Here is a 226178-nt window from a genome sequence, read left to right as displayed (position 1 = left end):
GAGTTCCATGATCACCGCTCCTTTTTCGGGCATGCGTGGTCCCTGCCCGGCGAAGACTGCTTCGCAAGGGTCTGGTCGTGTCCGGACCGATGAGACGGTCAGGGTGTCTTGAGATCGCTGAAGATCGTCTGGGCCGACTGGCCGGCCGTCGTGCTCACGGACCCGTAGACCTGCACGGCGGCGGTCACCATGCTCTGGATTTCAGCCAGCAGCGGGACCGCCTCGGCTTCACCAACAGGACCCTGCGCGGCCTTCTTGATCGCAATGGCCTGGGCTGCGACCGCGATCTGCATGATGGCGTTCATGTAACTGGCTGCATCCTGCACCGCCTGCCCGGTGGTCTGACCCACCATGATTTCCGGCGGCGTTACGGCCATCTTCATGCCATAGGCAAGGTTCTCCGTATTGGAAAACTGGACGGCCTGAACCACCTGCTGGTTCAGTGCCGAGGTACTGCCACCCGATGGCGCGGGAGGGGCAGGAGGCGCGGGAGGCGCCGGAGGATCATCGCCCGTACCATCGCCGCCCCCGTCACCAAGACCATTGCCGCCGATACCGGCACCAAGCCCGCCCGTGCCCTTGCCACCACCGCCTGGTGCTGCCGCAAGGGCGATGGCCGGTTCAGCACTCCGGCTCGGGGCAGGACTGCGGCGCACCATGTCCTCGCCGGTCATCCTCTGCGGTCGCGCCGGCGCGTCGTTGTCTTCCGACAGGGCGGCGAATGCACCATGTGCAGCCGCTCCGTTCATCCTGCCTTCGGCGGCCAGGCTGCCTTGACCCTGAATGTCCATGTCAGACCTTCCCTGTTTGTCGCGGGTTTCCCGGTTGCTTGTGGTGGGCGCGTCGGTTTGCGGGCGCGGACGGCTGACGCTCGCCCCACGCGAGGCCCCTTCCATGACATGTGCCGTGGCGCGCGTTCCGTTCGGCGCTCCGGCAAGACCATCAGCAGTCAGGCGCCGCCGCGGCCGGTCGGGCACCCAATCGGCAGTCCAGCCATCGTTTCCGCCGTCGGCCCAATCCGCACCGTGCTCCGCACCAGCTGGAGCGGCTTGCGGCGGTCCGTCAAAGAATGACTTCAGACGCTGGAGTCCTGACGCCAGCCACATGATCCGTCTCCCGTGGAATCGATCCCGGCGACAGGTCCACTGACCGCCGGCGGGTTACCGCAACAGGACGAGGGGCGCTTCCGTCACGCCGGCCGGGAAATAGCTCCGGCCCGTGGCGCGCAGCCGCTACTCTCCGATGTCCATGATCAGCTGCACTGCTTTCGACACGACCGCCGTCATGATCTGGTTCATGGCCTGCTGGCTGTGCACGGCGTTCTGGATCGAAAGACCGGTCGCATGGCTGCTGACCTGATACAGACTGGCGATCGCCTGGGCCGGCGCCTCCGCCACAACCTTCACATTGGTCTGGGTGACTGCATCGGTGATTTGTGCGTTTACAAGATCGACCATGGTAGATTTTCCTGTTCAGCTCGCGATTGCCGTATCCCTCTGGACGTTTCACCCTTTCCGCCGTGACGGCGGCGGGATCAGCTTCGGCTCTTCCGCATGTTCGAGACCTGCTCGCAGCATCTGCCGCAGGTTCTGTACCCGCTTGCGCGCCAGGGCCTCCGAAATACCCAGGTCAGCAGCGATCTCGCGGTAGCCCAGCTCATCGCAGAAGCGCATCTCGAAGATCCTCTGGTGCTCCTCCGGCAACCGGTCGATCAGCCGCATCACCCTGGCGAGCGCTTCCTGCTGCCAGAGAAGATGTTCCTGGCTCGGGCGGCTGTCGGCCATGTCTGCCGTGCTGTCCTCGTAGATGTCGGCCGAGAAATCGCGGACTTGCCGCTCCGAATTCCGCCGCCGCAACCTCGAGATGTATTCGTTCTTCAGGGCGAACAGCAGAAATGCGCGCGGCTCACGAACCTGCGTGTCGGTCCGCTCCACGTGACTGATCGCCTTGATCAGCGTCGACGAGAGCAGGTCTTCCGCCTCTTCCCGATCGCCTCGGGTCAACCGCATTGCCCTGCGCCGCAGCACCGGGCCATCGTCAATCCAGCTCGACCAGAGGCCACCGGCAGGCATCGTTTCCAACATCGCGCGCTTCCTGATCTCGTCCACGGACTGTCTCCCTGCGCATTTGGCTCTTTTACGGCCTTGTGCTCTCAGAGACGCTGAAGATATTCCTTCGTGACATTAGATCCGAAGATTTTTTATTTAAATATGCGATACGTTAGGAATTTGTTAGGCATGTTTTTCTTTAGAATAACGCTGTGTTTGAATGGCCGGAAGCAGTCGTTCCTGTGGGTGACCTACATGCATCATCTGACTGGAAAGAACTGACAGACCGACGGCGGAAATCTACCCTTGATTGCGGAAATGCAACTCAAATACAACCAGCACGCCACACGCTCGACACAACCCAGAATAACAATCACCCCGCAAGGCAAACCTTGGCGCAGCTCAGGAAACCTGTCCTGACCGGATCAGATCTAGTTGTATGGAGGTTGCAGGAGCGACTTCTCAGACCGGGACCGCGAAAGAGCGGCGAGACAATGGCTCCGCAGGTGGGTGCCCCGATGCACAGATCAGCCGGTATCTGGCCGCTGCGCTTCACCTCGCCAAAACATCAAGCGAAAGCGAGAGCGCAGACAACAAAAAAGGCGGCTTTCGCCACCCTGCCCTAGCGCCAATCGGCGCTCTTCACATCTTTAGAAGGAGATGGTGGGTGCACAAGGATTCGAACCTTGGACCGTCTGATTAAGAGTCAGATGCTCTACCAACTGAGCTATACACCCATCTCGCCGCCGGATCGAACGTGCCGTCCGCGTCGGATGAGCGGCTTATACCCATGCCCCTTTCCTCTGGCAACCCCCTTCGATGAAGTTTTTGTGGTGAGCCGTCGAAGCTGTGGGAAACTTTTCAAGCCATTGAGGACGATGGGGAATGTTTGAGGTAGCAATGCGTCACGCAACATTCGGCAAGCAGATGCCGGATTTGCGAAACTTTCAGAATTTGATCTTGACCTCCGTCCGGGCCGCGACTAGTGTGCGGCGCAATCGCTTGTGTGGCTGTCTGGTTCAGGTGCCGCGGGCAAGAGAGAAACGATCTCGTCCTGATCGGCCCGATATGCGGGTCGGGGGATGGAGCTGGCAGCAGGTTGCTCGAGATGGCAAGTCTGATTCTGGTAGTAGGGACGCGCGCCGCCGGAACGGTTTGATCCGTTCGGAACGGGTTGGCGCGCAGACAGGGCTCCTTCGGAGCCCTTTTTCGTTCCAGCCCCCCGCAAATCCTCCAAGCCACGATCGCCAGCCCCATCCAGGGGCCAAACGCTAAGGAAATGATGCGATGACACGGGAGATGACCGGAGCCGAAATGGTGCTCCAGGCGCTGAAAGACCAGGGTGTTCAACATGTCTTCGGCTATCCCGGCGGCGCTGTGCTGCCGATCTATGACGAGATCATCCAGCAGGACGACATCCAGCACATTCTGGTCCGTCACGAGCAGGGCGCAGGCCATGCGGCCGAAGGCTATGCGCGCTCGACCGGCAAGCCGGGCGTTGTTCTCGTCACCTCCGGTCCTGGCGCGACCAACATGGTCACCGCGCTGACCGATGCGATGCTCGATTCCATTCCGCTCGTCTGCCTGACCGGCCAGGTTCCGACGCATCTGATCGGCACGGACGCCTTCCAGGAATGCGACACCGTCGGCATCACGCGCAACTGCACCAAGCACAACTGGCTGGTCCGCAACGTCAACGACCTGCCGCGCATCCTGCACGAAGCCTTCTATGTTGCGACCTCGGGCCGTCCGGGTCCGGTCGTCATCGACATCCCCAAGGATGTGCAGTTCGCCAAGGGCATTTACCAGGGCCCGACGGCGACCCCGGCTGCAGCGCACAAGAGCTACCGGCCGCAGGTCAAGGGTGACATCACCGCGATCCGTCATGCGATCGAACTGATGGCAAACGCCAAGAAGCCTGTGTTCTACACCGGCGGCGGCGTCATCAATTCCGGCCCGCAGGCCAGCATCCTGCTGCGCGAACTTGTCCAGCTCACCGGCTTCCCGATCACCTCGACCTTGATGGGCCTCGGCGCCTATCCGGCCTCGGGCGAGAACTGGCTCGGCATGCTTGGCATGCACGGCACCTACGAAGCCAACATGGCGATGCATGATTGCGACGTCATGATCTGCATCGGTGCACGCTTCGACGACCGCATCACCGGCCGCATCGATGCCTTTGCACCGAACGCCCGCAAGATCCACATCGACATCGACCCGTCGTCGATCAACAAGATCGTCAAGGTCGACGTGCCGATCATCGGCGACGTCGGTCATGTCCTGGAAGATCTCGTTCGCCTCTGGCGGACCTCCGGCAACAAGGCCGATCCTTCGGCCATGAAGGCCTGGTGGGGCCAGATCAACCTCTGGCGCGCGCGCAACTGCCTTGCCTACACGCCGAACAGCGACGTCATCATGCCGCAGTACGCCCTGCAGCGCCTCGCCGCGCTCACCAAGGGCCGCGACACCTATATCTCGACCGAAGTCGGCCAACATCAGATGTGGGCAGCCCAGTATCTCGGCTTTGAATCGCCGAACCACTGGCTCACCTCCGGCGGCCTTGGCACCATGGGCTACGGCCTGCCCGCCATTCTCGGCGCACAGGTCGCACATCCGGATGCGCTCTGCGTCTGCGTGGCTGGTGATGCTTCCGTCCTGATGAACATGCAGGAAATGTCGACGGCGGTGCAGTTCGGCCTGCCGATCAAGATCTTCATCCTGAACAACCAGTACATGGGCATGGTGCGTCAGTGGCAGCAGCTGTTGCATGGCAACCGCCTGTCGCACTCCTACATGGAAAGCCTGCCGGACTTCGTGAAGCTGGCTGAGGCCTATGGCGGCGTCGGCTTCCGCGTCGACAAGCCGGGCGAACTGGATGACGCCATCCTCGAGATGATCGCGGTCAACCGTCCGGTGCTGTTCGATTGCCGTGTGGCAAATCTTGCCAACTGCTTCCCGATGATTCCGTCGGGCAAGGCCCATAACGAAATGCTGCTTCCGGATGAGGCCAACGACGAAGCCGTCGCCAACGCCATTTCCGCCGAAGGCAAGGCGCTGGTCTGAGGAGCGAGACACATGAACGCACAGAACGTCAACGCGCCTTCGGCCTATTTCATGGCCGAAGTCAGCGACAAGACCGAGACCCATACCCTATCGCTGCTGGTTGATAACGAGCCTGGCGTGCTGGCCCGGGTCATCGGCCTTTTCTCAGGTCGCGGCTACAACATCGACAGCCTGACCGTCTCGGAAACCGAACACGAGGCGCACCTTTCGCGGATCACCATCGTCACGACCGGCACGCCGATGGTGATCGAGCAGATCCGCCACCAGCTTGACCGGCTGGTCCCGGTGCACCGCGTCACCGACCTGACGGTTCAGGCCCGCCTCAACAGCATCGACGCCCCGCTGGAGCGGGAGCTGGCGCTGGTGAAGGTCGCAGGCCATGGCGAAAAGCGTCTGGAGGCCCTGCGCCTTGCCGATGCGTTCCGCGCAACCGTGATCGATGCGACGACCGAGCATTTCGTCTTCGAAATCACGGGCCGCACCTCCAAGATCGAGCAGTTCATCCAGATCATGAAGCCGCTTGGCCTTGTAGAAGTCTCCCGCACCGGGGTGGCCGCCGTCCAGCGCGGACCGGAAAGCCTGTAAGAAAAGTCCGTCGGCTCAATGCCTTGACGCCTTTCAACGCCCGCCAGCGCAGTTGCCGCCGGCGGGCGTTTTCGTGTTCGGCCCATGGTTGTCCGCTGCCCGCAAGCCCGTTTCCGGCATCGCGCGTTGTAGATCCGAAGTCAGGTAGACGGATGGCGGCAGAGGCAATATAGGAAGCTCCGACTCCGGCCGGGCGCCCTCCCGCCCCCCGCCGCGCCACATCCGAACGCTGACCATGACGGTCCCACCAGGAAGGCAGATGCCCATGAGCAACGTTTTGTCCCGCCCGAAGAACCAGATCCGCTGGCTGCTGCTGGAAGGCATCGCCTCCACGGCCAAGGACGTTCTGGACGCCAGCGGCTACGAAAACGTCGAGATGCTGACCAAGGCTCTCGACAAGGATGCCCTGATCGAGGCGCTGAAGGGCGTGCATGTGGTGGGTATCCGCTCGCGCACCCAGCTGACGCGCGACGTGATCGAGGCGGCCGGCACGCTGGTTGCCATCGGCTGCTTCTCGGTCGGCACCAACCAGGTTGACCTGTCCGCTGCACGCGAGCGGGGTATCCCGGTGTTCAACGCCCCCTTCTCCAACACGCGATCCGTCGCAGAGCTGACGATTGCCGAAATCGTAATGCTGATGCGCGGCGTGTTCGAAAAGTCGACGGCTGCCCATGCCGGGCGCTGGATGAAGACGGCTGCCGGGTCCCGCGAAGTCCGTGGCAAGACCCTTGGCATCGTCGGCTATGGCAACATCGGCTCGCAGCTGGCGGTTCTGGCCGAAGCCGTTGGCATGACGGTCATCTACTACGACAAGACCGACAAGCTGCGACACGGCAACGCCATGCCGGTCGACACGCTGGACGAGTTGCTGAGCCGCTCGGATGTGGTCTCGCTGCATGTCCCCGACACTGCCGAGACGCGCAACATGATCCGCGCCGAGCAGCTGGCGAAAATGAAGCCCGGCAGCTTCCTGATCAACAACGCACGCGGCAAGGTGATCGACATCGACGCCCTGACGGCAGCGCTGACGTCAAAGCACATTGCCGGCGCTGCGATCGACGTGTTCCCGAGCGAGCCCAAGGGCAATTCGGACGAGTTCATCAGCCCGCTGCGCGGCCTGCCCAATGTCATCCTGACGCCGCATGTCGGCGGCTCCACCGAAGAGGCACAGGAGCGCATCGGCGAGGAAGTTTCCCGCCGTCTGGTCGAATACTCCGACGTCGGCTCGACACTCGGCGCGGTCAACTTCCCGCAGGTCCAGCTGCCGCGCGGCACCGATGCAACCCGCTTCATTCAGGTGCACCGCAATGTGCCAGGCGCCATGCGCGCCCTGAACGACCTGTTCGCGCGCCACAACCTCAACATCCACGCCCAGTACATGCAGACGGTTCAGGAAACCGGCTACGTGGTGCTCGATGTCGATGGCAAGGTGGAGAACAGCGTCGAGATCCTTGAGGAAATCCGCCAGCTCCCGGGAACCGTTCGCGCCCGCCTGCTCAACCGCGTGTGAAATTGCCTCATCGGCAAGCACAGGGAAGCGGTTGACAGCACCGGGAATTTCGTCACGCTAGGCAAAGGGGCAGTCTGTTGGCTGCCCCTTCCCGTCTTGTTTTTCGGAAATCCCGCCCATGATCGCCTCGCGCCTGTCCGTGAATGTGAATGCCATCGCCATGCTGCGCAATCGCCGGGACCTGCCCTGGCCGAGCGTCACCGGCCTTGCGGCCATCGCTCTGGAGGCTGGCGCAAAGGGCATTACCGTTCATCCGCGCCCCGACGAGCGCCATATCCGCAAGACAGACGTCTTCGAGCTTGCCGAACTGATCGAGGACCAGTTCCCGCACAAGGAACTGTGCCTGGAAGGCTACCCCTCGCCTGACTTCCTTGACCTCGTCGAGAAGGCGCGGCCAGACCAGGTGCTGTTCGTGCCGGATGCGGCGGACCAGCAGACCTCCGACCACGGCTGGCGCTTTGACCCGGCCAGCAAGGCGCTGCTGAAGGAAGCCATTACCGCTGCGCGCGACGCGGCCGTGACTGTCTCCCTGTTCCTGGATCCGGACCCGGCACTGGCTGCGGAAGCCGCTGCGATCGGCGCCGAGCGGATCGAGATCTACACCGGCCCCTATGGCGGCTGCTACGACAATGAGGCCGCTGCCCAGCGCGAACTGGACAAGATCGTCGCGACCGCGGAAGCCGCCCGTGCTGCCGGCCTTGGTGTCAACGCCGGTCATGACCTCACCGTCGAGAACATCCCCGCTCTGATCAAGCGTGCGCCCTTCATCCGCGAAATGTCGATCGGACACGGCTTTACCGCCGACGCCCTGATCCACGGCTTCGCCGAAAGCGTCCGCCGCTTCCGCAGGTCGATGGGCGAGATCTGACTGTTCAGGACTGCTTGAGGATGGGCCAACCGGTTTGCCGGTTGGCCTGATTTGCCCTAGCCTTTTGCTGTCGATTCCAGCGAGTGGGCAGAGGCTATGACGCATCCTTACACGCAGCTGCCCCCGTCCGGGTTCTGGAAGACCGGGCTGCACTGGCAGGACGGGAATGTGAGTTATCCGGACCTGTGGCGGCCCCGCTTTCCGATCTCGCCGCAGACCCGGATCCTGACAGCCGGATCCTGTTTCGCGCAGCACATCAGCCGCTGGCTGGTCGCCAATGGTTACACCTGGGTCGACACGGAGCCCGCCGGTGACGACCTCCCGCGGGAGGCGCGACAGGATGGGCAGTACGGCGTCTTCTCCTTCCGCACTGGCAACATCTATACGGCCGCGCTCCTGCGGCAATGGCTGGAACTGGCGCTGACGAGCCGCGCGCCAATTCTGGACGTTGCCGAGGAAGACGGGCGCTTCTTTGATCTGCTGCGGCCAATGCTTCCGGCGAACGGACTGGACAGTGTGCAGGCAGTCGCGGCCGCACAGACAGAAACGCTCACCGCCATCCGCGAGGGCCTTGGGCAAGCCGATCTTTTCATCTTCACGCTCGGCCTGACGGAATCCTGGCGGCATCGCGATGGTCACGTCTATCCGATGTGCCCAGGCACAGTTCGCGGCACATTCGATCCGGCAACCACCAGCTTCTGGAACCAGAGCTACCATGAGGTCCGGGAGGACATGGCGCAGGCCATTGCACTCGCCCGGTCCGCCAATCCGGATCTGAAAATCCTTCTGACCGTCTCGCCCGTGCCGCTGACCGCAACCGCAAGCGACGAACATGTGGTCAGTGCCACGACTTATTCGAAATCGGTGCTGCGCGCCGTCGCAGGCGATCTCGCCCACTCGATGGACGGGGTGGACTACTTCCCCTCCTACGAGCTCATTTCGGCCTTTCCCGGTCGCGGCCGCTTCTTTGACACCAACATGCGCACCGTCACCCCCGATGGGGTCGCCCATGTCATGGCGCAATTCAGCGCTGGGATCGGAGCGTCGAGCGCAGAGGAAGTGGCCAAACTCGAGCCGGCCAGAGCGGCATCCGGTGTAACCAGGACGGACGACCGGGAAGCGGACGAGATCCTCTGCGATGACGTGCGTCTGGAAAGCTGGGCACCGGACGCCTCCAACGCAGCGGGCGCTTCCGTCTGCCTGATCGGCGACAGCCACATGGGCCATCTTTCAACCGCCTTCCGGGCACTGGGCATCGCTCACGCCGGGGGCATGATCATGAACGGCAAGGCCTGGACATCCAACGAGCTGCATCTGGACGAGGAGGAACTCTGGGTGCCGCTGGAGAACGCCCTGGCGCGCAGCCGCTGGCGCGACACCCTGCCCTTCCTCGCATCGCCCCGCACGGACACAGGCGGCCAGAAGACGGTCCTCACAAACATCGGCCAGCAGACCCACAGAACAGTCGCCTTCCTGTCGACTTGGCTGCAGAAGGAACACAACAGCAAGCTGACGAATGACCTTTTCTTTCAGTATTTTCTGCAAGAAAATCGCGAAAAGATGGTTCTCATCAAGAAATTCGTCAATCTCGGATTTCGCACCATCGTCGTGACCGACCCACCAACCCAGCATCTGGCCGGCTATCAGGACACGAAACTCTGGGCTATCTATGAAAAGCTGTCCGAGAAAGTCTACCGGGAGCTCGGCTGCGACGTCTACAATGCGAGGGACCACATCACGATCATCGGCTTCCAGGACCGTTTCATCTCGGAAAAACTCAAGGCCGGCAACACGGACGACTGGCTTCACGGCAGCCCGGCCTATTACGAGGAAATCGCACGCCAGCTGGTCCGGCAGTTTGCCCTGACCTGACGGTGCCGCAGGACAGGGCAGCCGGTATTTCAGTCAATTCACTCGACGGGTGGCAGGGTCTTGTCCTTGGAGCATTGGGCCAGTTTGCCCTGCTTGAAGGAATAGACCGCCGTGATGTGCCTTTGGCCGCCCGACACCTCGGTTTCGACCTTCATGCAGCCGCAGGCGTAACCATAGTTGCCGTTGACGGCCTTGTAGTCCCCGGCGGAAATGTCGCCGATGTTTTCCATGCCCAGCGCTTCCCGGTCCGAGCCTTGGGTGGCCAGGATCCAGTCGCCGTCGCGGTCGGTCAGCCACCAGTTGCCCGGCGTCGGATTGACGACCCAACCGCAGCGGTTCTCCGGCGCGGCCTCGGCAGCGGTGAAGGCAAGGCAAAGCGGCAGGGCGGCAAGAAGCAGTCGGCGCATGTCAGCTCTCCGGTTTTCAGTTGTTCACGGACACCAGAGCCCAATGGCTCTTGCTGCAGGACTGGTTGTCACACACCGGCGCAATCCAGACCGCGCCATTGCCGATGGATACGCCGTCAGACGAGACGAACAGCTCCGTATAGTCGGCGGACGCGACCAGCTCCTTGGTCGCCTTGGTGATCAGCCGCGCATAGTTCTTCTCGAACTCCTTGGCCGATTTGACATCAAAGGATGTGCCGTTGTTGTTCACCGGCAGCGGGAAGGCGGTCAGCTTTGCGACGTCCTTGGCCGTTCCGGTCACCAGTGCCCGGCGCAGCTCGTTGAGGAACGGATCAAGCCCGGCCGCGTCGCCGAGAAGGTTCTCGACTTCGGCGTAGATCTCTTCCTCGCTCGCCGCCTGACTGGACAACGGCCAAAGGGCGCTGACGCATACTGCGAGCGCAAACACGATACGTTTCATCTACGTTCAACTCCGCGTCTGATGCGTGTCAGACCCTATCTGAACGTCGCGGGCTAATCTTGACAAAAACAGGGGCGACTTCGGATCGTCCCGGTCAGGAGATCGCGAGTTGCCAGGCTGTGCAGATCGCGATCATGACCATGACAATCCAGCCCGGGTGCCGCCCGCGCGTACCCCAGATCCAGTAAACCGAGGCCGCGATAAAAAGCAGGGTGATCAGCAACAGCAAGCGCGGATCAGGAACGTCGTCCCCCGCCAGTTGGAACAGCACCCCGGCAAATCCGAGACCCAGCAGGGACGTCAGATGCCAGGTGGTGCGGAGCGCCGCGTAGTGGCGGTCCGGCATACGGTCTGCGCTTCCTGGGGCCTGCCGCTGCGCAAGCCGGGCAAAGACAAGCCGTTCACCGAGAAGACTGTGTGCCGCCGCCAAAAGAACCGCAAGGCAAGCTGCGATGAGAAGAAGGGTATGCATAGGTCCGCGCTCCCGCCCAAGAAAGACACAGGACAGAACCGCAGATCCTAGTGTTCGCGCAATCCCCCTTTGTCGAGAGGAATACGCCCTCTTTCCGTTTTGAACACCGCTTCAGGTTCAATGCCTGAAATGGGAATGCGCCGATCAAGAGGCACGTGGCCGCTGAGCTGCAAGGCCAGATAGCGGCCACAGCATACACGCAGGAACGATGTGAAGTTGCCAAGGTCATGCCCGGCGTCGATCGATTCGTGATGCAGACGCGTGATCAGCTGAACCACGTTCATCCCGTCGCGTCCGGCAATTTCCTCAAGCACGGTCCAGAAGAACGTCTCCAGCCGGACGCTCGTGACCATGCCATCGATCCGCAGCGACCGCGTGGTGCTCTCCCAAAGCTGCGGGTCCGCGCTGATGAACAGCTTGCACATCGGTATCCTCCCCAGGATCAAAGCCGCCCCCTGTCCCTCATCAGGAACGAAAGCGGCCTCATTGTCGAGCCGAATGCCGCGCCAGGACGCCGGCTGGATCTGGCGGACGAGGCCGCAAGTCTCAGGTTCGTGTTCCGTGTCACCCCGGCCAAGCATCGCGAGAGCCGGGGTGACCCAGTCGCATAACCACCAGTTAGAGGCGCACCCAATGGCGCGCCCCTCGCTGGTTCTGCCGTCTCAGGCAGCCTGGCGGGCCGTGTCGGCGGCCGCCATGGCCGTCATGAACTGGGCGAGCCAGGCGGGATGGGCCGGCCAGGCCGGGGCGGTGACAAGATTTCCGTCCGTCACCGCGCCATCGATGGCGATATCGGCATAGGTGCCACCGGCCAGCTCCACCTCGGGCCGGCAGGCCGGATAGGCCGAAACCGTCCGCCCTTCGATGACACGCGCGGCCGACAGAAGCTGCGCTCCGTGGCAGATGGCCGCCACCGGCTTATCGGCCTCGAAGAAGTGCCGGACTGCCGCCAGCACCGCCGCATCGAGACGCAGGTATTCCGGGGCTCGGCCACCGGGGATCACCAGCGCGTCATAGTCTGCCGGATTGATGTCGGCGAAGGTCGCGTTGAGCGTGAAGTTGTGCCCGCGCTTTTCCGTGTAGGTCTGGTCGCCCTCGAAATCATGGATCGACGTGGCCACCGTCTGTCCAGCCTTCTTGCCCGGGCATACCGCATGCACCGTATGGCCAACGGCCATCAGGGCCTGGAACGGCACCATGGTTTCGTAATCTTCCGTGAAATCGCCGGTGATCATCAGGATCTTCTTGGCCGCCATGCTGTCCTCCCTGGGCTGAAAGCGGTAGGCGCAAACCCTAGCAAAACCGCGCGGCCCACGGGTATTATGGCACTACTACAGCGTCCTTTTTGATCGAACGGACAGCCGACAGACATTCCCCTCACCTGCGTCATCCCGGCCAAGCGCAGCGCCGAGCCGGGACCGGAGAGTCGAGGTACCGATGTGTCCATAAGCTAAAACCTGTGAGACCTTGGCTCTCCGGTCCCGGATCTCCGCTTCGCTACGTCCGGGAAGACAACTGAGGGTCTCTGAGCGGTCGGATCCGTCATTTCAATGCCCCAGCGTTTCGTTGCTTGCCCCCTTGACGAGCCGGTCCATCCTGCCCTAGAAGCATGAACCGTACGGTACGGTACACATTGAAGAGGAGTTCGCGGTGGCGCACACAGCCCTACACGACAGCTTGCCGGATGAGGCCGAGGCCTTCACCCCGCGCCAGCAGGCCGTGCTGGAATGCGCGCTGAAGCTGCTCGTTGAAGGCGGCGAAAAGGCACTGACCACGGCAGGTCTTGCCCGCAGCGCCAACTGCTCCAAGGAAAGCCTCTACAAGTGGTTCGGCGACCGCGACGGCCTGCTGGCTGCCGTTGTCTCCTACCAGGCCAGCAAGGTGCATTTTGCCTCCGAAGGCGCGGCGACCGACGCGGTCACGTTCCGCAGCCACCTGACCGCCTTCGTGCACGAGCTTCTGGGCGTTCTGACCGGCGAAACCTCGCTGGCGCTCAACCGGCTGGCGATTGGGCAATCCAACCGCGAGGATGCCCGCCTTGGCCGCCTGCTGCTGCTGCGTGGCAAGTACACGATTTCCACCCGCGCCCGTGCCCTGCTCGAGGCTGGCCGGTTCCGGGGTTTCCTGAAGTTTGAAGACGCGGAGGAGGCCTATCAGGTGCTCTATGGCCTGGCCGTCCGCGACCAGCATATCCGCCAGCTCCTCGGCGACAAGCCGCGCACGAAGGATCTGGATGTAGACCGTCAGGCAAGCCTGGCGGTGGACCGGTTCTACCGCCTGTTCGGCGCCGATGCGCCGCTCGCTGGCGGAGGAAAGTGAAAGACGGGGGCCATGCCGGTGCCACGGCATGACCTCTCGATCCGCAATAGGGAGAAAGGAAGACCCATGCGCGTTTATTACGATCGTGATGCTGATCTCAACCTGATCAAGTCCAAGAAAGTCGCCATCATCGGTTACGGCTCGCAGGGCCGCGCCCATGCGCTGAACCTGAAGGACAGCGGCTGCAAGGACATCGTCGTTGCCCTGCGCCCCGGCTCCACCACCGCCAAGAAGGTCGAAGCTGACGGCCTGAAGGTCATGAGCGTCGCCGACGCGGCCGCCTGGGCCGACCTGATGATGATGGCCACCCCGGACGAGCTGCAGGCCGATATCTACAAGGACCACATCGAAGCCAACATCCGCGACGGCGCCGCCATTGCCTTCGCCCATGGCCTCAACGTCCATTTCGGCCTGATCGAGCCGAAGTCCACCGTCGACGTGCTGATGGTCGCGCCGAAGGGCCCGGGCCACACCGTGCGCGGCGAATACGAGAAGGGCGGCGGCGTGCCGTGCCTCGTGGCCGTTCACCAGAACGCTTCGGGCAATGCCCTTGACCTCGGCCTGTCCTACGCCTGCGGCGTCGGCGGCGGCCGTTCGGGCATCATCGAGACCACCTTCAAGGAAGAGTGCGAAACCGACCTGTTCGGCGAGCAGGCCGTTCTGTGCGGCGGCCTCGTCGAGCTGATCCGCGCTGGCTTCGAGACCCTGGTTGAAGCCGGCTACGCGCCGGAAATGGCCTACTTCGAGTGCCTGCACGAAGTGAAGCTCATCGTCGACCTCATCTACGAGGGCGGCATTGCCAACATGAACTACTCGATCTCCAACACCGCCGAGTGGGGCGAGTATGTCACCGGCCCGCGCATCGTCACCTCCGAGACCAAGGAAGAGATGAAGCGCGTCCTCAAGGACATCCAGACCGGCAAGTTCACCTCCGACTGGATGCAGGAATACCGCGCTGGCGCCGCCAAGTTCAAGGCAACCCGCCGCCTGAACGACGCGCACCAGATCGAGGAAGTCGGCGCCAAGCTGCGCGGCATGATGCCGTGGATCAAGAAGGGCGCGCTGGTCGACAAGACCCGCAACTGATCCCGCAGTTCCCGTTTCGGGAAACGCACGAACGGCCCGCCCCACGGCGGGCCGTTTTTTTGATGACAGACCGCCACCTCACCGTCGTCATCCCGGCCAAGCGCAGCGCCGAGCCGGGACCGGAGAGTCCAGGCCTATATAATTCAATGAGTTAAGCCCGGAGAAACCTTGGCTCTCCGGTCCTGGATCTCCGCTTCGCTCTCGTCCGGGATGCCAACAGAGGGTTTGCCAGCAGTCTGACAGCCGCCCAGCGGCGGGCGGTTTTGTTTTCCAGCCTCCCGCTCACCCGGTCTGCCCCATCATCCGGCAAGCCCATGCGAGACAACGTTTCTTTCTTGCGCTCATGTCGCTTTTTCGGCAGCCAATGCCGCGTTCGTAGCCGCGCAGCTTTGCGAATATGTCGCAGTCGCGGCGTTTAACCTTGACGTTCCGCGCCGTAGCCAGTACCACCATCCGTGGGACACCCCTCCCCAACGAGGGGCACCTATCTGAGAGGGTAGCTACATGACTGCGACTGCAAAGCCGGCGCTCCGCCCGGCCAATCCCCATTTTTCGTCTGGTCCTTGCGCCAAGCGCCCCGGCTGGTCCGCCGCCGCGCTTGCCACGACGTCGCTTGGCCGCTCCCACCGCGCCAAGATCGGCAAGAGCCGGCTTGAACTCGCCATCACCATGACCCGCGACGTGCTGAAGGTTCCGGCGGACTACCGCATCGGGATCGTTCCGGCCTCGGACACCGGCGCGGTCGAGATGGCGCTGTGGTCGCTTCTCGGCGCCCGCGGCGTCGACATGCTCGCCTGGGAAAGCTTCGGTGCCACCTGGGTGACCGATGTGGTCAAGCAGCTGAAGCTCGACGCGCGCGTGCTTGATGCCCCTTACGGCGAGCTGCCGGACCTGTCGCAGGTCGATTTCAGTAGCGATGTCGTCTTCACCTGGAACGGCACCACCTCCGGCGTGCGCGTGCCGAACGCCGACTGGATCCCGGCCGACCGTGAAGGCCTCACCATCTGCGACGCCACCTCCTCGGCCTTTGCCCAGAACATGGATTTCTCCAAGCTCGATGTCGTCACCTTCTCCTGGCAGAAGGCACTCGGCGGCGAAGGCGCGCATGGCATGCTGATCCTCAGCCCGCGCGCCGTCGAACGGCTGGAGAGCTACACCCCGGCCTGGCCGATGCCGAAGATCTTCCGCCTCACCTCCAAGGGCAAGATCAACGAAGGCATCTTCAAGGGCGAGACGATCAACACCCCGTCGATGCTCTGCGTCGAGGACTATATCGACGCGCTGGAGTGGGCCTCGTCCATCGGCGGCCTCGAGGGTCTGATCGCCCGCGCCAACGAAAGCACGGCGCAGATCACTGGCTGGGTCGGTCGCACCTCCTGGGTCGACTTCCTGGCGGTCGATCCGGCAACCCGGTCCAACACCTCCGTCTGCCTCAAGATCGTCGATCCGGCTGTCACTGCGCTTGATGAAGCAGGACAGGCTGCCTTCGCCAAGGCGATGGTCGCGGCGCTGGAGGCCGAGGGCGTTGCCTATGACATCGGCTCCTACCGCGATGCGCCGACGGGTTTCCGCATCTGGTGCGGCGCCACGGTCGATCCGGCGAGCGTAGCAGCGCTGCTGCCCTGGCTCGACTGGGCCTTCGAGATCCAGAAGGCCAAGCTGCAGATCGCAGCCTGAGGCACTCGCCCGCCTTGTTTTCGCAACTCCGGCTGCCGGCCTACCCGGCAGCCTCTTGCAACCTCATCGCCGGTTGAGCCTGAACGCCAAGCCCTCATCGAGGCGCTGGCGTAGCTCCCGGTCGCAGGAGACAGAACCGTCATGGCTCCCAGAGTTCTCATTTCGGACCAATTGTCCGACGCTGCCATCCAGATCTTCAAGTCGCGCGGGGTCGAGGTCGACTTCCGCCCCGAACTCGGCAAGGACAAGGACGCGCTGCTCGCCGTGATCGGCCAGTATGACGGCCTTGCCATCCGCTCCGCCACCAAGGTGACCGAGAAGGTCATCGCGGCGGCCACCAACCTGAAGGTGATCGGCCGGGCCGGCATCGGCGTCGACAATGTCGACATTCCGGCGGCCACCGCCAAGGGCATCATCGTGATGAACACGCCCTTCGGCAACGCCATCACCACGGCGGAACATGCAATCGCGATGATGTTCTCCGTCGCCCGTCAGATCCCCGAAGCCAATGCCTCGACCCAGGCCGGCAAGTGGGAAAAGACCCGCTTCATGGGTGTCGAAATCACCGGCAAGGTGCTCGGCCTCATTGGCTGCGGCAACATTGGCTCGATTGTCGCCGAGCGCGCCATCGGCCTGAAGATGAAGGTGATCGCCTACGATCCGTTCCTGACGGGAGAGCGGGCCCTGGATCTCGGCGTCGAGAAGGTCGATCTGGACGCGCTGCTCGCCCGCGCCGACTTCATCTCGCTGCACACGCCGCTGACCGAGAAGACGCGCAGCATCATCTCTGCCGATGCCCTGCAGAAGACCAAGCGCGGGGTCTATCTGATCAACTGCGCCCGTGGCGGTCTCGTCGACGAGCACGCCCTGCGCGCGGCCCTCGACAGCGGCCATGTGGCCGGCGCGGCCTTCGACGTCTTCGTCGAGGAGCCGGCCAAGGAGAACGTGCTGTTCGGCGCGCCCAACATGGTCTGCACGCCGCATCTGGGCGCCTCGACCACGGAAGCCCAGGAGAATGTCGCGCTGCAGGTGGCCGAGCAGATCTCGGACTATCTTGTGGCCGGCGCCGTCACCAACGCCCTCAACATGCCCTCGATTACGGCCGAGGAAGCCCCGCGTCTGGTGCCATTCGTGCGTCTTGCCGAACAGCTTGGCTCCTTCGCCGGCCAGCTGACGGAGACCGGCATCAAGGCCGTGCGCCTCGAATATGCCGGTGCTGTGGCAGACATGAACACCCGTGCCCTCACAGCTGCCGCCCTGACCGGCGTGCTGACGCCGCTGCTGCAGACCGTCAACATGGTCTCGGCCCCCTCCATCGCCCGCGATCGCAACATCCAGGTTGAGGAAGTGCGCCGTGGCCAGACCGGGGCCTATGAAACCTACATCCGCCTCACCGTCGTCACCGACCGGCAGGAGCGGTCGGTCGCCGGCACCGTGTTCGGCGATGGCAAGCCGCGCATCATCCAGGTGAAGGGCATCAACATGGAAGCGGGCGTCGGTCCGCACATGGTCTACATCACCAATGAGGACAAGCCGGGCTTCATCGGCAAGTTTGGCAGCCTTCTAGGCGATGCCGGCATCAACATCGCCACATTCAACCTCGGCCGCACCGAGCCGGGCGGGGATGCGATTGCGCTGCTTGAGGTCGACGGCGAGGTGCCTGCAGCAACACTTGCCGCAATCTCTGCCCTGCCGATGGTCAAGCAGGTCAAGTCCCTGCGCTTCTGAGCTCTCCCAAGGCGTGATCGCTGACATGCCTGATCGGGCGGTGACCGGTTCTCCGGTTGCCGCCCGAATGCTGTCAACAGCCTGAAAATGGATCAGACGCCGCCGGCGTAATAGCGTTCGATCAGCTCGGTGACTTCCCGGTCGCGCGCCGCTTCCGACGCCCCGCCCAGCACCACCACCATGACACGCCGCCCGCCCCGCTCAGCCGTCGCTACAAGATTGTAGCCCGACATCGACAGATAGCCGGTCTTCAGCCCGTCAACCCCGTCAACACGGCCAATCAGCTTGTTGGTCGCCTCGAACACCCGCCCCTGATAGGTGAAGGATGTGCGGTTGAAATAATGCAGGTGCTGCGGGAACCGGCTGCGCAACGCGCTGGCAATCCGGGCAATGTCCCGCGCCGTGGTGACCTGCCGCGTGTCGCTGAGACCGGAGGCGTTGACATAACGGGTATGGCTCATGCCGAGATCCCGTGCCTTGGCATTCATTCGTGCTGCAAAGGCATCCTCAGATCCCGCAACGGCCTCCGCCACAGCCACGGCCATGTCATTGGCCGAGCGCACCGCCAGCGCCTGAACCGCATCCTCGACCTTGATCAACGATCCTGCCGGAACGCCGATGCGGGCCGGCGGGCGCGAGGCCGCCCGGGCGGAGACGGGGATCTCGCTCGCCATGGTTAGCTCGCCCCGGTCAATCGCCTCGAACAGGAGATAGAGCGTCATCATCTTGGTGAGCGACGCGGGATAGCGCGGAGCATCTGCGTTGTAGCTGTCAACTTCCCGTCCAGAACCATCGAGCACCAGCACCGACTTGGCGCGCTGCTCCGCGCTGGCAGGTGCCTGCGAAGCGGTGACACTGGCAACCGCGGGCGTTGCCACGGGCGCAACAGCCAGCGTCTGCGCCGCCGTCGAAAGGCCAGCGCTTGCCCCTGCCCGCTGCCCTGTGCCACTGCTCTGGCAGGCCGACAGCCCGAGAGCGAGCAGCAGCACAAGCAAGGGTCTGGCGAGCGTCTGGGCAGTCAGGACAGGCACGGGATGTCTCCGCAAATCGTCTGGAAATTCAGGACTTGAGGCGATATCCGGTCTTGAAGATCCAGGCAACCACCCCGAGGCAGGCGACGAAGAACACCAGCGTCATGGCGAGACTGAGACCAACGCTCACATCGGCCTGCCCGTAGAAGCTCCAGCGGAAGCCGGAGACGAGATAGACCACCGGATTGAACAGCGTCACCGTCTGCCAGAACTCCGGCAGCATCCGGATCGAATAGAACGAGCCGCCGAGGAAGGTCAGCGGCGTGACGATCAGCAGTGGCACGAACTGCAGCTGCTCGAAATTCTTCGCCCAGATGCCGATGATGAAACCGAGCATCGAGAACGTCACCGCCGTCAGCACGAAGAACAGCACCATCCAGGCCGGATGCTCGATGCGCATGTCCACAAACAGGTTCGCCGTCAGCAGGATGATGACACCCACCATCATCGCCTTGGTCGCTGCCGCCCCGACATAGCCGACGACGATCTCGACATAGGAGACAGGCGAGGACAGGACCTCAAAGATCGTCCCCGTGAAGCGCGGGAAGAAGATGCCGAACGAGGCGTTGGAGAGGCTCTGCGTCAGCAGCGACAGCATCGTCAGCCCGGGAACAATGAAAGCCCCGTAGCTGATGCCGTCGACTTCCGAGATGCGCGACCCGATGGCCGCGCCAAAGACAACGAAATACAGCGAGGTCGAGATGACAGGCGAGACGATGCTCTGGAACAGGGTCCGCCCGGTGCGGGCCATCTCGAACATGTAGATGGCGCGGATCGCATGGAGGTTCATTGGGACTGCCTCACCAGGTTGACGAAGATCTTTTCAAGCGAATCCTGCTTGGTCTGCAGATCGCGGAAATGCACGCCGGCCTCCCGCAGATCGCTCATGAGCGTGGTGATGCCGGTTCGCTCGCCCTGGCTGTCATAGGTGTAGGTCAGTTCATCCCCCGCCTCGGCCAGCGTCAGGTCATAGGCGGTAAGGCTTTCCGGCAGCCGGGCCAGCGGCTCGGCCAGCTGCAGCACCAGCTGCTTGCGACCGAGCTTGCGCATCAGGGCATTCTTTTCCTCGACGAGGATAATCTCGCCCTTGGTGATCACCCCCACGCGGTCAGCCATTTCCTCGGCTTCCTCGATATAGTGGGTGGTCAGGATGATGGTGACGCCCGAGGCCTTCAGCCGCCGCACCACATCCCACATGTCGCGCCGGAGTTCGACATCGACACCGGCTGTCGGCTCGTCGAGGAACAGCACCTTCGGCTCATGCGCCAGGGCCTTGGCAATCAGCACGCGCCGCTTCATGCCTCCGGACAGGGTCATGATGCGCGAGTTGCGCTTCTCCCACAGCGAAAGGTCCTTCAGGATCTGCTCGATGCGGGCCGGGTCCTTCGGCAGCCCGTAAAGACCCCGGCTGAAGTTGACCGTTGCCGACACCGTTTCAAACGACTCGGTGGTCAGTTCCTGCGGCACCAGGCCAATCAGGCGGCGCGCGGTGCGATACTCCTCGGTCCAGTGGTGACCATGCACCCGGACGGTGCCGGCACTGGCGCGCACCAGGCCGCAGATCACCGAGATCAGGGTCGTCTTGCCCGCCCCGTTGGGACCTAGCAGCGCGAACAGTTCGCCCCGCTCGATGGTGAGATTGACAGAATTGAGTGCTTTGAAGCCGCTCTCATAGGTTTTCGAAAGCTGCTCGATCTGAAGGGCTGGCGGCATGGGAACTCCCGTAGCGGGCCGGGAAAAGGAAAACGGAAACCGGGGCTGACACGACCTGAGCGTGCTGGCGGACAGCGCGGATCATAGAGGGATCTGCACGGCGAAACAGCCCCGGCAGACGAAAAAGGGCGAGAACAACGGCGGAAGTCTGTTTACCCAGAGTGAACACTGCGTCCGTGTCACCGCCGTTTGAGGACGGGCGAAACCGCACTACCTTCAAGGCAACACATGACCTGAAGGGAGACTTCCCATGTCCATCCGTCCCGTCCGCCAGATCAGCGGCACAACCCCGACGCTCGAAGGCGCCGGCGTCCGCCTCGACCGCGTCTTCGGCTTCAGTGATCCGGAACTGACCGATCCGTTCCTGATGATGGACGATTTCCGCAATGACAACCCGCGCGACTACGCCGCCGGCTTTCCCTGGCATCCGCACCGGGGCATCGAGACCATTACCTATGTCTTGGCTGGTACCGTCGACCACACCGACAGCCTCGGCAACAATGGCAGCCTCGGCGCGGGCGACGTGCAGTGGATGACCGCCGGGCGCGGCATCCTGCATCAGGAAATGCCGAAGGGCGATGCGCGCGGCCGCATGCATGGTTTCCAGCTCTGGGCCAACCTGCCCTCGCAGCTGAAGATGACCGCGCCGCGCTACCAGGACGTGACGTCAAAGGACATTCCCGTGATCCAGGATGACGACGGCACCATCGTGCGCGTCATCTGCGGCGAGTTCTGGGGCAAGCGCGGCCCGGTCGACGGCATCGCCGCCGAGCCGCAGTATCTCGACATCACCATTCCGCCCGGCCGCGCCAAGCGCCTGCCCGTCGACACGCGCCGCCAGGCCTTCGCCTATATCTTCGAGGGTGCCGGCAAGTTCGCCGACGCCTCCAAGCCCTTCGGCGTGCTGACGGAAAAGGAACTCGACAACGAGGAACTCTACATCCGCGACGAGACCGGCGACCGCACGCTGGTGATCTTCGGCGCGGGCGACGAGATCGTCGTGCAGGCCGGCGAGCAAGGCATGCGCTTCCTCCTCGTCTCCGGCGCCCCCATCCGCGAACCCATCGCCTGGCACGGCCCCATCGTCATGAACACCCGCGAGGAACTCATCCAGGCCGTCACCGAACTGCGCAACGGGACGTTTATCAAGGGGTGAGGGGCTTAGGCAAAAATCTGGTCATGACATCGTCAGGACGATGAGCTAGTCTAACAGGCTAGAATTATGCGCCCGCAAAGGTTTGGCTGATGTCATCGCCCGCAAGGACAGAGAAGCTGGAAATGCGCCTCTCGCCGGAAGCCAAGCGGCTTCTGCGGGAGGCCGCAGAACTGCGTCACAAGAGCATGTCGGAGTTCGTCCTCGACAGCGCCCTCGCCGAAGCGGAGGCGACACTGCTGGATCGCCGCATCATTCAGCTGAACGACGCAGACTGGACCGCCTTTCTCGCGGCCCTGGATGGCCCATCTCGGCGCGACGACCGGCTCGAACAGCTTCTGACGTCCCCAAGTGTCTTCGACTGAGGCATGACGAGCCCGAACAAGCCCATAATCGAGAAACTGACTGCCCTGCACGATCTTGGCAGCTTCGATTGCGGCTCGGCGGCGCTGAATAGCTTTCTCCAGAACCATGCCTTGGGCAATCAGTCTGCTGGCAGTGCCCAAACCTATCTCGCCCTGATGAACGGCAGTGTCGTGGGCTTCTACAGCCTTGCTGTCGGGCAGATCGAGACCGCAGCCGCGCCGGATCGCCTGCGTAAAGGGCTGCCACGGCATCCGGTCCCGATCATGTTGCTGGCGCGCCTCGCCGTCGACCGCCGCTGGCAAGGGCAGCGTCTCGGCTCCGGCCTGCTCAAGGATGCGCTTCTCAGGACGCTGCGCGCTGCCGACATCGCAGGCATTCGCGCTGTCGTGGTTCACGCCAAGGACGAACCCGCCCGCGCGTTCTACACCGCTTTCGGCTTCGTCCCGTTCGAAAGCGCGCCGTTTGTCCTCTACCGCCTCATCAAGGATATCCGGGCGTTGAGCGGCAGCGGCCACTGACGCCCTTGCTGACCCGGCCGTTCAAGGCTACTTCCTGTCTGCCTCCCGCCAGCCTGTCAGACTGGACCTTGCCGATATGCCTGCTGCTCCCCGCCTGCGCCCCGGGCGCATTTCTGATGCTGCTGCCCTGACGGATATCCTGCACCGGTCAAAGGGCTCCTGGGGGTATCCGGAGCCGGAGATGGCGGGGTTTCGTGCCAACAACCGGGTGACACCGGCGACGCTGACGTCGCAGACGGTGATCGTTGCCGAACTTGATGGAAAGCCGGTGGCCTTTGCCTCCGGCGACAAGCGGGCCGATCATTTCTATCTCGACTTCCTGTTTGTCGCCCCGGAAGCGCAGGGCATAGGGCTTGGCCGGCTGCTCATTGACGCCGTGGAAGACCACATGCGCCAAAGCGGCCACCGGCGCTTGATGCTGGAGAGCGATGCCAATGCTGTCGGCTTCTACAAGCGCCTCGGCTTTGCGGTGTTGACCGAGCGCGACAGCACGATGATCCCGGGCCTGCGCATCCCCTTGATGGAACGCGAGCTTGCGCCCAGCGTGCTGCCGTTGCAGCGCGTTGCCCTGCGCTTTGACCCTGCCGCCCGCTGGGCCTTCGAGACCGACAATGAGGCGGCCATCGCGGCCCATTGGGCAGAGGCGCTGGCGCGCAATCCGCACATGTGGAACGGGCGCATGCTGCAGACGACGGACATTGCCATCGATGCAGCGGGCACGCTGAGCGGCACCTGCGCCGAGATTGCCTTTGCCAGTTTCATCGCATGGCGCGACTGGGGTTGCCCGGACCGCCGCGGCGGCAATGTCTTCGGCTCCGCCGTCGTGCGCGCGGCCGGTGGTGAGCTGCTGTTCGGCGTCATGGGTCCGAAGACAGCCAACAACGGCCTGATCTATCCCCCCGGCGGCAGCCTGGATCTGGGGGACCTGACCGAGGCCGGCACCGTCGATCTGGAAGGTTCGATCGCGCGGGAGCTGATGGAGGAAACCGGGCTCAAGGTGGAGGATGCGGAAGCCGGCGCGTTGTTTGCCGTGCGCGACGGACCGCGCCTGTCGGTCGCCCGCGAGCTGCGGTTCAACCGCCCGGCCCGGCAATTGCGGGACGACATGCTGGCCCATTCCCGTGCGACAGAGGAGCAGGAACTGTCCGACATTCTTGTGCTCGAACGCCCCAGCGACTTGCCGTCTGCCAAGGTTCCGGCCTTTTCGCGGCTGATCGCCCGGCATCTTCTGGGCTGACAGGATCCCTTGTGGATCAACCCTTTGCTAACCACCTCGCAACAGGGCGGACTGGCAGCGCGGGCAAAACCATGCAAAAGTCCGGCCGGTCCCGCCTGATCGGGACACGCCTCTGACACGCATCCGGGAGAGACTGCCGATGGGACGCCGCTACGCCGTGCTCGACGTGTTCACCAACAAGGCCCTGGCGGGCAATCCCCTTGCCGTGGTCCAGGACGCAGAAGGGCTCGACACAGCGCAGATGCAGGCCATCGCGCGGGAGTTCAACCTGTCGGAGACCGTGTTCCTGCTGCCCCCGCGCGGCCCCGCCCATTCGGCGCAGGTGCGCATCTTCACGACAACCCGCGAGCTGCCTTTTGCCGGCCACCCGACCGTCGGCACGGCGATTTTCCTAGCCATGGAACGCTTCGGCGAGATCAAGGGCGAGCAGAATGCCGTTGTCGTGCTGGAGGAAGAGATCGGCACCGTGCGCTGCGGCGTGACGCTGAAGGAGAACGCCGCCGGCTTTGCCGAGTTCGACGTGCCCAAGCTGCCGCAGCCGGGCGTGCCTGCGCAGGACAAGGAGGCGATTGCCGCCGCCCTCGGGCTGATCCCCTCCGAGATCGGTTTTGAGAACCACAAGCCCTGCCTCTATGACGCTGGCGTGGCCTTCCTGTTCGTGCCGGTCGCCGACATGAGCGTCCTGTCCCGTGTCTCCCCGGTCGTGTCCCTGTGGTCCGAGGCCTTCGGTCCGGCCAAGACCCGCAGCGCCTATATCTACACACGCCAGACCCGGTCACACGACAGCGCCTTCCACGCCCGCATGTTCGCCCCCGACCTTGGCGTGCACGAGGACCCGGCGACTGGCTCGGCCGCCGCAGCCTTTGCCGGCGTGGTGCATCACTTCGACCGCCCGACCAATGGCACGCATTTCCTGCGCATCGAACAGGGCTTCGACATGGGCCGCCCGTCCCTGATCGACCTGGAAATCGATGTGGAAGCCGGCTCGCTGCACGCGGTGCGCATCGGCGGCCAGGCGACCCTGATCGCCCGCGGCGAGCTGTTCCTCTGATTGGCTGAGGCGCGCGCGGCCCAATTTGTCTTGCGCGCCCCTCCCCCATCCGCTACAGAATTTGCCTATCGACGCGCGCCGGCCCTCACGCCGGCATTCCAACGGTCAGCCAAGGGCTGATCCCAACAAAAGGCCGAAAGCCCGCATGATCGCCGTTCGCGACATGATCGAAGCTTCGAACACTGCGGCTCTCCGCGGTGGCCTTTCTGCGCGCGCCCTCCTGCTTGGCAAGCTGCTGCTGCTTAGATGCCCCTGAGCGTCGGCAGGCCCATGCGTGGGCGGGCACTCAGGGGAAAGCGAACTCACCCAAGGATTGAAGACCGCTCCCGCCTGCCGCCCTCCATGGCAATGATTGACCAGGGCCAGCGGGACTGAAGGGAAGGAAAACCACCGATGACCGCGAACAGCCCGGCAGACAAGGCCAGCTCCAAGGACAAGGTATTCATTTTCGACACCACCCTGCGCGACGGTGAACAGTCGCCCGGCGCCTCCATGACCCTGGAGGAAAAGCTGCAGGTGGCCGAACTCCTCGACGACATGGGCGTCGACATCGTCGAAGCCGGTTTCCCGATTGCCTCCAACGGCGACTTCGAGGCGGTGCGCGAGATTGCCAAGCGTTCGAAAAACTCGGTGATCGCCGGCCTCGCCCGTGCCATCCATGCCGACATCGACCGTTGCGGCGAAGCCGTCCGTCACGCTGGCAAGGGCCGCATCCACACCTTCGTCTCCACCTCGCCGATCCATCTGAAGTTCCAGATGAACAAGTCCGAGGACGAGGTTCTCGCCATCATCGCCGACACGGTCGCCCGCGCGCGCAACCTGATCGATGACGTCGAGTGGTCCGCCATGGATGCCACCCGCACGCCGATCGAGTATCTCTGCCGTACTGTCGAGGCCGCCATCAAGGCCGGCGCAACCACGATCAACCTGCCCGATACCGTCGGCTATGCAACGCCGGACGAGTACAAGTCGATGTTCATGGAGATCCGCAACCGGGTCCCGAATGCCGACAAGGCGATCTTCTCCGTGCACTGCCACGACGACCTCGGCCTTGCGGTCGCCAACTCGCTGGCCGGTGTGGCGGGCGGCGCGCGCCAGATCGAATGCACCATCAACGGTCTCGGCGAGCGCGCAGGCAATGCCGCGCTGGAAGAGATCGTGATGGCGATCCAGACCCGTGCCGACGTGCTGCCCTACACCTGTCAGGTCCAGCCGAAGTTCCTGACCCGTGCGTCCAAGCTCGTGTCGGCTGTTTCCGGCTTCCCGGTGCAGTACAACAAGGCCATCGTCGGCAAGAACGCCTTCGCGCATGAAAGCGGCATCCACCAGGATGGCATGCTCAAGAACGCCGAGACCTACGAGATCATGCGTCCGGAAGACGTCGGCGTGAAGGCCACCTCGCTGGTCATGGGCAAGCACTCCGGCCGCCATGCCTTCAAGGACAAGCTGAAGGACCTTGGCTACGAACTCGGCCAGAACGCGCTGGAAGACGCCTTCCGTCGCTTCAAGGACCTCGCTGACCGCAAGAAGAACGTCTACGACGAGGACATCGAAGCCCTGGTCGAGGACGAGATCGCAACCGCTGGCGAAGGCGCCAAGGTGATCGCGTTGACCGTCATCGCCGGCACGGGCGGCCCGCAGAAGGCCATCCTGACGATGGACATCAACGGCCGCCACGAGACCAAGGAAGCCACCGGCGACGGCCCGGTCGATGCGCTGTTCAAGGCCATCCGCGCCATCTGCCCGCACACCGCCACCCTGTCGCTCTACCAGGTCCATGCCGTGACCGAAGGCACCGATGCGCAGGCGGAAGTCTCCGTCCGCCTCGAAGCCAATGGCCGCATCGCCACCGGCAAGGGCGCCGACACGGACACGCTGGTCGCCTCTGCCCGCGCCTATGTCGCCGCCATGAACAAGCTCAACCTGCGCCAGCAGTCGACCAACCCGGGCGCGCTGATGGCCGGCTGAATCGGCACAGGCACGTCGAAACAATCAAGGGCCGGGGGCACATGCCCCCGGCCTTTTGTGTTCGCAGCCCGCGGTTTTCCGTTGCTCTTTGGTCCTGCTTGCGGATCGTATGGATGTCGACAGCCAGCAAGGAGCCAGCCGTGATTGCCGTGATCTTTGAAGTCGAGCCACACGCCGAGCATGTGGCGGCCTATTTCGACCTCGCCGGCGCGCTGAAGAGCGAACTCATCAAGATCGACGGCTTCATCTCAGTCGAGCGCTTCGAAAGCGTGACAACGCCGGGCAAGTTCGTCTCGCTGTCGTTCTGGCGCGATGAGTCGGCACTCGCTGAATGGCGCCGGCTGGCGCAGCACCGCTCGGCGCAAAAGGCTGGACGGGAGATGATGTTCGCAGGCTACCGGTTGCGCGTTGCCGCCGTGTTGCGGGACTACGGCCTCACCGACCGGGATCAGGCGCCAGACGACAGCCGCAGGCTCAATGGCTGACGCAGTCAGCCATTGGCAACCAGCCGGCACATGGCCGGGCTCAGCACCTGGTAGATATCCCGCGGCATGTCGCGGATGCGGCGGCGTTCGCGAAAGGTCATGCCGGCAAGTTCCAGCACCCGCCGCGCCCGCGTGTGGTCGCTGCGCGCGAAGCTGATCAGGTGGCTGTAGTAGGTGTTGTCGAAGAACCAGCGCACCAGCGAAGGTGCCAGCTCGCGCGCATAGCCCTTGCCCCAATGCTCCCGCGCGATGACGATTTCCATCTCGATTTCCGACGTTTCCTCAAACGGCTGGAACCCGGCACGGCCGACGAATTCACCCTCGCGGGACAGGATTTTCCACATCCCGAAGCCCTGCAGCGCATGGCCGGTGACATAATCGACCAATCGGCTGGCCAGTCGCGCAGGATCCCACGCGGAGGCATCCCCGTCGAGGAACCGGTTGACCTCGGGATCACCGTGCAGAGCCTGAAGCACGGGAAGATCGTCTTGTGAGAAGGCGATGGCCCGGAGCTGCCGGGACGCCAGAACAGTTTCCTGCATGCCCATACCCCTCGTTTGGACGCTCGCTTGATCGCTCAAACGGCAACCTGGAGATAGCTGGGGAATGTGCGTATACAAGGGCATGCGGAGGGCAAAAGGCGGAAAAGTTTGCGGCCTGACGCAGCGACAGTTTACGCTAGCAAGCACTATGCGTCTGAATAAAATTATCTTTTTCCTCAGGAACTGACGGATCGAGCCGCACCCAATCACCAAGCTGGCCCCGGAAAAACGTCTCCTGCCGTTTCGCGTACTGCCGCGTTGCCACCACCAGTTGCTGCCCCGCCTCCTCAAGTTCGAGATGCCCAGCGGCCCAGGCGCTGATCTCGCGAATGCCAATGGCCCTCATCGCTGGCAGCGTGTCCGGCAGATCCAGCGCCAGAAGCGAGCGCACTTCCTCCACGCCCTCTGGCAACAGCATCATCCGGGCGCGTTGCGCGATACGCGCGTGGAGCCAGGCTCGGGGCGGAGCCAGCACAACGGATGCAAACGTTCCAGGTTCCAGCACTGGCGCCCCGGTCTTGTCCGCCTGCCAGCTCGCCAGCGTCCGGCCGGACGACAGAACCACCTCAAGTGCCCGGGTCAGTCGCTGCAGATCAATCAGCCGGTTGGCCGCGTCAGAATCAAGCGGCAGAAGTGCAGCCTTGACCGCTTCGACGCCGCCCTCCTCCGCAAGCAGCCGGCACCGGGCGCGGACATCGGCGGCAACATCGGGCACCTCGGCAAATCCCAGGGTCAGCGCCCTGAAGTACAATCCGGTACCACCGACAACAATCGGGCGCAGTCCTGCTGCCTTCGCCTCGGCAAGGCATTGCGCCACACGCTTGAGCCAGGCTCCGGTGGAGAACGCCTCGGACGATGGCAGCACACCATAGAGCCAGTGCGGAACCCGAGCCTCATCGCCGGTATCGGGACGCGCCGTGACAAGCCGCAGTTCGCGATAGAGCTGCATGGAATCCGCGTTGATGACGACGCCATTCGTCCGTTCGGCCAGCTCAATCGCCAGGGCAGACTTGCCGCTGGCGGTCGGCCCGGCTATCAGGATCGCGCCAGTCGCATCCGCTTTGCTGCTTCCGCCGAAAGGTTTGTCCATGTCCCTGGTTGCCACGCTCGTTTCCAATCCGGCCAGGCCGGCACTTGATGATCAGGTCGTCGCCAGGGCCTCTGCCGCAGTTGGCGTAGTTGCGCCAGCCAAATGGCTCGCTCCGGGCATTGCTGTCGATCTTGATGTCGAAGCAACGCTGTCTGCAGCGGAGGCAGAGGCACGCCTGCGCGATCTTCTGGCTGATCTGGCGATTGATGTCCATGTGCAGCCGATTGAGGGCCGACGCAAGCGTCTGCTGATCGCCGATATGGATTCGACGATGATCGGCCAGGAATGTATCGACGAACTGGCAACTGAGGTCGGGCTGAAGGACCACGTTGCAGAGATCACCGAGCGCGCGATGCGCGGTGAACTGGAGTTCGAGCCAGCCCTGCGCGAGCGGGTGGCCCTCCTGAAAGACCTGCCGCTGGACGCAGTGACCCGGGTTCTCGACACCCGCATCACCCTGACGCCAGGGGCACGAGAACTGGTCCAGACCATGCGGGCGCATGGCGCCTACTGCGCTTTGGTTTCTGGCGGCTTCACGCTGTTCACCGGCCCTGTTGGCGCGCGGGTCGGCTTCAACGAGAACCGCGCCAATATTCTGGAAGTTGCCGATGGCAAGCTGGCTGGCCTGGTGCGGGAGCCGATCCTGGGCCGTGAAGCCAAGCGGGAACGACTGGAACAGCTCAGCGAAGAACTCGGCCTGCCGATGGGTGACACCTTGGCAGTCGGGGATGGGGCCAATGATCTTGCAATGATCGCCCGCGCCGGCCTTGGCGTTGCCTATCACGCCAAGCCAAAGGTTGCGGCAGAAGCGGACGCCCGTGTCGACCACGGCGATCTGACCGCCCTGCTCTATTTCCAGGGTTATTCTGCCTCAGACTTCGTGGTCTGAGGCCGGACCGCGCCCTGATCAGCTGCCTGCAACGACTGGCGCTTCGAAGCTCTGGAGGCTCATCCCCATGACTTCCTGCTGCATCAGGAGAGCTGTTGCCTGCGATGCCGGCATCGGACGACCGGTATAGTAGCCCTGCGCCTGCGTGCAGCCCTCGGCCTTCAAGGCCAGCAGTTGCTCTTCGCTTTCGACGCCTTCGGCCGTTGTCGCGATTCCGAGGCTCGTGCAAAGGCCCGTCACGGCCCGTACGACGGCCAACTTGTCCTGGCCCTTGTTGAGATCCTGGACGAAGGCACGGTCGATCTTGACCTTGTCGAAGCGGAACTTGCGCAGATAGCTGAGCGAGGAATAGCCCGTACCGAAGTCATCCATGGCGATGCGAACGCCAAGGCGCTGCAGTTCCGATAGGATCGACAGGGTCGCCTCGGTGTCCTGCAGCAGGACACCCTCGGTGATCTCGATTTCCAGCCTGTTGGCACTGAGGCCCGAGGCTCCAAGCGCAGCGATCACCTCCAGAACCAGTGTCCGGGTTCGGAACTGCACCGGCGAGACGTTGACGGCAACGCGGATATGCTTGGGCCATTTGGCCGCTTCCAGACAAGCCTGGCGCAGAACCCAGGATCCGATGCCGCTGATCAGGCCGGTTTCTTCCGCGATGGGAATGAACTCGGCCGGTGAAATGAAACCCTGACGCGGATGTGGCCAGCGCAGCAGCGCTTCAAAACCTTCGATCTGTCCACCCTGCAGATTGAACAGCGGCTGGTAGTGGACCTGGAACTCTTCATTGAGAAGCGCATGGCGCAGGTCGATTTCCAGTTCACGACGGGTCTGGATTTCCTTGTCCATTGCTGTCTCGAAGAAGCGATAGACGTTGCGTCCGTCCTGCTTGGCACGATAGAGCGCCATATCGGCGTGCTTCATCAGTAGATCCGCGTCATCTCCGTCAGCCGGAGCGACGGCGATGCCGATCGAAACGCCGATAAAAATGAACTGGCCAGCGATATCGAAAGGCTCGCCGATTGCCGCAATGATGCGGTCAGCCAGATCGGCCGCTTGCGCAGGCGTTGCGCGCCCCGTGAGCAGGATCGCAAATTCGTCCCCGCCCAGACGCGCGACATGATCCCCATCCGCGAGCTGGTTCCGCAGGCGATCAGCCACCGAGATCAGGAGCTTGTCGCCGATCGGATGGCCAAGCGTGTCATTGACGGACTTGAACTGATCCAGGTCGAGGTAGAGCAGCGCTGACGCGTTTCCGGTCGACTGGCTCATGCCCAGTGCCTCGACCAGCTGCTCGCGGAACAGGACGCGATTGGGCAATCCTGTCAGTGCATCGTGATGCGCCAGATAGGCGATCCGTTCTTCCTGCCGCCGCCGCTCGGTGACATCCTCATGCACCGCCACTGATCCGCCCTCTGGGGTGACAGCCGCAGTCACAACAATCGTCCGCTCACCTCGGAAGCTGACGATACGCTGATTGCCGAGGAAGAAACTTGCCGGCACTTCTGCCACACTTTCGTGTTCATCGATGAAAACGAGGGCGCCATTCTCGCGACATCTTGAAATGACGTGCTCCAGCGGTGTTCCTGGCAGGATATCGGTCTCGTCCAGGCTGAAAAGCGCACGGAAGTTGTCGTTGGCTAGAATGACCTTTTCATCCGGCCCAGTTAGCAAAATTCCCTGCGGGATGCTCTCGACTGCCGATTTCAGCCGGTCAAACTGCTGCTGCACCTCAACACGCGACGCGGCAAGGAGATCCACCCGGGCCTGCTCGAGTGTCTGCATCAGGTGATCGAAGGACGTCGCAAGCGATCCAATTTCATCTGGGCGATTGCGCAGGCGGTCGGGCAGATGGTGCTCGTAGCCCCCCTCATTGCGCAGCCGGCGCACGATCGCCGTCAACTGTTCAATGGGCCGTGTCACCAAGGCGCCGAAGGCAAGAACAGCGGCGATACAAGCCAGCACGGCAAACGCCGCAACCGCCAGGATGGTGACGAGACTGGAGTCGAGGCGTTGCGAGATCTGTTCAACTGAATCCTGATTTTCGAGTTTGGCCCAAATGACCAGCTTTTGCAGCATCTTCGACAGACGGTATTCACTCAATCGAAGGACGCGAGAGACAGCAAGTACCTGCTCGTCGATCTGAACCCTCTGGATCAGGACTTCGCGCAGGCCATCCATGCCGATCAGCTCATCCGACATACCGGACAGGATACCATCGAGATGCAAAACCCGGTCGTGCTGGCCCCGGCTCTGCAGCCACGGAGCGATCTTGTGCACCTGCCCGCGCAACGCGCTGAGCTCTTCGACCTGCCCCTGCAGCACGGGCGCGAGATGGTGATTGCTGACCGGATAGGCATCGCCCAGCAGGCTGTCGCGCAGCTTCTGGCCGTGCAGCCGCAGGTCATAGGAGCCACGGACGAGCGGCCAGTCTCCGACCAGAACGGTACCGAGCCGCATCAGCTCGTTGTCCATGCCCTGGGTCTTGCGGAACACACGTTCGGCATCCTCAAGGCTGCCTGAGATTGTCTCGTCGCTCTGCTCGAGAAGGCTGGAGACGCTCACGTCCAGACGTGTGAGGCTGAAGCGAACCGCATCTTCTGCCTCGCTCCGGCGTTCGCGATTGCGCAAGTACGCCTCGCAGACATCGATGATCTGTCGCTGTACGACGACCAATTCCTTCTGCGCATCGAGAAGGCTGCGACCAAGTTCGTCAAGCCGGACCGTCTGCGCATGCTGGCGAAAGGCGTCGATGTCGGAGTAGTCGGCATTTCGCAGGGCAAACATTGCACTCGATGGATCGGAATCCGGGCGATAGAAGCATTCATCCATCAAGTTGCGTGACAGAACGTTGATCTGCTGCAGGGCCGCAGACGCGCGCAGGGCATCCGTGTAGAGGGGCCCGGTTGTTTCGTTGATGAGGCGGATCCCGTTCGAAACTGCAAGGATCTGCTGCGTGCTGACAAAGCCAAGCGTCCCGATCAGCAGGATCAGCGTCGCCCCGATCCCGGTCATCACGACCCGAAGCTTTTTGGCCTTTGGCAAGGTCAGCTTTGGCACGGCAAATTTCATCGATCAGTCCCATCATGCCGCAGGCGCAGCCCGGTCCAAGACCAGCGCACCGCAACACCCCTACGCGATGGCTCCCACGTCGGAGCTGAAACGACATCGCAAGGCAAGACTACAGCGACTTGCTATAATTTCCGTAAAGGCGGATAGCGATTATTGACGATACACTTCATTAATCCTGATCAATCGCGCCAAGAATGAAACGAAAGACAAAAAGGGCGCAGCAAATGCCGCGCCCTTGTTCCTATCCTGCAATCATTCCGACGAAAGATGCTTACTTGTCTTCAATGCGAACCGGAACAAAACGAAGCTCTCCGGTCGGATTGGCAAGAAGAAGCAACGCAGACTTTCGGCCGTCCTTCTTCAGCTTCTCGATCTGGGCGAGCACATCCTGAGGGGTCTTCACCGCCTCCTGTGCAACTTCCTTGATCGTATCGCCGGCCTGAACGCGCTTTTCTTCAGCCGCACTTCCTGCCGCCACTTCGGTCACGACGACGCCCTCGACACCGGCATCGATCTGGAACTTCTGCCGCAGCTGATCGTCGGAGGTCGCAAGCTTCATGCCGAGCACTTCGCTGACGGCTTCCGGTTCCGGCTTGGCCGGCTTTTCGCCATCCGCGTCATCTGCCGCCTCAGCCTCTTCCAGGCGGCCGAGCGTGACCTTGAGGTTGACCTTCTCGCCCTTGCGCAGCACGACCACGTCAACAGCCTTGCCGATGTCCGTGTCAGCCACCATGCGCGGCAGGTCGCGCATGCTCGGCACTTCCTTGCCATCAAACTCGATGATCACGTCACCCGGCAGGATCTCGGCCTTGGCCGCCGGACCGTCATCCGACACGCCGGCAACGAGCGCACCGATCGCCTTGTCCATGCCGAGGCTTTCGGCGATCTCGTCAGTCACTTCCTGGATCCGCACACCCAGCCAGCCACGGCGGGTTTCGCCAAACTCGCGCAGCTGGGCAATGACGGAGGTCGCCGTCTTGGCCGGGATGGCAAAACCGATGCCGATCGAGCCGCCGGACGGCGAGATGATGGCCGTGTTGATGCCGATGACATTGCCGTTCATGTCGAACAGCGGACCACCGGAGTTACCCCGGTTGATCGAGGCGTCGGTCTGGATGAAGTTGTCATAGGGGCCGGAGTTGATGTCGCGATTGCGGGCCGACACGATACCTACGGTCACCGTACCGCCAAGGCCGAACGGGTTGCCGATCGCCATCACCCAGTCACCGACGCGGATCTTCTCGCTGTCACCGAAGGAGACGGAGGTCAGCTCCTTCTCAGGCTTCACCTTGAGCACAGCCAGATCAGTCTTCTCGTCCTGGCCGATCAGTTCCGCCTTCAGCTTGGTGCCATCATTGAAATTCGCGGTGATCTCATCCGCCCCTTCAATGACATGGTTGTTGGTGATGATGATGCCTTCCTTGCCGTCGATGACAAAGCCGGAGCCCAGCGACTGCACGCGGCGCGGCTGACCATCGCCCTCGCCTTCGCCCTGCTGCTGACGGTTGAAGAACTCCTCGAAAAACTCCTGGAACGGCGAGCCTTCCGGCACCTGCGGCAGCGGCACTGTCCGCTGCGCCTTCACCGTCTGCGAGGTCGAGATGTTGACCACCGCATCAGCGAGCTTTTCGGCGAGGTCCGCGACGGACGCCGGGCCCTGAGACTGGGCAAGCGCGGCGGGTGTTCCCACCAGCGACAAGGCAACGGCGGCGGCCAGAGCAGCCCCTGCGCCACGAGCAATCGTTTTGCGAGCGAACATGAGGGCCATCGGCCTTAGTCCTCCATCAATCAGCTTGAGGCGGCCCCAAGCCACCCGTCTCAGCCACATTTATACGACATCATGGCGGCAGTTCGACGTTGATCTTGCCGCACGAAAATTTCAGCCACGCACAATCCAGACCAGAAAAACGCCTGCGCCCGCCGCAACAAGTCCGGTCAGGCGCAGGGTCTGGTCAGGTGCGTCAAGCACCTTGCGCATCATCGCTTTCATCGTGTCCGGCGCCAGTGCGTAGAGGGCTCCCTCCAGCACCAGCGCCAGTCCGAGTGCGACCGCGAAGTCGGTCATTGCGCCGGGACGACCGGGACAGGCTGACCGGCGCCGGCCGGATTGTTGAAGAAGCGGAAGAAGCTGGAGTCGGGCGACAGCACGAGGCTGGTATCGCCGGACCGCAGACCCGCTTCATACGCCTGCATCGACCGATAGAAGCCGAAGAAGTCCGGATCGACGCCAAAGGCCTCGGCGAAGATGCGGTTGCGTTCAGCATCGCCGTCACCGCGGATGATTTCCGCGTCACGGCGCGCTTCTGCAACCAGAACAGTGGCATCACGTTCCGCACGCGAGCGGATACGGCGGCCCTGTTCTTCACCCTGCGCGCGGATTTCGGTTGCCTCACGCTGACGCTCGGTCTGCATGCGGTCGAAAACGGCCTGGCTGTTGGCTTCCGGCAGGTCTGCGCGGCGGATCTTCACGTCAACGACCTCGATGCCGAGTTCGGCGGCGCTGGTGCCCACATCCTTGCGGATGCTGCCCATGATGCCGTTACGGTCATCGCGCACGACTGCCGTAAAGGACGCCTTGCCCAGCTCCGAACGCAGCGAGGACTGCAGCAGCGTCGACAGACGCTGGTTGGCCGCATTGATGTTGTTGACGCGCTGGTAGAACAGCACCGGATCGGAGATGCGGTAGCGTGCGAAGGCATCGACGACCAGACGCTTCTTGTCTGCAGCAATGGCTTCCAGCGGCGGCATGTTGAGGTCAAGGATCCGCTTGTCGATGTAGATCACGTTCTGCACCAGCGGCAGCTTGAAATGCAGGCCGGACTGCTGGGTCGCGGAAATGACCTTACCGAACTGCAGGACGAGCGCCTGCTGGGTCGGGCTGACGATATAGATCGAGAGGTACAGGGCGGCGGCAGCCAGAGCCACGACAACGCCCACGAGGCCAAGAAGACCGTTTTTCATCACTGGGCTCCAACGGTGCTGCGGGCGGCCGGTGCAGTCGACTGCTGCGAAGGCGCACGGTTCAAGAGTTCATTGAGCGGCAGGAAAGGCACGACCCCTTCGCTGTTCTGCTTCTGGTCAATGATGATCTTGGGGTTGGATCCGAGCACGCGTTCCAGCGTTTCCAGGTAGAGACGCTCGCGCGTCACGTCCGGAGCCTTCTTGTACTCTTCGTAGATCTTGCTGAAGCGCTGTGCCTGACCGGTGGCTTCAGCAACCGTCTGGTCGCGATAGGCGGTCGCAGCTTCGATCACGCGTGCCGATTCACCACGGGCTTCCGGAACGATCCGGTTGGCGTAGGTCTGGGCTTCGTTCTGGATGCGCTCCTGGTCGGCACGCGCAGCCTGCACGTCGCGGAAGGCGTCGATGACCTGCTGCGGAGGATCAACCTTCTGCATCTGCACATTGATGATGTCGATACCGGCCCGGTAATCGTTCAAGGTCTTCTGCATCAGATCCTGAACCGCGATCTGGATCGGCGCACGGTTCTCGGTGAGGATCGCGTCAATATCCGATCCGCCGACCACTTCGCGCATGGCGCTTTCGGCAATCGCCTTCACCGTGCCTTCAGGGTTCTGGATGTTGAACAGGTAGTCCGACACGCCCTCGCGGGTATTGCGGATGCGCCACTGCACCTTGAAGTCGGCGTCGACGATGTTTTCGTCGCCCGTCAGCATCAGGCTTTCTTCCGGCACGTCGCGCGCGCGCACCGTTCCACCCGTGACATATTCTTCCATGCCCACGGTCATTTCGCGGACCTGCAGCACGCCCGGGGTTTCGACCTGGCCGATCGGATAGGGCCAGTTGTAGTTCAGGCCCGGCTGGGTCTGGTCGGTCACCTCGCCGAGCACAAGCTCGACACCAACCTGGTCGGGCGCCACGGAGTAAAGTCCGGTCGCCAGCCACACACCCACCAGCACCACGCCAACCAGCGCAACACCCTTGGCTCCAAGATTGCCACCGCCACCGGGCAGCACAGTCTTCATGCGGTCCTGGGTGCGCTTGAGCAGTTCTTCCAGATCGGGAGGCGTGTTGCCGCCCCCGCGGTTCGGGCCACCGCCCCAGGGGCCGCCGCCATTACCACCGCCGCCGCCCCAGGGACCGCCGGCATTGCCGCCGCCCTTCCAGCCGCCGCCCCCACCACTCTGGTTGCTCCAAGGCATCAGGTCTTCCTTCGTCGGGAAACCGGCCTTGCCGGCTTCCTGGTTGATCTAACGGTTTGTGACCCGTAAGGGGTTAGGGTGAGGTTACCACCATGAAGGATTGCAACCCCCGCTCCTCCCTGCCCCGGCTTACGGTTCACGTCAGGCGGGAATTGGGGCTTTCTTCCGCAGATTTCAAGCTTTTCGGCCACATTCTTCAAGCGGGCGAAGCGTCGCGGCGCATGTGCACATGCGGGATGCCATCCTCAAGGTAGGTCTCGCCGTAAGGACAGAACCCGTGCGACGCATAAAACCGCTCCAGATGGGCCTGGGCAGACAGGACGACATCCGCCTCCGGCGACATTTCCCCTGCGCGGGCAAGGCCCTCGCGGATCAGTCTGTCACCGAGGCGCAGCCCCCGAAACGCGGGAGCCACAACAATCCGCCCCAGCCGGACATCAGCTTCCCCAAGGGCTTGCGGGGCAAAGTAACGCAGGCACCCGGCAATCTGTCCGTCCGCCGTCTCGATCAGCAGATGTTCCGCTTTCGGATCGAGACCATCGATCTCCGCGAAGGCGCAAGCTTGTTCGACGACGAAGACCTCGACCCGCAGCTTCAGCAGGTCGTGAAGCCGAAAGACGCCAAGCTCTTCAAACCGGAACCAGCGCGACAGAAGAGTATCAGGCGTCACCTCACGCGTCATGACTGTTGTTCCTTGTCAGTCGGGATCCGCTCATACGTCAGATAGGTCACGTCTGCGGTATCCTGCTCCCCCCTCACCCCGGCGCGGGCCGCCACCTGTCGCCACTGGTCCGGTGAGATGTCCGGGAACCGGGCATCGCCTGCAGGCAAGGCATGGACGCGGGTAATCTCAAGCCGATCCGCATAAGGCATGGCTTCACTGTAGATCTGGCCACCGCCAATCACCATGACCGCTGACTTGCCCGACGTCGTTGCAGCCCGGTCAGCCAGTTCCAGCGCCTCCCCAAAGCTCGAGGCGACAACAACACCTGCGGGGACATCCGGTCTGGTGCGGCTGACGACGATGTTCAAGCGGCCCGGCAGCGGACGGCCAAGGCTTTCGAACGTCTTGCGGCCCATGACAACGGGATGTCCAAGGGTCAAGGCCTTGAAATGCTTGAGGTCAGACGGAATCCGCCAAGGCATCGCATTGTCGGCACCGATGATGCCATTCTCGGCGACAGCTGCAACGAGCACGATGGAGTTCTGCATCTGGACCCGGCTTTCCGTTAACGCGCCATCGCGGCGCGAGCCTTGTCCGGCTGATCGGTGAACACGCCATCAACGCCGGCCTTTTCAACGGCAAGTTTGATCAGCTCGTCAAAGCTGGCAGCAAACGGCGGAAGCCGGTCGGCACGGAACGTGTAAGGATGAACCTCAAGACCGGCCGCCTTGGCGTCGGCCACGAGCGACGTGATCTCGGCCACACCATCCTTGTTCTCGTCGGTCAGGACCTGCGTCAGCGAAGGACCGATCCCGTTGGCAACAGTGGCGATCTGCTTCAGTCCGTCAGGCTTGCGCAGCGCGTCATAGTCAGTGCCCGGCGCCATGTTCCAGGCGTTTTCGCCAATCAGCTGAACCAGCTTTCCCTTGTAGCCCAGTTCCGTCCGTACACGCTTGATTTCATTGAAGTCGAACGACTGCAGGAACACCGGATCCTCCGGGCCATATCCAGCCTCAGCCAGCGTCGCCAGCACGGCGGCAGCCAGATCCTTGCCCTCCGTGCGATGGAACGCCGGCGACTTGAGCTCCGGATAGATGCCGGCAACACGGCCCGTCGACGTGTTCATCCCCTTGATGAAGGCAAGCTCCTCGGCCAGCGTCGGGATGGTCAGGCCGGTTTTCTCGCGCGGGAACCGTCCCTTGAATGCAGCCTCACCCTTCTTGTTTCCGCGCTCCAGCAACTGCAGCTGCTTCAGTTCGGCAAGAGTAAAATCAATGGCATAGAACATCCCGTCGGCCCGCGCACGGCCTGGGAACACTTCTGCGGCATTGGTCGTCGCATCCAGCGTGATGTCATGCAGGACAACCGGCACCCCGTCCTTGGACAGGACGACGTCCTGTTCGATGTAGTCGGCCCCCATGGCATGGGCCATCGCCTTGGCCGGCAGCGAATGCTCGGGGACATAGCCGGATGCGCCACGGTGCGCAATCACAAGGGCTTTCCCAGGGTCGGAGAGCGCCGCATCAGGCAGTGCCAGAACAGGCGCAACCGCCGCAGCCGCGAGAACAAGGCACGAAATCCTGAAACGCAGAGACATGGATTATCCTTCAGTATCAGGTATTTAAGGGGTCAGACGGCGATTGGCGCCTTGATCGCGGGATGCGGATCATAGCCGACAAGCTCAAAATCCTCATAGCGGAACGCAAACAGATCGCGCACTGCCGGGTTGAGCTTCATCTGCGGCAAGGGTCTGGACTCGCGGCTGAGCTGCAGACGCGCCTGTTCGAAATGGTTGGCATAAAGATGTGCATCGCCAAGGCTATGCACGAAATCGCCCGGCTCAAGATCGCAAACCTGCGCCACCATCATCGTCAACAGTGCGTAGGAGGCGATGTTGAAGGGCACGCCGAGGAACACGTCGGCCGAGCGCTGATACAGCTGGCAGGACAGCTTGCCATCGGCGACATAGAACTGGAACAGGGCATGACATGGCGGCAGCGCCATGTTGTCGACCTCGGCCGGGTTCCAGGCGGAAACGATCAGCCGCCGCGAGTTGGGCGAGGTCTTTATCATCTTGAGAAGATTGGCGATCTGGTCGATCGAACCGCCATCCGGAGCCGGCCAGGACCGCCACTGGGCGCCATAGACCGGGCCGAGATCGCCGTTCTCATCGGCCCATTCGTCCCAGATGCTGACCCCGTTGGCCTTCAGATAGGCGATGTTGGTATCGCCGGCGAGAAACCACAGCAGCTCATGGATGATGGACTTGAGATGCAGCTTCTTGGTCGTCACCACCGGAAAGCCGTCGGCAAGGTTGAACCGCATCTGATGGCCAAAGACGGAACGTGTTCCCGTCCCGGTGCGGTCGCCCCGGTCCGTGCCTTCGTCAAGGATGCGGCGCATCAGGTCATGATATTGCTGCAAGGCTGGCCTCGTCTCTCAACGGGTGGCAGAAGCGCGGCTCCAGAGCGTGCCGGGCCGGATCGAAGCTCGTGGCATACAGGCGGAACAGCGCGGTTTCAATTCGCGGTCCCTCCCTTGGCCCGCCATTATCAAGGGTTCCGGCGAGTCGCTCCACAGTCGATTTCATGCCCCCCTTTCAATCGGGGCAACCAGCTTCTATATTGGCGGTGCCGGCTTGCCGGCTATGGCGATAAATTGTCAGTGGAATAAGCCTTTCGGACCCGGGGGCGGTACCCGGCGCCTCCACCCAAGCCCACCCTTTCGGGTGAGTTTCGGCGGGGGCGAAACAGGATCGACGAGGGTGTAAAGACTGTGCTTTCGCTCGGCATGGTACCACCGATATCGGACCAAATCTGTAGTTGCCAATGACAACTATGCTCAGGACGTCGCTCTCGCCGCGTAATGCGGTGCGGGTTGTCCACCTAAAGTCCTGACGGGTAGCACCGGCAGGCGGGGTCCGGAGGCACCTGGCAACAGAAGCCTCCACTTCCTTTTGCCCAGCTGCGCCGTGGCATTTTGCGTCGTACGGGCGGGAAGTTGGAATGAGAACCGGACGCATCGGGCTTCCCTTTTTGGGTCGCAGACGCCAAGGTGCGGCAAGATTTGGATACGATTCCGGCGGACGGCGACCATGGCAGAAGACCTGCTTCGTTATGACATTCTCGTGCAGGATGCCCTTCGCGGGGCGGTGAAGAAGATCCTGGCCGAAGTCGGTCGCACCGGTTTGCCGGGCGAGCATCATTTTTACATCGCCTTCGACACCAACGCTCCCGGCGTGCGCGTTTCTTCGCGTCTGAAGGAGCGGTATCCGAACGAGATGACCATCGTCCTGCAGCACCAGTTCTGGGACCTGGCCATTGGTGAACACGCCTTCGAGGTTGGCCTGTCGTTTGGCGGCATCCCTGAGAAGCTGTTGATTCCCTTCAGTGCAATCAAGGGCTTCTTCGATCCGTCGGTGCAGTTCGCGCTGGAATTCGAGCCGGGCAAGACGGCCGAGCCGCTGCCGGATGACCTCATGGAAGCCGTCGGCGAACTGGCCTCGATCGAGGCTGCCACGAAGCTTGAAACCAAGTCCGAAGACAAGCCGGCAAAGACAAAACGCGAGGCTGCGAGCAAGAGCCAGCCTGCGGACGAGGACAAGGGCGAACCTGACAAGCCGGGTGATGGCGGCGGGGCGGTCGTGTCGCTCGATGCGTTCCGCAAGAAGACCTGACGAGGCCTGCCATGGCCGGTGACATCATCAATCTCCGCCAGGCCCGCAAGCAGCGCGATCGCAAGCAGCGGGAGCTGGAATCGGCGGAAAACCGCCGGAAATTCGGTCGCACCAAAGCCGAAAAGGCACTCGACGAGACCACCGGCCAGAAGGCCGAACGGCACCTTGATGGGCACCGGATCGGGCGGGACGATGGGGATCGGGAGCCGTGAGTTTCGTCAAGCGGTCGGTCAGCCTGAAAGGGCATCGCACATCGATCGCGCTTGAGCCGGAATTCTGGCAAGTCCTTGATGCAATTGCACAATCAGAGCAGCGATCGCTGGCGGGACTGATCGAGCTGATCGACAGCACCCGCGAACCGGACCAGCCGTTGTCCTCGGCGGCCCGCGTGCATGCCTTGCGGCATGTTCTCAAAGCAAAATCAGAAGCTTGAAGCAAAAACGCCGCACCGGTCAGGCGAACCGACATCGGGCGACAAAACCGCGCCAATTTGCCCCCAAAAGCAGGCCGTGATGCGACACATCACGCCCTGAGGGACTTGTGTCAGTTGCGCGGTGCCGGATAGGTGATGACGAGGCCGTTGGGGTCGGTCACATACCGCGGCCCGCGCTGTACGGGAGCTGCCTGAGGCGCCGCCGTCTCCTGCCGTGCCCGCTGCGACGGCGCAGCCGCCACAGGAGCGGGTGCGGTCGCCGGGCGGGTGTTGAGCAGCGGATCACCGCTCTCCAGCACCTGTTGCGTCTGCAAACCTGCACCGACTTCCCGCGCCGGTTCGAGTGGCAGGAGGTTGGCCGGAGCATTGGCCGGCCGGCTTGCGTCCAGGGTCGAGCGGATCTTCGTTTCGAAGTTGAGCAGATCGCCAATGGCATCGCTCGCCTTCTCCGGCTTCGCCTCGGTCCGGGCCGGAGCTGCCGGAGCCGGGGTCGTGGCCGGGCTCTGACCCTGGGCCGGCGCTTCGGGCTGAGGTGCGACGACTGGAGCAAGGCTCGCTGCCCGTTCCTGCTGGCGGCGGAGGGTTTCCTCGCGGAAGTACTTGACCTCCCGCATCAGGCGATCGCGCTCGAGGATCTCGGCCTGCAGCCGTTCAACGCGCTGGACCTCCTGCTCGAAGGATCGCAGGGTCAGGAAGGCGGTGAAGGGAGCAACGTCAATGTCACGCTCCGGTGCGCTGAGTGGTCCGGTAAAGAGCAACGCGGCCTGCGGCTCGGCACCCGCCACCGCATCGCTGCCCGGATCGACCTTGAGTGTCAGGTCACTTTCCACGGTCCAGTCATTGAGATTGACCAGCGCCTGCCCGGTCAGGCCAGCGGCCTCGGCATCGACGGCGACATTGCGCAGGGCGATGCGCCCGCCGTTGAGCGCAAGACTGCCATCGAGGCGTTTCAGCGCCAGTGGTCCGGAATCGAGCTGGCTGGCGAAGACCTCCCGGATCTTGTCATCCTCCAGCGCCAGACCAGCGTCGGCTGCGCGGATGACCAGATCGAAGGCTGCCGGGTTCATGGATCGCAGTTCGGCGTCGGCAAGCTGCAGCGTACCGCCACCGGCAAGGCTGGCGACGAGCGCGGAAATCGACCTGCCAGACCCCTGGAATTCACCGGCCAGATCAAGGCTGCCTGTTGCGACGGCCCGGTCGGACTGGCGCCAGACCAGATCTTCGAGCCTTGCACCGCTGACCTGAACCGTTCCGCTGAGCGAGGCTTCCGGACCGCTTCGGGTGAGAGTGGCCTGACCGGAGACACGCCCCTCGGCGAGACTGGCCTCGACGGCCTCAAGACGCAGCAGATCCGGCTTGAGCCGCAGTTTGGAGGTGAACTTGCTGAAGGCCAGGTCATCCGAGACATAGGCCTCGCCCGCTCGCAGATCGAGGGCGAGGTCGAGCTGCGGGCAGCTGCAAGGGACCGAAGGGTGCCTTCGGCCAGATGCCGCCTTCCTCCGGCTGCAGCCACTGATCAGCGCCCAGAAGCAATTCAGAGACAGCCCTGAGGTCCAGTGCGGAGAAATCCAGTGCGCCAGTCATTCGGCGCAGGCCGGTAGTATCGCCCGGATGCAGGTCGCCTGCGAGCCGGCCGAGAACCTCGACCCCGGCGAACCGCCCCTTGATGTCACTGAGCGTAAGGCTTGTACCTTCGCCGACCAGGTCGAACGCGAAGTCGGCACCGATCTCGCCGGACAGGACCGGAAGCACCTTGCCCCACAACAGGGCGATCGGGGCAAGATCGTCCGCCTTGGCTTTCACCGCGGCAGTGTAGCGCGGTGCAGCCCCCTCGATAACCTGCAGCTCACCGGTAGCGTCGACACGGGCCGTCCCGGCCTTGGCCATGAGGCTCAAGGCCATACCCTCGGCCGGACGGCCATTCAGCCCGACATCAATGGCACCCGCGTCGAGGACACCGTCCGGATCGACGTCAAGGCCAAGCTGGCGTAACAGAACGGCTGCGTCAGGTCCCGCGAGTTCGAGGTTGGCGGCCACGTCGCCCGTCCGCCAGGCATCGGTCCGTCCCGCGAAGCGCGTGGTGAAATCAAGCTCCGCTCCAGCGGTCGTCCCCTTGATGCGCAGTTCGGTCTCGCTGCCATCTCCGGTACCGCGTGCCTCAAGCCGGGCTTCCACGAGCGCCGGAACAAGATGGTCGGCGGCACGTGACAGTTGCTGCGTGAGCGCAGCAGCTGGGGCAAAGTCCTCAGCAAGCGCGACAATCCCGGCCAACGACTTTGCGTCGACAGCCGCCGTGATCAGACCGGAGGGCGTGGAAGCAAGATTTTCGATGGATCCGCTTGCCTCGATCCGCGCCCCGGCGAAATCCGCCGCCGAGAGGCTCGTGATCGTCAGGTCGTCGCCTGAGAGTGACGCAGCGAGTGAGAGAGCCTTGCCCTCGATACCCCGGACCACCAGGTCCTTTGCCGACAGACGAAGCGAGATATCGGAGGAGACCAGCGCGGCAGACACTTCAGGCTGCTGGAGCAAGCCACTCAGTCCGGCCAGTTCATCAAAATCGAGGCGGCTCGCATCCAGCGTGGCGGCAAGCTTGCCACGGCTGGTCCTCGCGCCCTCAAATGAGATTGCACCTGTGGCCCTTGCACCGGCGAGATCCAGTGTCACACCGGTGAGAGACCAACCATCGGGAGCAATCGAGACGCGGCCGTCGATGCCGATGGATCCACCAGCTCCGGCCCCGCCGCCCGTCCGGTTGAGCCAACCCATCAGGGCCTGGGGCTGTTCCGAATTCAGCGACAAGGAACCTGAATAAGAGAGCTCGCGGCTGGTGGAGAACTCGCCCTGGGTCGCAAGATCGGTACGGCCCGGCAGGCGCGATGCCAGACGGGCAATCCGCCAGCCGCCCAAGGCTGTTTCAAGATCAAGCCGCGTCGACTGGATGATACCACCGCCGACGACAATGGCCGGGACATCAAGCCGGACCATGCCTGGCATGGGCGCAACCGGCAGCTGGGTGACGAAGGCCAGCATCTCGTCCCGGGCTGCCGACAGGGCGACAGGCTTTTGCGGGCCTTCGCCGAAGATGCGATCAAGGTCAACCTGCTTGGCACTGGCGGAAATTTCGAACCGGCGCGGCGCCGACAGCTCGACCCGCGCGTCGCCCTTGAGACTGACGGCTCGCTCCTCCGGTCCGATGCGCAAGTCAAATGCCGGAACCTGCAGGCCTCCGGCCGCAAAGAGCACCTGCCCCTCCGCCCGCCAGCTTCCCGCCTCTGCAGCGCCAACAGACGAAACGAGGAACTTGCCGTCGAAGCCCGGAACTCCGGCTTCCTGCTTGAGACTGCCATCGAGCGACAGCTGAACCGGCTGAAGGGCGGGCACGAGGTCTGCGCGCAGGCGCAGCAACCCGTCCGCCTGCCGCTCGCCCGTGTTCAGGCGCAGGGAGTACGGCGTTTCCGTCATGAATGAGGCTGCCGTCGACCTTGAATGGCCCTTTGAGCGAACGGGCACTGACGGCGACGTTGACGTTCTCGACCTTGTGGCTGGAACTGTCTCGCGCATCCAGCAACACGACAGAGCCGTTGTCGATCTCGATCTGGTCGAAGGCGATGTTCTTCGGATCAAGCCGGGAGATCCCGGACGAGCGCGTCTCGTCCGTCAGCCAGTCAAGCCGGCCGTATTCGTCCATCGCCAGGGTGAGTTGCGGCCGTTCCAGCCGCATGTCGAGAACCCGGATTTCGCCCTTCAACAGGGGCGGCAATTCCACCCGCATCTGGAAACGCGAGACGATCAGCAACGGATCTTCGGCCTCGCCGACGCGGACGTCGGTAAAGGTCAGGGTCGGGGCCGGCAGCAGGCTCATGTCCGCCTTGCCGAGCACGGTCACCTTGTGGCCCAGAGCCTCTTCGGCATAGGATTCGAAGGTGGAACGATAGGCTGTCCAGTCGACGAAGAACGGCCCGACCAGCGCCGTCAGCAGCGCCAGAATGATGACCACGCCTGCCGTGATATAGACCGAGTTCAGCTTCGTTCTCCAAGGGCTCTGCCAGGTCGGTGCCAGATGATCCGGACCGGACTGCGGGAAGGATTCGAGCCGATTGCGGCTCCAGTGCGGCAAGGGCGCAGCCAGCTGGCCCGCCCCTGCCGGTTAGACGATGATGATCAGACCGTGACGATCTTGCCCGGGTTCATGATGTTCTGCGGATCGAGCGCCATTTTCAGCGTGCGCATGACGTCCAGCGCCTCGCCATGTTCTTTCTTGAGGTATTTCATCTTGCCCTGACCGACGCCATGCTCGCCGGTGCAAGTCCCCTCCATGTCGATGGCGCGCCAGTTGAGACGCTCGACAAAGGCTTCGGCTGCGGCAATCTCCTTGGGCTCGTTGACATCAACCAGCACCATCACATGGAAGTTGCCGTCGCCCACGTGACCGACCAGCGGTGCCACGAGACCCGAAGCGGCAATGTCCTCCGCAGTTGCAGCGACGCATTCGGCAAGACGGGAAATGGGGACGCAGACATCCGTCGTCACGGCCTTGCTGCCGGGGCGAAGGCCGATACCGGCGAAATAGGCGTTGTGGCGGGCGGTCCAGAGCTTGGTCCGTTCCTCCGCCTGGGTCGACCATTTGAACGCGCCACCGCCACAATCGGCAGCAATGGCCTCGAACAGTTCGGCCTGTTCCTTCACCCCATTCTGGGTGCCGTGGAACTCAAGGAACAGGGTTGGTGTTTCCTCAAGGCCAAGGCCGGAATAGGCGTTGCAGGCCTTGACCTGCAGCGCATCGAGCAGCTCGATGCGGGCAACAGGAATGCCCGACTGGATGGTCATGATGACGGCGTTGCAGGCGCTTTCCACATCCGGGAACGGGCAGACGCCGCCGGAGATGGCTTCCGGCTGACCGAACAGGCGCAAGGTCAGCTCGGTGATGATGCCGAGCGTGCCCTCGGAACCGACGAACAGACGGGTGAGATCATAGCCAGCAGAGGACTTGCGGGCACGGCCACCGGTGTGGATGATCTTGCCCTCGGCAGTCACGACGGTGAGGCCAAGGACGACATCCTTCATCGTCCCGTAGCGCACCGCGTTGGTGCCAGAGGCGCGGGTGGACGCCATGCCGCCAAGGCTGGCATCGGCACCCGGATCAATGGGGAAGAACAGGCCGGTGTCGCGCAGATAGGCATTGAGCTGGGACCGGGTGACGCCGGGCTGCACCACGCAATCAAGATCCTCGGCGTGAACGGCCAGCACCTTGTTCATGCGCGAGACGTCCACCGACACGCCCCCGCCGGGGGCATTGACATGGCCTTCGAGCGACGAGCCTGTGCCAAAGGGAATGACGGGAACGCGGTGCTCGGCGCAGATGCGCACGATCTCGGCGACTTCCGCGGTGCTTTCGGCGAAGACAACGATGTCCGGCGCCTGATTCGGCAGCCAGGACGTGGTATGGCCATGCTGCTCGCGGATGGCGGAGGAACGGGCACAGCGGTCCTGAAACCGGGCGGAGAGTGCCGCACCGGCGGCCTCGATTCCGGCCTCGTTGCGACGGACAAGCACCTGCATGGCTGCCAGGGACATCGGATCCTCCTTCAGTCTTTTTGCCCCGTTTCCAGGGAACCGGGCGAACCCTAGCAAATCCCTCCGCAGCACCAAAGGCTTCATGTTGATCTGATGTGAAATGCTTGGTTCGGTTCGCGGTTTTCGAGGGAGGCTTTCATTGTACCGGCACTGCGGGATGCAGGAGAGCCTGGGGCAGACGTGAAGTGCGGCCATCGGGTGTTCACCGCGCTGTCCCAGCCGTGAGCCGGGATAGCGTGGAGGTGGAGGTCGTCATTCCGGACAAGGTGAGCGCAGCGAAACGCAGATCCGGAATCCAGCGAGCAAGCGCGAGCGCAAGCGAGCACGCAATCAACTCAACACCAAACTCTGACATCAGATCAGTGATGTCGCGCTTCGCGCGGCTGAAGTCTGGATCCCGGATCGGCGCTTCGCTAACGCTCAGCTGGTCCGGGATGACGCCCCGTCCGGCTCAAGGCCGGGACAGCGCGGAGGGAAGCACTCCGGACAAGGCGCGAGAGGCACCCGGGGGAGCCTCTCCTGCCCTAAGGTCAGACCGGCTTGGTCGCGGCCTCGAGCCAGATGCGGGTGCGGGCGTCGAGGTAGGGGCCGACCTCCTCGTTGACGCGGGCATGGTAGCGGTTGAGCCAGTCGCGCTCCTCGGCGGTCAGGAGCGCGGGCTCCACGAGGCGGCGGTCGATGGGGGCGAGGGTCAGCGTCTCGAAACCGAGCATCGGACGTTCGCCGTGGGCGATGTCGCGCGCCTCGGTGACAAGCTCGAGATTCTCGATGCGGATGCCGTACTCGCCAGCCGGGTAATAGCCCGGCTCGTTCGACAGGATCATGCCCGGGCGCAGTGGCTGGGTGCCGGTCTTGGCGATCCGCTGCGGCCCTTCATGCACGGACAGGAAGGAGCCGACGCCGTGGCCGGTGCCATGGTCATAGTCGAGACCGGCCTTCCACAGGGCGATGCGGGCGAGCGTATCGAGCTGCGCACCCGTCGTGCCAACGGGGAAGCGGGCCGTAGCGATGCCGATATGGCCCTTCAGCACCAGCGTGAAATGCCGCTTCATCTCCGCCGTCATCTCGCCCACCGCAATGGTGCGGGTGATGTCGGTGGTGCCATCCTCGTATTGGCCGCCGGAATCGATCAGGTACGGCCGGCCGACGGGGATCTTGATGTTGCTCTGCCGGTTGACCCGGTAATGGCAGATCGCGCCATTGGCACCGGCGCCGGAAATGCTGTCGAAGGAAATGTCCTTGAGCACGCCGGTGTCGACGCGGAAGCGTTCCAGGGCTTCGGCAGCGGAGATTTCATCGAGGGTACCGGACGGGGCGTGTTCATCCAGCCAGCACAGGAACCGGGCGAAGGCGGCAGCATCGCGCAGATGTGCAGCGCGGGCGCCAGAAATCTCGACCGGGTTCTTGATCGCCTTGGGCAGCAGGACCGGATCCGGCCCCTCGACCAGCTTGCCGCCGGCCGATGTGATGCAGGTGGCGATGGCCTCGCCAGCCAGATCCGGGTCGACCAGCACGCTCTGGCCGGCCGCACCCAGCGCCGTCAGGGCGGCCAGGAAGCCGGAGGGCTCGGCGATATCTGTCAGCGTGGCCAGCGTGTCGCGGACGGTGTTGGACAGCTTGCGCCCGTCGATGAAGAGCTGTGCCTCGCCCTTGGCCGACAGCACGGCGAAGGACAGCGGGATCGGCGTGTGCATGACATCAGAGCCGCGGATGTTGAACAGCCAGGCGATGGAATCAGGCTGGGTGATGACCACGGCGTCGGCGCCGGCCTTGGCAACCGCTGCGGCGATGCGGGTGATCTTGTCCCTCGCCTCCTCGCCGGCCTTGTCCATCGGCTGCAGGCTGACGGCACCGATCGGCGCGGCGGGACGATCGGCCCAGACCGCATCGACCGGGTTGTCCGAGACAGCCACCAGTTCGGCACCGGCAGCCGTGCAGACCTGGCGCAGGCGGCGGGTGCCGTTCAGCGTGTGCAGCATCGGATCAAAGCCAAGCTTCATGCCCGGCTTGAGGCGGGCGGCGAGCCAGTCGGCCGGCGGGGCCTCGATCAGGTGATGCGGCTCGAACAGGGCACAGTCGACCTCGTCGCGCACCTGCAGGGTGTAGCGGCCGTCGATGAAGATCGCGGCCGCATCGCCGAGCACGGCCGCGACACCGGCCGAGCCGGCAAAGCCGGTCAGCCATTGCAGGCGGCAGTCGCAGGGCGGGACGTACTCGCCCTGATGCGCATCGGCGCGGGGAATGAGGAAGCCATCCAGCCCGCGGCGGGCAAGTTCGGCCTTGAGTGCGGCAAGCCGTGGGCGGCCAACGCTCGGATCGGTGAGGGTGTCAAAGGTCTGGAACATGGCTGAAGACTAGCCAGAGGCGCCGCGCCGCGCAATCCAAATGCTCAGCAGCGCGACCGGGAAATGGTTAAGAATCAGTTCTCTGCTGCGTCGCAATACAATCAATTCGCACATGCGAAATCCGCAGGGCAGTCATGCGAAACCGTGCCTTTTCGTGCGGGGTGCCGAGGCGCATATTCGGATCAATAGCGACCGGATGCTCCGGTCTTTTCTGAAAGATGGAGTAACACCATGGCTCTTTCGACCGCCACCTCGACCGGCCTCATCGGTGAAGGCCGCCGCCCGGCCCGCAGCCTGTTCCGCCGCGCCTTCGATCACATGATCGCCGCCCGCCAGAAGCAGGCCATGCGTCACGTCAACAGCTACCTGCTGTCGCTCGACGATGCCACGCTGGCGCATTACGGCTATGACCGCGAAGAACTGAAGCGTCAGGGCGCAGCCAGCACGCTGATCTGAGGTTTACACCGACGACATCGGGCATGCCCGACAAAACAGGCGGCATGCGGTTTTTGAACCGCAGCCGCCTTTTTCTTTGCCCTGAGCCGGACGCGAACCCCGCGTCAGTCTGCGTGCACGCCGCCGCGCACCAGGGTCAGCGTGATCCAGCCATTCTTCTCCCAGCGCCGCGCCAGGCGGAAGCCTTGCGTGCTGTAGGCAAACAGGATGCGCGGGCCATCCTCGACGCGCAGGCCTGACAGGATCAGGGTCGCATCGGCAGTCATCCGTGCCGAGATCGACTTCGCCATCTGCATTAGCGGACGTGCGAGGATGTTGGCGATGACCAGATCAAACGGACCGAACCCGGCAAAGCGCTGGTCCTCGACACCCGCTGCCGTGAAGGTGCGGATCAGGTGGGGGACCTCGTTGAGGACCGCATTCTGCTGCGCCGTCCGGGTTGCAACCGGATCGATATCGGTGGCAACGACAACCTGACGGGCAAGCTTGGCGGCGGCAATCGCCAGCACGCCGGTGCCGGTGCCGAGGTCCAGGATCCGGTCGAAGCGCCAGCGGCCGAGCAGCCGGTCGATCTCGCGCAGGCAGCCTTCGGTGGTGCCGTGATGGCCGGTGCCAAAGGCAAGCGCCGCCTCGATCTCGATGCCGATCATGCCCGAACGCAGCTTGTCACGGTCATGCGACCCATGAATGAGGAAACGGCCAGCGGCGACGGGGGCGAGGCCCTCCAGGCTCTTCTCGACCCAGTTCAGATCTTCCAGCAGCTCGGCCTGCGGAACGGCATCAAACGCATCCGGACCAACGGTTGCCAGAAGCTCGGCAATCGCCTCGTCCGGCTCCATGCCGAACATCAGGATCTCGACCGCCCAGGTCTTGCCGTCCGGGGTGAACTCATAGACGGTGACCGGGTTCCCTTCATCCTCGAAGGCCTGCTCGATCACGCCATAGATGCGTTTGGCTTCCTGTTCGTCGGCGGCGATCCGCACCCTGACCGTCTGCATGTTGACCTCTGCCTGATCATGAGGAAAGCGCCGATATAGCCGCAGCCCCGGCAAACAGCCAGCCCAAAGCGCGGGCAGCACGCAGCAAGCGTCAGGCCCGCGGCAGACGCAGCCTGGCGGTGAGCCCGCCACCGGGCGTGTCGCGCAGTTCCAGCCGGCCACCATGGCCCTCGGCAATGGCGCGAGCGGTTGCAAGACCCAGTCCGAAGCCAGTCCCCTGCCCTTCGGACATGGACCGCGCCGCGTCACCGCGCTCGAAGGGCTCGATCAGACGGGTCTTCTCGGCTTCCGACAAACCGGGACCATGATCGCAGACCTCGATCTCGACATGGGTCTCGGTTCCCCGGGCATTCAACTCGAACTGACCAGCATGACGATGGGCGTTGTCGATCAGGTTGGAGACCGCGCGCACCAGTTCGCTTGCCCTTCCATTGACAACAAGGCCCGGAGAGCAGGTGAGGCCCATTGCGACGCCCATGTCCTCATACTGGTCCTGCACGGACAGCAGGAGGCTGGGCAGGTCAACCGGCGCGGTTCGCTCACCGGTACGGCCCTCGCGCAGGAACGTCAGGGCGCCGTTGATCTGTCCTTCCATCACGGCAAGATCCGACAGGTTGCGCGACTTCTGCTCGCCGTCCTCCATCAGATCCAGCCGCAGGCGCAAACGTGTCAGCGGTGTGCGCAGGTCGTGGCCAATGGCAGCCAGCATCCGGGTGCGACGATCGATCAGGTCACGGATGCGGACCTGCATGCGATTGAAGGCGGCAACCGCAGCCCGCACTTCCCGCGGCCCCTTTTCGGCCAGCGGCACCGGCTCGGCTGCGCCCTCGCCGAAAACCGAGACGGCCTGTTCCAGTTCGGACAGCGGGCGAACCAGCGTGCGCAGGGCCCAGATCATCAGCAGAGCGAGGCTGAGAGCCAGAAAGAAAACAACCAGCACATAGGCATTCTTGAAGAACAGCGGCTTGCCCCGCACGGCCAGATGCTCCGCCCGGACACGCGAGCCATCAGCCAGGGCGAATTCCGCGACCAGCTCCCGTTCCGCGCCGAACGGCTGCGCACCGAGCAAACGCATCCCGTTGCTCAGATCGGCCGTGTCGATGGGACGGCGCAAGCGGGCTTCCGGCACGCCGAGCAACGGTTCACCCGGAGCCACTAGAAAGACCTGAAAATGCGAATTTGCAGCGTTGAGCGCCTCGACACGCGCGGCACGGTCCGCGACCGGTGTCTCATTCAGCGTCTGCAGCGTCCCGCCCAGCATAACCATTTCTGACATGGCAGCGGCATGTGGCGGCGCGGGGCGCAGGAGGGAGAAAAAGATGAAAACGAAAGCCGTGATCAGGATCAGCGATGAGACCATCACCAGCATGACCTGTGCAGCAATTCGTTCGGGCCAGAAGTACCGGTACAAGGCCGTCACGCGACACTCACTTCGGCAATGAACTCATACCCGCCCGCGCGTACGGTGCGGATAAATTGGCCGCCCGTCGAAGACGGCTCCAGCTTTGAGCGCAGCCGGCTGACCAGGATGTCGATGTTGCGGCCCGTGGCACTGGTTCCGACGCCGGTGGTCAGGTCGACGAGTTGCTCGCGGCTGAGCACCCGTGCCGGCCTTTCGCAGAACACCTGCAGCAGCGCCAGTTCGGCGGGCGTCAGCGTGACGATGGCGCCGACCGGATTGTGCAGCGTGTGCGCAACACAGTCGAGCACCCAGCCATCGAACTTCAGCCGGCGGCCATGCAGGGACGGTGTCGCAGCCCCCAGTTCCATGCGGCGAAACAGTGCCCGGATGCGCGCGATCAATTCGCGCGGGTTGAAGGGCTTGGCAAGATAGTCATCTGCACCAACCTCAAGCCCGATAACCCGGTCGAAATCGTCGGACTTGGCAGAAACGATGATGATCGGGATGGCGCTGGACGCCCGGAGCCGGTGACAGATGCTGAGACCATCCTCGCCGGGCAGCATGAGATCCAGCACGATGAGGTCGACCCGGTTGGTCGCCATCTGCTGCTCCATCTCGGCACCACTGCGCGCAAGCGATACCCGCCAGCCGTGGCTGGTCAAGTGATGTTCCATCAGAGAACCGATTTCGGGGTCGTCCTCGACGATCAGGATATGTTCATTTGCACGCATATGGCCAATATGCCTATGGACTGTCTTGGCCACAATATTTTTCATCAAAGTTTTTCCGTACTTTTCCGAAGAAATACAACGTATTGCAGTTTTAATTCAGAATCAATAACAATTTAAATACCATATACACGATAAAATAAAACAGAATAACAATATTACTGCCTGATTAGAGGATTAATATCTTAGGAATAAAAGCAAAATTATCGTCTTTTTGGTAAATTTCAGGAGCAAATCTTCTATCGAGAAATAAAAAGCTCCGGATGCTGCCGGAAGTTGGTTCGTCAGACGCAAAGCTGAGGCCAGATTGCCTGCCTGCATTTCCGCTTAGCTAACAAGGGTGCCTTGAAGAGTGGCTTGTGCACAGGATCGGCGCAACCCTCACCCCGTCCCTCGCATCGGGCACGAGAGTGCAAGTTGACGAACAGGGAGACCAGCTCGCCCAAAAACGGCACTGGTACGCGGCAAAGCCCTTGGCTTTCGGCCACGATTCGCGCCATCACGACGGCGCCCGACCTCGACCGGCATGGTCACGCGACACCTGCGCCGCGCTTTCCGTTTAGCCTCGACTGGCCCCGCTCAGTGCCGCTCGACGAAGCTGTCGATCACCCGTTTCTCGCCCGCCTTCTCGAAATCGATCGTCAGCTTGTTGCCTTCGATGGCCGTGATGCGGCCATAGCCGAACTTGATGTGGAACACCCGCTCACCCTTTTCAAAGCTGGACGGGGTCTCGGAGGTGGAGCGGGCAACCAGTTGCCCCTCGATGGTCAGAGGTCCTTGGGCCCGTGTGCGGGAAGAGCGCATGTCGGAGCGGTTGCCATGGTCCTGGCTGCCCGCATCGCGCGCGCGCTGCGCCCGCTGCCAGCCCGGCGTCGAATAGGTATTCTGGAACGGATCGCGGGCATCGAAGCGGGAGACGCCATAGGCGTTGCCGCCACCATAGCCGCCACCACTGTAGCCGCCGTACCGGGTGGAACTTTCGACCACCTCGACGTGCTTTTCAGGCAGCTCGTCCAGGAAGCGCGAGGGGATGCTGGACTGCCAAGAGCCGTGGATGCGGCGGTTGGAGGCAAACCAGATCTTGGCCCGCTTACGAGCACGCGTGATGCCGACATAGGCCAGACGCCGTTCTTCTTCGAGGCCAGCACGTCCGCTTTCATCGAGCGCGCGCTGGTGCGGGAACAGCCCCTCCTCCCAGCCCGGCAGGAACACCGTGTCGAACTCCAGCCCCTTGGCCGAATGCAGCGTCATGATCGACACTGCATCGGCGGCATCGGCCGAATCCCGGTCCATCACCAGCGCAATGTGTTCAAGGAAGCCCGGCAGGGATTCGAACTCCTCCATCGAACGGACGAGTTCCTTCAGGTTGTCGAGGCGGCCCGGCGCTTCGGCAGAGCGGTCCAGCCGCCACATCTCGGTGTACCCGCTCTCGTCCAGGATGATCTCGGCCAGTTCCGAGTGCTTCATGTGAACAAGCTGCGCCCGCCAGCGGTCGAGGCTGGCGATGAGATCCGACAGCGCCTTGCGTGCCTTCGGCTTCAGCTCTTCCGTGCGGCAGAGCTGCGTGGCGGCCTCCAGCAGCGGGATGCGGCTGGCGCGGGCCAGCTCATGCACCAGCTTGAGGCTGGCCTCGCCGAGGCCACGCTTCGGCGTGTTGACGATGCGCTCGAAGGCCAGATCATCCGCCGGCTGCACCACGCAGCGGAAATAGGCCATGGCATCGCGGATCTCGAGCCGTTCATAGAAGCGCGGGCCGCCGATGACCCGGTAGTTGAGACCGAGCGTGACGAACCGGTCTTCGAACTCGCGCATCTGGAACGACGCGCGCACAAGGATGGCCATCTGGTTGAGCGAATGGCCCTGGTTCTGCAGCGCCTCGATCTCCTCGCCAATGGAGCGGGCTTCCTCTTCCGAATCCCAGGACGATGCCACGGTGACCGCTTCGGCTTCCGGGTCCTTGTCGTCGGTGAACAGCGTCTTGCCGAGACGGCCCTCGTTGTGGGCGATCAAATGCGCGGCCGCGCCCAGGATGTGGCTGGTGGAGCGGTAATTGCGCTCGAGGCGGACCACGACGGCGCCGGGGAAGTCGTGCTCGAAGCGCAGGATGTTGTCCACCTCCGCGCCGCGCCAGCCGTAGATCGACTGGTCGTCATCGCCGACGCAGCAGACGTTGGAATTGCCCTGCGCCAGCAGTCGCAGCCACAGATACTGGGCGATGTTGGTGTCCTGGTACTCATCGACCAGCATGTAGCGGAAGCGGCGCTGGTAGTCCTTCAGAACGTCCGGATGCGTCTTGAACAGCGTGATGCAGTGGAGCAGCAGGTCGCCGAAATCGGCCGCGTTCAGCACCGACAGGCGGTCCTGGTATTCGGCATAGAGCTTGCGGCCCTTGCCATTGCCGAAGGCGCGCGCCTCGCCCTCCGGAATGTCTTTCGGTGTCAGGCCGCGGTTCTTCCAGCTGTCGACCACGGAGGCGAACATGCGCGCGGTCCAGCGCTTTTCGTCGAGGCCCTCGGCCTGGATCACCTGCTTCATCAGGCGCAGCTGGTCATCGGTGTCGAGGATGGAGAAGCCCGACTTGAGGCCGACCAGCTCGGCGTGGTTGCGCAGGATCTTGACGCAGATCGAATGGAACGTGCCGAGCCAGGCCATGCCCTCGACGCCCGGGCCGATGTAATGGGCGATGCGCTCCTTCATCTCCCGCGCGGCCTTGTTGGTGAAGGTGACGGCGAGGATCTGGGACGGCCAGGCGCGCTGGGTGGCGAGGATATGCGCGATGCGGGTGGTCAGCACCCTGGTCTTGCCGGTGCCGGCACCGGCAAGCACCAGAACCGGGCCATCGACGGTTTCCACCGCCAGCCGCTGTTCCGGGTTGAGGCCGGCAAGATAGTCAGCGGCAGCCGCCTGAGGCGTCCCCTGCCGCGCCGCGAGCGCCCGGGCAGCAATGCCCCCGCCCTGTGGCCGATGGGCGGGCGCGGGCGTTGACGGACCCTGGTCATAGGCCGCGTCGATCTCGCTCCAGTCGTCGGAAAATCCCGTGGGCACGCTCATCCATCCCGCCGCATGTGGTTACTCACGGAGAACAATATAGCAACAATGACGGCAAGAGCGAGGCGGCTGGGTGTGTTTTCCCGTGGTGCGAGGGGGTAGTGGGGGCTATTCGGCTGTCATGCCAGCGAAGGCGGGGCCAGTAACCACCTGCTTCCAGCCACGCCTGCGGATACTGGATCCCGGTCTTACCGCGTTGCGGCAAACCGGGATGACAGCGAAACGGCATCGCTGAAGTCAGGAAATTGCGCAGTTCCAAAAAACTCAAATTGTCATCCCCGCGAAGGCGGGGATCCAGTAACCACCTGCTTCCAGCTACGCCTGCGGATACTGGATCCCGGTCTTGCCGCGTTGCGGCAAACCGGGATGACAGGAAGATTTCAGACAAGTCCGGGAAACAGATCGCCCCAATCCGGGTTCTGTTCCTCGATCAAGCGGATTTTCCAGGCGCGGTTCCAGCGCTTGAGCTGTTTCTCGCGGTGGATTGCCTGCTCAACATCGTCAAACAGCTCGTAGTAGACGAGCCGGTGAACTTCATAGCGCGCCGCAAACCGGCTTCCGATACCTAGCCGATGTTCGGAGATCCGGCGAAGGAGATCGTTGGTCACTCCGATGTACAGCGTGCCACCCAGCCTGCTGGCAAGCATGTAGACGTAGTAGTGGTGGCCGCCGACCATCCCTCACCCGCCGACCAGGTCAAACCACTCGTCCTCGGTGATGACTTCGATGCCGAGGTCCTGGGCGGTCTTGAGTTTGGAGCCGGCGCCGGGGCCGGCGACGAGGAGGTTGGTCTTCTTGGAGACAGACCCCGCGACCTTGGCGCCGAGCCGTTCGGCCATGGCCTTGGCCTCGTCGCGGGTCATGCGTTCGAGGGAGCCTGTGAAGACGACGGTCTTGCCGGCCACCGGCGAGCCGGAGGCGTCGATCTTTTCGGCGTCCAGCGGGGTGACCTCGGCGAGCAAGGCCGCGAGGGCTTCGCGGTTGTGGTCCTCGGCGAAGAACTGCACCACGGCTTCGGCCAGCGTCTCGCCGATGCCGTCGACGGCGTTGAGATCGGCCCAGGCGTCGCTGGCGTGATCGAGCGCTGCCGTCATCGCGGCCTCGAAGGCGCCCCAGGAGCCATAGGCGCGGGCGAGCAGCTTGGCGTTGCCCTCGCCGACATGACGGATGCCGAGGGCGAAGATGAAGCGGTGAAGGTCGATGCGGCGGCGGGCGTTGATCGCCTCGAACAGGTTCTTGGCCGAGACCGCGCCCCAGCCGTCGCGGTTGCGCAGCTTGGTGAGCGCCGCCTTGTCGCGCGCCTCCAGCGTGAAGATGTCGGCCGGCGTGCGCACCAGCCCTTCGGCGAAGAAGGCGTCGATCTGCTTGTCGCCAAGGCCCTCGATGTCGAAGGCATTGCGCTGGACGAAATGCTTCAGCTTCTCCGAGGCCTGCGCCGGGCAGATCAGGCCGCCGGTGCAGCGGCGCACCGAATCAAGCCGGCCGGTCTTGGCGTTTTCCTCGCGCACCGCATGGCTGCCGCAGGCCGGGCAGACGGTGGGGAAGACGTAAGGCTGCGCATCGGCAGGCCGGCGGGCAAGGTCGATGTCGACGATCTGCGGGATGACGTCGCCGGCGCGCTGGATCATCACCGTGTCGCCGATGCGCAGGTCCTTAGCCCCACGGATCGGCTCGCCGTCCATGCCGATGGCCTTGATGTAATCCTCGTTATGCAGCGTGGCGTTGGAGACGACGACGCCACCGACGGTGACGGGCTCGAGCTTGGCCACCGGCGTCAGCGCGCCGGTGCGGCCGACCTGGATCTCGATGTCCTTCAGCACCGTGTAGGCCTTTTCGGCCGGGAACTTGTGCGCGATCGCCCAGCGGGGCGAGCGGGAGACGAAGCCGAGGCGCTGTTGCAGGTCGAGCCGGTCGACCTTGTAGACGACGCCGTCGATGTCATAGCCAAGGCCGGAGCGGTCCTCCTCGATGCCGTGATAGACGGCGAGCAACTCCTCGACACTGGCGCAGCGCTGCGTGCGTGGGTTGACCGCAAAGCCCCAGTCGGCAAAGCGGCGCACCATGTCGAACTGGGTCGCTGCCGGAACCTCGCTCATCTCGCCCCAGGCATAGGCGAAGAAGCGCAGGGGCCGCGAGGCGGTGATCTCGGGATTGAGCTGGCGCAGCGAGCCGGCGGCGGCATTGCGCGGATTGGCGAAGGTCTTGCCGCCGTTGGCCGCCATGCGCGCGTTGAGCGCGGCAAAATCGGCGTGTGACATGTAGACTTCGCCGCGCACCTCGACCACCGCCGGAACGCCGGCGGGCAAACGGTGCGGAATGTCGGCAATGGTGCGGGCGTTGGCGGTGACGTTCTCACCCACCGTGCCATCGCCGCGGGTGGCGGCGCTGACCAGGACACCGTTTTCGTAGCGCAGCGACAGGGACAGGCCGTCGATCTTCGGCTCGGCAACCACCACCAGATCGCCCATCAGCGGATCGAACTTGAGGAAGCGGCGGACGCGGCCGACGAAATCACGCACATCCTCGTCGGTGAAGGCATTGTCGAGCGACAGCATCGGCGCCTGATGCGTGATCTTGCCGAAACCGTCGGCAACGCCAGCGCCCACCCGCAGGGACGGGCTGTCCGGGCGCACCAGATCGGGGAACCGGGCCTCGATCTCCGCATTGCGCCGGCGCAGGGCGTCATAATCGGCATCGGAAACGGTCGGGGCGTCTTCGGCATGATAGCGCCGGTCATGGCCGGCGATCTCGGCGGCCAGACGCTCCAGTTCGGCGGCAGCCTCCTCACGGGTCAGGTGGTCGGCAGCGATGGCAGCAAGGGTCGTGTCGGTCATGATCGGTCCGAAGGCTGGCGGGCGCGCGGGGCGGCACGGCGTATCGCAGCCGGGTTAGCGGAACAAATACGGCAGCTCAAGCGTTACCACCCCGAAGACAGGATTTAGGGCACACCGAAAAGGAGACCACAATGGCCTACAGGACTCATGAAACCGATGGTCAGAGCAACAACACCCGCATGATCTGGTTTATCGCCGGAGGCGTGCTGGTGGCTGCGGTTGGCGCAGGGCTCTACGCCTACAACGGTGGCTTTGCCGAGGAGGACAAGGTGTCGATCGAACTGACCGTCCCGAATGTCGATGTCCCCAAGGTTGAATTGCCGAAGGTGGACCTGCCCCAGCTTCAGACCGAACCGATGCGTACGCCCACCGTCAAGTAGCGGGCGCGCGCCCTACCCCGCCGTCTGCGCAATCAACCGCGCGGCGGCGGCCCGGGCTTCGTCGGTGATGACGCTGCCGGCCAGCATCCGGGCGATTTCCTCGCGGCGATGGGCCTCGTCAATCGGAGTGATGCGGGTGGCGACACGTTCGGGGGCAACCTCTTCCTTGGCGATAAGGAAGTGCCCATCGGCCCGCGCGGCCACCTGCGGCGCATGGGTGACGGTCAGGACCTGAACGCTGCGGGCAAGGCGCGCAAGACGCCAGCCGATGGCTTCAGCAACAGCACCGCCAACACCGGTGTCGATCTCGTCGAAAACGAGCGTCGGTACGGACCCGCTGTCGGCCAGCGACACTTTCAGCGCCAGCAGGAAGCGGGAGAGCTCGCCGCCGGAAGCGACCTTCATGATCGGCCCGGGCCGGGTGCCCGGATTGGTCTGGACCCAGAATTCCACCATGTCGACGCCGGTCGCGGTGCGGTTGTCAGCGTCGCTGGTGATCTCGACAATGAAGCGGGCCCGTTCCAGCTTCAGGGACGGCAATTCGGCAGCAACGGCAGCTTCGAGTTTGCGTGCCGTTGCGGCCCGCGCGGCGGTCAGCTTGCTGGCGATGTCATCAAAGGCCTTGCGCGCGGTGCTGGCCGCGGCGGCCAGCGCATCGAGTTTTTCCTCGCCCGCGTCGAGATCGCCAAGGTCGGCAGCCATACGCGCGGTGAGCGCCGGCAGGTCTTCCACCGACACCGAGAACTTGCGCGCGGCGGCGCGCAGGGCAAACAGGCGTTCCTCGGTTGCTTCCAGTTCGCGCGGATCGAAATCCGTCTGGCGGATCGCGGCTTCAAGCCCGGCGCGGGCCTCTTCCAGCGCATCAAGCGCAGTCCCAAGGGACGATACCGGTCCGGACAGCATCTGCGGCGCCTGATCGGCCTTGCGCTCGAGCCGCCGCATCAGGCTGGCGAGTTCCGGGATCGGCGAGGCCGAGCCATTCAGCGTTTCATAGGCCTCGTTGAGATCGCCGGCGATCTTCTCGACCTGCATCATGGCCGCGCGCCGTTCGGCAAGCTCGGTCTCCTCGCCCGGCTTTGGGGCAAGGCGGGTCAGCTCGTCAACGGAGGCACGCAGGTAATCGGCTTCGCGCCGCGCCGCCTCGATGCGCGCCTTGTGGTCCTTCAGCGCCTTGTCGGCGGCGCGCAGGCGGCCATAGGCGTCGCCGACCGCAGCAACATCACCATCAAGGCGGCCAAAACTGTCGAGCAGCAGGCGATGGCTTTCCGGATCGACAAGCGCGCGCTCGTCGTGCTGGCCATGCACCTCGACCAGCATCAGACCGGCCTGACGCAGCAGACCGACGCTGACCGGCTGATCGTTGATGAAGGCGCGGCTGCGGCCGTCCTGGGTCTGGATGCGGCGCAGGATGACGTCGCCATCATCGGGAACGTCATTTTCGCGCAGGAGCGCACGGACGGGATGGGCACCCGCCACGTCAAAGACGGCGACGACCTGGCCCTGAGCCTCGCCATGACGGACAAGCCCGGCATCGCCGCGCCCGCCGAGTGCGAGCGTCAAGGCATCGAGCAGGATCGATTTACCGGCACCCGTCTCGCCGGTGAGCACGGTCATGCCACCGGAAAAGTCGATGTCCAGCCGGTCGATCAGCACGATGTCGCGGATGGAGAGTGTCGACAGCATGAAAGATGCCCTGCCCCTTCAGTCCCGGTCGTCCGGCGTCAGAACAGCTTGACGCCCTGGAAGGCCTTGCTGATCCAGCTGCCACGATCCTCGGACGGCTCGTAGCCACCCTTCTGGAGCAGCGAGTAGGAGTCCTTGTACCACTGGCTGTCCGGATAATTGTGACCAAGGATGGCGGCAGCCGTCTGCGCCTCATTGACCACGCCGAGCGCATAGTAGGATTCGGTCAGGCGTGCGAGCGCTTCCTCGACATGGCGCGTGGTCTGGTAGTTGATGACCACGGACTTGAAGCGGTTGATCGCGGCGATGTAGTTGCGCTTTTCCAGATAGTAGCGGCCAACCTGCATTTCCTTGCCGGCGAGCTGGTCATAGGCAACGAGCAGCTTCGTCTTGGCGTCAGCGGTATACTCGCTGTCCGGATAGCGGGTGATCAGTTCGTTCAGGGCCGAGGCGGCCTGTTCGGTGATCTTCTGGTCGCGCGAGACATCCGGGATCTGCCGGTAATAGGCCTGGCCGATCAGATAGAGCGCATAGGGCATATCCTCGCTGCCCGGATAGAGCGTGGTGAACCGCTCGGCAGCCGTGACCGTCTCGGGATAACGGCCGAGCGAGAAGTTGATGTAGGCAAGATTCATCAGCGACTTCTTGGCGTATTCCGAATAGGGATACAGCTTGTCGAGCTCGGTGAACTTCTTGCCGGCATCGGACAGACGCCCGGCATTGCGCAGCGCCAGACCCTCGTTGAACAGCACCTCTGCGGGCGTATCGTCCAGGGCCAGATCATCATCGTCCTTGGACGAGCACGCCGTCAGCACCAATGCGGTGGCTATCAGCAGGGAGTGGATGAGGATCGTCTTCCTGCGCGGACGCTTGCCTGTCCCGGTCGCCATGTTGTCCAGCACGCCTTCCAACTCCTTGCCCAGGACACCGCCCGCGAACCGGCCACACTGACCGGACTGAAACGGATCCATCGTATTGATGCGTGATCGATTGCCGACGCGGTGACTGCACCGGAGCGGAAATCGATCAGGCAGGCCAAACCCAGACCGTGGCCAAGGCTTAAGCTGCCGCGTGGAAAATGCCAACCATTTTCCAAGGCAAGGCTTTTACCGGATCATGGCAGGACCTGCCACGCCATGTGTCGAGTTTTTTAAGCTTTTTTGTGGCGGAGGGATAGCACGGGCCGATTTGACAGGATTGCCCGGCGCGGCCTGGGGGGACGTGGGAGGTTGATGCCCCCCTCTTTGGCGTCATGCAGGGCTGATCGCACGGAGAGGTCACGGCATGGATGCCATGGTCGAGCCATGGCATGACGAAGGATGGGGTGTGGCCGGGGGATCGGCTTGCGGAGCCTTGCGGGTTGGCGTGCGAGTTAGGACGGCGCACGGGGCAGCGTGCGGCGGGAACGGGGACCGTGTTCTCCCGGTCGTCATGCCATGACTTGATCATGGCATCCATGCCGTTGCCTTAACCCGCGGGGAACGTAGCGAACCTGGAGACGTGCCCAGCCGTGTTCCGCTCACCGTGCGGAGAGGGCACGGCATGGATGCCATGGTCGAGCCATGGCATGACGAAGGATGGGGTGTGGCCAGATATCGGCTTGTGGAGTCTCGCGGATCAGATCGGAGTGCGGGGGGCGGATGCGATCCCGGGTCCCCCGGTCGTCATGCCATGACTTGATCATGGCATCCATGCCGTTGCCTTAACGCGCGGGGAATGTAGCGAACCTGGAGACGTGCCCAGCCGTGTTCCGCTGATCGCACGGAGAGGTCACGGCATGGATGCCATGGTCGAGCCATGGCATGACGAAGGATGGGGCTGGTCTGATGATCAGGAAACGTCGGGGCCGAAGGCGGCGGCGGCGAGGGCCGGGCGGCCGGCGGACTGGCTGTTGTCGCGCCAGACCGGTGCTTCCACGATCTCGTAGCCGTCACCGCCGCGGGTGAACAGGGCTTCGAGAATGGCGTGGTTCATCTTGTGGCCGCCCTTGAAGGAGCGGTAGATGCCAAGAATCGGCAGGCCGGCAAGGGCGAGGTCACCCACGGCATCCAGCGCCTTGTGGCGGACGAATTCGTCCGGCCAGCGGGTGCCTTCCGGGTTGAGCACGCGATCTTCGGCGATGGCGACCGAATTCTCCAGCGACGAGCCGAGGGCAAAGCCCATGGCCCAGAGCTTCTCGACGTCCTTGACCTGGCCGAAGGTGCGGGCGCGGGCCAGTTCCTTGCGGAACACGTCTGGCGTCAGGTCGCGGGCAAAGGTCTGGCGGCCAATCAGGGCGCTGTCGAACTCGATGGTGACGTCAAAGCGGGTGCCGTCGTAAGGCAGCAGCTCGCACCAGGCAGAGCCGGCATCGATGCGGATCGGCTTCTTGATGCGCAGATAGCGGCGGCCACGATCAAGACGCTTCAGGCCGACCTGATCAATTGCCTCGACAAAGGGAGCGCTGCTGCCGTCCATGATCGGCATTTCCGGGCCGTCCATCTCGACGACCACGTTGTCGACACCGAGCGCGACCAGCGCGGCCATCAGATGTTCGACGGTGGAAACGCCGTTGCGGGCCGGATCGGCGATCACGGTGCACAGCGCGGTGGCGGTGACCTGATCCCAGCGCGCCGGGATCATGCGGCCGTCTTCCTGGGCGTCGCAACGGGTGAACATGATCCCCGTGCCGGCGTCAGCCGGGAGGAGAGTAACGCTTGCCGGCTTGCCAGAGTGAACACCAATCCCGGTAAGGGTGACCTGATCGGCCAGGGTGGTCTGGAAGTCGGAGCGATTGGTCATGGACGATGCCTTGCTTTGGTCGGCGGCTTGAGAGGCACAAGCTTTAGGCAAGCTTGATACGCTCTGTTAACGCTCTGTGATCTGGCCGAACAATAGCCCCGTGCGTTCGGGCACCGAAATAAAGCTTTATTACGTTTTGTAACGCTTTGGGTCGCCGCAAGTCCTTGATTTCGTTGCGCGAGCCCCTCCCCCATTTTCGCCTTGTTACAAACGGAAACGACCCGGTGGTGTCACCGGGCCGTTCCGAAGGGAAGAAGGTCAGTCCTTAAGTGGACGACTCAGTTCGACTGACGGCGCAGGAACGCCGGGATCTCGAGCTGGTCTTCCTCGCTGTGGGCCTGCGGACGGGCCGGAGCGCGGCCGGTGGCATCCAGCTGGCCGGATGCGCCCATCTGCGGACGCGGGGCCGGAGCCATCTGCGGCATGCGCGGGGCCGGACGCATCTGCGGCTGGGGAGCGGCAGGAGCGGCCATGCGCGGCTGCACCGGAGCCTCGGGAGCCACATCCTCATGCTCGACATGACGCGACAGGCCGGAAGCCAGACGGCGCAGCAGGCCCATCGGACGGCGGTCGTCACCGTGATCGTCCTCGACGTGGGTCTGAGCCGGCTCGGCCTGTGCGGCAACTTCCTGGGTGCGGGTCGCCTGGGCGCGCATTTCACGCTGGGCGATCGGCGGGAAGTCTTCCATGCGCGGCATGCGCGGGTTGGCAACCGGCTGTTCGGCGACCGGCGGGATGTACGGACGGCTGACCGGAGCTTCGGCCGCCAGCGGAACCTGGACCGGTTCGCCGAGGTCGGCTGCCGGAACCTTGGTGGTCATCATGTCGGGCGCGGGGCGAAAGGCCTTGATCTCGACTTCCGGGTCCATGGCCGAGGCAACGGCGACCGGCTCGGGGATCGACAGCTCGCGTTCCAGGCTCGCCAGAGCGCGGGAGGCTGCATCCTGCTGGAAGGAACTCACCGGCGCTGCAGGGCGCGCCTCAACCGGACGGGCCGACTGCGTCACGACCGGCTTCTGCACGCTTTCCACGCGCGGAGCCAGCATGACGTTCATGTCAGCGTTTCCCAGGGTCTGCTCCTTGTCGATGCCGGTGGCAACGACCGACACGCGGATGATGCCGTTGAGGCTTTCATCGAACGTCGCGCCGAGGATGATGTTGGCGTCGGAATCCACTTCCTCGCGGATGCGGGTGGCGGCTTCATCGACTTCGAACAGGGTCAGGTCCGTGCCGCCGGTGATCGAGATCAGGAGGCCCTTGGCGCCCTTCATCGAGGTCTCGTCGAGCAGCGGATTGGCGATGGCGGCTTCAGCAGCCTGCTGGGCGCGCTTGTCGCCGGAGGCTTCGCCGGTGCCCATCATGGCCTTGCCCATGCCGCGCATGATCGAGCGCACGTCGGCAAAGTCGAGGTTGATGAGGCCTTCCTTGACCATCAGGTCGGTGATGCAGGCCACGCCAGAGTACAGCACCTGGTCAGCCATCGCGAAAGCGTCGGCGAAGGTGGTCTGGGCATTGGCGATGCGGAACAGGTTCTGGTTCGGAATGACGATGAGCGTATCGACGTTCCGCTGCAGTTCCTGGATACCGGCTTCAGCGATCCGCATACGGCGCGAGCCTTCGAACTGGAACGGCTTGGTGACCACACCTACCGTCAGTATACCCTGCTGGCGGGCCGCCCGTGCAATAACGGGGGCAGCGCCCGTGCCGGTGCCACCGCCCATGCCGGCGGTGATGAACACCATGTGCGAGCCGGACAGGTGATCATTGATCTCGTCGATCACTTCCTCGGCAGCGGCAGAGCCGACTTCCGGCTGGGATCCAGCGCCGAGGCCTTCGGTCACGGCGACGCCCATCTGGATGAGGCGTTCGGCGTGGTTCATGGCAAGCGCTTGCGCGTCGGTGTTGGCCACCACGAAATCGCAGCCCTGCAGGCCTGCGGAGATCATGTTGTTGACGGCGTTGCCGCCAGCCCCGCCAACGCCGAAGACGGTGATCCTCGGCTTCAGCTCCTGAATGTCAGGCATCTTCAGGTTGATGGTCATAAGTTCCTCGCGACCCTCTAAGGGCACCCGATTCTCGGGGGCCCAGTTCTTCCCTTGTGTGTGCGCCGTTTCCGGCATTTCCAGTCCGACGCGGCGTCCCGCGTCAGAAGCTTTCCCTGATCCACTGGCCTACCCGGGCCAGATATCCCTGATTTCCGCTCCAGCCCGACCGCTTGTACTTCGGCTGGAACTGTTCGATCTGGGACACCTGCGGGTAGATGAGAAGACCCACGGACGCGGCAAACGCCGGTCCCTTGGCCGCCTCGGGCAAGCCAGCCACGCCGAGTGGCCTGCCCAGTCTGACGTTCCGGCCAATAATCCGGCGCGCCACTTCGCTGAGGCCGGTGAGCTGGCTCGCTCCGCCGGTCAATACGATCTGCTTGCCGACGCGCCCGGCAAATCCGGACGCCGTCAGCCGGTCCCGCACCAGCTCGAGGATCTCCTCGACGCGGGGACGGATGACACGGGTCAGCGCTGACCGGGGGATCTGGTTCGGCAGATCGCCCTCGCCCTCGACAGGCGGAATGGTCAGCATGTCTCGGTCATCAACACTGGACGACAGCGCCGACCCGTGCAGGGTCTTCAGCCGCTCGGCATCGGTGAGCCGGGTGGCAAAGGCACGGGCGATGTCGGTGGTGACATGCTGCCCGCCCACGGCGATGGCATCCAGATGGACCATCTGGCCTTCAACGAACACGGACAGCGTGGTTGTGCCACCGCCCATGTCGATGCAGGCCACGCCCAGTTCCGCCTCGTCGTCCACAATGGTCGACAGGCCGCTGGCGAAGGGCGTCGCCACCAGCGTTTCCACCTGGAGATGCCCGCGATTGATGCAGAGCTCCAGATTGCGGACAGGAGGGACCTCCGTCGTCACCACCTGCATGTCGACCCCGAGCTTGAGGCCCATCATGCCGCGTGGATCGCGGATGCCGCGGTTGCCGTCCAGCGAATAGGAAATCGGCAGCGCATGCGTCACGGCCCGGCCATCCGTAGCGGAATGGGACGACCCGGCCACCAGCACGCGCTGGATATCTGCCTCTGTGACAGATTCGCCGGCTAAAGGCACGGTGGCGCTGAAGATTTCGCTCTGCAGACGGCCGCAGGAAACGTTGGCGATCACCGATTCAACCGTGACGCCAGCCATCCGCTCGGCCGCATCCACGGCAAGGCGGATTGCCTGCTCGGCAGCATCCATGTCGACAATGACGCCGGACTTGATGCCGCGCGAGCGCTGGTAGCCATAGCCCAGCACTTCCACCGCATGCGAGCGGCCGGCGAGAACGTCGGAGCCTTCGCGTGGGGTCAGCTTGGCGATCAGGCAGCAGATCTTGGTCGAGCCAACATCGAGCACCGACATGACGACGGCCCGGCGCCCCGGCAGGGGGCGCATGCGCGGCAGGTAAAGGGCTGTCCCGTTTCGGCTCATGTGTTTGCCCCCCGCTTGGCGACCTTGTCGCCGCCCTTGAGGCTTTCCTCACGGCGCTGCACCGCTTCATCGGTGAGACGCACCACCACCCGGTCCGGCAGGCGCATGTCGACGGCCGCAATGTCGCGGGTCAGAAGCGCGCCTTCAGCATCCATCTTCAGCAGCTCGGCCAGGGCCGGTGCCATGCCGTTTTCCGGCAGGCGAACGGTGATGCCATTCTCCAGCATCAGGTCCCAGCGGCGATGGCCGACGAGAAACGCGGCGCGCACGCGCGGACGCAGCGACGGCACCTCTTCCAAGGCCGAGATGATCTCGCCGGCCCGCTTCTGCGCACCGTCATTGACCACGAGCAGGAGATTTGCGTAGCGGCCATCGACTTCGCTGGTGATGATGTCACCCTGCTCGTTGATGATCGACACGACATCGCCGTCCTGCCACAGGGCGAAGGGAATACGCTCCTCGACGGTCACCTTGAGGGTGTTCGGATAGAGCTTCATCACGGATGCGCTCTTGATCCAGGCGATCGAGGTCAGGCGTTCACGCGCGCCATCGACATCGAACAGCGCCAGCGAGGTCGCATCATCAATGCCAAGCGCGGAGAGGATCTGATAGTCGGATGTCTCGCGCTGGCCGGAAATCTTGACGGTCTCGATGCCGAAGCCGGCAGCGCTGATCAGCGCTTCGGAGACCATGCGGCCGTAGCCGCCAAGAATGACGCCATAGGTGATCGTTGCCGCCAGAAAGCCGACAGCTGCGACCGATCCCGTCCCGCGCGGCAGCTCGGCCAGGCGCCCGGCCTGACGCCAGAGCGGACGCTGATGCAGGCGTGCGACACCACGCCCGCGCGGCGCGAGCTCCGCCTCAAGCGGAAATGCGGTCTCTTCCTTGGCCTTGCGTCTCAGCGAGAGCAACTTGCGTCCTCCACCATCCAGGTGACGAGATCTCCGAAATCCTTGCCCTCATGGGCAGCGAGTTCCGGGACCAGAGAGGTCGGGGTCATTCCGGGTTGTGTATTCACTTCGAGGCAGATCAGGGTTCCCGTGCCGTCGGGCTTCTCGTCGAAACGGAAATCCGCCCGCGAGACACCCCGGCAACCGAGAGCCTGATGCGCCGTCAGGGTAAGTTTCTGTACTTCTTGGTAAACAAAGGGTGAAAGTTTTGCAGGAAGGATGTGGTCAGACCCACCTTTCGCATACTTGGCGTCATAATCGTAGAAACCGTGTCCTTTTGGCACGATGTCAATAACGCCAAGCGCCCGGTCGCCCATGACCGCACAGGTCAGCTCGCGGCCCGGAATATAGGTTTCGCACATCAGCACGTCGGAATAAGGCCAGTCCGCCCGGTAAAGCTCCTGCGGCGGATGGGCGGCATCTTCCTTCACGATCAGGACGCCAAAGCTCGAACCTTCGTTGATCGGCTTCAGCACGTAGGGAGGCGGCAGGGGATGATCGCGGCCGATCTCGTGGCGGTTGACCACGACATGGCGCGTCACCGGCACGCCGGCGGCAGCCATGACCGCCTTGGCCTTGACCTTGTTCATGGCCAGCGCCGACGCCATCACGCCGGAATGGGTGTAGGGAATGCCGAGGATTTCCAGAACGCCCTGGATGCAGCCATCTTCACCAAACGGGCCATGCAGCGCATTGAAGGCAACGTCGGGACGAAGATCAGCCAGGCGCTCAGCAATGGTGCGGTCGACATCCACGCGGGTGACGCGAAAGCCCCGCGATTCCAGCGCATCTGCGCAGGCGTTGCCCGATGAGAGGCTCACGGGCCGCTCATGCGCCCAACCACCCATCAGCACCGCTACATGTTTACCCGTCATTGCCGCGACTCACCCGAACACGTGTCTCACGCCGACAATGCGCAGCAAATTGGTAAAGAATCGTTAACCAAGGCGTTAAGGATTGTGTTTACGATTGGACAGTTCGCAGTGTTGCCGCGGCGCAACATTTTTGAAACCTGCGGTATGGAACCGATTTCGCTCAGTCCGTGTGGGTTGCTGGTTGGAGCTTGATCTCGCTGCCCAGATTGTCGGGTTTGCGGCCAGTGAAGCGAACAAGGGTCCGGGATGGCAAAGTGGCAAAGTCGTCATCCCCGCCTTGTGCGGGGATCCTGCCGATGAGCGCCAAAGGGATAGGGACCTTGCGCCCTTAAATGCCGTTTGGATCCCCGCACAAGGCGGGGATGACCACTGAGACGATGGACGGCGATTAAAGCAGCGCGTTCAAGACAGCCAAGCCACGTTATCTCATTGGAGCAACATGGGGTCCTTCAATCCAGGAACGGCGTGATGTGCTGGCCGGGGGTGAAATCGCCGAGGCGTTTGATTTCCCATTCGAGGAGGATGCCGGAGGTTTCGCGGACGCGGCGGCGGACGGTTTCGCCGAGGAGCTCCAGATCGTGAGCGGTGGCGGTGCCCGTGTTGATCATGAAGTTGCAGTGCATCTCGGACATCTGCGCGCCGCCGATGGTGAGGCCGCGACATCCTGCCGCATCAATCACTTTCCAGGCGGAGGTGCCGTCCGGGTTCTTGAAGGTGGAGCCACCGGTCTTCTCGCGGATCGGCTGCGCCTTCTCGCGGTGGGCCGTGACGTCCGCCATCTCGGCGCGGATCTGCTCCACCGGAGCCGGGATGCCCTCGAACAGGGCGGAGGTGAAGATCAGGTCCTTCGGGGCACTGCAGTGGCGATAGGCATAGCCGAGATCAGCATTGCTGAGCACATGGCGTTCGCCCTTGCGGTCAAGCGCCGTGACCTCGACGACGCGGTCACGGGTCTCGGTGCCATGGGCGCCAGCGTTCATGCGCAGGGCACCGCCGATGGCACCGGGAATGCCGGCGTAGAAGGCAAAGCCGCCGAGACCGGCTTCCGCTGCAAATTCGGCCAGGCGCTTGTCAGGAACGGCCGCACCGGCACGAATACCCGTCTCGCCAACACGGTCGATGGCGCCGAAGCCCTTACCCGTGAGGCGAATGACAACGCCGTCAAAGCCGCCGTCGCGGATGAGGAGATTGGAGCCAAGGCCAATGACGAGCACCGGCACATCCGCCGGCAGCTGCTTCAGGAAGCTGGCAAGGTCGGCCTCATCGGCCGGCTGGAACAGCACGCTGGCCGGACCGCCCGCGCGCAGCCAGGTGACGGCAGAGAGAGGTGCATCGCCTGAAACCCGGCCACGAATGCCGTGGATCGAAGCGCCAAGGCGGATCAGGAGATTATCCGAACTCACGCCTTGGCCCCCTGCCCCAGCGCCTCGAGCTGTCCCGGCAGCGCATGGGCCCACTGGGTGATGTTGCCGGCACCGAGGCAGACGACATAGTCGCCCGGCTGGGCGATGCCGCCAACGAGACCGGCGAGGGCTTCCGGGCCCTCCATTGCCAGAACCGAGCGATGGCCGTGGATCTTGAGGCCGCTGACCAGCGTGTCGCGGTTGACGCCCTCGATCGGCTGCTCACCGGCCGCATAGACCGGGGCGACGATGACGGTGTCCGCGTCGTTGAAGCAGGTGGAGAAGTCGTCAAACAGGCTGGCAAGGCGCGAATAGCGGTGCGGCTGCACGATGGCGATGACCTTGCCCTTGGCGGTGTCGCGGGCAGCCTTCAGCACGGCGCGAATTTCCACCGGGTGATGGCCGTAATCATCGAAGACATCGACGCCGTTCCAGGTGCCGGTGTGGGTGAAGCGGCGCTTCACGCCGCCGAAGCCGGCAAGGCCCTTGCGGATGGCAGCCCCGGCGATGCCGAGCCGGTTGGCGACCGCAATGGCAGCCGTGGCGTTGGAAACGTTGTGCAGGCCCGGCATCGGCAGGACGAGATCGTCCAGGGCCTCGCTGGTGCCCGAGCGGCGGTTCTGGAAGCGGACGCTGAAATGTGCCTTGCCGCCTTCCATCCGCACATCGACGAAGCGGACATCGGCCTGCGGGTTATTGCCATAGGTGACGATGCGCTTGTCCTCGATCTGGCCGACCAGAGACTGGACTTCCGGGTGATCCAGGCACATCACGGCAAAGCCGTAGAAGGGAACGTTCTCGACGAAGTTGCGGAACGCGGCGCGCACGCCGGCGAAGTCGCCATAGTGGTCGAGATGCTCGGGATCGATGTTGGTGACGACCGCGACATCGGCGGGCAGCTTGACGAAAGTGCCATCGCTTTCATCCGCTTCCACGACCATCCAGTCGCCGGCGCCCATGCGGGCATTGGTGCCATAGGCGTTGATGATGCCGCCGTTGATGACGGTGGGGTCAAGTCCGCCAGCTTCCAGCAGTGCGGCGATCAGCGAGGTAGTCGTGGTCTTACCATGGGTGCCGCCGATGGCGACGGCCTGCTTGAAGCGCATCAGCTCGGCGAGCATTTCCGCGCGGCGCACGACCGGGATCAGCTTTTCGCGGGCAGCGATCAGCTCCGGATTGTCGCGCTTGATGGCCGAGGACACGACCAGAACCTCGGCCGCGCCGAGGTTTTCGGCGGCATGGCCGATGAAGACCGGAATGCCCTTTTCGCGCAGGCGCTGAACGTTGGCGCTCTCGGACATGTCCGAGCCCTGGACGGTGTAGCCGAGCATGTGCAACACCTCGGCGATGCCGCTCATGCCAATCCCGCCAATGCCAACAAAATGCACCGGACCCAGTTCACGCGGCATCTTCATCGCCGGTCTCCTTTCACGTCTTCGACTGCGCGGCCACCTGCTCGACCAGATCGGCAAGGCGCGCAACCGCGTCGGCCTTGCCCTGTCCGGCGGCAGCACGGGCGGCAGCGGCAAGGGTTTCGGGTTCATCCATCAGGCTGCCGAGCCGGCCGGCCAGGGCCTGAGGTGTCAGGTTTTTCTGCTCAATCGGCCAGGCACCGCCCACTGCTTCCAGCACACGGGCGTTGGCGCTCTGGTCCTGGTCGAGCGCATGGGGCAGCGGCACGAGGATCGACGGGCGGCCGATGACGGCCAGCTCGCTGACAGACGAAGCGCCGGAGCGGCACAGGATGAGATGGGCGCTGGCGAGGCGCATCGGCAGATCGGTGAAGAAGGCGGCAAGTTCCGCCGAAACGCCAAGCTCCTCGTAGCGGGTCTTGACCCGGTCCAGATCCTCCGGCCGGCACTGCTGGACAAGACGCAGACGGGCGCGCTTGCCGGCTGGCAGCAGGGCGAGTGCCTCCGGCATCAGGTCGGAGAAGAAGCGCGCGCCCTGCGAACCGCCGAAGACGAGAAACTGGAACGGGCCATTTTCCTGCAGCGGCGGATAGGCAACGCGGGCCGCGTCGATGACCATCGGGCGCACGGGATTGCCAGTTTCCCGGGCCTTGGCGGCAATGGCCGGATCAAGGCCGGCGATGGGAACGCTGGTGGCGACCGCGTCAACGCCGCGTGCGAGCATCCGGTTGGCCCGGCCCATCACCGCATTGGCTTCGTGCAGGATGGAAGGCACACGGGCGAGGCGCGCGGCGAGCATGGGGGGAAAGGTCGGATAGCCGCCGAAGCCGACGACCACGGACGGCTTGACCCGCCGCACCACGCCGAGGGCCTGCAACGTGCCGCGGGCCAGACTGAAGATCGTCTTCAGGATGGCGACCGGCGACCTGGAGCGCAGGGTCTCCGAGGCGATGATGTGGACTTCGCGCGCAGGAAAGCGGCTGCCGTATTTGTCGGCGCGTTCGTCGGTGGCCAGATCCACGGTCCAGCCGCGGCGCACGAGTTCGCTTGCCAGCGCCTCGGCGGGAAACAGATGGCCGCCGGTGCCGCCGGCGGTGAGAAGGATGGTCTTGGTCATCGGATACCCGGTTGCATCAGGCTGGATGGCGACACCCGCGAGACGATCACGCTTTCGCTGTGCACCGGACGCGGCTTGCGGCGGGACAGCGCCAGGATGAAGCCGGCGGTGAGCGCGGTCGAGAACAGCGACGAGCCGCCATAGGAAATGAACGGCAGCGTCATGCCCTTGGCCGGGATCAGGTTGAGGTTCACCATCAGGTTGATGGTGGCCTGGAGGCCGAAGGTGATCAGCAGGCCGGAGGTGGCAAGGCGCGAGAAGGCATCCTGGTCGCGCGCGGCATTGCGCAGGCCGCGCAGCACGATGAAGCTGAACAGCAGCACCATCAGCATGCAGACGATGATGCCGAATTCCTCGGCGACGACGGAGAACACGAAGTCGGTATGGCTGTCCGGCAGGATGCGCTTGACGATGCCCTCGCCAGGCCCCTTGCCGAGCCAGCCGCCGGACAGGAAAGCCTCGCGCGCCGTGTCGACCTGGAACGTGTCACCGGAATCGGGATCCAGAAAGCGATTCACGCGCGATGTCACGTGCGGCAGCAGGAAGTAGGCCGAGCTCATGCCGACGAGGCCGACCAGCGCCAGGGCAATGATCGCGATCCACGGCAGGCCGTTGATGAAGAACAACGCGCCCCAGGCCAGCGCCAGCAGCATGGTCTGGCCGAAGTCAGGCTGGGCGATCAGGAGCATGGCGGCGACAGCAAAGATCAGCGCCGAGAACAGCGCGCCTGGAACTTCGCGGCGGCGGCCGCTTTCCGACAGGAGGAAAGCGACGATGACGACGAAGGCGGGTTTGAGGAATTCCGAGGGCTGCAGCGTCGTGAAACCGAGGTTGATCCAGCGCCGCCCGCCCTTGACCTCGACGCCCATAAACAGCGTCGCCACCATCAGGACCAGGGACCCGATGAGGACCAGCAAGGCCGCACGGCGGATCATGCGTGGCGACATCAGCGACAGACCGATCATCATTCCGAGCGCGGGGATCAGGAACACCGCCTGCCGCTTGACGAAGTAGAAGCTCTCGACGCCGAGCCGTTCGGCCACAGGCGGGCTGGCCGCAAAGGACAGGACCACGCCGCCGATCGCCAGCAGGACGAAGGCCGCCAGGAGATAGTGATCAACCGTCCACAGCCATTCCGCCAGCGGACCACGATCGGCGCGTGAAACCATCAGGCATCCCCTTCTGTCCCCGAGGCACGATCAAGCGCCTCGACAGCTGCGACAAACGCATCGCCACGCACTTCAAAGTTCGGATACTGGTCAAAGGACGCGCAGGCCGGCGACAGCATGACGACCTTGTCCGCCGACGGATCACGGGCGGCATCCTCGGCAGCGCGGGCAACGGCCACATCCATGGTGCCGCAGATCTCCACCTGCGCCTTGCCGGCGAGGGTTTCCGCGAAGGCTTCCGCCGCCTCGCCAATCAGATAGGCGCGGGCGATCTTCGGGAAGAACTCGGCGAGCGGCTCGATGCCGCCAGTCTTCGGCTTGCCACCGGCGATCCAGTAGAGGCGCGGGTAGCTGGCCAGCGCCCAGGCGGCCGCATCGGCGTTGGTGGCCTTGCTGTCGTTGACGAAGAGCACGCCATTGCGGCGCGCGATCACCTGCATGCGGTGCCTGAGACCTGGGAAGGTCTTCAGCGCTGCGGCGATCCGCTCCGGTGCATGGCCGAGCTCCAGCAGCGCGGCGCAGGCGGCAGCGGCATTCTGGGCGTTGTGACGTCCGCGCAGGGAATCGATGCCGGTGAGATCGGCAAGCCGCTCCTGACGGCCACGGTCAGCCATCATCAGGCCGGTGCCATCGCCGTAGACGCCATCGGTCTGCGGCAGATAGCCGGAAATGCGGCGCACGCGCTTGCCCGCAGCGGCCAGATGATCGGCCATGGCCTCGCTCATCGGGTCATCGACACCGATGACGGCGGACCGGCTGCCCGCCACGAGGCGCTGCTTGATGGCGGCGTAGTTTTCCATGGTGCCGTGCCGGTCGAGATGATCCGGCGACAGGTTCATGTGAATGCCGACAGTGGGGTCAAGGCTCGGGGCCAGATCGATCTGGTAGGACGAGCATTCGATGACGTAGTGCCGGGCCGGGCTGAGCGGGGCCAGGTCGAACACCGGCGTGCCGATGTTGCCGCCCATCTGCACATCAAGGCCAAGGCTGGCCAGGAGATGGGTGACGAGAGCAGTCGTCGTCGACTTGCCGTTGGTACCGGTGATGCAGATCAGCGGAGCGTCCGGGCAGAGGCGGCGGCGTTCACGGGCGAAGAGTTCGATGTCGCCGATCACCTCGACACCGGCCTTGCGGGCAAGCTGAACGGTCCAGTGCGGCTCGGGATGGGTGAGCGGCACGCCCGGCGACAGGACAAGGGCGGAGACGCTGCTCCAGTCGATCTGGCTGAGGTCCACCTCCGTCAGGCCTTGGGCCCGGGCGGCGTCGTTGCGAGCCGCGGAATCGTCGAAGGCGAGGACCTCGGCGCCACCGGCCTTCAGCGCCAGCGCGCTGGACATGCCGGAGCCGCCGAGCCCGAAGAGGGCGACTTTCTGTCCGGCAAAACTGGTGATCGGGATCATCTGGGCCTCACCGCAGCTTCAAGGTGGCAAGGCCGATGAGGGCGAGAACCACGGCGATGATCCAGAAGCGGATCACGACCTGGGACTCGGTCCAGCCGAGATGCTCGAAATGGTGATGGATCGGCGCCATGCGGAACACGCGCTTGCCGGTCAGCTTGAAGGACGCGACCTGCACGATCACCGAGACGGCCTCCAGCACGAACAGACCGCCGATGATGGCAAGGACGATCTCGTGCTTGGTGGCAACCGCGATGGCACCGATCATGCCGCCCAGCGACAGGGAGCCGGTGTCGCCCATGAAGATGGCGGCCGGAGGCGCGTTGAACCACAGGAAGCCAAGCCCTGCCCCGATGACCGCGCCGCAGAGCACGGCCAGTTCGCCGGTACCGGAGACGTGGTGGATCTGCAGATAGTCGGCAAAGACGGCATTACCCGACAGATAGGCGATGATGGCGAAGGACCCGGCCGCGATCATCACCGGCACGATGGCGAGACCATCAAGGCCATCCGTGAGGTTCACTGCATTGCCGGCCCCGACCATGACGAAAGCGGCAAAGGGAATGAACACGATGCCGAGGTTCAGCAGGAGGTCCTTGAGGAACGGGAACGAGATCGAGGTCGAGAACGGGCTGTTGTCGAGCAGCGTCACGGCAAAGGCGGCAGAGCCGGCGATCAGGAACTCGATGCCGAGCCGGGCGCGGCCCGAGAAGCCCTTGTGGGTCGCCTTGGTGACCTTGAGATAGTCGTCATAGAAGCCGATCAGGCCGAAACCGACGGTGACCCAGAGCACGATCCAGACATAAGGATTGCGCAGGTCCGCCCAGAGCAGAGTCGACACGATCATGCCCGACAGGATCATCAGGCCGCCCATGGTCGGAGTGCCCTTCTTGGTCAGCAGATGGCTCTGCGGACCGTCCTCGCGGATCGGCTGGCCCTTGCCCTGACGCAGGCGCAGGCTGGAAATGATCTTCGGCCCGAACAGGAACACGAAGATCAGCGCGGTCATGATGGCCGCGCCCGTGCGGAAGGTGATGTAGCGGAACACGTTGAGCGCAGACAACTGGCCGGAGAGTTCGCCGAGAAGATAGAACATGGGGAATCCTTAAACCGCTACGGTTTCATCCGCTGCCGCATAGTCCTGCTTGAGCGCTTCCACAAGGGGGCCCATCCGGCTGCCCAGAGATCCCTTGATCATGATGACGTCGCCAGCCCGCAAATCTTCGCGCAGACGGTCCGCAAGGCCGGATGATGCTTCGGCATAGAGCCCGCGTTGCGCTGCCGGGAGGGTTTCCCAGAGCGCATGCATCATCGGGCCGCAGCAATAGACGACATTGACGGCGGCGCTTGCGATGGGCGCGGCCAGCTCGGCATGAAGCGCCCGCGAGGTCTCGCCGAGTTCCAGCATGTCGCCGAGCACGGCAATGCGCCGGCCGCCGGCTTCCGGCTTGACGTCCGCCAGCAGGCTGAGTGCGGCGCGCATGGAGGCCGGATTGGCATTGTAGCTTTCGTCGATGAGGATGGCCGGGCCGCCGGGCAGCGAAAGCCGGGTCTGGGCACCGCGACCCTTCGGGGCGGACAGTTCCGCAAGGGCCAGACCGGCGAGAGCGAGATCTGCCCCCATCTCCACGATCGCGAGCAGGACAGCGAGGCTGTTCATGACGAAATGCCGTCCCGGCGCGCCGATCTTGTAGGTGATCTCCTCGCCCAGGATGCGGGTCTGCACCACGGAGGTGCCGCCCTGGCTGAGATGCTTCAGCAGCTTGCCATCGGACCCGGCGCCCTCGCCGAAGGTCCGGATGGTGGTGACGCCACCCGTCTTGGCAAGGAAGGTCAACAGGTCGAACTGGTCGTTGTCGCGGTTCAGAATGGCCACACCGCCCGGCTCGAGACCTGAGAAGATTTCTGCCTTGGCCTTGGCGATGCTCTCGACCGAATCGAAGAACTCCAGGTGCACGGGCTGCACCGTGGTGATGATCGCGACATGCGGACGGACCATCTGCACCAGCGGCGTGATCTCGCCAGCGTGGTTCATGCCAATCTCGAACACACCGAAATCAACGTCGCGGGGCATGCGCGCCAGCGTGAGCGGCACGCCCCAGTGATTGTTGAAGGACGCCACCGACGCATGGGTCTTGCCGCAACGCGACAGGGCAAGGCGCAGGGCTTCCTTGGTGCCGGTCTTGCCGACCGAACCGGTGACCGCGACGATGCGCGCGCTGACACGGGCACGAGCGGCGCGGCCAAGGCAGCGCAGGCCTTCCAGAACATCGTCCACGACCACGTAACGGCCATCGGCCGGCAGGCTGGCCAGGCGATCACGCGCGACGAGGGCCAGCGATGCGCCGGCCTTGAGGGCGGCCTCGACAAAGTCATGGCCATCGAACCGGTCGCCGGCAATGGCGATGAAGGCTTCGCCGGGTTCAAGCGTGCGGCTGTCGATGGAAACGCCAGTGATCGCCTCGGCGGGTGTGCCGACGACAGAGCCGCTGACGGCAGCGGCGAATTCCTCAAGTGTCCAGAGCGGCAGGCTCATGCCGGGTCTCCCATGTCGCGCGCGGCATCAGCCACCGCAAGGCCGAGCGCAGCGCGAACTGCTTCGTGATCTGAAAAGGGCAGCACCGTGTCACCGACGATTTGGCCCGTTTCGTGGCCTTTGCCCGCCACGCAAAGCACATCCCCGTCTTCCAGCATCGCCACAGCCCGTTCGATGGCTTCGTGACGATCACCAATTTCCAGCGCTCCGGGTGCCCCGACGAGCATCGCCTTGCGGATCAGGGCAGGATCTTCGGTCCGCGGATTGTCGTCCGTGATGATGACGACATCGGCGCGGCGTGTGGCGACCTCGCCCATGATCGGACGCTTGCCCGGGTCCCGGTCACCACCGGCGCCGACGACGCAGACGAGCCGGCCCTTGGTGAAGGGACGCAGCGCCGCCAGCGCATTGTCGAGCGCGTCCGGCTTGTGGGCATAGTCGACAAAGGCCAGCGCGCCATTGGCCTTGCGGCCAATGAGATCCAGCCGGCCCGGTGCGCCTTCGAGGTCCTCGAGTGCACGCAGGACAGCCCCCGGCTGCTCGCCCGCCGCGATGGCAAGGCCGGCGGCGATCAGGGCGTTGGAGACCTGGAAGCGTCCAGCCAGCGGCAGCGAGACCTTGTAGTCGCCGCGCGGCGTGGCAATGGTCAGGACCTGGCTGAAGCCGCTGTGCTTGAGACCGGTGAGGGTGAGGTCAGCACCCCGTTCGCCGACCGTCAGCAGCTTGAGGCCCCGCGCCTGGCAGGCTGCAACAACGCGGTCGGCGTAAGGCTCCAGCGGATCAACGACGGCGATGCCGCCAGCGGGAAGCACCTCGGTGAAGAGGCGCAGCTTGGCCGCGAGATAGTCCTCGACCGTCGGATGGTAGTCCATGTGATCGCGGCCAAGGTTGGTGAACCCGGCGGCGGCCAGTTGCACCCCGTCCAGCCGGAACTGGTCCAGCCCATGGCTTGAGGCCTCCATCGCGGCATGGGTGATGCCATCTGCGGCAAGGCGGGCAAGGTCCTGGTGCAGTGTCACCGGATCGGGCGTCGTCAGGCCGCCATAGCTCTTGCCGTTCGAGGTGATCGTGCCGATGGTTCCAAGGCTGGCAGCGGCGTGGCCGCACCGTTCAAAGATCTGGCGGACAAAATGGGCAACGGAGGTCTTGCCGGCCGTGCCGGTGACCGCGACCATGGTGGCGGGCTGCGGCGCATGGAAGCGCGCGGCCATCAATGCCAGCGCCCGGCGCGGATTGCCGACGGTGATGACCGGGACCGAAATGCCCTGCCCTGCCAGACTGGATGCACCATCGGCATCAGTCACGACAGCAACCGCCCCGCCCTCGACGGCCCGGGCGGCGAAGCTTGCGCCATGTACCTTCACGCCACCCAGCGCAAAAAACAGAAAACCCGGACGAGCCGCGCGGCTGTCCGAGGTAAGACCGGAGATCGTCAGGTCAGGATAGGAGGCGGGACCGGCGAGGTCCGCCATCAGGCTGCTCAGATGCATGTCATCCAGGGTCCGCTTGTGCGCCGTCATGTCCAGCGGGAGGAAGGACGCCGGCTGCGACCCCTGCCCCTCATCCCGCCCGTGATGCCTGATAGCATCGAAAGATGCTCTAGTAGGCGATTTCTATCGTCTGCTTACCTTCAATAATCTGACGCGGCATGACACCCAGCATGGGCGCCACCCGGCGAATGATGTTGCCGACCATGGGCGCTGTGTTGAGACCCGCCGTGGCCGCCATGCCTTCCTTCTCCGGCTTCGGCTCGTCGAGGACGACAAGCACGACATAGCGCGGATTGTCCATCGGGAATGCAGAGAGGAAGGAATTGCGGCGCTTGTTGGGATTGTAGCGGCCGTTTTCCACCTTTTCCGCCGTGCCGGTCTTGCCGCCGACGAGATAACCGGGCACGTCCGCCCGCTTGCCCGAGCCGGCAATCACGTTGAGCCGGTAGAGATAGCGGATCGCCTGGCTGACCTTTTCCGGGATCACCTGGCGCGCCAGGCTGTTTGCGGCAGCTTCGTCACGCGGCAGGAAGGTCGGCGGGATGTAGCGACCGCCGTTCACGAGCGCCGCAGCGGCAACGGCAGTCTGCATCGGCGTGACCGAGATGCCATGGCCGAAGGACATGGTGATCGCGGCGAGCTCGCCCCAGCGTTTGGGCACCTGCGGCGCGGCGTTTTCCGGCAGCTCGGTGACCATGCGGCTGGTGAAGCCCAGATCGGTGAAGAAGCGCTTCTGCTCGTCAATGCCGGTGGCCAGCATCATCTTGGCCGTGCCGATGTTGGACGAGTAGATGAAGACTTCCGGAACGGTCAGGATCCGGTTCTTGCCGTGGAAGTCGGAGATGCTGCGCCCGCCAGCCCGGATCGGCCGGGTGGCATCGAAGCTGTCGTTCATCGAGACTTTGCCCGAGGCCAGGGCATTGGCGGTGGTGAACCCCTTGAACACGGAGCCCATTTCGAACGTGCCGCCGGTGGCCCGGTTCATGCGGTCGGCCTGCAGCGCCTCGCCGCGGTTGTTCGGGTCGTAGTCCGGCAGGGACGACATGGCGACGACTTCGCCCGTGTTCACATCCAGGATGATGCCGACGCCGGCAATCGCGTGGTAGCGCTCGATGCCCTTCTGGACCTCGTCGCGCACGATGTGCTGGACGCGCAGGTCGACGGCGAGCTGGACCGGTTCCATCGAGCGGTCCGAGGCAAAGCCGAGCTTCTGCAGGTCGGCGAGCCACGCGTCATCGACGTATTTCTCGATGCCAGCGATGCCCTGGTTGTCGATGTTGACCGAACCGACGATGTGCGAGGCAACCGGGCCGCCCGGATAGAAGCGCTGCTTCTCCCAGAGGAAGCCGATGCCGGGCAGGCCGAGGCGGTGGATCGCCTGCTGCTGCGCCGGCGTGATCTCGCGCTTCAGCCAGATGAAGCCGGCGCGGCTGGCGAGCCGCTTGCGCATGGCGTCATTGTTGAGATCCGGGAAGACGCTGCCGATGCCTTCGAGCGTTTCCTCGACATCGAGGATCTTGCGCGGTTCGGCGTAGACCGATGCGGTCTTGATGTCGGTGGCCAGGATCTCGCCGTTGCGATCGGTGAGATCCGGACGGGAGGCCGCGACCGCATCCTGCGCCGACATGAACTCCTGCGTCGGCACATCTTCCATCTGCGCCAGCTGGGCGAGACGGCCGCCGATGACCGCAAAGATCAGCGCAAAGGCGGTCATGGTCACGTAGACGCGCGACCGGACGGTACCGGTCGAGACCGAACCGTAAGTCGGCTTCGGCTGGGCCCGCTTGAACTGCAGGAAGGACTGAGGCTCGCTTGCCTGGCTCATGGCTTCGCCCTTACTGGATGGTCGCGGTTGCAGCAGCGGTGGTGGTGGCGGAGGCGGGGGCGGTGGCAAAGCCGTCGATGAGGGCATCGATGCCAACCGGCTCCAGCATCACCGGCTTCACCGGCAGATCGTTCAGCTGGACGATCTGCTTGGGCTCGAGCGGCTGAAGCTGCAGATACTCGCTGTAGCGCTCGGCAAGACCCTGCAGCCGATGCGGCTGGTTGAGCAGGCTCCACTCCGCCTTCAGCAGCCGGATCGCCTCGCGCTCCTCGTCGATCTGGCGCTTGAGTTCAGACACCCGTTCGGACGAGCGCTCGGCGGCCATCTTCATGTCGAAGACGAACGCGGCGCCGATGATGACCGCCAGCACGAAGACGAGATTGAGATAGCGCACAAGCATCGCCTATCCTCCAAGTCCCTGGAACGCCGCCAGATGCGGCACGCCGATCGCGTGAATGTCGAGGCTGCGGGCCGGAGCCGTGGTGCGGCGGCCAGCGCGCAGGCGCGCCGAGCGCGCGCGCGGGTTGACGGCCGTCTCGGCCTCGTCCGGCTCCTGACCACCCTTGACCAGCAGATCGAATGTCGCCGGCGGCACGTCCTGCTCCGGCATGTGGCGCGAACCGCCTGCCGTGACGCGGCAGCGGTCGGCGAAGAATTTCTTGACGATGCGGTCCTCGAGGCTGTGGAAGCTGACGACAACCAGCCGGCCACCAGGACGCAGGGCCGCCTCAGCCGCCGCAAGCACCTCGGCAGCCTGATGCAGCTCGCTGTTCACATAGATCCGCAGCGCCTGGAAGGTGCGCGTGGCCGGGTGGATGTGCATCTTCTTCGGCGAACGGCCGACGACCTTCTCGATCAGCGCCGCCAGATCAGACGTGCGGGTAAAAGGCTCCAGCTTGCGCCGGGCCTCGATGGCGCGGGAGACCTGACCGGCGCGCTTTTCCTCGCCAAGGAGGCCGATGATGCGGGTCAGATCGCGCGCGGGCAGCGTGTTGACCACATCGGCGGCGGAGGGACCTGCCTGTTCCATGCGCATGTCCAGCGGCCCGTCGCGCATGAAGGAGAAGCCGCGATCGGCTTCGTCCAGCTGCATCGAGGAGACACCGAGATCCAGCACGACGCCATCGACCGCCTCGACGCCAAGAGCCTCGAGATGGGTGGCAAGATCGGCAAAGCGGCCCGGAACAAGGCGCAGCGCGCCCTTGGCGGAGGCGACCAGCGCCCGACCACCGGCGATCGCATCCGGATCGCGGTCGATGCCGATGACTTGCGCCCCGGCCGCCAGCAGCGCCCGCGAATAGCCGCCGGCACCAAAAGTGCCATCAACGATCAGCTCGCCGGGCTGCGCCGCCATGGCGGCTAGCACAGCATCCAGAAGAACGGGAACATGGCGCACGGGGGCGCCGGAGGCTTCGTCCATCACGACTGGCAGATCATCCGTCATGCCGGACCTCCTGCCGTCAGCATGGCCAGCGCACACTTCTGCGCCTCGGCGCGATGGGCGCGGAACGCCTGCGGCTGCCAGAGCTGGAACTTGTAGCCAAGACCAACGAAGGCGACTTCGTCCGTGATGCCGGTCTGTTCGCGGATCATGTCGCTCAACATCATGCGGCCCTCCGCGTCGACCTTCGGCGTCTCGCTGGCGCCGAACAGGGCAAAGGCCAGCGCATCATGGTCGGCAGACAGCTTGGCAAAGCCGGCAAGGCGGGTCTCGATCTCGCCCACCAGCGCATTGCCACCCGCATCAACTGCCGGAGCGTGGGGAGAGGCGATGCAGTACAGCCCCTCGAAACCATCCCGCGCCAACACAGCCCGAAACGGCGCGGGAATGGACACGCGCCCCTTCGAATCCAGCCGGTTGACAAAATGCGAGACGAAGCCGGCCATAATTCCCTTTCAACACGCCTTCTGGCGTGAGCCCCGAACCCTCGGAAATCACTGGATGAACTCAAAAGACACTGCGTGCCGTCCCATGCCGGGGACATTCACGTGGCGCGGAAAGCCGCAGCCCATCCATCATTTCCGGGTCATTATGGGATACCATGGGATGGCATGGGCGTCAATGGAATCACCCGCCACCGCGACACAACGCGCGCTGGCAATGCGGCCTGTCCCCAGAAACATCTTCAGGGTTAACCGGGGGTTACCAGGCGAAGATTTGGGCAGGCGCAAATGCCCCCGCCCCTTGAAACGGGGCAGGACATGAGCGTGGGGGCAAAAAGGGAAAAAGTGTCAGTCGGCCTGTAAGCCGGGTTTTGTAAGGCAGGCCGGCGAACCGGCCCACGTGACGGCTATTCATCTGGGACGCCTGTTGCCAGACGCCTCGCGCAACCTACCCGGATGGCCGGCCTGGAAACCAACCCGGCGCCCTTGCGGGAACCTGCGCCATCCCTATTCGGTTTTGCTCCCGGTGGGGTTTACCTTGCCGCTTCCGTTACCGGTCGCGCGGTGGGCTCTTACCCCACCCTTTCACCCTTACCTCAGGCCTGATCCGCATCCGGGGACGCGGGGGACGAAGGCGGTTTGCTTTCTGTGGCACTTTCCCTGGGGTCGCCCCCGCCGGGTGTTACCCGGCACCGTGTCTCCATGGAGCCCGGACTTTCCTCTCCCGCACCCTTTCGGGTCTCGCGGCAGCAGCCGTCCGGCCGACTGACCTGCCCCCCTTACGGACGAAACGGAGCCGGGTCAAGGACGACCGCGGCCGGGCGCCGGTGCGAAAGGCTTTGGCTGCCGCAGGACAAGGCGCTGATAGACAACGCCGATCCCCATCAGCGTCAGGCCAAGACCGACAAAGGACAGCGCCCGCATGACACCTTCGAGCGAGGCCATGTCGATCAGGAACACTTTCAGCACCACGGCGGCAATGACCACGCCGGAAATCTGGCGCAGGAGCAGTGACGCCCGCAGGAACCCGAGCCCGAGCAATGCAACGCCGATCAGCAGCCAGACGATGGAATAGACGTAGGTCTCCAGCTCGCCGACAGGGGCGGCATCGAGGATGACCGGGCTGAAGGCATTGCGGATGGTGAGGTTGACGAACAGGAACCCCCATCAGCGCCGCAAAGAGCGCCGTCACCCGGACATAGAGCCGGGGCCGCACGGGCGCTGCGGCGCGCGCAAGGCCCATGTAGAGCAGCGCCGGCAATCCGTAGGCGTAGGTGACCCAGTTCAGCACCACACCCGTTCCGACCGGTTCGCCCGTGAGCCAGGGATTGGCGAGGCCGCAGAGCGTCACCGCGCCGAGGGCCATGCCGGCGAGGCTGACCGCCATGGCACCGACCGACAGCACGGGTGACAGGTTGCCACGCCCCAGCCGGGTGAGCCCCAGGGCCACTGCCCCGCCGATGAGGACCAGCACGGCGCCGGCCTGCAGGCCCATGCCCTCACCGGTGAAGCGGAACGCCGGATCAACCGCATGCAGGGCGAGCATGGCAAGGGCGAGGACGCCGAAGACGATCGCCAGGGCCTGGGTACCCAGCGCGGGCAAGTCCTTCATCTGGCGACTGAGGATCGCCGCCGCGCCGGCCAAACCGAGGGCTGGCAGACCATAGCCCGGCAGCAGGGCATTGAGCAGCGCCGTCGTGCCCAACTCATGCCCGACGATGAAAGGATCCCACATCAGCCGGGCGGCATAGGGAAGGACGCTGAGCGGCACCAGCCAGCGCAGCGCCACAAGCCGGTGCCGCAGTCCGGTTGCAGCAACAATCAGGGGCAAGAGGCCCAGCGCGACCGTGAGCGCGGCCGAGCCAAGGCTGAAACAGGCGGCAAGCACGGCGAGGGTGAGGCCGGAAATGACCCAGCTGGCCAGGGCCGCTTCGCCGCCCGGAACGAAGGGCGCGGCTTGAGACGACTGGCGGCGGCCAAACCGCGCGGTGAAATGCTCGGCCATGGCAAGGCAGAGCAAGGCAAGGGACAGGGCGAGCAGGCCGAAGCGCACCGAGACTTGCCAGTCTTCAAGACGGATCCAGGCAATGCCGACGAGGCCGACGACGCCGGCGAGCGCCGCGCCGGTGACTGGGCCACGCGCGGCCGACCGGAGCGAGGCGTAAAAGGCCAACGCAAACAGCAGCAGCCCCTCGATGCCGATCAGCAGGCGGAATGTGGCGACCCGCGCGGCCGCCTCCGCCGGCACTGGTGTGATCACCGCCGCCGCATCGCCCGTCAGCGTCAGGCGGGTGAGGTCATCCAGCCTCAGGCCATCGCCAAAGCCGAAGGCGAGCAGCAGCAGCACCAGGAGCGGCGCAATGACGGCATAGCGCAGCGCCGGTGCCTGACAGGCGAGTACAAACGGGACAAGCAACAGGCCAACCTCGACCAGACTGAACCCCAGGCTTGACGGGAACTGCAGGGTGAGGACGAGCGGCAGCAGGACGGTGGAGAGCGCAGCAGTGGCAACCCAGTCCACGGAAACCGGGACGGCCGGAGCATTGCGGTGCAGGCGATAGACGAAACCGGCGAGGACAAGGAGCGTTGCGGACAGCAGATAGAGCACCAGCGCCAGCCGGTCCCCCTGCCCGGCCGCAAAGCCGAACAGGACGCCATAGGCGGTCAGACCTGCAACGGCGAGGCCGGCGAGCCAGAGCCAGAACCGCGCACGGCCGATGCCGATGGCCGCTGCGGAGACGAACAGGACATAGGTCATGGCCGGCACAAGCGCCGGTTCGCGCGAGGTGACCAGCAGCGGCACGGCGTAGCTGGCGGCGACGCCCAGCCCGGCCAGTGCCGGCCCGTGCAGCAGCGCCGCGAGCATGGTGAGCACCGCAACGGCCCCGAGCGCGACAAAGGCCGATGCCGGACCAAGCAAGCCGTAGAGCGCGTGGGCGGCATAAAGATCGGCAAACAGCGTCAGGCTGCCGGCGGCCGTCAGCGTCGCAGGAATGTTGGCGGTCTCAAAGCCTGGAACGGAGAAGACACTCGGCCAGCGCCGGGTGAACTCGCCCGCTGCCATCAGGCCAAGCCCGAGGATTGCCCCGAGAAGGATCCGCACCTCAGGACCGAAGAGATTGTTGTCGATCGCATATTTGACGAGGAACACGCCGCCGATGGCCAGAGCGATGCCCCCGGCCCAGACAGTCCACTTGCCACCAATCTCGCGTTCCCGGTCGATGGCGGGTTTGGTCGATGGTTCCACCGGCTTTGCCTGCGGGGCCTCGTCGCGGCGAGCCAGATGGGCAAAGGGACCGGACACGGATGCCGCTTCGCCGGGCTGGCGGTCTTCATCCGGATTGGCGGTAACGCCTGCACCGGAGGGCATGTCTGCCGGTACGGGATCAGCCTCGGCAGGTGCGGTGTCCGTGGGAGCCGTTTGCGCCGGAACCGCAGGCGCTACACCTCGGGACAGCGCCAGTTCAAGGCGCGCAACGCGGTGCTTCAGTTCGGTGACACGCAGATAGAGCACTACGGGAAGGACAAAGGCAATGAAGCCCAGGATCAGGCCGACAATCGTCAGCATCGCCAGCTCGTCCATGTCGTCCCCTTTGGCGTGTCTGCGGTGCGAGGCACTCTCACGTCCAGAGTCCTACAGGATGCAGCAGCGCGATGCCATGGACGACGAGAGGGACACTTTTATTCGTCATGGCATGGCTCGACCATGGCATCCATGCCGCGACCTGGCGTCCCGGCACTGGCATCCGTATGGACTGCGGGTCGGGTGCCCTGCTGCTGGTCCGTGCGGACCGAGAGGGAGCGGCATGGATGCCATGATCAAGTCATGGCATGACGGCAGGGGGTATGGGGCCTGAATGACGGCGGGGGGGCGGGTTGTCAGTCTGGCCCGGTTGCCGCATGACGCTGGCGGAGGTCTGTCTTGAGGACCTTGCCATAGGCGTTCTTGGGCAATTCGGCGACGAAGTGCCAGGCCTTTGGCCGCTTGAAACGGGCAAGCGCGGCAAGGCAGTGGGCGTCGAGATCGGAAACAGCGACGCCTGGATCAGCCACCACGAAAGCCACCACCACCTCGCCCCAGTCCGGGTCGGGAGCGCCGATGACCGAGACTTCCCGCACAGCCGGATGGGTGAGCAGCACCTCCTCGACCTCGCGCGGATAGATGTTGCTGCCGCCGGAGATGATCACGTCCTTGGAGCGGTCGGTGAGGGTCAGGAAGCCGTCGGGGGACAGGCGGCCGACGTCGCCGGTGTGCAGCCAGCCGCCGGCGAGGGTTTTGGCCGTTGCCTCCGGATTGTTCCAGTAGCCGGCCATGACGGGCGTGCCGCGCACTAGGATCTCGCCATCTTCACCCGGTCCGAGCGGTGTCCCGTCAGGACCGGCGATGCGCACCTCGACGCAGGAATGCGGCGTGCCGACAGAGCCAAGCCTTTCGCGCCAGGAAGGATGGCTGCGGTCGGCCACCAGATGGCGCGGCAAGGCTGTGATGGTCATCGGGCACTCGCCCTGGCCGTAGATCTGGACGAAGCGCGGCCCCATGACCGCGACGGCTTCCTCGATGTCGGCGACATACATGGGCCCGCCGCCATAGACGATGGTACGAAGGCCCTCGCCGGTGACGCCGTCGGCCTTGGCGCGCTCCACGAGCCGGCGCACCATGGTGGGGGCGGCGAAAAGGTGCAGACTGCCGAAGGCCCGGCCCAGCGCCAGGATCTCCGCAGGCTCGAAGCCGCCGCTGTCCGGCACGGCATGGCCGGCACCGCGAATGACATGCATGAAGTTGTAGATGCCGGCGCCATGGGACATCGGCGCGGCATAAAGGGCGGCGTCCTCGGGCCGGACCTCATCGACATCGCAGAAGTAGCTGAGCGTCATGGCCATCAGGTTGCCGTGGGTGATCATCACCCCCTTCGGCTTGCCGGTGGTGCCGGAGGTGTAGAACAGCCAGGCGAGATCATCGCGCCCGCGTGGCGCAGGCCCGGCATGGTCGTCATCGGCGGTCAGACCGAGATCAAGGCCGGCAAGCCGGGTGGCGGATCCGGCCTCCAGGAGCGCGGCGGCAAGGTCCCTATCGCCCGGATCTGCGACAAGCATCAGGTCGGCACCGCTGTCGCGGGCAATGAAGGCCGCCTCGCGGACATGCAGCTTGTAATTGACCGGCACCATGGCAAGGCCCGCGTGCCAGCCGGCGTAGAGAAGCTCGAGGTAGGCCGGACAGTTCTCAGTAAAGATCGCCACGCGCGCGCCGGGCTTGAGCCCTTCAACGGACCGCAGGTGAGAGGCGCGGCGGCGCACCCTTGCGGCAAAGGTGGCGTAGTCGGCGACAAGGCGGGTTCCCTGATAGAGCGCTGGCCGCTCCGGCATCACCCGGCCCGCACGGGCCAGCCATTCGGCAACGTTCATGTCTCCTCCCCCCGGCGCTCTTGGCGCCCTGATCGTTTTGACCAAGACAAGCCGGGATTGCCGCCGCTGGCAAGTCACTCGAAGGATGAGACCAGGGGGGCAAACGGAGATGCTGCGTCGCAAAAACTTCATTGGTTCAGCGGTTTGCAAAGCGGTAGCGTCCACTGGCTGCCGAAGGGGCAGCGGGCAGCAGGGAGCTGGCGCAACCCATGAAACATGCGATCAAGGCCGAGGAAGCGGCCGCAATGGTTCCCGATGGCGCAAGCGTGCTGATCGGCGGTTTCATGGCCGTCGGCTCGCCGCATCGCCTCATCGACGCACTGGTGGCGCGCGGCGCGCGGGATCTCACCATCATCGCCAATGACACTGCCATGCCGGGCAAGGGCATCGGCAAGCTGATCAGTGCCGGCGCGGCGCGCAAGGTGATCGCCTCGCATATCGGCCTCAACCCGGAGACCCAGGCACAGATGATCGCCGGGACGCTGGAGGTGGAGCTGGTGCCGCAGGGCACGCTGGTGGAGCGGATCCGGGCCGGCGGCACCGGGCTCGGCGGCGTGCTGACGCCGACCGGCATCGGCACGCTGGTGGCCGAGGGCAAGGAGGTCATCGAGGTGGATGGCCGCCCCTTCCTGCTGGAGCGCCCGATCCATGCCGATGTGGCGCTGATAGCCTCGCGTCAGGCCGATTACGTCGGCAATCTCGACTATTCGCTGACCGCCCATAACTTCAACCCGATCATGGCGCTGGCCGCCACGCTGGTGATCGCCGAACCGCAGGTGATCGTGCCCGTTGGCGTCATTCCGCCGGATGCGGTGAAGACCCCGGGCATTCTGGTTGATCACATTCTGGCACGGGAGGTCTGAGCCATGGACGCCAAGGAACTCATCGCCCGGCGCGTGGCGCTGGAGGTCAAGCCGAACACGCTGGTCAATCTCGGCATCGGCCTGCCCAGCCTTGTTGCCAATTTCCTGCCGAAGGACGTGCATGTGTTCTTCCAGGCGGAAAACGGCGTCATCGGCCTCGGCTCACGGCCGGAGGAAGGTATGGAGGATCCGGACCTGACGGATGCCGGCGGCAGCTTTGTGACCGCCGTTCCGGGGGCCGCCTCCATCGACAGCGCCATGAGCTTCGGCCTGATCCGCGGCGGGCATCTCGACATGACCGTGCTGGGCGGCCTGCAGGTGGATGCGCGCGGCTATCTCGCCAACTGGATGGTGCCGGGCAAGATGGTGCCGGGCATGGGCGGGGCGATGGATCTCGTCGCCGGGGCGCGGCGCGTCGTGGTGGCGATGATCCACAGCGCCAAGGGCGAGCCGAAGCTGGTGACCGAATGCAACCTGCCGCTGACCGCGATGCGCCGGGTGGATCTGGTCGTCACCGACCTTGCTGTCATCGCACCGACCGACGCGGGCCTCGAACTGCGCGAACGGGCACCGGGCGTCGATGTCGACACGATCCTGGCGGCAACCGGCGCGCCGCTGATCATCCCCGGCGGATCGGCCGGGACCGTGCCGGAAATGCGGCTGGCCTGATCAGGATCGGGTCGTCAGAGACTGCGCAGGAGGTCATCGATGGCGGCGACGCAGCGGTCGATGTCCGCCTGCGTGGCGCTGGCGTAGCCGAGGATCAGCCCGCTTTCGCGCTCCGGCCCGAGATAGCTGGAGCTGAGCGCAGACGGCGCAAAGCCACGCTTGTGAAGCGCGCCGGCCAGCCACTGATCGTTCACCGGCTCGTTGAAGCGCAGGGCAAGCTGGATGTTGCCGGTGGGCGGGGCGACGCGGATGCGGTTGCCCAGCCGCGCCGTCAGCGCCGCATGGAGCAGATGGCCGCGCCCGGCATAGACCTCGCGCACGCGCTTGAGATGGGCACGGTGATGCCCTTCGCTCAAGAAATCGGCCAGCGCCGCCTGGACATGCGCATTGGCCTGGCGGCCGGTGTTGCGCAGCAGCAGCGTCAGCGGCCGCGCCATCGCTTCCGGGACGACGCAATAGGCGATCCGCAGACCGGGCAGAAGGCTCTTGGAGAAGGTGCCGAGATAGATCACCTCGCCCTGGTCAGCCAGCCCCTGCAAGGCGGCGATGGGGCGGCCCTCGAACAGGAATTCGCTGTCGTAGTCATCTTCCAGGATCAGCGCCCCCGCCTGCCGCGCCGCCTCGATCAGGGCCAGGCGCCGGTCGAGGGTCATGCGGCCGCCGAGCGGGTAATGCTGCGACGGGGTGACATAGATGAGGCGCGGCGCGGGCGTGCCGGGCGCAAGGCGCGAGATGTCGGCGCCGCGCTCGTCCACCGGCAAGGGATGCACGGTAAGACCGGCGCCGAGAAACGCCGTACGGGCACCGATGTAGCCCGGGTTCTCGATCAGCGCGGCATCGTCCGGATCGGCGAAGGCCTGGGCAAGGGCGGAAAGGGCTGCCTGCATCGAGGAGACGATCACGATCTGTGACGGCGACGCCCGGACGCCGCGCTCGGCGGAGAGATAATCGGCAAGCGCTTCGCGCAGCACGGGAAGACCGGCAGCCTCGTCGTAGAGGATGCCGGTGCGGAGCGACCTTGCGGCCCGGCGCAGGGCCCGGCCCCAGAGTTCGGTCGGAAACAGGGCCGGATCCGGCAAGCCCGCCTGCAGCGCGCCGCGGCGGGTGATCCAGTCCGGGCCACGCGGATCGGTGGTCAGGCGCACGCCGCGCGCCGAGAGGGCGACAGGACGGGCCGCGGGCGTGGCAACTGTGTCCGAACCCTCAGGCCGCACGGGACCGCTGATCCGGGGCGCGGCGCCGGGGCGGACCTCGATGACGCCTTCGGCCGCGAGCAGCTCATAGGCGAGATTGACGGTGTTGCGCGACACATCGAGCGCATCAGACAGCTGCCGCGAGGACGGCAGGCGCAGACCCGCCTTCAGCGTGCCATCGAGCACGGCGACGCGCAGGGCAGCATAAATCTGCTGCGGCAGGCTGCGCGGCGATGTGCGGTCGAGGGTGATCAGGGCGTCGAGCAACTGGACCTCTCATTTTGCGCAGGAGTGGCTCTGGCAAGGCTCCAGTCGATAGCACATCCTGATCACACGCGAAAAGGCCGCATCGCTGACGCCCAACCGGACAGACACCTGCCATGAACGACGCTGTTTTCGACCCGAAGTCCCTGCCCCGCCACGCCAGGATCCGCAACGGCCTGCGCGCCGACTACGACCGGGATGCCGTCCATGCGGTGCTGGATGCCGGCATGGTCGGCCATGTCGGCTTCATCAGCGAGGACCGGCCCATGGTGATCCCGATGGCCTATGGCCGCGATGGCGAGACCATCTACATCCATGGGGCAAGCGCCGCGCGGATCGTCAAGGCGCTGCCGGAGGGCGCGCCGGTGACGATGACGGTGACCATCATCGACGGCCTCGTCGTCGCCCGTTCGGCGTTCCACAACTCGGTCAACTACCGTTCGGTGGTGGTGCACGGCCGTGCCCGGCCGGTGACGGAGTTGCGCGAAGCCGAAACCGCGCTCGCGGTCATCACCGATCATCTGCTGCCCGGCCGCTGGGCCGAAAGCCGCAAGATGACCGAAAAGGAACTGAGGGCCACAGGCATTGTCGCCATCGAGGTGGAACATGCCGCAGCCAAGCGCCGGGCTGGCCCGCCGGTTGACGACAAGGACGATCTCGACCTGCCGATCTGGGCCGGCGTGGTCCCGGTCATGACCGCCGTTGGCGTGCCCCTTGCCGACAGCACCACCCGCCCGGAGGTTCGCGTGCCGGCATCGCTGACAGCAAGCCGGCGCAAGTTCCTGTGAGGACACGGGGCGGACCGGTGACCGTCCCCTTCCCGTCGATCAGGCCGAGGCGAGGATGACCTTGACCTTGCCGCAGTAGCGCTTGCTGGTCGGGTTCATGCGCTTGGCAAAGTGGCCAGCGTTGTAGCGCAGGATGGTGCCGCAGGTGTCGCCCGAAGCGAGCTTGTGCGCGGCAGCGAGGTAGCGCATGCCCCATTCGAGGTTAGTTGCCGGGTCATAGAGGGCACGGACCGAACCGCGATAGCCAAGACCGCGCGCGGTGGCCGGCTTGATCTGCATCAGACCGACTTCGCCAGCGCTGCCACGGGCGCCCGGGTTGTAGTTGCTCTCCACGCGAATGACGGCATGGGCGAGCGCGAGCGGCACGCCGTGCTTTGCGGCGGCATCCTCGATCAGGTCCTCGAAGCGGACGCGCGACGAGCGCGACGGGCTGCCGGTTTCGCTGCCAGAGGCGGAGCTTCCCTTGCCCTTGCGCGGCAGGAGAAGTGCAGCCGGAACGGCTTCGTCCACCGGACGCAGCGCAGGACGCAGGAGGCCGGAGTCGTCCTCGACGAGGACTTCGCGCATCTGCGGCTTGACCTTGCTCTTGCTGGCCTCGGCGCCCGGTTTGGGCAGCAGCGCGCGGCCGCCGCTGGCGAGAACCGGCGTGGCAGTCGTGGCGATAGAAATCAGTAGGGCGAGGAGGGCAAAAGCGGCCCGGCGCAAGGTTGTGCGCGACTGAGACATCCAGTCAAACTCCGTCTTGTTGTTCTTTGGCGCTCGACGTTGAAATCGAGGCGCAGAGAAATGACGGCGACCTGGGGCCAGAATGGGCCCGAATCAATCACGAAATGTTACAGACATTAACTCTATTGTGGCGAGACAGGAGATCATTTCTCGGCAAAACCTGCAGATCTTGACGAAAATCGGGCAATACTGCGACCACTTGTGGCAAGGCTGCGAACCGTGCGGCACGTCGCCTTTCCATCCTTGATGGTATCGCAGTTGCAGGTGTGCAGCTGACCTCCGCCGCGCTCAGGCGAGATCCGGAAGACTGGTGAGAAGACCGTGCAGGGTCGCAATCGTCGAGGCGTCGGCAATGCCATCGACGCGCTCGGGCCGGAAGTGACGCTGGAACGCGGTGATGACCGCAGCAGTCTGTTCGTCAAAGACGCCGTTGACCGGAACATTATAGCCGTAGATCGCCAGCATCGACTGCAGGGCCTCGACCGGCTGTCCGCTTTCCCCTTGCTGGAAGAAGCGCCCACCTGTGACCGGCACAGGCGGCACGAAATGGCCGATCCCTTCGCCAGCGAGCCGGTCCCATGGGAACAGCTCGCCCGGATCTTCCTTGCGCTCGGGGGCGATGTCGGAGTGGGCCAGAACCCGCCAGGGCGCGATGCGGTGACGGGCGCAAATGTCAGCGCACAGCGCGATCACGGCTGCGATCTGCGCTTCAGGAAAGGGCCGATAGCCCCAGTTGTGTCCCGGGTTGACGATCTCGATGCCGATGGAGCGCGAATTGAGATCGGTCTCGCCTTTCCAGAAGGATTTGCCCGCATGCCAGGCGCGCCGCGATTCCGGCACGCACTGCAGGATGCTGCCATCCTCCTCGACAAAATAATGCGCCGAGACCTCGGCACGCGGATCGCACAACCGCCGCAGGGCGCTCTCGCTGTCCTGCATGCCGGTGTAATGCAACACCAGCATGTCGACGACACCATCGCCACGCCGCTCGTTGTGGTTCGCCGACGGGTGAACCTTGGCGGGGATGCCGCAATCCGTCCTGACACTCAAAGGCCGCGCTCCGCACTGATCTGGGCATAGGCCGCATTGAGGGCGGCCAGCCTGTCATTGGCAATACGAACAAATTCTTCCGGGACGCCCCGCGCGATCATCACATCAGGGTGCGTTTCGCGCACTTCACGGCGGTAATGCGCCTTGATGTCCTCAGCACTGGCGTCAGGTGCGATGCCAAGAACCGCATAGGGATTGCCACGCGCCCGCACATGGCGCGCCAGCAGTCTGGAAAATTCCCGGGCATCGAGGCCGAAGATCTGGCTGACCCGTTCCAGAAAGCTCAGCTCATCCTCATGCACGGCGCCATCTGCCTTGGCGATGTAGAACAGCCCATCCAGGATGTCGAGGAGGGTCTTGCGGTCATAGGGGAAGAGGTCAGCCAGCTTCTTGGCGTAAGTCTCGAAACCGGCAATGTCCTGCTTGGCGAGGTTGAACAGGCGCGCGACATTGGCCTCTTCGCCGGGCGGGATCTCGAACAGATCGCGGAACGCCAGCACTTCGTCGGTTGTCACGACACCATCGGCCTTGGCCATCTTTGCCGACAGGGCAATCATTGCAACGGTGAAGCCGACGGAGCTGGTCCCTTCCGGCCGGGCCAGCACGAGCTGCACGAGGCGGTCGATGATCTGCGCCCCGCCCGCCCCGATGGCGGAGACGATGGCGCCGATGCTGCTCCAGATGCTCACCTGCCCGCTCCACGCCATGGCAGCAGCCATGCCGCAGCCAACAGTTCCAAACACTCATGAAGTACAGGGACTTGCGTCAGGACCGCAACCCCTCGCGGAGGTCATCTGCCGGCCCCATAAACCTCACTGAAACCTCTGTGCACTAATGTGCCGGCACTCAGACCTGAGAAAAAGGCTTTTTCCAGACAATGACCCAGCTCTCCCGCCAGCGAAACCTCGCAACGGTGCTAGCCCTGCTGGTCCTGACCGCTTTGCTTGCGGCCGGGGTCTTCGCCAGCAACCGGCTGCTGGCGCGCTGGCTTGTTGTCCACAATCTGGACAATGCCCTGACGAGCTGGAGCCGTGCATCGTCCGACCTGAACGACACGGCGAGCGAAGCGACTGGAACCGAGGGCGCAAGTCACGGCCTCAGGCTCATCACGTTGAGCGACACCTACAGCCACACCGTCGACGAACAGGTTGCAGCTCCCCTCCTTGACGACGGAGTGAGCTACCTCGACCGGATTGCCAATGCCGCAACCGCCGATCTTGGCTCGGACAGCCTGATTGCCAATGCCAAGGTCACCTTGCCGGACATGACGACGTGGCAGGACGAGACCGCAGAAGCGATGGCTGCCGGTCTGCCGGAGGCATTCCGCGCGGCCCCTGTCACACCTGACCAGCTGGTCCAGACGTTGGTCGGTCTGCACACGGCGCAGAGCCCGCAGGTGACCGTGTTCCGCACCTGGTGGGGCGGGGTCGAGCCGCTGGCGATCATTGCAACACCCTTGCGCCGTGCCGGTCATCTCTATGGCAGCGGCCTCTTGATGCTGGATATTGCGCCGGTGATCGCCTCGGCCAACAGGCTTGTGCTGCTTGTCAGCGCGATCATGGCATCGCTGTGCGCCCTGTCGTTCTGCTCGGCCGTGTTCATTCTCTGGGTCCGCTTCCGCGATGTGGTGCGCACCAACCAGAACATCGAATTCCTGGCCCACCATGATCCGCTGACGGGTCTGCCGAACCGCGCCGTCTTCAGCGCCAAGCTGAACGAGGCGCTGCGCCTCGCCCATGCCAAGGCCAGCAACATTGCCGTGGTGCTCATCGACGTCGACAAGTTCAAGCTGATCAACGACACCTATGGCCATGGTACCGGCGATGTGTTCCTGCAGGTCATTGCGGACCGGTTGCGCTCGGTCTTCGGCCAGCATCTCGTGGCCCGTCTGTCGGGAGACGAGTTTGCGGTGATGGTCACCAACCACTCTGACGTGGCGCGGATGACCAAGATGGCAAGCGACATGATCGCAGCCACCAAGGCGCCTTGCGTCATTGACGGCATCGAGATCCAGATTTCGCTGTCGATGGGTCTGGCGCGCGCCAATGATGGCAGCTGGCGGGCCTCGCGCCTCCTGCATTGCGCTGACCTGGCGCTGTACCGGGCGAAGCATTCCGGACGCTCGACCTTCGTCTGGTACAATCCGGAGATGGACGCGGAAGCCCAGCGCCGCAAGGAAATCGAGGCCGGTCTCGTCAAGGCCCTGAAGTTCGACCAGTTCGAGCTGGTCTACCAGCCGCAGTTCTCCCTGCATGACAACCGCCTGAAGGCCTATGAGGCGCTGATCCGCTGGGAGCATCCGACCAAGGGCACGATCTCGCCGGATGTGTTCATTTCCGTTGCCGAGGACACCGGCCTTATCGAGGACATTGGCGACTGGGTGCTGCGCCGCGCCTGCAAGGAAGCCGCGGCCTGGGAAGACAAGAGCCTGCGCGTGGCGGTGAATTTCTCCGCCGCACAGTTCCGGGCCGGCGAAACGCAGAAGAAGGTGGCCAAGGCGATCGCCGAATCCGGCATCGACCCGCGCCGGCTGGAAATCGAGATCACCGAAAGCCTGCTGATCGCCGAAACCGAAGCGGTCGTCGAAACGCTGGAGGCAATCCATGCGCTTGGCGTTACCATCGCGATGGACGATTTCGGCACCGGCTATTCGTCGCTCAGCTACCTGAGCCGGTTCCCCTTCGACAAGATCAAGATCGACCGCAGCTTCATCCGCAATCTGGGACGCGATATCGGCACGGATGCGATCGTCACCTCGATCATTGGCCTTGGACGTTCGCTGAGCGTGGAAATTACGGCCGAGGGGGTAGAGAACCAGGATCAGGTCACGCTGCTGCGCGCGGCCGGCTGCGATCTGGTGCAAGGCTTCCTGTTCGGCCGTCCCGGCGCAGTGCGCGGTGACATGGAGAGCATGACCGATGCGCAGGTCCCCCACTCGCAGGTCCGTACCCAGCACGGTGCGGTCGAGACGGACGAGGACGAGCTGGAGGATGGCGAGCTGCACGCGGATGACGTGCTGGAATGGGCGCTCGAAATGCCGCTGGAGCTCGACGGCAAGCCCGTCGCAGACAACGATCCAGCCCGGGTGCAGGCCCGGGCCTGATATCAGGGGCTGACAGCCGGGGCGGCGAAGGCCCCGGCGGTCCTAAAGCAAGACTGCCTAGATTGACTTCTGGTTGACGCGGCGGCTGAGTTCGGCCGCGCTTTCCTTGCGCTCGGAATACCGGTCGGTGAGGTAGTCACTGCGGTCGCGCACAAGCAGGGTGAATTTCACCAGCTCTTCCATCACGTCGACGACCCGGTCGTAGAGGGAGGATGGCTTCATCCGCCCGTCCGGCTCGAACTCGAGGAAGGCCTTGGGCACCGAGGACTGGTTCGGGATGGTGACCATCCGCATCCAGCGCCCGAGGATCCGCATCTGGTTGACCGCGTTGAAGGATTGCGAGCCACCGCTGACCTGCATCAGGGCCAGCGTCTTGCCCTGCGTGGGACGGATGGCGCCCAGTGACAGAGGCAGCCAGTCGATCTGGGCTTTCATGATGCCGGCCATGGCACCGTGACGCTCCGGCGAACACCAGACCTGCCCCTCGGACCAGGTGGACAGCTGGCGCAGTTCGGCCACCTTGGGATGGTCGTCAGGCGCAGCATCCGGCAGGGGCAGGCCGGCCGGATCGAAGATCCGCGTTTCGGCCCCCAGCGCCTCCAGCAGCCGTGCAGCCTCCCGGGTCAGCAGGCGGCTGTAGGAGCGGTCCCGCAGCGAGCCATAGAGCAGAAGAATGCGCGGAGGATGCGTGGACAGAGTGGCCGGAAACAGGCGGTCCCGGTCAATCTCACGGAAATGCTCTTGCGCCAGCGCGGGCAAGCGCGCTTCGTTTTCGCCGTCAGACGAGCTCATACGCCGGCCTTCGGAGCCTCGACGACTTCGCCGTCTTCTTTCACGAAGGTGCCGATGGCCGGATTGGGCAGGATCTCGAGCACAACTTCGGACGGACGGCACAGGCGCACGCCCTTTGGCGTCACCACCAAGGGACGGTTGATCAGGATGGGATGCGCCATCATCGCATCCAGCAGCTCGTCATCGCTCAGCGCAGGATTGTCGAGACCCAGCTCTGCGTAGGGCGTGCCCTTTTCCCGAATGGCGGCGCGGACGGTGAGACCGGCGCGGGCGATCAGATCAGCCAGAACCTCACGCGCGGGTGGCGTCTTGAGGTATTCGATCACGACCGGCTCCTCGCCGGAAACCCTGATCATTTCCAGCGTGTTGCGCGACGTGCCGCAGGACGGGTTGTGATAGATTGTAATGCTCACGATTTGCACTCCTGGCTCATATCCGCGCCTTGCGTCCGGCACAGGTCCGGCCGCCCGCCGCAGCAATCACGGGTGAGAAACTCGACAAGTTCGGCAATCTGCGGAACCGAGGCGGCATAGAGGATGTTGCGCCCCTGCCGGCGCGCGATGACCAGCCCTGCCCGCTCCAGCGTCGCCAGATGAAAGGACATCCGGGTTGGAGGCACAGCCAGCCGCTCGGCGATCTCGCCGGATGCCAGCCCCTCGGGACCAGCAACGATCAGCAGCCGAAAGGCGGCAAGCCGATCTGCATGGGCGAGAGCTGCAAAGGCATCAATGGCGCGCGCGGACAACATGCAGTCACCCTACAAGGATATTTGTAGAATGCAAGCATTCCATCAGAAAAGAAGCGAAACGTTCGTTTACGTTAAAATGAGGAAAAACAACCGCTGATTGACAGTTACAGATGGGATTATTAACCTGTTATTAATCCTGATGTTCCGAGTGGGGTGTGAACATGAGCCAGTTCGAGGCGCGCTGCCTTGCGATTTCAACGACTAATGAAATCCAGGAGCTGTTTCAGCGCATCGGACACACGGACGGCTTTTCGCCCTTCCAGTCGAGCTGGTTCTTGTCTGCGTTTTTCGCGGCCTGCTGTCGGGAGACCGGCGACAGCCTGACGATCCACACAGTGGAGCCGGCTGGTGGAGGCGCTCCACTGCTCGCCCTTCCGATCGTCCACTCCCGCCGCCTTGGCGTGCGGCGGGCAGAGATTGCCGGGCGCGACTATTGCGACATCAGCGCCCCGATCCTCACCGACCACTTTCGCCAGCAGACCGCGGCACGGCGGGAGGCGGCTTTGCTCTGCCTGATCAACAGTATCCGCGGCTGTGACCTTGTCCGGCTGCGCAACATTCCCCAGTTTGCGAACGGTGAGGACAACCCCCTGTTCGCCCTGACCGCAAGCAAGACGGACCAGACATGCCAGCTCACCATGCCGCTGGCCAGTACCGATCCGGACCGGCGCCCGAGCCGCTCGGCCTACAAGGAATGCGACGTCAAGTATCGCAAGCTGACCGAGAAGGGATACCGCTTCCGCGAAGTCCTCGACACCGCCTCCCGGCTGCGTGTCATCGGCGAGTTGTTGCGCCTGCGCGAGGAGAGCTTCCAGCAGCGCGGCATGCCGAGCCCCAACACCGCACAGGCCGAGACGCTGTATCGCCATCTCATCCTGCAGGACGACCCGCATAACCGCTTGCACGTGGTGGTGATCAGCAATGACGCGGGCGACATTGTCAGCGGCGCCGCTCTGCTCGGTGGTGGCAACAACGTCAATGGCAGCCTGATCGGGATCTCAGGGCCGGAATGGAAGCGGTTCTCGCCGGGCATGGTTCTGATCCTGAAGATCCAGGACTGGGCCCGGGAAAAAGGCTTCGCCTATCTGAATTTCGGGGCGGGCGATCAGGCCTACAAGGAGAAATTCGGCGCCTTGAGGGTTCCGGCAGCGCATCTGGAGCTTCCGCGCTCGCTGCTGGGCCAGGGCTACGTGATCGCAGCCAACCTGCGAAGCCGCATCGCCGGCAAGGATGGCGCGCCCTCGCGCGGCAAGGGTGCGCTGATCGCAACCCGCACCACGGCGATGACAGCCGCTTTGCAGATGGATCAGGCGGGCTACCTGATCGCGCTGTAACCCGCCTGACCTGATGTCGAGCTGGCGGCGGATCAGTCCGCCGCGCCCCAGCCACCAGCCGTCGGCGTGATGACGGTCACCGCCTCGCCGGCCTCCAGCACCGTCTGGTCGCAGCTGGACAGCACCTCGATGCGTCCATCCAGCCGCCGCACTTCCGTGCGCCCGATCGTGCCGTCACCGCCGCCCATCATGCCCTTCGGCGGCAGGGTGCGGTGGGAGCCGAGGATGGCGCAGTCCATCTTCTCGAGGAAGCGCAGCGTGCGCCGGGTGCCGCCGCCGGCCGACCACTTGCCCTGCCCGCCGGAACCCGGACGGATGTGGAAGTCCTCCAGGAGGACGGGGAAGCGGAACTCCAGCACCTCCGGATCGGTCAGACGCGAGTTGGTCATGTGCGTGTGCACGCCGTCGGTGCCGTTGAAGCCGGGACCGGCCGGCGATCCGGAGCAGATGGTCTCGTAATACTGGTAGGTCGCGTTGCCGAAGGTCAGGTTGTTCATAGACCCTTGCGCATTGGCCATGGCGCCCAGCGCGGCGAAGAGCGCGTTGGTGACATGCTGCGAGGTTTCGACGTTGCCGGCCACGACCGCCGCCGGATAGGCCGGCTTGAGCATCGAGCCATCCGGAATGATGATGTGGATCGGCTTCAGGCAGCCGGCATTCATCGGGATGTGGCCATCGACCATGACGCGGAAGCAGTAGAGCACCGCCGCACGGGTCACGGGTTCGGGCGCGTTGAAGTTGTTCGGCTTGACGCCCGTGGTGCCGGTGAAGTCGACCGTCGCCTCGCGCTTGTCCCGGTCGACGGTGATCTTCACCCGGATCACCGAGCCCTGGTCGGTCGGATACTCGCAGGAACTGTCCTTCAGAGCCGAGATCACCCGTCGGACGCTTTCCTCCGCATTGTCCTGCACATGGCCCATGTAGGCCGTGACCACGTCGAGGCCGAAGTGGTCGACCATCTTGCGCAGCTCCTGGATGCCGCGCTCGTTGGCGGCGATCTGTGCCTTCAGGTCCGCGACATTCTGGTGCACGTTGCGCACCGGATAGGGATGCGAAGTCAGCAGCTCCACCAGCTCCGCCTCGCGGAAGCGGCCCTGGTCGACAAGCTTGAAGTTGTCGATCAGCACGCCCTCCTCGTCGACTGTGGTCGCGCGCGGCGTCATGGAGCCCGGCGCCGAGCCGCCCACGTCGGCATGGTGCCCGCGGCTGGCGGCCCAGAACAGGATCTCCTGGCCCTCGTCATCGAAGACGGGCGAGACCACGGTGATGTCCGGCAGGTGGGTACCGCCGTTGTAGGGCGCGTTGAGGGCAAAGACGTCGCCGGGGCGGATGTTGCCCGCGTTCAGCTTGATCACCGTCTCGACCGAGCGGTCCATGGAGCCGAGGTGCACCGGCATGTGCGGCGCATTGGCCACCAGCGCGCCGGTGCGGTCGAACACGGCGCAGGAGAAGTCCAGCCGCTCCTTGATGTTGACCGAATAGGCGGTGTTCTGCAGCGTCACGCCCATCTGCTCGGCAATGGACATGAAGAGGTTGTTGAAGACCTCGAGCATGACCGGGTCGGCATGGGTGCCGATGGCCGCCGCCCGGTCGAGCGGCACGACGCGGGTCAGGATCACGTGGTCCTTGGCGTTGATGGTCGCGCGCCAGCCCGGCTCGACGACGATGGTCTGGTGCGGCTCGATGATCAGCGCCGCCCCGTCGACGCTCATGCCGGGGGCAAGGCTGGCGCGGGCATAGACGGCGGCATCATGCCAGGCGCCGGCGGAATAGAAGCGGGTCATGCGGGCAGGCGTGGCCGTGCCGCTTGCCAGCGTGCAGTCGGGTTCGGCAATGCCGGCGCCGCCGCCGAAGCTCTCGACCTCGACCGCCTCGACCACCACGGGCTTGTTCTCGTAGGCAAATCCGAACTGCTTGCGGTGCGCCTCTTCGAAGGCGGCGAGCATCTCCTCGACCGACGACAGCAGCACCGGCATCGGCGTGTCCGTGCCCTCGTAGCGCAGATGCGCGCGCGCCAGCGTCTGGCGGTCGGCCGCCGCAACGCCCTGCCCCGTCAGCTCGGCTTCCGTCTCCGAGGCGAGCCGCTGGGTCAGCCGGGCGAGTTCGGGCAGAAGGGCGGCATCGAGCCGCTTGACCACCGCCTGCTGGCGGTTGGCGCGGATGTCGGCAAGGCCCATGCCATAGGCCGACAGGATGCCGGAGAAGGGATGCACGATGACCGTGGTCATGCCCAGTGTGTCGGCCACCATGCAGCCCGACTGACCGCCCGCGCCGCCGAAGCAGGTCAGGGCATATTCGGTCACGTCATAGCCGCGCTGGACCGAGATCTTCTTGATGGCGTTGGCCATGTTCTCGACGGCGATGCGCAGGAACCCGTCCGCCACCTCGACCGCCGTGCGGCCGTCGCCAATGCGCTCGGCCAGCTCGGCAAAGGCCACCTGCACCGCCTGGGTGTCGAGCGGCTGGTCGCGGCCGGGGCCAAAGATCTTCGGGAAGAAGTCGGGCAGCAGCTTGCCGGTCATGACATTGGCATCGGTGACCGCCAGCGGCCCGCCGCGGCGGTAGCATTTCGGGCCGGGATTGGCGCCGGCCGAATCCGGTCCGACCTGGAAGCGGCTGTCCCGGTAATGCAGGATCGAGCCGCCACCGGCCGCCACCGTGTGGATCATCATCATCGGCGCGCGCATGCGCACGCCGGCCACTTCCGTCTCGAAGGCCCGCTCATAGGTGCCGTCGAAATGGCAGACATCAGTGGAGGTGCCGCCCATGTCGAAGCCGATCACCTTCTCGAAGCCGGCGAGCTTCGACGTCTCGACCGCGCCGACCACGCCGCCGGCCGGGCCCGACAGGATGGCGTCCTTGCCCTGGAACAGGTCCGCCGCCGTCAGGCCGCCGGAGGACTGCATGAACATGAGGCGCGGCCCCGCGCCCAGTTCCTCCTGCACCTGCGCCACATAGCGGCGCAGGATCGGCGACAGATAGGCATCGACCACGGTCGTGTCGCCGCGCCCCACCAGCTTCATCAGCGGCGAGACCTCATGGCTGACGGAGACCTGCGGGAAGCCGATGGCCCGCGCCATGGCGGCAACGCGCCGCTCGTGATCCGGATAGGCATAGGCATGCATGAAGACGATGGCGACCGACCGTATGCCGTCCGCATAGGCGGCCTCCAGCGCGGCGCGGGCGCCGGCCTCGTCCAGCGGCAGTTCCAGCGTGCCGTCGGCGCGCAGGCGCTCGGCAATCTCGTAGACCCGCTCGTAGAGCAGCTCCGGCTTGATGATCTCCTTGGCGAAGATCTCTGGCCGGGCCTGATAGCCGATGGCCAGCGCATCGCGGAAGCCGCGCGTGATGACCAGCGCCGTGCGCTCGCCCTTGCGCTCCAGCAGCGCGTTGGTGGCGACGGTGGTGCCCATCTTCACCGTGGCGATGCGGTGAGAGGGGATCGGCGCGCCGGCGGCCAGGCCCATCAGCTCGCGGATACCCTGAACGGCGGCATCGCGATAAGCCTCCGGGTTCTCCGACAGGACCTTGTGAGCGTGGATGCTGCCGTCCGGCGCCCGGCCGACGATGTCGGTGAAGGTGCCGCCGCGGTCGATCCAGAAATCCCACTGACCGTCAGCTTGACTTGCGATCTGCCCGCTCATGCCATCCTCCCAAATGCAAAACCGGCTTCCCGGCGCGGCTTCCGTCGCCCGCAGCCGGGATTGTGAGCGGAGCGTAGCGCGACAAAAAGAATTTGTCGATAAAATATCGATAAGATGCGATAATGCGCAAATCAGACAGCGACACGGACCAGACCGCGATGACAGAGCACGATGACAAGCCCGACCTGCCGCCGATCGGCCCGATCGTATCGGCTTCGCATCTCGCCTCTGGTGCCATGCCCGCCCTGTCCGAGATCGAATTTGCCGTCACCATGATGGTGAATGCCTACCAGCGCTGGATGGTGCGCTGCATGGCGGCGGCCGGTGTTCCGGCGATGAGCCCGCTGGAAGTGCAGGTGCTGCATCAGGTCAATCACCGCGGCCGCGAGAAGACGCTGGCCGATGTGTGCCTGGTGCTGAACATCGAAGATACACACACGGTGACATATGCCCTGAAGAAGCTGGAACAGGGCGGCCTGATCGTCTCGGGCAAACGTGGCAAGGAAAAGACGGTTTCCATCACAAGGGAGGGTGAACGGGCCTGCCTGGAGTATCGCAGATTGCGCGAAGCCCTGCTCGTGCAACCTGTGAAATCCATCGGACTGGACGAAGCGGAACTTTCCCGTCTGGCGGCGGCACTGCGGACGATATCGGGTAACTATGAACAGGCTGCGCGTGCGGCAGCAGCCATGTAAATCCTAGTTTCAATACCGGTTTTTCCCTATATATGGCGGCGTCCGCATGACGCGGACGAAGCGAATATTCGCATTCGGGAGAATAGAATGAAGTTCGTCACCGTTGGGACCGCTGTGGCCCTTCTGATGGCAAGTGCCAGCCTCGCCTCTGCCGGCAGCTGGGTGTTCAACCTGGAGAACAAGTCCGAGTCCCAGGTTACGTCATTCCGCACCCAGGAAGACGGCAACTGGAGCCAGAACTGGCTTCCGGAAAACGTGGCACCGGGCGAAACCTTCGACATGGACTTCGGCAGCGACGAAGGCGAATGCACCGTTCGCACCCGCATCGACTTCACCGATGGCACCTACATCGACGCCGACATCAACTATTGCGACATCACCGTAATCACGGTCCGCAACAAGGACGTCGTCTGGAAGTAATGTATTAATATCGTTATTTTTTACGAGCCGGCGCATTTGATGCGCCGGCTTTTTTGTTTTCTGTTCTTGTCACGAAATATTCCGTTAAGGAAGCAAAGCAAGCCAGACGGAAGTAAAGAGTTGCATACAATTTTATTAATTAGTTTACGGGAGCATTTGCGCAGGACGGATTATCAATTGGAGCACAGGGGGATGCAGAACGAATTTTTCCGTTCTAATACAGAGCAATCCCCAAGCCATGCAACCACTGGAAGTAGAGCGGAGGCTCATATCCCATGAACGACGTCCGGCGGCAGCCTTCGGCGCTGCGTTCCGTATCAGCCAAGATCCTTGGCATCGTCGTGTTTCTGGCGCTGGCGATGGTCAGCATTGCCGCAGTCGCGCTGGTGCAGATGGCCTCGATCGGTGACGAACTGACGGAAATTGCGGATCAGAACATTCCTCTGACCGCCACAGTAACTGACGTTACAGAGCACCAGCTCGAGCAGGCGGTTCTGATGGAAAAGATCCTGCGCATTGCGCAGATCCCGGGCGATGCAAGCGCACTCGAGACAATCGTTGCCGAGTTTGATGCACTCAGCGTAAAGGTCGAGAAAGAGATTCTCGGCGCAGAGGCAATAGCAGAAGCTGGGCTGCGCAGCGCTCCCGACGAGACGCACGCCAAGCGCTTCCGAAACACACTTACCAACCTCCAGGCGATTGAGAAGGAGCACAAGCTCTATGTCGAACATGCAGGTCAGGTAAAAGCACTGATCCGGTCCGGCGCGGTCGCCGAGGCGACCGCTCTCGCCCAAAAAATCGAGGCCGAACAGGATCGGCTGGACCATGAATTGACCGCACTGACGCAGGACTTGACCAGAGCAACCGAGCTATCCGCGAAAATGGCGCATGAACATGAGGAACAGGGACTTCTCCAGTTGGTCACCGTTTCTGTTGTGGCAATTGGTCTTGGCCTCGGGATTTCCTGCTATCTCGCCATCTTCGGGATCAGCCGTCCTCTACGGATGGTGACAAATGCCTTGAACCGGCTTGCCGTCGACGACACTTCAGTCGAGGTGAAGGTCGCAAATCGCGATGAAATCGGCCAACTTGCCATCGCCTTTACCGCCTTCCGTGAAAAGCTGATCGAGATGAAACATCTGCAGGCGCAGATGCGCGAGGAAGAGAAGCGGATCGAACACGAGAAGCGCGCTGCAACGCTCCGCCTGGCTGATAGCCTCGAGGCGACCGTCAAACAGGTCGCTGATCGTATTGCTGACGCCATTCTGGAGCTGGAGCGGACCGCCAACCAGATGGCGCGCAACGCCGAAAGCACATCGGACCAGGCAGGCACCGTGGCCGCAGCTGCGGAACAGTCGACCGCAGGCGTGCAGTCCGTGGCAGGTGCATCGGAAGAGCTTTCCGCCTCGATCCGCGAGATCAGTCGCCAGATCAGCAACGCCATGACGGCAACGAACGCGACCCGCTCCAGTGCCGATCGCTCCAGCGCGACTGTATCCGGCTTGGCCGACTCCGCGCAGCGGATCGACGAAGTGGTGCGCCTCATCAACGACATTGCCGACCAGACCAATCTTCTGGCGCTCAATGCCACGATTGAAGCCGCCCGCGCCGGCGAGGCTGGCAAGGGATTTGCCGTCGTTGCTTCCGAAGTGAAGGCGCTCGCCAACCAGACCGGCAAGGCGACCGAGGACATCGGCAAGCAGATCGGCGAAATGCAGAACGGCTCGTCCAACACCGCGAAGTCGATCGAGGACGTGGTTCGCTCCATCGGCAGCATCAACGAGCAGATCACGGCGATTGCCTCGGCCATCGAGGAACAGAACGCCGTCACTTCCGAGATCGCCCGGAATGTTGCCGAAGTGGCGCAGGGGAGCCAGGAGATCACCCGGACCATCGTGCGGGTGCGCGAAAGTGCCGTCGATTCCAGCGCCGGTGCCCGTCAGGTCCTGTCGACGGTGGAAGACCTGACACAGCAGTCCGATACGCTGCGCCGCGAACTGGATGGCTTCCTTGCCAGTGTCCGCGCGGCGTGAGTGAGGCGCGGGTAGATCCAGAAGGGCTTCCGCCTTTCTGGATCGTCAACCTCGCCGGCGGTTACCTTTCGAAGCAATGCGCCGAGACTGTCTGACGCCACGCTGTCCCGGCCTTGAGCCGGGACCCGTTCGTTATGACCTCGGTTAAAATCCATCCGGCGTCAGCGCGCACCATGACAGGTCCCGGCACAAGGCCGGGACAGCGCGGATTGAGATATCAGCCGTCTGTTTGCGCGAGGGTTGCCCTCGCCTTGCCGGCGAGGTCGACCAGGGCTGCGCGCAGGTCGCCCGGGGCGGTCAGCGGTGCATCGAACCAGAGACGGGCGCTGAGATCGCCGGCCTGAAGATCAAGCCCTTCCGGATCAAGACCGGCCAGACGCCAGGAACCCTGCGGCGCCTTGCAGAGCACTTCGGCATAAAGCTTTATCGCCTCGGCGTGATCCTCGTTCATGTGGCTGACGGCGCCGGGCTCGAAGGCGACCAGCGCGGACCAGCTCTCCGGGTCAAGGATCAGGTCTGCCTGCGTCAGGGCATAGGCCTTGCCGAAACCGCCGTTGAGGCTCGCCCGTTCGACTTCCAGCCGGTAGAAGGCGAAATCGGGGAAATCGACGTAGAGTTCAGCCTTCGGGTGGCGGGCCAAGTAGCGGCGGCGCAGGCGGGCGTGTTCATCGCTGTCACGCGCCAGCTTGCGGGCAACGCTGAACAGCGTCATGCGCGGATGGGCGAGCGGGTCGCCCTTGCCCGGCTCGCCCACCAGCAGCGAGCAACGGCTGTCGGCGGCAAGACCGGCGCTGTGGCCGGAGAGGTTCGAGGCGAGAATCACAGGCGTACCGTCAAGGTCGCAGACCAGCGCAACGCGGCTGCAGAGCGGGTGACCGGTTTCCGGTTCGAGCACGGCAAGGGCGCCGAAGCGGGCAAGGCGCATCAGGCCTTTCGCCTGACGGCGGACGGCATCATCGACGTCCTGGAGGACATCCTTCTTCTTTGGCGTTTCGGCCATTTGGTGTTCCTGTCAAAATGCACGTCTCCCTCGCGTCTGAGTTTAGCGGCACGGCCCGAAAAAATCAGCCATCCGCGACATTGTGAGGTCATTGGACGCGGGATAAACATGAACGGCAGATGAACACCGGTCTCAGGGTGCGTTCAGTGCCCCCATGCGAGATTGGCACCATCGAACGGGACGCCCTTGCGGCCCTTCCAAACCGGAGTTTGATCCATGACCCGCCTGACGCACCGCGTGGCTGCCTTCGCTCTCGCTGGAGCTTTGCTCGTACCGGCTGCAGGAACGGCCCTTGCCGGAGACGGCTGGGGTGAACGCGGCGGCCGCCAGGGCTGGAACGACGACTGGGGCGGCGATCGCCGTCACCGTCCGTACAACCCGGATCGCAAGCGCAAGAACGACAACACGGATGCGGCCATCGCCGCTGGCGTGATCGGCCTTGCGGCAGGTGCGATCCTGCTCGGCGCCCTCGGCGACAGCAGCAACTCCGCGCCTCCCCCGCCGGCCTATTACCCGCCGGCTCCGGCCTACGGCGGCCCGGTGTATGGTGGCAGCCAGGTTTATGGCAGCGCACCGGTCTACGGCGGTCCGGCCTATGGCGGACCCGTCTACGCCGGCCCGAATTACGGTCACGTCCAGCCGATCCCGGAACCCGGCGTGCCGGTGGATGACCGTCCGATCATCGCCCATGGCGGTCAGGTTGGCGGCTACCAGCCCTGGACGCCGGCCTGGTACCAGTATTGCAGCAGCCGCTACCGCAGCTTCAACCCGCAGACCGGAACCTTCCGGACCCACAGCGGCCAGACCCGGTTCTGCCAGTAAGCAACGCGGTTTCAGAGCCCAGATTTCGCCTTTCCGCAGCCGGTCATCCCCTGCCCTGCCCCGCAAGACCGGGTGCGGACATGCGCTGGGCCGCCCCAAAAAGGGCGGCCCAAGCCTGATAACGAACCTCGATCCTATTCACGTCATCCCGGCCAAGCGCAGCGCCGAGCCGAGACCGGTGAGCCGAGGTATGGATGTTTCAGTGTTTTGAAACAGAAAAGATCTTGGCTCTCCGGTCCCGGGTCTTCGCTTCGCTGCGCCCGGGATGACGACGGACAGGCTTGTTCAGCAGGTTGGGCCGCTCCGAAAGAGCGGCCTTTCCGCGTTCATTCTCAAGTCCCGATGGTTAGTCGGCCATGGTCTCGATGGAGGCAAAGCCTTCAGGAGCGGCGCCGGCGAAGAAGGGCTCGTCCACTTCCACGACCGTATCGGGATAGAAGCCGTTGAAATGGGTGCGCAGCGACAGGCTGTAGGCACCGATATGGCCGATCTCGATCCAGTCCCCCGTATCGACGGTCTCGGGGAGCCAGAAGGGCCGCGACAGGATATCGACGCTGTCGCAGGTGGCGCCGCACACCTTGAACGGCACGATCTCGCCGGCGTTGCCGACACGGCGGCGGCGGGCAGGATCCGGAATGAAGCGCGCCGGGAGCGTGATCTTGCCGGTCCAGCTGTCGGACAGGGACGCCCAGATGCCGTCGTTGATGTAAAGCCGCCGGCCTTTCTTCAAGAGCACCCGCACGATGAGCGAGATGGACCTTGCGACGATGACGCGGCCGGGCTCGGCCACCAGTGGCTGCTTGTCAAAGCCCCACTCGGCAATGTCCTTGCGCAACTCGCTCATCAGATCGGACAAGGCCGGCATTTGCGGGGTCTTGCGGCGCGGGTCATGCCCATAGACGGCCGGAAAGCCACCGCCGACGTCGAGTTCGCAGATCTCGACCCCAGACCGGGAGCGCACCCAGTCGGCCGAGGCAAGCGCCCGTTCGTAGGTTTCCGCATCCTCGATCTGGCTGCCGACATGGAAGCAAAGGCCACAGCGGAAACCGATCCGGTCGATGCGTTGCAACAGTTCCACGGCATGGGCGGGCGCTGCGCCGAATTTTTTCGACAGCTCGTAGGCGGCATGGCCCTTGGTGGCCAGGCGGACAAACAGGGTGATGTCACCCGGGTTGATGTCGAGCGCACGCACGATGCGCAGGATCTTGGCGACCTCGTCCTCGTGATCGAGCGACAAGGTGCGGATGCGATAGGTCTCGAGCGCCAGCCGGATGTCGGACTGGGCCTTGACCGGGTGCATGTAGAGCATTTCCGCAGTGGGGGCGACGTCGCGGACAGCGGCGAATTCGGCCGGTGAGGCGACGTCGAAACAGTCAATCCCGGCCTCGGCCAGAGCCTTGAGGACAAAGGGCTCGCCGTTGGTCTTCACCGCATAGGCGGTCTTGCCCGGAAAGGCCGCCATGAAGTTGCGCGCATCTTCGGCCAGAACGGTGGGCCGGAAACAATAGACCGGCTGATCGGGGCGCAAGGCCAGGGCGGCGTCAACGGCAGTCCGGAATCGATCCATCCGCATAATCCTTGATTGAGAGGCAGGCCTGGTCCCGCGACAGGCGTCGCGTCCTCCAGAGCAGCCCGATTCCCGATTGATATCAAGTCACCGCCGTCGCAACGGCATCACTGGCTTGTCGAACCTGAGGGTGGAATCATAACGGACTTGCGACACCTGCGGTTCCATGGCTCAGTTATCCAACGTGACCTGCCGGAAAGCCTCCATGACCATCGAACTCTACACCGCCTATGTGATCGCAACGCTCGTCGTGGTGGCGATCCCCGGCCCGACCGTGCTGCTGGTGATCAGCTACGCACTTGCCCATGGCCGCAAGGCATCGACAGCCTGCGTGCTGGGTGTCGCACTGGGGGATGCCACATCGGCAACCGCCTCGCTGCTGGGCCTTGGCGCGATCCTGGCGACCTCGGCGACGGCCTTTTCCATCCTCAAGTGGCTGGGCGCGGCCTATCTGCTGTGGATCGGCATCAAGATGTGGCGCCAGCCCCCTGCCCCGCTTGAACTGGACAGCGAGGGCGAGGCAGCGCTGGCAATGAACCCGCGCCGGGTGTTCTGGCACACCTATGTAGTGACCAGCCTCAACCCGAAGGGCATTGCGTTCTTCATTGCCTTCCTGCCGCACTTCATCGCGCCGCAGGCCCCGGTGGCCCCGCAGCTGCTGCTGCTCGGGATCACCTTCGTCGTGCTGGGAACGCTCAATGCGGCTGTCTATGCCCTGACGGCCTCTGCGATCCGGACGCGCATCCGCAAGCCGGGGACGCTGAAGACGCTGAACCGGGTCGGAGGCAGTCTGCTGATCAGCGCGGCGGCCATGACGGCTGCGCTGCGCCGCGCCGCCTGAGGCGCTGTCAGCGGCTGGCCGCCTGCTCCATCCCGTCCATGATCCGGTCGAGCGCCTTCTGGAACGCCCGACCGGCCGCCTGACGGCGAAACTCGGCGGCAAGCTGAACGGTCTGCGGAAATTCTCTCGGGTCGAGCTGGTCGGTTTCATCCAGCATGGCCTGTGAGGCCGGGCGCAGCAGGCCGCCAGCCTCGGCGGCCGCTAGCCCCAGAACCGCAGCATACCAGCCGACGCAATAGTCGACCCGGTCCTCCGCGTTGAAGCCCGCATCGGCCAGCGCGACATAGACCATCTCGGCATGGCGCACGTCGGCAGGTCCCGTCACCCAGAACCGCAGCAGCAGCGGGAAGGTTTGCGGATAGGCCAGAGCGAGGCGGCGGTACTGGAAGGCAAGGTTCTCCAGCCGGCTGCGCCAGGGTGTGGCCGGATCAACGGGAATGAGCTGCGCATTGAGCCGGTCGCCCATGGCCCGCTCCAGTTTTTCCTTCGACCCGAAGTGATATTGCACGGTCATCGGATCAAGCCCGAGGGACTGGGCCAGCCGGCGCAGGCTGAAGCCTTCAGCGCCCTCGCTTTCACGCAAGGCGATCGCTGCTTCCAGCACCGCATGCGGGTCAATTCCGCGCGGGCCCTGACGACCTTCACCACGCCCCTCGCCGCGACCTTCAGTGGGCTTTTTCGACACCGCAGAAATTTCCCCTTGCCATTCCTACGTTGTAGAATTACATGTTCTGCACTGTAGAAATCAAGCTGTCTTCGGCCAGGGCGCTCGTCCCTGGACGATCTTGCACATCTAAAGGAGACTTGCGATGCGCAGCCTCGCCGCCAGACCCGATGCAAGAGCCCTCGGCCTTGCCGCCGTGATCGGCTCGACCTTCTTCCTCGGCCTTGCCCATGGCATCGGCTATCCGCTGACCGCTGTCAGCTTCGAGCGCTGGGGCGCGCCGGGCTGGCTGACGGGCCTCGCCGCAGGCATGCCGGCGCTGGCCGCGCTGGTGCTGTTGCCCTTTGCCCCGCGCCTCGCTTTCCGCATCGGGCTGGTGCCGGCGATGGCTGGCGGCTGTGCCATTGGCCTCACCGGTTTCATCCTGATGCCATTGATGCCGAGCGTCGAGGCGTGGCTGGTGCTGCGCTTCATGATGGGTGTCGGGCTGCTGTTCCCCTGGCTGCTCGGCGAGACCTGGATCAACGCCGCGGCCGAAGAGGCAAGCCGGGGCCGGGTGCTGTCGCTTTACACGGTGGCGCTGTTCGGCGGCTATGGCGCAGGCCCGGTGCTGCTGGGCCAGATCGGCACGGAGGGGCTGCAACCCTTCATCGTCGCCGGGCTTGCCCTGTCATTGGCCGTGTTGCCGCTTGTGGCGGCGGCCAGCCTTGCGCCGCGGATCGACGGGCACGCGGGCGGCAACCCTGCGGCTGTCGCGAAGCTGGTGCCGCTGGGCATGTCGGCAGCGCTCATCGCCGGTGTGCTGGAATATGCCTATATCGCCCTGCTGCCGAGCTTTGCCAGCAGGCTGGGGCTTGATGAAGCGACGGGCCTCGGGCTTGTCACGGCCTTCCTGTGGGGCGGCGTGACCTTGAGCTTCGGCTTTGGCTGGCTGGCCGACCGGATGGACCGGCCCAAGCTGATGCTGATGATGCTGGTCGCCTTCCCGCTGGTGGCGCTCGTCTCGGGCCTTGCCACGGCGCTGCCGGGTGCGGCGCTGGCGGCCACCTTCCTGCTCGGCGGCCTTGCCTGCGCCTTCTACACGCTGGGCCTTGCGATCCTTGGCGAACGGCTGCGCCCGGCTGATCTTGCCCCGGCAAACGCGGCCTTCCTGGTGCTCTATCAGGTTGGCACGCTGGCCGCCCCTCCGGTCGCGGGCGCTGCCATGGACGCCGTCACGCCCTGGGGGTTCCTGATGGCTGTCATCGGCTTCGGCCTTGCAGGCCTGGCGACCGCGCTGGTGCTGTACCGGTTGGAAAGACGGCGCGAGAGGGCCTGAAACTGGAAACAAAAAAGGCCGCCACTTTGGCGGCCTTTTGCTGACGCAGTCAGGACAAGAGGTTCATGATGCCTTGCGCAGGCGTTCCTTGATGGTCGTCAGCGCGCGGCCGGCGTCGCCGCGCTGGACTTTGGCATAGCGCACGAAGGCCTCGTTGAGGTCCTTGCTGGTCAGCTTCAGCCGCTTGGCGCGCATCATCACGATGTTCTTGTAGGCCGTATCACTGACACCGTTGGCGCGGCACAGGATGTTGAGGACGGTATCCTCCGGGTTGAACACCACGCGCGCCACGGAATCATGCGGCAACTCGCTGAGTTCGGCAAAGAGCAGAGCAAGATCGACAGGCCTGTCACCCTTGGTGAACTGGTTGACCGCATCATCGACTGGGCGCTTGCGGGCCTTGACGTCGCGGATCAGCATTTCGGCCTTGTTCTTGGCGCTGCCGAGATCCCTTACCTGGGCCTGAACCTCCTGCGCCGCGCGTTCGGCCAGAACGTTGACCAAGGTGTTGTCGCCGCCCATTTCCTTCAGCCGCTCGCGCAGCTCGTCGGACAGGAACGAAACCAGCCGGCGCGCGCCCTCTTCGGGAATGTCGCTGCGCCCGATCAGGGCTTCCTGGATCTGCGGATGTGCACGGGCCTTTTCGACCAGCCGGTCGAACGTGTCCGCCGTGAATTTTGCCGCGTCGTTGCCCGCAACCTTGGCAAGGACCGAGGACGACCCGCGATCGACGATGACGCTGGTAACCTCGGCTTCCAGCGGACGGCGGTCCGCGATGGCACCGAGATGGTCCATCGAGCCGGTGGTGGCGATAGACACAAGATCCGACGTGGTCAGGACGGGCGAGCTTTCCAGCATCGGCTGGGCAACAGCGATCGTGTCCTCGGCGAGACGGAAGGCGAGATCATGCGGGGTATTGGGGTTCTCGGACACGCGCACGGCCAATGCCATGCGCGCTTCTTCTTCCAGCTGGCCGATGACCTTGAGGACGATGTCACCGAACAAAAGGCTGACGTGATCAACCTGTTCCGGCTGGGCGGAGACGAAAAGATCAGTCACGGCCTCGACAAGCGACTTGCGCCCGGATGACGTGCGATCATGAGCCAGCTCGGAGAGCTTGCTGAGACTGACCATTCCACCTCCCGGATCCCGGGTCTCCCTGTTATCAATCTGACCCTAGGGCCGATTTGGTTAAGACGTCTTTAACACCTGCCTGGCCATTCGAAGTTTCTCCTAACAAAGTCAGTACATCACAGAACAGATTGCATGCGACATATCCGCACTTTGTTCACAGGGGCCATTCGTCAGCACACTTATCAATATTCGCGCCGCAACTTCGCGCCATCCAGATAAGATTATGTTCAAATTAGATATTTTCTCACAGGTCGAACGGCAATGCAGGCAATGCACCACCAGCAAACACCAATCAGAACGCGAAAGGCCACAACCGTTGTGCAGTGCAGAAACTTTTCCGGTCGACAAGCGAGGAAGCTTCATTAAATTAACACATGTGCAGGAAATGGACATCGGGAGGCCAGACTATGTCGATCGTCCGTCATCTTGACGTCATCGCCGTTTGCGCGGCTTTCGCATTCCTCGGGGCGATCATTATCGGCCTTGTCTAGGATGCGTGGGTGGACGTCGTGCCCGGCTCCGGACCACGGGAGAGGTTCGGCGGGCAATGTCCGACGAATGCGGGCGGCCTCATGGCCGCACCGCCAGCCTGATTGAGACTGCCCAAGGCAAATGCCAGGGCCACAGCGGCACATGCAGCAAGAGTTAAACTGACAGGATCCGCAGCGGATGGCGCTGCCCGGAAGCCTCGAACTTGGGGCCATTCCGGCGTCACGAAAAACGGCCACCGCAGAGGCTGCGGTGGCCGCTTCAAAGCATGGTCGCCCGACCGGCCTGTGCCGGCCCAAACTGCCTCAGGCAGCCTGGGTGACAGCGGCTTCGATGGCAGCGCGGGCTGCGGCGCGCTTGGCGTCGCCATCCATCATCAGTTGGTCAGCGGCAATCACCGTCACGTCGGTGATGCCGATGAAGGCGAGGACCTGCTTCAGGTAGGGCGTTGCGAAGTCAACGGGCGAATTGACCGGCACGCCGCCCGAGGCGACGACGACATAGGCCTTCTTGCCCTTCAGCAGGCCTTCCGGGCCATTTTCCGTGTAGCGGAAGGTTTCGCGGGCGCGAGCAACGAGATCCACCCAGGCCTTGAGGCTGGCCGGGATGCCGAAATTGTAGACCGGCGCGGCAATGACGAGCACATCAGCAGCCTTGAGTTCGGCCACCAGCGTGTCGGACAGGGCGAGCTTCAGCTTCTGTTCGGAGCTGCGCTCAGCCGGATCGGTGAAGTTGGCTCCGACCCAGGCTTCGTCCACGACCGGCAGGCCGGCGGAGACGTCGCGGGTCAGGACGCGGGCCGACGGATGGGTGTCCAGAAGGCGGGTGACCAGCGTGTCGGTCAGCTCGCGGGTCATGGAACCGGCCTTGCGAGCCGAGGCGTCGATCTTGAGAATGGTCGGGGTGGCAGTCATGATTTGATCTCCTGAAGAACCCTGACCGCGTCAGGTGTTCATGTCGGGATCAATATAGACCGCCTGTTTCCGGTGACTATTCGACGGATCGTGAACAGTGTGTTTGCTGCCCCGCAACACGGGAGACGAGGCAGGCGCAGGCGGACCCGTCGTCGGGCCCGCCTGACGCGAGGATCATTCAGCCGCGGCAACCTTGCGGTTCGGGTCGTAATTGAGGATCGGGGCGAGCCAGCGCTCGGCATAGGCCAGATCCCAGCCCTTGCGATCCGCGTAGTCCGCCACTTGGTCCGCCTCGATCTTGCCGACGCCGAAATAGTGGCTGTCCGGGTGGCTGAAGTAGAGGCCCGAAACGGACGAGCCGGGCCACATGGCGTAGCTCTCGGTGAGCTGGATGCCGGTGGCTGCCGTCGCATCGAGCAGGCGGAACAGGGTTTCCTTCTCCGTGTGGTCCGGCTGGGCCGGATAACCCGGGGCGGGACGGATGCCCTGGTATTTCTCCTCGATGATTTCCTCATTCGTCAGCGTTTCGCCGCTCGCATAGCCCCACAGGTCCGTGCGGACGATCTGGTGCAGCTTCTCGGCAAAGGCTTCCGCGAGACGGTCCGCCAGCGCCTGGCTGAGGATCTTGTTGTAGTCATCGCCCGCCTTGGCATAGCGCGCGGCAAGGTCATCCTCGCCGTGGCCTGCCGTTACAGCAAAGCCGCCGACCCAGTCGGCAACGCCGGAGACCTCCGGTGCGACGAAATCCGACAGCGCAACGTTGGCGCGCCCACCTGCGGTGCGCGACATCTGCTGGCGCAGGGTGAAGAAGGTCGCCAGTTCCTGGCGGCGGTCCTCCCCGGTGAAGAGCACGATGTCATCGCCGCGCGCCTGGGCCGGCCACAGACCGGCGACGCCCTTGGCGGTCAGAAGCTTCTTCGTGACGATCTCGTCCAGCATGCGCCGGGCATCATCGTAGAGCGCCTTGGCGGCCGGGCCATAGCGGTTGTCGGTGAGCACCGCCGGATAGCGGCCCTTGATTTCCCAGGTGGAGAAGAAGGGCGTCCAGTCGATGAGCGGCACCAGGTCTTCCAGCGGGAAGTCCTCGAAGCGGGTAAGGCCCGTTTTACGCGGGGCCAGCGGGGCCTTGCCAAAGTCACAGCGGAAGGCATTGGCGCGGGCATCCGCGATGGACGTGCGCGGACCACCGCCACGCGCCGCAGCATGGGCTTCGGCGATTTCGGCATATTCGGTCCGCACCTCGGCGTAGTAGGGCTCACGCTGGCCTTCGCTCATGAGGCGCGAGGCAACACCCACGGCGCGGCCGGCATCGGTGACATAGATCGCCTGGCCTTTGGCGTAGTTCGGGTGGATCTTCACCGCCGTGTGGATACGGCTGGTCGTCGCCCCGCCGATCAGCAGAGGGACATTCATCCCCTCGCGTTCGAGTTCGGCCGCGACATGGCACATTTCATCGAGCGAGGGCGTGATGAGGCCGGATAGGCCGATGATGTCGACCTTCTCGGCCTTGGCGACCTCAAGGATCTTGGTTGCCGGCACCATGACGCCGAGGTCGATCACCTCGAAATTGTTGCACTGGAGCACGACGCCGACGATGTTCTTGCCGATGTCATGCACGTCGCCCTTCACGGTCGCCATCAGGATCTTGCCGGCCGAGGACGAGCCCTCGAGGCCGGAGAGACGCTTCTCCTCCTCCATGAAGGGCATCAGATAGGCGACGGCCTTCTTCATGACGCGGGCGGACTTCACCACCTGGGGCAGGAACATCTTGCCCGAGCCGAACAGGTCACCGACGACGTTCATGCCGTCCATCAGCGGGCCTTCGATCACGTGCAGCGGGCGGGCGACGGTCTGGCGCGCGGCCTCGGTGTCTTCCACGACGAAGTCATCAATGCCGTTGACGAGTGCATGTTCCAGCCGCTTGGCGACCGGCCATTCGCGCCAGGAGAGATCGGCTTCCTTCTTCTTGCCGCCCTCGCCTTTCCAGCGCTCGGCCGCCTCCAGCATCCGGTCGGTGGCGTCCGGCGAGCGGTTGAGGACCACGTCCTCGCACAGGTCGCGCAGCTCCTTGCTGAGGTCGTCATAGATGGCGAGCTGGCCGGCGTTGACGATGCCCATGTCCATGCCGCGGGTGATGGCGTGGTAGAGGAACACCGAGTGCATCGCCTCGCGCACGCCCTCGTTGCCGCGGAACGAGAAGGACAGGTTCGACACGCCGCCCGACACATGGGCATGCGGCAGGTTCTCGCGGATCCAGCCCGTCGCCTCGATGAAGTCGACGCCGTAGTTGTTGTGTTCCTCGATGCCGGTCGCCACCGCGAAGATGTTCGGGTCGAAGATGATGTCTTCCGGCGCGAAGCCGACCTTCTCTGTCAGCACCTTGTAGGAACGGGCGCAGATCTCGGTCTTGCGGGCGAACGTGTCGGCCTGGCCCTGCTCGTCAAACGCCATGACGACGACGGCCGCACCATAGCGGCGCACGAGCTTCGCCTGGGCGATGAAAGCCTCTTCGCCTTCCTTGAGCGAGATCGAGTTGACGATCGGCTTGCCCTGGACGCATTTCAGGCCAGCCTCGATGACGGTCCACTTCGAGCTGTCGATCATGACCGGAACGCGGGCAATGTCCGGCTCGGCGGCAACGAGGTTGAGGAAGGTGACCATGGCGGCTTCCGAAGTCCAGAAGCCCTTCGTCCATGTTGATGTCGATGATCTGCGCGCCGCTTTCGACCTGCTGGCGGGCAACGTCGAGCGCAGTCGCGTAGTCCCCTTCCTTGATCAGCTTGCGGAAGCGGGCCGAGCCGGTGACGTTGGTGCGCTCGCCGACGTTGACGAACTTGATCTCCGGCGTCAGCACGAAAGGCTCAAGACCCGACAGGCGCATCAAGCGCGGCACGTCCGGCAGCTTGCGCGGCGCCTTGTCCGCGACAGCCTCGGCAATCGCCTTGATATGCGCCGGCGTGGTGCCGCAGCAGCCGCCGACAATGTTGACGAGACCGGAGGCGGCGAACTCGCCGACGAGGCGGGCCATGTGTTCCGGGCTCTCGTCATACTCGCCGAATTCGTTCGGCAGGCCGGCGTTGGGATAGGCGCAGACCAGCGTCTGCGCGATGCGCGACAGGTCGGCGACGTGAGCGCGCATTTCCTTGGCGCCGAGCGCGCAGTTGAGACCGATGGACATCGGATCGGAATGACGCACGGAATACCAGAAGGCCTCCGCCGTCTGGCCGGACAGGGTGCGGCCCGAGAGGTCGGTGATGGTGCCGGAGATCATCACCGGCAGCCGCAGGCCCTTTTCCTCGAAGACTTCGTCGATGGCAAACAGGGCGGCCTTGGCATTCAGCGTATCGAAGATGGTCTCGACGAGGATGATGTCGGCGCCGCCATCGATCAGGCCGCGGGTTGCCTCGGCATAGGCGATACGAAGGTCATCGAACGAGACAGCCCGAAAGCCGGGGTTGTTCACATCCGGGGAGATGGAGGCGGTGCGATTGGTGGGTCCGATGGCACCGGCAACAAAGCGCGGCCGCTCCGGGGTCTTGGCGCTGACGATGTCGCAGGCCTGACGCGCCAGCTTCGCGCTCTCGAAGTTCAGCTCATAGGCCAGCGCCTCCATGCCGTAGTCGGCCTGGGCGATGGTCGTGGAGGAGAAGGTGTTGGTCTCGACGATATCCGCCCCGGCCTCGAGATAGTCGACGTGTATGGCGCGGATGTCATCCGGGCGTGTCAGGCTCAGGAGGTCGTTGTTGCCCTTGAGGTCCTGCGGCCAGTCGGCAAACCGCGCGCCCCGGAACGCGGCCTCGTCAAGCCGAAGCGTCTGGATCTCCGTCCCCATGGCGCCATCGAGCACAAGGATGCGCTTGGCGGCAGCAGAATGGAGCAGGTCGAAGGCGGCGGACTTCTTCAGCATGGGTGTGTTCCGGTTCCTGTCACGCAAAAGGTCCGGCTGGCCGGACCTGACATTCAGTGTCGTCTGTCGCGGAGTGTCGCATCCGCGCCTGACGTTTTTATGGGTGCTGCAGTCCCGAGCGGGACGGGAGCGAGGCAGCGGTTCCTCTCCCCCGTTGAGGGGGAGATGCCCCCGGCAGGGGGCAGAGGGGGGTAGCTGCCTTTCCCGTTACCTGGCCCGTTACCTGGGAGGTCGTCGCCTGTTGAAGCGCCGATACCCCCCTCTGTCTGCTGGCGCAGACATCTCCCCCTCAAGGGGGGAGAGGGGGGCTGCGGCGTTCCTCCGGACACGCCCGCCCCATTCATCCGGACGCAGCCGTCAGGCCGCCTGGCGGGTGCCTTCGGCCTGGCCCATCCCCAGCATGTGGCAGATGGCGTAGGTGAGGTCAGCGCGGTTCATGGTGTAAAAATGGAAGTCGTTGATGCCGCGGTCGACCAGATCCATCACCTGTTCATAGGCAACCGCAGCGCCGACGAGCTTGCGCGTTTCGGCGTCCTCGTTGAGGCCGGAGAAGCGGCGGGCCAGCCAGTGCGGGATCGAGGTGCCGCACTTGGCCGAGAACACCATGGTCTGTTCGAAATTGTGGATCGGCAGGATGCCCGGCACGACCGGGATCGAGAGACCGGCCTTGGCGATGCGCTCCAGGTAGCTCTCGAACAGGTCGTTGTCGAAGAAGTACTGGGTGATGATGCGCGTCGCGCCAGCATCGACCTTGCGCTTCAGATTGTCGATCTCGACGCTCCAGTCGGCGCTTTCGGGATGGCGCTCCGGATAGCCGGAGACGGAAATCTCGAAATCACCGACGGCCCGGATGCCGGCGATCAGATCGCTGGCGTAGGCATAACCGTCGGCGCGCGGCTGGTAGCGTGCGCCCAGGCCCTCCTGCGGGTCACCGCGCAGGGCCACGATGTGGCGCACGCCGATGTCCCAGTAATCCTGGATGACCGCATCGACTTCGGCGCGCGATGCACCGACGCAGGTCAGATGGGCGGCCGGCAGCAGGTGGGTTTCCTTCAGCAGGCGTTCCACCGTGCGGTGGGTACGCTCCCGCGTCGACCCGCCGGCACCATAGGTGACGGAGACGAAGGACGGGTTGAGCGGAGCCAGCCGTTCAACGGTGGACCAGAGCGAAGCCTCCATCTTGTCGCTCTTCGGCGGGAAGAACTCGAAGGAGGCGGTGATCGGGGCGCGCTCGGCAAGGCGCGAACGACGGGCGAAAGTCGAGGCAGTCATGTTACGCGACCTCACGGGTTAGATCGACGAGCGGAAGATCGGTGACGATGCGCGGATCGCGCGCCAGCCACAGGGTGACGGTAAGTTGCGACCCGTCAGCGGCGGCTGGCGACAGGTCGGTGACGAGTTCGACATCAAGATCCAGCGCCTCGAGCCAGCGGGCCATCTGCTCGCGCGAGAAGCCGAGGCGGCGGTGGGCGTGGCCCTCGCGCAGGAACTCGAGGTCATGCGGGGCGAAGTCGACAATGATCAGACGTCCGCCAGGACGCAGGGCACGCGCAGCCTCGGCCAGCGCGCGGGCCGGGTCATCGAGGAAGTGGAGCACCTGGTGCACGGCGACGACATCGAAGGAGGCCGGCGGCACATTCAGCGCGTAGATATCGCCATGGCGGACCTGCGCCCGCGACAGGCCGAGCTCGGCGAGCTTGGCCCGGGCGACGGTCAGCATGTCATGCGATGCATCAACGCCCAGCGCAGAGGTGTAGCGGTCCGCGAACAGCTCCAGCAGCCGCCCGGTGCCGGTGCCCAGATCGAGGAAGGAATGGAACGGCCGGTCGCCGAGGGCGCGCAGCATCGCCGCTTCCACATCGCTCTCGGCAATGTGCAGCGAGCGCTCCTTGTCCCAGTCGCGCGCCTTGGCGGCGAAGTAGGCCGCAGCCTCCTCGGCCTTGGCACGGCGCAGGGCATCGAAGCGGCTGGCATCGGCGGTGAGGACCGGATCGGCCGGCAGGAGACGGGCAACGAGGTCGCGGGCAAGATCGCCGGCCGCGTCTTCCGCAAGCCGGTAGAACACCCAGGACCCTTCCGGATAACGGCGCACGAGACCGGCCTCGGCGAGAAGCTTCAGGTGACGCGAGATGCGCGGCTGGCTCTGGCCGAGAATGGCGGTCGCGTCTTTCACCGTCAGTTCGCTGCGGGCAAGGAGGGCCAGCAGCCGCAGACGGCTCGGCTCCCCCGCAGCCCTGAGGCCGGAGAGAAGATCGTCGATTGCAAGGTATTGGGGCTCGCTCATGCCGCTCACGTGACTAGCTGATATAAAGATATCTTTATACGAGGTCAAAGCTCGACGCAAGCCACCATGTCTTGCAGGCGCGTCGATGGCAACGCCGCAACGTTCAAGTGGTTGAGAAGAGCTTAATGCGAGCTGGCAGGTCGGGCTCACCCCGATGCTGCAGCGCATCACAGGCAACTTAAACGGAATCCCTCAAGCGATTCTTATGACTCGTTCTTTTCCACCTTGTTGAAGTTGAGGATGGAGACGAGCCAGAGGGGCCGGCGTTGCAGCTGACCGGGAACTTGAAGCCCGCAGCTGCCTCGCCACTTGAGGAAAAGCGCCGGCTTCCGGGTCACTGCCCGGATAGCGAGGGCACAGAGCGATGATTCTCTGCATGAAGCAGCTCATCCGGCGAGGGCCCCGAGGGGCCGCATCACCGGATGGCGCGAAGTGATTCTTAAGACTCGGTTTTTAGCTGCCACCTCATCCGGCGGATCAGGCTGGGCTCACCCTGCCTCAGAGGGGCACGGGGCCGGGATAAGCCGGCGGCGTTGCGCCGGAGACCCAGGCAAGATCGGCCGGCCAGGCATAGACCGTGCCGGTCGGATCCCAGGCGCCAAGGGCTGTGAGACTGGTCCCGGCATCGACCTGACCGTCGCGGACCCAGATGAAATGGTCGGGCCCGAGGCCAGCAAAGACCATCTTCGTCCAGTCCGGCAGGGCAGGCAGGAAGCCGCCGAAGGCACCGGAGGCATTGGCAGGATAGACCCAGTTGCCGATGCGGATCGGCCCGAGCGCACCACTGCCGGCACCGATGCCGAATTGATAGGTGCCCGTCGCGGGCTGGTTGGCGGCGCTGCCAGCCGGGTCAGCGGAATAGCCCTCGGCCATCGACTGGGACAGGACGGAGACGACGATCGGCTCTGACGGATCCGCGGTCACGAGGACCTTCAGGTTATCGTCGGCATAGGGGTAGCCATAGGAGTTGCTGCCCGCATGGATGACGTTTGCATAAGGATTGCCGTAGCCGGTCGCAAAGGGCACCTGCCCTGCGAACTGGGTGCTGTCGTTGGGCCCTGCCGTGGTGAAATAGCCCTCGTTGAGGCCGATCATCAGATTGCGGAACAGCGAGTTGGTGATGACCTGCTGCGCCGGATCGCCGAACGGATCATTCGCGGCTGTCCGGTTCTGTGGATAGATCTGGCCGTTGAAGGTGAGCGTGCCGCCGTCGCAGCGGTAGATGATGGCGCTGGTGAGGTTCGCAGCCGTGATCTGCAACGTGTCGCCCGCCGCACTGGTGAGGCTGACCACCGGGTCGAAGGCGTTGCCGGGGGCAAGGAACGACCCGGACATGGTGAGCGCCGCACCACCAGCCGGGGTGTCGGATGTCAGCATAAGCGGCGCGCTCGCATTGGTCAGGGCATCGACATAGGGATCGAAGGGGCGGTAGGCCTGCGGCGCGATGGTCGGACCGGCGATCATGGTCTGCCCTGTCCAGGCCTTCAGAACGGCCGTCAGTCCGGCAGGGCCAGGCACCAGCGCGGAGGTCTGGACTTGCGTCATCAGCGTCGAGACGGGCGTCTTGAAGCCGAGGGAAAAGGGCGCCCCGCCCGTCAGCGTGCCGACGACACTCAGGGGCAGCGCAAGCAGGTCGACGTTGGACAGGTTGAGCCAGACGCCTTCGTCGTCCGGCGTGCGGGTCAGCTCGATCCAGCCATAGCAAGACGAGCCATAGGGCACCGGCGGATTGGGAAAGGGTTCCAGCCCGACATAAAGCCGGCCGCTGGTGATGGTGGTGAAGCTGATTTCTGCCCCGGGAATGTCGGTCAGGGCTGTCACCGTGTTCGCGGCGATGTTGCCAAGGCCGGTGACATCCTCGGCGGTCAGGAGCACGTACAGGGCGGACTTGCGGTCGGTGACGGGGCGAAGATCAACGAGCGACAAGGTGATGCTGGCAAGCGGCGCGGCCATGGTGGCGGTCTCCTGATGCGGTGGCACTGCCTGTTGGACGCCGGCGCTGACCGGATGTGATGAGAGGGCTGCTCTGGCCGCTCCCCCACACCCGCGCTATAGCTTGGCGAACAGACAGGAGAGCAGCCGGATGGCAGATGACGCAAAAACCGAGCGTGAACACGGATTCCCGGAAGGGCTCGTTCGTACACCTGGACGCCGGATCAAGGGGACGGTCGAGCGCGTGCTGGCAACGATCACGCCAACCGATTTCCTGACCCAGGATGTGGAGACACTGCCGCTGGCGTTCGAGGGCATCGCGGGTGGCCGTCACGCCGGGTTTACCCGCCGCTCGGGCGGTCGCGAGCCGTGGTATCCGCGCGACACGGAGATGGCGAACGAGCGCCAGATCTCGCTGCTTTCGGTCGAAGAGCTGGAAATCATCGCCAGCCGCATGGAGCTGCCGCGCGTTGACGTTGCCTGGATCGGCGGCAACATCCTCGTCTCCGGCATCCCGCATTTCTCGCTGGTGCCGCCGCGCACGCGGCTGGTGTTCGAGAGTGGCGCAGTGCTGCGCGTGGACGGCGACAATGTGCCGTGCCGGATTGCCGGCAAGGGCATCGCCGAGCACTACCCGGACCGGGAGGGCCTGGATCTCCTGTTCCCGCAAAAGGCACGCAACCGGCGCGGGCTGGTTGCCTTTGTCGAGAAGCCGGGCATCATCCGTCCGGGCGAGCTTGTTACGGCCCACATCCCCGAACACTGGCTGTATCCGAAGGCGTAAGCCAGGACAGCTGCGAAAGGACCGAGATGCTTCCGATCCACCACATGATCCCGGGCGGTCCGCGTCCGGTCGCCCCGTTCTCCGATGCGGTCGAGGCCGATGGCTGGGTGTTTGTCACGGGCCAGATGCCGACCGACCCCAATGCGCCGGACGCCCCATTGCCGGAAGGCGTGGCCGCACAGACAGCGCGGGTGATGGAGAACCTCAAACTGGTTCTGGCCGGAATCGGTCTCGGCCTTGAGCACGTCACGATGGCGCGCGTCTATCTGACCGAGTTCGAGCGCGACTACGCGGCGATGAACGAGACCTACCGCAGTTTCTTTGCTCCTGGCCAGCTGCCGGCCCGGACCTGCATCGGCGTCACGGGGCTGGCCGTGAACGCGCTGGTCGAGATCGACCTGATCGCGCGCAGGCCCTGAACGCACCAGCCGCAAGACGCTTTCCGCCCTGTGGCGCCCTGCCGCAGGGCATCGCGCCGCAGTGACCTCCCGGCCGTCAGCCGTCATTTACGCAGAAGCGCGTAAGCAGTTTCCCTGCTGCGCCTGTGTTTGCTCTGACCCCCGAGGCCTTCCATGTCCGCCCTTGCCACTGCTTCCAGCCGCAAGACCCCGCCGATCCTGCTGCTGCGCATCCTGATGCTCGTGCCGGTGTTCAACCTGTTCCTGCGCGAGGCCATTCATGGCACCGACAATGATCGCCTGTGGTTCGCCTTCAACGTCGTCACGATCTGGCTCGTGGCCATCGTCACCTTTGGCTATCCGGCCGTGATCATTCCCGCTCTCTGCATGGTCGCGATGGCGTTCCTGTGGATCCTGGAGACCGTGCGCTGAGGCTCTGCCGGCAGGCGGCTCAATCGCCCGTCAGGCCAACTGACTGGTCTTCGCCATCGTCCTCGCCGATGCGGCGCGCGCAGCCCCAGTCCTCGAACACCTCGTTCATGGCCGGGGCCACGAAAAAGCGTGCCGCATCGCGGTCATAGCCATCATCCAGCAACAGGTCGTAATCGGTGTGGGTGTGGCGCACGTGACTGGCCAGGCCCTGCCAGACCGCAATCGAAACCGGCAGATGCCGCAGGTGTCCCGCCTGCGCCGCCTCAAGCACCGCTCCGGCATCCAGCATCGGAATGCGGGGCGCCATCGCCCTCAGGGTCTTGCGCAAGTCCTGCTGCCGCTTCGTACCTGGCGCCACTGCTGTCTCTGCCCCTGCCCGTATTGTGCCTTGAGGATAGCACAAGGCTCTTTGGCGCGCCCTCCCCTGCCCCGGTTATCAGGCCACTCATCACCCAGTACATCGCGCTGCAGGGCATCGGGTAGCCGCGTCCGGCGCCTGGCCGCAAAGGGCCACTGCGTGCGCAAGGCAAAGGGCGACAGGGACAGCAGCAGCCGGGACAGGATGGTCATGACATACCTCGATAAAGAAAGAGATTACTTTCTTATTTTGAGCCCTCGAATATGAAAAGAGAAAACTTTTTATATCTCGGGTGTCGTGCTACATATCCGGCATGTCAGATCGTACCCGCACCCGATTGCTGAATGCCCTGAAGGGGTCAGGCCCACAGACGGCCGCCGAGCTGGCGACAGCGCTGGCCGTAACGCCCGTGGCTGTCCGCCAGCATCTCGATGGCCTGGCCAGCGAGCAGCTGGTCGATTTCGAGGATCAGAAGGGATCCGTCGGCCGGCCGCGCCGGGTCTGGGCGCTGACGGCGGCGGGACATGCCCGTTTTCCCGATAATCATTCGACCCTGGTCGCAGGATTGCTGGGCGGCTTGCGCCAGCTCTATGGCGAAGAGGCGCTGGACCGGCTGATCGGCCTGCGGGAACAGGAAAGCGAAGCGCAGTACCGGGCCGCCCTGAACGACGCCCCGGACCTGCCAAGCCGCCTGCAGCGCCTGGCCGAGTTGCGCAGCCGCGAAGGTTACATGGCCGAGGTCGAGGCCGAGAGCGAGGGCAGCTGGCTCTTCATCGAGAACCATTGCTCGATCTGCGCGGCGGCAACAACCTGCCAGGGGTTTTGCCGGTCGGAACTGGCTCTGTTCGGACGGGTGCTGGGCACTGACGCGAGGATCGAGCGCACGGAACACCTGCTGTCAGGAGGACGGCGCTGCGTCTACCGTGTCACCCCCGCAGCCGCGTGAGCAAAAGCCGATCTAGGAAATGTCAGGGACATCAACACCAAGCTCGGCCAACGGGCTGGCAAGGGTCTGCCTCAGCGTCTCGAAGTCCTGACGCCGGGGCGAGGAGCGCCGCCAGACGAGCCCGACCATTCGCTTGGGCTGCGGATCGGCGAAACGCAACAGGGCTACCCGGTCATCACGCACCTCGACGTCAGTGCAGATCTCGGGCAGGAGCGTCACGCCGTAGCCTGCGGCGACCATCTGCATGACCGTCGCCAGACTGGTTGCCCCGAAGGCCGAGCGCCGGCCGCCCACCACAGCCTGACAATAGCTCAGCGTCTGATCGCGCAAGCAATGGCCTTCCTCGAGCAGCAGCAGATCGTAATGCCGGATCTCCTCCACATTGACGCGGCGCCGTTCGTCGAGGTCCGGGCGATTGTGAACCGCAAGCAGGAACCTGTCCAGGAACAGCGGCAGGGACACAAGATCCGGCCGCTCGACGGGAAGCGCGATGATCACCGCATCAAGATCACCATCATCGAGCTCCTGCAGCAGCTGAGCCGTGAGCGTTTCCCTTAGGGTCAGGCGCAGATCCGGATGCCGGTCCTGCAGCACCGGCAGGATACGGGGCAAAAGATAAGGCGCGATGGAGGGAATGATGCCAAGCCGCAGCGGACCGCTGAGCGGCTTGCCGCGGTGGCGGGCATAGTCCGAAAGATCCCTGACATCCGAGAGGATCCGCCTTGCGCGCCGGACAACCTCCTCCCCTTCCGGGGTCAGACGGACCGAGCCGCTGCGCCGCTCGACCAGAACCAGGCCGAGTTCCCCTTCCAGCTCCTTGATCTGCATCGACAGGGCCGGCTGCGACACGGACACGGCCTCCGCCGCGCGCCGGAAATGCGCATGCGTGGCAAGGGCGTCGAGGTAACGGAGCTGGCGTAGCGAAATCATTTGATAAGAATAACTGATCGGAAGCTGAATGCAATCCGATTGGAGCTGATTGCGCCTTTCGGTCTACAACACATTCAGCTTGGTTGTCCGGCGGGTTCCGCAGGTAACCAAGTTTGCGAATTGATGCCAGACTAACGGGGTGATCTCACGATCGCCCCGTCCTTTTTTACAGGTTCCGGCTGCAAAGCCGTCCAAGGTCGCCGCCACATTGTACTGCCCAGTACAGGCCAAATTCAAAAACTGGCGCATTTCCGCCAGAAATCTGTCGAGCCCTCACAATAATTCGGTTAAAACTGATTACAACTTGAGTTAAATCAAAATAAAAAAAGTATAATTTCTCATCATCTGCATTTTTCTTATCTTTAAAACTCGCCTCTAAAAGGGTCTCATGTCCAAAGGACGGGTGAATTCGAATGACCGAAGCTTACAAGACTGAACTGGTAAACTTTCAAGATCTTTCAGGTGAAACAAGTGCTGACAGACGGGCCGAGCTGGCCAGGCATGTGGCGGTGCTGTTCTCACTGACTTCGGAAAAATGCACCGACGAGCAGGTCGACATTTACGATTCAGTTCTCCTGCGCCTTGTCGACATGGTTGAAACGGAAGTCCGGCGCTTCGTCGCTGAACGCCTGTCCGAGTTGCGCCGTGGCCCTGAGCGCACCATCCGGCAGCTTGCCGGTGACCAGATCGACATTGCCGACCATCTTCTGAGCCGTTCACCGGTCCTGCGCGACTGCGACCTCGTCGACATTGCCGATGTCCAGAGCAATGCCCATCGGCTCGCCATCGCCCAGCGCGATGTCCTTTCCGAACAGGTCACTGACGTCCTCGTCAACAGGGGCGACATCCGGGTCAAACGCCGGGTCGCAGCCAACCACGGCGCTGTGTTCTCGGTCGATGGCATGGCAACGCTGATGGAGGCGGCCAGCCTGGACCAGACGTTGCAGCTTGCCCTGAGCGACCGTTCGGACCTTGCGGAAGACCAGATCCAGCACCTGATCTCGATTGCGACCGAAGCGGTCCGGCTGAAGCTGACAGGAACCGCTGCGGCGGAAGAAACCGATCAGCTGCCACAGGCCGCGACAATCGCGGCGCAGCGCATGTCCAACGACTACTGGCTGAGCCGCTACGACTTCGAGACCGCGCGGGGCCGCGTGATGACGATTGCCCGCGAGGGCCGGCTCACCGAAGCGACCTTACGCTGGTTTGCGGCCGACGACCGCTTTGCAGAAGCCGTCGTTGCCTTCGCCTGCCTGACCCGGATCGGCTTGTATGAGGCCAGCCACTGGATGGTCCGTCTTGATGTCGAGCCCTTCCTGACGGTTGCCAAGGCCGCAGGCTTCACACCGCTCACGGTCGCAACATTGCTCAAGGTCGGCCCCTGGCGGCACAGGCTCTCCGTTCAGGCACGCGCCCTGGCGCTCGCCCACTATGACACGATGCGTCCGGATGAGGCCCGGCAGAAGCTCGCCCACTGGGACGACATGGTCAGCCACTGACAGGGATCGCCAGAGCTCAAGTATTTCCAAGCCTCCGTCGCCAGCCGCCGGGGACTTTCTTTATTCCAAGTCGGCACAGCCGATGTAAGATCTAACTGATGTCAGAATTATACAGAATCGCATCCAGACAAAATACGCAATAATCTGCCTGGAATGTGGCATCCACATCGAAAAATAGAAAATTTTCCGACCATGATTATCCATGCAGCAGAACTTGTCACAGTCAAGGATTTCGGCTTTTATGCGCCATCGTTTTCAAGAGGCGCGCACGATGAACATGGGTTTCCCGTTACTTGCTCTGATGCAACGTCTGATCGGCCGGGTCTCCCATGTAAAGCTCTTGGCAGTAGCGGCAAGTATGGCGCTCAGTCTGGCGCTGCTGACGCTGGCCGGGGGCATGGCCTCTGCCCAGGACAGTTCGCAGCAGACCGCAGCGGCAGCCGCCCCCTCGTCCTCGTCTGCTCCTGTTGCCTACGACATCTCGGCCTATGACCAGATGTCGAAGGACATGGGCCAGACCATGACCGAGACGTTCCAGCTGCGCGGCGCGCTGCAGCGGATCCTTGCAGAACTGCCGAGCCTGCCCGAGAGCATGATTGCCACGCTGCAGTCCAAGTCAGCCGATGGCTCGCTGCGCTGGCTTTGGGGCGCGCTGGTCGTGATCGTGATTGCGGTTCTGGCAGGTAACGGCGCCAGTTTGCTTTTCCGCCGCTGGGCGCGCCCGCTCTACGCAGCCCGTTTCACGCAGGCGCCCGAGACACGAACCGAGAAGATCGCTTATCTGCTTGGACGTGGTATCGTGATGGCGCTCGGCACGCTGGTATTTTGTATCGTTGCCTGGAGCGTCGCCGTCCTTCTGCATGAGGACACGGAGGCCGGGCGGATCACGGTCATGACCGGCGTGTCTGCCTATGCCAGCTGGCTCTTGGCCCGGCTGATTTTCTTCAACATCATTGTCCCCTACTCGTCTCAGTATCGCATGCTGGCGCTCAGCGACAGGGCTGCTGACGGGCTCTATCACGCCATCCGTGCCGGGGTCGGCGTGTCCATCGTGCTGCTGTCGATCTGCCTTTGGATGTCGAAGCTTGGACTGGCTGCGAATGCGCACAAGCTTGCACTGATCGGAGCCGGCGCTTTCTCGATGCTGGCCCTTTCCGCAATCGCCTTCCATTGGCGCAAGGATGTGGCGGGCGCGATCCTGGGGTCATCGCCTGACACATCAGGCGGACCGTTGCAGTTCGTAGCCCGGATCTGGCACGTTTTGGCGATCCTGTATTTCGTTGTTGCCTTCGGCGCGTCGGCCCTGCGTATCCTGCTGGAACAGCCGTTTGCCGTCGGACTGGTCGCCGCCCCGATCCAGTCGCTCATTGCGGCCATGCTGCTCTATGCCATCCTGCTGCTGATCATCGACCGTCTGCTGCCGCGTCTCGACACAAGGCGCGCCCAGGCCGCCCTCGTCAGTGACATCGAACGCAGCGAAGAAACGGCTGGCGAGCCGGCGAACCAAGCGGCAAATGCGGCACAGGCCCACGCGGAAGCGCTGGAAAACGAAGCGGCACGTGCGCCCTACCGTGAGCTCCTCGACCACGGCGCCGGCATCCTGACGCTGGTCTTTGCCTCCTGGCTGCTGCTGCAAGCCTGGGGTATCTCGCTGCAGGACGACAACTCCATTCTCAGCAATCTGGTCGAGATCGCGATCGTCGGCTTCCTCGGATACATGGCCTATCAGGCCGTGGAAATCGCGGTGGCCCAGGCCATGCGGCGGCAGAAGCCGGCGGGCGACAGCCATGAGGCGCACGAGATCGACATGGGCGGCCAGGGCGACTCGCGCCTGTCGACGCTGCTGCCGATCTTCCGCAACTTCCTGCTGATCACGATCGTCGTCATCTCCGGCATGCTGATCCTGTCGCAGATGGGCATCGACATCGCCCCGCTCTTTGCCGGTGCCGGTGTCGTTGGTCTGGCCATCGGCTTTGGCGCACAGACCCTGATCCGGGACATCTTTTCCGGTGCCTTCTATCTGATCGACGATGCCTTCCGCAAAGGCGAGTACATCGACATCGGCGGTGCCAAGGGCACGGTGGAGAAGATCTCGATCCGCTCCATGCAGCTGCGCCACCACCGCGGGGCGCTCACCACGGTGCCCTTCGGCGAGATCAAGCACGTGCAGAACTACTCGCGCGACTGGGCCATCATGAAGCTCGCCTTCCGCGTCACCTATGACACAGATACCGAGAAGATGCGCAAGATCATCAAGAAGTTCGGCCAGGAGCTGATGAACGACCCCTATTATGGGCCGATGTTCCTCGATCCGCTGAAGTCGCAGGGCATCCTGTCGATGGAAGACAGCGCGATGATCGCCCGCGTGAAGTTCATGTCGAAGCCCGGCAAGCAGTTCGAGCTGCGCAAGGTGATCTATGCGGGCCTGCAGGAGCTGTTCGAGAAGAACGGCATCCACTTCGCCCACCGCGAGGTGACCGTGCGTGTGGCCACCGAAGATGGATACGTGATCCATAACCCGACGCCGGCGCAGATCGCCGCTGCCGGCGCAGCTGTTGCCGGCAGCGTAGACATCGGGACCGAGCCGGATGGCGCACCGGCAGCCCAGCCGGCGCAGTGATCCGGCGCATTGAAGACAAAACCTGGAGCCTGCCTTACGATCCATCTTGCAGGCAAACCATACCCTCAACTCCGTCATCCCGGCCAAGCGCAGCGCCGAGCCGGGACCGGAGAACTGAGGCCTCAATATTTCAATGAGTTACCTACGGAGAGACCTAAGCTCTCCGATCCCGGATCTTCGCTTCGCTGCGTCCGGGATGACGATTGGGAGTATGCAGGCAGTCAAAAAAATCCCCGGGGGAAGCCCCCGGGGATTTGTCTTCTGCCGTCAAGCCTTACCGAGGCAGTCCTCAGCGGGTCAGCGGCTTGTACTTGATGCGGCGCGGGTCAGCGGCATGGGCGCCGAGGCGGCGGACCTTGTCCTTCTCGTAGTCCTCGAAGTTGCCCTCAAACCATTCCACATGGCTGTCGCCCTCGAAGGCGAGCATGTGGGTGGCCAGACGGTCGAGGAACATGCGGTCGTGCGAGATGACCACGGCGCAGCCGGCGTAGTTTTCCAGCGCGTCTTCGAGCGCGGCCAGCGTTTCGGTGTCGAGATCGTTGGTCGGTTCGTCAAGCAGGAGGACGTTTGCGCCCTGCTTCAGCACCTTGGCAAGATGCACGCGGTTGCGCTGACCACCGGAGAGATCGCCGACCTTCGCCTGCTGTGCCGGGCCCTTGAAGTTGAAGGACGAGCAGTAGGCGCGCGAGTTGATTTCCTTGTCGTCGAGATAGATCACCTCGGCGCCGCCGGAAATTTCCTCCCAGACGTTGTTGGTCGGGTTCAGTGCATCACGCGACTGGTCGACATAGCCAAGGCGCACGCTGTCGCCAACGATGATCTCGCCTGAATCCGGCTTGTCCTGGCCGGTCAGCATGCGGAACAGGGTCGACTTGCCGGCACCGTTCGGACCGATGACGCCAACGATGCCGCCGCGCGGCAGCTTGAACGACAGGTTGTCGATCAGCAGGCGGTCGCCAAAACCCTTCGAGACATTCTTGACCTCGATGACGTTGGCGCCGAGACGCTCGCCCACCGGGATCATGATCTGCTCGATCGTCGGGATGCGCTCCTCCTGAGCGGCCAGCAGGTCCTCGTAGGCCTTGATACGGGCCTTGGACTTGGTCTGGCGACCCTTCGGCGACATGCCCATCCACTCGCGCTCGCGGGCGATGGCGCGGCTGCGCGCCATGTCCTCGCGGCCTTCCTGGACCATGCGCTTGGTCTTCTTCTCCAGATAGACCGAGTAGTTGCCCTCGTAGGGGATGCCCTGACCGCGGTCCAGCTCGAGAATCCAGCCGGTGACGTTGTCGAGGAAGTAGCGGTCGTGGGTGATGATCAGCACCGAGCCCTTGAACTCGCGCAGGTGACGCTCCAGCCAATGGACCGTTTCAGCGTCCAGATGGTTGGTCGGCTCGTCGAGCAGCAGCAGGTCCGGCTCGGACAGGAGCAGCTTGCAGAGTGCAACGCGGCGGCGCTCACCACCGGAGAGGTTGTCGACCGGGCTGTCCGACGGCGGGCAGCGCAGGGCTTCCATCGCCATCTCGACCTTGCTCTCGAGGTTCCACAGATCCTCGGCATCGATGATGTCCTGCAGCTTGGCGCCTTCCTCGGCCGTCTCGTCCGAGTAGTTCATCATCAGCTCGTTGTAACGGTCGATGATCGCCTGCTTGTGCGCGACGCCTTCCATGACGTTTTCGCGAACCGTCTTGGAGTTGTCGAGCTGCGGTTCCTGCGGCAGGTAGCCGACCTTGGCGCCTTCGGCAGCCCAGGCCTCACCGGTGTACTCCTTGTCGATGCCCGCCATGATCTTGAGCAGGGTCGACTTACCCGCACCGTTCGGACCGAGGATACCGATCTTCGCGTCCGGGTAGAAGGACAGGTGGATGTTGTCGAGAACCTTCTTGCCGCCCGTGTAGGACTTGGAAAGGCCATGCATGTGGTAGATGAACTGGCGCGCCATGGGGCCTCGCGTCTCCGTGCTTGAAGGGGAATCCGGGGATCTTTGGAGCGCACTTTTACGGGAGATTGTCGCGCCGGGCAATGGGCGAGGCGACCAGCCCGCATCGCCACACGCACCGTTCTCTCCTTCGTCATGCCATGACTTGATCATGGCATCCATGCCGATCCCTGTCGGCACGGAGAACCTGTCGGAGGATAACCACGCAGCCTCGCAGAGATGCCTTGCTCAAGGAGAGGTCACGGCATGGATGCCATGGTCGAGCCATGGCATGACGGAGGATGGGGTTAGGGCAGTAGCCTGATTTCAAGCCGCCAGCAGCAGAGACGAACGGTCTTGAGCGCACCAACTCTCGATTTCGTCATGCCATGACTTGATCATGGCATCCATGCCGATCCCTGTCGGCACGGAGAACCTGTCGGAGGATAACCACGCAGCCCGCAGAGATGCCTTGCTCAAGGAGAGGACACGGCATGGATGCCATGGTCGAGCCATGGCATGACGAAGGATGGGGGTGTGGTGGTCGTCATGTTTCAAGCCGCCAAAGGCTTAGAAGTCCGGTTGCGAGTGCACTGCCTCTCGATTTCGTCATGCCATGACTTGATCATGGCATCCATGCCGATCCCTGTCGGCACGGAGAACCTGTCGGAGGATAACCACGCAGCCTCGCAGAGATGCCTTGCTCAAGGAGAGGTCACGGCATGGATGCCATGGTCGAGCCATGGCATGACGAAGGAGATCGTTGGTAATGGCGGGTGCTTCCAACCGGACCAGTCTCACGAATTCAGCATGCGCCCAAGGTCAAACTATTCGGGGTTTTCCGCTTCGATCAGACTGACTTTCCATGCACGGGGCCATGTCTTGATTGCTTTTTCGCGGGCAATGGCGAGCTCGGCGGTCGCGTGCTGTTCATACCAGACCAGCCGCCGGACCGAATAGCGGGCAGTAAAACGAGACCCTTGCCCGGTCTGATGCTCGTAAAGCCGTCTGGCCAGGTCGTTGGTCACGCCCGTGTAAAGGGTCCCGTTTTTGTGCCCGGCGAGCATGTAGCCCCAGTAGGCCCTCACGCTCACCCCAGCCAGTCCTTCAGCCCGTACCACCAGTAGGCGGCCTGGAGGTAGTGGCGGCGCAGGGGGGCGAGGGGGAAGGAGCGCAAGGGGCCGCGCAGGACCTCTGGCACCTGCCAGGGCGGGGTTTCGTCCAGCGCCAGTTCGGCCGCAAGCGCGCCGGCCTTCGAGCCCATTGCCACGCCATTGCCGTGATAGGCAAGGGCCGCAAACACTCCGGGGTAGCCGGGAACGCCGCCAACATAAGGGTTGAGATCCAGCGCCAGGCAGACCCGGCCCGACCAGTAATGCGTCGTCTCCACATGGGCGAGTGCCGGGAACAGGGCATCAAAATCCGACCGGATGAGGCGCCGCAGCCGGTTCGTCTCCCGCACGGAGCCGAAGATGCCGCCACGCATGCCGAAGAGCATCCGGCCGTCAGGCAAGAGGCGGAAGTAATGCAAAAGCGTGCGGCTGTCCGAACTCATCACCGGGCTGGTCCAGCCCTGCGACAACCGCTCCTCCTGCGTCAGCACGCGGGTGACCATGACATTGGACATGACCGGCAGCAGCCGGCCCTCCAGCCAGGGCAGGAGATCCTCATCCAGATAACCGTTACCGGCCAGAATGACCCGGCGCGCCAGCAGCCGGCCCTTCGGCGTCTCGACCCGCCAGCGGCCTGCCTCCGGCACGATATCAAGCACCGGCGAATTGCCGAAGATCGACTGATCCGCCTCGCGCAAGGCCCGCGCCAGCCCGCGGACATATTTCAGCGGATTGAGACCGAACCCGTGCGGCGTAAACATGCCGCCATGGACACCGGACGCCGACAGGCCCCGTGCCGCAAGGTCGGAGGGCGTCAGCATCTGGCTGCCAAGGCCAAAGCGGGCGTTGACGAAGGCGCTCTCCGAACGAAGCGCCTTCAGCGCCGACGGCTTGTGCGCCAGAACCAGCTCGCCGCTTCCTGTCTGATCAGCGGAAATGACGTGCTTGTCGAGGAGCCGGCCCACATGGGCAATGGCATCCAGCTGCAGCGCCACAAAGCGCTGCGCCTCATGCTCGCCGTAGGTGGCAACCAGGTCTTCCGGCGACCGCTTCGACCCGCCGATGCAGCAGAAGCCGCCATTGCGCCCCGATGCCCCATAGCCAACCTGATGCCGATCAAGCACGGCAACGGAGGCGCCAAGCTCCGCCGCCCGAAGCGCCGCGTTGAGGCCGGTGTAGCCCGCGCCAACAATAGCAACATCAACCGCCAGCGCCTCGCCCTTCGGCGTCTCTAGCTCCGGATCCGGCACGAGGGGCCCGACGCTTTCCTCCCAGTAGCTGCCGATCGGAAGGCCGGGCTCGTCGATCATGGGGTCAGATCCCGAGCCGGTCGCGCAGCGAGAACCAGGTCATCGCCAGAACAAGCAGCGGGAAGCGCATGCTGGCCCCGCCGGGGAAGGACGGGATGCGGATGCGCTCGAACACCTCGAAACGTGCCGTATTGCCCGCAACAGCCTCTCCGATCAGGCGCCCGGCGAGACAGGCCATCGCGACACCATGGCCGGAATAGCCCGAAGCATTGAAGATATTGGGAGCGAGCCGGCTGAAATAGGGCATCCGCTTCGGCGTGATCGCCAGCGTGCCGCCCCAGCCATAGTCGATGCGCACATCGGCCAGCTGCGGGAACACGGATTTCAGCGGCTTGCGCACGAACTCGGGAATGTCGGCCGGGAACCGGTAGCCATAGGTCTCGCCGCCGCCAAACAGCAGGCGGTGGTCATGGGTCATGCGGAAGTAGTTGATGACGAACTTGCTGTCGGCCACCGCCACACCGCCCTGAATCAGGGCCTCGGCACGCTCAGAGCCAAGCGGCTCGGTAACAATGATGAAATTGTTGATCGGCATGACGCGGGCCGAAACCTTCGGCTCAAGCTTGCCGAGATAGCCATTGCACGCCAGCACCATGTGGCTGGCCTTGACCTGTCCGCCGGCCGTCGTAACCGTAATCTTGCCGCCGTCATTGCGGTAACCGGTGACGGTCGAGGCTTCGAAGATCCGTGCGCCGGCACGTTCGGCCGCCCGGCCGATGCCGAGGGCAAGGTTCAGCGGATGCACATGCCCTGCCCCCTTGTCCAGCGCGCCGCCGTGGTAAAGCGGGCTGGCCAGGCGCGCCTGGATGGCCGCGCGGCTCAGCACCTCGATGTCGTGATAACCGTAATGCTGCGCCAGATGCTCGGCGTAGTCCGCGTGCTCGCGGGCGATGTCCGGGCGGTGGTCGGCGTAGAGGATGCCAGGCCGGTAGTCGCAGTCGATCTGATGCTTGCCGATCAGCTCATGGACAATGGCCTTGGAGTCCTCGGCAAGATCCCACAGCAGCCGGGCGTCGGACTTGCCGACCATGTCCTCCAGCGTGATCTGGTCGAGCCGCTGGCCGGAGCCCACCTGCCCGCCATTGCGGCCCGAGGCGCCCCAGCCGATGCGATGCGCCTCCAGCACGACAACCGAAAGCCCGGCCTCCGCCAGATGCAACGCGGAGCTGAGCCCCGTATAGCCGCCACCGACGATGACAACATCGGCCGTCACCTCGCCGGCCAGCGCCGGATACCCGGTCTTCCACCCGGCCGTCGCCGCGTACCAGGAGTTTGCATGCTGTCCCGGACGGTCATTGGCGGTGAGAAGATCGAGGGATTTCAGCATTCGGGTCTCTGACAACGGAAAATGTGATCACGTTCACTCGTCCAGCCAGTGTTTCCGGACTGCGCCGCGTTGGCAAGACCTATCCTGCGCCCCTCCCCTTCCGGAACGCCGCAAGCCAGGCGAGGCCGGCCTCCGTTCCCCCGGCCCCGGACATGCGGGGGCGGTATTCGGCGCCGATGTGGCCGGTGTAGCCGAGGCGCTGGAGGCCGTCGAGGAGCGGGGGATAGGCGAGCGTGCCCTGGTCGGGTTCGCCGCGGTCGGGCACACCGGCGATCTGGATGTGGCCGATCTTCGGGAAGGCCTCGGCGATGGCGGTGGCCGGATCTCCGCCCATGCGGGCGACATGGTAGCAGTCGAGCAGGAGCTCGGCCTCCCCGCCCGTCTCCTCGATCAGCGCCAGGGCTCGGTCCACCGTCGAGACGAAATAGCCGGGCACGTCGAAGGTGTTGATCGGCTCCAGCAGGATGCGGATGCCATGCGGCCGGGCCGAGGTGAGCGCGTAGCGCAGGTTGGCGAGAAACACCGCGTGCGCCTCAGGGCCATCGGCCTTGCCGGCCATCAGATGCACGGCCCCTGCCCCGCAGGCTGACGCGTAGGCCAGTGCCGCATCGATGGCCGCGCGCGCCTCGCGCTCGCGTCCGGCCAGGGCCGAGAGGCCGAAGTCACCCGCCGCAACGTCGCCCCTTGCCGTGTTGAGCGCCAGGATCGGCAGGCCCGCCTCTGCAGCTGCGGATTTCAGCTCATCCGCCGGAACGGCGCCGGGGCCCACGTGTGGCCAGTGCAGCTCCACCGCATCGAACCCGGCCCGCGCCGCAGCAACGACGGCCTCGGGCAGCGGCCGGTCCGTGAAGAGAAATCCGAGATTGGCAGAAAACCGCAGCATTGCGAGGCCTCGGACATTTGAACCCCAAACAGTCGAGCCCCAAGCCTAGACCAGATGCGCCGCGATGGCAGGCCTTTTGTGCCACTCCGGGTACCACTCCGTGTGTCGTCGCGCGCGGCCTCACATGTCCAGCGGATCCATGACGAAGACCGCATCGGCAATTCCCGGTGCCGGTCTCTCCGGCGCGGTGTGCGGCAAGAGCACCGTGACAGTTGCGACGCCGAGATCAGCCAGCTGCGCCGGCGTGCCATGGCCGAATTCGAGATGACCCCGGCCAATGATGCCGACGACCAGCGGCGCGCCCCTTGCCGCGCGGGCCTCAGCCATGCGGCAGGCGAAGGCGCGGTCCCAGACCTGCTGCGCGCGGACGAACCGGTCAAAGGCCGGATCGTCGGGGCTCGTGACCTTGCGGTTCGGCGAGCCGCCGCCGGTGAACTCGAACAGGAAACGGCGATAGGCCGGGGTGGCCGGCAGCGCGGGCGTCACCCCGTCCCGGTCGGCGTCAGTGATGGCGTCCCAGCCACCGATACCGACCTCTGTCACCAGCGCGCGGCGGCAGTTGAGCCCCAGCATCGGCAGGCGGAATTGCCGGCAGAAGCGGAACAGCGGCAGGTAAATCTCGGCCGGGAAGCCCCAGACCGTGCCCCATTCCGCCTGATCGAGGAAATCGGCCTCGGTCAGCTCACCCGCCACCCAGCGCGCCAGCACCGGATCAAGCCGTGCCGGGAACATCTCGAAGCCGACCGCGATGTCGGCGCGATGGGCGAGGAGGCCGGCCAGGACATGCAGCTGCCAGCGGTGCTGCGCCGCCTTGTCGTGCTGCTCCCCCAGCAGCACCACATCGGCGCGGGCAGCATGGGCGAGCACCTCGGGATGGGCGAGGACGGCCCCGTCGGACGGCCGGATCCATTGGCCGGGGGTCATGGCGGCCCCGCTCATGCGAGCGGCCCGATGGCGAGGCCGGTGCGGTTGCCCTCAGCGTCAAGGGCATGGCGCCAGCTGTCCGCGTCCTGCCAGGCGGCGACGGTGCCGGCCTTCAGATGCAGGTGGAAATCCGGCGTCATGATGTTGAAGAAGCCGCTCATCGGCTTCACCGCCTCGACCTTGCCCTGCCACTGCTGGCGCACGCTGGCGGTCTCGAAACGGATTGTCACCGGATCGCCGCCGACCAGCGCCTCCAGCACCGGAGCTGCGGGATCGTCCCCGGTCTCGGGCGGCGTGGCCTCGGCGGCGGCCCGCTCGGGCGCAACAGCCGGAATGCGGGCAAACTGGCGCAGCGCCGTCTCGAACGGCTCGGCCCCCTCCAGCCCCACGACGGAGACGCCCGGCTCGCCGCTGGCGGTCATGAAGTCAAGCCGCGGCAGCACCTTGTCCTTCATCACCGAGGAGGTGTCGTAGTGCAGGCTGTCGAGGGAATTCAGGTCGATGACGGCCGCGTGGCAGGCGCCGGACAGGGTGACGCTGTGGTCGCTGATCTCGGCCGTGTCGAGGGGGCCGATGCGCTCGTGCAGGCTGCCGGCGCTCCGCACAATGACCATGATGCGGCCAAGGCCGGGAAGCAGCGGGAAGACGGCGGCAGGCTGGACGTCGAGACGGTGGCGTTTGACTTGATCGGTCATGCGAGGGCTCCGGCACGTGGGGCTGGCAGCGGCTGACTTGCACGGTCAGTGGCGGCTGCGGGGTCAAGGGCGAGGATCTGGTAGGGCGCGAGCCCCTCGGGCGGGCGATGGGCGGCGCAGATGATGGTGGCGTTGGGCAGTTCGGCCCTGACCCTGGCCAGCAGGTCCACCTCGCTGCGGGCATCAAGGGCGCTGGTTGCTTCATCCAGGATGAGCACGGCAGGCCGGTGGATGAAGACCCGCGCCAGGGCAAGACGCTGGCGTTCGCCCATCGACAGGCCCGCATAACCCTCTGGCCCAGGCAGATCGAGCGCGGCGAGCTTGTGCCCCAGACCGGTCTCCCGGAGGGCCGCCTCGATGGCGTCACGGCCCACGTCCTCCGGCTCCCGTGGATAGGTCACGGCATGAGCGAGACCTTCGGGGAAGACACGCGGGGTCTGCGGCAGCACGAGGCGCGACCCTTCGGGCACGCTGATGCGGCCCTCGCCAAAGGGCCAGAGGCCGGAGAGCGCCGCAAGCAGCGTGCTCTTGCCGGCCCCTGACGGCCCGGCCACCCAGAGGCTCTGACCGGGCTGCAGCGCCATATCCGGAACCGGAGCCAGCCGCCTGCCCTGCGGAGTGGAGAGCGCGACACCTTGCAGCTTCATGCCGCCGCCGGGGGCTGGCCCCCGCGTGATCGCCTGCGGCACGCCCTCAGGCGTCTGCGGATTGCGCGTCAGCGCCAAAAGGTCATCCAGACGCTCCGACACCGCCACGAATTCCGCCAGATCCCGGTAGGAGAAGATGAACCAGCTCAGGGTCGTTGCGGTGGTGGAGAAGCTCTGCGCCAGCTGCATCAGCCCGCCGAGGGTCAGGTTTCCGGCAAAATAGATGGGCAAGGCCAGAAAGGTCGGAATGCGCAGGATCGTCTGCATGTAGGGCCGGACGAACAGGCCGAGGATGACTTCGGCGCGGATAAGCCGGTGCCAGTTGCGGCGGATCTCGCCGAACCTGCGCTCAAGGCGGCGGCGCTCCGCCTCCTCGCCGGAGGACTGTGCAATTTCGTCCGTGCCTTCCCGCAGCTGCACCAGAGCATGGCGGAAGTCCGCCTCGCAGCGCTCCTGCTGGAACACCAGCCCCTTGACCGGCCGGCCCAGCAAATGGGTCAGGAGGCTCGACACAGCCACATAGAGGAAGGCGGCCCAGACCATGTAACGCGGGATTTCCACATCGAGACCAAACAGGTGGAAGCTGAGTGGCACGGCTGAAAGTGACCACAGCACCGCCACATAGGAGACAAGGGCGACCGCGTTTGAGATCACGTCCAGCGTTTCGATGAGCAGCCGCTCGATGAACTTGCGGCAGTCTTCGGCAATGCGTTGGTCCGGGTTGTCGACTGGCTGCGCCGAAAAGCCGGGGCGCAGATGCCAGTAGGCCTTGTTGGCAAGCCAGGCATCCTGCATGCAAGACGTCAGCCGCGCGCGCAGGCGCATCTGCAGCCGTTTGCGCAGCCAGTCGCCAACGAGGAAACACGCGGCGGCAGCCGCAGTCAGCGCGGCAAAATGGCCGACCTGAAGCAGGGCTTCTGCCGCATCCCGCCGTTCCAGCGCGTCATAGAAGGCCTTGTACCAGCTGATGATCTGCACCGACACCCAGACGGCGGCAAACTGCAGCCCGAGCACCACGGCATAAAGAACCAGCGCCATCGACGCGCCGGGCCCTGACGCGGCAAGCCGCGTCAGGCGATAAATGCGGGCAAGAACAGCGCGCATCGGATCAGAACTTAACGTTGAACGAGGCCTGGAAGGTGCGGCCGGGGCCGGTCTGCAGCTCGAGCGGGTTCTGGTTGGCAATGGCCGAGGTCGGCCGCGTGGTCATGCCGGCGGCGGAGGCCTCGAAATAGCGGGTGTCGAAGACGTTCTTCACTCCGAGATCGAGGCTTGCCATTTCGGTGACCTGCCAGGAGGCAAAGACATCGAGCACCGCATAGCCACCCGGCTTGAAGCCGGTGGGCGAGGAGGTCTCGTAGACCGGCGCGGCCATGCGGGTCATCGCATCCAGCGTCAGGTTGTACTGCGGCAGCGCGTAGCTGAGACCGAGCACGGCGGTGAGCGGCGGCAGGGTGTGCGGCGTCGTGGCGGCGCCGGCTGCGGCCTTCTGCGTGCCCTTCTGCCAGGCGACGCTGGCGGTGGCGGTGAGATCCTCGGTCAGGCCATAGGCGCCCTCCACTTCCACGCCCCAGACGGCCACTTCCGACAGGTTGCGGTAGGTGTAGTCATTGGTGCCGGGCGGGTTGTAGAAGCTCTCGATGAAGTCGGTGTAGTCGGCGCGGAAGCCGGTGATCGACAGGTAGCCGCGCTCGATCTGGGCGCGGACACCGGCCTCGAGGCTGCGCACCTTTTCCGGCTTCAGGTTCGGCGCCGGGATCTGGTCGAAGGCGGCACCGGGCACGGAGGTGAAGAGCTGCTGCGCCGTCGGCATCTTGAAGCCTTCGCCGTACTTGCCCCAGACCGACCAGGTGTCATCGATGTGATAAAGCGCGCCGAGGCTCTTCAGCAGCGCCGTATCCTCCCGCACGCGCGGCTCGGAGCCGGGCACGACCTTGTAATCCGGATTCGGACGCGGATTGATGCGGTAGGTGGCCAGGCGCAGGCCCGGCGTCAGCTCCAGCTTGTTGTCGAACAGGCCGATCTTGTGCTGGGCATAGACATCGGCCCGGCGCGTGTCGGAATTGGCGAAGTTGAAGCCGCCCGCCCGCGCCTCCGTCACCGCGCCGGTGGCAAGGTTGGTGGTGCGGTCAAGGCGGGTGTAGTCGACCTTGGAATAATCGCCATCGAAGCCGAAGGTCAGCTCGTGGTCGGTGGCACCGAGTTCGAAGGCCTTGGTCGCCTGCACGTCCAGCTCGAAGAAGTTCTCCTTGTAGGAGAGATAATCCTGCAGGATGTAGCCCTGCCCGGCCTTGTTGCGGCCGCGCTGGAGGCCCTTGCGGTCATACTTGTGCGGTGTGTAGGCGAAGGTGGTCTTCAGCTCGTCGAGGAAGCCGCTGTCCGGAGTCCAGCTGTGTTCCAGCGCGAAGCGGTTGCGCGTCAGGGTCAGGTCACGGTCATAGCCGGTGATGACATTGCCGTTGGTCTGGACCCCGCGCGTGCGGGTGTAGTCCACGTCGGTCGTGCGCCGCAGAAGGTCGGCCGAGGCCTCCAGCCGGTGCTCGTTCGACGGCGTCCAGACGAACTTGAACAGGCCGCGATAACTGTCGGCATTGGTCGGGTCGAGCTTGTCGCAGGGCAACTGGCCAGCCGAGAGCACGCGCGGGCAGCCGTAGATGCCGCCGTCGGCGCGGGCGTTGGAGAGTTTCGCCTCCTCGCTCGCCTGCCGCGACACGGCCGCCATCACCGCGAAGGTCTCGGACCAGCGCTGCGCGAACACGCCAGAGGCAAGGCCGGAGCTGTTGAAACTGTCATAGGCAACGCGGCCCTCGCCGCCCATCTTGCGGCCCTTCAGCACGTCTTCCGGGTCCAGGGTCTCGACGGCGACAACACCGCCCAGCGCATCGGCGCCCCACAGCACCGAGGCCGGGCCGCGCACCACCTCCACCTGACGCACGAAGTTGAAGTCGAGATAGTCGCGGGTGCCGTCGGTGATGCGCTCGGCGACGCGCGAGCCGTCCACCTGCATCTGCACCCGGTTGCCACCGACGCCGCGGATGGTGAAGCCGGAGAAGGTGTTGAACGGATCGGTGGCCGAGGTCTGGCGCTGCACGGTGACGCCGGGCAGATAACGGGTCAGCTGCTGCATGTCGGAAATGCCGAGCTGCTCCAGCTCCTCTCCCGTCACCACGGACACATGCGCAGGCACATCCAGCACGGCGGTTTCCTGCCGGTCGGCAAACAGCGTGATGCGGCTGAGCTGGGTGATGAGGCCACCGGCCTCGGCGACCGGGGCAGCCGCCGCAGCCGCCGCCGGGGCAGGTGCCGCAGCCGTTGCCGCACGGGTCCCGGGCGCGGGCTTGGCCGCTGTCTGGCCAGCTGTCTGGCCAGTTGTCTGGCCAGTTGTTTGGGCCAGCGCCGGCGACGTACCGGCTGCGGCGCAAAGGAGAGCGAGGCCGGCGACACTCGCCAGCCAAAGGGCATCGCGCCCTGGAGCAACAGACATGAAAAGGCTCCCGAAAGGCCCGGGACGTTTCAGTCCGGACCGCGGTTCAAGGAAGGGATCGCTTGCTTTGGGCTGGCAAATCCGGCGCGCACCATCCGCGCTGCACCGTTATGGGAGGGAGTATTAAAATATGAGGTGTTGAGTCAAGTATTAAATGGGGCCGAGTTTCGAGTGGGTCTGGTCGAAAATTGCTCGCAAACAGAGCCGCTAAAAAAGGCGGGGTACATTCAGCCTTCGGGACGCATCTAGCCAGTGATCCATGGTCTCGCCCAACGAACGCCAAGCTCGAGAGTCCTGGCTCGGTTACTGCCTTTTCATATACGATCACTTGAGCAGCCTTAAGCCTTTGATATATTATTTACAAAAATTGAAACCTTTCCAAGACAAACCGACCTGATAATATTTGAGAATAGTCACGACGCCACCGAATGGGCACTGCACATGTCTATAGGAACGGGAATCTTCCTTGCTGCAATTTTACTTTCGATTACAATAATTTTTACAGTAACCAGACATAACTGGAACTGGAAAAAAATAACGGCTTACCTCATAGCCGCACCAATAGCTTTGGCTGCTGCCCTGCTTGCATCAACCTTTGCATACCAATACATAAGCTCCCTACCAACAAAAATGAATAGATTCCAAGACGTATCTCTGGGAGCTTCAAAAGAAGATGTACTTTTCATAAAAGGTGAGCCAGCAAAAAGAGAAAATGATTCTCGATGGACATACAAGAACAATGACTTGTATTCAGAAAATGTACAATCAGAGACGGTAATTAAATTCAAGGACGGGCACGTCCAATATATTTTACACGTTCCATACCTCGAGCCAAAAATTAATGATCGAATTTTTGGAATATCAAAGGGGACGACAATAGATGAAATTACAGAAAAACTGGGAACTCATTCCGAAATGAACGCAAACTCAGATGGAACGGCGCGACTATATACTTATGAAAAGTATAACTTATTTTTCGGCTTAAGCAAGGGATCTGTTGATATATATGGGATATACGACAGTAAACTAGGCCCACTAAAGCTCTCAAAACAAGAGTAGAAAATTGATGGGCCTGCATGTACTAGGTCACTCTACAGCAAACAGCCCTCACAATTCCTCCCCCATTCAACCCACGCCCGCTCGATCTAACGTCCCATCGGGCTTCGAGGCGAGGGAGGCGGCAGGTGGGGCGGGGTGGCAGACTTGTCGGACGTGGTGTGCTGGCGCTCGGTTTGGTTGAGGGCGCGGGTCGAGTGTTGGCGCAGCCGGTTAGTGGTCAGGGGCAGCCTCTGCGGGTGCCGCTGATGCAAGGACAGGACAGCCGGGACAGCGCCATTCCGCTCCGCAACGAGGGCTCGGAAATCTACCCGCTGACCCCGGCTCTGCCCTGCGTGTTGTTTGACGGGTGGTTTTGCAGTTAACCGGGAACAAGTGGGAACGTGCGGGAAAGACCGGTAAGCGATTGGAAAAGAACAAGAAGTCCCGCTAGCTCCGGATGGAATTACTCGCGAGAATTTGACGCCCTGATTTGCAGCATATCAGGGATCCGGCCAGCATTTGAACCGAGGCTCGTGGGCTGAGGTCGAGGCTTGGGAAGCTCTTCAAATAGTGTTCAAAACCGCAGAACTCCGCCGTTAAACCGGTCTCGGGCTTTTGCTGTTTTTGCCTCCGGAAGGTCGAGCAGGCCAAATTCAAGTTTCATCCGCCCATGAAACTTGAACTAAACATTTGATTTTGAATATTTTTTTGCGAATTTTCGAGGAATTTAAGTTTCATCGAACGGTCTAGGGCCGCGCTGTCCTAAGCGGCGGCGAACGATGCGGCCGGAGGGTGCGCTTTTTACGCGAGTGCGAGTTGAAATCGTCTCAAGCGAGCATTTGGAAACGGACAGTTTACCAAGGCTTTGGCAATTATACTGATGATTGCACTTCCTATCAGCATCAACCCGCGTGTTTGCCAGATCCGGGCTCGGCGGCGGCCGCAGCCAAGGACTTGCGCAGGCGCGCTTCCAACCATGGCAGCAGGGCTGTCAGCTCGGTGATGTCGCGCGGATCTTCTGCGCGGGCGATGAGTGCGTTGTATGCGCCGGACTGTTCGTCCAGGAGCGCTTCAGGGGGCAGCTTAACCCCCTCGTCCTTGTAGACCTTCAAAATCAGCCGGCCGACGGCTCGGAACAGATCCGCGTCAATGGCGGGTACCGGCGCAGCTGCCGGGCGCTTTGACGGGTCTGCGAACATTTCGCCTTCGCCTGTCAGTAGCCAATTAATGTCGACACCAAATTTTATTCGGTACTCGGCCAGCACATTTGCAGCCGGCACGTTCTCTCCCCGCTCATACAGAGCAAGAGCGTCCTTACTAACGGCAAGGGTTCGAGCAAAATCTTCGCGTTTTGGCTCGCCTAACTCCCTTCTAACCCGCCTCAAACGCGCTCCAAGCGGGGTTTTTGGTTCGTTTTCCGGTCGCGCCAAACCAACACCAATTAACTGAAAATCCTTCTTTACTAAAAGAGGATTCTCAGTTATCCCTTATCTATCGGCGCAAATCAGCGCGCCGGGAAATCACACAACAAAGACAAGAAAACGGCCTGTTGCAGCAAGCCGTTTTCCAGCGAGGTATTCCATGTCGAAGCCCAGAACCTGGGATCGCCATGCCATCAAGGCGGAATTGCACCGCCGGGGGATGACCATGGCTGCCCTGGCAAAGCTCGCGGGTTCAACGCCCGCCATCTTTGGCCATGTCTGGACCCGTCCGGTCCGCAAGGCCGAGCAGGCCATTGCAGACTTTCTGAAGGTGCCGGTCGCGGACCTGTTTCCGGACCGCTATCCGATCCGCAGTTCCCGGATCCTGTCCCGTGCCAATGAGCAACTGCTTAACGGCAACGACACAAAGGCTCAAGCCGCACGCGATGCGGCCTGAGGGGTGTGGAGCGGCCGGGAGGTTCTAGCCCTTGATTGTCCGGCGAGCGGCAGGGGAAGGCCAATGAGCTTCGTGCTTATCCGGCTTTCATTCCCCCGGCTGCCCTCCCGACCGCGCCACGCCTTCACTTTCCTCCAGCAAGGCGTTCCTGACAATGACGAAACCATCGGTCGAATTCGACAGGTCTATGCCTACCGGCCTGCCGGATGACGAAGCCCTGAATGACATCCAGGCAGCTTGCTTTGTCGCTGCGAAAGACCTGTTCCCCTGGCTTTCCCTGCGCGACGTTATCGCGCCGCCGCATGAATGGTTCGATGCGGCACTTGCGCGGCAAATCGCGCTTCACCTGATGGTGAAAACGTTCTTCGTCCCGAAGCGCCGTGTTGTCGAGATGCAGGGGCGCTCGCGGGAGGCCGTCAACCGGGCACTGCGGACCATCGACGAGCGTCTCGGGGAGCCGCTGTTCTTCGAGTGCTACCAGAACCTGACAGATCGTGCCCGTAGCCTGGTCCTTGAGACGCGCATCAGGAGGGCTGCCTGATGGCCAAACCGGACAAAAGCCGCGAGCAGCCGGGTGTCCCTTATGATGATCCGGAGCTTGTCCGGCAGATGGTCACAAATCATTTCCGGCGTCGAGCGCAGTTCGAAGAAGAACGCTCTCGTCAGCCAGCGGGCATCAATCTTCATCCAGATCGGCAAAGGGCCACCAATCAAGCGACAGAGTGGACTGGCGGATCACAACACCAGCCGCCGAGCGGAGCTTTGCCCGATATGGCCCACCTGGCTGAAGGTGATTGTCCACATCCTCCAGCAGCTTCACAGATTGCAGAGCCAGATGTGTTGCCACCGCGAGGAGCCAAAAGCGCGTCTCGACATCGACCTTTGACAGAAAAGCGGCGCGCTGCGCTGGTGGAAGACCAAGCAGCCTTATGGCGTCTGATCTGTTCTGACCCTGAAACGTTAGCAGTGCTTGTATCACAGTGCCGACAGTCGTCGGCAAGGGAAGCGTTTCGAAACAGTCGTCGCGGAGCTCTTGTTGCAGCTCTTCGGCGATTGATCTTGCCGCACTGGCATAACGGTCTAGCGACATGGCTGATTTTCCTATGCCTTCTCGCCGGGCGAGATCCTGAAACGGTCGCCCCGACTGGAAAAACTGCGCAGTTCCTGTGGCGGTTGCGGCGCAAGCTGGGGGCACGCAAGCAGAGCCGCCAGGCTGGAATCGCATCGTCACGCACAACAAGATCAGAAAAGCGAGGGCAGCGTAATGGCTGAAATCAAGACCATCGCGATCGCCGACATCCATGTCGGAGAGCGGCTGCGGGAGATCGACGAGGATCACGCTGCGGTGATCGCGGCATCGATCCGCGAGATCGGACTGCAGTCGCCGGTACAGGTTCGCCCGACGCCGGCACAGAAAGGCGGCAAGTTCACACTTGTCGCCGGGGGGCATCGCCTCAGGGCCTGCCAGATCGCCGGGTTGACCGAGATCGACGCCTTTGTGGTCAAGGCGGACGGCCGTCAGGCGCAGCTCCTGGAGATCGCCGAGAACCTGTTCCGGAACGACCTTTCCGTGATCGACAGGTCGATCTTCGTGCAGCGCTACCGGGAGCTGTGGGAAGAGGAACACGGAGAGATCAAACGCGGTGGCGATCAGAAATCAAACCGCCACCGTGGCGGTTTGATCGAGGGCGGCTTTTCAGAGCATGTGGCTGACCGTCTTGGCTTATCCAAGCGAAGCACGGAGAGATTGGACCAGATAGCTCGCCGCTTGCATCCGGAACTGCGTTCCGCCCTGCGCCATTCGCCGATCGCGGATCAGACAACAGTTCTTCTGAAGCTGGCCAAGATGGAACCGGCGCTCCAGCGGCGTGCAGCGATTGGATGGCGTGAGACGCAGGACATCAAGGCCGTATTCCGCCTGCTGAGTGAACGGCCAGTGACGCCCGTATCGGCGGATGAACAGGCGTTTTATCGGCTCGCGGATCTCTGGTCGCGGTCGAATGCGAGTGTCCAAGCACGCTTTCTCGCCAACTTCGGTCTTGTTGCGACGGGCGCTGCCGACCCGCAAACCGCGCTCAGGGAGGCACAGGCATGAGCCGCAATCCTCACCAGCTGGACCTCTTTGGCGACAGTTCCGCCTTCCCTGTCCGCGTCTTCATCGACAGCATTGACGCGGACAAGTTTCGTGCGCGGCTGAAGCGGGCGCTGGCACGGGCAATCCGGGAGTGTCCTTTCGACCGCGCGGAAATCGCGGCCCGCATGAGCCGCTATCTCGCAACCTCTGTGACAAAGAGCGTGCTCGATGCCTACACGGCCGAGAGCAAGACCGGCCATGACATCACGTTGCTGCGGTTCAAGGCCTTTGTGAAGGCAAGCGGGGCAACCTGGCTTTGGGACGAACTCGTCAGCGATGACGGGCTGACCATGATGGACGGCGACGAGACCCTGCTTGCCGAGATTGCCTATTGGCAGGAAGAGCAGCGCCGTTGCGCCTCTCGCCTTAGTGAGCTGCGGGCCAAGCCCCTGAACCTCCGGAGGCGCAAATGACCAAGGAGTGGTTCACAGCGGCAGAGCTTGCCGCAGCGGCGCTGCCTGAGTTGCCGAAAAGCCACGTCGCGGTCGCCAATCTGGCAACGCGGGAGGGCTGGCAGCATCAGGATGGCAAGTCTCGCAAGGTTGCCGCGCGGGGCGGCGGCTGGGAGTACCACATCAGTCTGTTACCGCGCACGGCACAAACCCGGCTGATGATGCTCTTTGCAGCACCGGCGAACGATGCATGCGAGCCTGCGCGTGATGCGCTGTGGCAGCGGTATGATGCGCTGCCGGCCAGACACAAAGAGATCGCGCAAGCCCGGCTTCGGGCGGTGAGTGACTGCATGGCAATGGTTGCCGCCGGGTCGACGATGCAGGTTGCAGCCGTCTTGATTGCCCGTCGCGAGCAGGTCTCAGTCCGGACGATCTTCTACTGGCATGAATTGACAGCTCAGCACCCGCGCGAGGATTGGCTCGCGGCGCTCGCACCCTCCTATCGTTCGGAGCGCGAGTGGGCCGACTGCCACCCGCAGATATGGGACTGCATCAAGAGCGACTACCTGCGACCCGAAAAGCCGTCGTTTTCGGCCTGCTATCGCCGCGTTGCTGCGGCAGCGGCCGAGCACGGCTGGACGCCGCTCCCGTCGGAGCGGGCGCTGCGGCGGCGATTGGATGCCGAGGTTTCCGAGGCCGCGCAGATCCTCGCGCGCTCTGGCCGGGACCGGGCAAAGGCTCTTTACCCGGCGCAACGGCGGACGCGGGACCACCTCCACGCGATGGAGGCGGTCAACATGGACGGCCATAAATTCGATGTGTTCGTCCGCATGCCGGACGGGACGATCACCCGCCTCTATCTGATCGCCCTGCAAGATCTCTACTCCGGCAAGTTCGTCGCCTGGCGCTTGTCCGACAGCGAAAACAAAGAGACGACGCGGCTGGTGATCGGCGACATGGTCGAGCGTTTCGGGATCCCCGAACGCATCACGCTCGACAACGGTCGCGCCTTTGCCAGCAAGTGGATCACGGGCGGGGCACCGAACCGCTACCGGTTCAAGGTGCGTGACGAGGATCCCCAGGGCCTGCTGACCGCGCTCGGTGTCGAGCTCCAGTTCACCAAGCCGTATTCCGGGCAGTCGAAACCGATCGAGCGCGCATTCCGCGATCTCACCGACGACGTCGCACGACACCCGGTCTGCGCCGGTGCCTACACCGGCAATCGGCCGGATGCTAAACCGGAAAACTATGCCAGCCACGCTGTGCCGCTGGAGGTTTTTCGGTCGCATGTGGACGCGATGATTGCCGAGCACAATGCGCGTCCGGGACGCAAGGGCGGCTCCTGTGCCGGCCGGTCTTTCGACGAGACGTTTCAGGCGTCGATGGTGGCTCCCGGGACGATCGTCCGCCAGCCAACGGCAGCGCAGCGGTCGCTGTGGCTGCTCGCCTCTGAGGGCCTGCGCGCCCGAAAAGGCAACGGCGAGATCCACATTTACGGCAACCGCTACTGGTCGAAAGAGCTCACCGCGTTTGCCGGCCGCAAGGTCATTGTCCGTTTCGATCCGGACCATCTCACCAAGCCGCTGCGCGTTTACGACCTCGACAATTCGCTGATCTGCGAGGCCGCGTGCGTCGAGGACACCGGGTTTCACGATGCAGAGGCCGCGCGGGTGCACGAGCGCAAAAGGTCCGCCTACCAGAAGGCATTGCGCCTCGAGCGCGACACCCACGCGGCGCTCACGGCCGAGCAGCTCGCGCAGGTCTACGCAAAAGGCAAGCCGACAGCTCCGACCGAGACAACGCCGGTCCGCCCGGCAGTCCGGCGCGTGTTTACAGGCAACGCGGCCCGCAAGGTGGAGCCGCAGCAAGCCGAAGAATTTGAAGATCGGTTCGCGCGGGCAATGAGCCTTGTCGGCGCGAACGTCCTGGAATTCCCGAACGGGAATGGGCCGCAAAGTACTGCGTACGGTTCCGAAAAAAGAAAGGGCGGGAACTGATCCCGCCCAAAGAAGTCACTCAAGGAACTTTATAGATGAATGAAACAGTCAGCACAAGCGGCAGCAATTGGGACCGCCCCACAAAGGAGCCGGCAATGATCGCCGGACGGACGGCGGACGATATCGAGAATTGGAGAGGTCTTATCGAGCGCGTCCGCGAGGTCGCCCAGGCGCGCGGGTGGAACAAAACCGAGGCGGGACGTCGTGCTGAGTTCACCGCCTCCGCATTTTCGCAGTGGTACAGCGGCTCCTACATGGGCCGGCTTGACCGCCAGAATGAGCAGATCCGCCGCTGGCTGGAGGCGGTCGAGAACCAGCAGGAGCTCGTGTCCGCGATCCCGACCGGACCCGGTTTCCTCCGGCTGCGTACGGCCAGCGAGATCATCAACACGCTGCAGTGGGCGCAGATCTGCCCCGATCTGGTTGTGATCACCGCCGCCTCCGGGCTCGGCAAAACCGCTGCCTGCCGCTACTACCAGGCCGTGACGCCGCACGTGCACATGGTCACGATCAGCCCGCACACCAAAACGGTGCACGGGATGCTGGTCGCCCTGGTCGGCGCGCTCGGTGTGACGCAGCACAATCCGGCGCGCTACGTCGAGGCCATCGGCCAGCGGCTGGAGGCCCAGGGCGGACATACGCTCCTGATCGTCGACGAGGCGCAGAACCTCGTTGATGACGCGATCAACCAGCTTCGTCATTTTGTCGACATCAATCGCTGTGGCATTGCCCTCGTCGGCAATGAAGAAATCTATGCCCGGTTTACCCGTCGGGCGGACGGGCCGAGCTATGCCCAGCTCAAGCGGCGCATCGGCAAGCGGCTCAAGCGCAACAAGCCGTACGCCGAGGACCTCAGCGCATACATCGCAGCCTGGGGCGTAACCGATCCGGACGCGGTGCGGTTCCTGACGGGTGTCGGCATGAAGGGCGGTGCCCTCGGCCAGATCGACAAAACGATGAAGCTCGCCTCCATGCTGTCCATGAGCGAAGGCGCGGAACAAGTGACCGCGACGCACATCCGCGACGCGTGGAGCAACCGCGACGTGGAGGACATGGCATGAGCCTGGTCCTCTCTCGCGAGCTGCGGTCGATCGCCATTACCCTGCCGCATGCTGAACCTGCAATTCTGGACCGCATTGCTGCCGAGGTAGCCGCGCTCGCCGACCTGGCAGCGGCGCTCGAATGCGAGCTCCAGGCGCATCGCCTCCTGGAGCGGGGTCAGCAAACGAGGCAGCTCGCCGCCGAGGCGGTCGCCGGAGCTCTCACGGCCGTCTCAACCTCAACCGACAACGTGATCCGGCCTGTGTTCAGGCGCACAACGGAGGATGACGCATGCTGAGCGATCACCTGAAAATCATGCGGAACAGCGTGGCATCCGGCCGTGCTCCCGACGGCTCCTTGTCCATGCATGCGAGCGTTGCCGACCTCCTCGATCGGGCGCTTGAGAAATGCATCAGCGCTGCCGAGCAGATCGAGGCCGAACAGGCCGCCCGGCTCGCGCAGGTCACGGCCGACCAGCTCGCCGGGTCGAATGTTGTGCTGTTCACAGCGCGCGATCGGGCTGCGCTCGCGAGCGGCGGCGATGGGCCGGGAGGTGCGGCATGAGAGTGCGTCACTGGACCATGCAGGAGCTCGCCATGCTGATCGGCATGCGTGCCCTCGGCGAGAATTACGAGGCAATCGCATCGACGCTGGCACGCTCGGAAGCCGATGTAGCGACAACGCTGCGCACCGCCCGGTGCCTGATCCGGGCCGAGGAGTGGATCGAGCCGTTGCTGACGGTCAACTCCGTGGATCGCACCCGATACCCGGAACGGCGCGCGGCCGCCGTTCCGGCCCGCCAGTACCGCGTCAGCCCGCATGTGGACCTGATCGCGGAACTGGCCGAGCGCAATCCCACAGCATCCCTCATGGGCGATCCGCAGCCGGACCGGCGAGCCACCAAGGTGGCGCGCAAGTCCAGGATCTCCCTCCCAACTGTGAAAGGCTACTCGAATGACCACTGAACTGCCCGAGGGCTACTGGATGGACGCCAAGGGCGCTTTGATCCCGGTCAGCGCCATCAAACCCGAACACCAGGAGGAGGATGCGCTCGTTCGTGAGCTCGTCGCCGAGGCCGAGGAACTGTCGGCACGGCTGGCGGCGTTCAAAGCGCGCGCTCTCGGAGACGTCCAGGCGTTCCGGGATCTGGTGGCGGAAAAATACGGCGCTCGGCGCGGTGGCCAGAAAGGGAATGTGACGTTGTCGCGGTTCGACGGATCGGCACAGATCCTTGTCGCGGTCGCCGAAAACATCACGTTTGGTGCCGAGTTGGAGGCCGCAAAATCGCTGATTGACGGGTGCATCCATCGCTGGAGCGAAGGGGCCAACGCAAATCTGCGCGTCCTGATCGACCAGGCATTCATGGTCGACAAGCAGGGCAAAATCTCGACCCACCGCGTGCTCGGCCTCCGCCGCCTCAACATCGACGATGCCGACTGGACACGGGCGATGGACGCGATCTCGGATGCCGTGCGCGTCACCGGCACCAAGACCTATGTCCGGGCCTACAAGCGCGGCCAGCGCGAGGATGACCGGATCCCAATCTCGCTCGACATCGCCAGCGTTTGAGGAGGTGGAGATGACAACTAAGTGCTTCGTCGTTGAAGTGACGCGCCAAGTCACTGTCGAGCTCGATACGTCCAGGTTCACCAAAGAACTCATGGAGGAGTTCAATGCCGTAATCACAGACTTCGGCACTGACGAAGATGCCTACGAGGCACATGCAAGACATATCGCATGGTTTGCCGCGAACGTCTCCGAAGTCTCGCCGGATGATTTTGCCGAAGGCTATGGCGTTCTAAAGGATGCGGGCATCACGGTCAAAGTTCACTCCGAACCTGACGTCGAGATTGTTGGCGGGGGAGGATCGGCATGAAGGCAAAGCGTCATCTGCGCGGAGCAGAGAAAGTCCAATACCTCCGCGACCTCATTGAATGGGTCAACTTCGAGCTAGACCGCTCCGATGCCAACACGGTGATCCACCATATGGAGTTTTTGGAGGGGGCAAAGATCGGGTTTTCCGGAGGCGCGTATGTCCTGCGCTGCGGCGGCGTCGGTGCGAGCTGCACACAGGCCGGCACACCACTGCTGAAGGGGTGGGTACGAGCCGCAAACCGTTCGATTGATCGGCTCAACCAACAGCTCGGAGCGCAGTGACATGGCGAAGAAGCAGTGGGCCAAAAGAGCGACCCTCATCGCTTGGCGCAGCGGCGAACTGGAAGTCACGGATGAATGCCCAGCCGGCGCAATCGCCATCGGTTATGGACCTCGCCGCCAATTGTCCAGCGCCATCCTGGCGATTGCCCGCCATGCATATGACGGCAAAACACTCCTTGTCCCTGGCATTCCGGAGGCGGCAACAGACGATGACGCCCTGACTGCGCTACAGCGCTTTCAGGAACGGGTCGCCACTCATCTGAACGCCAAGAGCCACTGACATGACCCGCCTCGACGATCATCAACAGATGAATGCCGAGGCGGAGCACTTGCGCCAGCGGCGGCGGGATCTGCTCGCCGAGGCAAACCGCCGCCGCTGGCGACTGCACCGGCTGCCGGACCTGCAACAGCAGCTCGCCCGCGCCACTACGGATCTGATGCGCATGGAGCTAGAGGCTCGGCGCGAAACGGAGAGCAAACCCGATGGACATGACAGCGTTTGTGAAAAGCCACGATACTGGTGGATCGACGAGTGACCTGGCGACGGACCGGGTCATGCTCGCCGTCCAAGCGGCTGCGGCGTCCGTGGAAAGCCCGGTCGATGAGATGGGCATCCTGACTGTGCTGATGGCCAAAAAACTGGCCAAGGCGACCCGGAAACTGACTGACGAGCAGCATGAGCTCGTGATCAGCAAGGCCTGCGAGATCCTGCGCCGCGAGTACGCCGTCGAGCTGCGGAGGGTCGGCGCATGAGCTCGATCGCCGCTATCCATGTCGCCAAATCCCAGCTCGGCCTCGACGACGACACCTACCGCTCCAAGCTCGCCTCGATCACCGGCAAGACCTCCACACGGGACATGAGTGAGGCCGAGCGACAGAAGGTGCTGACGGTGCTGCGCGGCCAGGGCTTCGGGCCGCGTCCGGCGCAGCGCAAGGACCGCGCGACAGGCAAATACGCGCCGAAACTCCAAAGCCTTTGGATCGCCGCCTGGAACCTCGGCATCGTCCGGGACAAGCGCGACGCGGCGATGCTCGCGTTCGTCAAGCGCCAGACGGGCCTCGATCACACCCGGTTTCTGTCGGATGCCGGCGACGCGGCCCGGGCGATCGAAGCGCTCAAAGGCTGGATCCGCCGCGAGACAGGTAACGACTGGATGTTCAGGGTCCGCCAAGACTGCCGACCGGCCCTGAACGATCCACGTACCCATGTTGTAATGGCGCAATGGGCCATCGTGCGAGAGCGGGGGCAGGCCACCGGTCTGCTCGGAGAGCTGCTCGTTAGAATGGGCTTTCCGGTCGATTTCGGGGAACTTTCAGGTGACCAGTGGATCGCGGTCATGAATGACCTCGGCACCCTGATCCGAGGTGCATCATGAGGCCGCTGCCGACTGTTGTCGATGTCTCCGACCATGCCGTATTGCGCTGGCTGGAGCGGGTGCACGGGATCGATGTCGCCGCGATCCGGGCAATGATCGGCGGCGATGTGGCGGCCGGTGCTGCCTATGGTGCCAGCGCCGTGCGGCTCGGCCAGGTGCGTTATCACCTGACGCGCCGGGCCGAGCAGACCGGCGCGCCGGGTGTCGTCGTCGTGGCGACCGTCACCGTCCAGGTGCGAGACCGGAGACGTCCGTCATGAGCGACGACCAGTCCTACACGACATCCCTGCCGGGTCTCCTCGGCGACATCGCCGAGATCGCAGGCGTCGATGTGGCCTATCAAATCGCGTCGAGCCACGGCGGCACTCGCGTCTCGATCCCGCCGCAGGCCGTCGACGGGCACTGGCTGACCGAGCTTGTCGGATTTGCCACGGCGGACCAGATCTGCCGTGGCCTCGCCACTCTCGACCCGGATGGCCGGCTGCGCGGCGTGTCGAATGAGATCATCCCGCGCGGACCCGCGTCGCTCCTCGCCAATGCCCGCCGCCAGGCTGCGCGCGAGCTGCAGGCCGGAGCCAGCGCCCGCGAGGCCGCCCGCCGTTCGGGCTTGCATGAACGCACGATTTGGCGCATGAAAGCAGGGCAGCGCGATGATGACGCGCAGGGCTCGCTGTTCTGATCAGCCGCTTGTCGCGTCCCGCCTGACGCCCTGCTGACAGCTGTCAGCCCGCTGAAATCCCCCCCGCACCGCAGAGTTGCTCCACGTTCGCCGATCCACCGGCCCGACAGGAGCTCCGCCCGTGCGCCCCATCAACGAAATCATCGTCCACTGCACCGCGACGCCGGAAGGCCGGCCGGTCAGCGTCGCGGAAATCGACGCCTGGCACCGCGCGCGGGGCTGGTCCGGCATCGGCTATCACCGGGTGATCGACATCACCGGCGCGCGCCTGGCCGGCCGTCCGTTGTCTGCCGTCGGCGCGCATTGTGCTGGACACAACACCGGCACGATTGGCGTCGTTTATGTGGGTGGCCTCGCCGCCGATGGTCGGACACCGAAGGACACGCGGACCCCGGCACAGCGGCGCGCCCTCGCGGCCGAGCTGATGGAGCTGCGCGACCGTTTCAACATTCGCAAGATCTCCGGTCACAACGAATACGCTGCCAAGGCCTGCCCGAGCTTCGACGCGTCGGCCGAGTATGATCATCTGTTCGAGGGACGAGAACGCCTCTTTAAGCCAATTGTCGATCACCTCCTGCAGCGGGGCGACGCCGGCCAGTTTGCTCAATCCTGGCGCGATCAGCTCATCACGTGGCGCGAGAACCGCAATCAACCGAGCCCGCTGCTGAGCAGCCAGGATCCAGACGACCTGTTTGGTCATGCTGTAGAGGCCGAGACGCTGGCATTCCAGCGCGAGCGCCAGATCGTGGCCGACGGCGTCGTCGGTCCGCAGACGCGCAACGAGATGCGCCTCGCGCTCAACGGGCGTCCGCCGTTCTCTGCCCTCGAAAACTATCAGCGGTGACTGCCATGAACCGCCCCGCTTACCGCACCTCCAAACAAGCGCTTTGGGCGTCGATGGTCCTCGCCTGGGTCGTGATCCTGGCGCTCACCGTTGGCGCTGTTGCTGGCGTCGAGACCGCCGTCGCATTCGGCGCGGTCGCCCTCCCGTCCATGGTGGCGATGATCGTCGCGATCCTCGGTCTGCATCGCGCCTTTGGTTCGCTGGACTACCGCGCGGCCGCCCAGGCGAGCCGGGCCTATGATCCGCGCGCAGACCCGGAGGCCGGCGCATGATGTCGCTCGTGAGTGGCCGCATGGTCGGCTTCATCCTCGCGGGGACGCTCGTCCTCGCCATCGCCCTGGTCGGCTGGCAGAGCCTGCGCCAGGTCAACGCCCTGATCGAGATCGTCAGGGCCTCCGCCATCAGCGAGCGCGATGCTCATTGGCGCGCCGAGATCCAGGCCGCCGAGGCTCGCACGGCTCAGGCCATCGCCGACGCGCTCCGCCGCACCATGGCAGCCGAGGCAACCGCCCGCGATCAGATTGCCGCCGCCGATGCCCGAGCCGCTGAACTGGAGAGAGCCAATGCGGAGCTGCCTGCGAGCCCGGAGTGTGGCCGCGGCCGTGATCGCGTCCGGCTGCTCAACGGCAGATAGCCCGATCCTGCAAACCGCACTGGTCGAGCGCGAGCTACCGGCCGTCGCGATCGTGCCCTGCGCCGCGCCGGTGCCGCTGCCAGACCGGCGCCTGGGCGAGCGCGAGACCGCTGATTTGTGGGGCCGCGATCGCACGGCACTACGCACATGTGAGACCCGCCGCGCGGCCGCTGTCGCGGCATCTGGAGGACCACCGAATGCTGGATGAATATGCGCTGGAGCTGGCGCAGCTGCGTGCCGATCAGGAGCGCGACGCGACCATTTCGGCCGCCGTGGCCAACATGCGCTGCAGCGGCTCGGATGACTGCGCCGACTGCGGCTGCACCATCCCCGCCGCCCGCCGCGCCGCCTATCCGGCGGCAACCCGCTGCGTCGCTTGCCAGTGTCAGGTCGAGCGGGAGATCTACGCACGATGACCCCATCCGAGATCTCTCAGTACCTCGGCCTGGTGCTCGCCGTGATCGCGCTCCTCGGCCACCTCAAGGGCTACTTTGCCAGTGGCGAAAAGGCCCTGACCAGCCGCGTTGAAAAGATGTCGACCGCGCAGGACAGCCACGAACGGCGGATCCAGTGGATCGAGGGCGAGATAAAGCACTTGCCGGACCGCGACGCCCAACACCGGATGGAGCTGCAGCTCACGGAAATGAAGGGGATGTTCGCTGCGATGGACGAGCGGCTCAGGCCAATTGCAGCGACCAGCGAACGCATGCACGAACTGCTGATGGAGCACGCCAAGAAATGAGTGAGCTGGCCACCGACTTCGCACGCCTCGTCAGGGAAGAGGCTCGGCTGATCATCCTGCGGGCACTGGCCGAGCAGACGAACGAAAGCCTCGCATCGTCTTTGATCGAGCCGGTCCTGGCACGTTTCGCAATCCACCAGCCCCGGCCGTGGATCCACCAGCAACTGGAGTATCTGCAGATGATGGACGCCGTCACCCTGACGGCTGCCGGCACCGTGCAGATCGCCACGCTGACCGAGCACGGCCACCGGCACCTGCAGCGGCATATCGCGATCGAGGGCGTCAAGCGCCCGTCCCGCGCGATCGGAGCCTGACATGGGACGCGGCCGGCTGAACCATATCGAGCTGCTGCCCGAGGAGTGCGGCCCGATTGTCGCTTGGGCTGCCGACGCCTTGCAGGATCGGGACCGGACGCAAACCGAGATCTACGCAGAGTTCGTGCAGAAACTGCAGGATCTGGATCGCGAGTATCGCGGCGAACTGGACATAAAGATCCCTTCGTTTTCCGCTTTCAACCGCTACTCAATCAAGCTTGCCAATCTGACCCGCCGCCTGGACGAGACGCGCGAGATCGCGACAGCGATCGCCGGCAAGTTCGACCCGGCCGCGTCCGACAACCTGACGCTGATCGCGGCCGAGGCGATCAAGAGCCTCGTTTTCGAGATGATGACCAACCCGCATGGCATTGACCCGAAAGGTGCGATGGCACTGGCGCAGGCACTCAGATCGGCAACACAGGCCCAGACCGTTTCGAGTGACCGGCGCAAAAAGATCGAGGCCGAGTTCAGGGCACAGGCCAAGGCTGCGGTGGCCGCAGTCGCCGAAAAGGCCGGGATCTCGCAGGATACGATGGACGAGATCAACCGCCGTCTGGGTGTGGTGTGATGGGCCGTGCGCGGATCATCCCTGAGAACACGGCCGCGATTTTCCTGCCCTATCAAAGTCGCTGGGTGCTGGATCAGTCGCGCCTGAAGCTGATGGAAAAGGGCCGTCAGATCGGCCTGTCCTGGTCGACTGCCTATGCGACGGTCTCGCGTACGGCGCTGGCGACGGCCCGGAATGACCAATGGGTTTCGTCGCGGGACGACATTCAGGCGCGGCTGTTTCTGGAGGATTGCAAGCTCTGGTCCGGAAACCTGGACCTTGCCGCGCGGGACCTGGGCGAGGTCGCGCTCGATCCTGAAGGCAAGCACAGCGCCTATGTGCTGCGATTTGCCAACGGCAAGCGCATCCATTCGATGAGCTCCAATCCGGACGCCCAGGCCGGCAAGCGCGGCGGCCGTGTGCTCGACGAGTTTGCGCTGCATCCGGATCCGCGCAAGCTGTGGTCGATTGCCTATCCCGGCATTACCTGGGGCGGCGCGATGGAGGTGATCTCCACGCATCGCGGCAGCCGTAATTTCTTCAATCAGCTGATCCGCGAAGCGCGTGAAAAGGGCAATCCCAAGAAGATCAGCCTGCACCGCGTGACGCTGGAAGATGCGCTCGCCGACGGTTTCCTTTGGAAGCTGCAGCAGTCCCTGCCTGCCGATGATGAACGGCAGGAGATGGACGAGGCGGACTATTTCAACTGGGTCAAATCCGGCACCGCCGACGAGGAGAGCTTTCTTCAGGAGTACATGTGCCAGCCGGCCGACGACGATGCCGCGTTTCTGGAATACGACCTGATCGCTGCCTGCGAGTACCCGGAGGGCACCGCCTGGACAACGATTGAGGGACGGCAGCTCTATGCCGGCATCGACATCGGCCGCAAAAAGGACCTGACCGTCATCTGGATCCTCGAGCGCCTCGGCGACGTCCTCTACACGCGCCATGTCGAAACCATGCGCAACATGAGCAAGCCGGATCAGGAAAAGGTTTTGTGGCCCTGGCTGGACCGGTGCGTTCGGTCCTGTGTCGACGCCACCGGTCTCGGCATCGGCTGGGCAGACGATGCGCAGGCAAAGTTCGGCGACTATGCGGTGGAGGCGGTCACCTTCACGACCCGCGTCAAGGAGGCCCTGGCCTATCCGGTCCGGTCGCACATGGAGGAGCGGCGCTTGCGCATCCCCTATGATCGCGACATTCGCGCCGACCTCAGGTCAGTGACGAAGCAGGTCACTGCTGCCGGCAATGTCCGGTTCACGGCCGAGCGCACGCCGGACGGGCACGCGGACCGGTTCTGGGCCTTGGCGCTCGCGCTCCAGGCGGCTGGAGTACAGCCGATGCAGTACGCGTACCAGTCAGTGCGCAGCCTCGGCCGATCCGGTTTCGACGACGACGATGATGATGACAACACCGGATCCAGTTTTGGGAGGAAGCATTGGTAACCCGCAAGAGCAGGATCCTTGGACCTGACGGTGAGCCAATTGTGGTTTCCGAGCTGGCCAAGGAAGTCGCCACGCCGACGGTCGCCGGCGTCCGTCGCACGCACGAAGACCGTGTCGCTGCGGACCTCACGCCGGAGCGGCTCGGCACGATCCTGCGGGACGCTGCCAAGGGCTTCGGCCGCGCCTACCTGACCCTCGCCGAGGAGATGGAGGAGCGATACCTCCATTACGCGTCGCAGCTGCAGACGCGCCGTCTGGCGATCCGCTCTGTCGATTTCACCATCGAGAGCGAGGGCGTGCCGGCGCGGATCGTCGATGCCGTCAACAGCCTGATCGAGGATGCCGGGTTCGAGGACGCGCGCGATCATTTGCCCGACGGGATCGCAAAGGGCTACGCGGTCTCTGAAATGATGTGGGAGTACGAGCGCGGCGCGCTGCGGCCGGTCGCCTATGTCGACCGCGACCCGCGATTTTTCCGGTTTGACGATCTGACCCTGCGCACGCTGCGGCTCGAAGTCGAAGGCTCTGTCGAGGGCGAACCGCTGCCGGAGGCAAAGTTCCTGCGGCACATGCCGCGCACCCGCCTTGGGCTACCGTTGCGGCGTGGCATGGCGAGGCCTGCTGCCTGGGGCTATCTGATCCACCAGTTTACGGCCCAGGACTGGGCGGCATTCTCGGAGGTTTACGGGATGCCGCTGCGCGTCGGCAAGTACAACGCGGCTGCCAGCCCGGAGGATAAACGCACGCTGTTGCGGGCTGTGGCGTCCATCGCCAATGACGCGGCAGCCATCATCCCGGCCGGGATGGAGATCGAGTTTCATGAGGTCAACGGCGCGAACGGATCTGCGGTGTTTTCAGGCTTGCTCGAATACATCGACGCGCAGATCTCCAAGCTGATCCTCGGCCAGACGATGACCAGCGACAACGGCTCGTCGCTCGGACAAGCAAAGATCCACAACGAGGTGCGCCTCGACATCCTGCGCGCCGACTGCCGCCAGCTTGCGGCGACGTTCAACCGCGATCTGATCCGTCCGTTTGTCGACCTCAATTTCGGTCCGCAGGAGGTCTATCCGCTCCTCGAGCTGCCTGTCCCGGATCCCGAGGACGTCAAGGCGCTGGCCGAGAGCCTGGGCATCCTCGTTCCGCTGGGGTTCAAGGTCGCCCAGGGCGAGATCCGCGAGAAACTGGGCCTTTCCGATCCGTCCGACGACGACGAGCTGCTCGCGGCCCCGGCCCCCAGCGCGCCCCCGGCACCGGCCGGCACCTCGGCCGACAAGGCGGAGAGTGCGCCGGCCAAGGCCGACCCCGCCAAGTCCGACCCCGCCAGGGAAAAGCCCGGCGAGAAGCCATCGGACAAGGAGGCCCCAGCCAAGGAACAGGACCAGCGCCAGGCGGCGCTTGCGGCGATCGTCTCCGACCACAAACGGTCCTGCGCCTGCGCAGCCTGCACCGCACTGCTGAGTGCCGAGGCTGGCCAGCCAGACGCCATGGCCGAGGTCGACGCGCTGTTCGCCGGAGCCATGGACGACTGGCAGGCTGTTTCCGATCCGCTGCTCGCGCCGCTCGCCGCGATCATCCGCGAGGCTGGCTCGCTAGAAGAGGCGTTAACGATGCTTGAAACCCGGCTTCCGGACGCGGCAAAACTCGCCGAGAGGCTCGGCCCGCTCACCGCGATCGCGCGTGGCATCGGCGACCTGGCCGACTGATGCCAAGCCCCACGCGCGGCTTTGCGCCCCCTCCCGAGGTGACCGGCTATTTCGACGGCAAGAGCAACCGGCCGGCGTTCTCCTGGCTCGACGTCTGGGCCGAGGAGCACGCGTATCGCTTTACCGTCGCCAAGGCGACCGAACTTGATCTCCTCAACGCGTTTCGTCGCACGATCTCGCAGGCGCTCTCCGATGGCCAAGGCATCGACAGCTGGCGGCCGCTGATCCAGGCGGAGCTGACGAAACTCGGCTGGTGGGGGCCGCGCCTGGTCATGGACCCGACCGGCCAGGATGACCCGGTGCGGGTGGATTTCTCCAACCCGCGCCGGCCCAAGACCATATTCTGGTCGAACGTCAATTCCGCCCGCTCGGCCGGGCAATGGGAGCGCGCGCAGCGGTCGAAAAAAATCCTCCCCTATGCGCTCTATGTGGCAACGACGAGCAGCGATCCCCGGCCCGAACACCGCGCCCTGGTCGGCACCATCCTGCCGGTCGATCACCCGTTCTGGCGCAGCTACTGGCCGCCCAACGGCTGGGGCTGCAAATGCCAGGTGCGGATGATCTCGGCGCGAGAGGCCGAGCGCCTCATCGGCACAACGCGTGTCATCGGCCGCAACCCGGACGGCTCCGACATCACGATCGAGTACCGTGACACTGCGCCAGATCTCGGCCCTCCGGTTGACGTCATCAACCGCCGCACGGGCGAGCGGTCCAGCATCCCGGCCGGCATCGATCCGGGCTGGCACACCAATCCGGGCCTCGCCCGCGCGTCGACGCTGATCGCCAATCTGGAGGCGCAGCTCGCCGAGGCCGCGCCGGTCGACGCAAATCGCGTGCTGACCGAGCTCTGGGCTGATCCCTATTTGCGGCTCGCGCCGCTGCTGCCGGAAAAAGTCTGGTTGCCGGCCGGGCACAATCCGGCCCTGGCGGCCGAGCTCGGGGCTGTGTCGCCGGTGATCTCGATCACCAGCGAGGCGATCACGGTCCGGATCGAGCGGCACAAAATGTCAGTCGATGACTTTGCGTTGCTGCCGCAGATCCTGACCGAGGGTGCAATCCTGCCTGACATCGGTGGAGACACCCGTGTTCGCACGGTCCTGCACCGGATCGGAAAGACGATCTGGCGGTCGTTTGTGGCGGTTTCGGCCAACGGCTATTTACGCGCCAACTCGCTGCACCAAAAGGGCGAGAGCGAGCTGCGCAAGCAGATCACGCGCGCTGGCCTGAGCTGGCCCTGGGACTGACGGTAAGGGATAAACGCGCGGCGGGGGGGACCGCTTCCGGGGCTTGACCCGGCTCCCCCAAGGGCCATCGTGGGCTACGGACTTCTCCGCCGCGCTACTGCAGAATAGCAAGCTGCCACCAACACATCAACGATTGCCGAGCATCTGCAACATCCGAACGGCTTGTGCCTTTGACAGAGCGACCCCAGCATCATCGACATAAGGTTGGGAGCAGAACGCACGCAAGGCGGAGAGATCCATGTTCCCGGCGAGCAAATGCCCGCTCTCCAAGATCACAAAGCGCCAAGCGCAACCGAGCTGCGGGTTCGGCAAAATGGCGCCGTCGCAGCCTGTCGACAGGCAATAGGCAACATTCCGCTGTGCCTGATAGTCCCCGCGTATCGCGTCTGAATAGTTCTTGCTCCAGTCGCTTTTGCTGACCTCGCATGTAGCCGCGGTGGTCTTGCACCCCATGATGTTCAGATAGGTCTCCGCCGTCGGCCAGTCCGATGCGGCTGCAGCGGGCACAGGGATCGGCAGGGCGAGAACGGCGGCGGCAAACACAGCGGTGGCGAGGCGGCGGATCATGGTCAGGCTCCGGTCAACTGGCCCCTTTATACGAGGGCCACAGACGCGCGAGAAGCCCCTCGGAGCCCCCGCCATAGCGCCGGGGGCTTTAAATCGCGCCCAAGGGCTTCAAATCCGCTTCAAATTTTGAACGGCTCTTGATCCTCGCCCCCGTCCCGCGTTAGATGAGGGCATCGCCGGACGAGACGCTGTTCGCCCCGCGACCCTTTCCCAAAAATCGCTGCCCCTGATTTCGCGCTGCTGACAGCTGTCAGCCAGGCGCTTGCCGTGTCGCGTGGCACTGTCGCCGCATGATGACACCGCGCTCCCTCCACTGCCTCTCCGCCGAAATGGCATCCGGCCTGACGGTCGTCGACGCATTCGCCGCCGACCCGGATGCGGTTGCCCGGCAGGCCGGACCGGCATCGATCAAGATCGCGCCGCGCGGCCGGTTCACCGCGCGCGACGGCCGTGTGTTCGATGTCGACCCGGAGGTGCTGGTCGCGCGGTTTGCTGCAGATGGCGTCCATCTGCCGATCGATCTCGATCATGCGACGGTCAGACGGGCAGCTGCCGGCGAGGCTGCTCCGGCTGTCGGCTGGGTAACGCAGCTCGAAGCCCGCGCCGATGGTCTCTATGGCGCGGTCGACTGGCTCGATGAGGGCCTGCGCATCCTCACCGCCCGCACCCACCGCTACATTTCGCCGGTCCTGCAGCTCGACGATACCAAGCGGGCGATCTGGCTGCATTCGGCCGCCCTGGTTGCGGCCCCGGCCGTGTCCATGCCCGCCGTTGCCTCGGCTGATCCCTCACCTCAGGAGCACAACATGCCCAAGGAAATTGCCCTCGCCCTCGGCCTCAGTCCCGATGCCGGTGAAACGTCCTGCCTCTCGGCAATCACCACGCTCAAGGCCCGCGTTGATCCGGCCGTCCATGCCGAGGCGCTGGCGCGCTGCGCGCAGCTCACGGCCGACCTGGCAGCCCGCGACAAGGCGGCGCATGACGCCAAGGTTGCCGCGACGCTTGAGGGCGCGCTGAAGGCCCGCAAAATCGTCCCGGCCCAGCGTGCCGCCTATGAGGCGCTCTGCGCCACGCCCGAGGGGCTCGCCCAGGTCGAGGCGCTGCTCGAGACTTTCGGTGCGGCCCTGACGCCCTCGCGTCTCGACGCCCAGACGGTCCCGGCCGGTGAGCTGACCGGTGATCTCGCCACCCTGAGCGCGGAGGATCGCGAGGTCATGCGCCAGATGGGTCTGAGCGAGGACGAGTACCGCAAGGCCAATGGCCTGACCGCTGCCTGACGCAGCCGACTGATCCCAACTGACCCGGCCCGCGCTGCCGCGCCGGCCTATCCCGGAGGCTGAGATGCCCGCACTGACACAGGCCCGCAAGATCGTCGAGATCGAGGGCCGTAATGCCACCGTCCCGGTCAAAGCCGCGACCACGATCTACCAGGGCGGCCTCGTCGTGATGGACGCAGGCTGGGCCTGTCCCGGCCGCGTCGCCGTCAATCTGCGCGCCGTCGGCCTGTCCCGTGTCACCGTCGTCAACGCTGGCGCAAACGGTGCCGCCAGTGTTGCGATCGAGCGCGGCGTGTTCGGCTTTGCCAATCACGCGGCCGACGCTGTGACCGCCAGCGATATCGGCGCGGATTGTTTCATCGTCGACGATCAAACCGTTGCCCGCACCTCCGCCACCAACACCCGCTCTGTCGCCGGCCGTATCGTCGACATTGAGGACGGGATCGTGTTCGTCCGCGTCGGTCTCTGACCCTCGCCGCAATCAGGGATACCAGACATGCCTCGCGTCATTACGCCGGAAATTATCGAGGCCTCGTTCAAGGGCTTCAAGACCGCATACCAGAGGGGCTTTGCCAGCTCGACGTCGCTTCATACCTCGCTGGCGACCGTCATCACCTCGACGGCTCGCGAGGAGATCTACTCCTGGCTCGGCGACATGCCGAAAATGCGCGAGTGGATCGGCGACCGCCGCATCAAGCAGCTGTCGGCCAAGGGCTACTCGATCCGCAATCGCAAATTCGAGATGACGGTGGGTGTCGAGCGGGACGATATCGAGGACGATAGTCTCGGCCTCTACGGACCGCGTTTTGAAATGATGGGCCAGTCGGCTGCGAGCCACCCGGATGAGATCCTGTTCGAGCTCGTCAACATGGGCTTCGTCCAGGTTTGCTACGACGGCCAGAATTTTTTCGACACGGACCATCCGGTCGGGCCGGAGGGCGCGCATGTGTCGGTCTCGAACATGCAGGCCGGAGCGGGCGAGGCCTGGATCCTCGCCGATCTCAGCCGGCCGCTGAAGCCCTGGGTTTTCCAGAAGCGCCGCGACTACAATTTCGCGCGCAAAGAAGACCCCAGCACCTCCGACCATGTGTTCATGCGCGACCAGTATCTCTATGGCGTCGATGCGCGCGTCGCGGCCGGCTACGGGTTCTGGCAGATGGCCTTCGGCTCCAAGGCCGAGCTCAATTCTGCAAACCTGCGCGCTGCCTACACCGCCATGACCAATTTCACCGACGATGAGGGGCGCAAGCTCAACATCCGGCCGACCCATCTGATCGTTGGCAGTGGCAACCTGTTCAAGGCCCGCGACTTGCTGCTGCCGGCCCAGATCGGCGCGACCAGCAACATCGATCAGAACCTCGTTTCGATCATCCAGGCACCGTTGCTGCAGTAGCCCATCGACCGCAGCACTGGCCGGCAGCCTGGCCGCAGAATGCCAGGCTGCCGGGTTTTCCGGCGAGCGCCGCCCGCTCGCCCGACAACCCGGCACAGACATCGACAATGGCTCAGGAGATCCCCATGACCCGCATTCGCAGCAAGGCCCCGGCAGATACCTCGGCTGAAGCTCCGGCTGAAACTCCGGTCGAGACGCTGGAAAACAGCGCTCCCGTTGAGCGCGCTCCGGCGACCGAGGCCGAACAGACCGCCCCGGCCGAGGCGCAGGCCGAGACTGCCGCCGAACCGGCCGCTCCGGCCGACGTCGTCACCGTGCCGGTCTATGACGTTTCGGCTCCGGCCGGCCCGCGCCGCCGTGCCGGCATCGCCTTCGGCCCCGCACCTCTCACCTTGAGCGAGGCGGATCTCGGCCCTGATGTCGAAGCTACGCTTGAGCGCCTGCGCGATGACCCGATGCTGCGCGTCACCGTGCGCCTGGTCGAAATCGAATAGGCACCAACCCGGAATTCGTCGGGGAGCGCCGCGAGAGGACAAGCCGGATTGACCGGAGAATGCCCCGAAGCCCCGCCGAGGTCATGAGAGCGCTAGACGCTGAGCCTCGGTCAACAGTGGCAGATCTGATGGGACAGGATCATGCAACTCTACGCCAGCATCGCCGACATCGACGCCCGCTATCCGGATCAGCTGACCCTGATCGCAGCCGACGAACAGACGGGCCTGCGCGATGATGCGCGCATCACCAGCGGCCTGACCGATGCGTCGGCCGAGATCCAGGCGATCCTCGCCGCCCGCTACTCGGCCGCCGAGCTGGCGCAGCTGGACGAGGCCTCGCTCGCCGTGCTCCGCCTCTATTGCATCGACATCGCGTTTTTCCGGATCGCCCTGGATTTCTCGCGCTGCACAGAGGCGATCAAGGAGCGCCATGCTGCCGCGATCAAACGCCTGGAGGCAATCGCTGCCGGCAAGGGCGCGCTGACAAGCGCGATCAGCAACAACAGCGGTACGCCCGGCGAGGCCGACGGGATCGGTGCAAACGAGGTGATCCTGACCTCGCCCGGCCGCATCTTCACCCGCGAACGGCTCGGCCGGATATGAGCGTCTCGATCGTCATTGACGCGAGCGACATGGCCGATGCGATGCAGCGGCTGCGCCCGCTCCTCGATTTTGATGCCGAAGAACTGATGACCGGTATCGCCGCGCTCGGCGAGAGCCAGACCCGCCGGCGCATCACCGACGAAAAGACCGGCCCGGATGGGACGCCCTGGCCCCCGAACGCTGCCGGCACGCCGGTCCTCGTCGCCACCGGCCAGCATCTGCTGGCCTCTGTCGCCTGGCGCGCCTCGGCCACCGAGGCCGAATGGGGCGCGTCCTGGGAGTTCGCGCATGTCCACCAGGAGGGCGCGGTGATTGTGCCCAAAGATGCCAAGGCGCTGATGTTCAACCTCGGCGGCCGAATGGTCACTACCCAGAAAGTGTCGATCCCGGCCCGGCCGTTTGTCGGTCTCTCGCCAGACAACGAGGCCGAGATCCTGGAACTGGTGACCGACTTTCTCGGAGGCCTCCTGTGATCGCACCGGTACCCCTCGAAACCCTGATTGCAACCGACAGCCTGGCGCAGACGCAGACGGCCATCGTGCGCCGCGTCGGCGAGCTGATCACCGGCGTCTCCGTCGTGGCGCATCCGGGCAAGGTCGACATCTCGGAGCTCGTCGCCAGGACGGTCGTCCAGGCCCCCGGCGTCGGCATCGGATTTACCCGCATTCGCGAGACCGCGATGGTCGATGGCGCGTTTTGCCTGGCCGTCGAGTGGGTCGCCTATGTCGTCGCCGAGGCCCGCGTGGTCGCCAGCCGGCGCGTTGAAAAAGAGGCCGTCGGCCTCGCCATCGGCTCGCGGCTGCTTGCGATCCTCGGCGACATGGAGACCAGCACCTGGGGCCTCACCGGGATCCTGCCGCCCGAGACCTCGCCGCTGCCCGAGCTCAAGCCCATGTTCACGGTCCGCGATCAGGCCCAGGGCACGGTGTACTACGCGGTGACGTGGACGCAGGTGATCGCCGACCTCGGAGCGCCGATCCTGCCCGATGCGACCGGCAGCTATGACGAGGCCTCCGGGCTGATCCTCTATGACACTGCGGCGGATCTCGCCGAGCTCGCCCGCTTTATCCCGGCGCGGCAGGTGCCGGACAGCGATGACAGCGAGGCCGGCGATGCGTGATCCCTACGCCCTGGCGCTGCGCCGGCAGGCAGCGGCGATGGCGACGATCGAGCGCCGGCTGGCCATGGCCGACCTCACCGGCAAGGTGCACGAAGTCGATCCGGCCAAGCGCCGCCTGCGGCTCAAACTCGGCCAGGATGCCAAGGGCCGGCCGGTGCTATCGCCCTGGGTGCGCTGGCAGGAGCCCGGCGTCGGCGCGCTGTCGATCCACAGCGAGCCGGCCATCGGCGAGCAGATGCGGCTGGTCTCCGGCTCCGGCACCATCGGCACCGCCTCGATTGCCGTGCCCGCCACATTTGACCGCGACCATCCCGCCCCGTCGACGGCCAGCGACACCACGGTGATCGCGCGCGGCGATGTCCGGATCGAGATCTCCGACAAGATCCGCCTGGTCGGGCCGGTCAAGATCGACGGTGCCGTCGACATCGAAGGCAGCCACGTCACGCACAACGGCGTGGACACCGGCTACTTGCACAAACACAAGGACATCACGCCTGGCCCCATGCTCACTGGCCCACCCGCCTGAGAGACCATTCGCACTCTAAACCGAGAGGTATTGACCCATGACCCGCAAGTCCCCTGAGCCCGTCACCCCTGCACCTGTCAGCCCCGCCCCGGCCGGCGTTGCTGATTACATCGTGACTGACACAGCGCCGCCGCGCGTTGCCGGCCGGCGCGTTGCCGCAGGCGAAATCTTGCAGCTGACCGAGGACCAGGCGCGCTCCGAACTGATCGCCCTGCACATCCGGCCGGCTGTTTAACAGCTCCTGAAACCCCACGTGATCGAGCTTTGATGAGGCATTAAATGGCAGGCGCAATCAGATATCGGAAGGGCCTCAATGAGCGGACGCTGCAGCCGCTCACCGGCCTGCCGCATCTGATCCAGTCGCTCGGCCGGATCTGGGCAACGCGCCCCGGATCGCGGCTGATGCGGCTGACCTACGGCGCTGACCTGCGCTCGGCGCTCGGCGAGGATCTGACGCCCGCGATCGCATTGCAGATCTACAGCGAGATGGTTGCCTCTGCTGCCCGGCATGAGCCGGAGGCGGCGATCACATCGCTGCAGCTCGTCCGGCTGACGGAGACCGGCGTCCTCGGTATCCGGCATGGCGGTCTCTATTACCCGCACGGCCGGTTTAACGACTACTCGATCGCGGTGCCGTTCGGCGCGATTGCGGGCGGAGGCGCGTGATGACCAGCCGGTTTGTCGACATCGATCTCTCCCGTCTGCCGGCTCCCGATGCCTTGCAGCCGCTCGACCATGAGGCGGCATTTCAACAGCGCTTGGCCGACTTTGTTGCCCGCATGGATGAGGCAGGCCAGCCCTTCGATGTCGGCACGATCGACAGCGATCCGGCCGCGATCCTGTTGCAGCATGGCGCGTTTTTTGAGGTGCAGCTGATGGCTGCTGTCAATGACGCGGTCAAGGCGACGCATCTGGCGTTTGCGCGCGGCGCGGATCTCGAGCAGCGCGCGGCCGATCTCGGCGTTGTGCGTCAGGTGCTGGTCCCGGCCGACCCGGCAACGACACCGCCGACCCCTGCCATCATGGAGAGCGACGAGAGCCTGCGCCGTCGCCGGCAGCTCGCGATAGAGGCGTTCTCGACCGCTGGTCCCGACGGGGCCTATCTGTTTTTCGGGCTCGCCGCGCATCCGCACGTGCTCGATGTGGCGGTCTATGACCCGCACTCGGGTCTTGCCAATGACGGCGAGGCGCTCATCGTCGTTGCCTCCAGCCAGGGCGACGGCGTGCCGACGCCGGCCGTGCTCGATGCCATGGCCGAGTTTCTCGACGCCGGGCTGATCCGCTATGCGGTCGGCAGCCCGCGTGTCCGCGCCCTGACCCGCCGCCAGAAACTGCGCCCGCTCACGGACCGGGTGATCATTGAGGCCTGCTCGACGCTGGATTGCACGATCAGCGTCACGCTCAAAATGCCGCGCGGTCCGGATCCGTCGACGCTGCGGACCCTCGCCCTGGCCCGCCTGACTGCCTATCTGGCGAGCCGGCGCGGCATCGCCCGCATGCTCTCCGATACGGCCATCGCTGCGGCGGTGCATGTCGCCGACGCGGCCGGCTGTCGCCCTGGTCGAGGACGCTGACATCGTGATCACGGCGGCTAACCCAGGTTGTCAGTGACGTGCTGCCTGGTCCAAAGGAGCTCGCCCGCGTCACCGCCGTCACGCTCACCGTCGAGGTGATCTGATGAGTGCGCCCACGGTCCCCGGCAACTCGCCCGAGCCGATCAAGGCGTTAGCGGCGATTGATGTGGAGCGGATCCGCGCAATCGACGTCGACATCATCCGCCGTGTCCATGATCCAGATCTCTGCCCGCCCGCCTGGCTGCCGCTGCTCGCCTGGGCCTGGTCGGTCGACGAGTGGGATCCGGCCTGGCCAGTGGCCGTCCAGCGCGCAGTGATCAAGGCGGCCCCCGAAGTCCACCGGCATAAGGGCACCGCCTGGGCGGTGCAGACCGCGATCGCCGCGACCGGCTATGCCGCCGCGCTCGAGGAGTGGTTCGAGTACGGCGGCTCTCCCTACCGGTTTCGCCTGACCGTGACGCTCGGACCGGTCGAGCCCTGGACGGGCGAGGCCGGCGAGATGCTGGCGCGCCTGGCGCTGCGGACCAAAAACACCCGCTCGCGGCTGGAGCTGATCCGGCTCGTCCGGCGAAACGAGGCCCCGCTCTATATCGGCGGGTCGGTCTCGATCCGCAGCCGCGCCCGCATCGGTCCGATCCTCCCCGGCGCGCTCCAGGCGCGGCCTTACATCCACGTCGGCGGTGCGGTCCGTGTCCGCCAGTCGACCCGCATTGCAGGAGGCGCATGATGGGCGTCATTGTCACACTGCAGGGCCAGGCCCTGTTTGCCCAGGCGGCCGCCCAGGGCGGCACCGCTGTGCCGCTCGCCGCAATTGCTGTCGGCGATGGCAACGGGGCGGCGATCACCCCGGTCGAGACCGCGACGCAGCTCGTCCGCGAGGTCTATCGCACCGGCGTCCAGTCGGCTCTGACCGATCCGCAAAATGCAAATTACATCATCGTCACGGCGGTGATCCCGGCCAATGCCGGTCCCTTCACGATCCGCGAGATCGGGCTGTTTGCCAGCAACGGCCAGCTCGTCGCCATCGCCGACTATCCGGACACCCGGAAAAACACGACGGCCCAGGGCGTCGATACGACGCTGACCATCGAGCTGGTCCTGGTCGTCTCCGAGACTGCGCAGGTGACGCTGGTCGCGCACCCCGGCAGCTGGGCGACGCAGGACTACGTCGATCAGCGGATCCCATCGTTTGCGACGATCCCCGAGCACCTCGCCGGCACAATCTCGACCAAAACAGCGCACCCGGCCGGCGTCGCGGCGATGATCAACGCGGCGGTCGAAAACCTGCCCGATCCGCTGGAACTGGCAAACGCTCCCGAGCACCTGGCCGGCACAATCTCGACAAAGGCCACACACCCCGCCGGCGTCAAATCCATGATCGATGCCGCCGTGGCGGCGCTGCCGCCGCCGCAGGGCGACGTGATCTACCGTTTCGAAACTCTGTTGTGAGGACCCGACATGGCCGCATCTCCGCAATTCACCGGCACCCCGCTCTATGGCTCGGCCGTCGTCTCGACAGCCAACACCAACCGCGACGGATCCGGCACGCTCGCCACGGTCCTGACGCTGCCGGCAGGCGGTGGCCGGATCGACCGCGCGGTGCTCAAGGCGACCGGCAACACCACGGCCGGCATGCTCCGGCTGTTTATTCATGACGGCACGGCCGCGCGCTGCATCGCCGAGATCCCGGTCCCGGCTATCACCGTCAGCGCCACCGTCGCCTCGTTCGAAACCGTGATCGATTTTACGACCGGCGAGAGCTCGGCATACGGCCTGGTGCTGCCGGCCGGCCATTCGCTCCGGGCCTGCACGCATGTCGCGGAGACGTTCCACGTCATGGCGTTTGGAGGGCAGTTCTGATGGCGAACTTCGGCCTTAACGGGTTCCCGCGCGGCAAGCTCGGCCGCGCAAGTGGGGGCAACGGATCACTGACGGGCAGCGTCTCGCTGCTCGCCATCACGCGCACGGCCAGTCTCGGCCAGGACGTGTTCGGCATCGGCCAGTACCGGGTGATCACCAACAGCAGCACATTCGTGGTGCCGGAGGGCGTCACCGCGGTGCGCGTGCGCGCCCGTGGCGGCGGCGGTGGCGGCGGTGGCGGCGGTGGCTCCGGTAACCGCCGTGGCGGCGGCGGCGGCGGTGGCGGCGGCTTTGGGATGGGCGTGTACACCGTGGTGCCCGGCCAGGCCGTGAGCGTCACGGTTGGCGCGGGCGGCGCGGCCGGTTCGGCTGGTGGCAACGGCACGGCCGGTGGCACCTCCTCGTTCGGGACGATGTTGTCTGTAACAGGCGGTGCTGGCGGTGTCGGCGGCATCACCACTGGCGCGGGCGGCGCAGGCGGTCTGTCGTCAGGTGGCGGTATGAACGTGGCCGGTGGCGCGGGTGGCAACGGTGGCGCAGGCACTGGCGGATCAGGCGCGGGTGGCGGCGCGGCCGGTGGTCCGCTCGGCATCGGCGGTGCGGGCGGCAACGGCTGCGCGCTGTCTGCCCAGGGCGACAATGGCGGCGGCGGCGGCGGTGGCGCAGCCGGCAATGCAGGCGGCACCCTGACCACCGCGACGAGTTACAACGGAGCTGGAGGCGGCGGCGTTGGCGGACCCGGCACCGCGACGGCAACGCCCGGCCCGAATGCGGACGGCGCGTTGCAGTCGAGTGGCGCGGGCATCTCGGCGACCCGTCCGTTTTCCCCCCGTTTCGAGACGGACCTCGAAACCTCCTCCGGTGGCGAGGGGGGCATCATTACATCAAGCGGCGCGCCGGGACGGACGGCCGAGGCAGGCGGCGGCGCAGGCGGCGGTTCGGGCGCGCCGACGTCGCATTCGCCGCATCCGGGTGGCCTCGGGCGTGGCGGTGGCGCTGGTGGCGGTGGGGCCGGTGGCAACTCGTACGCTGGTGGCGCTGGCGGTGCCGCGCAGTTCGGCCACGGCGGCGGCGGCGGTGGTGCGTCAATGGCAGCCGGAGCCAGCAATGGCGGCGCGGGTGGCGCAGGCTTCGTGATCGTGGAGTGGTGAAATGACGAAATTTGCACGCATCATCGACGGCATCGCGGTCGACGTCACCGCCGCCGATCCTTCCGGCCTCTACCATCCGGACGTGGCGAGCCAGTTTGTCAGCGTCCCGGCTCAGGTCGAGCGCGGCTGGCGCAAACAGGGCAGCACCTGGTCGGCTCCCGAGGCCCCGGCCGAGACGCCGGCCACCGCAGTGCCGCGCCGGACCGTGTTCACGCCGCCCGAATTTTTGCTCCTGTTCACGGCGGCCGAGCGCGTTGCAATCCGGGCGGCACGGCCGACCAATCCGGTGATCTCTGACTGGCTGACCATCCTTGAAGATCCGCGCTTGTCCGAGGTCGACGTGACGCGGCAGTCGACACGGGACGGGCTGGAGTATCTCGCCGCCGAAAACCTGATCACCCCGGCCCGCGCGGCCGAGATCGGCACGGGAGCGCCGCTGTGACCACCATCCTCAATTACCTCTACAATCTGCACGTCGCCCTGTCGCAGCTCGCCAACGTGCTGATCGGCGGCGACCCGGACGAGAGCCTGTCGGGCCGGATCGGCAAGAGCCTGGCTGCCGGAGGCTGGGCCGCACGCGTGCCCTGGCCGGCCCTCCTGCGCCGGCACTGGCTCGCGGCGATCGAGACCGACGAGGGCGGCAACAGCGCGCGTGGGAGACGGGAACGGGTTTGAACATTTGTCCTGTTCAATTGGTAAAGCCCGCTTCGGCGGGCTTTATTTCTAGACTACTTGCGCTTGTTCCAGACCTCAAAGAAGGAGCGGTCGGTCATTCTCAGGACGTCCTTGGCGGCTTCGTCACACCCAAGCGTCGCAACAAGCGTCTCGGCCGACAGCCTTTCCTTTTCGACAAGCGTCTCCGCGTAAGCATAATCCCTCGCAGAAAGGTGGTTGCCCATAACAGCGTCAGTCTTGACCTCGTATGCTTCGCAGGCGTCTTCAATTGCGAGAACTGCCCCCCAAAATCGAGCGAACTCGACTGCGGGATCTTTCGCATGTGACAGGGTTGGGACGAGAACTGCAGCAAGAGCAAGGGTGATTGTTGGGCGCATACCGGGGTGGCCTTTTTGAGGTTGAGTTGCTGATCGATGGCAATAGCCATACGCCCCTTGATTTTGGCAACAACTGACCGCATTGTCAGCCCATCGCAACTGATGATCGATTGCAGCAGAACGGGCTGACTGGTGTCAGCCCGTTTGTTTTTTGCGCCATCCGTACTCTCCATCCCAGCAGATCGCTCACTGATCACACACGGGATGGACCATGTCGGGCACCACCAATTTCGTCGGCGTTCGCCGCTTTTCGGATCTCCGGTCGACCGTCGCCCGGATCGACACGCGCGACAGCACGGCCATCGGGCTGGTGCTGCCGGCACCGCTCGCCGACAACACGGCGTTTCCGATCAACGAGCCGGTGCGGCTCTCCACCGATGACGCCGACCAGTTCACAAAGTTGGGTGCCGGCGTCGCCCAGGACACGGTCAATCAGATCAAAGCCGAGGGGATCTCGACCGACATCGTGTTTGTCCGCGCCCAGCATTCGGCCCTGGTCGACGCGCAGCAAAAGCTTGAGGCCGAGATCAACTCGATCGTTGGTTCGGCCGGGGCTGGCACCGGCGTCTGGGCGCTGCTGGAGGCCAAATCCCACCTGAAGCTGGAGCCGGGCTGCATCCTCGCGCCGGGCTATACCGCGCACCGGATCGGCAGCGCTGCCAACGCGGTGACCGCCGCCGCGCGCACGGTCGCCGACCGGATCATCGACTGCATGGTCATCGCCGACACGCCGTCGACGTCGGTCGCAAGTGCCATCACCTGGGCCGAGGATTTCAGAACCGCGCTCAACGTCATCGGCATGTACCCGGCCGGGGTCTACAATTTCGGCGCTGGCAATGTCACCCGGCCGCTGTCCGCCTCGGTCGCTGCTGCCATGGTGCGCCGGGACAAGGAGACGGGCGGCCCCTACAAGGCGTTCTGGAACCGGCCTCTCAAGGGCGTTCTCGGGACGTCCGTCCCGGTCGGATACACCGACGGCGATGCCGGGTCCGAGGCCAACCAGCTCGCCCAGGCCGGCGTCGGTACGGTGATCGAGGGCAACCAGCTCTGGGCACCCTTCACCACGGCCACCGACCCGACCGTCTCGTCCTGGCGCTCGATCAAAAAGATCCGCACGCGCCTGGCGGTCTCGAAAGCGATGCTGCGGCCGATGCGCCAGTATCTCAACGAGGACATCACGCCGCACATGGTCACGCTGATTTACCGCGCGCTCGACCAGTTCCTCTCCGACCTCGTCACCCTCGGCGCGCTGATCGACTACGAGGTGCTGTGGTCCAAGGCGCTCAATCCGGCAGCCGTGCTGGAGGCCGGTGCGCTGCGCGTCAAGATGCGGTGGGCCGAGACCCCGGATCTTGTCGACCTGCAGCTCTACGATGAGCCCATGCCCGAAGCGTTCGACGTGCTGCAGGCCGCGATCGCCTCTGCACTGTCGCAGCTCGGCTCGTCCAACATCCGCGTCACCGCCTAAGGAGCTCAGCCATGGATCGCATCATTCGCGGTGCCAACTGGTACTGCAACGAAGTCAACCAGCGCCTGCGCATCGACGAGACGACGCTGCCGGAGCTCTCCCGCGAGATGCTGCCCTTCGTCATGGGCGGCGGCTGGTTTGCAATGGAGCTGCCGGCCGAGATCGCGGCGCTGACTTGCGAGATGGCGGTCAATGGCGTTCATGAGGATCTCAAGACGCGCTTTGGCCGCGAGCCCGGTGACTGGACCACGGTCACCTACTACGAAAACCTGCTGAACGTGTTCCCGGCCGCCTCGACCGGCGAGACCGGCAGTGCGTCGAAGGTGCAGATGCGCGGTCGGGTGGTCATGCTCAAAGGCCTCCTCAACGGCTACGCCCAGGGCGGCGTCAAGGGCCAGAAATCCACCGCGCCGACCCGCCTGCGCTGGTCCTCGATCGTGCTCTATCACGACATCCTGGACGGCAACACGGTGCACAAGTTCGACATCCAGAACAACGTGCTGGTGATCAACGGCGTCAACTACACCGCCGAGCACAACCGCATCATCGCCGCCTGACCGGCTGATTTAAGGAGCATTCGAGATGGGCTCGAACGTGACTGAAACACCCGTTGCCATCGCCCCCGTTGCAATCGTCAACATGCCGCAGGCAACCGGCGAGGCACCCGCCGTTTCGGAGATCCCGATGCCGCCGCCGGCACTCTGGGCCGAGCTGGACAACTCGGCGCAGAGCCACGGCAGTGCAAAGCCGTCGACTGGCGCATCCACTGGTGCATCCACTGGCGCGCCGACCGCGCCGGCTGCGGCGCTGCCCGCACGAGAGGTGGAAAAGCTGGCCTTCAGCCGGTCGGTGGCGACCACCGTGCCGCTGGAGTTCGCATTCGATCACCCGGAGCTCGGTCACATCGCCAGCGTCATCGTGCGCCGGCTGACGGTCGCCCAGGTTGGCGACATCCTCGACCGGCGCAGCCGGACCAACGCGCCGGACCTTTACGACATTTACGCCGAGATGACGCAGCTGCCGGCCCCTGTTCTGCGCGGGCTGGAGGCCGGCGACGGTGGCCGCGTGGTGGAGGTGTGCTGGGATTTTTTGCCCCCCGTGTTCCGGCCGACGTCGACAGCGACCGGCCAATAGACCGTGTCGTGATCGACCTGCCGCGCTGGCGCGCCTACATCGCGCGCCTCGCCAGCTCGTTTGCAACGCCGCTGCCTGCGCTCCTAGCCATGCCCTGGGACGAGGCGCTGCGATGGTTTCCGGAGGTGCGTGCGATCTATGACGAGACGTGGGGGCGAGGTGGAGGCCGCAACAGATGAGTGATCTCGACGTCGCCCTGCGCCTTCGCCTGGTCAACCAGCTCTCGCGTCCTGCCGAGGAAGCCGAGCGGGATTTGCAGCAGCTCGGCCGCGCCGCGCAGCAGCTCGGCCGCACGCGCGTCGGTGCCGAGCTCGGCACCGGACTGCAGCAGCTCGGTCGCGATGCCGAGGCTGCCAAGGGCAAGCTGGGCAACATCACTCAATCGGCAAACGAGGCCCGGCAGGCGCTTGGCCGGATCGGCGACGGGGCCTCGGGCATCCGGGCGGATGCGCAGCGCGCCGAGGACGCGATCCGTGGCATCCGCACCGAGGCCCAGACCACACGCCAGGCGCTCGGCCGGATCGACGATGGCGCATTCGATGGGCTCAAGGCCGACGCCAACGCGGCCGAAAAGGCGATCAAGGACATCGGGGCTGCCGCCGACGCGCAGCGGGCAAAACTCGCCGCGCTGCGCATGGGTGGCCCGCTCAATGGCACGGGCTCTGGCCCGGTCCGGCCCGGCCTGACGGGCGGCGGTGCGGGTGGCGGCACAGGTATCGCCGCAGCGGCTTATGACCGCCTCGGCGGCGATGCGTTCATCCCGCTGACGGCCGGGGCCGGCTATGCGATTGGCGGCGCGTTTGCCGGTGCGGGTGTCGTCGCCGGTCATTCGATTACCGCCGCCGCCGGCGACGAGTTCATCTCCGACAGTATCCGGATCACAGGTGCCTACAGCGAAGCTGATCAGGCCCGTTATGACCGGCTTATGGCGCAAATCGGGGCACGGAAAGGTGTTGGAACAGCTGGCGCAATGAACGTCATGGGGCAGTTGCTCGCCGGCGGCATCAATCCAGAAGAAGCCGCCGCAATGACGGAACAGACCATCGTTTTTGGCAAGGCGACCGGCTCCACCTCTGAAGATGCGGCGAAGGCGACGATTGCACTGCGCAACAATTTCGGGATTGGGTCAGATGACCTGATGGGCGCGCAAGACATCATGGCTCTCGGCGGCAAAGCGGGGCAGTTCGAGGTCAAGGACATGGCCATGCACGTGCCATCCATAGCCGCCAGGATGGCGGCATTGGGAGAGGGCGGCCTGCCTGGCACCAAGGTCCTCGTCGCGCTTGGGCAGCAAATTCGCAAGGCCACGGGGACCAGTGCAGAGGCCGCGACCAACTTCGAAGGCATGCTCGGCAAGTTTACGGCACAGGATTTCCTGGCCAATGCGTCAGAGTACGGGATCGATGTGCAAAAGACGCTGTCGGCCGCACAGGAAGCCGGCACTTCGCCCGTGATGGCGGTGCTGGAGGAGATCCAGTCGAAGGTTGGCAACGACCCATTCAAGCTGAAGGCGTTGATGCCCGAAGAACAGGCCGGAGCCGGGTTGGCGGCGGTTGTTCAAAATCTCCAGGCCGCCAAAGACCTGATGAAAGACATGGACGCAGCACCCGGCACGGTGATGGAAGATTTCGCCATCGCCACGGACAACGCCAGCGCTGCCTGGGACCGGTTTTCGGCCAATGTCGCAGCCAAGGCCAAGGGCCTGGCGGCCAACACCTTGCCGCTTTTGACTGAGGCCATGAATGCGCTGTCTGCCGCGATGGAAAGCGGCACGAACGAGCCGTCGACGCTCAAGGCACCGCCCGGCTCTTCCGGCGCGTTGCAGCAGGAGATGCACGCGCGCACCGACAACGCGCACCGGGCCAACCGGTTTTTCGAGCGGCTGCTCGGCTGGGAGCCGTCGGAGGCCTCCAAGCGGCTCGACGTGATCGATGCGTATCAGGAGTACGGCCAGACCAGGGCGGAGGGCGAGCGCTACAGCGCCGAGGACTACGAGGCCGGTCAGGAGCGGGATGCGGCCCGAAAGCGCCGCGAGACCATGTGGGGCGTCGGCGGCTCGCCGCTCTCCGGCGATCTGCGCCCCGAGGCCGAGGCCAGCATGCGCGGCTATGTCGAGGGGCTGGCGAGCGAGGGCACGGCGGCCGAGCAGGAGGCCGCGTCCATCGCCGACCGGATCAAGGCGCTGCTTGGATTTACCGTCAGTCCGACCATCGCGCCGACCTATGTTGCACCCGGCAGCTCCGGTGGGTCTGATGCTGCGCCGGCCACCGCTGGCGAGCGTCATTCCTCTCTGCAGTCCTCACAAAACCTGCGCGTGACCCAGAACATCACCTCGCCCAACCCGTCGCACGCGGCCGCCAAGGCCCGGCGCGAGCAGGCCCGCGCGGTCAATCGCAGCTTTGCACGTGCCCAGCATGATCTGGCGAGGGTGCCGACATGACGCCCGCACTCAGCAATGCCGGCGCACTGTTTTCCATCGGCTCGGCGATCCTCTACACGGTCGGGCTCAACCCGCAGCGGCTGAGCTATGCCAGCGATGCCCGGTTTCCGGCGCATCCCGTCCAGGGCGGCATCGCGTACCAGATCACCGGCGCGGGCCAGGAGCGGCTGACGATCGAGGCCGTGACATTCCCCCATGTGGTCGGCGGTCTCGACGCCCTGGCGCTGCTCAAGGGCTATCACCGGGCGCAGTCAATCGTCCCCTATGTGCGCCTGCGCGGCAACTATCTCGGCGAGAGCGGCGGCATGGTTGCGATCGAGACGCTCGATTACGACGAGGAGCGGCTGCATCCGTTTGATGGCGTGGGCCGGCAGATCGATGTCAGCCTCGGCCTGCTGCTGTTGCCGGCCGAAAGCTATTTGGGCCAGACGGGCCGGATCGCGGATCTCGGAGGGCTGCTCTGATGCGCTACACGGTGCCTTATGGCGGCAAGCGCCTCGACAAGATCGCGCGGGACGAGCTGCGGACGGAGCGCGGCGGAACGGTGGAAGCGATCCTGACGGCCAATCAGGGCCTTGCCACCCTGCTCGACGGCGTGACAGTGCCGGGCGGCACGGTGATCGAGATCCCCGAAAACTATCGGCCGGCTGTAAGCAGCCGGCGCGTGCTGGCCTGGGAGTAAGCGATGCAGCGCCCCGTCGTCCACGTCATCGGAGCCATGAGCGGCAACCTCGTCCCCGGCTGGGGACCTGCGCTGCGCGCTGTCCGCTACACGGACAATGAGGGCGCGGATGCCGATGAGATCGAGATCGAGTTCGCGGTCGACGGACCGGGCGCGTCCCGGCCGGCCTCCGGCACCAGCTACCGGCTGCTCTATGGCTGGGACGAGGCAGGCCTGCGCGATGCCGGCTCGTTCACGGTCCAGTCGTCGTCGCTGAGCTACGCGCCGGACGATGGCTGGACGCTGACCGTCGTTGCCCGGTCGGCGGACTTTCTCGACGCCGACAAAGCCGGAGAGACCGCGCATTTCGACGATGAGACTGTCGGCGAGATCATGCAGCGCCTCGCCGGGTCGGCCGGCAAGTCTGCGCGGGTGCATCCCGCGCTGGCCAACATCAAGATCCCCTATCGGCTCAACTGGGGGCAATCACCGCTCGGCTTTGCCCAGGCGCTGGCCGACGAGATCGGCGGCAGCCTGAAGCCGGCCAACGGGCAATGGCAGGTGACGAAGAAAAACAGCGGCCAGACCGCTGGCGGCACGCTGTTGCCGCCGCTCATCATCCCGCCCGAGCGCGTCACCGGTTGCGAGATCACCGAGGAGGAGCGGCCGAAATTCGGCGAGGCGCAACAGCCCTGGTTCGATCCGGAGGCCGGGCTGTCGCAGCTGGCCAGTGCAGCCGGCATCGGCAAGGCCGCGCAGGCGCTGTTGCTGCATCCCGCTGCCTCGGCCGTCGAGGCGGCTGTCTCGGCCGCTGCCGCCGTCCTCGACCTCGGCCGGGGCTCTGTCAGCGGTTCTGTCACTGCCATCGGCGATCCCGATGCCATGGCCGGTGCGCCGGTGATCCTGCCCGGCTACGGCGGCGCGGCGGCAGTCGCCACGTCCATCACCCACGAGTTCACATTCGACGAGAGCGGCGGCTGGTTGATGACCGTCGAACTCGCCGCGCAGACCTGAGAGACCATCATGACCGAGAGATTTTCGACAACCGCCGCCGCCGCCGTCTCACCGCCCTGGAGCCCCTCCGGCGACGTTGTCCTGCAGGCAGATTGCGCCGACCCGCGCGCGCTAGTGGACATTGAGGGGCGCGTCAATGACGCGGCACCGTGGCTGCCGCTGGTGACATTGTCGCGGCATGGCCAGCGCCAGGCGCGGCTGGCGCGCATGCCCCAGATGCGGGTGACGGTCCGGGAGAACGGTGCCGGCCAGGCCGTCAGGGTGTTCGAGGAGGTCGCATTTACCTCGGTTGCCGCGACCAATGTCGTGGGCAAATTCCGCGAGGCGTTCGAGACGTTCTCAGCCGATCGCTGGCAACTCGATCTGGCACCGGGCGACATTGCCGCCGTTGACGGCAATGCAATCAGCGCCAGCTACCTTGTAATCTCGAAAGACCCGCTCAGCTCCGGCACTGAAACTGTCGTGACTGGCAAGACGCTTTTTACGATGCCGTATGACCTGGCATTCGGTCTGCACATGTCGCAACGAGCTGTCGGGCTTGAGGCGGCGATCGAGGTCGTGTCTGACGAGCCGGCGCTGCCGGATGTGCCAGATCTGGCGATTGCGTCGATCAGCCAGGCTGGTACGGTGTTGTCGATCACGACGACGGTCCCGCACGGGCTTGTTCCGGGCAAGCGCATCGGCATTTGCGATGTTGCAGACAGCCGCTTGAACTACGCCGGGGTGGTCGTCGCAACAACACCGACCGCGACTACCCTCACGGTGACGGCTGGCGTCAATGGCACGTTGCCATCGGTGACGGCCGGGCCGCTCACTTCCGGCACGCTGTATCTGCGGCCCGGCATGGGCCGCGCACAAAATGGCGTCTCGCTGGTTTTTGAGGGGGCGTCTCAGACCTCTGCGTCGTTTTACCTGCGCAGCGCCAGCGGTGACCTGATGCCCACCGGTAGCGTCGCTGGCGATCATCGCATCACGACCGGTTCGACCACCTCGCAATCGCCGATCAACGTCGCCCGCACTTATGCGTTTTTGCCGTCTGTTGAGACCCGGATGGTCTCGCGAGTTGACAGTGTGCAGGTGTCTGATGTGGGTGTGGACAGCGCTTCGCAACCGTCTAACAGGGCACGCCGGTCGCAGGTTATTCCTGACGAAACCCAAAATTACAAAGTCAGGTTGCGCGCGCAGCACAACAAGGCGATCACGCGCCCTGTCGCGCAGATCATCAGCGCCGCTAAGGCGGGGAATTCGACCGCGACGATTGTCACCGACCTGCCGCACGGCCTCAACGCTGCCAGTCAGGTCGTGATTTTCGGCATCGCCGACGGAACGAACTTCCCGGTTATGGGCACTCCGGCGACGGTCGCCAGCGTTGTGAATGCGACGACCTTCACGGTAGCTTTTGGCCCCTCGGCTACCGCGACCTCCTATGGCGGCTATGTCTCGTTGGCGCAGGGTGGGCAGGGCCAGGCTGGCGCGGTGGCTCAATCGATCATCTCGGTTGCCCGCACGGACAATGTCGTGACGCTGACGGGCTCCGCGAGTTGGTCAGGGCTAATTCACGGCGACTACGTCAACGTGGTCGGGTGCAGGCGGACCGTCGCCCCGCTCGGGGCTGCGGTCGGCGTCGACGGAGCGTACAGGGTCCGGGAGATCAACGGTACCACACTGCTCCTCGAGCAGATCAACGCCGATGTTTCGCCGAGCGGCGGTGACATTGCGGCGACCGCATGCGGCGGCGCTGTGATCAAACGCAGCGATATTAGGCTGTCGTTCTTGAGGCTCATCGATTTCGAGCGCTTGCGCGTCGAGGCCATTCCCCGGCCGGGCGGCGACAGCAGCGATGCGTTCCCGGTCACCATCCAGGGCGGCGCGTCATCGGTCGCTGGCGCTACTGCAGAGGATGGCTCGCTGTCATCGGTCAACCCGATGGCCATGGGCGTCCGCGCGCGCTCCAGCAACCCCTCGCCCATGTCCGCGTCCGGAGACGCGGTCCATGCGCTGGCCACGATGATCGGCGCGATGGTCGTCAAACCGTATTCGATCCCGGACGCCGAATGGTCGATGTCCGCCGCACTGACGACCACCACGGCGCAGGTGATCCAGGGTGCGGCCGGGTCCGGTCTCCGGCGTCATCTGACGGCAATCCAGGCCATCAACACCGGCGCAGCCATGGTCGACCTGATCATTCTCGACGGCACGACCGAGCGGTGGCGCATGCCTCTCCCGGTCAACGTGCCCGTGTCGGTGCAGCTGCCGACGGGGCTTCAGGTCAGCACCAACACCGCGCTTAACGTCAACCTCAGCGCTGCCGGCACCGTCCGGATCAACGCACAGGGCTACACTGCAACCTAACGGCCAAGGAGATCGCCGATGATTACCCTGCTGATCCATTCCACTGAGTTTCGCCCCGGCCGCCTGCCGGATCCCGAGGAGCCTGGCGACACGGGCCGGCCGGATACCTGGTACGTGCGGTTCGAATGGGCCGACGACGCCGGGACCCGGTCCAGCGATGTAGTGCTGGAGGGGCTGCCTGAGAGCGCCAGCAGCCAGGAGATCTACGACGCCGTGATGGCGACGATCAGCTAACCGCGACGGGCGGTCCGGGCCGCGCCAACGGCCCGAACGGCGGGGACCATTCGCAGGCTCCGCCCGGCAGACCGATCAGGATCACCGCCGCACCCGCTGCTCGCGCGAGCGCCGGCAGTGTGGCTGAGTCGTCCGGTAAGATGAAAGACATTCGTTGCGGCTGTTGCCGCGCCCTGCTTTTCCGGATGGCGGCTGCGCCATCCGCACCCGCCATCGAGATCAAGTGCCGCCGCTGCGGCACGATCAATCACCTGAGGCCGCCCGAGCCCGCACCTGAGCGCGACAGTCCCACAGCGCCCGACACGGAGCCCGGCCCATGCGCTGGCAATTGCATAACCTCGACGCCATCCCCTGGCTGATCGACCAGTCCGCCGAACAGTTCGACGCCCTGGTCACCGACCCGCCCTATTCCTCCGGTGGCCTGCACGCAGGCACCCGGACGGCAGACAGCGCCAACAACAAGTACCTCTCCTCGCCGGAGAAGTACCCGGAGTTCAGCGGGGAGAACCGGGACCAGTTCTCCTATCTGCAATGGTCGACGCTCTGGATGACCCACGCGTTCCGCGTGCTGCGGCCGGGTGCGACGGCGCTGGTTTTTACCGACTGGCGGCAGCTGCCGGTGATCACCAGCGCGTTTCAGGCGGCCGGCTTCACCTGGCGCGGCATCGTCACCTGGGACAAGACCGAGGCGAGCCGGCCGCAGAAGGGCCGGTTCCGCGCCCAGACCGAGTTCGTCATCTGGGGCTCAAAAGGAGCCTGGCACTCCAATGAGGGGCCTGCGCTGCCCGGCGTGTTCCGCCATTCGGTCACAGCCGGAGGCCCGAAGCTGCACACGACGGGCAAGCCCGTGCCGCTGATGGATGACCTGATCAAGGCATGTCCCGAGGGCACGGTCCTCGACCCGTTCGCCGGCTCCGGCTCCACCGGCGTCGCGGCGCTCCGCAGTGGCCGGTTCTTCGTCGGCTGCGAGCGCGAGGAGGCCTATTTCGACATCGCCTGCGAACGGCTTTCAAAGAGCGCGTAAGCGGCATTTAAAAACGCCGCTGCCGTGCATTCAGACGGCGACGGCTACAAAGGGCCTGCTGCAAAAGCCTGCGTCAAATTTGCAAAAAATCGCGTCCGGCTACACTGCGACTAGGTCGCACGCCGGCGGGCATGTCTTGCAAGGCAGTCGGGCGGGAAAACACTGGGGAAAGATCTGGTGGGCCCGGAGGGACTCGAACCCCCAACCAATCCGTTATGAGCGGACGGCTCTAACCATTGAGCTACAGGCCCTGCGCCAAAGGCGGAGCCTTCTGGTACACCAGGCTTGCCGTGTCGGGCAAGTGGTGAGCGGCGGGGTTGTGCGGGATGGTCGGGGCCGCAAAGCGGTGGCTGTGCTGCAGCGTTTGCGCCGCCTCGCGATGTGGACTGCCCGCCGTCCTGGCCTCACGGCGGCTTGCCCCCCTTGCAAGCCTGTGCCCGTCGCGTGCAGGGTGGCAGCGGATTGAAGCTGCAAGCGCGGGCCCTGATGCGAAACTCCCTTCTGAATGTCACCCTGGCCCTTGTGCTTGTCTGCCTGACCGGCTGGCTGCTGGTCGTCGGACGGGCGCTGCTGTTGCCTTTCGTGACGGCGCTGATCGTCTGGTATCTGATCAATGCACTGGCGAGCGGCCTGCGTGCCATACCGCTGGGCAGCTGGCGGCTGCCGGCCCTGCCGGCGCTGCTGATCGCGCTCATCATCATCTTCGCTGCCGCGACCTTCATGTTCGACCTTGTGGCGGCCAACCTGACGCAGCTGGCGCGCGACACGCCGGGCTACCAGGCACGGCTGGAACAGGTCTTCGCCAGCCTGTCGGCCATGGCGGGCCTGCGCGAGCCACTCCAGATGCGGGACCTGTTCCCGCAAACCTCGCTGACGCAGCTGGTCACCCAGGCGGCCAGCTTCATCACCACCATGGCCGGTTCGGCCTCGCTGGTTTTCATCTATGTGCTGTTCCTGCTGATCGAGCAGTCGACCTTCAACCGCAAATACGCCGCGCTGTTTGATTCGCCCGCCCGCGCCGAGGCAGCCTTCGCCATCCGCGCCGAGATCAACCGCCGGGTGCTGCATTACTTCGGCATCAAGACGGGCGTGAGCCTCGCCACGGGGATGGCCACAACGGGCCTGCTGCTGGTGCTGGGGCTGCCCTATGCGGCGCTGTTCGGCTTCATTGCCTTCCTGCTCAACTACATTCCCACCATCGGCTCGCTGATCAGCGTCATCTTCCCGAGCCTGCTGGCGCTGGTGTTCTTCGAGACCTATGGCCCGTTCCTCGTCATCTCCATCGGCCTCGGGCTGATCCAGTTCATCCTCGGCAACCTGGTCGAGCCGAAGCTGATGGGCTCCAGCCTCAACCTCTCCGGCCTCGTCATCCTGTTGTCGCTGGCCTTCTGGGGCGCGATCTGGGGCGTGACCGGCATGGTGCTCTGCGTGCCGCTGACGGTGGTGATCCTGATCATCTGCGCCCAGATCCCGCAGACCCGGCCGATTGCCGTGCTCCTGTCCGCAGACGGCAATGTCGGCCCGCCGCTGCAGCCTCGCGAGACGCCTGCGGGGGAGACGGCGCTGGTGCGCCCGTAACGCAGTCCGGTGCCGAACGGGGCCTGTGTCCGCCGGTCTGGATAAACCCACGGATGTCACCCCGGCCAAGCGAAGCGCCGAGCCCGACTTTCCATACACAGGGGTCTACTCGCTTGCAGAGAGGTGCGGTGCGTGCAGCAGCGCTGCGGCAGGCATCGCGCGACCTCTCCGCAGCCTGTGGTACGACCCTGCCAGTCTCTGCTGCTCTGCGAACGAGTAGGCCCCGGGTCTGCGCTGCGCTCCGCCCGGGGTTGTTTGTTGTCCGAGGTGCTAGGGTAAAGGGGAAGCTGCGACCCTTAACCCGCAGCTTCAGCGTCAGGCGACCGTCCCGGGGTCGGGTTTTCACCCGCTGTCATCATGGCTCCCTGACGCTTCCCTTTTCCCGCTTGGAGAGTTGATTGGGCCTCTGGTTGACACCCACGCCCGCAAACAATCCGAAGCACGTCAAGGATAGCACGGCCATGCCCGCCCTGCAGCAGCCTCCCGCCCATGTCTGCGGCTTCGATGTCGCCAAGGACAGCATCACCGCCTTCGACACCGCCACCGGCCGTGTCACGACCTTCCCCAACCGCTCCGCCAGCATCCGCAAGGCGCTGACAGGCCTGTCGGCCGACTGCCTGTGCGTGTTGGAGCCGACCGGCGGCCACGAGCGCCTGCTGGTGGGCGAACTGACGGCAGCAGGCCTTGCCTGCCACCGGGCCGATACCGTTAAGGTCAAGGCATTCAGCCGGTCCTTCGGCCGTCTTGCCAAGACAGACGCCATCGATGCCCAGGCTCTGGCCCGCTATGGCGAGGAGCGCTGGAAGACACTCGCCCTGTTCACGCCGGCCGATGAGACCCAGAGCACACTCGCCAGCCTCAATGCCCGCCGTCAGGAGCTTCTCGCCCTCAAGGTGGCCGAGCAGAACCGCTCAAAGATCCCCGGAGAGGGACCTGGCATCGCGATCATCCGCCGCTCCTGCCAGGTCATCCTGCGGGCGATCCTGCACGAGATCGAGGCCATCGACGCCGCCATCGAGGCGCTCGTCGACGCCTCGCCGCAGCTCGCCCGCCGGATCGAGGTCTGCTGCTCCCTGCCGGGCGTGGGCAAGCGCACCGCCATCACCCTCGCCGCAACCATGCCGGAACTGGGAACGATGGACCGGCGCCAGGCCGCAAGCCTCGCCGGGGTCGCCCCTCATCCCAAGGACAGCGGAACCCTCAAGGGATATCGCCGGATGCACGGCGGACGCTCCACCGTCAAGCCGGCCCTCTTCATGGCCGCCTTGTCCGCAAGCCGCGCAAACGGGCCATTAAAGGAGGTCTATCAAAGGCTTATCAACAACGGGAAGAAGCCAATCCTCGCAATCGCCGCCCTCATGCGAAAGATCATCGTCATCCTGAACGCAAGGATCAGGCAAAACGCACAACAACAGAGTTGATGACACGGAGCAAGGTGCATTCACCACGCGACGGCAATGCCGCATATGAGCAACACCTCTTCGTGTCACCTTGGGCTCGCGCTGCGCTTCGCCCGGGGCGACACCTTGGAGGACGGAAAGGCGCAAACGCGCCTTTGACTTGCCGCATTCCGGGGCGAGGGTTCTCATGCCCCTCGTGAGCATAAGGATTTTTTACGATGAATTTGCCTCTGACCCGTTCTGTCCGCCGTCCGCTCCGGGCCATGGTGATTGCCCTGCCGCTGGCGCTCAGCGCTGCTTTCGCCACGACGGCCGCCCATGCCGAGGACGCCAAGCACGATCTCTTCATCACCGTGCAGGGCATCGGCAACATCGTTGTTGCCCCCGACCAGGCGATGATTTCCGGTGGCGTGATCAGCGAGGCTGCGACGGCTGCCGAGGCGCTGGCTGCCAATTCCAAGGCGCTGGCCGGCGTGGTGGAAAAGCTCAAGGCATCCGGTGTCGCCGAAAAGGACATGCAGACCAACGGCTTCTCGGTGCAGCCGAAGTACACGGACTACGGCAAGACCGACAAGGCGCCGGTAATCGACGGCTATCAGGTCAGCAACAGCATCAGCATCAAGGTGCGCGACATGGCCAAGCTTGGCGACCTGCTCGACGCCATGGTGGCCAGCGGCTCCAACGCCATCAACGGTGTCAGCTTCATCGTGTCGGATGCCGACAAGCGCTCTGACGATGCGCGCAAGGCGGCCGTCGCCGATGCCCGCCGCAAGGCGGAACTCTATGCCGCAGCCGCCGGTGTGAAGCTTGGCAAGGTGCTGTCGATGAGCGAGGGCGGCGCGGCTGTGCCGCAGCCGATGTACCGGATGGCCGCGATGTCCGCCGAAGCGGCCCCGCCGATGCTGTCCGGCGAGGAAACGCTGAGCGCCAGCGTCACCATCGTCTACGAACTGGCTAACTGAGCCGGATTGTCCTCAGGGTGGGGATGCGCCCTGCCCTGAGGCCCTTATGCACGACCCGTCGCCTGCCGGATCGGAACGAGAGGGTCAGAGATCCTTGATCCAGACCTGCATCGGCTTTTCGGTCTCTTCCGTCTCGCCAACGTCCTTCCAGGGGAAATAGACAACGGCGCCTTCAAGCGGGGTGTAGCCGCGCTTGCGCCAGAAGTCGGTGAGCGGCACATAAGCCGCCGGCCGGGCCGGGTGGTCATCCGGCCGCTGCACGGCGCAGAAGGTGGCACGGGTGAAGCCCAACGCCCGGGCATGCGCCTCGCGGGCATCATAGAACTGATGGCCGAGCCCCTGGCCGCGATAGGCGGGATCCAGCACCGATTCGGCGAGATAGAAGATCTGCTTCAGATCAAAGCCGCGCTCCTCGAAGGGTTCGCGGAACTGGATGACTTCCTTGGCCAGCGGTTCGCCGGTGGCAGCGCCCACCAGCCGGTCCCCGTCATAAGCCCCCACGATCACCGCACCCGAGGTCGCCGCATAGCGGGCGAGATAGCGTGTCTCGTAGTCCATGCTACCGTCGTAGAGATATGGCCAGGCCCGGAACACTTCGATGCGCAGACGCGCCAGATCCTCAAGGGCATCCTGAAGCGCCTGATTGGTGAGAAGCTTGATCTGAACCGGCATATGCCCTCCCTGCGGTGCCTTTGTTTTTTGCACACGATGCCCGTGTTGCCACAAAAAAGACAAGAGGCGATTTGCTGGCCGCTGCGAATGCAGGGCAGCCATGCAATGGATGCAGAGCAGTCAACCGCAAGCGGGCTTCGTCGGCCGCTCAAACAATCTCGCGGCGAGAACGGGCCAGGGGCGCGCAAGAACTAAGCCGGCAGCAGGTTACATTTGGCGACAACTTCGCGCTCGCCTTGCCGGGGGCTTGCGATAGCATTCGAGGCGCGCCCATCGGCAAGTTCTTTCACCAAGACGGCAAGAAGCATGGTGGGCGAGTTCTGCCGGCCACTGCCGGAGCATCAGCCAGGAGTGAAGCCATGTCACGCCCAGCCATCCAGGGCTATAGCCCGCTGCAGATCGGCCTGCACTGGGTCATCGCCGCCCTCGTCATCTTCCAGATTGTCTTTGGCGAGGAGATCAAGGATCTCGGCCGCGCGCTCAATCGCGGCACGGACCCGGAAACCGCAACCGTCGTTCTCGGCAACCTGCATATCTGGGCCGGGATCGCGATCCTGGCGCTGACCGTCTGGCGGCTTGCGCTGCGGTTCACGCGCGGCGCACCCGCCCCGGCCGGCGGCACGGCGCTCACCCTCGCAATCATGAAGGCAGCGCACGGGCTGTTCTATGCCCTGCTCCTGGCCATGCCGGTGACCGGCCTGGTGGCGTGGTATCTCGGCGTGCATGACGCAGGCGAGATCCACGAGGCGATGAAGCCGGTGTTCGTGCTGCTCATCGCGCTGCATGTGCTGGCCGTCGTCTGGCACCGTGCCGTACTGAAAGACGACACGATGGCCCGGATGCTGCGTCCCGGCCGCTAATGAACACACCCGCAAGACGGATCCGGATGGGGCTGCCATCCGGATCAGGCTTCAGTCGCGCGCTTCCAGCCAGATGCGTGCGGTCTTGACGTCACCGGAGAGAACGCCCTCCGCAATCTTCTGACCGACGACAGCGCCGAACTTGTAGCCATGGCCGGAACAGGCGGAGACGAAGACGGCCTTGCCATCCTCCTCGACAAAGAAATGCTCGTCCGATGTGAAGGTGTAGGCGCAGGTGACCACATCCGTCACCTTGTACTCCGCGATCCGGCCAAAGGGCGGGGCGAAATGATTGCGCAGCGTCTCGCCTTCGCCCGGCACCGGAACGCGGTTGGCGTTGGCATCGGCGTTCTTGTACTTGTGGATCCCTGCGCCGAATTTCAGCCCGGTGCCGGGCACCGGCGGCAGCACGTAGCCGTCAACCTTGCCACCCACATCAAGGATCACCGGGGCGGCTTTCCAGGCAGCCTTCAGATCGGATGGCGGATCGAGATAGACCACGGCCGTGCGGTACGGCGTCAGGTGGCGGGCGAGATCCGGCGCCAGCTGCACCACCCAGGCCCCTGCCGTCACGACCACGCGGTCGGCTGTGAGCACCGTGCCATCTTCGAGAGACACAGATCCGGCCGCCCGGTCAATCGCCGTGACCCTCGTGTTTTCGCGCAGGTCAATGCCCCGGGCGATGAACCAGTCCCTGAGGCCGGCTGCAATCTTCTGGCAGAGCAGCACACCGCCCTCGGGATTGAAGGCCGCAAACCGCAGGGTCTTGCCATCGAGGAACGGGTAGCGGGCCTCGGCTTCCGCGCCGGTCATGTCGTCAAGCGCATAGCCGCCGTCGATCATGCCCTGGCGATAGCGCTCGCCCTCGTCGCCCGGTTCCTGCGACAGAAGCAGGAAGCCGGTGTCGACAAGGTGTTTCGCCCCAAGATCCGACCACATCTCGTCCCACGTCGCATAGGCATCTGAAATCCGGCGCTGGTATCCGCCCTGACCGCCATAGGCGCGGCGGATGATGCGGTGCTGGTCGCCCGAGGCGGACAGCGGATTGGGAACCGGCCCCTGTTCCAGCAGCGTGACCTCTGCCCCGCGCTTGGCGAGGGCCCAGGCGGTGGAGAGCCCGGAAATGCCGGCGCCGACAACGATGACTTTCATGGCGATGGTCTCCCGGTGGCAGGATCAGGCACTGACCTGAGCAATCCAGTCTTCCAGATTGTAATAGGTGGTGATGCGGGCGATCTGGCCATCGCGGATGTCGAAGAAGGTGCCGGCCGGCAGGCGGTAGGTCTGGCCCTTCGCCTCGGGCAGCCCCTCGTCCGAGACGAGATATGTGCCATTGACGATGAATTCGGCCGCGCCCCGTGTTCCGTCCTCGCTGACGAAGACGACGATGTCGGTCAGCGTCTCCTTGTAGCAGCGGGTCATGTGGGCGTTGAACTCGGTGAACAGCGCCTTGCCAGTTCGCCGGCCACCCTGGTTGACGTCATGGGCGACATCATCGGTGACAAGCGCGACCATGGTGGCCGTGTCGCCGGCATTGAAGGCGGCATAGTAGCGGTTGAGGAGCGCAAGGGACTGGGCGTTTGGCATGGGGAATCCGGATGCTGCACAAGCGAAAGGATCCACATTGAGCCCGCTCCCGGTCCCTATGGCAAGCCATGATCGCGGCCTTCAGTTCGCCAAATGCGAAATCACGAGAGAGCAAGTGGCTTCCGCGCGCAGTCCGCGCGGAAGCTGTTTCCAGGGCAGAAAGCTCAGGCGCGGCCAAGCAATGCGTCAACGCTGAAGCGACCGCCACCGGCTGCCGCCAGGTAGAGGAAAACAAAGCAGTACAGCACCGCCAGCTCACCGCCATTCAGGATCGGATAGAAGTTCTGCGGTGCGTGGGCGAGGAAATAGGCAGCTGCCATGGTGCCCGAGGCCAGGAACGCCGCCGGCCGCGTGAACAGGCCGACCGCAATCAGCAAGCCCGTCGCCAGTTCGATCATTCCGGCGATCCCGGGCAGGGACAATGGCGCGACACCGGAGAAATCACTGGGCGGCAAGGACAGATACTTGGTCGTCCCATGCTGAAGGAAGAGCAGGCCGGACATCAGGCGCAAGGCGCTGAGCAGGCTGCTTGTGTGGCCAGAGAGGAAGTTCATGGCAGTCTCCGATGTGAGAACAGGACCGGTAGACCGGCCCAGTCTTTTTTGTAGGACCGGTTCGACGCAATCGGCAATGGGACGCAGGCGGCTAAGCCGCACCAGCCATGACTGGAAGTGCAAAACCTACCGTTCCACCGGCTCAGAGCGTTTCACGCCGGCGAGCCGCTCGGCGGCGGCTTGGCGAACGGCGCGGGTCAACGCAGCAAGCGAAGACGCTGTCGAGCGGCTGACGTGCCAGTAGAGGGGAACCGACAGGCGGGACCCTGGGCGGAGTTCAACCAGCCGACCGGAGGCGAGATGCTCGCGCACCAGTAGGTCCGGGTTCATGCCCCAGCCAAGGCCGGCAAGGGCGGCCTCGACAAAGGCATTGGTCGAGGCGAGCCAGTGGGTTGGCGGCGACAGGGCAATGCCGAAGGTGGTTTCGATCCACTGGGTCTGCAGCCGGTCCTTGGCGTTGTAGGTCATGGCTGGTGCGACGCCGAGACTGTGGGCCGTGACGCCCTCAGCGAACCAGCGGCGCATGAAATCCGGGCTGGCCGTGGCAACATAGGTGAGCGATCCGAGAAAGAAGCAGTCGCAGCCCTGGACCGGATCGGCATCGGAACTGACTGCGGCCCTCACCTCGCCCCGGCGCAGCCAGTCGGCGCTGTGGTCCTGATCATCGATCTTCAGGTCAAACAGCAATCCATCGCGCGCGCCCTGCGCCATGGCGGGAATGAACCATGTGGCAAGGCTGTCGGCATTCACCGCAAGGCGAAGCGACGCCTGCCCGACACCTGCAAGCTGGAGATCGCGCGCGAGGGCGTCTTCCAGCAGCGCCACTTCCTCGGCATGGCGCAGCAGCCGCTCGCCGGCTTCCGTGGCGGTGGCCGGCTGGCCCCGCACCACAAGCACCGCACCGACGCGATCCTCGAGCGCCTTCAGCCGCTGGGAAATGGCAGAGGGCGTCACGTTGAGATGACGTGCCGCGCGATCAAGGCTGCCGCTACGCAGGATCGCCGCCAGAGCGGCCAGATGGGATGGATCAAAGTGCATTAGCAAGTCTAATCTCAGATGAGATTTATTAGCTAGTCTAATTCAAGGGCTGACGCTACGTGGTCTGGGCAATGTCTGCCCTGGAGCCCCGCATGTTGACTGCCGCCTTGTCTGGCCTGTTTCTCGGCCTGTCGCTCATCATCGCCATCGGCGCGCAGAATGCCTTCGTGCTGCGGCAGGGGCTGCGACGGGAGCATGTCTTTGTGGTCTGCCTGACCTGCGCGCTCAGCGACGCGTTGCTGATTTCGCTCGGCGTGTTCGCCCTTGGCACGGTCACTGACCTGATTCCCGGCATCGAACCAGCATTGCGCTATGGCGGAGCGGCGTTTCTCCTGGCCTATGGGTTGCGCAGCGCCCGATCTGCGATGACCGGCAGCAGCGCCCTCACCTCCGGCGATGGTGCGCGGCAAGGGCTAGGCGCAACGCTGGCCACCGCCCTCGCCTTCACCTTCCTTAACCCGCATGTCTATCTCGACACGGTGCTGCTGATCGGCTCGATCGCCAGCCAGTATCCCGGCCGGGAAGCGGCATTCGGCGCGGGAGCCGTGACCGGGTCGTTCCTGTTCTTCTTTTCGCTGGGCTACGGCGCCCGCCTTCTGGCTCCGGTCTTCGCGCGGCCCAATGCCTGGCGGGTGCTGGATGGCGTGATCGCGGTGGTGATGATCGGGCTGGCGATCAAGCTGATCCTCTGACGCTGCGTGGTTTCGCATCGCCGGGACAACGTGTGACTGGCCGTGCAGTTCAGCTTGGTTGGCCGCGCAATGAAGCAGAGCGAGGCTCAAAGCGTCTTTCAATGCCCCCTCCCCCACGGCCATGCTTGCCATCCCGCAGACAGGCAGCAGGGCCAAGACCATGACCAGACGCACCATCGTTGTAACAGGAGCGGCATCCGGGATCGGGGCGGACATCTGCAAGGCGCTGACACGCGAGGGCGCCCGGGTGATCGCCGTCGACCGGAACCCGGTCGCTGGGCTTGAGGAAAGCCTCCAGGCCGATCTGACCCGCCCGGACGAGGTCGCCGCGCTGATCAAGGCTCTGCCGGAAGGTCTGGACGGTCTTGCCAACAGCGCCGGCCTGCCGCCAACGGCCGCAGCAGAAGCCGTGCTGCGTGTCAATCTGATAGGCCTGAAGCAGCTGACGCTGGGGCTGATCCCGAAGCTTGCCGACGGCGCATCGATCGTCAATCTCGCCTCGCTTGCCGGCGTTGGCTGGCCGGATCACCTGCCGCAGGTGAGGCGCACGCTGGCCCTGCAGCCGGAGGATGACGTGGCAGGTTTCTGCGCTGCGGAAGGACTGAACCGGCCGGACGGGAGATCCTACTTTCTGAGCAAGGAAGCGTTGATCGTCTGGACCCTTCAGAACCGCTGGACCTGGCGGTCGCGCAACATCACCATGACCTGTGTGTCGCCAGGACCGGTCGAAACGCCGATCCTGAAGGATTTCGTGGCAACGCTGGGTGCGCGCGTCGAGGAAGACATGCGGGTCATGGACCGGCCCGGCCGGCCGGAGGATATCGCTCCCGTCGTCTGTTTCCTGTTGTCGGAGGCAGCAAAATGGCTGCGAGGCACAAACATCGAGGCCGATGGCGGCATGAACCGGCATATCCTCAGCCAGCAGCACGGGCTCTGAACACCAGCAGCTCCGGTCGTCATTCATGGTACCCGGGAGATTGACCGGTTCACCAAACTTGTCGCTTGAGCAGGACGCGCCGTTCGGATCAGATCGGCTTCAACACCGCCGATCCCGTGAAGAGGCCAGCATGTCCCTGTCCGTCGATGATTATCCGCGTCTCGTTGCCCTGCGTCACGATCTTCACCGTCATCCGGAGGTGTCCGGCGAGGAACGCGAAACGGCGAACCGGGTTGCGGCGTTCCTGCAGCTGAATGCCCGGCCAGACGCACTGGTGACCGGTCTCGGCGGGCATGGTCTGGCCGCGGTCTACGAAAGCGGACAGCCAGGACCAACGCTGCTGCTGCGGTCGGAACTGGATGCCCTGCCGATCGAGGAAAAGACCGGGCTGCCCTATGGCTCGTCCATTCCCGGTAAAGCGCATCTATGCGGCCATGACGGCCATACGACGATCCTGACAGCCGTCGCGATGGGGCTGGCGCGCAGCCGACCCGCGCGCGGACGTGTGGTGCTGCTGTTCCAGCCTGCGGAAGAGGACGGCTCCGGCGCGGCCGCCGTGATAGCCGATCCGGTCTTCGCAGAGCTGCGCCCCGATCTCGCCCTCTCGCTGCACAACATCCCCGGTCTTGCCATCGGCAAGGCCGAGTTGAAAGCCGGGCCGGTCAATTGTGCCTCACGTGGTCTTCGCCTTCGGTTTGCCGGCAAGACGGCGCATGCCTCGCAGCCGGAAACCGGAACTTCGCCCATGCCGGCGCTGGCGGAGCTGATGCCGGCCCTGTCGCGCCTCTCCCGGGGGACGCAGAGCGATCCAGACTTCCGGCTTGTCACGGTGACGCATGCCTGGCTGGGCGAGAAAGCCTTCGGCATTGCCCCCGGCGATGGCGAGATCTGGGCCACCCTGCGCACGCAGACGGATGCCGGCATGGCCGCGCTGTGCCATGACGCGGAACAATTGGCGCAAGACGCCGCCAGCCGCTTCGGGCTTGGCCTCAGCTTCAGCTATCACGACATCTTCCACCACTGCGAGAACGCACCCGACGCTGTCGCAGCGCTTGGCGCGGCGCTGGATGCCGAGGGGATCACCTGGTCGGCAGGATCCCTGCCCTTGCGTCCCTCGGAAGACTTTGGCCGCTTCCGTGCCCTCTGCCCCTCCGCGATGGTGTTCCTGGGCGCGGGCGAGACGCGTCCGGCACTGCACAATCCCGACTATGATTTCCCCGATAACCTGATCGAGCTTGGCGCAAGATTGTTCCTGCGGGCCATCCGCCAGCAGCTTGGCTGAGCCAGATTCAGCTCAGTAACTCGGGAAGCCGCGGGCGGCCCATTCGCCGCGTGGCACGGCGCCGCGTACCTCGAAGGCGAAGGACTTCACCTTGGTGATGTCCTCGTCCAGCTCGCAGCGGAAGGCAACGTTGTACCAGTAGCCGCCGGCGCGGAACCCGGCCCGGTCTGTCGCCAGCACAGTGCCAGTCTTGAGGCGGAAGGTCGGCAGGATCTCCGGCCGGTAAGCCGGTGAGGCATCGGTCAGCTGGGCGCGAAGCTCCGTCATGCACAGGACGTCGGCCCGCATCTCGCGCGGCATGCCGCGCATGGCGGTCTTGGCGCGGGAATCCCCCGACAGGGTGTTCGAGAACAGCCGCCGGCTGGGCTTCAGATTGCCCAAGGTTGATGACCCGCTGCCAGGCCCGGAACCATCGCCGGTTCCGGTGCCCGAGCCCTTGCCGCGCCCTGGACGAATTGCGCCGGGCGGAGCTTCAGGATCGGCCTTTGCCAGCTGCTGCGGCTTGGGGCGCGGCGGTGCCTTGGCCACCAGCGGGCCGGTGAGGACGGAGGCTGGCAGGTCGGCATTGGCATCCGTTTCCGCCGGAGCGACCAGCTCAGGTTCACCGGGGGCCGGCGGGGCGATTTCCGGCGCGTCGCCCGCCGTGGCCACCAGTGCGGCGATGTCAGACGCCTGCGGCGCAGCGGCCGGCACCTCGGCGGGCGCTTCCGCCGCGACTGCTGCAGCCGGTTCGGCCTAGCGGCACCGGATCGGCCACCTCAGGGACAGCCGCGCTGGCGGGCTCCGTCGCATCCGAGGTCTGCTCTTGCCCGGATGGGGCGTTGGCATCCGTACCGCCGTCGCCAGCGCCCCCACCGGCCGGCGCCTCGGCTTCTGCGGACGCGCTGGTGTCGGCGGTCACCTCGGCCTTCTCCGCGGCGCTGCCGTCCGCAGCCGCCTCCGGTCCGCTGTCCTCCTCGCCAAACTCGACGACGGGAATAAGCACGGGCAAGGGCTGCGGCGGCTGATCCTGTGCCGCAGCGGGCGGAGGAGCCGGGGCAGGCTCAGGTGCTTTTTCGGGCGCCTTTTCGGGCTCGGGTGCGGGTTCCGGCTCTGGCTCTGGTTCAGGCTCTGGCGGCGGAGGGGGAGCAGGCTGGGGCTCAGGCGCCGCAACCTCTGGCGCAGGCGGCGGCGGCGGGGCTGGCTGCTCGGCTTCGGGCTTCAGGTCCAGCTCCGGCTTCGCGAGCAGCTCGGCCAGGTCCAGCTTCTGTTCCGGCTTTTCAGGCTCGGGTTCGGGCTCTGGCTTGGGTTCGGGCTTCGTTTCGGGCGCGAGCGGCTCGACGAGCGTCACCTCGACCACCGGCTCACGGCTCGGCGGCAGCACATCGGGCGCACCGGCCAGGATTACACCGACGATCGCGACATGCAGCAGCACGGACAGCCCGATGGCTCCCCCAAACCGCGCAACACCAGTGACCCGCTCCTGTTCCATGGGCTGATGCATACTGACAAATGCGGCGAAATGGGAGCGGGAATGGTTGCAGCCACGCGGGGGCGAGTTATCCACTGGGGGGCATCGCCAGGGTTTGTGGATCCCCACCAAAGATCGATCCCCGCACGAGGCGGGGATGACCTAGGAGAGGGGGCGCTTGCGGTGTGAACATGGCAACCAACGTGGCATGCAACAAAGGCGCACGACGGGACCACCCACACCGGACAACCATCGGCGGTCATCCCCGCCTCGTGCGGGGATCCAACTTAGGCAAGTGCAACCGGGCTCGGAGGTTGATGCAAGGCCGTGTGGATCCCCGCACGAGGCGGGGATGACCTAGGAGAGGGCTTGTTCAGTGCCAACGTCGACCAACAAAAAAGGCCGGTCACGCGGACCGGCCTTTCAAGATGTCGTGCTTGCGACCCGCCTCAGCTGTCGAGGAACGAGCGCAGCTTGCGGGAGCGGCTCGGGTGCTTGAGCTTGCGCAGGGCCTTGGCTTCGATCTGGCGGATACGTTCGCGGGTGACCGAGAACTGCTGGCCGACTTCTTCCAGGGTGTGGTCGGTGTTCATGCCGATGCCGAAACGCATGCGCAGCACGCGCTCTTCACGCGGGGTGAGCGAGGCGAGGACGCGAGTGGTCGTCTCGCGCAGGTTCGACTGGATCGCCGCATCGATGGGCAGGACCGCGTTCTTGTCCTCGATGAAGTCGCCGAGGTGGGAATCTTCCTCGTCGCCAATCGGGGTTTCGAGCGAGATCGGCTCCTTGGCGATCTTGAGGACCTTGCGGACCTTTTCCAGCGGCATCTGCAGCTTTTCGGCCAGCTCTTCCGGTGTCGGCTCGCGGCCGATCTCGTGCAGCATCTGGCGCGAGGTGCGGACGATCTTGTTGATCGTCTCGATCATGTGCACCGGGATGCGGATCGTGCGAGCCTGGTCGGCGATCGAGCGAGTGATCGCCTGCCGGATCCACCAGGTGGCATAGGTCGAGAACTTGTAGCCGCGGCGGTACTCGAACTTGTCCACGGCCTTCATCAGGCCGATGTTGCCTTCCTGGATGAGATCGAGGAACTGCAGGCCGCGGTTCGTGTACTTCTTGGCGATGGAGATCACGAGGCGCAGGTTCGCTTCCACCATTTCCTTCTTGGCGATGCGCGCCTCGCGCTCGCCCTTCTGGACCATGGAGACGATCTTGCGGAACTCGGTGATCTCGAGGCCGGTTTCGGTCGCAAGGGTCTGGATCTCCTGCCGCAGCTCGCGGATGGTGTCCTTTTCCTTGGCGACAAAGTTCTTCCAGCCGCGCGTGGCAAGGTTTGCCACCTTGCGCAGCCAGTTCGGGTCGAGCTCGGCGCCCTGGTACTGCTTGAGGAAGTCGGTGCGGTCGACGCCGTAGCTGTCGGCCAGACGCAGCAGGCGGCCTTCGTAGCCCATCAGGCGCTTGTTGATGTCATAGAGCTGCTCGACCAGCGCATCGATGCGGTTCTGGTTGAGCGACAGGCTCTTGACGTCCGCGACCAGCTCTTCCTGGATCTTCTTGTAGCGGCGCTCCTGGCTCGGCGAGAGCGTCTTGTTGGCCAGCTTGTTCTCGACGAGCTGGTCCTGCAGGCGGCGCAGCTTCTTGTAGCTGTCGGCAACCCGGTCAAAGGTTTCCAGCACCTGCGGCTTCAGCTCGGCTTCCATGGCCGACAGGGAAACGTTGGACTCGAACTCGTCCTCTTCCTCCTCGCCTTCCTCACCGGTGCGCTCGCCATCCGGCCCGCGCGGCGCTTCGCCCTCGACCGGCGCGCGCTTCGGCATGCCTTCGTCGTCGAGCTCGACTTCCTCTTCCTCGCCCTCGCCGACGACCGGCCCGCCGCGCCCGTCCGGGCCGGCATAGGTCGCTTCAAGGTCGATGATGTCGCGCAGGAGAACCTTGCCCTCGTTCAGCTCATCACGCCAGATGATGATGGCCTGGAAGGTCAGCGGGCTTTCGCAAAGGCCGGCGATCATCGCCTCGCGGCCAGCCTCGATGCGCTTGGCGATGGCAATTTCGCCCTCGCGCGACAGAAGCTCGACCGAGCCCATCTCGCGCAGGTACATGCGCACCGGGTCGTCGGTGCGGTCGGTCGGCTCGCGGCCCGAGCCAGCCTTCGCCAGCGCGGTCGGGGCAGCGGGAACCAGTTCGCCGCCTTCCTCGCTGTCGTCGACCTGGGCCTCTTCGACCTCGTCGCTGTCGATCACGTTGATGCCCATGTCGGAGAGCATCGACATCGTGTCCTCGATCTGCTCGGAGGACACCTGCTCGGAGGGCAACACCTCGTTCAGTTCGTCATAGGTGACATAGCCGCGCTTTTTCGCGGCCTTGATCATGCGCTTGACGGCGGCATCGGAGAGGTCGAGCAACGGGCCATCCTGACCCTCCGCCGACGCTTCCTGTGCTTCTTCCGTCTGTGTTGCCTTAGCTACCATTGTCTGCTCCAGAACCGCCGCAGTGCTGCGGCGTCGCGCCCGCCTGTCCGAACTCGATCCGCACCACCGTCGCGAAATCCACCAGGACGCGCTGCCATTGGCGCTGCGCCCGGGGACCGGTTGATGATTCGGGTTTTAATCCTTGTCCCTTAAGTCCCACTTAACCGTAAGGCCTGATTGCCGAATTCCGCCCAGGGCGTCCGGCTGACCAAACCCGTTCCCGCACAGCCACCGGTCAGGCGGCCGTGCCGGGCCAAACGTCAGGATGTCGCAGCATCTCTCGGTGAGCTGTCCGTGGTCACATGCCATGCGGAGCGTGGTGAGCTGCCTGATTCTCCCTATTTAGCTCGACGCATGTGATTCGCAAGTGTGATTCGCCGCCAGTCAATGCGATTCGCGATAAAACATGGCCTTTCGTAAACGCGGCAGACGCCCGAGCGGCACGATCACCGGTTCAGGACAGGCCCTGCGCGGCCACTGGCGGCGCGCTGCGCAGCTTCTTGGCCCGCTCGGCAAGCTCAGCTTCCTCGCGTGCACATTCCTCGCGGCGGCGCGCCAGATCCTGTGTCAGGCCCCGGATGCGGTTCCACGCGCCCTCGTTCAGTTCGACCTCGGCCGCGTCAAGCTCCTGCTTCAGTTCGTGCTCCAGCGCGATCAATTCAAGGCTGTCGAGGAAATGCAGGAACACCGCCTCGATAAAGTCGTCTGGCGGATCCTTGCGCAGCAGCGGAAACCGCTGTGCCAGTTCGGAGAAACTGCCAAGCCCCGTACCGCCGTTCTGGTCACCGTTCTGCATCACCTCGCCGAGGATCTGGTAGAATGTGTCGTCGAGGCTCTCGTAGAAATCGGCGACCGACAGCTTGTCGTAATCCGACGCCACCCGGCAGATCTCGGTGCGGAAGCGCGCGTGCAGGGCATCAGAGAAGCCCAGCCGCGACACGCGCTCGATGTGCCGGTCGAGGAGATGCGGATAGCGCACGCAGAGGCCGCAGATCAGCCGCTCGATGCCGAACATCGGACCTTGCGGGGCGGCAATGGTGCGCCCGCCAGGATCTGTTGACACCAGCGCGTTGGAGGCCCCTGCCCCGCCACCGCCATTGCCAAACCCGCCGCCCCCGGCCTGACCGGCAGTGCCGCCGGCAAAGCGCTTGCGCCGTGCCTGCTCGAAAAACAGGTTCGACAGCTTCAGGCGCAGGTCGAGCTGGTAGCGCCGGCGCACGCGTTCGTCGCGGATCGCCCCGATCAGGTCCTCGAAGCGCTTCTCCAGCGCTGCCTTGCGCTCCGGCGTGTCGAGATTTGCGGCCGAGACTTCGCGGTCCCAGATGGCCTCGGACAGCGGCTGCGCCTTGGCAACCTCCTCAAGGAAGCCGTCCAGACCGCGTGTCTTGATCAGGTCGTCCGGATCCTGCCCGTCCGGCAGGAAGCAGAACTGGAAGGAGTAGCCTGACTTCAGCACCGGGAAGATGCGGTCGATCGCACGGTGTGCGGCGGATATGCCGGCCGCATCGCCGTCGAAGCAGACGACGGGCTCGGGTGCCAGCTTCCACAGGCGCATCACCTGATCTTCGGTAAACGCGGTGCCAAGCGTTGCCACCACGTGGCGGATGCCGGCCTGCCACAAGGCAATGGCATCGAGGTAGCCTTCTACGACGACGGCCTGGCCAGACTTGTAGGCCGGTTCGCGCGCCCGGTGGGCGTTGAACAGCATGATGCCCTTGTGGAACAACGGCGTTTCCGGCGAGTTGAGGTACTTCGGCTGACCATCCGGGTCGAGGGTTCGCCCGCCAAAGGCGACGACGCGGCCGCGGTCATCATGGATCGGGATCATCAGCCGGCCGCGGAACCGGTCATAGGAGGGGCGCCCGTCCTCGGGCTTGATCACCAGCCCGGCCTCGACCATCACCGGCTCGTCCACGCCCTGCCCGGCGAGATATTTCTTCAGGGCATCGCGTGTGTCCGGCGCAAAGCCGAAGCGGAATTCGGACAAGGTGGCCGGCAGCAGCTTGCGCTTCTGCACATAGGCGCGCGCAGCCTCGCCGCGCGGGCCACCAAACTCCATCTGGAAGAACCGCGCCGCCATTTCGCAGACTTCGGCGAGACCCGCCCGCTTCTTTTCCTGTCGTGCCGCTTGCGGATCCGCAGCAGGCAAGGCCACGCCGGCCTGCTCGGCCAGACGCTCCACGGCCTCGGGGAAGCTCAGGCCTTCGGTGTCTGTCAGGAAGCGGAAATGGTCGCCGGATGCACCGCAGCCGAAACACTTGTAGCGGCCCCGCCGGTCGTCAACGTGAAAACTCGGGCTCTTTTCCTGGTGGAACGGGCAGCAGGCCCAGAAATCACCCTTGCCGGGCTGGGTCTTACGCCGGTCCCAGGACACACGGCGGCCGACGATGTCCGACAGGGACAGCCGGGCCTTGATTTCATCGAGCAAGCGAGTGTCAAAACGCATGGATCTGTCTGCCGCCCGGGGCACCGCGCCTGTGCGGACCGTGTTTATAGAGAAAAGGCACCGGCACGACGCATGGCTTGCGCTGCCGGACGGCCTGATTGCAACGTGACCCTGTAACATAGGGACCGAGCGGGACCCACTTCAAGTGGCCCGCCGCGCACAGCCATGGCCGGGCACGCGCTGACGCAGTCGCTGGCAGCATCATGACTGCCACTGTCGCCGGCTAGTCGTCGCTCTTGGCTGCCGGACTGCGCAAGAGGTCCTTCACCAGACAGGACGCCTGGACGAAGTCCATCTGACCCGGATAGCGCTCCTTGAGCGCGGACATGCAGCGGCCCATGTCCCGCAATCCCGCCGCTCCGATGGCCCCGATTGTCTCGGCGCAAATGCGGCGCATGTCGTCCTCGTCCATCTGGGCCGGCAGAAACTCGCGAATGATCGCGCTTTCTTCCTCTTCCTGATCGGCAAGGTCGATCTGTCCGGCCTCCTCGTAGGCCTGACGGGATTCCTGTCGCTGAGCCAGCATCCGGCGGAGGAAGTCATGGACTTCGTCATCCGGCACGCCGTCACGGCCTTGTTCGCGCGCAGCCGCTTCCCGGTCCTTGATGGCAGCAAGGATCAGCCGCAACGTTGCAGTGCGGCGTTTATCGCCGCTCTCAAGCGCCTCCTTCAGCGAGGCGCTGATCTCTTCCCGCATGACAGTTCCCACCACAGGCACATCCCCGGCCTTGCGCCAAAATAGCCAGATTGCCGCCACAAAGCAATGACGCCACTATCAAGCGGTTGATTTCACTGAATTATATTAAAGTAGAGCGCTGTTGACCAAGGCCGCCCCTTGGCCTACATTCCCGCGCTTGAAGCATGAGGGCACTGACTGGCCCCGGTTGCGCTCATCCAGCGTTCTGACGGGCTTGCTGCGCCCGATCATGTCATCAACAACACCGAGAAAGCAAGACATGACGACCGCAGACGCGTGGGCCATTCCGCCTGCCACGGCGCTTCTGGTGCTGGCCGATGGGACAGTGATCGAGGGACAGGGCCTTGGCGCAACCGGCGAGGCAGTTGCCGAGGTGTGCTTCAACACCGCCATCACTGGCTATCAGGAAATCCTGACAGATCCGTCCTACGCCGGGCAGATCGTCACTTTCACCTTCCCGCATGTCGGCAATGTCGGCGTCAACGAGGAAGACGTCGAAACCATCAACATGGCCTCCGCCTCCGGCGTGCGCGGCGCGGTGCTGAAGGCTGACGTGACCAGCCCGTCCAACTACCGCTCGGCGCGCCGGTTTGACGACTGGCTGAAGGCGCGCGGCATCATCGGCATCTCGGGCATCGACACCCGCGCCCTGACGGCCCGGATCCGCGACCTCGGCGTGCCGAATGCGGTGATCGCGCACCACCCGGACGGCAAGTTCGACGTCGACGCGCTGAAGGCGCAGGCAGCTGCCTGGCCCGGCCTTGAAGGCATGGACCTTGCCAAGGACGTGACCAGCGGCCAGAGCCTTGGCTGGACCCAGACGCCCTGGGTGTGGAACGAAGGCTACGGCGAAAAAGGCCAGTCCGAGTTCAAGGTTGTCGCCATCGATTATGGTGTGAAGCGCAATATCCTGCGTCTGCTCGCCGACGCTGGCTGCGATGTCACCCTGGTCCCGGCAACGACGTCGGCCGACGATATCCTCGCCCTGAAGCCGGACGGCGTGTTCCTGTCGAACGGCCCTGGCGACCCGGCAGCAACCGGCACCTATGCCGTGCCTGCCATTCGCAAGCTGGTCGACAGCGGCCTGCCGGTCTTCGGCATCTGCCTGGGCCATCAGATGCTGGCGCTGGCACTCGGCGGCAAGACGCTGAAGATGCATCAGGGTCACCACGGCGCGAACCATCCGGTGCATGACCACACCACGGGCAAAGTCGAGATCACCTCGATGAACCACGGCTTCGCCGTCGACCGCGACAGCCTGCCGGACGATGTCGAGGAAACGCATGTGTCGCTGTTCGACGGCTCGAACTGCGGCATCCGCCTGAAGGACAAGCCGGCGTTCTCGGTGCAGTACCACCCGGAAGCTTCACCTGGCCCGCGGGACAGCCATTACCTGTTCCAGCGCTTCACCGACCTGATGCGGGCCCGCAAGGCGGCGCATTGATCGGCTCCCCCGACTGACACACGAAAACCCGGCCTCGAGCCGGGTTTTTTGTTGGCCACCGCAGCGCGCGGGATTTGGCCTGGCACAAGGCAACAAAAAAGCCCGGACCAATGGCCGGGCTGTTTTGTCGTTTCGATGAACTGGCGTCAGGAGACGGGGATCAGCTTGTCGAGCGAATTGAGGACATGGTCGACTTCCGCGACCTGCTCCTGCAGCAGCGCATGCTGCTCCTTGAGCATATCCTGCTGCGCACCGCAGATGCCACGCAGCTCTTCCAGCTGCTGCCGGCGCGGCGTGTTGCCTTCGACGAGCTTGATGACCCGGCGAATTTCGGTCAGCGTCAGGCCGATCTTCTTGGCCTGCAGGATGACGCGCATCCGGCCGACATCGCGGCGGGAGTAGAAGCGGCGGGCTCCCTTGCGAACCGGATTGATGAGACCCTTCTCTTCATAGAAGCGCAGGGTCCGCAACGTAACGGCAAACAGCTCCGACATCTCGGAGATGGCGAGGAGCTTTGTGTCATTTTCATCGTCGATGACCGGCCCTGCAATGTCAGGGACGACGACAATGTTTGTCGCTAAACTGTTCATGATCGAGTTTTGCCCGGTGGTTGAATCAAGATGAACCTCTGGCCATGTGAACTCCTGCAGCGCCGGGATCCCACCTATTCCGACGCCGCAGCATAAACTTCACATTTGTCACCCTACCCGGACAATCGCCAAAATCACGCATTGCGTGATTTCCGGCATCAGGGTCGAGGGGCCTGATTTGTTCAACAACGGTACTATTACACCAGTTTTCGTATTTTTCTTCTCACCTGACGCCATTTTTTGCGCCCTAGGCGCTCATTTTTCAAACGCGAAATGTTATTTCGCGAAACGCCCCTGATTTAACCAACGTCAGATCCGACGTTAGATCGCTAACTTCAATCTTTCACCAGAAGGGAACTCAGGTAAATTCAAAAAAATAGCTATTATCGATAATCCATGAACTTGGAATACAGAATAAATGCCTAAACTTACGGAGCGTTTAAACGAAGTAGCTCGCAAGTCAAAGCGCTTCTGACATCTGTCAGTGCGAGACCGAAATTGTTTCGCCGAGATGCAAACAAGCTCATCAATCGGCAAAAGAAACAATCCGAAACGTTTATGAAATCGTGTTCACTACAACTGATTTGACAAAATCCGACCTTTTTCGTCGCTTCTGCGACGACGGCCCCAACCTGTCGCCTAACGCAATTCCACTACAACGATAAAAAGAGGCATCAGTCTTCGTTGTTGCGCCACTGGCTCGGCGCAGCGCCAAACCAACGTTTCGCAGCCCTCGTAAAATTGCCAACGGCAGCAAATCCAAGTCGAAAAGCGATTTCCGAAATCGGCAGGCTGGTATTGCGCAAAAGATCTGCTGCTGTTTCACGCCGAACCTGGTCGTAGAGGTCCTGGAACGTGTGATCCTGATCGGCAAGGCGGCGTTGCAGCACGCGCGGGCTCATGCCGAGCGTACGGGCAACGGCATCAAGGGACAGATCGGTCCTTGCCAAGTTCAGGGCGATCTCTTCGCAGACCAGACCGGCCACGCCAACAGCCTGCCGGCGATCCGCTATGCGCCGTTGCGCGAGCTCGACAAGCGCAGCAAACAGTGCCGGATCGTGCCGCGCCAGGGCGCGTTCGGCCAACTCGACTGGAAGACTGAACGAGTTTTCAGCAGCATCGAAGGCAATCGAGGGACCGAACAACTGACGATGCTGCCGGATGTCGGCGGGCCGGGGCCGCGCAAGCTGGAATTCCGCCTGCCGCATCATCTCCGTCCCCAAGGTCGTCGTCAGCCGGGTCGCAAGGGCGCCGGCGATCCGGTCGACCAGGTGATCCTGCAGGACAATGCGCGGAGACAGTCGCCAGACAAGTTCCGTCTTGCGCGGACCAGAACGGACGTTGCACTCGGCAAGGTCCATCAGACTGCGATGATGTGCGGCGATGACGTCAAGCGCGGTTCGTGGCGTGGGGGCATAGCCCACGGCAAGCATCAGCGGATGCACCGGACCACCGTCGGTCAGCCCACCAAAGCTGAGACCGATGCAATCATCGTTCAGAAGCTTTGCCGCCTGCTCGAGAAGATGGGCAAAATCATTCAGGGAAAAGAACCGCGTAAAGGTCGCCCCGGCGGGTGGTAATGTGACCCCTGCCCTACGGCTTACGTCTTCGAGCGTGAGGCCGTTACGTGCGAGATATAAAGACAATGGCTTAAGCACACTGCCATGTACCTGCGCACCCTCACCGACCTGATTGTCTTCCTTGCCCTGGCGCACAGTTCCGCAACCGTCATTTCTTAGCCCGGCGGCCACTGCCGCCCTTTTTCAGAGGCTGGATCTATAACGAGTTTTAACCGGTCGAGCGATGGTAAATGAACCTTTGATATTTCAATGCTTACAGTTCGTTAATGCATACTTGTCATTTTTATCGATACACTTGCACGGCGCGAATGCCTTGCCTAGCTGGCAAAGAAATGGGGGTTTGGTTCGTCCATACGCGGTGATAATAAGACAGTGCCAGCGCCCGGACGCGCGCACGCAGGACAAATGACGATGGCCGAACCCAAGAAGCCCTCCCGCACGCCGACAATGACGCCTGACCAGTTCCGCGACTGGCGGCGCGCGCTCGGCCTGAAACAGAAGGATGCAGCCGAGCGCCTCGGGTTGAAGAAGCGCATGATCCAATATTATGAAAAGGGTCATCGCGACGGCCGGCCGGTTGAAATCCCGAAGTCAGTGCGCCTGGCCTGCTTTGCCCTCAGCCAGGGAATTGGCGATTTCGATGGCGTGAGCACAACCGAGGCGCGTCTCCCGACCCCGCCCGCAGACGGCAGCAGCGCGTCTGATCTGGATTGATGGCAATCCGGGGTTCCATCCCGGCGTTCTATTGCCTATAAGGCGCACTCAGCCACCAATGTAATCCTCTTGGACGAGCCCTCACGCCCGCGCTTCAAGGCGCGGCGGCGGGACGATGCGAGCCACGATGCCCAGACGCACAGACATTTCCTCCATCCTGATCATCGGCGCCGGTCCGATTGTCATCGGCCAGGCCTGCGAGTTCGACTACTCGGGCACACAGGCGTGCAAGGCACTGCGTGAGGAAGGGTATCGAATCATCCTCGTCAACTCCAATCCGGCGACGATCATGACGGACCCGGATCTGGCGGATGCGACCTACATCGAGCCGATCACCCCGGAGGTCGTCGCCCGCATCATCGAGAAGGAGCGGCCGGATGCGCTGCTGCCGACCATGGGCGGCCAGACCGCGCTGAATTGCGCGCTCGATCTGGAGCGCGACGGCGTGCTGGAGAAATTTGGCGTCGAGATGATCGGTGCCCGCGCCGACGTGATCGAAAAGGCTGAAGACCGCGAGAAATTCCGTGCGGCGATGGATGCCATCGGTCTGGAAAACCCGCGCGCGTCGATCGCCTCGTCCCCTGCGATCCGCGATGCCAATGGCAAGATCACCGGCTACGACCGCAACGCCGGCTTCATGGAAGCCATGAAGGCCCTCGACGAGATCGGCCTGCCGGCGATCATCCGCCCGGCCTACACGCTCGGCGGCACCGGCGGCGGCGTGGCCTACAACCGCGAGGAATTCGAGACCATCGCGCGCTCCGGCATCGACGCCTCGCCGGTTGGCCAGATCCTGATCGATGAGAGCCTGCTCGGCTGGAAAGAGTATGAGATGGAAGTGGTCCGCGACAAGGCGGACAACTGCATCATCATCTGCTCCATCGAGAACATCGATCCGATGGGCGTGCATACGGGGGATTCCATCACGGTCGCGCCGGCGCTGACGCTGACCGACAAGGAATACCAGATCATGCGTGACGCCTCGATCGCGGTGCTGCGCGAGATCGGCGTCGAAACCGGTGGCTCGAACGTGCAGTTTGCAGTCAGCCCCGAGACCGGCCGCCTGGTCGTCATCGAGATGAACCCGCGCGTGTCGCGCTCGTCGGCCCTGGCGTCCAAGGCAACCGGCTTCCCGATTGCCAAGATCGCAGCGAAGCTCGCGGTGGGCTACACGCTTGATGAGCTGGAGAACGACATCACCGGCGGTGCGACCCCGGCGTCCTTCGAGCCGACGATCGACTACATCGTTACCAAGATCCCGCGTTTCGCCTTCGAAAAGTTCCCGGGCTCCGAGCCGACGCTGACCACGGCGATGAAGTCGGTCGGTGAAGTGATGGCCATTGGGCGGACCTTCCCGGAAAGCCTGCAGAAGGCCCTGCGCGGCCTCGAGACCGGCCTGACCGGCCTTGATGAAGTCGAGATCCCCGGGCTTGGCCAGGGCGATGACCAGAACGCGATCCGCGCGGCCATCTCCACCCCGACCCCGACCCGGCTGCTGAACGTGGCGCAGGCGATGCGGATGGGTCTGTCGATCGAGCAGATCAACGCCATCTGCGGGATCGATCCCTGGTTCCTGGAGCAGATCGCCGGCATCATCGACACCGAAGCGAAGGTGCGCGCACACGGCCTGCCGCAGACCGCCGAAATGCTGCGCAGCCTGAAGGCCATGGGCTTCTCCGACGCCCGCCTCGGCTCGCTGTCCGGCCTGGATGCAGATGCGGTTGCCAAGCGCCGCGCCGAGCTGAATGTGCATCCGGTCTACAAGCGCATCGACACCTGCGCGGCCGAGTTCGCCTCGCCGACGGCCTACATGTACTCGACCTACGAGACCCCGTTCGCGGGCGCTCCGGTGAGCGAAGCCATGCCGTCGGATCGCAAGAAGGTCGTGATCCTGGGTGGTGGCCCGAACCGCATCGGCCAGGGCATCGAGTTCGACTATTGCTGCTGCCACGCCGCCTTTGCGCTGGAAGAGGCCGGCTATGAGTCGATCATGGTCAACTGCAACCCGGAGACCGTCTCGACCGACTACGACACGTCGGACCGGCTGTATTTCGAGCCGCTGACCCCGGAAGACGTGCTGGAAATCATGCGCGTCGAACAGTCCAACGGCACACTGCATGGCGTGATCGTGCAGTTCGGCGGCCAGACGCCGCTGAAGCTGGCGCAGGCGCTGGTCAAGGCCGGCGTGCCGATCCTCGGCACCTCGCCGGACATGATCGACCTGGCCGAAGACCGCGACCGGTTCCAGCGCCTCCTGACCAAGATCGGCCTGAAGCAGCCGCAGAACGGCATCGCCTACTCGGTCGAGCAGGGCCGACTGATCGCCGCGCAGCTCGGTCTGCCGCTGGTGGTGCGTCCGTCCTACGTTCTGGGTGGCCGCGCGATGCAGATCATCCGGGATGAGGAAGCGCTGAACTCCTACCTGCTCGGCACGCTGCCGGAGCTGGTGCCGGGCGAAATCCGGGCCAAGTATCCGAATGACAAGACGGGCCAGATCAACACGCTGCTGGGTACCAACCCGCTGCTGTTCGACCGCTATCTCGATGGCGCCATCGAAGTTGACGTCGACGCCCTGTCCGACGGCAAGGATGTCTTCGTCTGTGGCATCATGGAGCACATCGAGGAAGCTGGCATCCACTCCGGCGACAGCGCCTGCTCTCTGCCGCCCTACTCGCTTTCGGCGGAGCTGATCGACGAACTGAAGCGCCAGACAGTGGCCCTTGCCAAGGCGCTGGAAGTCGGCGGCCTGATGAACGTGCAGTACGCGATCCGCGATGGCGAGATCTTCGTTCTGGAAGTGAACCCGCGCGCCTCGCGCACCGTGCCCTTCGTGGCCAAGACCATCGGCGAGCCGATTGCCAAGATCGCCAGCCGCGTCATGGCCGGCGAGAGCCTGGCCTCCTTCGGCCTGACCGAGAAGACGCTCGGCCATGTGGCGGTCAAGGAAGCCGTGTTCCCGTTCGCCCGTTTCCCGGGCGTCGACACGATCCTCGGACCGGAAATGCGCTCGACCGGCGAAGTGATGGGTCTGAACGGCTCCTTCGCCTCGGCCTTTGCCAAGTCGCAGATCGGCGCGGGCACCGGCGTGCCGGTCGAAGGCACGGTCTTCGTGTCGATGCGCGATCAGGACAAGGAAAGCGTTCTGGACGCCGTGCGCCGTCTCGAGCGGCTCGGCTTCCGCATCATCGCCACAAGCGGCACCCAGCGATATCTGGCAGAGCACGGAATTGCCTGCACAAAGGTCAACAAGGTGCTTGAAGGCCGCCCTCACATCGTTGATGCTATCAAGAATGGAGAGGTCCAGCTTGTCTTCAACACGACCGAAGGCGCGCAGGCCCTCTCCGACAGCCGTTCGATGCGTCGCGCTGCCCTGTTGCACAAGGTGCCCTACTACACGACCCTCGCCGGGGCTGTAGCGGCCGCCAAGGGTATCGAGGCGTATAAAACCGGCGGCCTTGAAGTTAGACCCCTGCAGTCCTACTTCGGCTAAGGCTCTATTCATCCGCACTCCAGCCGGACCTTGAAACGTCCGGCTGGATCGTGCTTTTTATGTTCTTTCGGCCCGCGCCAACGGTGCGGGCCATGGTACGTGAAGGTCCAGGACCAATGGAAAAGATCCCGATGACGGCTGCGGGCTATGCAATGCTGCAGACGGAACTGAAGGAGCGCACGTCGGTCGAGCGGCCCCGGATCGTTGAGGCGATTTCCGAGGCCCGTGCGCACGGCGACCTGTCGGAAAACGCGGAATACCATGCGGCCAAGGAAGCCCAGAGCCATAACGAGGGCCGCATCGCGGAACTCGAGGACAAGCTCGGCCGCGCTGAAATTATCGATGTCTCGAAGTTGTCGGGCACGACCGTCAAGTTCGGCGCCACAGTGACGCTGATCGACGAGGACACCGAGGAAGAGAAGAAATACATGATCGTCGGCGACGTGGAAGCCGACGTGAAGCAGGGCAAGATCTCTATTTCCTCGCCCATCGCGCGCGCGTTGATCGGCAAGACCGTTGGCGACAGCGTCGAGGTCTCCGCTCCCGGCGGCTCGCGCTCCTACGAGATCGAAGCAGTCAGCTTCATTTGACAGCCGGATATCCGGCGTCCTTGCATGAAAATGCCCGCGGTTTCGCGGGCATTTTTTGTTGAGAGACATCGGGCAATGGTACAGGTCCTCAAGGCGGATCGCTCATCGAGCGGCTGCCCAAATCGGTACGGCTCCTGAGTAATTTCAACGCGTTATGCATCGCCATGACAAGGCGTCAGATAAAGCCGCCCTCTTGACCTACAAAGTTGCTGCTGCCTTCACTCCTGTCCGGAACAAGAAGCTCTCACCGTCTATTCACCCGACAGATTCTGCTTCCAGTCCTCATGCCCGTGGCGCACACGAATGATCAGCACATCATTGCGATCATCTACGACATAGATGACAAGATGAGACCGGACAGGATAAACGCGGACAGGTGGGCTGATTTCTTGGCGTTCCCGCGCCAGATGCGGATTGGCTGCAATCAGTTCGAAGACGTTTTCCAGCAAGCCATGATAGTGTGCAGCCTGCGCTTCGCCAAACTGCACAGCCCCTTCGATCACAATCCGCGTGATATCGTCCGCCGCCTTGCGGGTGAGCCTATAGGCCATCCGAAGACGGGTCCGTCCGGACGCGATGACGCACAGCGTTCAGGATATCGGCCATAGATTGGTCACTGACGCCGCTTTCCAGACCTTCTGTAACTAGCATCTGCATATGAGCAATCTTGCCACAGCGCTCCTGGTCGCGGCGGATCAAGTCCCGCACATAATCGCTCGCATTGCTGTAACGCCCCGAACCAGCCTGAGCCTCAACCCATTCCTTCATGGGATCCGGAAGCGAGACATTCATCGTCGCCATGACCAACGTCCTCCAAGAGCATCGGGAAACTTTGGCAGAGATTGGCAAAGTTTGTCAAATGGGGAGCTGCGACAACAACCTTGTTTGGCGACGCTCACTTCGAAATCGGAACCATCGCCTCGTCCTTGGTGCGGCGGATGGTGAGAGCGGTGCGGACGCTGTCCACATTGGGGGTCGCGGTCAGCTCGCGGATGATGAAGGTCTGGAACGTCTGCAGGTCCGGAGCGACGCACTTGAGCAGGAAGTCCACTTCGCCGGAGAGCATGTAGCACTCGCGCACGATCGGCCAGTTGTTCACCGTCTGCTCGAAGGCGATCAGATCGCCTTCGGTCTGGCTGTGCAGCCCGACCATGGCAAAGGCGGTCACTTCATAGCCAAGCTGCTTTTCATCCAGCAGCGTGCGATAGCCGCGGATCAGGCCAGCTTCCTCGAGTGCCCGCACCCGGCGCAGGCACGGAGGTGCGGATATCCCCACCCGGCGGGCCAGTTCCACGTTGGTCATCCGCCCATCCTGCTGTAGTTCTTTCAGGATGTGCCAGTCGATGGCATCAAGCCGTGCTTTCAAGAAACTCTCCATAACGACCTTGGCGGGTGACGCCCCGGAAACGGAGCAGGATGGCATCGCGCCGGCCCCTTTCGACGGCCAAGAGCCTTGCGACTCTCTGGCTCACCCGCGTACATGAGGCCGGAAGTAAAATTTTTTTTGCGGTTCTGCAAGACTATAACAAAATCCGAGATGAATAAGAAAGAACCTGAAACGGCCATTTCGTCGGCAGCGGCTCCCGTCTGGATCCTGACGGACGGAAAGGCGGGCGATGAAGCGCAGTGCATCGGCGTTGCCGAGGCCCTGGGGCTTGCCTATGAGCGCCGTGTCGTTCGGCCCCGCGCGCCCTTTTCCTGGGCCATGCCGCATGGCCCGGTCGACCCGCGCGAAAACGAGCTGAAGCCCGGCAGTCCCATCGCCCCGCCCTTCCCGCGCCTTGCCATCGCGTCCGGCCGACGCGCCGTGCCCTATCTGAAGCGGCTGAAGCGGATCAGCGAGGGGCTGACCTTCACGGTGTTCCTGAAGGATCCCCGCACGGGATCCGGCACTGCAGATTTCATCTGGGTAAGCGCGCATGACAAGCTGCGTGGCCCCAACGTGATGGTCACGCTGACAGCCCCGCACCGGCTCAGCGCCGCCTTGCTCGCCCGCGCCAGCGCGACCCCGGACGCACGGCTTGACGTCATCGGACACCCGCGCGTCGCCGTTCTCGTGGGCGGCGACAGCCGCCACCATCGCTTTACTGACACCGACATCCGCGCTTTCGTTGCCGGGCTCGAGGCCTGGGCGCGGATCGGCGCGCGCCTGATGATCACGACGTCCCGGCGCACACCGGTTGCGCTTGCACGCGCCCTGACCGAGATGGCTGCAACCGGCGGGCATTTTTTCTGGGACGGAACCGGAGACAATCCACTTGCCGCGATGCTCGCGCGGGCGGACGCAGTTGTCGTCACCGCCGACAGCACCAACATGATCGGCGAGGCTGCGGCGACGGGCCGCGCCGTGCATGTGTTCCATCCGGGCGGCGGCCACGCGAAGATTGGAATGTTTTTGTCTGGACTGGCTGAAATGGGGGTGCTTCACCCCTTCCCGGGACCGCTGAAAACCACTACCTACGAGCCGCTGAACAGCACGCCGCAGATTGCCGCCGCCATTCGGACGGCGATGGCGGCCAGAGCGGCCTCCGGCCAGACCAACAGCGCCAGTCTGCCCTGACGGGTCTGGTGATACGGAAAGAAAGTGGATCGCCATGGCAACCGAACACGTGAAGCTCCTGATCATCGGGTCTGGCCCCGCCGGCTACACGACCGCAATCTATGCGGCGCGAGCCATGCTGGAGCCGGTGCTCGTGGCCGGGATCCAGCCCGGTGGCCAGCTGACCATCACGACCGATGTCGAGAACTATCCAGGCTTTGCCGAGCCGATCCAGGGCCCCTGGCTGATGGAGCAGATGCGCCTGCAGGCCGAACATGTCGGCACCAGGCTTCTCTATGACACCATCACAGAGGTGGACCTGTCGAAGCGGCCCTTCCGCGCGGTTGCCGACAGCGGCACGATCTTCCTTGCGGACGCGCTGGTGATTGCGACGGGCGCGCAGGCCCGCTGGCTTGGCCTACCGTCCGAACAGGACTTCATGGGTGCCGGCGTTTCGGCCTGCGCAACCTGCGACGGCTTCTTCTACCGTGGCCGCGAAGTCGTGGTGGTGGGTGGCGGCAACAGTGCCGTGGAAGAGGCGCTGTACCTCGCCAATCTGGCGTCCAAGGTGACCGTGGTGCACCGCCGCGACAGTTTCCGCGCCGAGCGGATCCTGCAGGAGCGCCTGTTCAAGCATCCCAAGATCGAGGTGATCTGGGACCACGCCGTGGACGAAATCCTGGGCGGTGGCATGCCGAAGGCCGTAACTGGCGTTCGTCTCAAGCATGCCAAGACCGGCGAGATGCGCGAGATCACCACGGATGGCGTCTTCGTTGCCATCGGCCATGCCCCCTCGGTCGACCTGTTCCGCGGCCAGCTGACGCTGAAGCCGAACGACTACATCTTCACCGAGGCGGATTCGACCAAGACATCCGTACCGGGGGTGTTCGCGGCCGGTGATGTCACCGACGACATCTACCGTCAGGCCGTGACGGCTGCCGGCATGGGATGCATGGCAGCGCTTGAAGCGGAAAAGTTTCTGGCTGAACATGGGGCCGCGACACCGGCCTGACAGATTCGCCCAACCACGCCCGGACAGCAATCCGGCGGTACGGGGCGCGAGCGGAGGCTCACATGATGGACTGGGATAAACTGCGCATCTTCCACGCTGCGGCGCAGGCGGGCAGTTTCACCCATGCGGGCGACAGCCTCAACATGAGCCAGTCCGCGGTCAGCCGCCAAGTCAGCGCGCTGGAGGCAGATCTTGGCGTGCCGCTGTTTCATCGGCACGCGCGCGGCCTGCTGCTGACCGAGCAAGGGGAGCTGCTCTACCGGACTGCCCGTGAAGTGCTGATGAAGCTGGAAGCGGTGCAGACGCGCCTGACCGACAGCCGCGAGAAGCCGACGGGTGTCTTGCGGGTGACGACGACGGTCGGTCTCGGCTCCACCTGGCTGACCCAGCGCATCCACGAGTTCATCGACCTTTACCCGGACATGGACCTGCGCTTGCTGGTCGATGACGCCGAACTGGACCTGTCGATGCGCGAGGCCGATATTGCCATTCGCCTGCGCCAGCCCACCCAGCCGGACCTGATCCAGCGCAAGCTGTTCACGGTGCACTTCCATGTCTACGCCGCGCCGTCCTATCTGAAGCGTTACGGCACGCCGAATTCGATTGCGGATCTCGACAACCATCGCCTCGTGACCTTCGGCGAGCATGCTCCGGCGTATCTGCGCGACATGAACTGGCTGGAGACGGCCGGGCGGGATCCGGAAGATCCGCGCCGGGTGGTCCTGCGCGTCAACAACGTCGTCGCCATCAAACGGGCGGTGCAGAAGGGGATCGGCGTGGCGATCCTGCCGGACTATCTCGTCGAGAATGATTCCTCGCTCGTGCAGATCCTCAGCGAGATCGAGGACAAGATTCCGAGCTTCGACACCTATTTTGTCTATCCGCTGGAGTTGAAGAACACGGCGCGCATCACCGCGTTCCGCGATTTCCTGCTCGCCAAGGCCGAACGCTGGGCCTACTGAGCCGCCAACCCATCGCGGAATGTGGCCGATGCGTCGCCCATATGACGCTTGCGCGCCTGACTTTGCCTGCCTTCTGCTGCCGAACTGAGCAAGTGCGCAAGCGATAGCAAGCGGCAGCAGTTGCACGTCATCCGAAATAGCGCTTATTTCAAAGGCACTTGCACACGGCGACGGCAATCATTGTGCAGCGCACCCAGAACCTAACGACAAATGCATGACGATTTTGCCAGCTACCCGGGAAACGCATAGCAGATCTGCGCAGGTGCCACTTGTTTCGGCAGCTTGTGCACTGCATATAAGCATCACTGTTGGTTCTGCGGCGTCGCACTCTCCTCCCAGCGACGCCAATTCAGCCAGCTGTTCCCCTCTGGAAGGTGATCTTTCACCGCTGTGAGAGATCAAAAAATAACTGCCGGGTCTTTTGGACCCGGCTTTTTTTTGCCCTGAATTCTGAGTGCGTTGCGCCGGGACCAGAACGGCCCGGCGCTGGCGTGTCACATATAGAGCGGTTCGTTCTCGAGGCCGGCATAGAGGCCGGCAACCTGTTCGCCATAGCCGTTGAACAGAAGCGTGGGACGACGTTCGCCCGTGCCCAGCAGTTCCTCACTCGCCTGGCTCCAGCGCGGATGCGGCACGTCCGGATTCACATTGGCCCAGAAGCCGTATTCGGATGCGGCGATCTCCTCCCAGAAGGAGACGGGACGCGTTTCGGTGAAGCTGATCCGCACGACCGACTTGATCGACTTGAAGCCATACTTCCACGGCAGCGCGAGGCGCAGGGGCGCGCCTGACTGCTTCGGCAGCGGCTTGCCATAGACGCCAGTGGCCATGAAGGCGAGCTCGTTGGTTGCCTCGGCCAAGGTCATGCCTTCCACATAGGGCCAGGGATACCAGGTCTGCTTCTGGCCGGTGGCGACATCCGGATTCTGGAACGTTTCCATCCGCACGTATTTCGCTCCGGCCTTGGGGCTCGCCAGCTTGACGAGTTCCGCCAGCGCAAAGCCGGACCACGGCACAGCCATCGACCAGGCTTCGACGCAGCGGTGGCGGTACAGCCGCTCTTCCAGCGGCATCTTCTTCAGGAGATCGTCGATGCCGATTTCCTGCGGATTGTCGCATAGCCCGTCGATCTTCAGCACCCAGGGCCGGATCGGCAGTTTCTGGGCAGCGGCAGAGATGCGCTTGTGCGAGCCGAACTCGTAGAAATTGTTGTAGGAGGACACCAGTTCCTCGCTGGTCAGTTCCCGGTCCAGCACGTAGCTGGAGTTGCGGGGTACGGGATAGAGACCGGCGCTCGGGTCTTCCTCGGCGCGAAGCGGCAGCGGCATCAGCCCGCCAGCCATGCCGCCCGCCAGCCCAAGACCGGCCAGCACTTGCCGCCGGTTGAAGAACAGATGCTCCGGCGTTGCCAGATGCTCCGGCATCTCCCACGCGCGTTTGCCGATGATGTTCATGTCAGGGCTCCTCAGACTCCACCGATCCGGCACAGCCGGCCATGCCTCAATGGACCGGGCGAGGCAGGTTCTGACAAGTCACGGTGCGGTGAGCAGCGCACACGGAGCGTCACCCTTGCGTGAAGCAGGTCATAGCGCAAGGCCGGGGACTGAGCCCCGGCCCTGGCTGATCACATTGTCTCAGGCCGCTCTGGCAGCCCGCTGCACCACCTGATCTGCAGCCTTGCCGACCAGTTCGGCCAGATGGTCGAAACGGTGCGTGAAACTGCCGACACCGGAGGTGGCCGAGCGCAGCTCCACGATCAGATCGGTGATATCGGCCTCCGGCATCAGCGCCTTCACCTCGTCCCAGCCGGGCCAGCCGGGTCTTGCATCAAAACCGAGCAACTGCCCGCGGCGGGCAGAGATGATCGCATTGATGCGCGGGGTTGCCTCGCTCGGGCATAGCACCCTCACCTGATGCACCGGCTCCAGCAGCACGGGCGAGCAGTTCGGCAGCCCCTCGCGCATGGCCAGGATCGCTGCCATCTTGAAGGCCTGATCGGAACTGTCGACCGAATGATACGAGCCGTCGGTCAGCGTGACCGCCAGATCAACCAGCGGGAAGCCGAGTGGTCCTGCGGCCAGCGCCTCCGCGACCCCCTCCCCGACCGCCGGAATGTACTGCTTGGGCACGACGCCACCGGTGATCCGGTCGGAGAAGGCAAAGCCTTCGCCACGTCCTTGCGGCCGGATCTCCAGCGCGACATCGCCGAACTGGCCATGCCCGCCGGACTGCTTCTTGTGCCGGCCGCGCACGCTGGTCGCCGCCCTGATCGTCTCACGGTAGGCAACCTTCGGTGCGTGCACGTCGATCGACAGGCCGAACTTGCCACGCAGCCGCTCCTGCGCGACGCGCAGATGCATCTCGCCCTGGCCGTGCAGCAAGGTCTCGCCGGTGTTTGGCGCCTGTGTGACGCGCAGGCCCGGGTCCTCCTCCAGGAGCTTGGCAACCGCCGCCGAGAGCTTGACCTCGTCCTTTCGCTCGGCTGCCGACAGCGCGACCGCCAGAACGGGTTCGGCGATCCAGGACCGCGCCACCTGCGGTGCCTCTTTCTGAAGCCCGAGCGTTTGCCCTGTCAGGACGCCCTCGAGCTTGCCAAGCGCGACGGTCTCGCCAGCCTCGGCGGAGGCGCGCTTGACGGTCTGCTGGCCGGTGAGCGTGGCAATGCCGCTCACGCGTACCTCGCCGCCATCGGGCCGCACAAGTGTCGCCCCATCATTGAGGGTGCCAGACAGCACACGGACCAGCGACAGCTTGCCGCCATGCGAGGTGTGCAGGGTCTTCAGCACCTGCATCGCATCGCAGTCCCTTGGCAGGTCAAGCCGGTCACGCGTAAAGGAGATGCCCGGTGCCTCGTGCCGGAGCGCCTTCATCAGGCGCTGGATCCCGTTGCCATGCTCGGCCGAGCCGATGAACACCGGACAGATCAGGCCCTGCCGCATTTCCTCGGCAAGATCGGTGAAGATGCGCTCGCGGCCCGGGGCGATGTCTTCCAGAAGGGCTTCCATCAGCACATCATCGTGGTCGGCCAGCCGCTCCAGCATCGAGAACCGGGCTTCCACTTCCCGCTGATGTTCGTTGGTCGGCATCTCGATGACCAGGCTCTCGGCGTGCTCCCGGTAGACGAAGGCGCGCTCGAGGGCGAGATCGATAAAGCCCATGGCGATGCCGTTCTTCCAGATCGGGATCTGGCGCAGCACCAGCGGCACGCTGGACGCCGGTTGCAGAGCTGCCAGCACCTCGCGAACCCGTCGCTCCGTCCGGTCGATCTTGTTGAGGAAGAGAACGCGCGGAATGCCGCGATCCTCCAGCGTCTTCAGGATCAGTTGCAGCGCCGGGATCTTCTTGTCGTCGGCCTCGGCCACGACAACGGCGAGGTCAACCCCGCCCAGAACGCCCTGCGCCTCGCTGAGGAACTCAACCGAGCCCGGGCAATCCAGAAACGTATAGCGATCACCGAGATATTCGGTCTCGGCCACATTCACTTCGACGCTCATGCCATGCGCGCGCGCCTCGGGGCTGGCGTCGCCGACACTTGAGCCAGCCGAGACGCTGCCCTGCCGTGTCAATGCCCCGGTGCGGGCAAGAATGGCTTCCAGCAAGGTGGTCTTGCCGCTCGCGAAAGGTCCGACCAAGGCAATGCACCGGGGCCCGGCGTGTCTGCCGCTGGTGCCCGCTTTCCCGCTTGTCTGCGTGTGATTTTCTGTCATGCCGCCGCCTCCCGTTGGCTGGGGTGCCAGCGCGGTTTGCGACAGGACTGGCGCCGCAAGGCCGCGCCACCGCCCGCCGGTCGGGCGGTTCCTCATGGTCGCGCCGATTTGTGAGCCGACGCAAGGAAAACCTGTGCGGCAGCGCAACATGCCGCAGGCAGGTCTTGGACGGAAGACACCCCTTGCCAGCCGTCGGAGGTTGCCGCATTGCTGGGCCGGTTCCGTCTGGCCTCATCCAAGGGAAATCCATGTCACAGCGACTGCCGCGCAAAGTTCTGTCGTGCCTGATCGTGGGCCTTTTGCTGGCAGCCGGTGGTGCTGCGATGTCGCCGGCCGCCGCGCAGACGTCGGCGCTCGGTGGGTTCCAGGACAATGGCACGGCAGGTGGGCGCGCCGCGCGGTCGCAAAGCCCGGCGAGGCTGCTGGACCGTGACCGCGCCCGTCAGCTCGGCACGCTGGACAGCCAGACGCTGCAGCTTGAGCAGCAGCGCAAGGACCGCAATCTCAAGCTGACAGAGCCCTGTCCGTCGACCAGCAACCCGGCATGCCGGGAGATCAACAAGGACGGCGACGAACGCAAGTGACGTTATGGGGGGCTGGGGGACACCGAGCCCCCAATGATTTGGCTCCTGTCGCCCCGGGCGCAGCGAAGCGGAGAACCGGGGCCTACTCGTTCGCAGAGCCGTCAGGATCGGCCCGGTGGCGCCAAGGGCTGTGCAAGGTGAGCTGCACCTGCCATTGCGCTTTGGCAGCCTTCTTCCCCGCTCTGTGAGCGAGTAGGCCCCGGCTCGCGCTCCGCTTGGCCGGGGTGACGCCGTCAGGTCGATCATCAAGAACGAGGGCGGCCGAAGCCGCCCTCCTGTCGATTTGAACCGGGCTGGAACCAGCCGGATTGCAGATTACTTGGCCGCGTCCAGCGTCAGCTTGGCGACGCCAAGGGTGATGTTGGCGCCAGTGTTGCTCTCAAGGCTCAGTGGGTTCAGCGCGATGGAGCGGTCAAGCCCACCGACCAGGGCGTTGGCAGCAAGGCCCGCGCCCAGCGTCGCGCCTGCGGTCACGCCGGCATAGGTGCCAGCCAGTGCGCCGGCCTTCATGTTGGCGCTCGGCGCAAGCACGCCCCAGACCAGCGTCGCATTGGACGTCGAGCCGATGTCGATGCCGTAGTCGGTGATCTTGCCCTTGTAGGTCTCGACCGGCGCATCGATGGTCGGCTTGTAGGTGCAGGACAGCGAATGGCTGGAGCCGACAATGAAGTTGCTCTCGCCGGTCACGGCACAGGTCAGCACGCCGATCTGAAGGCCGGGCGCCTGGCTCTGCGCAAGCGCAGGCGTTGCAGCAGCGGTGACAGCAAGAGCGGCAACAAAGAGCGTGGAACGAATCATCAGAAGTCTCCATGGACGAGATCGAGAAGGCCGGGTGCCGCTGCGGTCATAGGGACCTGAACGAAAAACCCGGCCCGGCACTGACGCAAAGCGCCGTGCCTGACCGGGTTCGTTGTGACAGTACAATGTGGCGCGGGCGGGACCGGATGACCCGGGTAGCGCCCTAACGCATTAATTTTACTTAAGGTTTCCGCAGAAGCGCTGGATGCGCATGCAGGCTTCCTCCAGCGCCTCGGTCGAGGTCGCGTAGGAAATGCGGAAGTTCGGGCCAAGGCCAAAGGCCGAGCCATGCACCACCGCAACGCCTTCGGTCTCCAGAAGCTCGGTGACGAAGTCCTCGTCAGTCGCGATGACCTTGCCGGACGGCGCGGTCTTGCCGATGGTGCCGGCGCAGGACGGGAACACGTAGAACGCACCTTCCGGCACCGGGCAGACGAGACCCTTGGCCTGGTTCAGCATGGACACCACGAGGTCACGGCGGGCCTTGAAGATCTCGTTGTTCTTCGGGATGAAGTCCTGCGGGCCGTTGAGGGCTTCCACCGCCGCGTACTGGGCGATCGAGCAGGGGTTGGAGGTCGACTGCGACTGGATGGTCGCGATCGCCTTGATGAGCGAAACGGGACCTGCCGCATAACCAATGCGCCAGCCGGTCATGGCATAGGCCTTGGAGACGCCGTTGACGGTCAGCGTGCGGTCATAGAGCGCGGGTTCGACTTCCGCCGGAGTGGCAAACTTGAAGCCGTCGTAGGTGAGGTGCTCGTACATGTCGTCGCTCATCACCCAGACATGCGGATGCTTGACGAGGACATCGGTGAGCGCCTTCAGTTCGGCGTGGCTGTAGGCAGCGCCGGACGGGTTGGACGGCGAGTTGAAGATGAACCACTTGGTCTTGGGCGTGATCGCCGCTTCCAGCGCTTCAGCGGTGATCTTGAAGGTGGACTTGTCCGCCTCGACGATCACCGGCGTGCCGCCGGCCAGCTCGACCATGTCGGGGTAGCTCACCCAATACGGCGTCGGGATGATCACTTCATCGCCCGGGTTCACGGTCGCCATCAGGGCATTGTACAGCACCTGCTTGCCGCCGGTGCCAACGGTCACCTGGGCCGCCGTGTAGGTCAGGCCGTTCTCGCGCTTGAACTTGGCGACAATGGCGTCCTTCAACTCCGGAATGCCATCGACGGCGGTGTATTTGGTCTTGCCCTCGGTGATGGCCTTGATCGCCGCTGCCTTGATGTTTTCCGGGGTGTCGAAGTCCGGTTCACCGGCACCGAGACCAATCACGTCCCGGCCAGCCGCTTTCAGCTCACGCGCCTTGTTGGTAACCGCGATGGTCGCGGACGGTTTCACGCGCGCAAGAGCGTCGGCAATAAAGCCCATAGGTTTCCTCCGTGGGAGACTGCAGAAACAAGCGCGCGGACCCTAGTGCCAGAAGCTTGCCACCGCAAGGGTTCCCGGCGCGATTTCGCGGGTTTGCGCGTGGCAACGGCGGCGCGTCACCCACAGACCCCGGATGAGGCATGGGATCAGCCGTTCATCAGTTCATTTTCACCAGAGAGAGGATAATTCACGGCACCTGATCATAAATAGAAATAATCAATCCAATCAAGTTAAGTACACGATAACGACCTAAGGGTATCTACGTATTTCAGATACAACCAAAGACCCAAGGGGCTGATATGGCGCGTATGTTCTCGACCAACATGCTGCAGCGCACAGTCAACAAGGATGCGTTGCAGGCCCTGGACAATCTGCCTGTTGCGGTCATGACCTGCGACTTGAGTTCATTCTGTATCGATTACGCAAACAAATCATCGGTCGAGCTTGTTAGACGTATCCAGCATCTGCTGAAGATCGATCAGGATGCCATCGTCGGGACGTGCATCGATGTCTTTCATCGCAACCCCGCCCATCAGCGCAAGCTGATCTCCGATCCCAAGCGACTGCCGCACCAGGCGCGGATCACCCTCGGCGACGAAATCATTGATCTGCATATCTCGGCGATCTACGACGCAGCCGGCCGCTACACGAAAGCGTCGCTCGTCTGGAAGATTGTCACCGACCAGGTTCGGGCTGATCGTGACACCAAGCGTCTGATGCAGATGCTGGACAAGATGCCGATCAACGTCATGACCTGCGATCCGAAGACGTTCGAGATCAACTACGTCAACAAAACCAGCGTCGAGACCCTGACGAAGGTGGAGCAGTATCTGCCGATCAAGGCCAAGGACCTGCTCGGCAGCTCGATCGACGTCTTTCACCGCAATCCGGCGCATCAGCGCAAGCTGCTCTCGAACCCGGCCAACCTGCCCTGGAAGACGAACATCAAGGTTGGGCCCGAGACGCTCCGGCTCAACGTATCCAGCATTGAAGATGAAACAGGCGCCTATCTCGGGCCAATGTTGAGCTGGTCGATCATCACGGACCAGGCCGTTGTCACCGAGAAGGTCGGTGGCGTGGTCGAGACGATGACCGAGGTCGGCAGCCAGCTAAACGAAACCGCCTCATCCATGCTGGACTCTGCAACGACTGCGCTTGAGCGCGCAACTTCGGTCACCGCCGCCGCAGAGCAGATGAACGCAGCCTTCAGCGAGATTTCGCAGCGGATGTCCGTAGCGGCCAGGATCTCGTCCGACGCGACGACACGCGCTGATGTGACCGCGAGCAAGAT

General features: G+C 64.2%; 216 protein-coding genes, 2 tRNA genes, 2 other RNA genes and 2 pseudogenes (2 of these 222 only partly in view). 113 read left to right on the top strand and 109 right to left on the bottom strand.

The genetic code is table 11. The features are described from left to right. The 5 genes from OVA12_RS06345 to OVA12_RS06325 form a co-directional block, all read right to left on the bottom strand. Positions 1-9, bottom strand: the start of a protein-coding gene (locus tag OVA12_RS06345) for a hypothetical protein (protein ID WP_268135509.1). 519 nt of this gene lie to the left of the window's left edge; only the first 9 of its 528 coding nucleotides appear in the window; it begins with the start codon at positions 7-9; its stop codon lies beyond the left edge, outside the window. A gap of 89 nt (positions 10-98) precedes the next feature. Beyond that, the gene (locus tag OVA12_RS06340; RefSeq protein WP_268135507.1) at positions 99-791 is read right to left on the bottom strand and encodes a hypothetical protein; all 693 of its coding nucleotides are present in this window, start codon (positions 789-791) and stop codon (positions 99-101) included. Positions 792-1232: 441 nt separating this feature from the next. Further along, positions 1233-1457, bottom strand: a complete 225-nt coding sequence (locus tag OVA12_RS06335) for a RebB family R body protein (protein WP_106753028.1) — start codon at positions 1455-1457, stop codon at positions 1233-1235. A gap of 48 nt (positions 1458-1505) precedes the next feature. Then, positions 1506-2084, bottom strand: a complete 579-nt coding sequence (locus OVA12_RS06330; protein ID WP_268135504.1) for an RNA polymerase sigma factor — start codon at positions 2082-2084, stop codon at positions 1506-1508. 625 nt (positions 2085-2709) lie between these two features. Continuing rightward, a tRNA-Lys gene (locus tag OVA12_RS06325) sits at positions 2710-2785 on the bottom strand. A 550-nt stretch (positions 2786-3335) separates the two neighbouring features. On the opposite strand from OVA12_RS06325, the gene OVA12_RS06320 reads away from it, so the two are divergent. From OVA12_RS06320 to OVA12_RS06300, 5 genes are all read left to right on the top strand, one after another. Then, on the top strand, positions 3336-5111 hold the full coding sequence (locus OVA12_RS06320; protein WP_268135502.1) for an acetolactate synthase 3 large subunit: 1776 nt from the start codon (positions 3336-3338) through the stop codon (positions 5109-5111). A 12-nt stretch (positions 5112-5123) separates the two neighbouring features. After that, positions 5124-5696, top strand: coding sequence for an acetolactate synthase small subunit (gene ilvN / locus OVA12_RS06315; RefSeq protein ID WP_106753030.1), 573 nt, complete (start codon positions 5124-5126; stop codon positions 5694-5696). A 265-nt stretch (positions 5697-5961) separates the two neighbouring features. Continuing rightward, positions 5962-7206: a phosphoglycerate dehydrogenase gene (serA, locus tag OVA12_RS06310; RefSeq protein ID WP_268135499.1), complete on the top strand. Its 1245-nt coding sequence runs from the start codon at positions 5962-5964 to the stop codon at positions 7204-7206. A 118-nt stretch (positions 7207-7324) separates the two neighbouring features. Next, positions 7325-8074, top strand: coding sequence for a pyridoxine 5'-phosphate synthase (locus tag OVA12_RS06305; RefSeq protein WP_268135497.1), 750 nt, complete (start codon positions 7325-7327; stop codon positions 8072-8074). Positions 8075-8170: 96 nt separating this feature from the next. Continuing rightward, positions 8171-9946, top strand: a complete 1776-nt coding sequence (locus OVA12_RS06300) for a GSCFA domain-containing protein (RefSeq protein WP_268135495.1) — start codon at positions 8171-8173, stop codon at positions 9944-9946. A gap of 38 nt (positions 9947-9984) precedes the next feature. Here OVA12_RS06300 and OVA12_RS06295 read toward each other — a convergent pair whose 3' ends face one another. The 5 genes from OVA12_RS06295 to OVA12_RS06275 form a co-directional block, all read right to left on the bottom strand. Beyond that, positions 9985-10353: a DUF4087 domain-containing protein gene (locus tag OVA12_RS06295; RefSeq protein WP_268135493.1), complete on the bottom strand. Its 369-nt coding sequence runs from the start codon at positions 10351-10353 to the stop codon at positions 9985-9987. Between the two features lie 16 nt (positions 10354-10369). After that, a complete protein-coding gene (locus OVA12_RS06290; RefSeq protein WP_268135490.1) occupies positions 10370-10813 on the bottom strand; it encodes a hypothetical protein in 444 nt (147 codons plus the stop codon). A gap of 94 nt (positions 10814-10907) precedes the next feature. Continuing rightward, on the bottom strand, positions 10908-11285 hold the full coding sequence (locus OVA12_RS06285) for a hypothetical protein (RefSeq protein WP_268135487.1): 378 nt from the start codon (positions 11283-11285) through the stop codon (positions 10908-10910). A 47-nt stretch (positions 11286-11332) separates the two neighbouring features. After that, positions 11333-11710: a ribbon-helix-helix domain-containing protein gene (locus tag OVA12_RS06280; protein WP_268135484.1), complete on the bottom strand. Its 378-nt coding sequence runs from the start codon at positions 11708-11710 to the stop codon at positions 11333-11335. Positions 11711-11947: 237 nt separating this feature from the next. After that, positions 11948-12541, bottom strand: coding sequence for a DJ-1/PfpI family protein (locus OVA12_RS06275; RefSeq protein WP_268135482.1), 594 nt, complete (start codon positions 12539-12541; stop codon positions 11948-11950). Between the two features lie 394 nt (positions 12542-12935). On the opposite strand from OVA12_RS06275, the gene OVA12_RS06270 reads away from it, so the two are divergent. From OVA12_RS06270 to serA (OVA12_RS06255), 4 genes are all read left to right on the top strand, one after another. Then, positions 12936-13604, top strand: coding sequence for a TetR/AcrR family transcriptional regulator (locus tag OVA12_RS06270; protein WP_106753035.1), 669 nt, complete (start codon positions 12936-12938; stop codon positions 13602-13604). 66 nt (positions 13605-13670) lie between these two features. Continuing rightward, positions 13671-14690, top strand: coding sequence for a ketol-acid reductoisomerase (gene ilvC / locus OVA12_RS06265; RefSeq protein WP_268135480.1), 1020 nt, complete (start codon positions 13671-13673; stop codon positions 14688-14690). A 504-nt stretch (positions 14691-15194) separates the two neighbouring features. Then, complete coding sequence (locus OVA12_RS06260) at positions 15195-16367, top strand: phosphoserine transaminase (RefSeq protein WP_268135478.1); 1173 nt, start codon at positions 15195-15197, stop codon at positions 16365-16367. A gap of 141 nt (positions 16368-16508) precedes the next feature. Next, positions 16509-18095 carry a phosphoglycerate dehydrogenase gene (serA, locus tag OVA12_RS06255; protein WP_268135475.1) on the top strand — a complete coding sequence of 529 codons (1587 nt, stop codon included), beginning with the start codon at positions 16509-16511 and terminating at the stop codon, positions 18093-18095. A 92-nt stretch (positions 18096-18187) separates the two neighbouring features. On the opposite strand, the gene OVA12_RS06250 is transcribed toward serA (OVA12_RS06255), so the two are convergent. From OVA12_RS06250 to OVA12_RS06240, 3 genes are read right to left on the bottom strand one after another with little or no spacing between them, the layout of a single operon-like run. Further along, positions 18188-19126, bottom strand: coding sequence for a D-alanyl-D-alanine carboxypeptidase family protein (locus OVA12_RS06250; protein ID WP_268135473.1), 939 nt, complete (start codon positions 19124-19126; stop codon positions 18188-18190). A gap of 28 nt (positions 19127-19154) precedes the next feature. Further along, entirely contained in the window at positions 19155-19916 is a 762-nt protein-coding gene (locus OVA12_RS06245; RefSeq protein ID WP_268135471.1) for an ABC transporter permease, read from the bottom strand. After that, the gene (locus tag OVA12_RS06240) at positions 19913-20839 is read right to left on the bottom strand and encodes an ABC transporter ATP-binding protein (RefSeq protein WP_268135469.1); all 927 of its coding nucleotides are present in this window, start codon (positions 20837-20839) and stop codon (positions 19913-19915) included. Before OVA12_RS06240 ends, OVA12_RS06245 begins: the two co-directional genes overlap by 4 nt. 250 nt (positions 20840-21089) lie before the next feature. Between OVA12_RS06240 and OVA12_RS06235 the strand changes: the two genes are divergently transcribed. From OVA12_RS06235 to OVA12_RS06205, 7 genes are all read left to right on the top strand, one after another. Then, on the top strand, positions 21090-21995 hold the full coding sequence (locus OVA12_RS06235) for a pirin family protein (protein ID WP_106753039.1): 906 nt from the start codon (positions 21090-21092) through the stop codon (positions 21993-21995). Positions 21996-22084: 89 nt separating this feature from the next. Beyond that, positions 22085-22357: a type II toxin-antitoxin system TacA family antitoxin gene (locus OVA12_RS06230; protein WP_268135466.1), complete on the top strand. Its 273-nt coding sequence runs from the start codon at positions 22085-22087 to the stop codon at positions 22355-22357. Between the two features lie 3 nt (positions 22358-22360). After that, entirely contained in the window at positions 22361-22876 is a 516-nt protein-coding gene (locus tag OVA12_RS06225; protein WP_268135464.1) for a GNAT family N-acetyltransferase, read from the top strand. Between the two features lie 181 nt (positions 22877-23057). After that, on the top strand, positions 23058-24113 hold the full coding sequence (locus OVA12_RS06220) for a GNAT family N-acetyltransferase (protein WP_268135462.1): 1056 nt from the start codon (positions 23058-23060) through the stop codon (positions 24111-24113). A gap of 139 nt (positions 24114-24252) precedes the next feature. Next, a complete protein-coding gene (locus OVA12_RS06215) occupies positions 24253-25164 on the top strand; it encodes a PhzF family phenazine biosynthesis protein (RefSeq protein WP_106753044.1) in 912 nt (303 codons plus the stop codon). A 393-nt stretch (positions 25165-25557) separates the two neighbouring features. Beyond that, a complete protein-coding gene (locus OVA12_RS06210; RefSeq protein WP_268135459.1) occupies positions 25558-27132 on the top strand; it encodes a 2-isopropylmalate synthase in 1575 nt (524 codons plus the stop codon). A gap of 140 nt (positions 27133-27272) precedes the next feature. Continuing rightward, a complete protein-coding gene (locus OVA12_RS06205) occupies positions 27273-27617 on the top strand; it encodes an antibiotic biosynthesis monooxygenase family protein (RefSeq protein WP_268137031.1) in 345 nt (114 codons plus the stop codon). Positions 27618-27622: 5 nt separating this feature from the next. Here the strand turns inward: OVA12_RS06205 and OVA12_RS06200 are convergent, their stop codons facing one another. Continuing rightward, positions 27623-28159, bottom strand: coding sequence for a GNAT family N-acetyltransferase (locus OVA12_RS06200; RefSeq protein ID WP_268135457.1), 537 nt, complete (start codon positions 28157-28159; stop codon positions 27623-27625). 136 nt (positions 28160-28295) lie between these two features. After that, complete coding sequence (gene miaA, locus OVA12_RS06195) at positions 28296-29285, bottom strand: tRNA (adenosine(37)-N6)-dimethylallyltransferase MiaA (RefSeq protein ID WP_442793850.1); 990 nt, start codon at positions 29283-29285, stop codon at positions 28296-28298. On the opposite strand from miaA, the gene serB reads away from it, so the two are divergent. Beyond that, positions 29248-30138, top strand: coding sequence for a phosphoserine phosphatase SerB (gene serB / locus OVA12_RS06190; protein WP_268135453.1), 891 nt, complete (start codon positions 29248-29250; stop codon positions 30136-30138). The genes miaA and serB overlap by 38 nt on opposite strands. A gap of 18 nt (positions 30139-30156) precedes the next feature. Here the strand turns inward: serB and OVA12_RS06185 are convergent, their stop codons facing one another. The 9 genes from OVA12_RS06185 to OVA12_RS06145 all read right to left on the bottom strand — a co-directional run bounded on the left by OVA12_RS06185 (position 30157) and on the right by OVA12_RS06145 (position 40458). Beyond that, a complete protein-coding gene (locus OVA12_RS06185; RefSeq protein ID WP_268135451.1) occupies positions 30157-33207 on the bottom strand; it encodes a putative bifunctional diguanylate cyclase/phosphodiesterase in 3051 nt (1016 codons plus the stop codon). A gap of 271 nt (positions 33208-33478) precedes the next feature. Next, positions 33479-34975 (bottom strand): Do family serine endopeptidase, encoded by a 1497-nt coding sequence (locus OVA12_RS06180; protein ID WP_268135449.1) that lies wholly within the window; start codon positions 34973-34975, stop codon positions 33479-33481. Between the two features lie 111 nt (positions 34976-35086). Continuing rightward, on the bottom strand, positions 35087-35272 hold the full coding sequence (locus OVA12_RS06175) for a DUF2065 domain-containing protein (RefSeq protein ID WP_268135447.1): 186 nt from the start codon (positions 35270-35272) through the stop codon (positions 35087-35089). Then, complete coding sequence (gene hflC / locus OVA12_RS06170; protein ID WP_268135445.1) at positions 35269-36168, bottom strand: protease modulator HflC; 900 nt, start codon at positions 36166-36168, stop codon at positions 35269-35271. Before hflC ends, OVA12_RS06175 begins: the two co-directional genes overlap by 4 nt. After that, positions 36168-37370 (bottom strand): FtsH protease activity modulator HflK, encoded by a 1203-nt coding sequence (gene hflK, locus OVA12_RS06165; protein ID WP_268135442.1) that lies wholly within the window; start codon positions 37368-37370, stop codon positions 36168-36170. The genes hflC and hflK overlap by 1 nt, the downstream gene beginning before the upstream one ends. A gap of 196 nt (positions 37371-37566) precedes the next feature. Beyond that, complete coding sequence (locus OVA12_RS06160) at positions 37567-38052, bottom strand: GNAT family N-acetyltransferase (protein WP_268135440.1); 486 nt, start codon at positions 38050-38052, stop codon at positions 37567-37569. After that, positions 38049-38582: a dihydrofolate reductase gene (locus tag OVA12_RS06155; RefSeq protein ID WP_268135438.1), complete on the bottom strand. Its 534-nt coding sequence runs from the start codon at positions 38580-38582 to the stop codon at positions 38049-38051. The genes OVA12_RS06160 and OVA12_RS06155 overlap by 4 nt, the downstream gene beginning before the upstream one ends. 17 nt (positions 38583-38599) lie before the next feature. Further along, entirely contained in the window at positions 38600-39631 is a 1032-nt protein-coding gene (gene glpQ, locus OVA12_RS06150; RefSeq protein WP_268135436.1) for a glycerophosphodiester phosphodiesterase, read from the bottom strand. A gap of 32 nt (positions 39632-39663) precedes the next feature. Next, complete coding sequence (locus tag OVA12_RS06145) at positions 39664-40458, bottom strand: thymidylate synthase (RefSeq protein WP_268135433.1); 795 nt, start codon at positions 40456-40458, stop codon at positions 39664-39666. A 169-nt stretch (positions 40459-40627) separates the two neighbouring features. On the opposite strand from OVA12_RS06145, the gene ssrA reads away from it, so the two are divergent. From ssrA to OVA12_RS06125, 4 genes are all read left to right on the top strand, one after another. After that, positions 40628-40985, top strand: a transfer-messenger RNA (tmRNA) gene (gene ssrA, locus OVA12_RS06140). Between the two features lie 143 nt (positions 40986-41128). Beyond that, entirely contained in the window at positions 41129-41710 is a 582-nt protein-coding gene (locus OVA12_RS06135) for an SspB family protein (RefSeq protein ID WP_268135431.1), read from the top strand. 11 nt (positions 41711-41721) lie between these two features. Further along, positions 41722-41922, top strand: coding sequence for a DUF4169 family protein (locus tag OVA12_RS06130; protein WP_268135429.1), 201 nt, complete (start codon positions 41722-41724; stop codon positions 41920-41922). Continuing rightward, the gene (locus OVA12_RS06125) at positions 41919-42143 is read left to right on the top strand and encodes a ribbon-helix-helix domain-containing protein (protein ID WP_268135427.1); all 225 of its coding nucleotides are present in this window, start codon (positions 41919-41921) and stop codon (positions 42141-42143) included. Before OVA12_RS06130 ends, OVA12_RS06125 begins: the two co-directional genes overlap by 4 nt. Positions 42144-42253: 110 nt before the next feature. Here the strand turns inward: OVA12_RS06125 and OVA12_RS06120 are convergent, their stop codons facing one another. From OVA12_RS06120 to OVA12_RS06105, 4 genes are all read right to left on the bottom strand, one after another. Next, positions 42254-43537, bottom strand: a complete 1284-nt coding sequence (locus OVA12_RS06120) for an AsmA-like C-terminal region-containing protein (RefSeq protein WP_268137029.1) — start codon at positions 43535-43537, stop codon at positions 42254-42256. 1808 nt (positions 43538-45345) lie between these two features. Beyond that, positions 45346-46260, bottom strand: a complete 915-nt coding sequence (locus OVA12_RS06115) for an AsmA family protein (protein WP_268135425.1) — start codon at positions 46258-46260, stop codon at positions 45346-45348. Positions 46261-46304: 44 nt separating this feature from the next. Next, positions 46305-47717, bottom strand: coding sequence for an FAD-binding oxidoreductase (locus OVA12_RS06110; protein WP_268135423.1), 1413 nt, complete (start codon positions 47715-47717; stop codon positions 46305-46307). A 530-nt stretch (positions 47718-48247) separates the two neighbouring features. Next, on the bottom strand, positions 48248-50062 hold the full coding sequence (locus OVA12_RS06105; protein WP_268135421.1) for an aminopeptidase P family protein: 1815 nt from the start codon (positions 50060-50062) through the stop codon (positions 48248-48250). Positions 50063-50293: 231 nt separating this feature from the next. On the opposite strand from OVA12_RS06105, the gene OVA12_RS06100 reads away from it, so the two are divergent. Beyond that, positions 50294-50518 (top strand): hypothetical protein, encoded by a 225-nt coding sequence (locus tag OVA12_RS06100; RefSeq protein WP_268135419.1) that lies wholly within the window; start codon positions 50294-50296, stop codon positions 50516-50518. Positions 50519-50622: 104 nt separating this feature from the next. Here OVA12_RS06100 and OVA12_RS06095 read toward each other — a convergent pair whose 3' ends face one another. The 6 genes from OVA12_RS06095 to ligA all read right to left on the bottom strand — a co-directional run bounded on the left by OVA12_RS06095 (position 50623) and on the right by ligA (position 59528). Next, a complete protein-coding gene (locus OVA12_RS06095) occupies positions 50623-51516 on the bottom strand; it encodes a 50S ribosomal protein L11 methyltransferase (protein ID WP_268135418.1) in 894 nt (297 codons plus the stop codon). Between the two features lie 91 nt (positions 51517-51607). Further along, a complete protein-coding gene (locus tag OVA12_RS06090; RefSeq protein WP_268135416.1) occupies positions 51608-52936 on the bottom strand; it encodes an ATP-binding protein in 1329 nt (442 codons plus the stop codon). Next, a complete protein-coding gene (locus tag OVA12_RS06085) occupies positions 52933-53649 on the bottom strand; it encodes a response regulator (protein ID WP_268135414.1) in 717 nt (238 codons plus the stop codon). The genes OVA12_RS06090 and OVA12_RS06085 overlap by 4 nt, the downstream gene beginning before the upstream one ends. Before the next feature lie 576 nt (positions 53650-54225). Beyond that, positions 54226-56697, bottom strand: coding sequence for an ATP-dependent helicase (locus tag OVA12_RS06080; protein ID WP_268135412.1), 2472 nt, complete (start codon positions 56695-56697; stop codon positions 54226-54228). A gap of 377 nt (positions 56698-57074) precedes the next feature. Next, complete coding sequence (locus tag OVA12_RS06075; RefSeq protein WP_268135410.1) at positions 57075-57371, bottom strand: GIY-YIG nuclease family protein; 297 nt, start codon at positions 57369-57371, stop codon at positions 57075-57077. 3 nt (positions 57372-57374) lie between these two features. After that, a complete protein-coding gene (gene ligA, locus OVA12_RS06070) occupies positions 57375-59528 on the bottom strand; it encodes an NAD-dependent DNA ligase LigA (protein WP_268135408.1) in 2154 nt (717 codons plus the stop codon). Between the two features lie 131 nt (positions 59529-59659). Between ligA and OVA12_RS06065 the strand changes: the two genes are divergently transcribed. Beyond that, a complete protein-coding gene (locus OVA12_RS06065; protein WP_268135406.1) occupies positions 59660-59908 on the top strand; it encodes a hypothetical protein in 249 nt (82 codons plus the stop codon). A 12-nt stretch (positions 59909-59920) separates the two neighbouring features. Here the strand turns inward: OVA12_RS06065 and recN are convergent, their stop codons facing one another. The 23 genes and pseudogenes from recN to OVA12_RS05945 all read right to left on the bottom strand — a co-directional run bounded on the left by recN (position 59921) and on the right by OVA12_RS05945 (position 89301). After that, complete coding sequence (gene recN / locus OVA12_RS06060) at positions 59921-61591, bottom strand: DNA repair protein RecN (protein WP_268135405.1); 1671 nt, start codon at positions 61589-61591, stop codon at positions 59921-59923. Positions 61592-61629: 38 nt separating this feature from the next. Further along, positions 61630-62481, bottom strand: a complete 852-nt coding sequence (locus OVA12_RS06055) for an outer membrane protein assembly factor BamD (protein ID WP_268137027.1) — start codon at positions 62479-62481, stop codon at positions 61630-61632. 940 nt (positions 62482-63421) lie between these two features. Next, on the bottom strand, positions 63422-64372 hold the full coding sequence (lpxC, locus tag OVA12_RS06050) for a UDP-3-O-acyl-N-acetylglucosamine deacetylase (protein ID WP_268135403.1): 951 nt from the start codon (positions 64370-64372) through the stop codon (positions 63422-63424). Between the two features lie 278 nt (positions 64373-64650). Beyond that, the gene (ftsZ, locus tag OVA12_RS06045; RefSeq protein WP_268135401.1) at positions 64651-66414 is read right to left on the bottom strand and encodes a cell division protein FtsZ; all 1764 of its coding nucleotides are present in this window, start codon (positions 66412-66414) and stop codon (positions 64651-64653) included. A gap of 103 nt (positions 66415-66517) precedes the next feature. Further along, complete coding sequence (gene ftsA, locus OVA12_RS06040) at positions 66518-67840, bottom strand: cell division protein FtsA (RefSeq protein ID WP_268135399.1); 1323 nt, start codon at positions 67838-67840, stop codon at positions 66518-66520. Further along, entirely contained in the window at positions 67837-68751 is a 915-nt protein-coding gene (locus OVA12_RS06035) for a cell division protein FtsQ/DivIB (RefSeq protein WP_268135397.1), read from the bottom strand. The genes ftsA and OVA12_RS06035 overlap by 4 nt, the downstream gene beginning before the upstream one ends. Further along, on the bottom strand, positions 68739-69665 hold the full coding sequence (locus OVA12_RS06030) for a D-alanine--D-alanine ligase (RefSeq protein ID WP_268135395.1): 927 nt from the start codon (positions 69663-69665) through the stop codon (positions 68739-68741). Before OVA12_RS06030 ends, OVA12_RS06035 begins: the two co-directional genes overlap by 13 nt. Before the next feature lie 449 nt (positions 69666-70114). Beyond that, positions 70115-71068 carry a UDP-N-acetylmuramate dehydrogenase gene (gene murB / locus OVA12_RS06025; RefSeq protein WP_268135393.1) on the bottom strand — a complete coding sequence of 318 codons (954 nt, stop codon included), beginning with the start codon at positions 71066-71068 and terminating at the stop codon, positions 70115-70117. Next, positions 71065-72483: a UDP-N-acetylmuramate--L-alanine ligase gene (gene murC, locus OVA12_RS06020; protein WP_268135391.1), complete on the bottom strand. Its 1419-nt coding sequence runs from the start codon at positions 72481-72483 to the stop codon at positions 71065-71067. The genes murB and murC overlap by 4 nt, the downstream gene beginning before the upstream one ends. Before the next feature lie 13 nt (positions 72484-72496). Continuing rightward, a complete protein-coding gene (gene murG / locus OVA12_RS06015; protein ID WP_268135390.1) occupies positions 72497-73597 on the bottom strand; it encodes an undecaprenyldiphospho-muramoylpentapeptide beta-N-acetylglucosaminyltransferase in 1101 nt (366 codons plus the stop codon). Further along, positions 73594-74766, bottom strand: a complete 1173-nt coding sequence (ftsW, locus tag OVA12_RS06010; protein WP_268135389.1) for a putative lipid II flippase FtsW — start codon at positions 74764-74766, stop codon at positions 73594-73596. Before ftsW ends, murG begins: the two co-directional genes overlap by 4 nt. Next, on the bottom strand, positions 74766-76166 hold the full coding sequence (gene murD / locus OVA12_RS06005; RefSeq protein WP_268135388.1) for a UDP-N-acetylmuramoyl-L-alanine--D-glutamate ligase: 1401 nt from the start codon (positions 76164-76166) through the stop codon (positions 74766-74768). The genes ftsW and murD overlap by 1 nt, the downstream gene beginning before the upstream one ends. A 7-nt stretch (positions 76167-76173) precedes the next feature. Further along, on the bottom strand, positions 76174-77259 hold the full coding sequence (gene mraY / locus OVA12_RS06000) for a phospho-N-acetylmuramoyl-pentapeptide-transferase (protein WP_268135387.1): 1086 nt from the start codon (positions 77257-77259) through the stop codon (positions 76174-76176). Between the two features lie 9 nt (positions 77260-77268). Continuing rightward, positions 77269-78699 carry a UDP-N-acetylmuramoylalanyl-D-glutamyl-2,6-diaminopimelate--D-alanyl-D-alanine ligase gene (locus tag OVA12_RS05995; RefSeq protein ID WP_268135386.1) on the bottom strand — a complete coding sequence of 477 codons (1431 nt, stop codon included), beginning with the start codon at positions 78697-78699 and terminating at the stop codon, positions 77269-77271. Continuing rightward, positions 78696-80189 carry a UDP-N-acetylmuramoyl-L-alanyl-D-glutamate--2,6-diaminopimelate ligase gene (locus OVA12_RS05990; RefSeq protein ID WP_268135385.1) on the bottom strand — a complete coding sequence of 498 codons (1494 nt, stop codon included), beginning with the start codon at positions 80187-80189 and terminating at the stop codon, positions 78696-78698. Before OVA12_RS05990 ends, OVA12_RS05995 begins: the two co-directional genes overlap by 4 nt. Positions 80190-80298: 109 nt before the next feature. Continuing rightward, the gene (locus OVA12_RS05985; protein ID WP_268135384.1) at positions 80299-82014 is read right to left on the bottom strand and encodes a peptidoglycan D,D-transpeptidase FtsI family protein; all 1716 of its coding nucleotides are present in this window, start codon (positions 82012-82014) and stop codon (positions 80299-80301) included. Between the two features lie 10 nt (positions 82015-82024). After that, positions 82025-82414 carry a cell division protein FtsL gene (ftsL, locus tag OVA12_RS05980; RefSeq protein ID WP_268135383.1) on the bottom strand — a complete coding sequence of 130 codons (390 nt, stop codon included), beginning with the start codon at positions 82412-82414 and terminating at the stop codon, positions 82025-82027. Positions 82415-82417: 3 nt separating this feature from the next. Further along, a complete protein-coding gene (gene rsmH, locus OVA12_RS05975) occupies positions 82418-83458 on the bottom strand; it encodes a 16S rRNA (cytosine(1402)-N(4))-methyltransferase RsmH (RefSeq protein ID WP_268135382.1) in 1041 nt (346 codons plus the stop codon). Then, positions 83455-83901 (bottom strand): division/cell wall cluster transcriptional repressor MraZ, encoded by a 447-nt coding sequence (locus OVA12_RS05970; RefSeq protein WP_268135381.1) that lies wholly within the window; start codon positions 83899-83901, stop codon positions 83455-83457. Before OVA12_RS05970 ends, rsmH begins: the two co-directional genes overlap by 4 nt. Positions 83902-84242: 341 nt before the next feature. After that, positions 84243-84667, bottom strand: an RNA gene (rnpB, locus tag OVA12_RS05965) — RNase P RNA component class A. A gap of 32 nt (positions 84668-84699) precedes the next feature. Continuing rightward, entirely contained in the window at positions 84700-85056 is a 357-nt protein-coding gene (locus OVA12_RS05960; RefSeq protein ID WP_268137026.1) for a DUF2339 domain-containing protein, read from the bottom strand. A 67-nt stretch (positions 85057-85123) separates the two neighbouring features. After that, positions 85124-87268: pseudogene (locus OVA12_RS23970) on the bottom strand (DUF2339 domain-containing protein); the annotation flags it as partial. 509 nt (positions 87269-87777) lie between these two features. Beyond that, on the bottom strand, positions 87778-89301 hold the full coding sequence (locus tag OVA12_RS05945) for an AMP-binding protein (protein WP_268135378.1): 1524 nt from the start codon (positions 89299-89301) through the stop codon (positions 87778-87780). Positions 89302-89510: 209 nt separating this feature from the next. Between OVA12_RS05945 and OVA12_RS05940 the strand changes: the two genes are divergently transcribed. Together OVA12_RS05940 and OVA12_RS05935 are read left to right on the top strand one after the other, a co-directional pair. Further along, positions 89511-90164 carry a CoA transferase subunit A gene (locus tag OVA12_RS05940; RefSeq protein ID WP_106753090.1) on the top strand — a complete coding sequence of 218 codons (654 nt, stop codon included), beginning with the start codon at positions 89511-89513 and terminating at the stop codon, positions 90162-90164. Positions 90165-90167: 3 nt separating this feature from the next. Continuing rightward, positions 90168-90833, top strand: a complete 666-nt coding sequence (locus OVA12_RS05935) for a 3-oxoacid CoA-transferase subunit B (RefSeq protein WP_268135376.1) — start codon at positions 90168-90170, stop codon at positions 90831-90833. A gap of 14 nt (positions 90834-90847) precedes the next feature. Here OVA12_RS05935 and pdxR read toward each other — a convergent pair whose 3' ends face one another. Continuing rightward, entirely contained in the window at positions 90848-92293 is a 1446-nt protein-coding gene (gene pdxR, locus OVA12_RS05930) for a MocR-like pyridoxine biosynthesis transcription factor PdxR (RefSeq protein ID WP_268135375.1), read from the bottom strand. Positions 92294-92406: 113 nt separating this feature from the next. Here pdxR and OVA12_RS05925 point away from each other — a divergent pair, with 113 nt between their 5' ends. After that, the gene (locus OVA12_RS05925) at positions 92407-93078 is read left to right on the top strand and encodes a pyridoxamine 5'-phosphate oxidase family protein (protein ID WP_268135374.1); all 672 of its coding nucleotides are present in this window, start codon (positions 92407-92409) and stop codon (positions 93076-93078) included. A 39-nt stretch (positions 93079-93117) separates the two neighbouring features. On the opposite strand, the gene OVA12_RS05920 is transcribed toward OVA12_RS05925, so the two are convergent. The 3 genes from OVA12_RS05920 to OVA12_RS05910 all read right to left on the bottom strand — a co-directional run bounded on the left by OVA12_RS05920 (position 93118) and on the right by OVA12_RS05910 (position 95543). Further along, positions 93118-93804, bottom strand: a complete 687-nt coding sequence (locus OVA12_RS05920; protein ID WP_442793816.1) for a lytic transglycosylase domain-containing protein — start codon at positions 93802-93804, stop codon at positions 93118-93120. 288 nt (positions 93805-94092) lie between these two features. Then, a complete protein-coding gene (locus OVA12_RS05915; protein WP_268135373.1) occupies positions 94093-94854 on the bottom strand; it encodes an N-acetylmuramoyl-L-alanine amidase in 762 nt (253 codons plus the stop codon). Further along, entirely contained in the window at positions 94851-95543 is a 693-nt protein-coding gene (locus OVA12_RS05910; protein WP_268135372.1) for a molecular chaperone DjiA, read from the bottom strand. The genes OVA12_RS05915 and OVA12_RS05910 overlap by 4 nt, the downstream gene beginning before the upstream one ends. A gap of 188 nt (positions 95544-95731) precedes the next feature. On the opposite strand from OVA12_RS05910, the gene OVA12_RS05905 reads away from it, so the two are divergent. Next, positions 95732-97957, top strand: a complete 2226-nt coding sequence (locus tag OVA12_RS05905; protein ID WP_268135371.1) for a putative bifunctional diguanylate cyclase/phosphodiesterase — start codon at positions 95732-95734, stop codon at positions 97955-97957. Positions 97958-98014: 57 nt separating this feature from the next. Here OVA12_RS05905 and arsH read toward each other — a convergent pair whose 3' ends face one another. Genes arsH through OVA12_RS05890 form a run of 3 tightly spaced genes read right to left on the bottom strand, consistent with a single transcriptional unit; the run spans position 98015 to position 99497 of the window. Beyond that, positions 98015-98749, bottom strand: a complete 735-nt coding sequence (gene arsH, locus OVA12_RS05900) for an arsenical resistance protein ArsH (protein WP_268135370.1) — start codon at positions 98747-98749, stop codon at positions 98015-98017. Beyond that, positions 98746-99162 carry an arsenate reductase (glutaredoxin) gene (gene arsC / locus OVA12_RS05895; RefSeq protein ID WP_268135369.1) on the bottom strand — a complete coding sequence of 139 codons (417 nt, stop codon included), beginning with the start codon at positions 99160-99162 and terminating at the stop codon, positions 98746-98748. Before arsC ends, arsH begins: the two co-directional genes overlap by 4 nt. Then, positions 99159-99497, bottom strand: coding sequence for an ArsR/SmtB family transcription factor (locus OVA12_RS05890; RefSeq protein WP_268135368.1), 339 nt, complete (start codon positions 99495-99497; stop codon positions 99159-99161). The genes arsC and OVA12_RS05890 overlap by 4 nt, the downstream gene beginning before the upstream one ends. 161 nt (positions 99498-99658) lie before the next feature. Between OVA12_RS05890 and OVA12_RS05885 the strand changes: the two genes are divergently transcribed. Beyond that, positions 99659-100831, top strand: a complete 1173-nt coding sequence (locus tag OVA12_RS05885; protein WP_268135367.1) for a GNAT family N-acetyltransferase — start codon at positions 99659-99661, stop codon at positions 100829-100831. 32 nt (positions 100832-100863) lie between these two features. On the opposite strand, the gene OVA12_RS05880 is transcribed toward OVA12_RS05885, so the two are convergent. Then, entirely contained in the window at positions 100864-104475 is a 3612-nt protein-coding gene (locus OVA12_RS05880; RefSeq protein WP_268135366.1) for a hydantoinase B/oxoprolinase family protein, read from the bottom strand. Positions 104476-104633: 158 nt separating this feature from the next. On the opposite strand from OVA12_RS05880, the gene OVA12_RS05875 reads away from it, so the two are divergent. From OVA12_RS05875 to OVA12_RS05865, 3 genes are all read left to right on the top strand, one after another. After that, positions 104634-105170 (top strand): winged helix DNA-binding protein, encoded by a 537-nt coding sequence (locus OVA12_RS05875; protein ID WP_268135365.1) that lies wholly within the window; start codon positions 104634-104636, stop codon positions 105168-105170. A gap of 87 nt (positions 105171-105257) precedes the next feature. Beyond that, positions 105258-105590, top strand: a complete 333-nt coding sequence (locus OVA12_RS05870) for a hypothetical protein (RefSeq protein ID WP_268135364.1) — start codon at positions 105258-105260, stop codon at positions 105588-105590. Between the two features lie 275 nt (positions 105591-105865). Next, positions 105866-107623 (top strand): methyl-accepting chemotaxis protein, encoded by a 1758-nt coding sequence (locus tag OVA12_RS05865; protein ID WP_268135362.1) that lies wholly within the window; start codon positions 105866-105868, stop codon positions 107621-107623. Between the two features lie 217 nt (positions 107624-107840). On the opposite strand, the gene OVA12_RS05860 is transcribed toward OVA12_RS05865, so the two are convergent. Then, positions 107841-108623, bottom strand: a complete 783-nt coding sequence (locus OVA12_RS05860; RefSeq protein WP_268135361.1) for a HugZ family pyridoxamine 5'-phosphate oxidase — start codon at positions 108621-108623, stop codon at positions 107841-107843. A gap of 216 nt (positions 108624-108839) precedes the next feature. On the opposite strand from OVA12_RS05860, the gene OVA12_RS05855 reads away from it, so the two are divergent. Beyond that, a complete protein-coding gene (locus OVA12_RS05855) occupies positions 108840-109445 on the top strand; it encodes a BA14K family protein (RefSeq protein WP_268135360.1) in 606 nt (201 codons plus the stop codon). 346 nt (positions 109446-109791) lie between these two features. Here OVA12_RS05855 and OVA12_RS05850 read toward each other — a convergent pair whose 3' ends face one another. Next, positions 109792-111012, bottom strand: a complete 1221-nt coding sequence (locus tag OVA12_RS05850; RefSeq protein ID WP_268135358.1) for an alanine racemase — start codon at positions 111010-111012, stop codon at positions 109792-109794. Positions 111013-111217: 205 nt separating this feature from the next. Here OVA12_RS05850 and OVA12_RS05845 point away from each other — a divergent pair, with 205 nt between their 5' ends. Then, on the top strand, positions 111218-111853 hold the full coding sequence (locus OVA12_RS05845; RefSeq protein WP_268135357.1) for a LysE family translocator: 636 nt from the start codon (positions 111218-111220) through the stop codon (positions 111851-111853). Positions 111854-111860: 7 nt separating this feature from the next. On the opposite strand, the gene OVA12_RS05840 is transcribed toward OVA12_RS05845, so the two are convergent. Beyond that, positions 111861-112538 (bottom strand): TetR/AcrR family transcriptional regulator, encoded by a 678-nt coding sequence (locus tag OVA12_RS05840; protein WP_106753104.1) that lies wholly within the window; start codon positions 112536-112538, stop codon positions 111861-111863. A 124-nt stretch (positions 112539-112662) separates the two neighbouring features. On the opposite strand from OVA12_RS05840, the gene OVA12_RS05835 reads away from it, so the two are divergent. Further along, positions 112663-113835: an MFS transporter gene (locus tag OVA12_RS05835; RefSeq protein ID WP_268135355.1), complete on the top strand. Its 1173-nt coding sequence runs from the start codon at positions 112663-112665 to the stop codon at positions 113833-113835. 63 nt (positions 113836-113898) lie between these two features. Here OVA12_RS05835 and OVA12_RS05830 read toward each other — a convergent pair whose 3' ends face one another. The 6 genes and pseudogenes from OVA12_RS05830 to OVA12_RS05805 form a co-directional block, all read right to left on the bottom strand. Continuing rightward, positions 113899-114969, bottom strand: coding sequence for a DUF2336 domain-containing protein (locus OVA12_RS05830; RefSeq protein WP_268135353.1), 1071 nt, complete (start codon positions 114967-114969; stop codon positions 113899-113901). 794 nt (positions 114970-115763) lie between these two features. Further along, positions 115764-116372, bottom strand: coding sequence for an FMN-dependent NADH-azoreductase (locus OVA12_RS05825; RefSeq protein WP_268135352.1), 609 nt, complete (start codon positions 116370-116372; stop codon positions 115764-115766). A 174-nt stretch (positions 116373-116546) separates the two neighbouring features. Next, positions 116547-120279: pseudogene (gene metH, locus OVA12_RS05820) on the bottom strand (methionine synthase). 357 nt (positions 120280-120636) lie between these two features. Next, positions 120637-121551, bottom strand: coding sequence for a methylenetetrahydrofolate reductase [NAD(P)H] (metF, locus tag OVA12_RS05815; RefSeq protein WP_268135351.1), 915 nt, complete (start codon positions 121549-121551; stop codon positions 120637-120639). A 1-nt stretch (position 121552) separates the two neighbouring features. Beyond that, entirely contained in the window at positions 121553-122563 is a 1011-nt protein-coding gene (locus OVA12_RS05810) for an ArsR/SmtB family transcription factor (protein ID WP_268135350.1), read from the bottom strand. 498 nt (positions 122564-123061) lie between these two features. Then, the gene (locus tag OVA12_RS05805; protein WP_268135349.1) at positions 123062-124516 is read right to left on the bottom strand and encodes a hypothetical protein; all 1455 of its coding nucleotides are present in this window, start codon (positions 124514-124516) and stop codon (positions 123062-123064) included. A 130-nt stretch (positions 124517-124646) separates the two neighbouring features. On the opposite strand from OVA12_RS05805, the gene OVA12_RS05800 reads away from it, so the two are divergent. From OVA12_RS05800 to OVA12_RS05790, 3 genes are all read left to right on the top strand, one after another. Then, positions 124647-125279 (top strand): MOSC domain-containing protein, encoded by a 633-nt coding sequence (locus OVA12_RS05800; RefSeq protein ID WP_268135348.1) that lies wholly within the window; start codon positions 124647-124649, stop codon positions 125277-125279. 26 nt (positions 125280-125305) lie between these two features. After that, complete coding sequence (locus tag OVA12_RS05795) at positions 125306-125698, top strand: RidA family protein (protein WP_268135347.1); 393 nt, start codon at positions 125306-125308, stop codon at positions 125696-125698. Between the two features lie 153 nt (positions 125699-125851). After that, positions 125852-126109, top strand: a complete 258-nt coding sequence (locus OVA12_RS05790) for a hypothetical protein (protein WP_268135346.1) — start codon at positions 125852-125854, stop codon at positions 126107-126109. Between the two features lie 19 nt (positions 126110-126128). Here OVA12_RS05790 and OVA12_RS05785 read toward each other — a convergent pair whose 3' ends face one another. Beyond that, positions 126129-126467, bottom strand: coding sequence for a DUF2293 domain-containing protein (locus OVA12_RS05785; protein WP_106753115.1), 339 nt, complete (start codon positions 126465-126467; stop codon positions 126129-126131). Between the two features lie 313 nt (positions 126468-126780). Here OVA12_RS05785 and OVA12_RS05780 point away from each other — a divergent pair, with 313 nt between their 5' ends. Next, positions 126781-127413 carry a helix-turn-helix transcriptional regulator gene (locus OVA12_RS05780; protein ID WP_268135345.1) on the top strand — a complete coding sequence of 211 codons (633 nt, stop codon included), beginning with the start codon at positions 126781-126783 and terminating at the stop codon, positions 127411-127413. Between the two features lie 12 nt (positions 127414-127425). On the opposite strand, the gene OVA12_RS05775 is transcribed toward OVA12_RS05780, so the two are convergent. Further along, positions 127426-128343: a LysR substrate-binding domain-containing protein gene (locus tag OVA12_RS05775; RefSeq protein WP_268135344.1), complete on the bottom strand. Its 918-nt coding sequence runs from the start codon at positions 128341-128343 to the stop codon at positions 127426-127428. 413 nt (positions 128344-128756) lie between these two features. On the opposite strand from OVA12_RS05775, the gene OVA12_RS05770 reads away from it, so the two are divergent. Continuing rightward, positions 128757-129842: a DUF2336 domain-containing protein gene (locus OVA12_RS05770; protein ID WP_268135343.1), complete on the top strand. Its 1086-nt coding sequence runs from the start codon at positions 128757-128759 to the stop codon at positions 129840-129842. A 358-nt stretch (positions 129843-130200) separates the two neighbouring features. Then, a complete protein-coding gene (locus OVA12_RS05765; protein WP_268135342.1) occupies positions 130201-132462 on the top strand; it encodes a mechanosensitive ion channel family protein in 2262 nt (753 codons plus the stop codon). A 289-nt stretch (positions 132463-132751) separates the two neighbouring features. Here the strand turns inward: OVA12_RS05765 and ettA are convergent, their stop codons facing one another. The 9 genes from ettA to OVA12_RS05720 form a co-directional block, all read right to left on the bottom strand. Beyond that, positions 132752-134404 carry an energy-dependent translational throttle protein EttA gene (gene ettA / locus OVA12_RS05760; RefSeq protein ID WP_268135341.1) on the bottom strand — a complete coding sequence of 551 codons (1653 nt, stop codon included), beginning with the start codon at positions 134402-134404 and terminating at the stop codon, positions 132752-132754. A gap of 803 nt (positions 134405-135207) precedes the next feature. Continuing rightward, positions 135208-135474 carry a GIY-YIG nuclease family protein gene (locus tag OVA12_RS05755; RefSeq protein WP_442793815.1) on the bottom strand — a complete coding sequence of 89 codons (267 nt, stop codon included), beginning with the start codon at positions 135472-135474 and terminating at the stop codon, positions 135208-135210. Beyond that, positions 135471-136802: an NAD(P)/FAD-dependent oxidoreductase gene (locus OVA12_RS05750; RefSeq protein ID WP_268135340.1), complete on the bottom strand. Its 1332-nt coding sequence runs from the start codon at positions 136800-136802 to the stop codon at positions 135471-135473. Before OVA12_RS05750 ends, OVA12_RS05755 begins: the two co-directional genes overlap by 4 nt. A gap of 4 nt (positions 136803-136806) precedes the next feature. Continuing rightward, positions 136807-138129 (bottom strand): NAD(P)/FAD-dependent oxidoreductase, encoded by a 1323-nt coding sequence (locus tag OVA12_RS05745; protein WP_268135339.1) that lies wholly within the window; start codon positions 138127-138129, stop codon positions 136807-136809. A 79-nt stretch (positions 138130-138208) separates the two neighbouring features. After that, the gene (locus tag OVA12_RS05740; RefSeq protein WP_268135338.1) at positions 138209-139012 is read right to left on the bottom strand and encodes a hydroxypyruvate isomerase family protein; all 804 of its coding nucleotides are present in this window, start codon (positions 139010-139012) and stop codon (positions 138209-138211) included. 120 nt (positions 139013-139132) lie between these two features. After that, positions 139133-139951: a ChaN family lipoprotein gene (locus OVA12_RS05735; protein ID WP_268135336.1), complete on the bottom strand. Its 819-nt coding sequence runs from the start codon at positions 139949-139951 to the stop codon at positions 139133-139135. After that, positions 139948-140631, bottom strand: a complete 684-nt coding sequence (locus OVA12_RS05730) for a hypothetical protein (RefSeq protein ID WP_268135334.1) — start codon at positions 140629-140631, stop codon at positions 139948-139950. Before OVA12_RS05730 ends, OVA12_RS05735 begins: the two co-directional genes overlap by 4 nt. Beyond that, on the bottom strand, positions 140628-142382 hold the full coding sequence (locus OVA12_RS05725; protein WP_268135332.1) for an ABC transporter ATP-binding protein/permease: 1755 nt from the start codon (positions 142380-142382) through the stop codon (positions 140628-140630). The genes OVA12_RS05730 and OVA12_RS05725 overlap by 4 nt, the downstream gene beginning before the upstream one ends. Positions 142383-142386: 4 nt before the next feature. Next, complete coding sequence (locus tag OVA12_RS05720; protein WP_268135330.1) at positions 142387-144762, bottom strand: TonB-dependent hemoglobin/transferrin/lactoferrin family receptor; 2376 nt, start codon at positions 144760-144762, stop codon at positions 142387-142389. A gap of 441 nt (positions 144763-145203) precedes the next feature. On the opposite strand from OVA12_RS05720, the gene OVA12_RS05715 reads away from it, so the two are divergent. Continuing rightward, entirely contained in the window at positions 145204-145821 is a 618-nt protein-coding gene (locus OVA12_RS05715; RefSeq protein ID WP_268135328.1) for a hypothetical protein, read from the top strand. An 881-nt stretch (positions 145822-146702) separates the two neighbouring features. Here the strand turns inward: OVA12_RS05715 and OVA12_RS05710 are convergent. After that, the gene (locus tag OVA12_RS05710; RefSeq protein ID WP_268137020.1) at positions 146703-147185 is read right to left on the bottom strand and encodes a helix-turn-helix domain-containing protein; all 483 of its coding nucleotides are present in this window, start codon (positions 147183-147185) and stop codon (positions 146703-146705) included. Between the two features lie 196 nt (positions 147186-147381). On the opposite strand from OVA12_RS05710, the gene OVA12_RS05705 reads away from it, so the two are divergent. Both OVA12_RS05705 and OVA12_RS05700 read left to right on the top strand, forming a co-directional pair. After that, positions 147382-147678, top strand: coding sequence for a helix-turn-helix domain-containing protein (locus OVA12_RS05705; protein ID WP_268135326.1), 297 nt, complete (start codon positions 147382-147384; stop codon positions 147676-147678). Between the two features lie 154 nt (positions 147679-147832). After that, positions 147833-148219 (top strand): hypothetical protein, encoded by a 387-nt coding sequence (locus OVA12_RS05700; protein ID WP_268135324.1) that lies wholly within the window; start codon positions 147833-147835, stop codon positions 148217-148219. A 135-nt stretch (positions 148220-148354) separates the two neighbouring features. Here OVA12_RS05700 and OVA12_RS05695 read toward each other — a convergent pair whose 3' ends face one another. Further along, positions 148355-148768, bottom strand: coding sequence for a hypothetical protein (locus tag OVA12_RS05695; RefSeq protein ID WP_268135322.1), 414 nt, complete (start codon positions 148766-148768; stop codon positions 148355-148357). Between the two features lie 174 nt (positions 148769-148942). Here OVA12_RS05695 and OVA12_RS05690 point away from each other — a divergent pair, with 174 nt between their 5' ends. From OVA12_RS05690 to OVA12_RS05565, 26 genes are all read left to right on the top strand, one after another. Then, on the top strand, positions 148943-149773 hold the full coding sequence (locus tag OVA12_RS05690) for a ParB/RepB/Spo0J family partition protein (RefSeq protein ID WP_268135320.1): 831 nt from the start codon (positions 148943-148945) through the stop codon (positions 149771-149773). Continuing rightward, positions 149770-150225: a hypothetical protein gene (locus OVA12_RS05685; RefSeq protein WP_268135318.1), complete on the top strand. Its 456-nt coding sequence runs from the start codon at positions 149770-149772 to the stop codon at positions 150223-150225. Before OVA12_RS05690 ends, OVA12_RS05685 begins: the two co-directional genes overlap by 4 nt. Continuing rightward, the gene (locus OVA12_RS05680; RefSeq protein WP_268135317.1) at positions 150222-152201 is read left to right on the top strand and encodes a transposase domain-containing protein; all 1980 of its coding nucleotides are present in this window, start codon (positions 150222-150224) and stop codon (positions 152199-152201) included. Before OVA12_RS05685 ends, OVA12_RS05680 begins: the two co-directional genes overlap by 4 nt. A 95-nt stretch (positions 152202-152296) precedes the next feature. Continuing rightward, positions 152297-153262: an AAA family ATPase gene (locus OVA12_RS05675; RefSeq protein ID WP_268135315.1), complete on the top strand. Its 966-nt coding sequence runs from the start codon at positions 152297-152299 to the stop codon at positions 153260-153262. Then, on the top strand, positions 153259-153540 hold the full coding sequence (locus OVA12_RS05670; protein ID WP_268135313.1) for a hypothetical protein: 282 nt from the start codon (positions 153259-153261) through the stop codon (positions 153538-153540). Before OVA12_RS05675 ends, OVA12_RS05670 begins: the two co-directional genes overlap by 4 nt. After that, complete coding sequence (locus tag OVA12_RS05665; protein ID WP_268135310.1) at positions 153534-153806, top strand: hypothetical protein; 273 nt, start codon at positions 153534-153536, stop codon at positions 153804-153806. Before OVA12_RS05670 ends, OVA12_RS05665 begins: the two co-directional genes overlap by 7 nt. Then, positions 153803-154207 carry a hypothetical protein gene (locus OVA12_RS05660; RefSeq protein WP_268135307.1) on the top strand — a complete coding sequence of 135 codons (405 nt, stop codon included), beginning with the start codon at positions 153803-153805 and terminating at the stop codon, positions 154205-154207. The genes OVA12_RS05665 and OVA12_RS05660 overlap by 4 nt, the downstream gene beginning before the upstream one ends. Then, the gene (locus OVA12_RS05655) at positions 154197-154811 is read left to right on the top strand and encodes a DUF3164 family protein (RefSeq protein WP_268135304.1); all 615 of its coding nucleotides are present in this window, start codon (positions 154197-154199) and stop codon (positions 154809-154811) included. Before OVA12_RS05660 ends, OVA12_RS05655 begins: the two co-directional genes overlap by 11 nt. Positions 154812-154821: 10 nt before the next feature. After that, positions 154822-155118 (top strand): hypothetical protein, encoded by a 297-nt coding sequence (locus tag OVA12_RS05650; protein ID WP_268135301.1) that lies wholly within the window; start codon positions 154822-154824, stop codon positions 155116-155118. Then, positions 155115-155399 (top strand): hypothetical protein, encoded by a 285-nt coding sequence (locus OVA12_RS05645; protein ID WP_268135299.1) that lies wholly within the window; start codon positions 155115-155117, stop codon positions 155397-155399. Before OVA12_RS05650 ends, OVA12_RS05645 begins: the two co-directional genes overlap by 4 nt. 1 nt (position 155400) lies before the next feature. Further along, entirely contained in the window at positions 155401-155679 is a 279-nt protein-coding gene (locus OVA12_RS05640; RefSeq protein ID WP_268135298.1) for a host nuclease inhibitor protein, read from the top strand. 1 nt (position 155680) lies between these two features. Next, positions 155681-155935: a hypothetical protein gene (locus OVA12_RS05635; protein WP_268135297.1), complete on the top strand. Its 255-nt coding sequence runs from the start codon at positions 155681-155683 to the stop codon at positions 155933-155935. Beyond that, positions 155883-156152, top strand: a complete 270-nt coding sequence (locus tag OVA12_RS05630) for a hypothetical protein (RefSeq protein WP_268135295.1) — start codon at positions 155883-155885, stop codon at positions 156150-156152. Before OVA12_RS05635 ends, OVA12_RS05630 begins: the two co-directional genes overlap by 53 nt. Then, on the top strand, positions 156149-156775 hold the full coding sequence (locus OVA12_RS05625; protein ID WP_268135293.1) for a regulatory protein GemA: 627 nt from the start codon (positions 156149-156151) through the stop codon (positions 156773-156775). The genes OVA12_RS05630 and OVA12_RS05625 overlap by 4 nt, the downstream gene beginning before the upstream one ends. Beyond that, positions 156772-157035 carry a hypothetical protein gene (locus OVA12_RS05620; protein WP_268135291.1) on the top strand — a complete coding sequence of 88 codons (264 nt, stop codon included), beginning with the start codon at positions 156772-156774 and terminating at the stop codon, positions 157033-157035. Before OVA12_RS05625 ends, OVA12_RS05620 begins: the two co-directional genes overlap by 4 nt. Then, positions 157032-157454 carry a hypothetical protein gene (locus tag OVA12_RS05615; protein WP_268135289.1) on the top strand — a complete coding sequence of 141 codons (423 nt, stop codon included), beginning with the start codon at positions 157032-157034 and terminating at the stop codon, positions 157452-157454. The genes OVA12_RS05620 and OVA12_RS05615 overlap by 4 nt, the downstream gene beginning before the upstream one ends. 121 nt (positions 157455-157575) lie before the next feature. Then, entirely contained in the window at positions 157576-158298 is a 723-nt protein-coding gene (locus tag OVA12_RS05610; RefSeq protein WP_268135286.1) for a peptidoglycan recognition protein family protein, read from the top strand. 5 nt (positions 158299-158303) lie between these two features. Continuing rightward, the gene (locus tag OVA12_RS05605; protein ID WP_268134779.1) at positions 158304-158570 is read left to right on the top strand and encodes an NAD(P)+ transhydrogenase beta chain; all 267 of its coding nucleotides are present in this window, start codon (positions 158304-158306) and stop codon (positions 158568-158570) included. Further along, positions 158567-158932, top strand: a complete 366-nt coding sequence (locus tag OVA12_RS05600) for a hypothetical protein (RefSeq protein ID WP_268135284.1) — start codon at positions 158567-158569, stop codon at positions 158930-158932. The genes OVA12_RS05605 and OVA12_RS05600 overlap by 4 nt, the downstream gene beginning before the upstream one ends. Before the next feature lie 197 nt (positions 158933-159129). Beyond that, entirely contained in the window at positions 159130-159348 is a 219-nt protein-coding gene (locus OVA12_RS05595) for a TraR/DksA C4-type zinc finger protein (RefSeq protein ID WP_268135282.1), read from the top strand. Beyond that, positions 159345-159674: a DUF2730 family protein gene (locus tag OVA12_RS05590; protein WP_268135279.1), complete on the top strand. Its 330-nt coding sequence runs from the start codon at positions 159345-159347 to the stop codon at positions 159672-159674. Before OVA12_RS05595 ends, OVA12_RS05590 begins: the two co-directional genes overlap by 4 nt. Further along, complete coding sequence (locus tag OVA12_RS05585; protein ID WP_268135277.1) at positions 159671-159988, top strand: VpaChn25_0724 family phage protein; 318 nt, start codon at positions 159671-159673, stop codon at positions 159986-159988. Before OVA12_RS05590 ends, OVA12_RS05585 begins: the two co-directional genes overlap by 4 nt. 1 nt (position 159989) lies before the next feature. Next, positions 159990-160559, top strand: coding sequence for a DUF3486 family protein (locus tag OVA12_RS05580; protein WP_161707540.1), 570 nt, complete (start codon positions 159990-159992; stop codon positions 160557-160559). After that, complete coding sequence (locus tag OVA12_RS05575; protein WP_268135273.1) at positions 160559-161983, top strand: phage terminase large subunit family protein; 1425 nt, start codon at positions 160559-160561, stop codon at positions 161981-161983. Before OVA12_RS05580 ends, OVA12_RS05575 begins: the two co-directional genes overlap by 1 nt. Positions 161984-162024: 41 nt before the next feature. Next, positions 162025-163689: a DUF935 domain-containing protein gene (locus OVA12_RS05570; protein WP_442793814.1), complete on the top strand. Its 1665-nt coding sequence runs from the start codon at positions 162025-162027 to the stop codon at positions 163687-163689. Continuing rightward, positions 163689-164933 (top strand): phage head morphogenesis protein, encoded by a 1245-nt coding sequence (locus OVA12_RS05565; RefSeq protein ID WP_268135269.1) that lies wholly within the window; start codon positions 163689-163691, stop codon positions 164931-164933. Before OVA12_RS05570 ends, OVA12_RS05565 begins: the two co-directional genes overlap by 1 nt. A 126-nt stretch (positions 164934-165059) precedes the next feature. Here the strand turns inward: OVA12_RS05565 and OVA12_RS05560 are convergent, their stop codons facing one another. Further along, complete coding sequence (locus tag OVA12_RS05560; RefSeq protein ID WP_268135267.1) at positions 165060-165500, bottom strand: hypothetical protein; 441 nt, start codon at positions 165498-165500, stop codon at positions 165060-165062. Positions 165501-165790: 290 nt separating this feature from the next. Here OVA12_RS05560 and OVA12_RS05555 point away from each other — a divergent pair, with 290 nt between their 5' ends. The 17 genes from OVA12_RS05555 to OVA12_RS05475 all read left to right on the top strand — a co-directional run bounded on the left by OVA12_RS05555 (position 165791) and on the right by OVA12_RS05475 (position 176173). Beyond that, entirely contained in the window at positions 165791-166777 is a 987-nt protein-coding gene (locus tag OVA12_RS05555) for a phage protease (RefSeq protein ID WP_268135265.1), read from the top strand. Positions 166778-166841: 64 nt separating this feature from the next. Further along, positions 166842-167246, top strand: a complete 405-nt coding sequence (locus OVA12_RS05550) for a hypothetical protein (RefSeq protein ID WP_268135263.1) — start codon at positions 166842-166844, stop codon at positions 167244-167246. A gap of 27 nt (positions 167247-167273) precedes the next feature. Continuing rightward, complete coding sequence (locus OVA12_RS05545) at positions 167274-168170, top strand: Mu-like prophage major head subunit gpT family protein (protein WP_268135261.1); 897 nt, start codon at positions 167274-167276, stop codon at positions 168168-168170. 125 nt (positions 168171-168295) lie between these two features. Further along, on the top strand, positions 168296-168664 hold the full coding sequence (locus OVA12_RS05540) for a hypothetical protein (protein ID WP_268135259.1): 369 nt from the start codon (positions 168296-168298) through the stop codon (positions 168662-168664). Between the two features lie 141 nt (positions 168665-168805). Beyond that, positions 168806-169267, top strand: coding sequence for a gp436 family protein (locus OVA12_RS05535; protein ID WP_268135257.1), 462 nt, complete (start codon positions 168806-168808; stop codon positions 169265-169267). Then, the gene (locus OVA12_RS05530; RefSeq protein WP_268135255.1) at positions 169264-169740 is read left to right on the top strand and encodes a phage virion morphogenesis protein; all 477 of its coding nucleotides are present in this window, start codon (positions 169264-169266) and stop codon (positions 169738-169740) included. Before OVA12_RS05535 ends, OVA12_RS05530 begins: the two co-directional genes overlap by 4 nt. Further along, positions 169737-170387 (top strand): hypothetical protein, encoded by a 651-nt coding sequence (locus OVA12_RS05525; protein WP_268135253.1) that lies wholly within the window; start codon positions 169737-169739, stop codon positions 170385-170387. The genes OVA12_RS05530 and OVA12_RS05525 overlap by 4 nt, the downstream gene beginning before the upstream one ends. Next, positions 170380-170913, top strand: a complete 534-nt coding sequence (locus tag OVA12_RS05520; protein WP_268135252.1) for a phage baseplate protein — start codon at positions 170380-170382, stop codon at positions 170911-170913. Before OVA12_RS05525 ends, OVA12_RS05520 begins: the two co-directional genes overlap by 8 nt. Positions 170914-170950: 37 nt before the next feature. Further along, positions 170951-171148 carry a hypothetical protein gene (locus OVA12_RS05515; RefSeq protein ID WP_268135251.1) on the top strand — a complete coding sequence of 66 codons (198 nt, stop codon included), beginning with the start codon at positions 170951-170953 and terminating at the stop codon, positions 171146-171148. 44 nt (positions 171149-171192) lie between these two features. Further along, positions 171193-171579, top strand: coding sequence for a GPW/gp25 family protein (locus tag OVA12_RS05510; protein WP_268135250.1), 387 nt, complete (start codon positions 171193-171195; stop codon positions 171577-171579). Further along, positions 171579-172487 carry a baseplate assembly protein gene (locus tag OVA12_RS05505; RefSeq protein WP_268135248.1) on the top strand — a complete coding sequence of 303 codons (909 nt, stop codon included), beginning with the start codon at positions 171579-171581 and terminating at the stop codon, positions 172485-172487. The genes OVA12_RS05510 and OVA12_RS05505 overlap by 1 nt, the downstream gene beginning before the upstream one ends. A 103-nt stretch (positions 172488-172590) precedes the next feature. Further along, a complete protein-coding gene (locus tag OVA12_RS05500) occupies positions 172591-173214 on the top strand; it encodes a phage tail protein I (protein WP_268134838.1) in 624 nt (207 codons plus the stop codon). Continuing rightward, positions 173214-173936 carry a phage tail protein gene (locus OVA12_RS05495; RefSeq protein WP_268134840.1) on the top strand — a complete coding sequence of 241 codons (723 nt, stop codon included), beginning with the start codon at positions 173214-173216 and terminating at the stop codon, positions 173934-173936. The genes OVA12_RS05500 and OVA12_RS05495 overlap by 1 nt, the downstream gene beginning before the upstream one ends. A 9-nt stretch (positions 173937-173945) precedes the next feature. Then, the gene (locus OVA12_RS05490) at positions 173946-174347 is read left to right on the top strand and encodes a hypothetical protein (protein WP_268134842.1); all 402 of its coding nucleotides are present in this window, start codon (positions 173946-173948) and stop codon (positions 174345-174347) included. After that, positions 174347-175498, top strand: a complete 1152-nt coding sequence (locus tag OVA12_RS05485; protein ID WP_268135246.1) for a hypothetical protein — start codon at positions 174347-174349, stop codon at positions 175496-175498. The genes OVA12_RS05490 and OVA12_RS05485 overlap by 1 nt, the downstream gene beginning before the upstream one ends. 1 nt (position 175499) lies before the next feature. Next, entirely contained in the window at positions 175500-175940 is a 441-nt protein-coding gene (locus OVA12_RS05480; protein ID WP_268135244.1) for a hypothetical protein, read from the top strand. Further along, positions 175937-176173, top strand: a complete 237-nt coding sequence (locus tag OVA12_RS05475) for a hypothetical protein (protein ID WP_268135242.1) — start codon at positions 175937-175939, stop codon at positions 176171-176173. Before OVA12_RS05480 ends, OVA12_RS05475 begins: the two co-directional genes overlap by 4 nt. Before the next feature lie 53 nt (positions 176174-176226). Here OVA12_RS05475 and OVA12_RS05470 read toward each other — a convergent pair whose 3' ends face one another. After that, a complete protein-coding gene (locus OVA12_RS05470; RefSeq protein ID WP_268135240.1) occupies positions 176227-176550 on the bottom strand; it encodes a hypothetical protein in 324 nt (107 codons plus the stop codon). 211 nt (positions 176551-176761) lie between these two features. Between OVA12_RS05470 and OVA12_RS05465 the strand changes: the two genes are divergently transcribed. The 11 genes from OVA12_RS05465 to OVA12_RS05420 all read left to right on the top strand — a co-directional run bounded on the left by OVA12_RS05465 (position 176762) and on the right by OVA12_RS05420 (position 186877). After that, positions 176762-178018, top strand: a complete 1257-nt coding sequence (locus tag OVA12_RS05465; protein WP_268135238.1) for a phage tail sheath family protein — start codon at positions 176762-176764, stop codon at positions 178016-178018. Between the two features lie 11 nt (positions 178019-178029). Further along, a complete protein-coding gene (locus OVA12_RS05460) occupies positions 178030-178575 on the top strand; it encodes a phage major tail tube protein (RefSeq protein WP_268135236.1) in 546 nt (181 codons plus the stop codon). A gap of 25 nt (positions 178576-178600) precedes the next feature. Beyond that, positions 178601-179152, top strand: a complete 552-nt coding sequence (locus tag OVA12_RS05455) for a hypothetical protein (protein ID WP_268135234.1) — start codon at positions 178601-178603, stop codon at positions 179150-179152. Positions 179153-179327: 175 nt separating this feature from the next. Beyond that, positions 179328-181592: a phage tail tape measure protein gene (locus OVA12_RS05450; RefSeq protein WP_268135232.1), complete on the top strand. Its 2265-nt coding sequence runs from the start codon at positions 179328-179330 to the stop codon at positions 181590-181592. After that, positions 181589-182056, top strand: coding sequence for a phage tail protein (locus OVA12_RS05445; protein ID WP_268135230.1), 468 nt, complete (start codon positions 181589-181591; stop codon positions 182054-182056). Before OVA12_RS05450 ends, OVA12_RS05445 begins: the two co-directional genes overlap by 4 nt. Beyond that, positions 182056-182274 carry a tail protein X gene (locus OVA12_RS05440; RefSeq protein ID WP_268135228.1) on the top strand — a complete coding sequence of 73 codons (219 nt, stop codon included), beginning with the start codon at positions 182056-182058 and terminating at the stop codon, positions 182272-182274. Before OVA12_RS05445 ends, OVA12_RS05440 begins: the two co-directional genes overlap by 1 nt. A 3-nt stretch (positions 182275-182277) precedes the next feature. Next, positions 182278-183267 carry a phage late control D family protein gene (locus OVA12_RS05435; RefSeq protein ID WP_268135226.1) on the top strand — a complete coding sequence of 330 codons (990 nt, stop codon included), beginning with the start codon at positions 182278-182280 and terminating at the stop codon, positions 183265-183267. Between the two features lie 114 nt (positions 183268-183381). Continuing rightward, a complete protein-coding gene (locus OVA12_RS05430) occupies positions 183382-185619 on the top strand; it encodes a hypothetical protein (protein WP_268135224.1) in 2238 nt (745 codons plus the stop codon). A gap of 18 nt (positions 185620-185637) precedes the next feature. Beyond that, positions 185638-185853: a hypothetical protein gene (locus tag OVA12_RS05425; protein WP_268135222.1), complete on the top strand. Its 216-nt coding sequence runs from the start codon at positions 185638-185640 to the stop codon at positions 185851-185853. A gap of 140 nt (positions 185854-185993) precedes the next feature. Further along, a complete protein-coding gene (locus tag OVA12_RS23965) occupies positions 185994-186212 on the top strand; it encodes a Com family DNA-binding transcriptional regulator (RefSeq protein WP_442793813.1) in 219 nt (72 codons plus the stop codon). Beyond that, complete coding sequence (locus OVA12_RS05420; protein WP_268135220.1) at positions 186170-186877, top strand: DNA-methyltransferase; 708 nt, start codon at positions 186170-186172, stop codon at positions 186875-186877. The genes OVA12_RS23965 and OVA12_RS05420 overlap by 43 nt, the downstream gene beginning before the upstream one ends. A gap of 175 nt (positions 186878-187052) precedes the next feature. On the opposite strand, the gene OVA12_RS05415 is transcribed toward OVA12_RS05420, so the two are convergent. Further along, positions 187053-187128: transfer RNA gene (locus tag OVA12_RS05415), tRNA-Ile, on the bottom strand. Between the two features lie 235 nt (positions 187129-187363). Between OVA12_RS05415 and OVA12_RS05410 the strand changes: the two genes are divergently transcribed. From OVA12_RS05410 to OVA12_RS05400, 3 genes are all read left to right on the top strand, one after another. Further along, positions 187364-188455 carry an AI-2E family transporter gene (locus OVA12_RS05410; protein WP_268135218.1) on the top strand — a complete coding sequence of 364 codons (1092 nt, stop codon included), beginning with the start codon at positions 187364-187366 and terminating at the stop codon, positions 188453-188455. 461 nt (positions 188456-188916) lie between these two features. Beyond that, complete coding sequence (locus tag OVA12_RS05405; protein WP_268134326.1) at positions 188917-189876, top strand: IS110 family transposase; 960 nt, start codon at positions 188917-188919, stop codon at positions 189874-189876. 197 nt (positions 189877-190073) lie between these two features. Next, positions 190074-190817: an SIMPL domain-containing protein gene (locus OVA12_RS05400; RefSeq protein ID WP_268135216.1), complete on the top strand. Its 744-nt coding sequence runs from the start codon at positions 190074-190076 to the stop codon at positions 190815-190817. Positions 190818-190901: 84 nt separating this feature from the next. On the opposite strand, the gene OVA12_RS05395 is transcribed toward OVA12_RS05400, so the two are convergent. Beyond that, positions 190902-191489, bottom strand: a complete 588-nt coding sequence (locus tag OVA12_RS05395) for a GNAT family N-acetyltransferase (protein WP_268135214.1) — start codon at positions 191487-191489, stop codon at positions 190902-190904. A 359-nt stretch (positions 191490-191848) separates the two neighbouring features. On the opposite strand from OVA12_RS05395, the gene OVA12_RS05390 reads away from it, so the two are divergent. Further along, positions 191849-192349 carry a cytochrome b gene (locus tag OVA12_RS05390; RefSeq protein WP_268135212.1) on the top strand — a complete coding sequence of 167 codons (501 nt, stop codon included), beginning with the start codon at positions 191849-191851 and terminating at the stop codon, positions 192347-192349. A 51-nt stretch (positions 192350-192400) separates the two neighbouring features. On the opposite strand, the gene OVA12_RS05385 is transcribed toward OVA12_RS05390, so the two are convergent. The 4 genes from OVA12_RS05385 to OVA12_RS05370 form a co-directional block, all read right to left on the bottom strand. Next, entirely contained in the window at positions 192401-193501 is a 1101-nt protein-coding gene (locus OVA12_RS05385) for an NAD(P)/FAD-dependent oxidoreductase (protein ID WP_268135210.1), read from the bottom strand. A gap of 24 nt (positions 193502-193525) precedes the next feature. Then, complete coding sequence (locus tag OVA12_RS05380; RefSeq protein WP_268135208.1) at positions 193526-193936, bottom strand: ketosteroid isomerase-related protein; 411 nt, start codon at positions 193934-193936, stop codon at positions 193526-193528. 164 nt (positions 193937-194100) lie between these two features. Further along, positions 194101-194490, bottom strand: a complete 390-nt coding sequence (locus OVA12_RS05375; protein WP_268135206.1) for a DoxX family protein — start codon at positions 194488-194490, stop codon at positions 194101-194103. A gap of 126 nt (positions 194491-194616) precedes the next feature. Further along, positions 194617-195528: a LysR family transcriptional regulator ArgP gene (locus OVA12_RS05370; RefSeq protein WP_268135204.1), complete on the bottom strand. Its 912-nt coding sequence runs from the start codon at positions 195526-195528 to the stop codon at positions 194617-194619. A 92-nt stretch (positions 195529-195620) separates the two neighbouring features. On the opposite strand from OVA12_RS05370, the gene OVA12_RS05365 reads away from it, so the two are divergent. From OVA12_RS05365 to OVA12_RS05355, 3 genes are all read left to right on the top strand, one after another. Next, a complete protein-coding gene (locus tag OVA12_RS05365) occupies positions 195621-196220 on the top strand; it encodes a LysE/ArgO family amino acid transporter (RefSeq protein WP_268135202.1) in 600 nt (199 codons plus the stop codon). A gap of 160 nt (positions 196221-196380) precedes the next feature. Next, positions 196381-197157, top strand: a complete 777-nt coding sequence (locus tag OVA12_RS05360; protein WP_268135200.1) for a coniferyl-alcohol dehydrogenase — start codon at positions 196381-196383, stop codon at positions 197155-197157. 130 nt (positions 197158-197287) lie between these two features. Continuing rightward, on the top strand, positions 197288-198439 hold the full coding sequence (locus OVA12_RS05355; protein WP_268135198.1) for an amidohydrolase: 1152 nt from the start codon (positions 197288-197290) through the stop codon (positions 198437-198439). 12 nt (positions 198440-198451) lie between these two features. On the opposite strand, the gene OVA12_RS05350 is transcribed toward OVA12_RS05355, so the two are convergent. The 5 genes from OVA12_RS05350 to OVA12_RS05330 all read right to left on the bottom strand — a co-directional run bounded on the left by OVA12_RS05350 (position 198452) and on the right by OVA12_RS05330 (position 205500). Continuing rightward, positions 198452-199132 (bottom strand): DUF930 domain-containing protein, encoded by a 681-nt coding sequence (locus OVA12_RS05350; RefSeq protein WP_268135197.1) that lies wholly within the window; start codon positions 199130-199132, stop codon positions 198452-198454. Continuing rightward, on the bottom strand, positions 199104-199922 hold the full coding sequence (locus OVA12_RS05345) for a hypothetical protein (protein ID WP_268135196.1): 819 nt from the start codon (positions 199920-199922) through the stop codon (positions 199104-199106). Before OVA12_RS05345 ends, OVA12_RS05350 begins: the two co-directional genes overlap by 29 nt. Before the next feature lie 416 nt (positions 199923-200338). Further along, entirely contained in the window at positions 200339-202357 is a 2019-nt protein-coding gene (gene rpoD / locus OVA12_RS05340; protein WP_268135194.1) for an RNA polymerase sigma factor RpoD, read from the bottom strand. A gap of 454 nt (positions 202358-202811) precedes the next feature. After that, positions 202812-204803, bottom strand: coding sequence for a DNA primase (gene dnaG / locus OVA12_RS05335; RefSeq protein WP_268135192.1), 1992 nt, complete (start codon positions 204801-204803; stop codon positions 202812-202814). Between the two features lie 223 nt (positions 204804-205026). Beyond that, positions 205027-205500 (bottom strand): GatB/YqeY domain-containing protein, encoded by a 474-nt coding sequence (locus OVA12_RS05330; protein ID WP_268135190.1) that lies wholly within the window; start codon positions 205498-205500, stop codon positions 205027-205029. Positions 205501-205759: 259 nt separating this feature from the next. Here OVA12_RS05330 and carA point away from each other — a divergent pair, with 259 nt between their 5' ends. Continuing rightward, on the top strand, positions 205760-206944 hold the full coding sequence (gene carA, locus OVA12_RS05325; protein ID WP_268135188.1) for a glutamine-hydrolyzing carbamoyl-phosphate synthase small subunit: 1185 nt from the start codon (positions 205760-205762) through the stop codon (positions 206942-206944). 146 nt (positions 206945-207090) lie between these two features. On the opposite strand, the gene OVA12_RS05320 is transcribed toward carA, so the two are convergent. Both OVA12_RS05320 and OVA12_RS05315 read right to left on the bottom strand, forming a co-directional pair. Then, positions 207091-207534: a MerR family transcriptional regulator gene (locus OVA12_RS05320; RefSeq protein WP_268135186.1), complete on the bottom strand. Its 444-nt coding sequence runs from the start codon at positions 207532-207534 to the stop codon at positions 207091-207093. Between the two features lie 674 nt (positions 207535-208208). Next, positions 208209-209249 (bottom strand): AraC family transcriptional regulator, encoded by a 1041-nt coding sequence (locus tag OVA12_RS05315; protein WP_268135184.1) that lies wholly within the window; start codon positions 209247-209249, stop codon positions 208209-208211. Between the two features lie 276 nt (positions 209250-209525). On the opposite strand from OVA12_RS05315, the gene OVA12_RS05310 reads away from it, so the two are divergent. The 3 genes from OVA12_RS05310 (at position 209526) to greA (ending at position 213908) form a co-directional block, all read left to right on the top strand. Continuing rightward, a complete protein-coding gene (locus OVA12_RS05310; protein WP_268135182.1) occupies positions 209526-209828 on the top strand; it encodes a helix-turn-helix domain-containing protein in 303 nt (100 codons plus the stop codon). Positions 209829-209955: 127 nt separating this feature from the next. Beyond that, positions 209956-213318, top strand: a complete 3363-nt coding sequence (gene carB / locus OVA12_RS05305; protein WP_268135180.1) for a carbamoyl-phosphate synthase large subunit — start codon at positions 209956-209958, stop codon at positions 213316-213318. Positions 213319-213434: 116 nt separating this feature from the next. Beyond that, positions 213435-213908, top strand: a complete 474-nt coding sequence (gene greA / locus OVA12_RS05300; protein WP_268137018.1) for a transcription elongation factor GreA — start codon at positions 213435-213437, stop codon at positions 213906-213908. A 251-nt stretch (positions 213909-214159) separates the two neighbouring features. On the opposite strand, the gene OVA12_RS05295 is transcribed toward greA, so the two are convergent. From OVA12_RS05295 to OVA12_RS05285, 3 genes are all read right to left on the bottom strand, one after another. Further along, entirely contained in the window at positions 214160-214459 is a 300-nt protein-coding gene (locus OVA12_RS05295; protein WP_268135178.1) for a type II toxin-antitoxin system RelE/ParE family toxin, read from the bottom strand. Then, entirely contained in the window at positions 214449-214709 is a 261-nt protein-coding gene (locus OVA12_RS05290; protein WP_268135176.1) for a type II toxin-antitoxin system ParD family antitoxin, read from the bottom strand. The genes OVA12_RS05295 and OVA12_RS05290 overlap by 11 nt, the downstream gene beginning before the upstream one ends. A gap of 94 nt (positions 214710-214803) precedes the next feature. Continuing rightward, entirely contained in the window at positions 214804-215274 is a 471-nt protein-coding gene (locus tag OVA12_RS05285) for an Lrp/AsnC family transcriptional regulator (RefSeq protein ID WP_268135175.1), read from the bottom strand. Between the two features lie 171 nt (positions 215275-215445). Between OVA12_RS05285 and OVA12_RS05280 the strand changes: the two genes are divergently transcribed. From OVA12_RS05280 to OVA12_RS05270, 3 genes are all read left to right on the top strand, one after another. Next, positions 215446-216468, top strand: a complete 1023-nt coding sequence (locus tag OVA12_RS05280; RefSeq protein ID WP_268135174.1) for a mitochondrial fission ELM1 family protein — start codon at positions 215446-215448, stop codon at positions 216466-216468. Between the two features lie 34 nt (positions 216469-216502). Beyond that, entirely contained in the window at positions 216503-217459 is a 957-nt protein-coding gene (gene trxB, locus OVA12_RS05275) for a thioredoxin-disulfide reductase (RefSeq protein ID WP_268135172.1), read from the top strand. A 65-nt stretch (positions 217460-217524) separates the two neighbouring features. Continuing rightward, entirely contained in the window at positions 217525-218421 is an 897-nt protein-coding gene (locus OVA12_RS05270; protein WP_268137016.1) for a LysR family transcriptional regulator, read from the top strand. A 494-nt stretch (positions 218422-218915) separates the two neighbouring features. Here the strand turns inward: OVA12_RS05270 and msrP are convergent, their stop codons facing one another. Both msrP and OVA12_RS05260 read right to left on the bottom strand, forming a co-directional pair. Further along, entirely contained in the window at positions 218916-219875 is a 960-nt protein-coding gene (gene msrP, locus OVA12_RS05265) for a protein-methionine-sulfoxide reductase catalytic subunit MsrP (protein ID WP_268135170.1), read from the bottom strand. A 180-nt stretch (positions 219876-220055) separates the two neighbouring features. Then, entirely contained in the window at positions 220056-222128 is a 2073-nt protein-coding gene (locus OVA12_RS05260) for an elongation factor G (RefSeq protein WP_268135168.1), read from the bottom strand. 248 nt (positions 222129-222376) lie between these two features. Between OVA12_RS05260 and OVA12_RS05255 the strand changes: the two genes are divergently transcribed. After that, positions 222377-222712, top strand: coding sequence for a hypothetical protein (locus OVA12_RS05255; protein ID WP_268135166.1), 336 nt, complete (start codon positions 222377-222379; stop codon positions 222710-222712). 315 nt (positions 222713-223027) lie between these two features. On the opposite strand, the gene OVA12_RS05250 is transcribed toward OVA12_RS05255, so the two are convergent. Together OVA12_RS05250 and OVA12_RS05245 are read right to left on the bottom strand one after the other, a co-directional pair. Beyond that, positions 223028-223510, bottom strand: coding sequence for a DUF992 domain-containing protein (locus tag OVA12_RS05250; protein ID WP_268135164.1), 483 nt, complete (start codon positions 223508-223510; stop codon positions 223028-223030). Between the two features lie 177 nt (positions 223511-223687). Continuing rightward, positions 223688-224887, bottom strand: a complete 1200-nt coding sequence (locus OVA12_RS05245) for a pyridoxal phosphate-dependent aminotransferase (protein ID WP_268135162.1) — start codon at positions 224885-224887, stop codon at positions 223688-223690. Between the two features lie 299 nt (positions 224888-225186). Here OVA12_RS05245 and OVA12_RS05240 point away from each other — a divergent pair, with 299 nt between their 5' ends. Continuing rightward, positions 225187-226178, top strand: partial view of a methyl-accepting chemotaxis protein gene (locus OVA12_RS05240; protein ID WP_268135160.1) — the 5' portion only. The gene runs 484 nt beyond the window's last position; only the first 992 of its 1476 coding nucleotides appear in the window; its start codon is at positions 225187-225189; the stop codon falls past the right edge of the window.

This window comes from Pannonibacter sp. SL95 (assembly GCF_026672425.1).
Lineage (GTDB): Bacteria > Pseudomonadota > Alphaproteobacteria > Rhizobiales > Stappiaceae > Pannonibacter.
Note: the sequence above shows the minus strand (reverse complement) of the source record. Positions and strands in the feature narration are given on the sequence as shown.

Excerpts from the sequence above, each read along its gene's own strand:
- OVA12_RS06055 (WP_268137027.1), bottom strand. The coding sequence starts at position 62,481 with ATGGCGACCGGGACAGGCAAGCGTCCGCGCAGGAAGACGATCCTCATC.
- OVA12_RS05560 (WP_268135267.1), bottom strand. The coding sequence starts at position 165,500 with ATGATCCGCCGCCTCGCCACCGCTGTGTTTGCCGCCGCCGTTCTCGCC.
- OVA12_RS06230 (WP_268135466.1), top strand. The coding sequence starts at position 22,085 with ATGTCATCGCCCGCAAGGACAGAGAAGCTGGAAATGCGCCTCTCGCCG.
- OVA12_RS05395 (WP_268135214.1), bottom strand. The coding sequence starts at position 191,489 with ATGCCGGTTCAGATCAAGCTTCTCACCAATCAGGCGCTTCAGGATGCC.
- OVA12_RS05880 (WP_268135366.1), bottom strand. The coding sequence starts at position 104,475 with ATGAGCGGGCAGATCGCAAGTCAAGCTGACGGTCAGTGGGATTTCTGG.
- OVA12_RS05320 (WP_268135186.1), bottom strand. The coding sequence starts at position 207,534 with ATGAACAGTTTAGCGACAAACATTGTCGTCGTCCCTGACATTGCAGGG.
- OVA12_RS05585 (WP_268135277.1), top strand. The coding sequence starts at position 159,671 with ATGAGTGAGCTGGCCACCGACTTCGCACGCCTCGTCAGGGAAGAGGCT.
- OVA12_RS06275 (WP_268135482.1), bottom strand. The coding sequence starts at position 12,541 with ATGGCGGCCAAGAAGATCCTGATGATCACCGGCGATTTCACGGAAGAT.
- OVA12_RS05735 (WP_268135336.1), bottom strand. The coding sequence starts at position 139,951 with ATGAGCGGGGCCGCCATGACCCCCGGCCAATGGATCCGGCCGTCCGAC.
- OVA12_RS05595 (WP_268135282.1), top strand. The coding sequence starts at position 159,130 with ATGCTGGATGAATATGCGCTGGAGCTGGCGCAGCTGCGTGCCGATCAG.
- OVA12_RS06095 (WP_268135418.1), bottom strand. The coding sequence starts at position 51,516 with ATGCAGACGGTCAGGGTGCGGATCGCCGCCGACGAACAGGAAGCCAAA.
- OVA12_RS05670 (WP_268135313.1), top strand. The coding sequence starts at position 153,259 with ATGAGCCTGGTCCTCTCTCGCGAGCTGCGGTCGATCGCCATTACCCTG.
- OVA12_RS05695 (WP_268135322.1), bottom strand. The coding sequence starts at position 148,768 with ATGTCGCTAGACCGTTATGCCAGTGCGGCAAGATCAATCGCCGAAGAG.
- recN (WP_268135405.1), bottom strand. The coding sequence starts at position 61,591 with ATGCTGTCGACACTCTCCATCCGCGACATCGTGCTGATCGACCGGCTG.
- OVA12_RS05555 (WP_268135265.1), top strand. The coding sequence starts at position 165,791 with ATGATGACACCGCGCTCCCTCCACTGCCTCTCCGCCGAAATGGCATCC.
- OVA12_RS05745 (WP_268135339.1), bottom strand. The coding sequence starts at position 138,129 with ATGCTGAAATCCCTCGATCTTCTCACCGCCAATGACCGTCCGGGACAG.
- OVA12_RS06030 (WP_268135395.1), bottom strand. The coding sequence starts at position 69,665 with ATGACGGGTAAACATGTAGCGGTGCTGATGGGTGGTTGGGCGCATGAG.
- OVA12_RS05870 (WP_268135364.1), top strand. The coding sequence starts at position 105,258 with ATGAAGTTCGTCACCGTTGGGACCGCTGTGGCCCTTCTGATGGCAAGT.
- OVA12_RS05795 (WP_268135347.1), top strand. The coding sequence starts at position 125,306 with ATGCTTCCGATCCACCACATGATCCCGGGCGGTCCGCGTCCGGTCGCC.
- OVA12_RS05515 (WP_268135251.1), top strand. The coding sequence starts at position 170,951 with ATGACCCGCAAGTCCCCTGAGCCCGTCACCCCTGCACCTGTCAGCCCC.
- OVA12_RS05825 (WP_268135352.1), bottom strand. The coding sequence starts at position 116,372 with ATGACTGCCACCCCGACCATTCTCAAGATCGACGCCTCGGCTCGCAAG.
- OVA12_RS06240 (WP_268135469.1), bottom strand. The coding sequence starts at position 20,839 with ATGCCGCCAGCCCTTCAGATCGAGCAGCTTTCGAAAACCTATGAGAGC.
- OVA12_RS05885 (WP_268135367.1), top strand. The coding sequence starts at position 99,659 with ATGAGCCAGTTCGAGGCGCGCTGCCTTGCGATTTCAACGACTAATGAA.
- OVA12_RS05435 (WP_268135226.1), top strand. The coding sequence starts at position 182,278 with ATGCAGCGCCCCGTCGTCCACGTCATCGGAGCCATGAGCGGCAACCTC.
- OVA12_RS05425 (WP_268135222.1), top strand. The coding sequence starts at position 185,638 with ATGATTACCCTGCTGATCCATTCCACTGAGTTTCGCCCCGGCCGCCTG.
- OVA12_RS05445 (WP_268135230.1), top strand. The coding sequence starts at position 181,589 with ATGACGCCCGCACTCAGCAATGCCGGCGCACTGTTTTCCATCGGCTCG.
- ettA (WP_268135341.1), bottom strand. The coding sequence starts at position 134,404 with ATGGCGCGCCAGTTCATCTACCACATGCATGGCCTTTCCAAGTCCTAC.
- OVA12_RS05600 (WP_268135284.1), top strand. The coding sequence starts at position 158,567 with ATGATGTCGCTCGTGAGTGGCCGCATGGTCGGCTTCATCCTCGCGGGG.
- OVA12_RS06110 (WP_268135423.1), bottom strand. The coding sequence starts at position 47,717 with ATGTCCCTGGCAGCCATGCAGGTGCTTGTCCGTCGCAACGAGGCCGGA.
- OVA12_RS05580 (WP_161707540.1), top strand. The coding sequence starts at position 159,990 with ATGGGACGCGGCCGGCTGAACCATATCGAGCTGCTGCCCGAGGAGTGC.
- OVA12_RS06235 (WP_106753039.1), top strand. The coding sequence starts at position 21,090 with ATGTCCATCCGTCCCGTCCGCCAGATCAGCGGCACAACCCCGACGCTC.
- OVA12_RS05830 (WP_268135353.1), bottom strand. The coding sequence starts at position 114,969 with ATGGTCAGTCTCAGCAAGCTCTCCGAGCTGGCTCATGATCGCACGTCA.
- OVA12_RS05660 (WP_268135307.1), top strand. The coding sequence starts at position 153,803 with ATGAGAGTGCGTCACTGGACCATGCAGGAGCTCGCCATGCTGATCGGC.
- OVA12_RS05985 (WP_268135384.1), bottom strand. The coding sequence starts at position 82,014 with ATGAGCCAGGCAAGCGAGCCTCAGTCCTTCCTGCAGTTCAAGCGGGCC.
- OVA12_RS05385 (WP_268135210.1), bottom strand. The coding sequence starts at position 193,501 with ATGAAAGTCATCGTTGTCGGCGCCGGCATTTCCGGGCTCTCCACCGCC.
- rsmH (WP_268135382.1), bottom strand. The coding sequence starts at position 83,458 with ATGACGGATGATCTGCCAGTCGTGATGGACGAAGCCTCCGGCGCCCCC.
- arsH (WP_268135370.1), bottom strand. The coding sequence starts at position 98,749 with ATGAGCTCGTCTGACGGCGAAAACGAAGCGCGCTTGCCCGCGCTGGCG.
- OVA12_RS06185 (WP_268135451.1), bottom strand. The coding sequence starts at position 33,207 with ATGAAATTTGCCGTGCCAAAGCTGACCTTGCCAAAGGCCAAAAAGCTT.
- OVA12_RS05640 (WP_268135298.1), top strand. The coding sequence starts at position 155,401 with ATGGCGAAGAAGCAGTGGGCCAAAAGAGCGACCCTCATCGCTTGGCGC.
- OVA12_RS05605 (WP_268134779.1), top strand. The coding sequence starts at position 158,304 with ATGAACCGCCCCGCTTACCGCACCTCCAAACAAGCGCTTTGGGCGTCG.
- OVA12_RS05805 (WP_268135349.1), bottom strand. The coding sequence starts at position 124,516 with ATGGCCGCGCCGCTTGCCAGCATCACCTTGTCGCTCGTTGATCTTCGC.
- OVA12_RS05700 (WP_268135324.1), top strand. The coding sequence starts at position 147,833 with ATGACGAAACCATCGGTCGAATTCGACAGGTCTATGCCTACCGGCCTG.
- OVA12_RS05675 (WP_268135315.1), top strand. The coding sequence starts at position 152,297 with ATGATCGCCGGACGGACGGCGGACGATATCGAGAATTGGAGAGGTCTT.
- OVA12_RS05750 (WP_268135340.1), bottom strand. The coding sequence starts at position 136,802 with ATGATCGACGAGCCCGGCCTTCCGATCGGCAGCTACTGGGAGGAAAGC.
- OVA12_RS05405 (WP_268134326.1), top strand. The coding sequence starts at position 188,917 with ATGCCCGCCCTGCAGCAGCCTCCCGCCCATGTCTGCGGCTTCGATGTC.
- OVA12_RS05715 (WP_268135328.1), top strand. The coding sequence starts at position 145,204 with ATGTCTATAGGAACGGGAATCTTCCTTGCTGCAATTTTACTTTCGATT.
- OVA12_RS06320 (WP_268135502.1), top strand. The coding sequence starts at position 3,336 with ATGACACGGGAGATGACCGGAGCCGAAATGGTGCTCCAGGCGCTGAAA.
- OVA12_RS05810 (WP_268135350.1), bottom strand. The coding sequence starts at position 122,563 with ATGAGCGAGCCCCAATACCTTGCAATCGACGATCTTCTCTCCGGCCTC.
- OVA12_RS05860 (WP_268135361.1), bottom strand. The coding sequence starts at position 108,623 with ATGGCCGAAACGCCAAAGAAGAAGGATGTCCTCCAGGACGTCGATGAT.
- OVA12_RS05365 (WP_268135202.1), top strand. The coding sequence starts at position 195,621 with ATGTTGACTGCCGCCTTGTCTGGCCTGTTTCTCGGCCTGTCGCTCATC.
- OVA12_RS05360 (WP_268135200.1), top strand. The coding sequence starts at position 196,381 with ATGACCAGACGCACCATCGTTGTAACAGGAGCGGCATCCGGGATCGGG.
- OVA12_RS05780 (WP_268135345.1), top strand. The coding sequence starts at position 126,781 with ATGTCAGATCGTACCCGCACCCGATTGCTGAATGCCCTGAAGGGGTCA.
- OVA12_RS05655 (WP_268135304.1), top strand. The coding sequence starts at position 154,197 with ATGACCACTGAACTGCCCGAGGGCTACTGGATGGACGCCAAGGGCGCT.
- OVA12_RS05530 (WP_268135255.1), top strand. The coding sequence starts at position 169,264 with ATGAGCGTCTCGATCGTCATTGACGCGAGCGACATGGCCGATGCGATG.
- OVA12_RS06220 (WP_268135462.1), top strand. The coding sequence starts at position 23,058 with ATGGCGGGGTTTCGTGCCAACAACCGGGTGACACCGGCGACGCTGACG.
- OVA12_RS05255 (WP_268135166.1), top strand. The coding sequence starts at position 222,377 with ATGTCACAGCGACTGCCGCGCAAAGTTCTGTCGTGCCTGATCGTGGGC.
- OVA12_RS06160 (WP_268135440.1), bottom strand. The coding sequence starts at position 38,052 with ATGACGCGTGAGGTGACGCCTGATACTCTTCTGTCGCGCTGGTTCCGG.
- OVA12_RS06330 (WP_268135504.1), bottom strand. The coding sequence starts at position 2,084 with ATGTTGGAAACGATGCCTGCCGGTGGCCTCTGGTCGAGCTGGATTGAC.
- glpQ (WP_268135436.1), bottom strand. The coding sequence starts at position 39,631 with ATGTCTCTGCGTTTCAGGATTTCGTGCCTTGTTCTCGCGGCTGCGGCG.
- OVA12_RS06340 (WP_268135507.1), bottom strand. The coding sequence starts at position 791 with ATGGACATTCAGGGTCAAGGCAGCCTGGCCGCCGAAGGCAGGATGAAC.
- OVA12_RS05690 (WP_268135320.1), top strand. The coding sequence starts at position 148,943 with ATGGCTGAAATCAAGACCATCGCGATCGCCGACATCCATGTCGGAGAG.
- OVA12_RS05505 (WP_268135248.1), top strand. The coding sequence starts at position 171,579 with ATGACCAGCCGGTTTGTCGACATCGATCTCTCCCGTCTGCCGGCTCCC.
- OVA12_RS05590 (WP_268135279.1), top strand. The coding sequence starts at position 159,345 with ATGACCCCATCCGAGATCTCTCAGTACCTCGGCCTGGTGCTCGCCGTG.
- ligA (WP_268135408.1), bottom strand. The coding sequence starts at position 59,528 with ATGACCGACACGACCCTTGCTGCCATCGCTGCCGACCACCTGACCCGT.
- OVA12_RS06085 (WP_268135414.1), bottom strand. The coding sequence starts at position 53,649 with ATGCGTGCAAATGAACATATCCTGATCGTCGAGGACGACCCCGAAATC.
- hflK (WP_268135442.1), bottom strand. The coding sequence starts at position 37,370 with ATGCCTTGGAGCAACCAGAGTGGTGGGGGCGGCGGCTGGAAGGGCGGC.
- OVA12_RS05295 (WP_268135178.1), bottom strand. The coding sequence starts at position 214,459 with ATGGCCTATAGGCTCACCCGCAAGGCGGCGGACGATATCACGCGGATT.
- OVA12_RS06100 (WP_268135419.1), top strand. The coding sequence starts at position 50,294 with ATGGCTCTTTCGACCGCCACCTCGACCGGCCTCATCGGTGAAGGCCGC.
- trxB (WP_268135172.1), top strand. The coding sequence starts at position 216,503 with ATGGCAACCGAACACGTGAAGCTCCTGATCATCGGGTCTGGCCCCGCC.
- ftsZ (WP_268135401.1), bottom strand. The coding sequence starts at position 66,414 with ATGACCATCAACCTGAAGATGCCTGACATTCAGGAGCTGAAGCCGAGG.
- OVA12_RS05725 (WP_268135332.1), bottom strand. The coding sequence starts at position 142,382 with ATGCGCGCTGTTCTTGCCCGCATTTATCGCCTGACGCGGCTTGCCGCG.
- OVA12_RS06285 (WP_268135487.1), bottom strand. The coding sequence starts at position 11,285 with ATGCATACCCTTCTTCTCATCGCAGCTTGCCTTGCGGTTCTTTTGGCG.
- OVA12_RS05875 (WP_268135365.1), top strand. The coding sequence starts at position 104,634 with ATGACAGAGCACGATGACAAGCCCGACCTGCCGCCGATCGGCCCGATC.
- OVA12_RS06245 (WP_268135471.1), bottom strand. The coding sequence starts at position 19,916 with ATGAACCTCCATGCGATCCGCGCCATCTACATGTTCGAGATGGCCCGC.
- OVA12_RS05280 (WP_268135174.1), top strand. The coding sequence starts at position 215,446 with ATGAATAAGAAAGAACCTGAAACGGCCATTTCGTCGGCAGCGGCTCCC.
- OVA12_RS05400 (WP_268135216.1), top strand. The coding sequence starts at position 190,074 with ATGAATTTGCCTCTGACCCGTTCTGTCCGCCGTCCGCTCCGGGCCATG.
- murC (WP_268135391.1), bottom strand. The coding sequence starts at position 72,483 with ATGAAGATGCCGCGTGAACTGGGTCCGGTGCATTTTGTTGGCATTGGC.
- OVA12_RS05665 (WP_268135310.1), top strand. The coding sequence starts at position 153,534 with ATGCTGAGCGATCACCTGAAAATCATGCGGAACAGCGTGGCATCCGGC.
- OVA12_RS05920 (WP_442793816.1), bottom strand. The coding sequence starts at position 93,804 with ATGTCTCAGTCGCGCACAACCTTGCGCCGGGCCGCTTTTGCCCTCCTC.
- OVA12_RS05740 (WP_268135338.1), bottom strand. The coding sequence starts at position 139,012 with ATGCTGCGGTTTTCTGCCAATCTCGGATTTCTCTTCACGGACCGGCCG.
- ilvC (WP_268135480.1), top strand. The coding sequence starts at position 13,671 with ATGCGCGTTTATTACGATCGTGATGCTGATCTCAACCTGATCAAGTCC.
- OVA12_RS05650 (WP_268135301.1), top strand. The coding sequence starts at position 154,822 with ATGACAACTAAGTGCTTCGTCGTTGAAGTGACGCGCCAAGTCACTGTC.
- metF (WP_268135351.1), bottom strand. The coding sequence starts at position 121,551 with ATGACTGCCTCGACTTTCGCCCGTCGTTCGCGCCTTGCCGAGCGCGCC.
- OVA12_RS05855 (WP_268135360.1), top strand. The coding sequence starts at position 108,840 with ATGACCCGCCTGACGCACCGCGTGGCTGCCTTCGCTCTCGCTGGAGCT.
- OVA12_RS05630 (WP_268135295.1), top strand. The coding sequence starts at position 155,883 with ATGGACATGACAGCGTTTGTGAAAAGCCACGATACTGGTGGATCGACG.
- dnaG (WP_268135192.1), bottom strand. The coding sequence starts at position 204,803 with ATGCGTTTTGACACTCGCTTGCTCGATGAAATCAAGGCCCGGCTGTCC.
- OVA12_RS06175 (WP_268135447.1), bottom strand. The coding sequence starts at position 35,272 with ATGACCGACTTCGCGGTCGCACTCGGACTGGCGCTGGTGCTGGAGGGA.
- OVA12_RS06200 (WP_268135457.1), bottom strand. The coding sequence starts at position 28,159 with ATGCAGGAAACTGTTCTGGCGTCCCGGCAGCTCCGGGCCATCGCCTTC.
- OVA12_RS05460 (WP_268135236.1), top strand. The coding sequence starts at position 178,030 with ATGGATCGCATCATTCGCGGTGCCAACTGGTACTGCAACGAAGTCAAC.
- carA (WP_268135188.1), top strand. The coding sequence starts at position 205,760 with ATGACGACCGCAGACGCGTGGGCCATTCCGCCTGCCACGGCGCTTCTG.
- OVA12_RS05680 (WP_268135317.1), top strand. The coding sequence starts at position 150,222 with ATGACCAAGGAGTGGTTCACAGCGGCAGAGCTTGCCGCAGCGGCGCTG.
- ftsW (WP_268135389.1), bottom strand. The coding sequence starts at position 74,766 with ATGGTTTCACGCGCCGATCGTGGTCCGCTGGCGGAATGGCTGTGGACG.
- OVA12_RS05495 (WP_268134840.1), top strand. The coding sequence starts at position 173,214 with ATGGGCGTCATTGTCACACTGCAGGGCCAGGCCCTGTTTGCCCAGGCG.
- OVA12_RS05520 (WP_268135252.1), top strand. The coding sequence starts at position 170,380 with ATGCGTGATCCCTACGCCCTGGCGCTGCGCCGGCAGGCAGCGGCGATG.
- OVA12_RS05645 (WP_268135299.1), top strand. The coding sequence starts at position 155,115 with ATGAAGGCAAAGCGTCATCTGCGCGGAGCAGAGAAAGTCCAATACCTC.
- OVA12_RS05775 (WP_268135344.1), bottom strand. The coding sequence starts at position 128,343 with ATGATTTCGCTACGCCAGCTCCGTTACCTCGACGCCCTTGCCACGCAT.
- OVA12_RS06290 (WP_268135490.1), bottom strand. The coding sequence starts at position 10,813 with ATGAAACGTATCGTGTTTGCGCTCGCAGTATGCGTCAGCGCCCTTTGG.
- rpoD (WP_268135194.1), bottom strand. The coding sequence starts at position 202,357 with ATGGTAGCTAAGGCAACACAGACGGAAGAAGCACAGGAAGCGTCGGCG.
- OVA12_RS05260 (WP_268135168.1), bottom strand. The coding sequence starts at position 222,128 with ATGACAGAAAATCACACGCAGACAAGCGGGAAAGCGGGCACCAGCGGC.
- greA (WP_268137018.1), top strand. The coding sequence starts at position 213,435 with ATGGAAAAGATCCCGATGACGGCTGCGGGCTATGCAATGCTGCAGACG.
- hflC (WP_268135445.1), bottom strand. The coding sequence starts at position 36,168 with ATGAAAAACGGTCTTCTTGGCCTCGTGGGCGTTGTCGTGGCTCTGGCT.
- OVA12_RS05480 (WP_268135244.1), top strand. The coding sequence starts at position 175,500 with ATGACGAAATTTGCACGCATCATCGACGGCATCGCGGTCGACGTCACC.
- murG (WP_268135390.1), bottom strand. The coding sequence starts at position 73,597 with ATGACCAAGACCATCCTTCTCACCGCCGGCGGCACCGGCGGCCATCTG.
- OVA12_RS05370 (WP_268135204.1), bottom strand. The coding sequence starts at position 195,528 with ATGCACTTTGATCCATCCCATCTGGCCGCTCTGGCGGCGATCCTGCGT.
- serA (WP_268135499.1), top strand. The coding sequence starts at position 5,962 with ATGAGCAACGTTTTGTCCCGCCCGAAGAACCAGATCCGCTGGCTGCTG.
- serA (WP_268135475.1), top strand. The coding sequence starts at position 16,509 with ATGGCTCCCAGAGTTCTCATTTCGGACCAATTGTCCGACGCTGCCATC.
- OVA12_RS05625 (WP_268135293.1), top strand. The coding sequence starts at position 156,149 with ATGAGCTCGATCGCCGCTATCCATGTCGCCAAATCCCAGCTCGGCCTC.
- OVA12_RS06155 (WP_268135438.1), bottom strand. The coding sequence starts at position 38,582 with ATGCAGAACTCCATCGTGCTCGTTGCAGCTGTCGCCGAGAATGGCATC.
- OVA12_RS05380 (WP_268135208.1), bottom strand. The coding sequence starts at position 193,936 with ATGCCAAACGCCCAGTCCCTTGCGCTCCTCAACCGCTACTATGCCGCC.
- OVA12_RS05865 (WP_268135362.1), top strand. The coding sequence starts at position 105,866 with ATGAACGACGTCCGGCGGCAGCCTTCGGCGCTGCGTTCCGTATCAGCC.
- OVA12_RS06105 (WP_268135421.1), bottom strand. The coding sequence starts at position 50,062 with ATGTTCCAGACCTTTGACACCCTCACCGATCCGAGCGTTGGCCGCCCA.
- OVA12_RS06260 (WP_268135478.1), top strand. The coding sequence starts at position 15,195 with ATGACTGCGACTGCAAAGCCGGCGCTCCGCCCGGCCAATCCCCATTTT.
- OVA12_RS06215 (WP_106753044.1), top strand. The coding sequence starts at position 24,253 with ATGGGACGCCGCTACGCCGTGCTCGACGTGTTCACCAACAAGGCCCTG.
- OVA12_RS05800 (WP_268135348.1), top strand. The coding sequence starts at position 124,647 with ATGGCAGATGACGCAAAAACCGAGCGTGAACACGGATTCCCGGAAGGG.
- mraY (WP_268135387.1), bottom strand. The coding sequence starts at position 77,259 with ATGTTCTATCTTCTCGGCGAACTCTCCGGCCAGTTGTCTGCGCTCAAC.
- OVA12_RS05790 (WP_268135346.1), top strand. The coding sequence starts at position 125,852 with ATGTCCGCCCTTGCCACTGCTTCCAGCCGCAAGACCCCGCCGATCCTG.
- ftsA (WP_268135399.1), bottom strand. The coding sequence starts at position 67,840 with ATGAGCCGAAACGGGACAGCCCTTTACCTGCCGCGCATGCGCCCCCTG.
- OVA12_RS05290 (WP_268135176.1), bottom strand. The coding sequence starts at position 214,709 with ATGGCGACGATGAATGTCTCGCTTCCGGATCCCATGAAGGAATGGGTT.
- OVA12_RS05705 (WP_268135326.1), top strand. The coding sequence starts at position 147,382 with ATGTCGAAGCCCAGAACCTGGGATCGCCATGCCATCAAGGCGGAATTG.
- OVA12_RS06080 (WP_268135412.1), bottom strand. The coding sequence starts at position 56,697 with ATGAGCGTGCCCACGGGATTTTCCGACGACTGGAGCGAGATCGACGCG.
- OVA12_RS05470 (WP_268135240.1), bottom strand. The coding sequence starts at position 176,550 with ATGCGCCCAACAATCACCCTTGCTCTTGCTGCAGTTCTCGTCCCAACC.
- OVA12_RS05845 (WP_268135357.1), top strand. The coding sequence starts at position 111,218 with ATGACCATCGAACTCTACACCGCCTATGTGATCGCAACGCTCGTCGTG.
- OVA12_RS06295 (WP_268135493.1), bottom strand. The coding sequence starts at position 10,353 with ATGCGCCGACTGCTTCTTGCCGCCCTGCCGCTTTGCCTTGCCTTCACC.
- OVA12_RS05455 (WP_268135234.1), top strand. The coding sequence starts at position 178,601 with ATGGGCTCGAACGTGACTGAAACACCCGTTGCCATCGCCCCCGTTGCA.
- OVA12_RS05535 (WP_268135257.1), top strand. The coding sequence starts at position 168,806 with ATGCAACTCTACGCCAGCATCGCCGACATCGACGCCCGCTATCCGGAT.
- OVA12_RS05500 (WP_268134838.1), top strand. The coding sequence starts at position 172,591 with ATGAGTGCGCCCACGGTCCCCGGCAACTCGCCCGAGCCGATCAAGGCG.
- OVA12_RS05420 (WP_268135220.1), top strand. The coding sequence starts at position 186,170 with ATGCGCTGGCAATTGCATAACCTCGACGCCATCCCCTGGCTGATCGAC.
- OVA12_RS06135 (WP_268135431.1), top strand. The coding sequence starts at position 41,129 with ATGGCAGAAGACCTGCTTCGTTATGACATTCTCGTGCAGGATGCCCTT.
- carB (WP_268135180.1), top strand. The coding sequence starts at position 209,956 with ATGCCCAGACGCACAGACATTTCCTCCATCCTGATCATCGGCGCCGGT.
- OVA12_RS06305 (WP_268135497.1), top strand. The coding sequence starts at position 7,325 with ATGATCGCCTCGCGCCTGTCCGTGAATGTGAATGCCATCGCCATGCTG.
- ilvN (WP_106753030.1), top strand. The coding sequence starts at position 5,124 with ATGAACGCACAGAACGTCAACGCGCCTTCGGCCTATTTCATGGCCGAA.
- OVA12_RS05270 (WP_268137016.1), top strand. The coding sequence starts at position 217,525 with ATGGACTGGGATAAACTGCGCATCTTCCACGCTGCGGCGCAGGCGGGC.
- OVA12_RS05390 (WP_268135212.1), top strand. The coding sequence starts at position 191,849 with ATGTCACGCCCAGCCATCCAGGGCTATAGCCCGCTGCAGATCGGCCTG.
- OVA12_RS05615 (WP_268135289.1), top strand. The coding sequence starts at position 157,032 with ATGAGCGACGACCAGTCCTACACGACATCCCTGCCGGGTCTCCTCGGC.
- OVA12_RS05490 (WP_268134842.1), top strand. The coding sequence starts at position 173,946 with ATGGCCGCATCTCCGCAATTCACCGGCACCCCGCTCTATGGCTCGGCC.
- OVA12_RS05355 (WP_268135198.1), top strand. The coding sequence starts at position 197,288 with ATGTCCCTGTCCGTCGATGATTATCCGCGTCTCGTTGCCCTGCGTCAC.
- OVA12_RS05465 (WP_268135238.1), top strand. The coding sequence starts at position 176,762 with ATGTCGGGCACCACCAATTTCGTCGGCGTTCGCCGCTTTTCGGATCTC.
- OVA12_RS05835 (WP_268135355.1), top strand. The coding sequence starts at position 112,663 with ATGCGCAGCCTCGCCGCCAGACCCGATGCAAGAGCCCTCGGCCTTGCC.
- OVA12_RS05905 (WP_268135371.1), top strand. The coding sequence starts at position 95,732 with ATGACCCAGCTCTCCCGCCAGCGAAACCTCGCAACGGTGCTAGCCCTG.
- OVA12_RS05620 (WP_268135291.1), top strand. The coding sequence starts at position 156,772 with ATGAGGCCGCTGCCGACTGTTGTCGATGTCTCCGACCATGCCGTATTG.
- OVA12_RS06130 (WP_268135429.1), top strand. The coding sequence starts at position 41,722 with ATGGCCGGTGACATCATCAATCTCCGCCAGGCCCGCAAGCAGCGCGAT.
- OVA12_RS05935 (WP_268135376.1), top strand. The coding sequence starts at position 90,168 with ATGGACGCCAAGGAACTCATCGCCCGGCGCGTGGCGCTGGAGGTCAAG.
- OVA12_RS05945 (WP_268135378.1), bottom strand. The coding sequence starts at position 89,301 with ATGAACGTTGCCGAATGGCTGGCCCGTGCGGGCCGGGTGATGCCGGAG.
- OVA12_RS06335 (WP_106753028.1), bottom strand. The coding sequence starts at position 1,457 with ATGGTCGATCTTGTAAACGCACAAATCACCGATGCAGTCACCCAGACC.
- OVA12_RS05765 (WP_268135342.1), top strand. The coding sequence starts at position 130,201 with ATGGCGCTCAGTCTGGCGCTGCTGACGCTGGCCGGGGGCATGGCCTCT.
- OVA12_RS05995 (WP_268135386.1), bottom strand. The coding sequence starts at position 78,699 with ATGAGCCTGCCGCTCTGGACACTTGAGGAATTCGCCGCTGCCGTCAGC.
- OVA12_RS05330 (WP_268135190.1), bottom strand. The coding sequence starts at position 205,500 with ATGCGGGAAGAGATCAGCGCCTCGCTGAAGGAGGCGCTTGAGAGCGGC.
- OVA12_RS05510 (WP_268135250.1), top strand. The coding sequence starts at position 171,193 with ATGGCAGGCGCAATCAGATATCGGAAGGGCCTCAATGAGCGGACGCTG.
- OVA12_RS05550 (WP_268135263.1), top strand. The coding sequence starts at position 166,842 with ATGCCCGCACTGACACAGGCCCGCAAGATCGTCGAGATCGAGGGCCGT.
- OVA12_RS06180 (WP_268135449.1), bottom strand. The coding sequence starts at position 34,975 with ATGGCCCTCATGTTCGCTCGCAAAACGATTGCTCGTGGCGCAGGGGCT.
- OVA12_RS05730 (WP_268135334.1), bottom strand. The coding sequence starts at position 140,631 with ATGACCGATCAAGTCAAACGCCACCGTCTCGACGTCCAGCCTGCCGCC.
- OVA12_RS05245 (WP_268135162.1), bottom strand. The coding sequence starts at position 224,887 with ATGGGCTTTATTGCCGACGCTCTTGCGCGCGTGAAACCGTCCGCGACC.
- OVA12_RS05970 (WP_268135381.1), bottom strand. The coding sequence starts at position 83,901 with ATGGCCGGCTTCGTCTCGCATTTTGTCAACCGGCTGGATTCGAAGGGG.
- OVA12_RS05450 (WP_268135232.1), top strand. The coding sequence starts at position 179,328 with ATGAGTGATCTCGACGTCGCCCTGCGCCTTCGCCTGGTCAACCAGCTC.
- OVA12_RS05375 (WP_268135206.1), bottom strand. The coding sequence starts at position 194,490 with ATGAACTTCCTCTCTGGCCACACAAGCAGCCTGCTCAGCGCCTTGCGC.
- OVA12_RS05720 (WP_268135330.1), bottom strand. The coding sequence starts at position 144,762 with ATGTCTGTTGCTCCAGGGCGCGATGCCCTTTGGCTGGCGAGTGTCGCC.
- OVA12_RS05635 (WP_268135297.1), top strand. The coding sequence starts at position 155,681 with ATGACCCGCCTCGACGATCATCAACAGATGAATGCCGAGGCGGAGCAC.
- OVA12_RS23965 (WP_442793813.1), top strand. The coding sequence starts at position 185,994 with ATGAAAGACATTCGTTGCGGCTGTTGCCGCGCCCTGCTTTTCCGGATG.
- OVA12_RS05565 (WP_268135269.1), top strand. The coding sequence starts at position 163,689 with ATGCCAAGCCCCACGCGCGGCTTTGCGCCCCCTCCCGAGGTGACCGGC.
- OVA12_RS05440 (WP_268135228.1), top strand. The coding sequence starts at position 182,056 with ATGCGCTACACGGTGCCTTATGGCGGCAAGCGCCTCGACAAGATCGCG.
- OVA12_RS06225 (WP_268135464.1), top strand. The coding sequence starts at position 22,361 with ATGACGAGCCCGAACAAGCCCATAATCGAGAAACTGACTGCCCTGCAC.
- murD (WP_268135388.1), bottom strand. The coding sequence starts at position 76,166 with ATGATCCCGATCACCAGTTTTGCCGGACAGAAAGTCGCCCTCTTCGGG.
- OVA12_RS05685 (WP_268135318.1), top strand. The coding sequence starts at position 149,770 with ATGAGCCGCAATCCTCACCAGCTGGACCTCTTTGGCGACAGTTCCGCC.
- OVA12_RS05310 (WP_268135182.1), top strand. The coding sequence starts at position 209,526 with ATGGCCGAACCCAAGAAGCCCTCCCGCACGCCGACAATGACGCCTGAC.
- lpxC (WP_268135403.1), bottom strand. The coding sequence starts at position 64,372 with ATGACCAATCGCTCCGACTTCCAGACCACCCTGGCCGATCAGGTCACC.
- OVA12_RS05925 (WP_268135374.1), top strand. The coding sequence starts at position 92,407 with ATGAACGACGCTGTTTTCGACCCGAAGTCCCTGCCCCGCCACGCCAGG.
- OVA12_RS06065 (WP_268135406.1), top strand. The coding sequence starts at position 59,660 with ATGGCCTACAGGACTCATGAAACCGATGGTCAGAGCAACAACACCCGC.
- OVA12_RS05770 (WP_268135343.1), top strand. The coding sequence starts at position 128,757 with ATGACCGAAGCTTACAAGACTGAACTGGTAAACTTTCAAGATCTTTCA.
- OVA12_RS06075 (WP_268135410.1), bottom strand. The coding sequence starts at position 57,371 with ATGGTCGGCGGCCACCACTACTACGTCTACATGCTTGCCAGCAGGCTG.
- ftsL (WP_268135383.1), bottom strand. The coding sequence starts at position 82,414 with ATGCTTGTGCGCTATCTCAATCTCGTCTTCGTGCTGGCGGTCATCATC.
- serB (WP_268135453.1), top strand. The coding sequence starts at position 29,248 with ATGTCCCTGGTTGCCACGCTCGTTTCCAATCCGGCCAGGCCGGCACTT.
- OVA12_RS05850 (WP_268135358.1), bottom strand. The coding sequence starts at position 111,012 with ATGGATCGATTCCGGACTGCCGTTGACGCCGCCCTGGCCTTGCGCCCC.
- OVA12_RS06210 (WP_268135459.1), top strand. The coding sequence starts at position 25,558 with ATGACCGCGAACAGCCCGGCAGACAAGGCCAGCTCCAAGGACAAGGTA.
- OVA12_RS06280 (WP_268135484.1), bottom strand. The coding sequence starts at position 11,710 with ATGTGCAAGCTGTTCATCAGCGCGGACCCGCAGCTTTGGGAGAGCACC.
- OVA12_RS05540 (WP_268135259.1), top strand. The coding sequence starts at position 168,296 with ATGACCCGCATTCGCAGCAAGGCCCCGGCAGATACCTCGGCTGAAGCT.
- OVA12_RS05890 (WP_268135368.1), bottom strand. The coding sequence starts at position 99,497 with ATGTTGTCCGCGCGCGCCATTGATGCCTTTGCAGCTCTCGCCCATGCA.
- OVA12_RS05575 (WP_268135273.1), top strand. The coding sequence starts at position 160,559 with ATGGGCCGTGCGCGGATCATCCCTGAGAACACGGCCGCGATTTTCCTG.
- OVA12_RS05345 (WP_268135196.1), bottom strand. The coding sequence starts at position 199,922 with ATGCATCAGCCCATGGAACAGGAGCGGGTCACTGGTGTTGCGCGGTTT.
- OVA12_RS05410 (WP_268135218.1), top strand. The coding sequence starts at position 187,364 with ATGCGAAACTCCCTTCTGAATGTCACCCTGGCCCTTGTGCTTGTCTGC.
- OVA12_RS06300 (WP_268135495.1), top strand. The coding sequence starts at position 8,171 with ATGACGCATCCTTACACGCAGCTGCCCCCGTCCGGGTTCTGGAAGACC.
- msrP (WP_268135170.1), bottom strand. The coding sequence starts at position 219,875 with ATGAACATCATCGGCAAACGCGCGTGGGAGATGCCGGAGCATCTGGCA.
- OVA12_RS05940 (WP_106753090.1), top strand. The coding sequence starts at position 89,511 with ATGAAACATGCGATCAAGGCCGAGGAAGCGGCCGCAATGGTTCCCGAT.
- OVA12_RS05990 (WP_268135385.1), bottom strand. The coding sequence starts at position 80,189 with ATGCATCTGAGCAGCCTGATGGCGGACCTCGCCGGTCCCGCCTCCTAT.
- OVA12_RS05545 (WP_268135261.1), top strand. The coding sequence starts at position 167,274 with ATGCCTCGCGTCATTACGCCGGAAATTATCGAGGCCTCGTTCAAGGGC.
- OVA12_RS05485 (WP_268135246.1), top strand. The coding sequence starts at position 174,347 with ATGGCGAACTTCGGCCTTAACGGGTTCCCGCGCGGCAAGCTCGGCCGC.
- OVA12_RS05250 (WP_268135164.1), bottom strand. The coding sequence starts at position 223,510 with ATGATTCGTTCCACGCTCTTTGTTGCCGCTCTTGCTGTCACCGCTGCT.